Source organism: Streptococcus catagoni (assembly GCF_011421425.1).
In the GTDB taxonomy this organism is placed as follows: domain Bacteria; phylum Bacillota; class Bacilli; order Lactobacillales; family Streptococcaceae; genus Streptococcus; species Streptococcus catagoni.
The window spans coordinates 1-230,686 of record NZ_WPCW01000003.1 but is presented as its reverse complement, the minus strand read 5'-3'; the positions used below and the strand labels follow the sequence as shown (position 1 = coordinate 230,686).

The window sequence follows — 230,686 nt, the reverse complement described above, 5'->3', positions numbered from 1 at the left end:
TAGTTGAAAAACTACCAGTGGAAGAGATTGAAGAAAATGAGAATCTTATTCGTTTCAGTTTAATTGGACGCCCCAATGTTGGTAAGTCAAGTCTGATTAATGCTATTTTAGGCGAAGAACGTGTTATTGCTAGCCCAGTAGCTGGGACAACACGGGATGCCATTGATACTAATTTTACAGACGCAGACGGACAAGAATATACTATGATTGATACTGCAGGTATGCGTAAATCTGGTAAGGTTTATGAAAATACTGAAAAGTATTCTGTTATGCGTGCCATGAGAGCTATTGACCGTTCTGATGTTGTCTTACTAGTTATCAATGCAGAAGAAGGCATCAGAGAGTATGATAAACGCATTGCTGGCTTTGCTCATGAAGCAGGTAAGGGAATGGTTATTGTTGTTAATAAGTGGGATACTCTTATTAAGGATAATCACACAGTGGCTAAGTGGGAAGCAGATATCAGAGATCAGTTCCAATTTCTTTCCTATGCCCCTATTATCTTTGTTTCCGCACTGACAAAGCAAAGACTGAATAAGATACCAGAACTGATTAAGCGCATAAGTGATAGTCAAAACCGTCGTATTCCTTCTGCGGTCTTAAATGATGTTATTATGGATGCCATTGCTATTAATCCAACGCCAACCGACAAGGGTAAGAGGCTTAAGATTTTTTACGCAACGCAGGTATCTGTCAAGCCTCCAACTTTTATTGTATTTGTTAATGAAGAAGAGTTGATGCACTTCTCATATCTACGTTTCTTAGAGAACCAAATACGATCAGCCTTTGTATTTGAAGGCACACCAATCCATTTGATTGCTCGTAAGAGAAAATAGATAAAAGGCATTAGCTTTTCTAATAAATCCGATTGAAGAAAAGATTCTTTTCTTCAATTTTTTTACCCCTTTTTTGGAATTTCATACCATTCTGATAGCTGGGTATAGGAGTTCTATTAAGCTGATGACCTATGGCTAAAAGGAGAAGGCCTCTTTTAATCTGGAAAATTTCATGATAAATTCTGAAACTGAAAATACTGTTCATTTTCAGTTTTTTAATGAACAAAAATGAACTATCGGAAATGTTTTTAAAAAACAGATTTTTGAGAGAAAACTTATTGGATTTTTGCTATAATTATGAGATAAGCAAAAAGGTGGGAGACATATGGCCAGATTAATTCCAGGACGTATTCGAAATCAAGGAATTGAACTTTATAATGAAGGATTAGTAGCTATCATAGACAAAAAGGAAACAGTCATTGAAGCAGAAGTCGCTTCCCAAAAAATAAGCTATGGTAGCAGTGACGAACAGATAAACTGTCAGTGCGATTTTTTTAAGACCAAACATTACTGTCAACATATAGCAGCCCTAGAACATTTTTTGAAAAATGATCCAGAAGGAAAAGAAATTGCTGACATTTTTTCACATCAAAAAGAAAAGAATAAAGAAACAGAAAAAATGACTTCCTTTGGAAGCCTCTTTCTTGATACGCTAAAGGTCAATGAAGATGACAGGACTCTCTATCAATTATCAGCATCAGGTGCTAGAAGTCCTTTTTCTTCTGATTTTTGGTGGACCTTGAAAATCAAACGTCTGCCTGATGACAGATCCTATATCATCCGTGATATCAGAGGTTTTATTAATGTAGTTAAAAAAGAAGGCTATTATCAAATTGGTAAGAACTATTATGAGCAATTGTCCTTATTGCTTTTTGATCAAGCCAGCCAAGAATTGATACGTTTTTTGTGGCGCCTATCACCAGATACAGACAAGGTGGATCATGATTTTATTTTTCCTAACCATAATCGGCATTTGACCTTGCCAGTTGGTTTCTTTGAAGAGGGCATCCACCTTTTAACTGATCTCTCAGACTTTTTATTTGAAGGTTATAATCAAAGCTTTTCAAGGGTATTTGTAAAGCCTATTGAAAAAGAGGACAAGCTCTTTCAATTCATAGTTGAAGTTCATCGCAAGTTCATAGAGTTGCATATCAAAGAAAAAGCTCTGCAATTTCTTTTCAACAATGAATTCCTCCTCTACCGTGATACCTTTTACCATCTGAACTTGAAACAACAGAAATTAGTGACTGCTATTAGAAGCCTTCCAATAGCAGCAGATTTGGAAAAGCATATTCATTTCGATTTAGATGATCAGGCTAAACTGGCAGCTAGTCTCTTGGATTTTCAAGAAATAGGTCAGGTCAGTGCGCCTAAGAGTTTTCACATTAGAGATTTTGAGGTCAGTTTTTTCTTTGAGTTAAAAAACCAAGAAAATATAAGCCTGCAATTACTATTTGATTATGGTTCTGTCCAGGTTACTGACAAGTCTACTCTAGATCATCTGCCCTTTGCTAGCCACTTTAAAAAAGAAGAAAAGATCTACCGAGCTCTGTCTTACTACGGCTTTACCCCTCATTTTAAAAGCTCTAAGATCATTTCTGATCCCCATGATATCTATGAATTTTTCACCAAAGCCATTCCTTATTTTGAAAGCTTAGGGAAGGTGGTTCTTTCAGAAGAAGTGGAAGCCTTAAAATTTTCAGAAGCCCCTCATATAGATATTCGAAAAAATGGCAACCTTTTAGATATTTCTTTTGATTTTTCCAAGGTTTTTGAAAATGATATTGATGATGCTTTAAAGGCCTTGTTTGATAATGAACCTTATTTTGTGAGTAAAAAGGGAAAGCTTGTTCTTTTTGATGATGAAACGCAAAAAATCAGCCAGACCCTTCAACATTTAAGGGCTAAGCAGACTAGTCAAGGGCATTTACAGCTGGATGGAGTAGCTACTCTGCAACTTTCTCATCTGTTTTCAAATATGGATAAGGTTCACTTTTCAAAAGAACTAGAACAACTGGTCTCTGACCTGAATCATCCTGAGAATTTTCTCTTGCCTCCTTTGGCAATCAATGCCAAAATTAGAGATTACCAATACCATGGTCTTAAGTGGATGTCAATGCTTGACAAATATGGCTTTGGTGGGGTGCTAGCTGATGATATGGGACTAGGAAAGACCCTCCAAACCATTGCCTTTCTCACCAGTAAGCTTAAAAAAGATTCTAAAGTGCTAATATTATCACCCTCCAGCCTATTATACAATTGGTCTGATGAGTTTGAACGCTTTGCGCCACAGATTGACACCGTGGTTTCCTACGGTTTAAAACAAGTTAGGGATCAATTGATTGAAGAAGGGCACCAAGTCACCATCACCAGTTATTCATCCTTCAGACAAGACAGTGATAGCTATATGAAATACCAGTATGATTACCTGATATTAGATGAAGCACAGGTTGTTAAAAACTCGCAGACAAAAATCTCACAAAACTTACGATCTTTTAATGCCAAAAACTGTTTTGCCCTGTCAGGGACACCAATTGAGAATAAGTTACTTGAAATTTGGTCCATCTTTCAATTAGTTTTGCCAGGGCTCTTGCCTTCTAAAAAAGAATTTTTGAAACTTGACGCCAAAAAAGTAGCTCTTTATATTAGGCCCTTTGTCATGAGAAGAAGGAAAGAAGATGTCTTGCCAGAGCTACCAGACTTGATTGAAATGAATTACTCCAATGAGATGACAGATAATCAAAAGGCCATATATCTGGCCCAACTGCGTCAAATGCAAGACAAAGTAATGAATGCTTCTGATGCTGATATTAATCGTCAAAAAATTGAAATCCTATCAGGTATTACACGCCTAAGGCAGATTTGTGATACCCCTAGTCTCTTCATGGACTACAATGGAAATAGTGGAAAGTTAGACAGCCTTAAGACTCTCTTGTTACAGATAAAAGAAAATGGCCACAGGGCACTAATCTTTTCTCAATTTCGCGGCATGCTAGATATTGCTGGCCAAGAACTTGAAAAACTGGGGCTAAGTACTTATAAAATCACAGGTTCTACACCAGCCAATGAACGCCAAGAGATGACTAGAGCCTTTAACAACGGATCTAAGGATGCTTTTTTGATCTCTCTAAAGGCAGGTGGTGTTGGTTTGAACCTAACAGGTGCTGACACAGTGGTTCTTATTGATCTTTGGTGGAATCCTGCTGTAGAAATGCAAGCCATTAGCCGTGCACACAGGCTTGGTCAGAAAGAAAATGTCGAAGTTTACCGACTGATCACACGTGGTACCATTGAAGAGAAAATTCTAGAACTGCAAGAATCTAAACGCCACTTGGTGACAACCGTCTTAGATGGTAATGAAAGCCATTCAAGCATGTCTGTTGAAGAAATCAAAGAAATTTTGGGTTTGAATAATTAAAAAGTCAGTTTTCTTTGGAAAACTGGCTTATTCTACTAAGAATACTTTGAAAAATAGGAGTATTTAGTTTATAATAGGGAATGCTATAAGAAGGAAAGGTAAGAAATCATATGACTAAACATCAATTTCCTCTGGTTGCCGACAACGAGCCAATCATTGACTTACCAAGGAAAATGTACTTGTATGAAAATGAAGATTTAATATCTAATATTCATGGTTTTTATCAAGACAAAGATTATACTGCTATTGCATTGGAAGACCAAAGTACATCTCACAACCAAAATCCTTCTAATCATCTAGCAGCAGAGGACGAAGGGCGTAGCTATGCTGAAGAGGCACGCAAGCGAGCACGAGAAGACCTAAAGGCTAAACGACAAGCTCATATTGCCAAGGAAATGTCTTTTTCTACCAAGCCCACTTATCGAAAGCCAAGTTGTCAAACGATTAAAGAACCTAAGAAGGAGATCTCTAAGATCCCTAAGAGGGACAATAAATGGAGTCGCTTGACAGAAAAACTGCATCAGGATGCTTATATCTTAGCGGAACTTCCTAAACATTATAAGGAACCAAAGCAGGCAGCAGCAGACAAAAATCAAAAAAATAGCTACGAATTTCTTAAACGCAGTCAAATATACAATAATAAAGAAACACGAGTGCAAAGAGAAAAAACAATTGCTCAAGAGTTGAATTTAACAAGACTTGAGGAACAAAATTAACATAAAGAACAAGATTTGGGTTAAAAAGGAGTCAAAATGTCAAAAACCTATCATTTTATTGGAATTAAAGGATCTGGAATGAGTGCCTTGGCACTTATGTTGCACCAAATGGGACATAAGGTTCAAGGAAGCGATGTCGAAAAATATTACTTTACACAAAGAGGTTTAGAGCAAGCCGGCATTGAAGTTAAAGCATTCAGTCCAGATAATATTTCTGAAGGAATGGAAATCATTGCAGGAAATGCCTTTCGTGAAGATAATAATGAAGAACTTGCTTTTGCTATTCAAAATAAGATTCCTTTTAAACGCTATCATGAATTTTTAGGTGATTTTATGAAACAGTTCACCAGTTTTGGTGTGGCTGGTGCACATGGGAAAACCTCAACAACTGGTTTACTTTCCCATGTTATGAAGAACATCACAGATACTTCTTACCTGATTGGTGATGGTACAGGAAGAGGATCGGCAAATGCCCAATACTTTGTATTTGAATCTGACGAGTATGAACGTCATTTCATGCCCTACCATCCTGAGTATTCTATCATTACAAATATTGACTTTGACCACCCTGATTATTTCACTGGATTAGAAGATGTCTTTAACGCCTTTAATGAGTATGCAAAACAAGTTAAAAAGGCCTTGTTTGTCTACGGAGAGGACCCTAAGCTGAGACAAATTAAAGCCAATGCTCCTATTTATTACTATGGTTTTGAAGAAGGAAATGATTTTATTGCAGCCGACATCACCAGAACCATAAACGGCTCTGATTTCAATGTCAAACATGAAGGCCAAATCATTGGTTCTTTTCATGTTCCGGCATATGGCCGCCACAATATTCTAAATGCTACCGCAGTCATTGCCAATTTATATACAGCCGGTATTGATATGAAGCTTGTAGCTGAACATATGAAGACCTTTGCAGGAGTAAAACGTCGCTTCACTGAAAAAATTATCAACGAGACCATCATCATTGACGATTTTGCTCATCACCCAACAGAGATTATGGCCACAATTGACGCTGCTAGGCAAAAGTACCCAAGTAAAGAAATTGTAGCTATTTTCCAACCACATACTTTTACAAGAACAATCGCTCTGCTGGATGAGTTTGCACAGGCCTTGAACGAGGCTGACAGTGTCTATCTGGCTCAGATCTATGGCTCAGCCAGAGAGGTTGACCACGGTGATGTAAAAGTTGAAGACCTGAAAGAAAAAATTATAAAATCTTCAAAAGTGATTACAGTGGAAAATGTGTCCCCTTTATTAGACCATGAAGACGCAGTCTATGTCTTTATGGGAGCAGGAGACATTCAATTGTACGAACGTTCCTTTGAAGAACTCTTAGCTAACTTAACAAAAAATAATCAATAGTAAATTTCCTGCCTTAGGCAGGTTTTCTCGTCGTAAGGGGGTTATCCTATGTTAATTAGAAATGTTCAACAAAAAGATTGGGAAGATATTTATCGTATTGAAAAAGATAATTTTGTGGATGGGGAGGCAGCGACAGCTGAAGCTATTGAAGAAAGAACCAGACTTATTGCAGACACCTTTTTAGTTGCTTGCATAGATGAGAAAGTTGTAGCCTATATAGAGGGTCCAGTAGTTGACCAGCCCCTTCTAGAAGATAGTCTCTTTCACAGTATTTCGCCCAATCAAAAAGAATCTGGCTATATAGCAATTACCAGCTTGTCTGTCCATAAAGACTTCCATAAACAAGGGCTGGGAACAGCACTGATAGCAGCTATGAAGGATTTGGCTATTTGCCAAGGACGCTTGGGCATTGTCCTAACCTGCCATGATTATTTGATACCTTACTATGAAATGAATAATTTTACTAATCTCGGATTGTCTACATCCAAGCATGGAGGGGCTGTCTGGTATGATATGCTATGGAAAAATCCAGAAAAGGAGCAAAAAATGTAATTTTATTACATATGAGTAACAAATCGACCAGATTATTGCTTTTATCACCTTTTTAAGTTATAATTGCGTTTGATTATGTTTAGGAGGAATCACCTTGACCGATTTTAGAGATGATGAGCGAAAGGCTCAGCAAAAATTAAGTTTTAAAGAGCAAATTTTGGCTGAGTTGGAAAGAGCTAATCACATTCGAAAAGAAAAAGAGGAAGAGCTTCTTCGACAAGATTTAAAGGAAGAAGAATTACGTCTAAAGCAGATAGAAGCTAGAGAAGCTGCTCAAAAGACTGTTCAACTTTATAAAGAGTATCAGCAAGAAATCTCAAACTCCTATTCCCCTTTAAATCCTAGAAAATCAGGCAGACCTGAAAAAGCTGATAAAAAAAGCGCTTTTAGCGAAACCTCAACAGATCCTAACAGTGACAGCAAGCCTTTTGTCTCTGAATGGACAAGTAAGCAAGATGACATTGATTATTCGAAGACCATTGCCTTTACCCCTATCAACTTGACTGAGTCAGAGACAGAAGAAATGACTATAAGCCAAAGGAAAAAAGAAGAACAAGCTTCTAATAAGGAAGACCAGGGTCAAAATGCTAGTGACCAGCCCAAAACAGCAACTTTACAAAGGGACTTCGTGCGAAATAATCACTTGAAACGACAAAGGGCAGACCGAATGGCAAAGAAAATTTCGACAATACTGATCTCATCTCTTTTGTTAATCTTACTTTTAGTTGCTCTGATAGGAACATTGTTTGTCTATCGTGCCATTAATCCAGTAAATCAAAAAGATGATCGATTTGTACAAGTGGAAATACCAGCAGGTTCTGGTAATAAAATCATTGGACAGGTACTTGAAGAAAAGGGCCTTATAAAGAGCAGTACCGTTTTTAATTTTTATACAAAATTTAAAAACTATACTAATTTCCAAAGTGGTTATTATAACTTGCAAAAGAGCATGTCCTTGGAAGAAATTGCTAAAACCTTACAAAGAGGGGGAACTGCCCAGCCTACAAAACCAGTTTTAGGCAAGATATTAATCCCTGAAGGTTACACTATTAGACAAATAGCAAAAGCTGTTCAAGATAATGCTAATACAAAATCAAGTAAAGATAAGACGCCATTTAAGTCAAAAGAATTCTTAGATACAATAGAAGATGACGCCTTTATCAAGGAAATGGTCAAAAAGTATCCACGTCTTTTATCAAGCATACCTAAAAAGTCAGAAGCTAAATATCAGCTTGAGGGCTACTTATTCCCAGCTACCTATAATTACTACAAAGAATCTTCTATAAAAGATGTTGTTGATGAAATGCTTGCAACAACAGATGCGACCCTGGCTCCTTACTATGATAAGATTAATGCCAGCGGAAAAACAGTTAATGAAGTTCTAACCCTAGCTTCCCTAGTTGAAAAAGAAGGTTCTACTGATGAAGATAGGCGTGATATTGCTAGTGTCTTTTATAACCGTCTGAATAATGGTATGGCACTACAATCTAACATCGCTATCCTTTATGCAATGGATAAACTTGGAGACAAGACGACCTTAGCTGAGGATGCAGGGATTGATACGACAATCAAATCTCCTTATAATATATATACCCATACTGGTCTTATGCCTGGACCTGTTGACAGTCCGGGAGTATCTGCTATAGATGCAACTGTAAAACCAGCAAATACTGATTATCTATATTTCGTTGCCAATGTTCACAGCGGTGAAGTTCACTATGCTAAAACCTATGAAGAACATTCAGCAAATGTCCAAAAATATGTTAATAATCAAATTGAGTAGAACAAACATGGTGCCTTAGCACCATGTTTGTATTTCTGAAATCAAAAAAATGAAAAGAGAAAAAATAATGGCTGAAAAAACTTATCCTATGACAGAAACTGAAAAACACCAATTAGAACAGGAATTAGAGGACTTAAAATTAGTTCGTCGTCCTGAAATCGTTGAACGTATTAAAATTGCGAGATCTTATGGGGATCTATCTGAAAACTCAGAATACGATGCTGCTAAAGATGAGCAAGCCTTTGTAGAAGGACAAATTTCTACCCTAGAAACAAAACTTCGCTACGCTGAAATTATTGATAGTGACGCCGTTGCTAAAGATGAAGTTGCTATTGGAAAAACGGTTGTCGTTCAAGAAGTTGGAACAAGTGACAAAGACACTTACCATATTGTAGGTGCTGCTGGAGCAGATGTCTTCTCTGGGAAAATTTCTAATGAAAGTCCTATAGCCCAAGCCCTTATTGGTAAAAGAAAAGGTGATAAAGCAACCATTGAATCACCAGCAGCAACCTATGAGGTTGAAATTGTTAAGGTTGAAAAAACAAAATAAGAAGGTGGCTGAGAGAGTCAGCCCTTTTTATTTGCATCAAAAAATTCCTCAGCTAATGAAAGCTGAGGAATTTTTAATTTACATTTTTACTTACGATTACGTTGTTTTCCTGCATTACGGTTTGTTTTGGTTTTATTAGCGATAATAGCTTTGTTAGCTTGTGGCTTACTAGCTGTTACGTCCTTACGAGGATTTTTTGATTGGTAAGCTTTGGGTGGATTATTTTTATATTCTTCTTCAATTTGTGCGCGTAGTTTTGGTTTTAGAATATAAGTGGTAATCAACTGTTGAATAATACTAAAGAAACCGCCGACTAGCCAATAAAGTCCAACTCCTGCTGGCAAGCTTAGAGTCATGAATGCCATCATAACGGGCATGGTGTACATCATTGTTTTCATCTGAGCCTTTTGCTCTTCTGCAACAGCTTGCATTGACAACCAAGATTGTAGCAGATAAAGCACTGTTATGATACCGGTCAAGAGAAGGCTTCTGCTTCCTAAGTCAATTCCCATAAATTGACTAGTTGAAATCCCCTTGGTATACTGCGCCGCAAAATACATGGCTGAGAAGAAAGGCATTTGAATAAGTAATGGCAGACATCCCATGCCTCCCAGCATATTAATCCCATTTTCACGTTGAGCAGCCATTAATTCAGTTTGGGCAGCCATCTTTTCTTCTTGGGTAGAAGCATTTTTGATACGTTTATTGATAGGTTCAAAAATAGGTTTTAAATAAGCCATCTTTTCAGATTGATAGCTTGCTTTCCATGATTGATAAAGTCCCAATGGTAGGATTAGGGTGCGGACAATAATAGTCACAATGATAATGGCAATCCCAAAGCCTAGACCAACATGGTTGGCGAAATAATCAATAAAATAAGACATGGGTTTTCCAAGATAATCCCAAATCATACCTTTAGGATTTCCGTGTGCATCACGTCCAACACATCCTGTTAGAGTAAAGAGAAGGGATAAGGCCAGCCCCGAGAAGAGAATACGATTTAATTTAATTTTCAATGTTTTTATCCTTTAAAATTTAATATACCAGTCTATTTTACTTTTTTTTTAAGAATTTAACAATAGTTCTATAGACGGATTTTTAATTAGCCATTTTAAAATCATGGTAATCATCAAAGTGCCCCTCTGAAATATCCACAGATGAGACCTTTGCCCATCTGGATGGACCTTTTCGGATTTCTTGAATGAAAAGATTCAGTTTCTTGGCATCAGCTGACTGTGCCAGGATCTCAACTGTGCCGTCATCATTGTTCCAAACTCTACCATAGAGGCCACCAATTTTCATTGCTAAAGCATAGGTTGAATAGCGAAAGCCAACGCCTTGAACTCTTCCGGAAACAACTAAGCGAACTTTTTCCATAGCTTCTCCCTCCTTTTATAGTTTCATTATAGCATAAGTTTTTTAGGGAGAAAAAGAAGGAGAAACATAGCTATTTAAGCTATCAAGTGCCCCTAGACTTGTGGTATAATAAAGCTATGATAATAAGTTCAAAATCAAACCCCTTAATCAAGAACACTAAAAAATTACTGAGAAAAAAATATCGTAAAGAGTCTTACTTAATTGAAGGCTGGCATCTTTTTCAAGAAGCCCTAAATGCAAAGCAGACCTTTGTTCATATCTTTGTCCTAGAAGAACTTGCTGATCGCCTTAATGACCTTGGACCCGTCATCCTAGTAACCCCGGAAGTTCTCAAGGAATTAACAGACTCTCCCACCCCTCAGGGAATAATTGCTGAAGTTGAAATGCCAAGTCAGACCATTAATCCTAAGCCTATGGAGAAAATCTTACTTCTTGAAGATATCCAAGATCCGGGCAATTTAGGAACCATTATTAGAACGGCAGATGCTGCCAATATGGATGCCGTTATTTTATCTGAAAAATGTGCGGATATTTACAACCAGAAAACCTTGCGTTCCATGCAGGGGAGCCATTTTCATATCCCGATCATAAGGACAGATGTTTATGACTATTGTGAAAGGCTTAAAGAATTCTCCTTTCCTATCCTAGCCTCGACCCTATCAGCAGAGTCAAAAAATTACCATAGCTTTGCACATTTAGAAAAATTTGTTCTCGTCATGGGCAATGAAGGCCAAGGGATTAGTGAACAAATGACCCATCTTGCCTCTGATTTTATCCATATTGCAATGCCTGGCCAAGCCGAAAGTTTGAATGTAGCCGTTGCGGCAGGAATCCTTATTTTCAGTTTGATTTAAGCTAATATGGTATAATAGGTCTACGAGGTGATTCTATATGAAATATAAAGAAGATCAAGACTTCATGGAACTTGTTGGTGAACTTATTGATCATCCAAGATTTCAAAAATTAGGAAACATTGTACAGCACCATCATTCTAATAGACTAGAACATTCTATAAATGTTGCTTACACTAGCTATAAAATGGCTAAGCGTTTTGGCTGGGATGCAAGCAGTACAGCGCGTGGTGGCTTATTACACGACTTCTTTTACTATGACTGGCGTGTGACAAAGTTTAATAGAAGCCATGCCTGGGTACACCCTCGCATTGCAGTGCGAAATGCCAGAAAGTTAACAACACTCAATAAAAAAGAAGAAGATATCATTTTGAAGCATATGTGGGGGGCAACAGTGGCATTCCCACGCTATAAAGAAAGTTATATTGTCACAATGGTTGACAAGTATTGGGCCATCAAAGAAGCCGCTACCCCCATGCGCAAGCGCTGGGCCAACCGACGTTTCTTTAAGAGAAAAACATTAAACAGTCATAACCGTTAGAGAAGGAGAAATAATGAACGAAAATGTAATTTACACTCAGACAGATTCAGGATTAAACCAATTTTTTGCTAAAATATATAGCTTAGTTGGAATGGGAGTGGGACTCTCAGCTTTTGTCTCATACCTCATGCTTTATCCATTCAGAGAAAATTTAATTGCTATCATATCAGGAAGACCTTGGGTCTACTTCGGAGCTATCATTATTGAATTGGTGCTAGTCTTTGTTGCTAGTGGCGCAGCCAGAAAAAACACCCCAGCTGCCTTACCTTTATTTTTAGTTTATTCAGCTTTAAATGGTTTTACTTTGAGCTTTATCATCGCAGCCTATGCTAGAACCACAGTTATACAAGCCTTTGTCTCTTCAGCCGCCGTCTTTTTTGCCATGTCTCTCATTGGTGCAAGGACAAAGAGAGATTTAAGTGGTCTTCGTAAGGCAATGTTTGCTGCGCTGATCGGAATAATCATTGCTAGTCTTGTCAATCTCTTTATTGGTAGTGGCATAATGAGTTATGTGATTAGCATTGTTTCTGTCTTAATTTTCTCAGCTTTGATTGCTTCTGATAATCAAATGATAAAAAACGTCTACCAATCAAGGAATGGTCAGGTTGCTGACGGTTGGGCTATTGCCATGGCTTTATCCTTATACCTTGATTTTATTAACTTGTTCATTAGTCTGCTTAGAATTTTTGGTAGCAATGATTAAAAAAGATTAAAGGGCTCTGGCCCTTTTTTGCTGTCTGGACAAGCAAGTGACTCTTTAGAGATAGATTTGACTTGGTATCTAAGAAAAGTATGGAAAAAGTAGAATCAAAGGAAAATGAATAAGTTGCAGTTTGTAAAGTGAGGCTATTTTTGCTATAATAAGAAGAATAAAAAACTAGGAGAAAATATATAAATATGTCTACAGCTATTTGGATTTTATTAGTCATTCTTTCCCTTATCGGAGGACTTTTTGGTGGTGTTTTTATTGCTCGTAAACAGATTGAAAAAGAAATTGGTGAGCATCCGCGTTTAACACCTGAAGCTATTCGTGAGATGATGAGTCAAATGGGTCAAAAACCTAGCGAAGCAAAAATCCAACAAACTTACCGTAATATTGTCAAACAATCTAAGCTTGCAGCAAGCAAAGGTAAAAAATAAAGGAAATAGGAATGCATGCAGTAGCTGCATGTGTAAAAAGTGAACAGTCATTGAGATTAAAAGTGGGTAACTTTTATATTTTCGATTAGATTTGTCAACTGTTCAGAGTTCAAAGAAAAACTCAGTTGGCTCTTACCAACTGGGTTTTTATATACGTTAATGAGGAAAAACGCTATGGATAATAGGCCAATAGGTTTTTTGGATTCCGGAGTAGGTGGTTTAACAGTTGTAAGAGAACTGATGCGCCAACTACCTTATGAAAATATAGTATACATAGGAGATTCTGCCCGTGCTCCTTATGGACCAAGACCTGCCCAACAAATTAGAGAATACACTTGGCAACTCGTCAATTTTCTACTAACAAAAGATGTAAAAATGATTGTTTTTGCTTGTAATACTGCAACAGCTGTTGTCTGGGAAGAAGTGAAAGAGGCTTTATCCATCCCAGTTTTAGGAGTTATCTTACCTGGTGCTAGCGCAGCGATCAAAATAACTCAAAATGGTAAGGTGGGAGTTATTGGAACACCGATGACAGTGTCCTCGGACATTTACCGACAAAAGATCCAACTACTAGCACCTCAAGTGGATGTGATTAGCTTAGCTTGTCCTAAATTTGTTCCCATAGTGGAATCCAATGAAATACAATCAAGTGTGGCCAAAAAAATTGTCTACCAGACCCTATCTCCCTTAGTTGGTAAGGTGGACACCTTAGTTTTAGGCTGTACCCACTATCCTCTTTTACGTCCCATTATTCAGAATGTTATGGGATCGTCTGTGACCTTAATTGATAGCGGAGCTGAGTGCATTCGGGATGTGTCAGTCTTACTGAATTATTTTCAAATCAATTCAAGTAGGCATGATGCTATTGCTAACCACAGTTTTTACACAACAGCAGCAAGTGAAAGTTTTCAGATTATAGCCAATAATTGGTTAGACAAAAAAATAAATGTGGAGCATGTAGATTTATGAGTGAAAAAATTTACGAATATAAAGATGAAGACAACTGGTTTATTGGCAGGTGGAACGGCTATAACAGCCTTGAAACACTTGGTGGTCTCATTGATGAGAGCCTAAGCTGCCTCAACCAACAATTGTCATCTCTTAATTGCAATGACATCGAAAAATGTGATTGGGAGAGTTTGGGTTATGCTGTAACGGTTATCAATAGAAAATCTGACTACCTCTTGATAAGTTTTGTTTTGGATATGATTAATCAAGAGACAGGCAGAAAACTCAAAGCCATCAGACATGAAAAGGCCGTCTTAATAGTTGAAAATGAGACTTTACTATTAGTTATTATTCCTGAAAAAGGGATTGCCTTGGATGATTTTATGGCAGGGCAAAAAGTCCAAACACAAGAGACCATTTTAATTGCAACCCATAATAAGGGTAAAACCAAAGAATTTACTCATATTTTTGGTGCCTTAGGATATAAGGTAGAAGACTTAAATGCCCATCCTGAATTACCTGAGGTAGAAGAAACCGGCATGACTTTTGAAGAAAATGCTCGATTGAAAGCAGAAACCATCTGCCAACTGACAGGTAAGATGGTCTTAGCAGATGATTCCGGCCTAAAGGTGGATGCTCTGGGTGGCTTACCTGGAGTTTGGTCAGCACGTTTTTCAGCTCCAGAAGCCACGGATGCTAAAAACAATGCCAAGCTGCTGCATGAATTGGCCATGGTCTTTGAACAAAAGGACCGTTCAGCGCAGTTTCATACAACCTTAGTCTTAGCTGCTCCAAAGAGAGAAAGTTTAGTGGTTGAAGCAGAATGGGCTGGTTATATAGCGACGCAAGCCAAAGGACAAAATGGCTTTGGCTATGATCCTTTATTTATAGTTGGAGAAACAGGACGTCATGCGGCTGAGTTATCAGCTGAAGAAAAAAATAAGCTTTCACACAGAGGACAGGCTGTTAAAAAATTAGTGGAGGTGCTTCCGTCATGGTTAGCAAAACAATAATTGTCATGAGTGACTCACATGGCGATCGAGAAATCGTTCAAGCCATCAAGGATCGCTATCTTGGAAAGGTTGATGCTATTTTTCACAATGGTGATTCTGAATTGAAAAGTTCAGATCCTATTTGGGAAGGTATTAGAGTTGTTTCTGGGAATTGCGACTATGATAATGGTTATCCTGATAAGCTCCTTACAAAAGTAGGTGATTTTATGATTGCCCAAACCCATGGACATTTACAACATATTAATTTCACTTGGGATAAATTGGATTACTTTGCCCAGGAAACTAATGCAGATATTTGTCTATATGGTCATTTGCACCGTCCAGCAGCATGGAAAGCTGGAAAAACAATTTTTATGAGTCCAGGAAGTGTTTCACAACCTAGAGGAGAGATCAATGAAAAATTGTATGCTCGACTATTACTTTCTGATCAGACTGTTAAATTGGATTACTTTGACCGTCAGCATCAGATTTATTCAGAACTCTCTGAGGAATTTAAGCGATGATTGCAAAAGAATTCGAAACATTTATACTACAACATTTGGATAGCTACCTTATACCGGCTGATAATTTAGCTATTTTTATAGATACACATAAGGCTGACCACGTCATGTTGCTTCTTGTTAACAACGGTTATTCTAGGGTTCCTGTTATTACAAAAGATAAGATCTATAAGGGAACCATTAGTATTTCTGATATTTTGAATTATCAAGGAAAACACCAATTAACGGATTGGGAGATGACGCAGACCGACATTGGTGAAATTGTCAATACGAAAATCGAGTCCTTGTTGCAGACAGCTAGCCTGACAGTGATCATGCATAAACTTGTGGAATTTCCCTTTTTACCTGTTGTAGATGACCAGCAACAATTTATGGGCATTATTACTAGAAAGTCAATTTTAAAGGCCGTCAATAGTTTATTGCACGACTTTACAGATGATTATACAATAATAAAAAGATGATTGAGTACATAGCCTTATTTTTAGAAGAAAAAAGTGTATCAGAGAGTACAAAAAAATCATATACTTATGATTTGCGGCAGTTTCTTCATGTGATTGAAAATAGTTTGAGTCAGGAAAAGCTTACTTTATATAAAAAAAGTCTGGCTTCCCTAAGCCCTTCAGCAAGGAAGCGAAAGTATTCTACTGTTAATCAGTTTCTCTTATTTTTATATCAGAGGCGCTATTGTCAGGATTATTATCAATTGGATGAAAAAATTAGGCTTGGCCATGCTAAAAAAAGAAAAAGTGAACCTTTAGATCCTTCAATTTTTCATACGGGTAGTCAAAATCAAGTGGGACAGCTCATAGCCTTATTGATAAGTGAGTTAGGTCTATTACCTAATGAAATTGCCAGATTAAAAACCAGTGATTATGATCCTACTTTTCATATTTTAAAGGTAGAATCTCAGCAGACAGTTCGCATCTTACGCCTGTCCAAAGTTTTGGTATCATTTTTAGATAAGACTGTTAATGAAAAGCAGCTTTACCTTTTTGACAAAGAAGGTCACCCCTATTCCAGACAATGGTTTTTTAATCACTTGAAAGCTTATTTTACTGAAATTGGGCTTGCCGACTATTCAGCACAAAAGCTGCGTGAACAATTTATTTTAAAAGAAGTTAATGCTGGAAAAACGATGATTCAGTTAAGTCAAGAATTAGGCTTAAAAAGCCCTATTACACTAGAGAAGTATTATAGAACCTAATGGATATAAAATTAAAAGATTTTGAGGGCCCGCTAGATTTACTTTTGCATCTGGTCTCTAAATACCAAGTGGATATTTACGAGGTTCCTATTGTAGAAGTTATTGAACAATATTTGTCCTACATAGAAACCTTGCATAGCATGAAGTTGGAAGTGGCTGGTGAATACATGCTCATGGCTAGCCAATTGATGTTAATTAAGAGTAGAAGACTACTGCCTAAAATGGTTGAAGCCCAGGATGATGACATTGATCCTGAACAGGATTTACTTAGTAAAATTGAAGAATATAGTCAATTTAAAGCCTTGAGTCAAGAATTGGCCAAACAACATGACAAACGTGCACAGTACTTTTCAAAACCTAAGCTAGAATTAGTCTATGAAGATTCTGTTTTGGCTGAGGATAAGACCGTTACAGATCTCTTTCTGGCTTTTTCAAAGATAATTACTCTTAAACAAGAAGAATTTAAAAACAGCCATACTGTTATTGAAAGAGAAGACTTTAGGATCGAGGATATGATGCAATTTCTAGAAGAAAAACTACAAGTTGCTAGCTATATTAGGTTAAAAACAGTCTTTAAAGATTGTACCAGTATTAATGAGGTCATTACCCTATTTTTAGCAAGTCTAGAATTGATTAAGATCCAAGAAATTATTGTTGAACAAGAAACTAATTTTGGTGATATTATTCTAAGAAAGGGAGCTTAATGTCTTATTTATCTAAAGTTGAAGCTTTGCTTTTTGTAGCAGGCGAAGAGGGTCTAAGTTTAAGACAGTTGGCTACTTTAATCAGTTTAAGCCCAACAGCCTTGCAACAACAGCTTGAAAAATTAGCAGAAAAATACAAGAATGATCCGGACTCGGCCCTCTTTTTATTAGAGTCGTCTCAGACCTATAAATTAGTGACAAAAGATTCCCATGCAGAACTTCTAAGGAGCTTTGCCAAGACTCCCATCAATCAGAGTTTATCACGCGCTAGCCTTGAGGTATTGTCTATAGTGGCCTATAAACAGCCCATAACTAGGGTGGAAATTGATGACATCAGAGGAGTTAATTCCAGTGGAGCCCTCAGTAAACTGCTTGCTTTTGAGTTGATCAAGGAAGCTGGTAAAAAAGAAGTGATTGGACGACCAAATCTCTATGTGACAAGTGATTATTTTCTGGATTTTATGGGGATCAATCATTTAGACGATTTAATAGATGTCTCTGAAGTGGAAATAGATAATGAAGAATCAGAATTATTCCAGAATAATGATTAGTCTTCTAAGACCTTAAAAAAAGAAAAGAGAAAATATGAGAATTAATAAATACATTGCCCATGCAGGTGTTGCCAGTAGACGTAAGGCGGAAGAATTGATTAGAGCAGGACTTGTAACCTTGAATGGACAGGTGATTTCTGACTTAGCCACAACAGTTAAATCAGGAGACCGTGTAGAAGTTGAAGGGAGTCCCATCTACAACGAAGAGAAGGTCTACTACCTGCTTAATAAACCAAGAGGCGTTATTTCTAGTGTTTCAGATGACAAGGGAAGAAAGACAGTCATAGACTGTTTACCACAAGTAAAAGAACGTATTTATCCTGTGGGACGTTTAGACTGGGATACATCGGGATTATTGATCCTAACCAATGATGGTGATTTCACAGATAAAATGATTCACCCTCGAAATGAAATTGATAAGGTTTACCTGGCGCGTGTCAAAGGGATTGCTACCAAGGAAAATCTGCGCCCCTTAACCAGAGGGATCCTGATTGATGGTAAAAAGACCAAACCAGCCCGTTATAACATTATCCGTGTTGAAGCTGATAAAAACAGATCCATTGTTGAGTTAACAATCCATGAAGGACGTAATCACCAGGTTAAGAAGATGTTTGAAGCAGTTGGCTTGCTGGTGGATAAATTATCCAGAACACAGTTTGGAACTCTTGATTTGACAGGCCTAAGACCTGGAGAAGCCCGCCGATTATCAAAGAAAGAAGTTAGTCAGTTGCATAATGCAGCAAACACAAATAAATGATTAAAAAGATATTAATTGCCCCCGTCTTGTGGTATCAAAAGTTTATTTCCCCTCTTTTTCCGCCCACTTGCCGCTATCGGCCCACTTGTTCGGCTTATATGATTACTGCCATTGAAAAACATGGTGCCAAAGGTGTCCTGATGGGAATTGCCCGGATTTTAAGGTGTCATCCCTTTGTAGAGGGGGGAGATGATCCAGTTCCTGACAAATTTACCCTAAAACGTCAAAAAAATAGTTAGTTTATCAGTTTTTTTCCTTAAAATCATTGACAAAGAGGCACAAAGTGCTATAATAGCAAATAAGAATTCGTTGGTTTAAATCAAACCTGTTATGATTTAAGTTAGCGAATCACCGCCAACCACATTGTTTGCTGAGCTTGACTCCGGGCAGTGTGGTTTTTTGATGACCTGATAAAGAAAGTAAAAAGTGATAAGTGATATGGTAGAAACAAACTTGAGCCCAGCCAATGGAAGAAACCACGTGGTTCTCTTTCAGCCACAGATCCCACAAAATACTGGCAACATAGCAAGAACCTGTGCTGCAACCAATGCTCCCTTACATATTATTAGGCCTATGGGCTTTCCTATTGATGATCGGAAGATGAAGCGAGCTGGCTTGGACTACTGGGATAAACTGGAACTTTATTTCTATGATAGCTTAGAGGATTTCCTTGAAAGTTGTTCAGGAAAACTCCATGTGATTAGTAAATTTGCTGAAAAAGTCTATTCTGAGGAGAATTATAATGATGGCTTAGAACATTATTTCCTTTTTGGAAGAGAAGATAAGGGCCTACCTGAAATATTTATGAGACAAGAAGCTGATAAGGCTCTTAGGATACCTATGAATGATCAACATGTCCGTAGTTTAAACCTGTCTAACACGGTTTGTATGATTGTTTATGAAGCCTTGAAGCAGCAGTCCTTTCAGGGCTTGGAACTAAGCCACACCTATGAACATGATAAATTAAAGTGAAGCAAGATTTCTATCTTTGCTTTTTTTATTTAATCAAAGAACTTGATATGTAGGAGTAAATTTGCTATCCTATAGGTGTCTTCAGGGCAGGGTGTAATTCCCGACCGGCGGTGACTGAGTTATCAGAAGTCCGCGAGCGCAAGCTGATGTGGTGTGAATCCACAACCGACAGTAAAGTCTGGATGGGAGAAGACCGGGTTTTTTTGAGTACCTTTTTGATACTCAAATGCAACGGCACTTCTTTCAATTTGAAAAAAATTGGAGGAATTTTTTATGTCAAAAACACATCGCTTAGTTATGGTTGCAGTACTTTCTGCAATATCATTTTTATTGATGTTTTTTAGTTTTTCAATCATTCCAGGAGCTAATTTCCTAAAGATTGAGTTTTCAATTATCCCTGTTTTATTGGGTTTGGTTTTGTTGGATTTAAAGAGTGCCTACCTTATTTTAATGGTACGAACACTGCTAAAATTGATCCTAAACAATAGTGGGGTCAACGATTTTGTTGGCTTACCCATGAATGTCATAGCTTTGGGACTATTTGTCACGGTCTTTGCCTTCATTTGGAACCAAAAAAGGACAGGAAAGCAGTATATTGGTGCTTCAATCATTGCTAGTATTGTCTTAACAGCAAGCATGCTTTTCTTGAATTATTGCTATGCCATCCCTTTGTATGGGAAATTTGCAAATTTTGATATTAAAGCTTATATTGGTATTTCAAAATACTTAGTGTCTATGATTTTACCCTTCAATCTTATAGAGGGAATAATATTTGCTATTTCTTTCTATTTTTTGTATATTGCTTGTCAACCACTCTTAGAAAGGTACAGGAATCAGTATGAAAGATAAACAGAGTTACTTGCTTAGATCATCTTTTGCCTTATTATTTTTTGTGATGATTGGATATACGGTACAGTTTTACCCAGAATCATTACGTGAATTTGATAATGGTATTCAAACCTTTGTTAGAGGGTCTTTGCCAGCTAATGTCACGGCCTTCTTTAAATTCATAACAGTTTTTGGAAATGTATTAACTCAAGTAATTGTTGTTATCTGCTCAGCCCTGCTTTTTTATAGTTTGAAATGGAAAGCTGAGTCCTTCTTAATCCTTATCAATGGTTCTCTTGCTGGAATTTTAGTCATGGTCTTTAAGTTTATATACCAACGGACTAGACCGAGCTTGGAACATATTGTTTATGCTATGGGCTATTCTTTTCCTAGTGGGCATGCCATGGGATCGATGATTATCTACGGAACGCTTCTGATTGTCCTGCGTGACCGCATTAAAAATAAGTTTTGGAAGATTCTTTGTCAGATAGGCATTGTTGTCCTTATCTTTTTAATAGGTTTGTCACGTATTTATCTAGGCGTGCATTTCCCAAGTGATGTCTTAGCTGGCTTCATTTTAGGATTTGGGATTTTAAACTTTTTCTATCCTTATTATTACAATAAACGATTTGAATGGCGTTTTCAGTCCAAACAAAAGTAGCTTTACTAATATTCATCATCTGTACAACTCGAAAGAGTTGTCTTTTTGTTTTTAATTTGTGCTAAAATAAGAATATGAAAAAACGTTATCAAACCCTAAATGATTATTATCGTCATTTATTTGGTCAAAAGATTTTTAAGATTCCTATTGATGCTGGCTTTGACTGTCCAAATCGTGATGGAACAGTTGCCCATGGTGGCTGTACCTTTTGTACAGTTTCCGGATCTGGTGATGCCATTGTTGCCCCAGATGCTCCGATCAAGGAGCAGTTCTACAAAGAAATTGACTTTATGCACCGAAAATGGCCAGAGGTTAAAAAATACTTGGTCTATTTCCAAAATTTCACCAATACTCATGCCAGTCTGCAAGTGATTAAAGAACGTTATGAACAAGCTATCAATGAACCAGGTGTTGTCGGCATTAATATCGGAACAAGGCCTGATTGCCTGCCTGATGATGTCATAGAATATCTTGCAGAACTGTCTGAGAGAATGCATGTCACAGTTGAATTAGGCTTGCAAACAACCTATGAAAAAACATCACAATTGATCAATCGGGCTCATTCCTATGATTTATACAAAGAAACCGTTAAACGTTTGCGCCAGTATCCCAAAATAGAAATTGTTGCTCACCTTATCAATGGACTTCCAGGTGAAACTCATGCTATGATGCTTGAAAATGTGCGTCGCTGTGTCACGGATAATGATATCCAAGGCATTAAATTGCATTTATTACACTTAATGACCAAGACAAGGATGCAAAGAGATTACCATGAAGGGCGACTACAGCTCTTAAGCCAAGAAGAATATGTTTCCATTATCTGTGATCAATTAGAAATCATTCCCAAACGTATTATCATTCACCGCATTACTGGAGATGCTCCCAGAGAAATGCTGATTGGTCCCATGTGGAGTTTAAATAAGTGGGAAGTGCTCAATGCCATTGATAAAGAAATGGAAAGACGGCAAAGCTTTCAGGGCTGTCGTTTAGTGGAATAGGCAGACAAATTAGGAGAGAAAAATGACTGCATCAATTATCACTATTGATAGTCTGACTAAGATTTATGGCAAGCAAGTCGCCTTGGATAATCTAAGCCTAACTGTCAAAAAAGGAGAAATATTTGGTTTTCTAGGCTTAAATGGAGCAGGTAAGTCAACAACCATTCGCTGTCTTTTAGGCCTGATCACTTTTAAAAAGGGGAAAATCAGTCTCTTTAATGGTCAATATGATAAGTTAGTAGACGCCTTGGAACATATTGGTTATATGCCTTCTGAGGCTATGTTTTATCCAAGGATGACAGTCAAAGAAGTCATCCGTTTTGCGACCAAATCTCACCAAATAGATTGTCAGCAAGAAGCAGAGCGGCTCTGCCAACTCCTAGAGCTTCCCCTTCAAAAAAGATCCAAGACCTGTCCTTAGGGAACCGCAAAAAAGTTAGCATTGTTTGTGCCTTGCAGCATCAGCCTGACTTATTAATATTGGATGAGCCAACTTCTGGCTTAGATCCTCTCATGCAGGAACGTTTTTTTAAACTATTACTTGAAGCCAAGGCAAAGGGGAAAACTATCTTCTTATCCTCCCATGTTTTGTCAGAGGTTAAGGCCTACTGTGACCGTGTGGGTATTCTAAAAAAGGGGAAATTATTGGCTGTTGATAGCGTCGAAAATTTCATGCACAGTCAGAAGAAAATGGTAAGCACTTGGAAGAATGGTCAGACTACAAGCTTTTCCTTTGAAGGACGGATCAGTCAATTATTAGAAGATCTGACAGCCTTGCAACCTGATGATCTCCTGATTGAGGAACCAAGCTTAGAGGACCTCTTTATGCACTACTATGAGGAGGATAAAAAATGATCATTAGACATGAATATCAAGAAGCTAGGAAAAGTCTCCTTATTTGGGCTATTGCTGTAGGCCTAAGTAGTGCCTTATGTATCTTACTTTATCAGAATCTGGCAGATAGCATTAAAGAAATAGCACACTTATATCAGGATATGGGTGGCATTTCTAAGGCTTTGGGCATGGACAAAGTCTCTATAGCCAGTTTAAGTGGCTATTACTCTGCTGAGATAGCCCTGATCTATTCTCTGGGAGCGGCGATTTTTGCAGCCTTATTGGGTGTCACTATAATTTCAAAGGAAGAAGAAGGTCACACCGCAGAATTTCTCTTTACCTTACCCTATAGTCGGCAAAAGGTATTAAGACATAAATTTTTAAGCCTGCTCTTAAGCCTATTTGTCTTCAATCTTATTGCCATAGGTATAGAGTATGTGGGACTTATAAAAGTTTCTATGAATTTTGATTACGAGGCATTTTATCAATACCATGCCTTGGTTTTTCTAATGCAGGTAGAAATAGCTAGTCTGGCTTTCTTAATTTCCTCTTTTAGCAGGAAAAAACAGGTTGGTCTGGGGGTGGGAATGGTTCTTCTGGCCTATTTTATGGATATTATCTGTCGCTTAATAGAAGATGTTAGCTTTTTAAAATACTTGACACCCTTTTACTATGCTAATGCCACTGATCGCTTTGCTGGAGAAGATTTAGATTGGCTACTTTTACTAATAGCTTGTCTAGTCAGTCTTCTTTCTTATCTATTAGCTTCTTTAGTATATCGAAGACGTGATCTAGCCACTTAAAAAGGAGAAAAAATGAAAAGACCAATTGACCTATCCCATGATTTCCTGTCGGAGATAGTGACAAAGGATAGCATACTAGTTGATGGAACAATGGGAAAAGGAAATGACACACTCTACTTTGCTCCCCTTGTTAAGCAGCTCTTTGCCTTTGATATTCAAAAAGAGGCCTTAGAAATTACTAGGAAGAAAATTGAAGACAAGGCCTATAAAAATGTACAACTGATTTTAGATGGACATGAGAACCTTGACCACTATGTGGATAAGGTTGATGCTGCCATCTTCAATCTGGGCTATCTTCCCTCTGCTGATAAAAGTATTATTACCAAACCTCATACCACCATAGAAGCCTTAGAAAAGGTCCTTGCCAGACTGAGCAAGGGTGGCCGCATTGCCATTATGGTTTACTATGGGCACCAAGGTGGTCAAAAAGAAAAAGATGCCTTGATGGACTATCTTAGCCAACTAGACCAAAAAGAAGTAACTGTAATGACCTACAAGGCTATCAATCAAGTCAATACACCGCCTTTTCTTATCATGATTGAAAAGCATTCTTAGAGACAGCCTATAAGCTTGATGTTTTAAGAATGCCAGATCTAAGTTTTGAGAGCTAAAAAGTGATGAAGAGACTTCCTTAAATTGTCTAGCTTCTGCAAGCTGCTTATTTAGGCATTGCACCCATCAAATAAGATATAGGGGGATGTTTATTTCTCATCAAAGGGAGCTTGTTGATCAGCTTTGTGACCTAGATCATCCACTTAGAGAAATGGTCGGTCATAGCCTCTTCTTTTTCAAATGAATTCAGAGTCTAAAAAATAGACTTTAAAGTAAATTTAATAGAAACTTTATTGAAATATGTTATAATTAGGCTACTATATAATTTTAGGAGTAACAAATTAATGGAAGACCCCGTGAGTCAGCCCTTATTATCTCAATTTTTATTGCTGATTATTTTAACAATGCTCAATGCATTTTTTTCTGCCAGCGAGATGGCCTTGGTGTCCTTGAATCGTTCCCGTGTGGAGCAAAAGGCTGCAGAAGGTGATAAAAAGTACCTGCGACTGCTAACCGTCTTGCAACAACCAAATCATTTTCTGTCAACAATTCAAGTTGGTATAACCTTTATTAGCCTTTTATCTGGGGCTAGTTTATCTGCTTCCTTAGGAAAAGTCATCTCAGGTTGGATGGGAGGCTCAGCAACTGCTCAGACAGCTGGTAGCATTATATCCTTGATTTTTTTAACCTATGTCTCTATCGTTTTAGGGGAATTGTATCCTAAACGCATTGCCATGAATTTAAAAGATCGTTTGGCTACTATATCGGCTCCCATCATCATGGCCCTAGGAAAGCTAGTTAGTCCCTTTGTATGGTTGCTTTCAGCTTCTACAAACCTTTTAAGTCGTATCACACCGATGACCTTTGATGATGCTGATGAACAAATGACCCGTGATGAGATTGAATACATGCTAACCAATAGTGAGGCGACTTTAGCAGCAGAAGAAATCGAGATGCTGCAAGGTATCTTTTCACTGGATGAATTGATGGCGCGTGAGGTTATGGTTCCTAGAACCGACGCCTTCATGATTGATATTAATGATGATACCACTGAGAATATTAAAGACATTCTCAGTCATAGTTTCTCTCGTATTCCAGTTTATGATGATGACAAAGATAAGGTCATAGGACTGGTTCATACCAAGCGGCTTTTAGAAGCAGGCTTTAAAAATGGCTTTGACCATGTTAACATGAGACACATTTTACAAGAGCCCCTATTTGTACCTGAGACCATCTATGTTGATGATCTCTTAAGGCAATTACGTATTACTCAAAACCAAATGGCCATCCTCTTGGATGAGTATGGTGGAGTAGCAGGTTTGGTAACCTTAGAAGATCTACTTGAAGAAATTGTCGGTGAGATTGATGATGAATCAGATAAGGCTGAGCAGTTTGTTCATGAGATTGGTGAAAATACCTATATTGTAGCTGGAACCATGACATTAAATGATTTTAATGAGTATTTTGATACCGAGCTAAGCAGTGACGACGTAGATACAATAGCTGGTTTTTATATAACGGGTATTGGTTCTATCCCTAATCAAGAAGAAAAAGAAAGCTTTGCCTGTGATAGTCAGAATAAACACTTAGTCCTTGTTAATGATAAGGTAAAAGATGGACGGATCACAAAACTCAAGTTAATCATTACTAATATAGAACAGATAATTAACGAAGACTAGGTCCGATCCTAGTCTTTTTTGTGAAAAATGTTATAATGTTAATAGAAAAACGTTTGCAAAGTATGGGGTAAAGGAGACTACATGGCAGAGATAGATTATGGACAAGTTACAGGCATGATTCACTCTACAGAAAGCTTTGGTTCTGTTGATGGTCCTGGGATCCGGTTTATTATATTTATGCAAGGCTGTAAAATGAGATGCCAGTACTGTCATAACCCAGATACTTGGGAAATGGAAACCAACAATTCCAAAGTGCGAACAGTCAATGACGTCTTGAAAGAAGCTCTTCAGTATAAACACTTTTGGGGGAAAAAAGGAGGAATAACAGTCTCTGGTGGCGAAGCCATGCTCCAAATTGACTTTATCACAGCCCTCTTTATTGAGGCCAAAAAATTGAGGATTCATACAACACTTGATACTTGTGGCTTCACCTATAGACCTACTGAAGACTATCACAAAAAGCTGGACAAGCTTTTAGCGGTCACTGACTTGATCCTCTTAGACTTGAAAGAAATTGATGCAGAGCAACATAAGATCGTTACCAAGCAATCCAATAAAAATATTTTACTTTTTGCCCAGTACTTATCTGACAAGGGAATTCCAGTATGGATTAGACATGTTTTGGTTCCTGGACTGACAGATATTGACGAACATTTGGAAAGACTGGGAGAATTTGTAGCCAAGCTAAAAAATGTGGATAAGTTTGAAATCCTGCCCTACCATACCATGGGTGAGTTCAAATGGCGTGAGCTGGGTATTCCTTATCAACTAGAAGGGGTTAAACCGCCCACAAAAGAACGGGTTCAAAATGCAAAGAATATCATGAAAACAGAGACATATACAGACTATATGAACCGTATTCACCAATCATAATCAAGAGGGCTAGAAGAACATTCTAATCCTTTTACTCTGCCTAAAAGTAGTCAAGAAGCTTTGATTTTAAGGTCTTTTTCTGCTAAAATAGAAACTATAAAGAGAATGAGGTATAGTAATGTCTAATATTTTAGTTTTTGGTCATCAAAATCCTGACACTGATGCCATTGCATCATCATATGCATTTGCCTACTTGGCAAATCATGCCTACGGCTTAGAAGCGAAAGCTGTAGCTCTTGGTGAGCCTAATGAAGAAACACGTTTTGCCTTGGATTATTTTGCTGTTAAAGCTCCGCCTTTTGTTGAATCGGCTAAGTCTCAAGGAGCTGATACAGTTATTTTGACAGACCATAACGAATTTCAACAATCAATTTCTGATATTAGTGAAGTGACCATCTATGGAGTTGTGGACCATCACCGTGTGGCTAATTTTGAAACTGCCAACCCATTATTTATGCGTGTTGAGCCAGTGGGATCAGCTTCATCAATTGTTTATCGGATGTTCAAAGAAAATAACCTCCAAGTTCCTAAGGACATTGCAGGAATGTTATTGTCTGGTCTCATCTCAGATACCCTCTTATTAAAATCCCCAACAACACATGTCACTGACCACCAAGTTGCAAAAGAATTGGCTGAGCTTGCAGATGTTAACTTGGAAGAATATGGAATGGCTCTTCTTAAAGCAGGTACCAACCTTGCTAGTAAAACAGAAGAAGATCTCATTGACATCGATGCTAAAACCTTTGAATTAAATGGTAATGCTGTCCGTGTTGCACAAGTTAACACAGTGGATATAGCAGAAGTGTTAGAACGTCAAGACGCTATTGAAGCAGCTATTAAAAGCGCTATTGCTAAAGAAGGCTATTCTGATTTTGTTTTAATGATTACTGATATTGTTAATTCCAACTCTGAAATCCTAGCTATTGGAGCAAACATGGATAAGGTTGAAGCAGCCTTTAAATTTACCCTTGAAAACAATCATGCTTTCTTAGCAGGGGCAGTTTCTCGTAAAAAACAAGTGGTTCCTCAATTAACAGAGAGTTTTGGTGCCTAATGTCCTATGTTGTTAATTTTAAAGAAGTTGAAAGCACTTTATTAGAAGAAAGTCCAGTTAAGGACGTTCTAGCTGGTTTAAGAGCAAATGAAGCTCGCTACTTCTGGAATAAGTATAAAATCAGATATGAGGTCTTTACTCCAGAGGAGAAGCCAGAAATCCCACCCTTTATTGAAAAGGTACTTGAAGAACGTGATATGGTCTTTCCCTATAAAGCACTTTGTGTCTCTCAATTTGAAGTTGATGGCATTTTGTGGTCACATATTTATTATGACAATGGCTTAGCAGTCAATGTTCTCTATACTTTAGCTGAAGGTGGCAAACGTGCCCTAGGCTTTAAATTGTCAAATGGGATTGAAATTCCAAAGGAATTTGAAGGGAAATTCAAATTTGCACGTCAACGTTCCAAACTTGCTGGAGAAATACGGGGCAGCTTCTTTGTCATTAAAAAAGAATATCTGTAAAACTGGAAGCTTTTTTCCAGTTTTTTTAATCTGATATGGTCTTTCATTTAAAAGAAAAGAAGTCCTTTGTCTACATTATGTGAAGAGCATTAGGCTCTTCTTTTTGTTATAATAGGGCTATGATAAAAATATATAATCCTAACAAGCTTACTAAACAAAGGTTTTTTCAAGAACTCATTAACTACCTTGATCAAAATGACCGCCCTATTTTGAGACAAATTAAAAAGGCTTTCCCTCAGGAAAAAAACTTGGATCGGTGCTTAGAAGATTATATTCAAGCAGGCTATATTCTGAGAAAAGATAAACGCTATCAATTGAATATTCCACTACTGACAGATATGTCTCAATTGGTATTTGACCAAATGGTTTTTATAGACATAGATTCAGATCTCTATCAGACATTTTTAAATAAAAGATTTGAAAGCAGATTAACCAACAATACCAATGATCTTCTTATTTTAGAAGAAACTGATTTTGCCAGGAACCGTCTGACCCTCTCTAATTATTTCTATAAACTGCAAAAAGGAGAGCAAGTATCTTCTGAACAACTTCCCCTTTTTCAGATATTGGGAGATGTTAACCCAGACTATGCTCTAAAATATCTGAGCAACTTTTTAATTAAATTCTGCCGAAAAGACCTTGTCATGCAAAAAAGACCAGACATCTTTTGTCGGGCCCTTGAAATCTTAGGCTATATCAAAGAAGTAGACGAAAACAAATACCAACTGACCTGTTCCTTGGATAAAGAAGCTCTAATTTTAAGAAGCTACTAAAAAAGTTAGAAGATCCTGTTCTTCTAACTTCAGACTGTAGACAAACCCTATTTACTTAGACAAATAGGCTAGGAAGCTCTGCAGAGTATCAATAAATTTCTTATTTCTGAGAGCGCAAGCGAGCTTATTAAAGATATATCCGCCGTGGTGAAAGTATCTAAAATACCCTTAATATCAATATTTTAGACACTGGGAACTTGCCAGACCTTAGGCTCGAAAGTTAGGTATGGAATTCTTTGGTTTTCTTAAACAGTCATTCCCCTGACTGTTTAACCTGTCCGACAGCACCTAAGGAAGATATCAAAAAATGACTTTTTCTTCTAACTTTTTTTAATGGGATCGAAACATTAAATATAAGAAATAAGGTGCTCCAATCAATGAAATAATGATGCCAGTAGAGATATTGGCTCCCACAAGAAAGACTCGGCATATAGTATCAGAGACTAATAAGAGAATCATTCCGATGAGAAGACTGGCTGGTAGATTCAAGCGATGATCATCACCAAGTAGTCTTTGCCCCAAGTGACCAGAAATCAAGCCAATAAAAGTGATATTGCCTACCAAACTAACACTGAGTGCAGCTAGAGAGGTGGCAAGAACCAAACAAAGCAGCCGTTCTCTCTTCACATTCAAGCCTAGACTGATCGCACTTTCTTCAGAAAGAGAGAGGATATTTAGCTGATAAGCCTTGGAAAAAACAATGACCCATAAGATAAGCATCAGAGGCGTCAGAATCTCAAGGCTGGTCCAGTCATCCCCACTGATCCGTCCACTAAGCCAATTAACAATGTAATCAACCTTGTAGCGATTGATATTTCCCACTAGGGCAATCATGAAACTAGATAGCATGGTAGAAAAACCAACACCAATAATAATCAGAGTAAAGGGGTTGATTTGTCTATTTCTACCCAGGGACAAGTGATAAACCAGAAAAGTACTGGTAAAAGACCCTAACATAGCTAAAAAAGGCAAGTAATGAATAGTATCAGGATTTTCCAGATTAGCAAATGATACCATGATAGCAATGACTAGACCAGCGCCAGCATTAATTCCCAAAATCCCAGAATCTGCCAAAGGATTTTTGGTTAGAGTTTGTAGTAATCTACCTGCAAGAGCAAGAGAGGCTCCGCCAAATAGGGACGCCAAAATTCTTGGCAGACGAATTTTGGTAATAATGAGTATCATATCAGGAGAGGTTTTTCCAAGTAATAAGTTAAAGATCTGCTGGATGGAAAAGCTAGAGTCCCCAATGGACAAAGAAATAATAAAAGCACAGACTACTATGAGCAAAAGGATGGGTAATAAAAAGACTCTCCTTTTTAATGTCATAGCTGGCCTCCTTTTTTGGCCAACCAGAGAAATACTGGAAGACCAAGAAAACTAATCACTGCTGTGATTGGTGTTTCATAGGGTGGGTTAAGTGTCCGACAAAGTAAGTCAACCCACATCATAAACGTAGCCCCAGCAAGTGCTGTCATAGGGGTGTTGAGCTTGTAATTACCAGCAGCAAAGCTTTTGATAAGATGGGGAATGATTAAACCGACAAAGGCAATATTACCAGCTATGGCCACAGAAGCTGATGAAAGCAGTAAAACAATAGCTAAAAAGATAAAGTTCATTAACCTAGTGTTTTGCCCCAGGGATTGTGCCCTTGTTTCATCTAAGCTTAAGATGGTCAATTGATAGCTTAAGAACTGTGTCAGCACAAGACCTAAAAGAATGATAGGTGCAATAATGGATAGCATCTTCCAGTTGACACCAATAAAACCTCCGGCCTGCCAGCCTATAATGGAGTTGGCTAAATGGAAATAGTTAATGATAGCCTGGCCTATAGCTGATAAAAAAGTAGAGACCACAGCTCCGGCTAAAACCAGCCTTAGTTGCTGGTAACCTTTTCCGGGTTGATAGGAAAGGGAAAAGACAATCAAAGAGGCTAATGCTGAACCAAGTAGACAGACTAGAATAATCTGACTGTAATGAAGGTGTTTTAAGAAGGTATAAGACACCGCCAAAGCCAAGGCAGCTCCCGTGTTGATCCCTAGTAGACCTGGATCAGCAATGGGGTTACGTGTAATGGCTTGCATGAGCATCCCTGAAACAGCCAAAGCAGCCCCCACTAAGATGGTGGCTATGATACGTGGCAGACGAATGGAAAGTAAAATGGATTCCTGACGGGGAGTCCCTGTTTTTTCAATCAAAATCTGATAAAGAGCCTCTTTTGAAAAATGCCAAGCTCCAAAACGTAAGCTCAGATAAAGGCCAATGACAAACAAGATAGCTATGATTAAAAAAAGAAGCCAAAGATTATTTGGCTTATTGCTATGTCTTAGAGAAAAATCTCTATTTTTCATATAAAAGTAACCTCTTAGGATACTTTAGCACTTGCTAAAATTTCTTTTCTCAGAGTCTTTAGCTCATACTCAAGTGAGATAGGATCAGTAAAGTAGAAGGTGTTGGCATTGACCTTGATGATATGGTTCTTTTTAACAGCTTCTATGTTTTTCCATAGAGCACTTTCATATAAGGCAGAGCCGGTTTTATTGTCTTCTGCAGCAATGACCACATAGTCTCCTAAATAGTCTGGTAAGACTTCTTGTGAGATAGATAGGTAACCCTTAGGAAATACTTCCTTTTTGACCTTTTCAGGTGCGTCATAGTTGAAGGCTTGGTGAATAATCTCGCCTCCACGTCCCCAGTCTTTACCAAAGAGGTAAATTTCCTTTTCATAAAGTCCGACAATAGTGAAAGTAGCCTTATCACCAGTTACGGCTTTGACTTCTTTTGCAAAGGCCTTTGTATCTTTGTCCCATTTATCTAACCATTGGTCTGTTTTCTTAGTCTGATTAAAGACCTTTCCAAAGTCAGAAAAGACTTGCAGGTAGTCATGTTTACGATATTCAACAGAAATTAAGGGAGCAATTTCAGCTAGTTGTTTAATATTTTCTTCGTTTGAGCCAACAACAATAAGGTCTGGCTTAAGAGCTGTGATAGCTTCTAAATCAGTTGCTGCAACAACCTTGGCACCTTTAACATAATCTTTCAAAATAGGATTTTTCTGGTCATAGGTGGTCATTCCAACGATAGGCAAATCAAGCTTTGCCAAATAGCCTGTGTAGGTAGAAGCTAGTGAAACAATGCGTTTTGGCTTTTCAGGGATCTTGCCTTTATAAGTGAAGCCACTGATTTTTGGCATTTTAGAAATAGCGCCCTGCTTTTCAGTCTGATTTGACTGAGAACCTGTGCAGGCTACTAATGAAAAACCAGTGACCAACAAGGTCAAGAGTAAAAATAACTTTTTCATGAATTCTATTCTCCTAGAATAAATTTATATGAGTTGGTAGCTTAAAATAATAGGGCACTTATGGATAGGATCTTCAATCAACTGGGCATCAATGTTAAAGGTTTCCTTAATCATATCAGCTGTCATAACTTCCTTAACAGATCCTTCATAAGTAATGCACCCCTCTTTCATGGCAATCAGACGATCTGAAAAACGAGAAGAGAGGTTTAAATCATGAAGCACCATGACAATTGTTTTTTGAGAAGTCTTATTGAGCTCACTTAGCAATTGCAAAATTTCCAATTGGTGATTCATATCAAGATAAGTTGTAGGTTCATCAAGAAAGATGGTATCGGTGTCTTGAGCTAGGGCCATAGCAATCCAAACACGTTGTCGTTGTCCACCAGAAAGAGAATCGACAGCATGCTTTGAAAGGCTGCTAGTATGTGTGACCTGCAAAGCCCATTCAATGATTTCTTTATCCTTTTCAGTTAATCGGCCTAATTGCCGCTGATGAGGATACCGCCCATAAGAAACTAATTGGTAGACACTAATGCCATCTGTAACTTCTTGAACCTGAGGAAGTAGTGCCATTTTTTTAGCAATGGCTTTAGTTGGCATACTTGAAATAGCATGTCCATCTATTAAAATACTTCCTTTTGAAATGGGAATAATTCTGGTGAGAGCCTTGAGCAAAGTTGATTTTCCACAACCATTAGCACCAATGATTGTCGTTATCTTATGACGATGAAGTTCAAGAGACAAGTCATTAATGATACTTTCTTTGCCGTAAGTAACTCCGATATGATCTGCACTAATGGTTGACATGATGACCTCCTTTTCCTAATTTACTTTGTCAAAGCCCTCTCATTATAGCATAGAAAAAAGGCTTGAGACAGCCTTTTTAGATAGAAATTATTATTTTTTTGAAATTTTTTTCTAATTTAGAATCATTAAAAAGAGTAGCAATAATGGTTATAAATAAGCCAGTATTTTAAGCTTGATTCACATATTTTTGGGCAATAGCCTTGTCACCTGCATAGTCCATTTTTTGACCTTTGACAATCTGGTAAGCATCGGCACCTTTTCCAGCAATGATCAGAGCGTCCCCAGTAGCTTGACAATTTTTCAAGCCTTCTTTGATGGCCTCTTCACGGTCAACTATAATGGTCACAGATCGGTCAACATGGCTAGCAATTTCTTGTGAAATCAGCTCTGGATTTTCATAATTAGGATCATCGGCGGTCAGGATCACTTTTAAATGAGGGTGCTTGTTGATAACCTGACCAAAATCAGCCCGTCTACTTTCACCTTTGTTACCAGTAGAACCTATGATGAGACTGATCTGTCCTTTTTGATGTTCCTCAACCACAGACACTAATTTCTCTAGGCTGTCACCATTATGAGCGTAGTCAACAAAGACCTTGGCACCACTTGGATGTGTCAGGACTTCCATGCGACCAGGAACACTTGTTTTGGCAATTCCTTTTTTGATGTCTTCTAAACTTGCACTTAGTCTTAAACAAGCAAGCCCAGCAGCAATAGCATTTTCTTGGTTAAAGCGTCCAATTAAGTTGATATCATAGGAAGCAGCGATTTTCCCTTTCACAGTGAAGGAGAAGGCTTGACTGTCTGTTATAGCATTGTCTGAATGCTTACCATAAAAGTCATGATCCTGATCAGCAACTTCTTGGGAGAGAATGTCAAAGTGATCCATACCACTATTAACAATAACAGCTCTGCTATTGTGCATTAAAAGGCGTTTATGATAGAAGTAATCTTCAAAAGAAGGGTGTTCAATGGGACCAATGTGGTCTGGACTAATATTTAAGAAAACACCAACATCAAATTGTAAGCCATACACACGTCCAACTAGATAGGCCTGGCTTGATACTTCCATAATCAGATGGGTCATGCCATTGGCTACGCAGTCAGCCATCATTTTGAACAAGTCTAAGCTTTCTGGGGTGGTTAGCTGGGATTTAAAGAAAGTTTTACCATCAAGAGTGGTGTTCATGGTGGATAACATAGCTGGCTTATGGGACTCTTTAAGAATATGGTAGGCAAAATAAGCAGCTGTTGTTTTACCCTTGGTACCAGTAAAGGCAAGTAGTTTCAACTTGTCTTGAGGATTGTTATAAAAGGCCATAGCAATGAGGCTCATAGCATGTTTGATATTGGACACCAAAATAGCAGGTATGCCAATCTCATAGTCTACCTCAGAAATATAAGCCTTGAGACCATTGGTGACAGCATCTTTGAGATAGTCAACTTTAAAATCTCGTCCTTTTGCAAAAAAGAGGGTCTGAGAGTCGGTTTTACGACTATCATAACTTAGTTTTTCAAAACTGAGACCTGAATAGTAGTAGTGATAGTTCCCATCAGCTATCACTTCTCTAAAGTTATGGTCTTCTTTTAACAGTTCAATTGTTTTTTCAATAGTTATCATACTCCTTATTTTATCTCTAAAATTCTAGATTTACAAGTAAGTTGCAAAAGTTTATAATATACCTAATACAAGAAAGAAAGAATAGACATGGTAAAGAATAGAAATGAATTAACACAAGAAGAACTCATGCTCCAAGGGACGGTCTGGTCAACAGCTAGTAACTTTATCAGTCGTCTTCTCGGGGCTATTTATGTCATTCCCTGGTTTATGTGGATGGGAGAGCATGCCACACAGGCTAATGCCCTCTTTAACATGGGCTACAATGTCTATGCCTATTTTTTACTAATATCAACAACTGGGCTTAATGTGGCTATTGCCAAACAGGTAGCCAAGTATAATTCCATGAACCAAAAAGAACATAGTTACCAGCTCATTAGAACAACCCTTAAGCTTATGGTTGGTCTTGGCTTGGTCTTTGGTTTGATCATGTATCTTACCTCACCTCTTTTTGCTACCCTTTCTGGTAGTGACAAAGAGCTCATACCAGTAATGCACAGCCTTTCCTTAGCCGTTTTGGGCTTCCCTGTTATGAGTGTGATTCGTGGTATTTTCCAAGGTTACAACAACTTAAAACCCTTTGCTTTAAGTCAAATTGCAGAGCAGATTATCCGTGTGATTTGGATGCTTCTGGCTACTTTTTTCATTATGAAGATAGGCTCTGGTAACTATGTTGAAGCTGTTACCCAGTCAACCTTTGCAACCTTTATTGGAATGCTTGCCAGCATGGCAGTCCTCATTTACTTCTTGGGCAAACAAGGCTTGTTACAAGTTATATTTACAAAGCCTAAGCTAGAAGTGCCAATAGATGCCAAGGGTTTATTACTAGAAACCTTAAAAGAGTCCATTCCTTTTATCATCACAGGCAGTGCCATTCAGGCCTTTCAATTAATTGACCAGTGGACCTTTAGCAATACCATGTTGATTTTTACCCAATATAGCAAGTCACAACTAATGGTTTTATTTGGCTATTTTAATGCCAATCCTGCAAAAATCACCATGATCCTGATTGCTGTGGCTGGTTCCATTGGTGGTGTGGGGATAGCCCTCTTGACTGAAAATTATGTCAAAAAAGACATGAAGGCAGCTGCCAAACTGATTATCAATAACATATTGATGTTAGTCATGTTTTTATTGCCAGCCTTAACAGGAGCTATCATCTTAGCAAAACCACTTTACACTGTCTTTTATGGGATTTCTGAAGGCCTAGCCATTGATTTATTCAGAGTTGTCTTATTGCAAGTTATTCTTTTGGCCTTCTATTCTCTTTTGGCTCCCATGCTACAAGCTTTATTTGAAAATAAGAGAGCAGTCTACTATTTTTCCCTCGGTGTCATTGTTAAGCTGGCTCTACAGGTACCATCGATCTATCTTTTCCATTCCTATGGCCCACTTTTAGCGACGACATTTGGTTTATTAGTCCCAATTGTCCTCATGTTTCGCCGTTTGCATAAGATTACCCGTTTTAACCGCCAGCTATTATTCAGACAAGCCTTACTTCTTTTAATCTTGACAAGCCTTATGGGGATTGTCGTAGCATTAGCTAATTATTTATTAGGTTTTGTCCTTGTCCCAGACGGACGCCTAGCAAGTCTCTTATACTTGGCTATCATTGGATTCATAGGCTTCATGTTCTATGCCTATCTGACCCTAGCTACCCATCAACTTGATCGGATCATTGGCCATGGCAAAGCCCAACGCTTACGTCAAAAATTGAAATTACCATGATAAATGGCAGAGCTTAAGTTATGGAAAGTCTGATTGCTGATCAGATTTTCTTTTTTGTTTTTTTAACCTGACTTTTTAAAAAATTCTTCTGCAAAATACATTGAATTTTGCTATAATAGTGAAAGTGAAAAAAAGAAGAAGGAAGTAAATCGACATGGGAAAATTTCAAGTTATTTCGCATCCACTTATCCAGCACAAATTATCAATTTTACGTCGTGAAGATACCTCAACAAAGAATTTCCGGGAATTAGTCAATGAAATTGCCATGTTAATGGGTTATGAAGTATCTCGTGATCTTCCCTTAGAAGACGTAGAAATTCAAACACCAGTGTCTAAAACAATTCAAAAACAATTAGCTGGGAAAAAATTAGCTATTGTTCCTATTTTACGGGCTGGAATTGGGATGGTAGATGGCTTTTTAAGCTTGGTTCCTGCAGCCAAAGTTGGCCATATTGGTATGTACCGTGATGAAGAAACCTTGGAACCTGTTGAATACTTAGTAAAACTTCCTGAAGACATTGACCAACGTCAAATCTTTGTGGTTGACCCAATGTTAGCTACTGGGGGCTCTGCTATTTTAGCTGTGGATTCCTTGAAGAAACGTGGTGCAGCCAATATTAAATTTGTCTGCTTGGTAGCAGCTCCAGAAGGTGTTAAAAAACTTCAAGATGCACATCCAGATGTTGATATCTATACTGCAGCCCTAGATGAAAAACTTAATGAACACGGCTATATCGTCCCGGGCCTTGGTGACGCTGGTGATCGCCTATTTGGAACTAAATAAAACAGTCCAGTGGACTGTTTTATCCTGAGCCAAGAAATAGGAAAGCGAAGTAAGTCCAGCGGCAAGAAAAAGTATCAAAAATCATTAAAAAGTTTGAAGAAGTTTAATATTTGACCTTATTTGACCAATAGATTATAATAGGGTCAATCATTAAAAAGAAACGGTAGGGTAGATTGAAACCAACCGTTTCACTTAGATTGGAGAATTATATGATCCCTGTTGTTATTGAACAAACAAGTCGTGGTGAACGCTCTTATGACATTTACTCACGCCTTTTAAAAGATCGTATTATCATGCTTACAGGTCCTGTAGAAGATAATATGGCAAATTCAGTTATTGCTCAGCTCTTATTCCTAGATGCTCAGGATAATACAAAAGACATTTATTTATATGTGAACACACCTGGAGGTTCTGTTTCAGCTGGTCTAGCTATTGTTGATACCATGAACTTTATTAAATCAGATGTGCAAACTATTGTTATGGGTATGGCTGCTTCAATGGGAACCATTATTGCTTCTTCAGGAGCAAAAGGGAAACGTTTCATGCTTCCTAATGCAGAATACCTGATCCATCAACCGATGGGAGGAGCTGGTAACGGAACACAGCAGTCTGATATGGCCATTGTTGCTGAACAACTCTTGAAAACACGTAAACGTTTAGAAAAAATCTTAGCTGACAATTCTGGTAAAACAATCAAACAAATCCATAAGGATGCTGAACGTGACTACTGGATGGACGCTAAAGAAACATTAGCCTATGGCTTCATTGATGAAATTATGGAAAATAACAAGTTAAAATAAAGTTAAAATAGCCTTGCAATGAAAAGCGCCCCATAAGTTAGACAAAAATGATATGTACTCCTTTCACTGGACTATCCAGTGAAAGGGTTTTTTGTATGAACTTAAGTTATGAAGATAAAAAACTGTTGAATAAGTGAGAAAAGAAGGCAGGACATTGTCTCATCTAAGGAAAGCCTATCACATCAGAAAACAATAGCTTAAAAACAGACGAAGTAACAAACTTTAAGAGATAAATACCAGAAAAAACTAACTTTTTAGGGTTAAAGACTTATATAAATGGTATAATAAACCTATATCCAAACAATAACCGAAATGCTTGGATATGGAGAGAGAGGAAGGCTAGGGCTGAAGATCTTTAGCCTTTCTCTATGTTACAGGAGAAGAAGACTAGCCCCTCATTTCATTGTAAAAATCTCAAATACTTTTAAAAGACCTTCAGTTTTTGACAAGGCTAATTTGTGGTATAATCAACTTATGTTAATTATCAATGAAGAGCTCTTAGAAATTGAAGATGCCATAGATACATTAGTTGCAAACCTACTAAAAACCCCTGAATATAAAAATTGCTGCCGTCTGAAAAAGATCTTTGAAAGCGACCAGGCCTTGCAAAAGCAGCTAGCAGACTTTAAAGATCTTAAGGATCGCTATGAAGAGGCCAGTCGTTATGCGGACTTTCATCCAGAAACAAAGGATCTTAAAAGAGCTCTCTTATTTAAAAAAAGGCAGCTAGATCTTAATCCTCTAACTGTGGAATTCAGATATGCAGAGGTTGATTTTCAAAAACACCTGGCTAAGATTGCCCAAAAACTTGCAAAAACTGTATCCTCATCCATATTTGTGGATAGTGGCTTACCTTTAGCTCCTAAAAGAGAGCGGCCTTCAATAGGGATCTATCAAAATATTAAAGAAAAGGATATGTGATGTTTGAAAAACAAAAAAGAATAGGTCTACTTGTCTACCTCTACTATAACCGTGATGCTAGAAAAGTTTACAAGTATGGAGACCTCTATTACCATTCTAAAAGATCAAGGTATCTTCTCCTCTATGTCAACAAAGAAGATGCCTCAGAAAAGATTAAAGAAATTAGCAAACTAAGATTTGTCAGAGAAGTCAAAGTTTCTAAATTTGATGAAATTGACCATAAATTTGTTGGCAATTTGCAACGTCCAGAAGAAACTCTCTAAAGTCTATAGGAAATTCCAACTTGAAGAAAACTTAGTTTGTCTTCAAGTTTTTACTTACTCTTTCTTAAAGCCCCATTGCTTTTGTTACTAAAAAGGTAAAATCGAAGATCAGAGAAGCACATCACTTTGTCTAAATTTGGAGACGCTGCTTTTAATTGGCAGTGTCTTTTTCTCTTAAATTTTGGTAAAATAGGGTAATCAATGAAAAAGGATAGAAGATGTCAAAAGGTATAATCATCACATTTGAAGGGCCTGATGGAGCTGGAAAAACCAGTGTCTTAGAAGAAATCATTCCCTTTATGGAAAAAGAATTTAATCAACCTCTTTTAAGCACCAGAGAGCCTGGGGGTGTTGCCATAGCTGAAAGCATTAGAGAGATTATCTTAGATGTTGAAAATACAGCAATGGATAAGAAAACAGAGCTCTTGCTCTACATAGCTGCCAGACGCCAACATTTGGTTGAAAAGGTCCTGCCAGCAGTTAAAGAAGGAAAAATTGTCTTAATAGACCGTTTCACAGATAGTTCAGTAGCCTATCAGGGATCAGGAAGAGGCCTTGACAAGGAAGCTATCAAGTGGTTAAACCACTACGCAACAGATGGAATGGAACCGACTTTGACCCTTTACTTTGATGTGCCATCAGAGATTGGTCTGGCAAGAATTGAGCAAAATAAAGAGCGTGAAGTCAATCGATTAGACCTGGAAAAGTTAGACATGCACCAAAAGGTCAGACAGGGCTATTTGGAGTTAGCAGAAGAAAACAAGGACAGGATTGTAACCATTAATGCTGCACAGCCCTTAGAAAAAGTCATCGCTGACACCAAAGAGGTTATTTTACAGCAGCTTGAAGCTTAAGAAGGAGTGATTGAAATGAATATAGAGGAACAGGTACCACAAGCCTTTCAATCCTTTAAGCAGGTTTTACAAAAAAATCGGCTCAATCATGCTTATCTTTTCTCAGGAGACTATGCCAACTATGAAATGGCCTTGTACCTAGCAAAAGCTATTTTCTGCCAGGATAAAAGTGACCATTTACCCTGTGGTCAATGCCGCATCTGCCAACTGATTGACCAAAATGAATTTTCTGATTTAAAGATCATAGAGCCTAATGGACAAGTGATTAAAACAGAAACTGTTAAAGAAATGATGAAGAACTTTTCACAGACGGGCTATGAAAGTGAGCACCAAGTTTTTATCATCAAAGACTGCGAAAAGATGCATGTTAACGCAGCCAACAGTATCTTGAAATTCATTGAAGAGCCTCAAAGCTCATCCTATATCTTTTTACTAACTAATGATGATAGCCTAGTCTTACCAACCATAAAAAGTCGTGCACAATTATTTCATTTTCCAAAGAATGAAAAACAACTTTCTACACAGGCTCAGGAGCTTGGGCTTTTAAAAAAGCAGGCAGATTTATTGGCAAAGCTGGCTAAGAGCCCTAGAGAACTAGAAGAGTTAGCAGCAAATACCAAAATGCTAGAATGCATACGACTTTGTCAGAAATTTGTGTCTATTTTACTGAAGGATAAGAAACAGGCTTACTTGGAAGTTAGTCGCCTCAGTCTACAAGTTGCTGACAAAAAAGAGCAGGATATGGTCCTACAGCTACTAACCCTCCTTCTTTCAGAAGATTATACCAATCAAAAAGCCCTAGCTTATCTTGAAAAAGTGTATCTAGCAAGACGAATGTGGCGTAGTAATGTCAACTTTCAGAATAGTTTAGAATATATGGTGATATCATGACAAGCACAATTGGAGTAAGGTTTTGTCAATCAAAAACGGTTAAATATGTTGTTAGTAAGGAAGATTTTCCCTTACTAACATGGGTAGTGGTTAAAGACAGTAAAGGGTCTTTTCTGGGACAGGTCTGTCAGCCACTGAAGGCATTTAAAGAAGCACAGTTGCCTGATAATATGCCTTATATTTTAAGACAGGCTAATACTATGGATCTTAAAGCTTATGCTAATAATGCTCAGCTGGCTCAAGATTCTAAGCCTACAGTAAAAGAAATGATCGCCTCCTATCAATTGGGGATGAAGGTGATTGACATTAGCTTTCCCTTGGAGCGGAATTTTGTTTTAATTACCTTTACTGCCGAGGAAAGAGTGGATTTTAGACAGCTCCTAAAAGAATTAGCTTCTTTTTTTAAAACAAGAATTGAACTGAGGCAACTCAACAGCCGGCAAGAAGCCAAAGTTTATGGTGGCATAGGCCCCTGTGGCAGGCCTCTGTGTTGTTCGACCTTTTTAGGAGAATTTCCTACCCTGTCCATAAAAATGTTAAAAAACCAAAGTTTGTCATTAAATTCCATCAAAAATTTAGGAAACTGTGGACGGCTCTTATGTTGCTTACAGTACGAGGATGCTTTTTACGTGGAAAGTAAGAAGAAGTTCCCTGATTATGGTAGTACAGTAAAAACAAGTGATGGAGAAGCTAAGGTTGTTTCCATAGATATCTTCACAGAAACCTTGAAACTCAAATTTGATGACAAGGAAACAGTGATGACATATGATTTAGAGGAGGTTATAATTGGTAAATAAAAGAGAGCTATTTGATGCCTTTGATGGTTTTTCTCAAAACCTCATGGTTACTTTAGCAGATATTGAAGCCATGAAAAAACAAGTCCAAGGACTTGTTGAGGAAAATGCGGTATTACGGATTGAAAATACCAAACTTCGAGAAAGATTGAGTCAAATAGAACATGAAACTCTTGCTAAGTCTACCAGCAAACAAGGGAAGAACCATCTAGAAGGAATCTACGAGGAAGGCTTCCACATTTGCAACTTCTTTTATGGGCAACGCCGTGAGAATGACGAAGAATGTATGTTTTGCAGAGAACTATTAGATAGAAAGTCCTAAGATGCAAGTTCAAAAAAGCTTTAAAGATCCAAAAGATAGCGGAATCCTCTACTTGGTTCCAACACCCATTGGCAATTTACAGGATATGACCTATCGAGCAGTCATCCTGCTAGCAGAAGTTGATCTCATCTGTGCTGAAGACACCAGAAATACTGGTCTACTTTTAAAACATTTTGATATTAAGACCAAGCAGATCTCCTTTCATGAGCATAATGCCTTTGAGAAGATACCCCAATTAATTGAAAAACTCCTCTCAGGTCAGTCAATTGCCCAGGTTTCAGATGCTGGCATGCCCTCTATTTCTGATCCTGGTCATGACTTGGTCAAGGAGGCTATTGCTCAAGGCATCAAGGTGGTTTCCCTTCCAGGGGCTTCTGCAGGGATCACAGCGCTGATTGCCAGTGGACTAGCTCCGCAGCCCCATCTTTTCTTTGGTTTTTTACCCAGAAAATCAGGCCAACAAAAAGCCTTTTTTGAAAGTAAAAAAGCCTATCCTGAAACACAAATTTTTTATGAATCTCCCTATAGGGTTTCTGATACCTTGAAAAATATGCATGAGGTTTATGGAGAACGTTCCCTTGTTTTGGTGAGGGAATTAACTAAGGTCTATGAAGAGTACCAAAGAGGCTCGATCAGTGAGATCATGGCCTATATCAATGAAAATCCACTCAAGGGCGAATGCCTGATTATTGTCGAAGGAGCCGGAGAAGAAGACCAAGTAAAAGCTGAATTAGAAGTTAGGGATCCCCTAGAAATGGTTACAGCTGAAATTGAAGCGGGTCTAAAACCAAATCATGCCATCAAAAAAGTAGCAAAGTCTCTACAAATCAATAGACAAGACCTCTACAATAGCTATCATGACCTCTAGTCATTTCTTAAAAATAAAAAGCCAGGATATGATCCTAGCAACAGAATGGAAGAAAAAACTTTTTTCTTCTCTTTTTTTGTTATTAGAGGAAGAAGTCAGGTAAAGATCATATCTTTGGCCTATCATTTCCTCACTTTGCGAGAAGAAGTTCCCAGTAAAAACATAAATAAGAATTTGTAACTGTATTAATGACTTGTTTTCATCTTTTCAAGATAATAGGTTATCAGAGAGACACAGGGTCCTGTAAGTAAGGTAGCCAGTAAAGTTCCTTCACGTATGCCTAAAAATGGTTGGGACAATAAAAAAGATATCACTAGTGCTACAAAGACCATTGTAAAATCAGACCAAAGTTTGACTTTGGGAAAGGACAGGTTAAAATGCTTGGCTATGGATTGAGGTAAGCCCTCACCCGGCATTAAAATAAAGTCTGCTCTCACTTCAATGACAACGCCAATGGCAAGAATAATGATGCTAATTAGTAATATTGTTAATTGGAAAATATAACTATTAAAATGAGTTAATACTTCTAGGAGATTGACATAAAAGTTGATGAAAAAGCCAAATAAAGCTCCAGGTATGATTTGAATAAGCAGTTTAAATAAATCCGACCAATGGAGATGAATTCCTAGGATTATTATTTGTATAATAACCAAAAGTACCATAAATAATATGGTGTATAAGCCAATTGATTGCTTTAAAATTTCAGATAAAACATTTGGAATTGCTGCAATAGGTGAGGTTCCTAATTGTGATAATTTAGACAGGGCAACTCCAATTGCCATAATATTGATACCAATAAAAAAACGTAATATCTTCATCTTTAAGTTCCTTTCTATCATCATCATTTTTTAACAGTGACAGATCTGAATACCCAGTAGCTAGGAATGAGTATCACCAATAAAATGACTACAATAAAAAAGAATAAGCTCTCTTTAGTAGAATTGTGAAATATTACTAGTGAGACTTATTCCTTTTTGTCATTATTCTACTGTTTCTGTTAAAATGAAATTCTGTTATCCTTTGGATTTCTGATATCGTTATATTTATTATATCAAATTACTGTAAAAAAGATTAGAATTGACACTTAGTAAGCTGTAAGACTGTTTTTTCCTATGTAAAAAGTAAAAGGCCAGGATATGATTCTAGCACTTTTTAGATTATCTTTGTACCGTGAACAATCTTGATACCAGTTAGTTGGCTTAGTTCTTCAGCATTTTCGGCAGTAACTCCCCCGCCAATCATAATTTCAATCCGATTCTTTGAAGCTTCAATCAATTTCTTGATATGGTTGATATTATTATAGATAGACTGATTATCCTTAGAACCATGGATCAGTATCCTCTCAAAGCCATAGGAAATCAATTGTTCCATAGCTTCGATCTGTTTATCTTTATCAATCTGGTCAAAGGCCATATGGAAAACAAGTGGCAAGCCTTGACTTGCTGGTAGTAGCTGCTCTATAGCCTCAGTATCAAGCAGAGCATCCTTAGTCAAGATCCCAAGAACCAGTGCGTCAGAACCAGCTTCGATGGCTTTGAGCATATCTTCTTCCATGGCCCTTAATTCCAAATCATTATAGGTGAAATCCCCACCTCTTGGCCTAATCATGGTAGCAACAGAAATGGACTTTTCATGAAGCAGGGTGCAGGCTTCTTTAATGACACCGTAGGAAGGTGTTGTGCCTCCGACAGCAAGGTTGTCACACAGCTCCACACGATGAACTTCTTTAGCTTTTAACTGCCCCAGATGGGTTAAATTCTCAGCACAGAATTCTTTTATTAACATGTCATATCTCCTTTTTTATTCTTTATTATAACATGTTTTTGGGAATCAGCAGAGCCTAAAATATTTTTAAAATTTTTGAAACTTATGCTATAATTTGGATTATTATACGAAAAAAAGCTGAAGTGAAAAATAAGAATTAAGAATGTGAGGAACGATCAGTCATGAAAATAAGACTAGCCTTTCCCAATGAAGTGTCACAAATCATGACCATCATAGAGGATGCCAAGAAAATCATTGCAAGCTATGGCAGTGACCAGTGGCAGGATGCCTACCCTGATCAAGCCCTTATTACTGATGATATTATGAATGGTCATGGCTATGTGGCCCTCATAGAGAAGGAGAGGTGGTTGCCTATGCGGCTGCTATCTATGGCAATGAAAGTGCCTATAATCAGATTTATGAAGGCAAATGGTTAAATGACCAGAAGGACTACCTGACCTTTCATCGGGTAGCTGTTTCAAAAGATAGACAAGGTCAAGCCATAGCTCAGACCTTCTTACAAGGCTTGATTGAAGGCTTTGATCAGAAAGATTTTCGCTCTGATACCCATGAAAAAAATCTGGCCATGCAACACCTACTGGACAAATTAGGCTTTAGCTACTGTGGGAAAGTTCCCCTAACAGGAGTGAGACTAGCCTATCAGAAGATAAAGTCAGAAGCAGAACAAGCTACTTACCAAGAAATAGATGAAGACAGCCGCTATGGACTTTAGGACAGAGATGATTCTGAACTACAGGCTAGATCCCTTCTGATTTGCTTTCAAGCTGACTTTACTTTATACTGATTTTACTGAGTGCAAGGAGGAAAACCATGCCCCTCTACAAAACCATCTACAAGTCGCCTATTGGTGACCTATCCTTAGTAGCTAATCAAGATGCACTGATTGGCTCTTGGTTTGTCAATCAAAAATTTTTTGAAGCTTCCTTAGCTTGTCTAGAAGAAGAACTCCTCTTGCAAGGGCACCCCATCTTAGACCTAGCTATAGAGTGGCTAGATGCTTATTTTGCCGGAGAACATCCAGAACAGGCCACTTTTTTACAAAGTAGTGGCAGCCCTTTTCAAGAAAAGGTCTGGTCACACTTGCAACTTATCCCTGAAGGCGGTACCCAGACCTATGGCCGTATTGCCCGTGACATCAATTGTAAATCCGCTCAGGCAGTGGGTGGAGCAGTGGGTAAAAATCCCCTCAGCATCTTTATCCCCTGCCACCGCGTCCTTGCCAGCAATGGTGCCTTGACCGGCTACGCCGCAGGGATTGATCGGAAAATCTGGTTATTAAATCATGAAAGTAAGAGAGGAAAAAAGGAGAAGAAATGATTATTTTTTACGAATATCCTAAATGCTCAACCTGTCAAAGAGCTAAAGCAGAACTAAAAACTTTGGTAGATGACTTTAAGTCCATAGATATTAAAGAAAATCCTCCTCAAGCAGAGCTTTTCAAAAAGTGGATGACAGAATCCTCATTTAGCATGAAGAATTTTTTCAACACTAGTGGCAACAGCTACCGCCAACTAGGCCTCAAAAATAAAATTGATGACCTAAGCATCGATCAGGCCGCTTCACTCTTATCAGAAGATGGCATGCTGGCCAAAAGACCAATCCTTGTAAAAGACGGACAGGTCTTACAGATTGGAGCGAGAAAGCCCTACAAGGATCTCTTTAAAGACTAAATAAATATGAATAATAAGAAAATAAAACAAACATTTTTAATAGTATGTTGTATTATTATATTGTTATTTGCTATAAATAATTTTTTTAAGGGACAATTTATTATTGGCTCGATAAAAGCATTTTTTGCAGTCTTTCTGCTTATTATCTGTAGTGATAAAAAACTGATTCCGTAACTCCATACTTTATTATTAAGAGATGACCAATCAAAGACAAACCGTCTTAAAATACGGTTTGTCTTTTCTTTTACTTTCAATTTCTAGCTTAGGGAGGTGTTTTTTAAATTAAGCAAGCTAAAGTAAGCCCATTATCAGGACAATAACTATCTTTCATCAAGTCATAAATAAAAGAGAAGTCTATGACTTGACTTCCAGTCATTATTGAACACTTTCATTATACCTCTAGAGAACTAAAGAAGCCCTTAGAAAATCTATTTCTAAGGACTTTGTTTATCAGTTGAGAACCTACTGTCGCTTTCTCAAAAAAAGCACTGCCGAGATAAAAATAATGGCTCCTAAAAGCAGAGTTCCCCATATATCATAGTAAAACTGTGCATATCTCAATTGAAACCAAATGAAACGAGACAAAACTAACACAAGAGCAATTAGAGAACTATAGCCTATCCTTTTCATAAGCCCCCCTGTAAGGAAATTTCACAGCTATTGTAACAAATTCTGTATCCTAAGATCAAGAGCCTAGGCTCTAAAAAGTAAATTCCAAGCTAATTTGTTCAAAGCTTTTACGAAGCTGGTTGAGCAGGTTAGCCTTTTCTTTTGCCAGCTCTTCAATAGTCTCAATATCTTCAATGTTGATGATGAAGACCCTAACATTAATATGCATTCCTTGTTTATGAATATTAATATCAAGATCATCCTTATAGTCATGGAGATTTTCCCGAAAGACCTCCATGACTTTTTCACTAATGGCCTGGTTTTGCACTGTCGAATTGGCAAATTCTTTGAAGGAATGGATGAGAATATCAACAGGCTCCTTAATAGAAAGTAAAACCAGAATGACAGTGATAAAGAAGTCGGCGGTATAGTGTAAAAATCCTAACTGTCCATTGATATTGATAAAGCTTAGGATTAAGACGGTTATCCCAATTCCTATGGAAATAATCCCATCAATGAGATTGGCCTTGCTTTCTGCCTTTAGCATGGTACTCATATTATGGATGCTTTTATTCTTATAGCGATTGTAAAATGCCAAAGCAAAGCATAGAAAACCTGTAATCAAGGTATAAGGAAGGACGGGACCTGTGATGAGGGGATCACCTTCTCCATAAACAAAGTAGGCATAGGCTACAGCACTACTTTCTAGTAGGGCGATAACTAGGAGCATGATGGTAGCGATTGATTTTAAAACACCAAACAAAGGCTCTAGGAAATACATACCATTGGGATAAGTCTCTGTTTTCTTGTGACTATTCTTAGCAATATACACGGCGGCAATTGAGGAGATAAAACCAATGACTGAGAAAACACTATCTAGTAGGAGTGCATTAAGTCCAGTAATAATATAAACAAAGATCCCTGCGCTGGCATTGACAAAATTCACCCCGGTCGAGACCCCTAAGGCTTGTTTCTCGATTTTTTTATAATTTATTTTTTTATACTTCATTTTCTTCCTCCCTGTCCATAATTGCTTACATTAATTGTAACATTTATGACCATAAAATTCAAAAGTGACCCTCTTTCGAGATAAAATCATGGTCACTTGTCACTTTGTTAAAGGAAGATTTTCTCAAGGAGTTTCTTAAGTTTTCTGATAATCATATTTTGAAAAAATGAAAATCTATAAAAGCTTGTTTTCATTTAACCTCAATTCTGAAGATTTTTTTGCCAATCATATTTGTTAATCATATTAAAGAAAAAGGTTAATTATATGAGAAAAAAGCATTGACTATATATAGTGATTCTTGGCAATTTAACCAGTTAGGGTTAAATCGATCAAGAATGGAGGAAAGTTTAAAAATGAAAGTTAGTAAAGGACGATTTAGAACATGGAAATCAGGTAAGCAATGGCTCTATATGGGAGTCACAGCTCTTGGACTGTTAGCAGGAGGCACTTCTGTTTCAGCAAACACAGCAACACAGAGCGGGGGTGCTTCTTATCCAGAGAATGCTCGCCAATATCCACCAGGGGCAGACCACTATGCACCAGGGGAAAACTTTCCAAGTGAAAAGGAAGATCACAATAAGGGGCATTTAGATGAAGAACTTCCAGATATTCATCCTGACCCTGATGTCCCTCAAAATGATGATCCAAATAGTGAGGATCTTCTTTAAGGTGAACGGCTAGACATTGATGGCCTTCAAGGTGATCAAGCAGGGGGAGAGTCAACAGAAGAGGAACAAGAAAGAAAAGAACAAGAGGAAAAAGTAGAAGAAAGCAGAAAAGAAGAGGCAGCTCAAAATGAAAGACTGCAAGCTTTATTTAATCAAGGGCAAAAAGATGGAAGAGCAGATGGAATTTTTCGTAGAGAATTCCATTATGGTCAAGGTGAAGACGCTGAAGAACCAGGAAGTAATTATGGCAGTGACCGTTTAGATGAAGAGAGTGAAGAAAAAAATGCCTATGATTATGGCTACGCAACTAGTTTTTATAATAATTGTGAATGCAGTTTGGCAGGTTTTGAACACTACTATAGCTAATTCTAACTCCTTTCTCACTATTTATACCTAATAGAGATATTCTCTTATCAGGAGTTCCTTCTATTCTCCAAAGTTTATATCCTATTTGAAAAGGACTTTAGTCCATTATTAATTATTTTATTGTCAATGATAAAGAGTAAAAGTAAAGGCTTGTCTCACCTTATTGTTTTCTCTTTAACTTAAAAAGCACTCTCCTTTGTTGAGGGCGCTTTTGCTTGTTTGAAATATCTGTCTTGTTTTTATTGGGCTAGTTCGGTATTAATTTGCCACATAACACCGTATTTGTCGATAAGATTGGCATAGGCTGGGCTCCAAAAGGTTTGGTCTAATTCCATAAGGATTTTTTGGGCGTCAACTTTTAGTTTCCCATAGAGTTCTTTGGCTGCTTCGACACTATCTACAATGATAGCGGCAGACATATTACCACCGGCCCTATAGTTAAAGTCTGGGTTTTCATCTGATAGCTGCAGGCGAATGCCATTGATGTCGAACTGTGCGTTCATCACCAGATCTTCACGTTCCTTAGGACAGTCTGGCACACCATCTTTCCAGTAGGTTAGACTAGTGACTTCAGCATTGAAAACATCCTTGTAAAATTCTATAGCTTCTTTGCCATTTCCATTAGTGATTAAATAGACATTAATTGCAGTGATCATCATTTTCTCCTTGATTCTTTAGCTCTTGACTTCTTTGATGGCCATGTAGTTACCTTCCATATCTGAAAAGGTAAAATGGGTCATCCCTTGGAAGTCCACGATAGGGTTAGTAGAGACACCTGCTGCACTGAGTTTCTCATACTCGGCTTTTAGATCTTCTGTTTCAAAAAGAAGTGAGGGAAATCCAGTATTCATCCCTGGATTATGCTTAGCCACCCAGTTTTTGTCATGGATGCAAAACTTACTGTTTGAAGCTCTTGAAGGAGCAATTTCATAAGAAGTGGCATCTGAGTGTTCTTGTGTTTCAATTAGGATAAAGCCCATTTTTTCTGTCCAAAAGGCCATGGCAGCCTTGGGATCTGAAACATAGAGCATGGTTGTTGTTTTAGAAATCATAGTCTCTCTCCATTTATGATAGTTTCTTGTTAAGTTATTATAGCTCTACTTTATTAAATGGACAAAAGATATGTCTCAATTAGCTTGATTTTTTTCTTTGCTACATTTCTCAGCCTGTCAGGTCCAAGGACCATTTGTCTTTTATAAGATTTCTGAGCACTTAGCTAACTAGAAATTGTTAGAAAAAGCATCAAAAAAGACTGAAGAAAAAGCCTTTCTTCAATCTCAGAGGAATGTCTTACAAATCAATTTCTAAAAGGATAGGGGTGTGATCCTGACGTTCACCGGAATTGATCATCTCAGACTTTTTAACCTTATCAGCAATGCGATTTGAGGTTAGCCAATAATCAATTCTCCAACCACTGTTATTGATCTTACTTGTTTTGCTTCTTTGTGCCCACCAGGAATAGACATTAGGAATATCTCCGTGAATGTAACGGAAGGTGTCGGTGAAGCCTCTTTCTAAGAGATTAGTAAAGCCGGCACGTTCTTCGTCGGTGAAGCCAGCTGAATGACGGTTGCTGGAAGGGTGTGCCAGGTCAATTTCTTTATGGGCAACATTATAGTCCCCAGTAGCAATAACAGGCTTTTGAGCATCCAGTTGACTTAAGTAATCAGCGTATTTGATATCCCAACTTTGGCGGTCTTCCAGGCGTTTGAGGCCATCACCTGCATTAGGCGTGTAGACCTGAGTAACAAAGAAATCATCAAATTCTAGGGTAATGATGCGACCTTCTGCATCCATGGTCGTAGGAGCTCCAATTTCAGGGAAGCTCACAAGGGGATTTAAGCTCTTTTTATAGAGAAATAGGGTACCTGCATAACTTTTGCGAGCTGGCTCAACAGAAGAACGCCAGACATGATGATAGTCTGGGAAATAGCTCATAATCAATTCCAGGTGTTTTTTTGTGGGACCATTGGCTGATAATTTTGTCTCTTGTATGGCGATAATGTCGGGATCATGGCTTACAAGGGTATCCAGTACAGCACGTGAAAGCAGTGCACGGGGTGATTCTCCAGTTAAGGCGGCATTAAGGGAGTCGATATTCCATGAGATTAATTTCATAAGTTGGTCTCTTTCTAATCATAAGTTGTCTTCATTTTACCAAAAATTAAGCAAGTAAGCGAGTTTAAGATTTTCTCTTCAAGGATAGGAGAATTTTTCTGTATTTTAATTTTATTAATTTAAACTTAATTTTATATTAATATAATTGCGTTCTTTTAAATACGGTTTAAAAAGATGAAGGCCTGGTATCCTCTAGGCTATTGTCTCTTTGATACTTATGTGATTAAATAACAATTAAAGATAAATGAGGTGACATAGAAGGGAAGTTATGGAAAAGAAAGAACGTTTTTCTTTACGAAAATATAAAGTTGGAACCTTGTCTGTTTTAGTCGGGTGTGCATTTTTGACTGGAGCAGCAGGAGTGGTTCAAGCTGATCAAGTCGCTGAAACTCAGCAGGTCTCACAAGCAGGAGAAGCTGCAGAGAAAACTATGGATAATCAAGCAGCAGGCGGATCTCTTGCAGAGCCAGAAAAGGCAGTTATAGAGGCAAGTCCTATCACTCAAGAGCCAGTCAAGGCTGAAGCTAAAGAGGAAGTGGATGAAAATTTGGCCCAACTGCTAGCTTTACTAGAGAAAGATACAGAAGCGGCACCAAAACAAACTGAAAAAGATCCAAAAGAAACAGAGCTAGCCCCTGAAAACACTGATAGTCATGACATGATGAAGGTCAGAGAGGTCTGGAAAAAAGGCTATAAGGGTCAAGGTAAGGTTATTGCCATCATTGATACTGGTATCGACGCCAAGCACGAAGCTATGCGTATCAGTGATATCACTAAAGCAAAATTCAAAGACGAAAACACTTTTAATAGTCAAAAAGACAAAGCTAAGATCCCTTATGGTAAATGGCTGAGCGACAAGGTTATCTTCGCACATAACTATGTTGCCAATGATGATCATGTTAAAGAAGGCTCTATGGCTCTTAGTTTAGAAGAAGAGTTGGAAATGCTAAGCCAATCTGGCGCAGCGCCGCAAAGTCTAAAACGGAAAAAGAGTGTAGGTAGGAAAAATGAAGAATTAGGAGATGAAGCTCCGACTAAAAAAGTCATTACCTTTGATACCGATTTTGATAGTGAAGACTGGGGAGATATCATTGACTTTACTTGGGGCAGTGATGATAAACATGAATCTCATGGGATGCACGTAACTGGGATTGCGACAGCAAATCCTCTTAAAGCATCTCCTACTGGAGAACGTTTTTTAGGGGTCGCACCTGAAGCGCAGGTTTTATTCATGCGCATCTTTACCAGTGATATTGGCGAAACAAATGAAGCCCTCTATGTTAAGGCTATCGAAGATGCTGTAGCACTAGGTGCTGATGCTATTAATATCAGTATTGGTTCTTCAAATGGTTCTCTTAACTATCTCAATAAGGGCCTTAAAGATGCCATAGAAAAAGCACGTCAAGAAGGGGTCGCCGTGGCTATTGCGGCAGGAAATGAAAGTGTCTATGGAGCTAGTCATGAACGTCCTTTAGCAAGTAATCCTGATTATGGTATGGTAGGAGACCCTTCAACAGCTAGATCTGCTATCTCAGTGGCTGCTGTTAATAACCCTACAGTAATTGACCGTCTCCTCTTTGTTGAGGGCTTAGCTGGACGGGCAGATTTAAATCATGGCAGAGGCATTTATACACAGGCTAATGGTAATGATACCATTAAGGAAGTATTATCTTATGATAAAGAATTAGAGTTTACTTATGTTGAAAGTCTTAAGCCTGATTACTTAGAAACAATAGATATAAGTGGCAAGGTTGCTCTCTTAAGAAGAGATAGTGGTGTAGTCTATAGTGATATGATTATTGCCCTTAAGAATAAGGGGGCCAGCGCAGTCTTGATTTTCAATCATATTGCTGGCCAAGCTAACAAGTTAATGGATATTAATTTCGAAGCTAAGAAAATTCCATCAGCCTTTATTTCTTATGAGCTTGGTAAGGCCATGTCTGAACTCAATGGAAATGGCAGTGGACGTCTTGTTTTTGAATCACAATTGAAAAAAGCTCCAAGCCAACTAGCAAAACTGATGAATCAATATTCAAGTTGGGGCTTGACTTCTGATGGTTATTTGAAGCCAGATATCACAGCACCAGGGGGAGATATTTATTCTACCTATAATGATGATCACTATGGTAGTCAGACGGGAACAAGTATGGCTTCACCACAGATTGCTGGTGCCTCTTTACTGATTAAACAATATATAGAAGAAAATCATAAGGATATTTCTAAGGATCGTATTCAAGATCTCGTTAAGAGCTTGATGATGAGCAATGCTTCCATCCAAGTACATCCTGAAACCAAGGCTATGATTTCACCAAGGCAACAAGGAGCAGGTCTTCTAAATCTAGAAAAAGCTATGAGCAGCGGTCTTTATATCACTGGTAAAGATGGTTATAGCAGTTTATCAGTTGGAAATGTCAAAGACAAGTTAACACTTACTATGACGATCCACAACATCTCAGATCAGGATAAGACCCTTAAGTATCATACAGATTTGATCACAGATTTAGTGGAAAAAGGACGCTTTAGTCTCAAACCTAAAGCCTTGAAGACCTATGAAGGTAAAGAAGTTCACATTAAGGCTAAGAGTGAAGCGACCATCACCATCACCTTAGATGTTTCTAGCTTTGATCAGTTGCTTTCAAAAGAAATGCCAAATGGTTATTTCTTAGAAGGTTTTGTTTCATTTGTCAATGCTTCAGATGGCACTAAGGATCAGATTAATATTCCTTTTGTTTCTTATAAAGGAGAGTTTGAGAACTTAGCAGTTGTGGAAGAATCCATCTATGGCCTTCTAGCTAAAGGGAAAAAAGGTTTCTACACCCTCGATACTGGTGTGAAAGATGAAATACCTGTCGGAAAAGGCTATACTGGCTTAGTAACTATTGGCTCAGAAATCAATGTTGCTAGTCCTAACCCTGCAACGGAAATCCTGCAAACACTGGGTACCTTTAAAAATAAAGATGGCAAATTCATCCTAGGTAAAAATGAAAAAGGTTTACCAGTTCTTGCTATCTCACCTAATGGAGACCAGAACCAAGACTTTGCAGCCTTTACAGGAGTCTTTCTACGTAAGTATCGCGACCTAAGAGGGTCTGTCTATTCAGCAGATGATCACAAACATTCTAAGCTTCTATGGCAGAGCCAACCTCACAAGGGTGATAAAAACTACTATTCTGATGTTCGTTTCCCTAAATCAACAACCTTGTTGACCACTGGCTGGAACGGGGAAAATCAAGTAGGAGAGCCTTTACCAGATGGCAAATACCAATATGTGGTTTCCTATTATTCTGATGTAGCTGGAGGCAAAAAACAAGAGATGGTCTTTGAGGTCATCCTTGATAGAGAAAAACCTCTGATGACTGAAGCGACCTATGATCCATCAAGCAAGGTCTTCAAACCACTAATTCTGAAAGATAAAGGTTTATCTGGAATCTTAAGAGATAGAGTATTTTATCTGACAGCTAATAAGAATCAGAAGTTATTTAATATAATCTCTAACGATACTTATAAATTTGTCTCTATAACAGATAATAAAGTCTTTGTTGAACGCACTGAAAATGGTAGCTTCATCCTACCAACAGATAAGGCTGACTTAAAACACTTCTATTATATGGTTGAGGACTTTGCCGGAAATATTGCTCTTGCCAATATTGGTGCAGAGCTTGAAAATGCTCATGGTGGTCTGATCAAGTTTACCTTAAAAGATGGTAACTATCAGAAGAAATCAACCATCCATGATAAGCTAGATATGCTTGAATCTGACTCAGGCTTAGTAACCAGCCAGATAGATCCATCTGTAGCCTTCAAGAGTCAACCAAGAACAAAGCTCATTAAGGTTAATGAAAAACAAATCGTCATTTCTCCAAATGGCGACTGGAATAGAGATTTCATTGCCTTCAAGGGCATTGCAGGTAAAACCTATAAAGACTTAAAAGTAGTAGTTTATAAAAAAGGTTCTGGCCAAGCAGAAGAAGTCATCTGGAAACTGGTTGAAAAAGCTGATGCTGGATCATTTGAAAGTACAGCTTGGCGTGGAAAAGACATGACTGGAAAGGCGGTCAAAGACGGTATCTACATCTATCAAATTAGTTATCAGGATGAGCAGGGCAGGCTCCAAGATAAACAATTTGAAGTTAGACTGGCTAGCCAAAAACCAGTTATCAGTCCAGGACTTTTTTTCAAAAATGAAGAAGATAGCACAGAACGCTTTAGACCAAGACCAGCTATTGATAAGAGCCAAACAGGCATCCTTCGTGAAGAAGTCTTCTATCTGAAAAAAGATGAAAACGGTAGGAAATATTCAATAGATAGTGATCAAAATAACTTTGTCTTCTTAAGAGATAATAAGGTTTCTATAATGCGTGAAGCAGATGGAAGCTACATTATTCCAAAAGTTGCTAATGTCTATGATATTGATTACTACTACATGGTTGAAGATAAGGCTGGAAATGTTGCCTACCACAGCTTATTAAACATGAAAACTGTCAAAGAAGGCCATGGTATTACTCAGCTGAAATTCCTCGAAGAAGACCAAAGTGAAGTAGCAGATGTTCATGCGACCTACCTCATTTACAACCAATCAGATGAGTTGGTTGAGGTTAGAAACTATGAAGAGTTAGAGAATAGTTTCTCACTTCCTTTTGGTAGCTACAACTTAGTTCTAGTCTCAATAGATCCTAATAAAGCTGAGCTAGTGGGACCAAACAAGTACCAGTTCACTATTAGTGAGGAAGAAAGCTTCCAAGAAGTGGCGGTTACAGTCAAAAAAGTTAGAAAAGCTCTGGTAACAGTTATCTTAGATCAGCTCTTACCAGAGGGTGGACAGCTCATGCTAGAAGCTGAAAACGGTGAAAAACTTATTTTAAGTCCATCTGTTTACCGTCCAAATGCTTATAGCAGACAAGTTCCTGCAGGAAAATATGTGGTGAGAGCGCTCTTACCAGATACTTATCAGTTAGAAGGTACCTTTGAGTTTAAGGCCGATGAAGATACCGTAAGCCAATTGCATTTCAAACTGATAAAAGAAGACAAAGACAGCAATTCTCAAGAGCCGCAGAAAAATGATGCTAGCGGCCAGGGAACTGACTTAGTCTCAATTACTGAAGGTAAAAAAGAAGGTCAGACAATGGCGTCTGACAAACTTCCAATGACGGGAGAAAAGAATTTACCATTTGTTTTAGCTTTTGTTCTACTAGCCTGTGCCCGTATCCTAGGTTTGGTCCGCAAAAAAAGGAACTAAGGCAGATTAATAGCGTCAGTCTCACTTTTTAAAATCATCTTGTTCATTCAATGGCGAATGGACAAGGTGATTTTTTCTTTTCCTAAAAAGCCACTATTTGCCATGGAATCAGGCTAAGAGGTACTTCTAAAGGCTAGCACAGCTGCAATAATATGCTATAATGATAAGAAAGGAACTTAATATAGTAAGGAAAAAGAGAGGGAAAAATGAAAAAAACATTGTCACTTGCACTTAGTACTCTATCGTTTATCGTTGTCTTCGTATATTATTGGATAAATCTACCGCCATTAAATATCTTTGGTGGGGACTTCTGGATCTTTTTCATCTTTTTACTGGTTATTTTAGCAATCAACATTTCCCTAAATAGTATATCAGATGGCTTTTTAAGTCTTTTTTCAGGAAAAGCCCAGCTAAAAACAAGGCATAATGCCAAAGATGTGACAGCTTTCTTTAAGCCCTTTGTAAGAAGTCTTAAATGGATTCTCATGACCATACTGACCATTGCCATGGTTCTTGCTCTATTATCTCTTGTAAATAGTAAAATCTTTAGGGCAAAAAGCTATGCTAATGTTATTCAGGTCAAAGATAAGGATTTCAAAGAGGACTTCCCTGAAACCAACATTTCGACCTTGGCCCTCTTAGATAGGGAATCAGCTGAAAAGATTGGTGATACTTATCTAGGAACTATTGACAAGGTTTCCCAATTTGGCATATCAAATGACTACAGACAGATCACCATTGGTAAACAGCCCTATCGTGTTTCACCTCTGGAATATAAAAATTTCTGGAAGTGGTTGACCAATCGTCAAGAAGGGATCAATTACTATGTCAAAGTCAATCAGACAACAGGTAAGGCAGAATTAGTAAAATTAAAAAAGGCCATGAAATATTCTGATTCAGAATATATGTTTAGAGATACCATGAGGCATCTACGTTTCTCACATCCTTTCACGATTTTCTCAGATCCTTCCTTTGAGGTTGATGATCAAGGCAATCCTTACTATGTAGCAACGATCTATAAACCAAAGTTTGGCCTATCTTCTCCGGATCCCACAGGAGCTATCTTATTAGATGCTGTGACAGGTGAGTCTAAGTATTATGCCTTGAAGGATATTCCTAAGTGGGTTGATCGCGTCTATTCTGCGGAAAATGTATTAGACAGAGTCAATGACCACTATACCTATCAAAAAGGCTACTGGAATACTGTCTTTAGTCAAAGTGGTGTCAAAAAGACTACCAAGAGTTATAACTATATTGCTATTGGTTCAGATATTTACCTCTATACAGGGATTACCTCTGCGACGGCTGATTCCTCAAACCTTGGTTTTATCCTGGTTAATATGAGAACCAGAGAAATTACCAATTACAAATTGGCTTCTGCCACAGAAACCTCTGCAATGAAGTCGGCAGAAGGAGAGGTTCAAGAGAAGGGCTACTCAGCCACTGCTCCGACCCTAGTTAAGCTCAATGAGAAAGCCTTCTATTTGATTTCTTTAAAAGATGGAGCTAGTTTGATCAAGTCCTACGCCCTAGTGGATGCAGAGGATTACCAACAGGTTACTGTCAATAATGATATCGGTGCCCTCATTTCACAGTTTACAGATCGTGATACCAGTGGTTTGTCGTCCTTAAGTCCCTCGCCTAAAAAGGTGAAAAAAATTACTGGTCAGGTGGATCAAGTAGCTAGTCAGATCATTTCTGGTACCACTGTTTACTACATCTCTTCAGAGGATAAGATATACAAGATTAAAGCAAGTAAGGATAGTAGTGACCTCTTGCCATTCCTTAAGATTGGTGATCACTTCACAGCCAACCTGGGAGATAGCAACTATCTCTTAAATGTGGAAATAAAAAACTCTACTAAGACTTCACCGGCAACCCCTTAGGACTCTATTTGTCAGAGAGAACTTATGAGAACAAATTTTAGGCATGGAATTCTTTGGTTTTCTTAAACAGTCACTTCTCTGACTGTTTAACCTACCGTCCGACAGCATCTAAGGAAGGTATCAAAAAATGACTTTGTCTTCAACTTAAGTGAAAATCATTTTGATTTTCACTTTTTTAGGCTCTGCTCTTAAGTTAGACCGGTTTCTTTGAAAAGCCTAATATGCTATAATAAAGTATTATAGAGATAATAGAAAATGCAATAAGGTTTCATTAGCCTTGAAAGGAATTAAAATGACTGAGAAAAAACCATTTTACATTACAACGCCCATTTATTACCCATCTGGCAAGCTTCATATTGGTTCAGCTTACACCACCATTGCCTGTGATGTTTTAGCCCGCTATAAACGCATGATGAACCATGAGGTCTTCTACTTAACTGGCTTAGATGAACATGGCCAAAAAATTCAGACTAAGGCAGAAGAAGCAGGTGTTTCACCACAAGCTTATGTTGATGGTATGGCTAGAGATGTGAAAGAATTATGGTCTTTACTTGATATTTCTTATGATAAATTCATTCGTACCACAGATGCCTACCATGAAAAAGTGGTTGCTGATATTTTTGAAAGATTGCTTGCCCAAGATGACATTTATCTTGGTGAATATTCTGGCTGGTATTCCTTGTCTGATGAAGAATTTTTCACAGAAAGCCAATTAGAAGAGGTTTTCCGAGATGAAGCAGGCAATGTTACAGGTGGTATTGCACCATCAGGGCATGAGGTAGAATGGGTTTCAGAAGAGTCATATTTCCTTCGCCTCAGTAAATATGCTGACAAGCTTGTTGCCTTCTTTAATGAACACCCAGAATTCATTCAACCAGATGGTCGTATGAACGAAATGCTTAAAAACTTCATTGAACCAGGCTTGGAAGATTTAGCAGTTTCTCGGACAACCTTTACCTGGGGAGTACCAGTCCCTTCAAATCCTAAACACGTTGTTTATGTTTGGATTGATGCTCTTCTTAACTATGCGACAGCACTTGGCTATGGTCAAGAAGACCATGCTAATTTTGATAAATTCTGGAATGGCACGGTCTTTCACATGGTTGGTAAAGACATCCTTCGTTTCCACTCCATCTACTGGCCAATTCTCTTGATGATGTTAGACATGAAAATGCCAGAACGTCTAATTGCCCATGGTTGGTTTGTCATGAAAGATGGCAAGATGTCCAAATCAAAAGGTAATGTGGTTTATCCTGAGATGTTAGTAGAACGCTACGGACTAGATCCTTTACGTTACTATTTGATGAGAAGTCTGCCAGTGGGTTCAGATGGTACCTTTACACCAGAAGATTATGTCGGTCGCATCAATTATGAACTTGCCAACGACCTAGGAAATCTCCTTAACCGTACCATTGCTATGATTAACAAGTACTTTGCTGGTCAGATCCCAACTTATGTTGAAAATGTCACTGAATATGATGCTGATTTAGCCAACTTGGTTGATGAAAAAATCGCTGACTACCACAAACAAATGGAAGCTGTTGATTACCCACGCGCTCTTGATGCAGTCTGGTCAATCATTTCACGCGCCAACAAATACATCGATGAAACAGCTCCATGGATGCTTGCAAAAGAAGACGGTGATAAGGAGCAATTAGCTTCTGTCATGGCGCATTTGGCAGCTAGCTTGCGCGTGGTGGCTCATCTCATTCAACCATTCATGATGGAAACGTCAAATGCTATTATGACGCAGCTTGGTTTATCGACAGATTTTGATTTAGAAAATCTAAGACTTGCTACTCTACCTGAAAAGAGCCAAGTCATTGCTAAAGGGCAACCGATCTTCCCACGCTTAGATATGGAAGAAGAAATTGTCTTTATCAAGCAAGAAATGGAAGCTGGCTCTGCTAATTCTCCAAAAGAAAAAGAGTGGATACCAGAAGAAGTGGAACTAAAATCTGAAAAAGAAGAGATTAAGTTTGAGACCTTTGATGCCGTGGAAATCCGTGTAGCCGAAGTTAAGGAAGTTTCTAGAGTCGAAGGTTCTGATAAATTGCTGCGCTTCAGACTAGATGCTGGTGACGGAGAAGATCGTCAAATCTTATCAGGCATTGCTAAGTTCTATCCTAAGGAACAAGAATTAGTCGGTAAGAAATTACAGATCGTCGCTAATCTCAAGCCACGTAAGATGATGAAAAAATATGTCAGCCAAGGCATGATTTTATCAGCAGAGTTTGATGGCAAGCTATCTGTATTAACGGTTGATCCGTCTGTACCAAATGGTTCTATCATTGGTTAGGAAAGGAGAGAGTAAAAGTTAGATGCTTTTACTCTTTTTACTGGTTTTTAAGGTTTCTTTAATGATTTTTATGTTAACTAGAAAAGTCAATGATCATTAGAAAAGAGGGGATTGCTTGAAAGTACTCACATTTTTTAAGGAAAAACAGAATCAATTGTTAAAGGATATCATAGTTAATGGTTTCTTCTATTTGATGATTTTTTTGTTTTATTTGTCTGGAATAACCCTGGTTTTGATGGTGACCAGTCATGACAGTATTATTAATCTGCCAATCATTAGGGATAAGCTTTATGGTTTTACTGGAGTGGTTCTGATTAGACAGGTGCCAAGTCTAATGCTGGGCTTTTCCTTGTTAATATGTGGCAGGGCAATTGGTAACCGTTATCAGAAGGCATTTTTCCCAACCCTGATTTTTCTGTTACTGTCCTTTATTTATACCCTCTTTTTTTACAGCAGTGTCTTTCCCTCCCTCTTATTAAGCTTGTTAATCGCCTTTCTTTGCTTTAGTCGGTCTCTTTTGTATCGTCAGCAATTGATTATCACTGCTGAAGATGGTTTATTGGATGGCTTGATCTGGCTTTTCCTGATTATTTCTTATTTTCTTTTGGGCTACAGGAATTTAGTTGGTAGGAATCATCCGGTGCGGGTGCCCGTGGCAGAGCATTTTTCTGTGCCTTCTCTGCATTGGTGGTTTATGGGCTTGTTAGGCCTCTTAGTCATGATCCTCTCCCTTCTTATTTTTATGATTTCCCTAAAGAAAAGGCGTCACTATATCGGTCAAGTCTTTGATCAACAACGCTATCTGGCTGTTCTTGAAAAAGGGGATCATCATTACAGTAATCTTGCCTTTTTAGGAGATAAACGGATTTGGTATTTCCAAAAGGATGGACAAGATATGATGGCTCTGCAATTTAAGCCAATTGGAGATAAGCTCTTGGTCATGGGAGATTTTATTGGGGATCAAACTTACTTTGATCAGGCCCTATCTGCCTTTATGACAGAAGCTGACACTTATAACTTTCATCCAGTTTTTTATGAAATCTCAGAGTCCCAGGTTTTATCCATTCATGATTATGGCTTTGACTTTATCAAACTAGGAGAAGAAGGAATGGTCAGCCCTGAGAATTTTACTCTATCAGGGAAGAAAAGGCAGAATTTAAGGTCTGTCACTAATCAGGTCACAAAAGCTGGTTTCCAATTTCAAGTAGTCTCACCTCCTTATAACCAGGCCTTCCTAGAGGAATTGTCAAAAGTCTCAAAGGATTGGTTAAATGGCCGGCAGGAAATGAGCTTTTCTCTGGGTAATTTTGATCCAGCCTACCTGTCACATGCTGATATGGCCACCTTATCAAACGTAGACGGAGAGGTAGTGGCCTTTGCCAGCTTGGAATACTCCAAGTCTGAGGATTCCTTGTCTGTTGACTTAATGCGCTACTCTAAGGAAGCTCCCAAGGGTGTTATGGATGTTCTTTTTATTCAGATCATTACCTATGCCAAAGAAAGAGGTATCTCTAGCTTTAATATAGGAATGAGTCCCCTATCCAAAGTTGGTCAATACCGTTTCAGTTTTTTCACTGAAAAGTTGGGACATTTACTCTACCGCTATGGCTCTCAGATTTATTCCTTTAATGGCCTAAGAAAATACAAGGAGAAATTTGCGCACTACTGGGTTCCTTACTACATTGCCTATCCCAAGCAGACTCTTTTTCCCCTGGTTATTTTAGCCCTCTTGAAGGCTTCCTATCAGAGTGACAAGAAGAACTAGGCTACTTTTTCACTTCCTTTGTTCTTGTCTCTGTAGGTAGCTGAGAAAATTTGCTGAGAAGTAGTAATCTAAAAATTAAACCAAGCTTAGATAGGCTTGGTTCTTATTATGGGTGGTTAATTGTTAGAAAATTCCGAAAAAATATAGATTATTCTTCAATTTTTGATATAATAGAAAACAATTCCTTGAAAACTTGAGTTTTAGTATTAGAAAGTTCAGATTGTAGAGGATAAATTTCAATAGAAAGGTGTAAGCAAAGAGCTTACATAATACTCGTAAATGGTTAAAAAAGGATTTTTGACAGGTTTATTGTTGTTTGGAATATTTTTTGGAGCTGGAAATCTGATTTTCCCCCCTGCTCTAGGTGCTGAATCTGGCAGTCAATTTTGGCCTGCTATTATAGGATTTTGCCTATCAGGTGTTGGCTTAGCTGTTGTCACCCTCTTGGTCGGAACCCTGACTAATGGAGGCTATAAAGAAGAGATGGATAGCAAGTTTAGCCCTTGGTTTTCCTTGAGCTTTTTGGTTGTTCTATATCTAACCATTGGCCCCTTGTTTGCTATTCCAAGGACTGCAACTGTTTCCTTTGAAGTCGGCCTAAGCCCTCTAGTGGGACAGAGTTCACTTGCTCTTTTCATTTTTACAGCCCTTTACTTTTTGGCCGCCTTTTTGCTGGCCTTTAGACCTAATAATATTATGACCAGTGTTGGCAAGATTCTAACCCCTCTTTTTGCTATCTTGATTCTTTCTTTGGTTGTTGCAGGAGCAGTAAAGTTTGGAGCCGCTCCTAGCTCAGAAACTAGTGCGACTTATCTGACTGGTGCTTTGGGAAAAGGTATCCTAGCTGGTTATAATACCTTAGATGCCCTAGCTGCTGTGGCCTTTTGTTTGGTAGCCAGTGAAACCTTAAAACAATTTGGTTTTAAGAGTAAAAAAGAATACCTATCGACAATTTGGGTGGTCGGTATTGTTACCAGCTTAGCCTTTGGCATTTTATACACTGGTTTGGCCTTTTTAGGTAATAAATTTGCCATTCCTTCAGAGGTTCTGGCTGATCCCAATATTAATAAGGGAGCCTATATCTTAGCCCATGCTTCTTATCAGTTATTTGGCTCCTTTGGTCGTCTTTTCCTAAGTTTCATGGTTGTTTTGACCTGTTTTACGACTACTGTTGGCTTAATTGTCTCTGTTTCCGAATTTTTTGATAAGCATTTTACCTTTGGCAACTACCAATTGTTTGCGGCGGTATTCTCTTTTGTGGGCTTTTTAGTGGCTAATCTTGGACTTAATGCTGTGATTAAGTTCTCCCTACCAGTTCTCACTCTGCTTTATCCTATCGTTATTGTCATGGTTATTATTATCTTGCTCAACAAGTTTCTACCCTTGTCCAAAAGAGGAATGTCTGTGACCATTGCTTTGGTCACCCTCGTTTCATTTTTGGAAGTGCTAGCTAGTCTTCTTAAGCTTGATATCTTAAATCAATTGGTGGCTTATCTGCCTTTTCATGCCATCTCAATGGGCTGGTTCATGCCAACACTATTAGGTTTACTAGTGGCATTGATTCTACCAGATAAACAAAAGGGGCAGGCCTTTGACCTCACTCGTTTTCAAGCGGAAGCCTAGAAGGAACTTTTTAGAACAGGTAACAGCCTGATCACACACTTTTAATAGCTTTTTGCTTTTCCACCACCTAGGAAAAGTATCAAAACAAAAGACACCTTGTCTAGGGGTGTCTTTTAATCTATACTGTCATTAAACTAAAAAAGCTAACACATTGGGATATTGATGCTATAATATTAAAAAGAAACAAAAGGAGAAAAATATGACATTTGAAGAGATTTTACCAGGTTTGAAAAAGAAGAGAAAATATGTCCGACAAGGTTGGGGTGGAGCTGAGAACTATGTTCAATTGTTTGATCGTATTGAGCAAAATGGCCAGGCCTTAGATGTGACCCCTTATTTTCTCATTAATGTTTCTGGTGATGGCGAAGGTTTTTCAATGTGGTCACCAACAGTATGTGATATTTTAGCGACAGATTGGGTTGAAGTGGATGACTAAGAAGGTTCTGGTTACAGGGGTTTCCTCAGGAATTGGGAAGGCCCAAGCCCAATTGCTATTAGATAAGGGTTATGAGGTTTACGGGGTTGACCTCTCTGAGTCCCCACAATTAGAGGGTGATTTTTCTTTTTTGCACTTAGATGTCAGAACTGATTTGCAGGCATTATTTGAATTCCTTCCTCAGATTGATATCATCTGTAATACTGCAGGGATTCTCGATTCTTATAAGCCTCTACTGGAAAGTGACCCTTATGATTTTGCCCAAGTTTTTGAAACGAATTTTTTTGCAGTGGTTAAGATCATCCGTTTTTATCTTAAAAAAATGCAAGCCCAAAAATCGGGTATCATCATCAATATGTGTTCTATTGCTAGTTTTGTAGCCGGTGGTGGCGGTGCTGCCTATACCAGCAGCAAGCACGCTTTAGCTGGATTCACTAAACAGTTGGCACTGGATTACGCAGCAGATGGAATTCAGGTTTTTGGAATTGCCCCAGGTGCTGTTAAAACAGCAATGACTGCCAGTGATTTTGAACCTGGTGGCTTAGCTAAGTGGGTGGCCCAAGAAACACCTATTGGCAGATGGATTGTCCCAGAAGAAGTTGCTGAATTGACAGCCTTTCTGGCTTCTGGGAAGGCTCAGGCTTTACAGGGAGAAATTATCAAGATTGACGGTGGTTGGACCTTGAAATAGCCTGGCAAAAATCAAGAGTCAGTAAGAAGTATTTTGCATGATAGTAGATATACAAACACAAGATAATAAAAGGAGATACTATGAAATTAGCCATTGTTGGAACAGGTAAAATTGTTGAAGATGTCTTACCTGTATTATCAGAAATAGATGGGATAGACTTGAAAGCTATTCTTTCAACACCTAGAAGTATTGGAAAGGCCCAGGCCTTAGTAGAGCAGTTTGCTATAGAAAAAGCATTTAGTCAATTTGAAGAGCTTTTATCCTATCCAGAAATTGATACTCTTTATATTGCCAGCCCTAACCATCTTCATTATCAAATGGCTAAGCAAGGTCTGCTTGCAGGAAAACATGTTATTTGTGAAAAACCCTTTACCTTACGCCTATCTGAGCTAGAAGAGCTGGTAAGGATCTCAAAGGAAAAAGACCTTATTTTGCTTGAAGCTATTACCAACCAATACTTGGAGAATTTTCATTTTATCAAAGAAAATCTTAAGCAAATTGGTCAGGTCAAAATAGTTGAATGTAATTACTCTCAGTATTCCTCACGCTATGATGCCTTTAAGGAAGGTCAGATTGCCCCAGCCTTTGACGCCAGTAAGGGTGGCGGTGCTTTAAGAGATTTAAATATATACAACATTCACTTGGTTGTAGGCTTATTTGGTCAGCCAAAGGATGTCAGCTATATGGCAAACATGGAAAGAGGAGTTGATACTTCAGGCGTCCTCTTACTTGATTATGAAGAGTTTAAAGTAGTCTGCATTGGAGCTAAAGATTGTGAGGCTGATATTAGATCAACTATTCAGGGAAATCAAGGCTCCATAGCTGTTCTTGGAGCAACAAATACCCTTCCACAAGTCCAAGTAGCAGTAAGGGGACAAGAGCCTCTAGTCCTTAATCTAAATCAGTCAGAGCACCGTATGGTAGCAGAGTTTAAAGCTTTCCAGGAAATTATTAATCAAAAAGATGTTAAAAAAGTTGATCAAGCTCTTCAACATAGTTTGGCTGTTATGCAAGTCTTAGAGAAAGCTGCTGAAAGCTTGGTATAACTGAATGAGATTGGCCTTTCAATCTCGTTTTTTCTGCAAAGGCAGAGATTTTATGCTATAATGAAGTAATATTCATTAATAATAAAGGAAAGTATATGACAAATTATGCAATCATACTAGCAGCGGGTAAAGGTACTCGCATGAAATCGGACCTTCCAAAAGTGCTGCACAAGGTAGCTGGTTTAACGATGTTAGAGCATGTTTTCAGAAGTGTCTCTGCCATCAATCCAGAAAAAAATGTAACCGTTATTGGTCATAAGGCAGAATTAGTAAAAGAAGTTTTAGAAAATAAATCAGATTTTGCCCTCCAAACAGAGCAGTTAGGTACCGGTCATGCCGTAATGATGACTGAAGAAGCTTTATCAGGACTTGAAGGGAACACACTTGTCATTGCTGGTGATACGCCTTTGATTACTGGTGAGAGTTTGAAAAACCTTATTGATTTTCATGTTAATCATAAAAATGTTGCAACCATATTAACAGCTAAGGCAGAAAATCCTTTTGGCTATGGTCGTGTCATCCGTAACAATGATGATGAAGTTCTTAAAATTGTGGAACAAAAAGATGCCAACGCCTTTGAGCAAGAAGTTAAGGAAATCAATACAGGAACTTATCTCTTTGATAACAAACGCTTATTTGAAGCACTTAAAAGCATAAATACCAATAATGCCCAAGGGGAATACTACCTGACTGATGTCATTTCTATTTTCAGAGAAAATAAAGAAAAAGTCGGGGCATATATTCTCAAAGACTTCAACGAAAGCTTAGGGGTAAATGATCGTCTGGCCTTGTCTACAGCTGAAGAAGTGATGAGAGACCGCATTAACAAAGAACATATGATCAATGGCGTGAGCTTTCAAAATCCTCACTCAACTTATATTGAAAGAGATGTTGTCATTGAACCCAATGTTCTTATTGAAGCTAATGTATCTTTAAAAGGGCAGAGCAAAATTGGTTCGGGAACAGTGCTAACCAATGGCACTTGCATCAGCAATTCAGAAATTGGTCAATCTGTCTGTATTACCAGCTCAACTATAGTTGATTCTAAAGTGGCAGACGGTGTTACCATTGGTCCTTACGCTCATATCCGTCCAGGTTCAAACCTAGAAAAAGATGTTCACATTGGAAACTTTGTCGAAGTCAAAGGATCAAGCATTGGAGAAAAAACAAAGGCTGGACATTTGACCTATATTGGCAATGCAGAAATTGGTTCATGTGTTAATGTTGGAGCTGGTACCATTACAGTTAATTATGATGGACAAAACAAATACAAAACCATTATTGGTGACAATGCCTTTATTGGAAGTAATTCAACCATTATTGCCCCAGTTAAAATTGGGAAAGCGGCTCTAACAGCAGCAGGATCAACTATTTCAAAAGATGTCTCCGCTGATAGCATAGCTATTGGTAGAAGCCGTCAGGTGGTCAAAGAAGGTTATGCTAAACGCCTTCCTCACCATCCTAGTCAGTTAAAGAAATAAAGATAGGCCATAATAAGGAGGAAGCCAGATGAACTTTGAAGAAAAAACATTAAAACGCCGGGAAATCTATAAGGGCGCTATTATTGATGTTCTTGTTGAAGATGTCCAGCTTCCCAATGGTCTAGGTCAGGCAAAAAGAGAGTTAGTAAGGCATCCTGGAGCAGTTGCTGTTCTAGCAATCACAGCGGACAATAAGATTTTAATTGTCAAACAATTTCGTAAAGCTATTGATGCTACTTCCTACGAAATTCCTGCTGGCAAATTAGAAGCTGGTGAAGAGGGATCAGAAAAAGAAGCGGCAGCGCGTGAGCTTGAAGAAGAAACAGGCTATAAAGGTGATTTAGAATTGATTCACGAGTTCTATACAGCCCTTGGCTTCTCTAATGAAAAGATAAAACTGTATTTAGCAAAAACCGTTGAAAAAGTAGAGAATCCACGTCCACAGGATGATGATGAAGTTCTAGAAGTTTATGAACTGACTTATCAGGAATGTATGGAATTGGTTAAAGAAGGGAAAATAGTTGATGCGAAAACGATTATTGCCCTTGATTATTTTGCCTTAAGAGTTGGAGGTGAACAGTAATGGGTAAATCCTTGTTAACTGATGACATCATTGAAAGAGCAAACAGAGGCGAGAAGATCGAAGACGACTTTTATGTAGAAGATTTTGATACAAAAGTTGTGACCTTCTCTGGTGACTCTGATGATTCCAATCAGGAGAGAATCTATAAAAGTCGACGCATTGAAAATGCTAAGCGTGATCAGTTCCAGTCAAAACTAAATTTACTACTGATCGCCTTGATTATCTTAATTGCCTTACTGGTCTATGCAGTATTTAACCTTTAGATAGAAAAGGAAATAAAATGAAAATTGGCATTATTGCCGCAATGGAAGAAGAGCTACGCACCCTTGTTCAAAATATGGAGATCAGTGAACAAAAGCAAGTTCTTTCAAACACTTACTATTGTGGAAAATATGGTAAACATGATTTGGTATTAGTCCAGTCAGGAGTGGGTAAGGTTATGTCTGCTATGACTGTAGCTATACTTGTGGACAACTTTAAAGTTGATGCAGTCATTAACACGGGCTCTGCAGGAGCTGTGGCAGCAGATTTATCCATTGGAGATGTTGTGGTGGCTGATAGTTTAGTCTACCATGACGTGGATTTGACGGCCTTCGGCTATGACTTTGGACAAATGCCTATGCGGCCGCTCTTTTATGAGAGTGATCCCAATTTTGTTAAGATCTTTAGACAGGTCTTGGATGAAGAAGCTACAAATAGCAAAATAGGCTTAGTAGCAACTGGGGATAGCTTTATTGCTGGTCAAGATAAAATAAATGCTATCAAAGGCCACTTTCCTCAGGTTTTGGCTGTTGAAATGGAAGGGGCAGCCATTGCCCAAGCTTCCTTTGCAGCTAGAAAACCCTTTATTGTGGTACGTGCCATGAGTGATACAGCAGCTCATGATGCTAATATTACCTTTGATCAGTTCATCATAGAAGCTGGTAAGAAATCAGCTAAAACTCTAATGGCTTTTCTCAAAAAATTAGCATAACACTTATCTGCTCAGCTATTTCCTGAGAAGGTAAAGAAAAGAGGATGCTTATAAGCTCCAACTTTTTCTAAGAGCCTTATAGGCTCTTTTTTCTAGATTTAGGATAAAAAGAAACTCCCCTAAGGGGCCAAGATCGGCTTTTAGGGGAGTTTTTATATGCAATCAGGAAAAATAGTGGCTAAAAGGTCAGGTAGGCCCCTTTTAAGTCGCAAGAGCTCTATTTTTTGCTAACAAATAGTTCTTTAGCAATGTTAACAGGGATGACCAAGTTTTTATCAGCATAAGAAATGGTAAAGGTCTGAGCATAGGAATCAATTTGTTCCAAGGTAAAGACTGTACCAATACTGAGGTTATGACTTTCTAAATACTTCAAAAGATGGAATTGATCATGAACGCGACTGAGTTCATATTGTCCAAGTTCACTGACTTGTTTTAGGCGTAAGGTGTTAATTTCATCTAGGGGTTGGTCTTTCCTTGGAATGGTTCCTCCATGAGGACAAAAAGTCGGAAAACCTAAGGTTTCATCTAAACGATCAATGAAAGTATTTGAAACAGTATGCTCAAGAACTTCGGCTTCCTGGTGGATTTCTTCTGTACTGTAACCCAATTTATTGATAAGAAAGACTTCTATTAAGCGGTGTTTTCTGTACAAGTTAGCCACAAGGTTCTGGCCCTTTTCTGTCAATAAATATCCTTTGGTCGGGTCCTTAACAATCCATTCTTGGGAAATCATTTTTTTAATCATTTCTGAAACAGCTGGAGCAGAAACCTGCATCCTTTCAGCAATCATTTTGTTAGACATTTTAATGTCTTCTTCCCCCAGTTCATAAATACATTTTAAGTAATCTTCTTTATTAGGCGTCATCTCATTAGGCCTTTCTCTTATTTGTAACGATTATTATAACAAAATTCTGGAAAAAAATCTTGACAAAAGATATATAGTAATATATATTAATATTATAATTAAATACACTTAATTAATAATATAACTTATATTAAGGAGAAGCACATGAATAAGAAGTTAAGTCTTATTTTCACTGCATTTTTATCCCTCCTCTTACTTGTAGGATGTAGTACCGGTGGGGCAAAAAATGCTAAAAAAGAGAAACTTAATGTCGTTGTTACCAACTCTATTATCGCTGATATGACTAAAAATATCGCTAAAGATAAAATTAATTTACATAGCATTGTGCCAATTGGACAGGATCCCCACGAGTATGAACCTCTACCAGAGGATGTTGAAAAAACAAGTTCTGCCGATTTGATACTTTACAATGGTATTAACCTAGAAGATGGTGGCCAAGCTTGGTTTACCAAACTAGTTAAAAATGCTAAAAAAGAAAAGAACAAAGACTACTTCGCTGTTAGTGATGGTATAGATGTCATCTACCTAGAAGGTCAAAGTGAAAAAGGAAAAGAAGATCCTCATGCTTGGCTTAATTTAGAAAACGGTGTTATTTATTCTAAAAATATTGCTAAGCAGTTAATGGCTAAAGATCCAAAAAATAAGAAATTTTATCAAGAAAATTTAGATACTTATGTTGCAAAACTAGAGAAATTAGACAAGGAAGCAAAATCAAAATTTGATAAGATTCCTGAAAACAAAAAACTTATTGTAACAAGTGAAGGCTGCTTCAAATACTTTTCAAAAGCTTATAAAGTTCCATCTGCTTACATTTGGGAAATCAATACTGAAGAAGAAGGAACACCAGACCAAATTACAGCTTTAATTAAGAAATTAAAAGTTAAAAAACCGTCAGCTCTATTTGTTGAGTCAAGTGTTGATAACCGTCCAATGAAATCTGTTTCAAAAGATAGTGGTATTCCAATCTACTCTGAAATCTTTACAGATTCAATTGCCAAAAAAGGTAAAGATGGGGATAGCTACTATGCTATGATGAAATGGAATTTAGATAAAATTTCAGAAGGCTTGGCAAAATAATATAAGATAAAGCACAGTATCTCTTAGTGGACTTGTGCTTTGTTTTATTTTCAGGAGGAAAAGATGATAAGTGTTAAAAATTTATCAGTTGCATATGATAATAACTATTTAGCTTTAGACAATTGCTCTTTAACACTTAAAGAGCCTGGAATTATAGGAATTGTTGGACCAAACGGAGCCGGCAAGTCGACCCTTATGAAGGCACTCTTAAACCTGGTTGACCATCAGGGGAGTGTCAATATTGGTCATAAAAAAAGTAAGAACCTGGGAAATCTGGTTGCCTATGTTGAACAAAGGAGTCTGATTGACTATAATTTTCCAATCACAGTTAAGGAATGTGTATCCTTAGGTACCTATACCAAACTAGGACTTTTTCGCAGGGTTGGAAAAAAAGAATATGAGAAGGTTCATTTTTATCTAAAAGAGGTTGGCTTGGAAGATTTTGCTAATAGACCTATTAAATCTTTATCTGGCGGTCAATTTCAAAGGATGCTGGTTGCCAGATGTCTGATTCAAGAGACAGACTATATCTTCTTAGATGAGCCTTTTGTGGGTATTGACTCCGTTAGTGAAAGTATTATTGTTGATTTACTAAAAGAATTGAAAAAAGCAGGTAAGATAATCTTAGTTGTGCACCATGATCTGAGTAAAGTCAGTCAATACTTTGATCAGCTTATTTTGTTAAATAGGGAATTAAAAGCCTATGGACCTGTGGAAGAAGTATTCACTGTGGACAATTTAACAGAAACTTATGGTAAAGACCTGATTGTCAGAAAGGAAAACTAAGAATGTTTTATAAATTTATAGAAGGGCTAATGACTTATCACTTTTTGCAAAATGCATTGATAACTGCCATAGTCATTGGTTTAGTTTCGGGAGCAGTAGGTTGTTTCATCATTTTAAGATCAATGTCTTTAATGGGAGATGCTATTTCTCACGCTGTTTTACCTGGTGTTGCCTTATCCTTTATTTTAGGCCTTAACTTCTTTGTCGGGGCCATTATTTTTGGGCTGCTGGCCTCTGCTTTAATTACCTTTATTAAGGAAAATAGTGTTATTAAGGGGGACACTGCTATTGGGATCACTTTTAGTTCCTTCCTTGCTCTTGGGGTCATATTGATAGGGATAGCTAATAGTTCCACAGACCTCTTTCATATTTTGTTTGGTAATATCTTGGCTGTTCAAGACAGTGATAAGTGGGTAACCATAGTAGTTTCCATTGTCGTTTTCTCTTTAATTATCTTATTTTTTAAAGAGTTGCTACTAACTTCTTTTGATCCTGTCTTAGCAAAATCAATGGGAATCAATGTGGCCTTTTATCATTACTTATTGATGATACTCTTAACCTTAGTGGCAGTCACTGCCATGCAGAGTGTGGGAACCATCTTGATAGTAGCCATGCTGATAACACCTGCTGCTACAGCCTATTTGTATGCTAATAGCTTAAAGACAATGTTAGTGATATCCTCAGCTTTAGGGGCAATCACTTCAATTTTAGGCCTCTATGTGGGTTATACATTTAATATTGCAGCTGGTTCAAGCATTGTTTTAACAGCTTCCTTGATCTTTGCTATTAGTTTTTTCTTGTCGCCTAAACAATGTTTTTTCAAAAAAGTTTTAAAAAATAAGGTTCAGCCCTAGACATATGGAGTGAAGGAAAATGAAATTTTCTTCACTTTTTTGATGCTTTTTAATCTTTATAGCAAGTGTCAAAAAGATTTTAGCCTCCTGACAAGGTTAGTCACATCTTGAAGTTGAGTTTAAAAAATAGATTTTTATATTCTGACCTTTTTATTTATGATAAAACTAGTTTCTAAAAATAATTGAAACCTTTCGGGAGGAAAATAATAACAGTGAATAATAAGCATCACTCAAAGAAAAAAATCATAATTGCTTTAACCTTAGCAACAACTAGCATACTTCTAGCTCAGGCTGGTGCCGTATCTGCAGAAGAACAAGTGGAAACTGACAATAATCAACTTCAGCTTGTTGACGCTACACAGCCAGCAACTAATAGTGTTGATTCACAGGCACAAGGGACTGAGTCATCAAAACTTAATTCTTCAGAAGAAGATTTTGGAGAAAAAGACTTGGACTTTGATCTTGAGGGTGGTGTTGATGGAAGAGTTGATGGGTCTTTAGAAGTACCAGACTTTGGTGATGATTCACTTGGCGATTTTGGGGATGAAGAGGAAGCAGCAGCTCCTACTAATCCCAAAAGACTTCTGACAGAAGAGGAAGTTAAGGCCAAAGGACTTTTAATTGATCAGGTTGACCCTTCTCATATTAAAGACTTATGGGAGAAAGTTGGTAAAGGCAGTGGACAGTTGATTGCCATTATTGACGGTGGAATCGATGAAAAACATCCTGTTTTCTCAAAAGAACAAGATGATAAAGATCGTTTTAAAGACGAAGTAACTCTAGAAGAAGAAAAGAAAAAACAAAATATCAGTCGTGGTAAATGGATTAACCACAAGCTGGTTTTCTTCCATGATTATAATAATGGTCTTGATACCTCTGGCGTAGAAAGAAAAGATTTAGAACACGGAACACATGTTGCTGGTATTGCAGCTGCAAGTCTTCATAAGTCAGATAAAAATTCTTATTTAATGCAGGGTGTAGCACCTGATGCTCAAATCATGTTCTTAAAGGTAAGAACACCAAAGAATCCTAGCAAAATGCAAGAACTATATGCCCTAGCTATTGAAGACGCTTTGGCCATGGGAGCAAGTGCTATCAATATCAGTTTAGGTAATACTGCCGAAGCTAGTCAAGAACTCAATGAAGCTATTTTAAAGGCTCTGAATGATGCTAAAAATAAAGGGGTGGCTATTATTGTGGCTGCCGGCAATGATGGTGCAATGGGTGGTTCAGCACGTAAGCCACTAGCTCAACATCCTGATTATGGTTTAATTGGAACACCAGCTTCAACAGATCATGTTTTAACTGTAGCAGCATATGTTAGCCCTTCTGCAATAAGCGAAGTTATTAGTATTCAATCAGACAAGGGGAACCAAGAAATTGCAACTCGAATAACAAGTGCCTTCCCTAAAGATGCAAGCTTTGACCTTGTACTTACTGAAACATCATTAGAGGAACTTGATGAAAATGATTTAAAAGGAAAAGTTGTTCTAGTAGATTATGCTACAGTAAGCTCTTCTCAAAAAACTGCTTCTCTTGCTGAGAAGAAGGGGGCTGCTGGTCTTCTCATTTATAATGAAGACTATAAGAAACCTCTTTTACCTCTTAACTATCAAGGGAACTTCCCATTAGGCTTTATCAGCCGAGAAGATTTTGATAGCTTGAAATCACTGGTAGGTTTGAAAGCTACTTTTACTCAAAAACAAAAAGTCTTTGCTGTTCCTGGTGGAGCTCAAATGACTGGATTTTCAACTTGGGGCTTGACAGCTGATGGTAATTTTAAACCAGATATAGCTGCTCCTGGCTATGAGATTTCTTCTGTAAGTCCTGCTGATGACTACTCAACCATGTCAGGTACAAGTATGGCAACACCACACGTGACAGGGATCATCAGTTTAGTTAAAAAAGCTATCCAAGAAAAATATCCTGATTTGTCAGCAGATAAACTTTTAAGTCTAACCAAAAAATTGTTAATGAGCTCAGCTGATCCTCTTCTTAATCCTAATACTGGAACTTATTACTCTCCAAGACAACAAGGAGCAGGGGCAGTTAATGCTAAGAGAGCTCTTGACACTGAGATTTATCTGACTGGTACAGGCGATGAAGCTAAGGTAAACCTATCTAATATAGAAGATCAGTTTGTTATCAAGGTTAAGGTTCATAACTTAAGTAAGAGTCCTAAAGTCTTTAACTACCATGCAAGTCTCTTGAGAGATGAAGTTAAAGATGGGAAGTTCCAACTACAATCAAAATTACTTTTACAAACAGCAGAGCAAACAATTACACTTGGGGCAAAAGAAGAAAAATGGGTAGAGATCAAAGCTGATATTAGCAGCTTCTCTAAAGAACTTCTTGACCAGATGAAGAATGGCTTCTTTGTTGATGGATTTGTTCATTTTAAAGAAAAAGGTGATCAATCAGGCCGTGCTTCAATACCTTTCATTGGCTTTAGAGGTCAATTTGCTGACTTGCAAGCTCTTGAAACACCAATTTACCAAAGTTTAGATGGTACCTTCTATTATCAACCAAGTAATGGACAAAGAACGGAAGATTTCGAAGTTAACCAAATTAAAGAAATCAAAGAAAATAATGTTACAGGTCTATTCACTCACTTTACTCCATGGTCAATCATTGAAGGAAGTAAGAGCCCTGGATTTGAAGCTGAATTAGAAGAAGACGCTGGCAGCAGAGACTTCTTAGGAAGCTATGCCAAAGGTGATGGAAGTTTGGTACGTTCCTTCTACTTTGTTGATGGACAAGCTTATTTAAGTATTTCTCCTAATGGTGATAAAAACATGGACGAGGTTACCTTTAAAGGGGCATTCTTACGAAATGTTAAAGATATCAAGGCCTATGTCTTTAAAGAGGGAGATTTAGAGAATCCTATTTGGCAAAGTGAATTAACAGCCTATGCCCACAAACAATACAATACAAATGAGCTAAAAGAAGGGTTGTTGGAGCAGACAACTTGGTATGGAAAAGATCAAAATGGTCAAACCGTTCCAGAAGGAAATTACATCTATCGTGTTTCTTATCGTCCTCTTAGTCAAAATGCTAAGGAGCAGTTTACAGACTTTAAGATCAAGGTTGATTTGACAAAACCAGCCTTACCTTTATCTGCTAGCTTAGATGTAGAGACTAGAAAATTAACAGTAAGTTTCCCAAATGAAGGTGACAGTTACCGTCACCGTCTCTACTATAACTTTGGAACTAAAGAAGCACCAAGTTTCACTGTCTTTGAACAGACAGCAGAGGGTGTCTTTGAAATCCCAGAGAGTTATGAAAATGAGCTTACTGAAGTAACATCCACAATTTCTTTTGATGAACTTGATAAATTGTTCCTTGTAAGTGAAGATAGATCAGGAAATTACAGTTCAATAACATTAGAAGAGTTACTCAAAGCTCCAAAAGTAAATCCAGATTCTATTGATCATGAAAATGAAGAAGGTCAACAAGATCCAGAGATAGAAGATAAGAAAGAGATGCCTTCTCCTAATGAGGAGAAAACAAGTCATGACAAAGAAGTTGTTAAATCTCTTCTAAATCAGACTGAGCAAAAACCATCACTTTCTACCCTTGCACAAGAAGTTCCTCAACAAGCAAGCTTACCACAAACAAATTCAAAAGAAAGAAGCGGTATTATAGCAGCTCTCATGCTTTTCATATCTGGTTTACTATTTTCTGTCAACTCAAAGAAAAAGAAAACTGACTAAAAGCTGAACACGCTTCGACAAGACAAGAAAAAACTTTTCCGATATTGGAAAAGTTTTTTTGATTATTTAGTTACAGTTTAGATTACTTTTTAAAGGAATAATCTTTTTGGATTTCAATAGATTGGATAAGAATATTTTCTTTAGGTTTATCATTTTCATTGACGGCTACACTTGCAATCTTATCAACAATATCCATACCTTCAATGACCTGGCCAAATACAGTGTATTTTCCATCTAAGCTTGGATTTCCACCTTTTTTATAAGCTTCTATGATAGGCTTAGGATAGTTGGCTTCAGTAAGGTTTTTCCCTTGATTGTTAGTATTTTGATTGATGAAAAATTGGCTGCCATTGGTGTCTGCCCCAGCATTAGCCATTGCAAGAGCTCCACGAAGATTGTAAAGATAAGGGCTGATTTCGTTGGCAAAACCATTGCCAGAGTCTTTACTCTTATCCTTGCCTTTCCAGATAGAGTCCCCGCCTGTTCCCTGGCCTGTAGGATCGCCACTTTGGATCATAAATTCTGAAATAACCCGGTGGAAGCTGACATTATTATAATAACCTTCCTTGGCATGGGTTAAAAAGTTTTCAACAGCTAGGGGTGCTAATTTAGGGAAAAGTTTAATGGTGATATTGCCAAGGCTTGTTTTTAGCATGACTTGAGCCTGATTGCTTTTGACTTCTTTATCAAGTTGTGGAAAAGCCTTTTTATCTGCTGCCAAGGCCTCTTTTATCTCTTTTTCATATGCTTTTGAAGCTACTGCATTTTCTTCTTTTGCTATTTTTTCGTCTATATACTTATCACCTTTGATAGCCCGATTAAGTGATTCGCAAGCGCTGAGACTTAATAGGCTAATGATAATGAGTCCAAAGGTTAAACATTTTTTCATGAGCGCACCTCGTTTTGATTTTCCTTTATTTTATCACAAAGTTCGGACAATGGTAAGCATATTTAATAATTGCTAAAAAATGGTATAATAAAAACATGGCTAATAGAAATCGACAAAAAAAGGGTGCTAAAAAAAGGCGCCAAACAAAAGCAGACATTGAGAAACAACGCGCTATTAAAAGAATGATTTTTTCCATTCTGACAGCTTTCGTCTTGATCTTTGCAGCAATCAGATTGGGAATATTTGGAATCACTGCATATAATGTCATCCGATTTATGGTTGGCAGCTTGGCATATCTTTTTATTTTTGCAGTAATGATTTACCTTTTCTTTTTTAAATGGCTGCGCAAAATTGAAGGCTTAATAGCTGGCTTCGTTACTTTATTCTTAGGACTTTTAGTAGAGTGGCACGCTTATCTTTTTGCCTTGCCAAATTTTCAACACAAAGAGGTACTGAGTCAATCAGCTAGGTTACTTATAGGAGATCTCTTAGGATTTAGGGTTCAGTCCTTTGTTGGCGGAGGTATGCTGGGAGCACTTCTTTATAAACCAATAGCGTTCTTATTTTCCAATATTGGATCTTTTTTTATTGGTGGACTACTCATTTGCTTAGGGATCTTCTTGATGACACCGGGGGATATCTATGATCTGGCCTATTTTTTCAAAAAAGCTGCCCAGAAGCTCCATGAGAAAGGCCATCAAATGAGAGAGGCTGCTTATTTAAAACGTGAAGAAGCAAAAGCCATTGCTCAGCAAGAAAAAATGGAGAAAGAAGCTCGCTTAGAAGACAGTGAGACTTCCTTAACTGTAGATCCTCAAACGGGTGAAATTTTTGATGAGAATGCTCAGAACCTAATCAACCAAACTCCTGCAGAAGCAGAGATTGTTTCTTATGAGTCTCATTCGGATATGAGCTCTGCAGATTTTCCTTTGGATGAACTTGAGAATAACCAATTTGAATCACCTTATCTGGAAAAGGAGGGGATCAAAGAGTCAGAAGAAGGCAGAGAAGAAGAGTATGATGAGCCTGTAATGGTTGATTTCACACCAAAAACCAACCTCTTATATAAGTTACCGACTATTGATCTTTTCGCACCAGACAAGCCTAAGAACCAGTCTAAAGAGAAAAACTTGGTTCGTAAAAATATCAAGGTTTTGGAAGAGACTTTCAAGAGTTTTGGGATAGATGTCAAAGTAGAACGGGCAGAAATTGGACCTTCTGTTACCAAATATGAAATTAAACCAGCAGTAGGTGTCCGTGTCAATCGGATTTCTAATCTAGCTGATGATCTGGCCTTGGCCTTGGCAGCAAAAGATGTCCGAATAGAAGCTCCTATTCCAGGAAAATCCTTGGTCGGTATTGAAGTACCTAATTCTGAGATTGCAACGGTTTCTTTCAGGGAACTTTGGGAACAATCAAAGACGTCAGAAGAAAAACTGCTAGAGGTTCCTTTAGGAAAGGCCGTCAATGGTATGGCCAGAAGTTTTGATCTGACAAGGATGCCCCATCTACTTGTAGCGGGTTCAACGGGATCTGGTAAATCTGTTGCTGTCAATGGAATTATTTCAAGTATTTTGATGAAGGCTCGTCCCGATCAGGTTAAGTTTCTAATGGTTGACCCCAAGATGGTAGAATTATCTGTTTATAATGATATTCCCCACCTCCTCATACCTGTTGTTACCAATCCAAGGAAGGCTAGCAAGGCTCTCCAAAAGGTTGTTGACGAGATGGAAAACCGTTATGAACTTTTCAGCAAGGTAGGTGTCAGAAATATAGCCGGCTATAATGCCAAGGTTGAAGACTATAATAGTAAGTCTGAACAAAAACAAATTCCTCTGCCTTTAATTGTGGTTATCGTTGATGAGCTAGCTGACCTGATGATGGTAGCTAGTAAGGAAGTCGAAGATGCCATTATTAGGCTGGGACAAAAGGCGCGTGCTGCCGGTATCCATATGATCCTTGCAACACAAAGGCCTTCGGTTGATGTCATATCTGGTCTTATCAAAGCAAATGTACCTTCTAGAATTGCTTTTGCAGTATCTTCAGGTACAGATAGTCGAACAATTTTAGATGAAAATGGTGCTGATAAGTTACTTGGTCGAGGCGACATGCTCTTTAAACCAATTGATGAAAATCATCCTGTACGTTTGCAAGGTTCCTTCATATCTGATGATGATGTTGAAAGAATCGTTGGCTTTATCAAGGACCAAGCTGAGGCAGACTATGATGAGTCCTTTGATCCAGGAGAGGTTAGTGAAAATGATAGCGGAGCTAATGATTCCGGCAATTCATATGAAGGTGATCCACTTTTTGAGGATGCTAAAATGCTTGTCTTAGAAACTCAGAAAGCTTCTGCCTCAATGATCCAAAGACGCTTATCTGTTGGATTTAATAGAGCTACCAGATTGATGGAAGAACTGGAAGAAGCAGGAGTCATTGGACCAGCAGAAGGTACCAAGCCAAGGAAGGTTTTACAGAATAATTAAAAAAACGATGATTAGAATCATCGTTTTTTTAGTATTTTATAAAGATAAAAATAACCAGTAGGAGGTAGGCTAAAAAGGTTAATAAAAAACCAACTCGCCAGAATAACTTGGCAAACCTGCTATAGTTAAAATGCTGAATTTTAATAACTAGCATTAAAGTAATGATGATAGCTAGGATCGACAAAGCAATAAGATAGTAGGGTAAAAGATTATGTGTAAAGAATTTACCAGAAACCAGTATGATTTCAATGGCAAAGAGGATAAAGGCTAAGTCGGGAAATTTAATACCATAGCGTCCTAGCTTAAAGGTTGACACAAGAATATGTGAAAAGATAGGAGTTAATAGGATAAAAGCTGCAGCTATTAATTTATATGTATTCATAAGACTATTTTAGCTTGAAAAGGGGAGCTTGTAAACTTAATAGTCTAAATTGGTTAAATTTTTTGAAAGGTTCCATTATATTTCTGACTTTGCAAAATAATTATAGTGTGGTCACTTGAGTTTTATAGTGGCTTTCTCGCTTTTTTTATGATATCTTTATGATATAACAAGATGACGAAAAGGAGACTATTATGCAACAGTTGAATACATTTCCCCATCCAGAATTACTTGTTGATGATCAAGACTATATTACGATAGCCATTGATTTAGACGACTTATCGGCATACTCTGAAAAAGATGTTTTACTTTTAGAAAATAATTTAAAAGAAGCTAGACAATCCACAAAAGACAAAGGCTCCGGCTGGGAAGAGCAAATTAGTTCTGTACGAAAAGATGCTCGTTTGCTCCTAACTGGTACATCAAGCCTTATCATTTATATCACAGAAAAAGAAAGCTACTATTATCATATTGACACAGCTGTAGTCAACACTATTATGTTTGGTCCAGAACCTTATTTGAAGCCACTTATTGAACATTTCCAATTTGCTAATGATTACCATCTCTTGGTCTTAGATCAAGACAGGGCTCGGATTTTTGAGCTGGGCATGGATCGCTTCAAAGAAATTAGGGATGGCGAGTGGCCTATCCATCTGACAGAGGCTCTTGGTGAAGAGAAAAATGGTGGCGAATTAAGTTATGGTAGCTTTTCAGGACAAGGCGGTGATGGTCAACATGGTTTCCATGGTCATAACGAAACAAGCAGTGAAAAAGAAATTGATAGAGACAATTTTTTCCGATATGTAGACAATTATTTAATGACTTATCTTGGACAGGATTGTGAAACCTCACTAATTCTTTATGCACTAAAAGAAAATCAGGCAGCTTATCGAGCTATCAGTAAGTATAATCCTCTTCTGGAAGAAGGCATTGCCCTATCAGCTGCTAAAGTCAAAGACGAAGAAATTGCTAAGCAGGGACAAGATTTTATCGCAGAGCTAAAAGAAAAACGTCTAGGTGCACTGATTAACCGTTTTAAAGAAACAAGTCCTGAGTTCCGTGTTGATGACAATATAGAGGAAATTAAAACCTTGGCACTTGAAAACAGGATAGAAGAGCTACTAATTGTCAAAAATATGCAAGATGAGTATCAGATTACTAAAGCAAATACAGAAAGTGCTAAAATCGAAAAGGCTCTTAAAGAGATCGTCTTAGCCCTACTCAAGGCTTCAGGGAAGGTTTATATCCTAAATGAAGACCAAGTCAGCCAAGGACTAATGATTAGTGCTCGTCTACGTTATTAGGATTTTTCCTTGTATAAAGTGACTAAGTTTTAGAAAACTATTGATTGACTGGTAGCCATAGGTTACTGGTCAATCTTTTTTACAAAAGTGCTTGATTTTATTTATAAAATAGGTATAATGGTAGAGTATGCTAATTGCGTACCTGTGGGAGGTAAAAATTTTTAATTACCGCCAAAACCACAACAGGAGGATTTAAAAATGGCTAAAAAAGTCGAAAAACTTGTAAAACTTCAAATCCCTGCTGGTAAAGCTACACCAGCTCCACCAGTTGGACCAGCTCTTGGTCAAGCAGGTATCAACATCATGGGATTCACTAAAGAATTTAATGCTCGTACAGCTGATCAAGCTGGCATGATCATCCCAGTTGTTATCTCAGTTTATGAAGATAAATCATTTGATTTCATTACTAAAACTCCACCAGCTGCTGTTCTTTTGAAAAAAGCTGCAGGTGTTGAAAAAGGTTCAGGAACACCTAACAAAACTAAAGTTGCAACGGTTACTCGTGCACAAGTACAAGAAATTGCTGAAACTAAAATGCCAGATTTAAACGCTGCAAACCTTGAGTCTGCAATGCGTATGATTGAAGGTACTGCTCGTTCTATGGGATTCACTGTTACTGACTAATCAGTAGGAAAACCTTATTACCCGCACGACTTCATCATGATTTGATGAGTGACGTGGGAGATTTTAAATCAAATCGATATGACCACATTACAAGGAGAAGATAAAAATGGCTAAAAAAAGCAAACAAATGCGTGCTGCACTTGAAAAAGTAGATAGTACAAAAGCTTACAGCGTAGAAGAAGCTGTAGCATTAGTAAAAGAAACAAACTTTGCAAAATTTGATGCATCAGTAGAAGTTGCTTACAACTTAAACATTGACGTTCGTAAAGCTGACCAACAAATCCGTGGCGCAATGGTATTGCCAAACGGAACTGGTAAAACACAACGTGTACTTGTTTTTGCGCGTGGTGCTAAAGCTGAAGAAGCAAAAGCTGCTGGAGCAGACTTCGTTGGTGAAGATGATTTAGTTGCTAAAATCAATGGTGGATGGCTTGATTTTGATGTTGTTATTGCAACACCAGACATGATGGCTATCGTAGGTCGTCTTGGACGTGTCCTTGGACCTCGTAACTTAATGCCAAACCCTAAAACTGGTACAGTAACTATGGATGTTGCTAAGGCAGTTGAAGAGTCTAAAGGTGGTAAAATCACTTATCGTGCTGACAAAGCAGGTAACGTACAAGCTATCATTGGTAAAGTATCATTTGACGCTGATAAATTAGTTGAAAACTTCAAAGCTTTCAACGAAGTTATGGTTAAAGCTAAACCATCAACAGCTAAAGGTACTTATATGACTAACGTTGCTATCACATCTACTCAAGGTGTTGGTATCAAAGTTGACCCATCAACAATGTAATAGATTAAAGCTATCTTCGGATAGCTTTTTTTGATGAAGCTGGGAAGATAAGCTAGAAGATACATTTTAAAGAGGGGATTATTTTTCTTGACCTGACTGAGTGGATCGGAGCCCTCAGGCCATGGCAAAGCTTTTAGACTGTGCTATTTTTGAGCTTTTAAGTCATCACTGGGAAAAGAGCTCTGCAATTTTTCATAGTAAAATAATTCTAATGTGCAGCTTGTATTGAACTGTTAATATCCGAGCATTTGTGGTAGAATAGTAAAGACAAAATAAGGAGATAAGTATATTGGAACCAAAATATCAACGTATTTTAATTAAATTGTCTGGTGAGGCATTAGCAGGAAATAAGGGAGTTGGAATAGACATTCCTACTGTTCAAACTATTGCCAAGGAGATTGCTGAAGTTCATCAGTCTGGTGTGGAGATAGCACTGGTTATTGGTGGTGGTAACCTTTGGCGTGGTGAGCCTGCTGCAGAAGCGGGGATGGATCGTGTCCAAGCTGACTATACAGGGATGCTAGGAACGGTGATGAATGCTTTAGTAATGGCTGATAGTCTTCAACATTATGGCGTTGATACCCGAGTTCAGACCGCAATTCCAATGCAAAATGTAGCAGAACCTTATATTCGTGGGCGAGCGCTCAGACATTTAGAAAAAGGACGTATTGTTGTTTTTGGAGCTGGAATTGGCTCTCCTTATTTTTCAACGGATACAACAGCAGCATTGAGAGCAGCTGAAATAGAGGCTGATGCTATTTTGATGGCGAAAAATGGTGTGGATGGGGTTTACAATGCAGATCCCAAAAAAGATGCTAATGCTGTGAAATTTGATGAGTTGACCCATGGCGAAGTTATCAAACGTGGTTTGAAGATCATGGATGCTACAGCATCAACCCTATCGATGGATAATGACATTGACTTAGTCGTATTTAATATGAATGAGTCAGGTAATATTAAACGTGTTGTCTTTGGGGAACATATAGGTACAACTGTTTCCAATAAGACATCAGAAGAGTAAAATTTTAAGGAGTTAAGAAATTATGGCAAATGCTATTATTGAAAAAGCAAATAAACGTTTTGAACAATCTTTCCAATCTCTATCACGTGAGTATGCTAGCATTCGTGCTGGACGTGCTAATGCAAGTCTCTTAGACCGTATTCAAGTGGAATACTATGGAGCACCTACTCCACTAAATCAGTTGGCCTCTATCACAGTTCCAGAAGCTCGTGTCTTATTGATCTCTCCTTTTGACAAGTCTTCAATCAGAGAAATTGAACGTGCTATTAATGCTTCTGACTTGGGAATTACACCAGCAAATGACGGTTCTGTTATTCGTTTGGTAATTCCAGCCTTGACAGAAGAAACACGTAAAGACCTTGCCAAAGAAGTGAAAAAGGTTGGTGAAAACCAAAAAGTGGCTATCCGTAACATTCGTCGTGATGCTATGGATGAAGCTAAAAAACAAGAAAAGGATAAAGAAATTTCTGAAGACCAATTAAAAACTTTAGAAAAAGATATCCAAAAAGCTACAGATGATGCCATCAAACATATTGATGCTATGACTGCTAATAAAGAAAAAGAACTCTTAGAAGTTTAATCAGTCGCTTTATTCTTTATTCTATCTAGAAAAATTTTAAGAAATAAGTAAAGGAGCTAGACAATTATTTCAGAAGCGTTTGTTTTTGACAGTTGTCTGCTTTTTTAAAGAAAGAAATAAATGTTATGAACGAATTATTAGCAACTACAATTACAGGTTTAATTAGAGAAGAAAATGACAAGTCCTATTTTGTTCAAAAAGATGGCTATATTTTTGCTCTGGCAAAAGAAGAGGGCAGTCATGAAATTGGCCAGATGGTAACAGGTTTTGTTTACTTGGATTACAAACAAAAACTACGTATGACCACCAAGGAAATCAAGTCCACAAAGGAAACTTTTGGTTGGGGAGAAGTGACAGATGTTCGCCGAGATCTAGGAGTTTTCGTTGATACAGGACTCCCAGACAAGGAAATAGTCGTCTCCTTAGATTTGCTTCCAGAGCTAAAAGAATTGTGGCCTAAAAAGGGTGATCGCTTATACATTAAGCTAAGTGTTGACCATAAGGACCGCATGTGGGGGATTCCTGCCGAAGCTGAAGTTTTCCAAAAGATGGCTGATCCTGCTTATGATAATATGCAAAATCAAAATTGGCAGGCCATTGTCTACCGTCTAAAAATGTCCGGAACCTTTGTATATTTGCCTAAGAACAATATGCTTGGCTACATTCATCCAAGTGAACGTTATAGTGAACCAAGGTTGGGACAGGTTTTAGATACACGTGTTATTGGCTTTAGGGAGGTTGATAGAACCTTGAATCTCTCCTTGAAACCACGATCTTTTGAGATGTTAGAAAATGATGCTCAGATGATCCTGACTTATCTGGAATCAAACGGAGGTTTCATGACCTTGAACGATAAGTCTTCACCGGAGGATATCAAAGCCACCTTTGGTATTTCCAAGGGTCAATTTAAAAAGGCTTTGGGCGGTTTAATGAAAGCTAAAAAAATTAAACAGGATCCTAGTGGTACTGAATTAATCTAAGTAAAAACTTTGCGACTGGCAAGGTTTTTTGCTACAATGTAACGAAGAAAATAGAATTGGGAGAAAATCATGAAAGAAAATCTAGAAAGAGCCCTATTTGCTGGTGGTTGTTTTTGGTGTATGGTTGAACCTTTTGAGGAAAAAGATGGCATTTTATCTGTCAGAAGTGGTTATACTGGTGGTCACCTAGAAAATCCAACTTATGAACAGGTATGCTCTCAAACAACAGGTCATACTGAAGCGGTGGAAATCATTTATGATGCTTCTAAGGTTTCTTATCAGGAACTTGTGGAACTTTATTGGACACTGACTGATCCCACAGATGCCTTTGGTCAATTTCAGGATCGAGGCGAAAGCTATCGTCCAGTGATCTTCTATTATAATCAGCAACAAAAAGAGATTGCCCAGGCTTCAAAAGAAAAATTGATGCAATCTGGAATTTTTGACAAGCCAATTGTAACCAGTATAGAAGAAGCAAAGGCTTTTTATCCAGCAGAAGATTATCATCAGGGCTTTTATAAAAGTAATCCAGAGCGTTATGCCTTAAGTAGTCAATTAAGACATGATTTTCTTAAGAAAATTTGGAATACCTAGTGATGAGGGAGAAAAATTAGTGAGAAAATCATTTTATACATGGTTAATGACTGAGCGTAATCCCAAGTCAAATAAACCAGTTGCCATCCTATCCGACTTGGCCTTTGAGGATTCTACTTTTCCAAAACATAGTGATGATTTTGAGCTTATCAGTCGTTATCTGGAGGACCAGGCTGTCTTTTCCTTTAATTTAGGGGATTTTGACCGTATCTGGGAAGACTTTTTGAACCATTAAGAAAGTCCCCTTGTCTATTTCATAACTTTATAGGAAATTCATAGAGCTCATATTAGTTGAAGAGAGGATCTCGTTCCATAGCAGGACGAGATCCTCTCTTTTTTTCTGTCATAAGACTGCTATTAGACATTATGGTCGACTGTGTCCAAATAGGACAAATTATGAGCTTTTTTAATAGACAAGAGAAATTGAGGGTGTAAAATAACAGTTAAGAAGAAAAATACCCTTTACAACATTAAGGAGGATATCATATGTATTACACTAATGGTAACTTTGAAGCTTTTGCTAGACCAAGAAAGCCCAAAGGAGTGGAAAACAAATCAGCTTATATCGTAGGCGCTGGTTTAGCCGGTTTAGCTACTGCAGTTTTTCTAATCAGAGATGGGCAGATGTCTGGTGAAAATATTCATATTTTAGAAGAACTTTCCTTGTCTGGTGGTTCGCTAGATGGTGCTAATAATCCTCAGCTAGGTTTTGTAACTCGCGGTGGCCGTGAGATGGAAAACCATTTCGAATGTATGTGGGATATGTATCGGTCTATTCCATCATTAGAAATTCCAGATGCCTCTTACTTAGATGAGTTCTACTGGTTGGACAAGGACGATCCCAACTCTTCAAACTGTCGCTTGATTCACAAAAGAGGTAACCGTGTAGATGATGATGGACAATTTACTTTAGGTTCTCACTCAAATGAACTGGTTAAACTGGTGATGCAAACAGAAGAATCCCTAGGTAGAAAGACCATTGAAGATGTCTTTTCAGAGGAATTCTTTGAAAGTAACTTCTGGGCTTACTGGGCTACCATGTTTGCCTTTGAAAAATGGCATTCTGCCATTGAAATGCGCCGTTATGCTCTGAGATTTATCCATCATATTGGCGGACTACCAGATTTTACTTCCTTGAAATTCAATAAATATAATCAATATGAATCAATGACTAAACCCATTTTGGCATTCTTAGAAACTCATGGGGTGGATATACAACTAGACACCAAGGTTTCCAATGTTAAAGTTGATTTTAAAGCTGGTAAGAAAGTTGCTAAAAGTCTTCTGCTTAATGTATCTGGACAGGCTAAAACAATTGAGCTAAGTGAAAATGATTTGGTCTTTGTAACCAATGGTTCAATCACTGAAAGTAGCACTTATGGTGACCATCATACTGTGGCTAAGGCTAATAAAGACTTGGGTGGCTCATGGAATTTATGGGAAAACCTAGCAGCCCAATCAGATGAATTTGGGCATCCTAAGGTTTTCTATAAGGATTTACCTGCAGAAAGTTGGTTTATTTCTGCAACAGCTACCATTAAAAACCCTGCAATTGAACCTTACATTGAACGTTTGACTCATCGTGATATACATGATGAAAAAATAAATACAGGTGGAATCGTGACTGTGGTTGATTCCAACTGGATGATGAGCTTTGCTGTTCATAGACAACCACACTTTAAAGATCAAAAAGATAATGAAACCATTGTATGGCTTTATGGTTTGTATTCAAATAAAGAAGGAAACTACATTCACAAGAAAATTGAGGAATGTACAGGTCAAGAGATCACTGAAGAATGGTTGTATCATTTAGGGGTACCAGAAGAAAAAATTAAAAAACTAGCAGAACAAGATTCTATTAATACTGTTCCTGTTTACATGCCTTACATTACAAGTTACTTTATGCCACGTATCATGGGTGATAGGCCAAAGGTTATCCCTGATGGCTCAGTAAACTTAGCCTTTATTGGTAACTTTGCTGAATCACCAACTCGTGATACCGTCTTTACAACAGAATATTCTATCAGAACAGCTATGGAGGCTGTTTATAGCCTACTAGGTGTTGAACGGGGAATTCCTGAAGTCTTTAACTCTGCTTATGATATTCGTGAGCTCCTAAAAGCGGTTTACTATCTCAATGATAAAAAATCAGTGGAAGACTTACCAATTCCAGGCTTAATTGGAAAAATAGGACGCAAAAAAATCCAAGATACCTTCGTCGAAGAATTATTAAAAGAAGCACATTTGATATAAAAGAAAAAAGTATTATTGATTTTTCAATAATACTTTTTTTGGTGGGTATATATTATTCTTTAATGAGTTCTTCTTCACGTTTGGCTAAAACAAGATAGCCGATTGCTGAAAAAGCAGAAAGGACTGCAACAATAACATATGACCAGAACCATCCGAAATTATCGGCAAAGATAGGCATTAACCAGTTGGCTCCCATGTTGCCAATTAAGTAAGCTGTGACCCCAACAAAACCAATAGCAGTACCAGCTACATTAAGAGGAACAAAATTAATTGTCAAGATATTTACTATCAATTGTGGTCCATAGATTAATGATCCTAGAATACCTGAGATAATTAATAGAAATAGATAATTTGGTGCACCAGTTGCAGTGATATATTCATAAACAAATACAACTCCTGCCATAATAAATAAACCAATAGCTCCTATTTTAGCCATTTTATTTGGGTATTTGACGGCTAGCCAAGCAAATACTAAAGAACCTGGAATAGCAACCCATTCTAAAATGGAAATTGCAAAATGAATTTTTGCTTCTGGTAGGTTTGCTACTTCAGTAAGATAAATTGGCATCCAGTCTTCGATACCAAAACGGACAAAGTAAAGTGCAACGTTAACTGCAGCGACTAGGAGGAGTGATGGGTTACAGAAAACATATTTCCAGATTAATTGCCAATAGTTATAATTATGCTTTTCCTCCTCAGAAGCAATATTAGATTCTCCTCCTTCACCGTACATAGTGCGAAGTGAGTCTAAGCCTTCAGTTTCTGGATTATCACCACCAAATTTCCAACAGATTAATGCAAACCAGAGAACAAATAGTCCAGGTATCAGAAAAGCTAGTAGGATATTCCCACTATCAGGGAGGACTAATCCCATACTGGTCAAAGAAGCAATCAATAGTGGCAATAATGCAGAACCTGCATTTTGAGAAATATTCCAACCAGCAATTGCTCCTCCTCGTGTTTTATTGGGAAAGTAATTAGCAATCATTGCTTGTGAAGCAGGAGCTAAGGCACCTTGAACAACACCGCAAAGAACAAGTAAAATACCTAAAGTTAGCATAGAAGTATGGAAAAAACCAATTAAAATGCAGATTAGTGCACTAGCTCCTAAGCTGGTTGCAAATAGTTTACGCAAGCTAACTCTGTCTCCTAGAGCCCCCATATAAAACTTTGCTAAACCATATGAGATAGTAAGGCAAGAGAGTAATGTAGCGATTTGTGCTTTATCCCAACCATTTGTCATCATTATTGAGTTAGACATTAATTTAAAATTATTGCGAACTAAGTAAGCACAGACATAACCAAAAAAGGCAATAAAAAAGACTGTTTTTTGTCGTTTTAAGAAGCGAGAAAATTTCTCTGGGTTAACTTTTTCATAGTTTTCGTTCATTAATTATTCTCCAAAAGGATTTATTATTTGATACGACCGTATAATGTAATTGTGTCTCGACAAGTATATACTTTATCAGAGTTTTCTAACTTTGTCAACGTTTTCATAAAAAATGCAATAACAATCTCATTTATTATAATAACTGTAAAAATTAAAAATCTATTATTTGATAGCTTTTTCCTATCAGTCTTTGATTCTTTTCTGTTATAATAAAGTTACACAATTGAAGAAAAGGAAGTCTAATTTGCAAGAATATTCTACTGAAATTACCCTTAATCGTCCGGATGATTTATTTGCCTTATTTGGTTCAAATGAGCGTCATCTTAAGTTAATTGAAAATCATTTAGATCTGATTATTCATGCTAGAACAGAACGGGTTCAAATTGTCGCGGATAATCAAGCTAAGTTAGCCTTAGCTCAGTTGACGATTCAAGCACTTTTGGTTCTTGTTGGTCGTGGCATGATTGTTAATACTTCCGATGTTGTCACGGCTTTGTCAATGGCTGAAAATGGGACCATTGATAAATTTGTTGCCCTCTATGAAGAAGAAATTATTAAAGACAATTACGGCAAGCCTATCCGAGTTAAAACCTTAGGTCAAAAGGTCTATGTGGATAGTATTAAAAAACATGATGTTGTTTTTGGGATTGGTCCAGCTGGAACAGGGAAAACTTTCTTGGCTGTAACACTTGCTGTGATGGCACTTAAACGTGGACAGGTAAAACGTATTATCTTGACGAGACCTGCCGTTGAAGCAGGTGAAAGCTTAGGTTTTTTACCAGGAGATTTGAAAGAAAAAGTTGATCCTTATCTCAGGCCAGTTTATGATGCCCTTTACCAAATTCTTGGTAAAGAACAAACAACACGGTTGATGGAAAGAGAAACGATAGAAATTGCACCTTTAGCTTACATGCGTGGTCGTACCTTGGATGACGCTTTTGTTATTCTTGATGAAGCCCAAAACACAACAATCATGCAAATGAAAATGTTCTTAACGCGTCTTGGATTTAACTCTAAAATGATTGTTAATGGCGACATCAGTCAGATAGATTTACCTCGTAATGTCAAATCAGGTTTGATTGATGCAAGTAATAAACTAGGACAGATTAAAGCCATTGACTTTGTTTATTTCACAGCTAAAGATGTCGTTCGCCATCCAGTAGTTGCCGACATAATAAAAGCATATGAGACTGATCGCACTAGCGATTCACCAAAAAAAGAAGAAAAAAATGAGAAGAAGTCCGGTCTTACCTCATATGAAGTAATAGGACAAGAAATTGAAAATGATAAAATATAAGCTCTTCGATTGAAGAGCTTTTTATGAAAGGAAATGTTATGCAAGATTATATTAGTTATATTCGATCGAAAGTTGGACACGAAAAGGTATTTTTGCCTTATGCAAAATGAAAGAAATGAAATTCTTTTGCAAAGAAGAGCAGATAGAGGAACTTGGGGATTAGTTGGCGGTTGTATAGAATTAGGAGAATCTTCAACAGAAACTTTGATTAGAGAATTTTTTGAAGAAACAGGTATCATTGTTTGTCCACAAAAATTATTAAATATTTATACCAACTTTAAAGAGACATATCCCAACGGAGATATAGCTCAAACAATTGGTTTCATCTATGAAGTTAATACAATGGGATTAGTTGAGATAGATAATTTTCAGAATGAGGAGACATTAGAGTTATCTTTCTACTCTTATGATGACAGATCTTAAATTCAAATTGTAAATGAGCAGCATAAACTTATTATTGATGAATTTTTTAGAAAGAAATTTAGACTTGGGCATTAAAAAATAGAGATAGGAGTGCTTATGGATCAGATTTTTAATGAAATAATGGCTGATGTGGAGAATAAAGTCTATACTGACAAGGGGATTGAGCCACTTTATGCAGCACCGAAGCCAGCCAAAATTGTAATTGTCGGACAGGCCCCGGGAATTATTGCTCAAGAAACGAAGATATACTGGAATGACCGTAGTGGTATTCGCCTTCGTGAGTGGTTAGATGTTGATAATGATACCTTTTACAACTCCGGTCTCTTTGGGATTATCCCAATGGACTTTTACTACCCAGGGAAAGGCAAGTCGGGCGATCTTCCTCCACGGAATGGCTTCGCAGATAAGTGGCATGACAAAATCCTAAAAACCATGTCAAATGTGGAATTGATTATTTTAGTTGGGCAGTACGCTCAAAAACATTACCTTGGAAAAAAATGCAAGAAAACACTGACAGAAACAGTCCGTTCCTATGAGGATTACCTTCCAAACTATTTTCCATTGGTTCACCCATCACCACGTAATCAAATTTGGATGAAGAAGAATCCTTGGTTTGAAGAACAGGTTATTCCGACATTACAAAAACGTGTGGTAAAAATTCTGAAAAACTAGGAAAAACAGTCTTTGAAATCGTTTTAATTAGTTGAACTGGTGGAGAGGACACAAAAAAAGTGGCTTCTATGATATAATAATATAATTAGTAGAATCAAAAGCTATTGAAAGGGTAAGGATTTTTTTGTTCATATTTATATGAAAGTAATAGAAATCCTTGATATCAAAGATATGTATATTGAGATGATTGATGAAACTGGCCAAGTTTCTCAAGAGATTATGAAGCAAACAAAAGATTTGCTTGACTTTGCAGCAACCAAAACTGGAAAAGACCAAAAAGAAATGTCAGTCACTTTTGTGACCAATGAACGCAGTCACGAATTAAATTTAGAATATCGTGATACAGATCGTCCAACAGATGTTATCTCATTAGAGTATAAAGCTGAAAGTCCGGTATTTGTTGACCAAGATGCCTTTGATGATGATCCAGATTTAGCAGAAATGCTTGAAGAATTTGATGCCTACATCGGCGAATTATTCATTTCAATTGATAAAGCAAAAGAACAGGCTGAGGAGTATGGACATTCTTTTGAAAGAGAGATGGGATTTCTAGCTGTTCACGGTTTTTTACATATTAATGGCTATGACCATTATACGCCAGAAGAAGAAAAAGAAATGTTCACACTACAGGAAGAGATTTTGACTGCTTATGGCCTTACACGACAATAATTCACAAAAAAAATGGAAAAATAGGACAGTCATTGCCAGTTTAGAATTTGCTTTAACGGGTATTTTGACTGCTATTAGTGAGGAAAGAAACTTAAAAAGTCATCTTTTCTCGGCCCTATTAGTTTCAATTGCGGGCTTAATTTTTAGAATTTCAAGAATAGAATGGTTATTTTTAATGCTAGCCATCTTTTTAGTCATTACCTTGGAAATTGTAAACTCGGCAATTGAGAATGTTGTTGACTTGGCTAGTGATTATCACTTTTCGATGCTAGCCAAGAAGGCAAAAGACATGGCTGCTGGAGCAGTCTTAGTGATATCAGGCTATGCTGTCTTAACAGGGCTAGTTATCTTTATACCAAAAATTTTAGGAATTTTTTTTGCAAAATAGGAAGATGGAGTAAGTATGACATTTAAATCAGGTTTTGTAGCCATTTTAGGACGTCCAAATGTTGGAAAATCAACCTTTTTAAACTATGTGATGGGACAAAAAATTGCCATTATGAGTGATAAGGCACAAACAACCCGTAACAAGATAATGGGGATTTACACGACTGAAAGAGAACAAATTGTTTTCATTGATACCCCAGGTATCCATAAACCTAAAACCGCTTTAGGTGATTTTATGGTTGAATCTGCCTATAGTACTCTTCGTGAAGTGGAAACCGTTATTTTTATGGTGCCAGCAGACGAAAACCGAGGTAAGGGTGATGATATGATTATCGAGCGCCTTAAGGCTGCTAAAATCCCGGTAATTCTTGTTATCAATAAAATTGACAAGGTACACCCTGACCAACTATTAGAACAAATAGACGATTTCAGAAGTCAAATGGACTTTAAAGAAATTGTTCCTATATCTGCACTTCAAGGGAATAATGTTAACCCATTGATGGAAATTTTGAAGGAAAATCTTGAAGAAGGTTTCCAATATTTCCCAGAAGACCAAATTACTGATCATCCAGAACGTTTCCTTGTGTCAGAGATGATTCGCGAAAAAGTGTTGCACTTAACACAGCAGGAAATCCCACACTCAGTTGCAGTCGTGATAGAATCTATGAAACGTGATGAGGAAACCGATAAAGTACATATCCGTGCTACTATTATGGTTGAACGTGATAGCCAAAAAGGCATTATCATCGGAAAACAAGGGGCAATGCTTAAGAAAATTGGAAAAATGGCACGCCGAGACATCGAAATCATGTTAGGTGATAAAGTCTATCTAGAAACATGGGTCAAAGTCAAGAAAAATTGGCGCGACAAAAAACTAGACCTGGCTGACTTTGGTTATAACCAAAAAGAGTATTAAAAACATCCAGTGGATGTTTTTAACCCGAACCTAGAAAACAAAAAGCGAGGCAACATTCGGGGAATGTTTTTAACCCGAGCCCGAAAATAAACAGTTGTAGCTTTTCTAAGCTTAATTGAAATTGTAAAGCTGAGTTTGTCCTCAGCTTTTTAGCTTTAAGGAGAGTAAATATGCCAGAAGACTATATTTCATACATCCGATCAAAAGTGGGACATGATAAGATTATCCTAAACTTTGCAGGTGGAATTTTGACAGATAAGCAAGGGCGTATCCTACTGCAATTACGTGCTGATAAAAAAACCTGGGCAATACCAGGTGGCACTATGGAACTTGGTGAAAGCTCTTTAGAGGCTTGCAAGCGTGAGTTTTTGGAGGAGACAGGGATTGAGGTTGAAGCCACTCGCTTACTTAATGCTTACACCAATTTTAATGAGACTTATCCTAATGGAGACCAGGTTCAGACAGTTGTTTTTCTTTATGAGCTTAAAGCAGAGGCGGCAGTAGCTATCAGTGATTTTAACAATGAAGAAACGCTCAAGTTACAGTTTTTCTCTCGTGAGGAAATTAAAAATTTGGAGAGTGTGTCAGCCAAACACCGCCTTATGTTAGAGGAATATTTTGCAGATGATTTTAAATTGGGTCATTAATGGGAAGTGGAAGTCTAACAGCCTTCTAGTGAAAGATGAGTTGGAACATGACAATAGCTCAGTGTTAAAATCAGCCTATGCTAATCTTAAATCATAATTCCTTTGAAAATTAATGAGAACCCATTTCATGATGAAAATAAGACATTTTAAGATATCGAGAAGATTGATGTCTTTTTCAATTGTGATTTGTCGTCCTTGTTTTATAGAGCTTTATCCCTTGAGAAAGGTTGTCATACTATTTCTTGTTCCATCTGATGCTTTCTAATGAGGGTTTAGTTGCTTTTCACAATAAAACCTATAATCTCTACGGTGAATTCTTATTAATACCCTTTAAATAAAGAGTAGTTCCTTTTGGACTGCTTTCTTTGATTTCTGTCAGACAAGTAATTTGGGAATCATGATATAATAGGGTTATATGTGAGAAATTTGCTTACTACATTTGTGGAAGGGTTATTTTCTCTTTGATTTTGCAGGGAAAGGAATATGTGCCGGTGGCTTTTTATGAAGTCAGTGTGTGAAGTGGAAGTGTTATATGCCAGAATTACCAGAAGTTGAAACTGTTCGTCAGGGTCTTGAAAGACTCGTTTTGGGTAAGAGGATCCAGTCGGTGCAAGTCAATGTACCTAAGATGGTTAAAACTGATAATGAGCTTTTTAAGCTAGGTTTACCAGGGCAGTCTATCCACCATGTTAGGAGGCGTGGCAAGTATCTGCTCTTTGATCTTGATGATTTTACAATGATTTCCCACCTGAGGATGGAAGGGAAGTATCTTTTATTTCCTGGTGCTGTCCCTGAAAATAAGCATTTTCACTTTTTCTTCCTATTTACTGATGGTTCAACCTTAGTTTATCAGGATGTTCGTAAGTTTGGGACCTTTGATTTACTGGCTAAGGAGCAGGAACCAGAATTTTTTAGCAAACGAAAAATGGGGCCTGAACCGACAAAAGAAGCTTTTAAGTTAAAGGCATTTGAGAGAGCTCTGCTATTCTCCAAAAAATTAATAAAACCGTGGCTTTTGGATCAGACTTTAGTAGCTGGTCTTGGCAATATCTATGTGGATGAGGTTTTGTGGGCTGCTCGGGTTCATCCTATGAGAAGTGGTGATTCTCTCAAGAAGGCAGAAATTAAAAGGATTCATGAAGAGGTCATCGCTATTTTAGCTTTGGCCATTGAAAAGGGTGGGTCCACTATTAGAACCTATCAGAATACTTTGGGGATGAATGGGACTATGCAAGATTTTCTAAGGGTCTATGGTCAGACAGATAAGCCTTGTCCTAGGTGTGGTCAGCCTATTCAAAAAATAAAAGTTGCAGGGAGGGGGACACATTTTTGTCCCAAGTGCCAAAGATTATGAGTAAGATAATAGGAATTACTGGTGGTATTGCTTCGGGTAAGTCGACCCTAGTGAAAAAGATTAAAGAGGCAGGTTTTGCTGTTATTGATGCTGATCAAGTGGTTCATTCTTTGCAGGCTAAGAGTGGTAAATTATATGAGACTCTTCTTAACTTTTTTGGCTCTGAAATTTTAAGAGAGGATGGGGAGATTGATCGCCCTAAATTATCTCAGATGATTTTTTCCAGTGAGGAAAAAATGGCTCTGTCTTCTCATATTCAAAATCAGATCATCTATGAGGAATTGCTGGCCAGAAAGAAGGCTTTTGAGAAGAAATATCCTGTTTTTTTTATGGATATTCCTCTTTTAATTGAATTGAATTATCAGAGTTGGTTTGATCAGGTTTGGCTGGTCTATGTTGATAGAAAAATACAGCTTGAACGTCTGATGAAGCGCAATCACTATAGTGAAAAAGAAGCCTCTGAGCGACTTCAAAAGCAAATGACACTTGATGAAAAGAGAGCCTATGCTCAGCTTATTTTTGACAATAATGGTAGCCTTGACGCATTAGAGAGGCAGCTTGAAAAAGAATTAGAGAAACTGCAAAAAGAGCAGGCTCAAGCTAGATCCTAAAAACAATTTGAAAAAGAGCCTTGTGCCCTTTGGAAGACTTGTCTTTACTTTATGTCGCTGAGTAAAAGAAAAGGGCTGGAATCAGTATCTTATGCTATAATTGGTCTAATGAGAGAAACCCTATGAGTAGCTACTTTTTAGATCTAGCAGCTGTGATAAGAGATGAGGAAATTTTGATGGAAACAATAAGAATTGCAAAAGGAGAAAAAACGATTGACATGCCATTAGGTATGTTAAACCGCCATGGGCTAATTGCTGGCGCAACAGGTACTGGTAAGACAGTTACTTTAAAGGTATTAGCAGAGCAGTTAAGTTTATCTGGTATTCCAGTTTTTTTAGCTGATATTAAAGGAGACCTCAGTAACCTTGCAAAGGCTGGTCAGGTTTCAGAAAAATTAAAGGCTCGTCTTGAGAAATTGGCTATTAGTGATTATAAACCGCAGGCCTTTCCAATCAGATTGTGGGATGTCTTTGCAAAGCAAGGTCAGGCTCTTCGCACAACTATTTCTGAGATGGGACCTTTGATGTTGGCTCGTTTGTTAGACTTAAATGACACGCAAACTGGAGTTCTCACTATTGTCTTTAAAATCGCCGATGAAAATGGTTGGCTGCTCATTGATCTCAAGGATTTGCAGGCGATCTTAATAGAAGTTGCGGATCATTCTTCGGAATATTCAGGCCAATATGGTAATATTGCTAAGCAGTCTATTGGGGCTATCCAGAGGTCCTTACTAAGCTTAGAGCAAGAAGGAGCTGAACTGTTCTTTGGTGAACCAGCCTTAGATGTTGCTGATTTTATTCAAATTGATGTCGCTAGTGGTCAAGGAGCAATCAACCTTTTGTCTGCGACAAAACTCTTTCATTCCCCAACTTTATATGCTACTTTTTTACTGTGGATGCTTTCAGAACTCTATGAGAACCTGCCTGAGGTTGGTGATCTAGACAAACCGAAAATGGTCTTTTTCTTTGATGAAGCCCATTTACTTTTTAAGGATGCACCAAAGGTTTTTGTTGAAAAAGTAGAACAAATAGTTCGGCTTATCCGTTCAAAGGGGGTAGGGATCTTTTTTGTAACACAAAATCCCTTGGATCTTCCTGAACCAGTCCTGGCTCAGTTGGGCAATCGTATCCAACATGCTTTGCGACCTAAAGAACAAAAGGCAGTCCGTGTTGCTGCTGATACCTTCCGACAAAATCCAAACCTAGATGTTGCCAGAGTGATTACGGAGCTTGAAGTAGGAGAGGCCTTAATCTCCTTATTAAATGAACAGGGCCAGCCATCAGTGGTTGAAAGAGCCTTCATCATGCCACCAAAAAGTAGCTTTGACTTAATGTCTGAACAAGAAATAAAGAGTCTGGTGGCTTCTTCTCCATTTGCTAGTAAATATGGGCAAAGCATAGATCGTGAGTCTGCCTATGAAAAGTTGGCTCAAAAAGTCATGGGAGAAGAAGAGATTGCAAGATCTCAAGCAGAAGCTAAGCAAAAAGAAAAAGAAGCAAAAGAACAGGCAAAAATACAGAAACAGTCCTCAAGACCTGTAGGATGTCCTCCTAAAACAGTCCTTGAAAAGGCAACAGATGCTTTTATTAGTAGCACAGTCAGAACAATTGGTAGAGAGCTTGTCAGAGGGATTTTGGGTTCTCTGCGTAAAAGATAAGTCTTCTTTAAAATTGTCTTTTATCCTTTGCCTTGAAATGTGTTATAATGATGAAAGGTATTTTTAGCAAGTAAGACTAACGTATCCCTAGAGCTCTGATAGAAGCCTAAATTGAGAAAACGTGATAAGAGCTTGGTTCAGCTACCCATACTGAGGCAAGCTTTTGACTTCTTGTGATTTCTGATGGAAAAAGGTTCTCATTAAAAAGGGAGAGTTTAGTTACAAAATAACGACAGTTAAGGATATGGCGTGAGAGTAAAAATTAATTTAAAGTGTAGTGAGTGTGGTAGTAAAAACTATTTAAGTAGTAAAAATAAAAGTAACCATCCTGAGAAAATAAAGGTTCTTAAATATTGCCCTAAGGAGAGAAAAGTCACTCTACATGTTGAATCTTAATAGTAATTATGATAAAATGTTTGAGACTATAGTGGAGGAAATAACATGTACAACTTACTACTAACAATATTGCTTGTTTTATCGGTTTTACTGGTCATTGCAATCTTTATGCAACCACAGAAAAACCCAAGCAGTAATGTGTTTGATAGCAGTGGTTCAGAAGCTTTGTTTGAACGAACCAAAGCACGCGGTTTTGAAGCATTTATGCAACGTTTTACAGCAGTTCTAGTATTTTTCTGGCTAGTTATTGCACTTGTGCTTGCTGTTTTATCAAGTAAATAGAGAGTGAGCTTGACAGAGTTAGTCTAGCTCATTTTTTTATTAATGAACTAGAAACCACTTGAGGAACAGAAATAGAAAAAGGTTTTATGAGAGAAAATATTATTAATTATCTAAAAGAGCATGGCAAATCGGATGTCAATCAGATTGCGGCAGCTTTAGATATGGCAGGGGCTGAAAGGTTTCCACTTTTAATCAAAGAAATTTCGAAAATGGAGAGTAAAAGACTCCTACGTTTTTCAAATGATGGAAGCATTTCTTTGCGAAAGCACAAAGAACAAAAAAAAGAGATTACCATTCAAGGGATTTTTAGAGCTAATAAGGCTGGTTTTGGTTTCCTCTTTATTGATGACAATGAAGAGGATATGTTTATTGGTCGTAATGATGTTGCTTACGCCATTGATGGTGATACCGTTGAAGTTAAGATCAAAAAACCAGCTGACAAGTTAAAAGGTACAGCAGCCGAAGCAAAAGTTGTCGGTATTGTAGAGCGTTCTTTGAAAACAGTTGTTGGAAAGTTTATTCTTGATGATGACAAACCTAAGTATGCAGGTTACATTAAGTCAAAAAATCAAAAAATTCAACAGAAAATATACATTAAAAAAGAGCCCGTTCTTTTAGATGGGACTGAGATTATCAAGGTTGATATTGAAAAATACCCAACTAGGGGGCATGATTATTTTGTAGGTAATGTCCGTGATATAGTTGGCCACCAAGGTGACGTTGGTATTGACGTGCTAGAAGTTCTTGAGTCCATGGATATTGTCTCAGAATTTCCAGAAGATGTTATTGCTCAGGCAAATGCAGTTGCTGATCTACCTAGCCAAAAGGATCTGGTAGGACGAATTGACCTAAGAAAAGAAGTTATTTTCACAATTGATGGAGCTGATGCAAAAGATCTAGATGACGCCATTCATATCAAAGTTCTTGACAATGGCAACTACGAGCTAGGTGTGCATATTGCTGACGTATCCTACTATGTTACTGAGGGCTCTGCCTTGGACCGCGAAGCTGCAGCTCGTGGGACATCGGTTTATGTTACAGACCGTGTTGTGCCTATGCTTCCTGAGCGTCTGTCTAATGGCATTTGTTCCTTAAATCCTAATCTTGATCGCTTAACACAATCCGCTATCATGGAAATTGACTCAAAAGGTCAGGTGCTTAACTATCAAATTTGTCAGTCAGTTATTAACACTACTTACAGAATGACCTATAGTGCTGTTAATGAAATGATTGCAGGTGAGGAAGAAACCATCGAAAAATACCCAGCTATCCTGGATTCTGTTCAAGATATGGTTAAACTTCACAAGATTTTAGAAAAGATGCGTCTGAGACGTGGTGCCTTAAATTTTGATACACAAGAAGCTAAGATCATTGTTAATGATAAGGGTATGCCTGTCGATATTCTTGTCCGCAGTCGCGGAATAGCAGAGCGGATGATCGAATCGTTTATGTTAGCTGCAAATGAATGTGTGGCAGAACATTTTGCAAAGGCTGAGCTATCTTTTATATACCGTGTTCATGAAGAACCAAAGTCTGAAAAGCTACAAAAGTTTATTGATTATGCTAGTGTCTTTGGGATTCAGATCCAAGGAACGGCCAATAAAATTTCCCAAGAGGCTCTTCAAAATTTTATGGCTAAGGTAGAGGGGCAACCTGGAGCAGAAGTTTTAAATATGATGTTACTTCGTTCCATGCAACAAGCTCGTTATTCTGAAACCAATCATGGGCATTACGGATTAGCCGCAGAATATTATACACATTTTACTAGTCCAATCAGACGTTATCCTGACTTGCTGGTTCACCGGATGATTCGTGAATACAGCCATGTCAGTCAAGAAAAAAAAGAACACTTTGCACAGGTCATCCCTGAATTAGCCTCTTCGTCATCTCGCTTAGAGCGCCGTGCTGTTGACGCAGAACGGATTGTTGAAGCTATGAAGAAGGCTGAATACATGGAAGAATATGTTGGTGAAGAGTTTGATGGCATTGTCTCTAGCATTGTCAAGTTTGGAATCTTTGTTGAGTTGCCAAACACTATTGAAGGCCTCATACATATCACCAATCTGCCCGAGTACTATAACTATAATGAGCGCACTATGACCTTGCAGGGAGAAAAATCAGGAAAAGTCTTCAAGGTTGGTCAGCCTATACATGTCAAACTAGCAAAAACTGATAAAGAGACTGGCGAAATTGATTTTGAATACTTGGCTAGTGATTTTGATATCGTTGAAAAGCTGGCAAAGACTAATTCTAAGGACAAGAAAAGAAATCGCAGCTCTAAGAACAGTAAAGGGGCTAAATCAAAACAATCTGCTCAGACAAAAACAAAGCAAAAGTCTGCTAAAAAGCCTTTTTATAAGGCTGCTGCAAAAAAGAAAAAAGGTAGAAGGAGTTCATAATGGCTAAGGGCGAAGGTAATCTTCTTGCGCAAAATAAAAAGGCTAGACATGACTATCATATCGTCGAAACCATTGAAGCTGGAATAGTACTGACTGGGACTGAAATAAAAAGTGTCAGAGCTGCTCGCATCCAATTAAAAGATGGTTTTGCACAGATTAAAAATGGTGAAGCGTGGCTGGTCAATGTCCATATTGCACCATTTGAACAAGGAAATATATGGAATTCTAATCCAGAGCGAACACGTAAATTATTATTAAAGAAACGTGAAATTCAAAGACTGGCCAATGAACTAAAAGGGACTGGTATGACCCTTGTTCCCTTAAAGGTTTATTTAAAAGATGGCTTTGCTAAGGTTCTTATTGGCTTAGCAAAAGGAAAACACGATTATGACAAGCGTGAAACTATCAAGCGTCGGGAGCAAGATCGTGATATTAAAAAACAAATCAAACAATACAATGCGAGGTGAGTTGACGACATGATCAAAAAAGGACAGGTAAGTTTGGTACATACCTATTCCTATGACAGAGACTTATACACGCAGGGACTAGAAGTAGCAAGTGATAAACAATTAAATATGACCTCAAGAGTTTTGACTGTTTGGGAAGTTATGCTTATGAGGGTGATGGTTGGGGCTTGGCCTATGATGAGCAAGAAGATTGCCTTTGGATGACTAATGGCAATGCTTTCTTGCAAAGAGGTGATCCAAAGGATTTCACACTCTTGGAGACCATTTTAGTAGCAGTGGACGGCGTCCCTATCTTTATGCTTAATGAGTTAGAATACGCGGACGGTTATCTCTATGCTAATATTTGGCAGACCAACATCATAGTTAAGATCTTACCCCATAGTGGACAGATTCTAGCGACCTATGATGTGACTCCCCTGCTAGATCAATTAGATCTTAACAAGGAGCACTACCCAGATATTAATGTCTTAAATGGTATTGCCCATCTGTCTGATCAGCATTTTTCCTTTCAGGGAAATTGTATTCCATGCTCTTAGAAGTAGTGCTAGAAGATCATTAAGAATAGTTAGAAGAAATGGAGGAGATTTCCTTTATTTTTTATACTTTTCTTAGGTTGCTGACTTTCTACCACTTAAGAAAATAGCAAAATAAAAACCCCGGAGACTTTAATCTATCTCTGGGCTTTTTATTGACTATCTTTAGTGGGTTGCTCCACCGACTGCTTTTAAATCGGAGCGATCATTGAAATCAACAATGGCATCAATGGCAGCCTTGATACATCTTGTGATATCGTCTAGGTTCATAGCTGCTGTATTTGGTTTGTCAACAGCCTGTTCCATCATAAAAGGAATATGCATAAAGCCAGCCTTGGCATTTGGTAGGTATTTGTCTACCAAATAAAGAGCTTGATACATCAAGTGGTTGCAAACAAAGGTTCCAGCTGTATTTGATACTGAAGTTGGTAGGCCAGCTTTTTGAATAGCATCAACCATAGCTTTGATTGGTAAGGTTGAAAAATAAGCTGCTTTCCCATTTTCACGGATAGGGGTATCAATCGGTTGGTTTCCATCATTATCAGGAATACGAGCATCATCCTGGTTGATAGCGACACGTTCTGGCGTCAAGCCTGTTCGCCCACCAGCTTGTCCACTACAGAGGACAACATCTGGCTGAAAGTCTTCCATATAAGCTTGGAGCACATCAGCAGATTTTTGGAAAACTGTTGGTACTTCTACGCATTTGACTTGCGCACCGTGGTGCTTTTTGGTAATTTTCTGATGGATTCAAGTGCAGGATTAATGGCTTCATCACCAAAGGGATCAAAGCCTGTTACTAAAATTTTCATCTTTCTTATCCTTTCAAGTGTCTTAGGAGATTATCTCTACCATCTTAAGATATCAAAAAACTTATTTGAAGCGAGTAAATACATTAAGGCAATATGAATAATGATTAAAACAAAGGCAATTGGAGCTTGTTTTTTAATAACAGCATTAGGATCTTTGATTTCCATTAGGGCAACCGGCAAGGAATTGAAGTTAGCTGCCATTGACATTAATAGGGTTCCACAAAAACCAGCAGTTATAGCTCAAGCACTAGCCACAATTGGATCAGCTCCTAAAGCAAAGACAAAAGGCACACAGATACCTGCAGTAATAACCGTAAAGGCAGCAAAGGCATTTTCCATAATCATGGTAAAGATAACCATTCCAAGAACATAAGCTAAGACACCACCTGCACCTACAAAGGTATTTTGGGCAAAGAAGTTACCGAAGTTTTCGTTAGCGGCAGCCATTGCTTTGATATCATCTTTTTCTTTATCAGACAATTCTTCTCCAACTTTAGCAGTTGAAGCAGCTTCTCCCATTGGTTGAATTAAAGGACGAACGAACTGAGGATGTCCACCAAGTCTAATGGAGAAGAGACCAGCAAATTCACGAATAATGATGTAAAGAGTGAAGAAGCGTCCCACTGTTAAAGCACGTACTTTCTCAATCAGTTGGGTAGCGCGATGCTTTAAACCATAGGTTTCAGATAAACCGATTAGGGGTAAAGTGATAAAGAAAATGGTCAGCAAACGCTGGTTAGTAAATTCTTTTCCTAAAATTTCCAGAAAATCAGTAAATGAAATCCCAGAAACCAGGGCAGTAACAAGTCCTGCAACAACTACGGTAGCGATTGTATCAAATTTTAGGATAAAACCTAAAACAATAATCACGATACCGATTAATTTAATCCATTCCATGATAGACTCCTTTTTTTAAATATTATGAAGTTTATAACATTGGTTTTCAGAATTTGCAAAGTGACTTTTACTAGCAGGTTGATCAAAAGAAGTTTCTATTGCCCCTTAAAACGTACGAAAAGCCTAGAAAAAGCTAGCTAAAGTCATTAATTATAGTAATGTAAGCAGTTTTTCTTTTTTGAAAAAATTATGGAAATGTAGGTGTCACTAAGCCATAGCTAAGTTATTTTTTTTACTTACATACTATTATTTTACAGGCCAAGAAAAAACAAACTAACAGTTATGATAGTTTGTTCTTAATTCTTTATGAGCATTTTCTTGCAATACTTTTCTTAGTGGGAGTAGAGATCTAGGGATCAAACTCTCCCTGACACTAGAGCCAATCTAGTAAACTAAAAAATGATGAGCAAGAGAGGTCATCACTTTTTTATCTTCAAAACAGCTGCAAGACAATCTGTTTTTTACTTGTTTAGGTCAATAACTTCAATCTTATAGCCGTCTGGATCCTCAATAAAGTAAAATTGGGTAGACTGATCTGACAGACCTTTGATGTCCGTCACAGAATAGCCTGCTTTTTTATGATTTTCATGTCTTTTCTCAAAATCTTTTGTACCAAGAGCTATGTGTCCATAACCATTTCCTAGGTCATAGGCCTCATGCCCATAGTTGTAGGTTAACTCTAGTTCGTAGCTGTCATCTTCTAAAGCTAGATAAACTAGGGTAAAGCGGTCATCTGGAAAATCTTTACGACGCTTTTCTTTGAAGGGGAAAGCCTCTGTGTAGAAAGCAATGGATTTTTCCAAATCTTTAACACGGATACAGGTATGTAGTGACTTCATATGATTCTCCTTTTATTTAATGACAGAAATAACTTCTTCACGTGGCTTACGCGTCTGGACATGTTTAGGGTCACGCAGGCGATAGCCTAGTGATAAGATACTAGCAATGCCTTCTTTTTCCGGATCAATAATCCCATGTTTGGCTAAAATCATATCCACTTTTTGGTAGTCAAAACCTTCAATTGGGCAGGAGTCAATTCCCATTAGGGCTGCACTGGTCATCATGCTTCCTAGGGCAATATAGGTTTGTTTAGAGGTCCAATCAAAGAGCGCACGAGGATTGTCAGCCATTTTCATATCGTTTTTTTGGAAAGCCTCATAGGTTTTTAGCCGGCTATCCATAGGCTCGCCCTCTGTAATCCCTCTTCTAATCAGACTTTCTCTTATTGATTTGCCGTCATATCGTGCATTTTTTTCAGCCATCAATAAGATAAAATGACTGGCTGTTTCTAACTGGTACTGAGCGCCCCAAGCAACTTCTTTAATTTCAGCCTTTATGGCTTCATTTTCTAGAACAATAAAGCGCCAACCTTCTAGTCCAACTGATGAAGGACTTCTCCAAGCAACATCTAATAAGAGCTCCACATCCTTATCTGGAATCTTCTGATCATTGTAAACACGAACAGCTGTTCTGAAATAGAGACTGTCTTTAATTTTTTCTCTAATGGAATCCATATAGTCTTACCTCTTAACATTTTATAATGTAATGATAGCATAAAGCATAATTGAAAACAAAAGGGAGACTCTTTTTCTGCATCTTTAAGGAAAAAGTCCACATATAAAGAAATTATTCAATATGGCAATGAAAAAGGGGGCAAAACCTCCTTGGACGTTAATCCAAAGCTCTTGATATTGCTTATAACCAACTAGAAGTCTTCCATGAGATGGGAATTGATGCCCTCCGCCTTGATGAAGGTTTCACTGGCTATGAGGAGGCTATACTCACACATAACCCTTATGGGATCAAAATTGAGCTCAACATTTCTAGGGGACAGGACTATATTGATATGGTGACAGACTTTGGACCCAACAAGTCTCAACTTGTAGGCTCACATAATTTTTACCCTCAGGCCTATACAGGCTTGACTCTTGACTATTTTCTGGCAACAGCGCAGCAATACAAAAGACACAATTTGCAAACAGCTGCCTTTATTGATAGCCCAAATGGTCAGGTCGGCCCATGGCCAATTTCAGATCGAATAGTATCAGCAGAGGTCCAAAGAATCATGTCTTTGTCGGCTCAAGTGTTTCTTTTAAGAATGGCAGGTCTGATTACATGATACGCTCCAGCCAACCGAGAATCACCTATAAAGCGCATGCTATTGCCCCTAAAAACACTAAGGACATTAAAGCTGGTATGGTAAGTATAGGTAATGATCTTGCCGGTCAATACAAAGGAGAACTTCAGATAGCCCTGAAGGATCGTCCAAAAGATGGTAGGCAAAATATTCTTGTCTATATAGCTGAAGAAAACCTCATCTTGCTTCAATACTTAAAGGTCTGGCATAGTTTTACCTTTCGTCAAGAAAGAAAATAGTAAAAAGACCAGTTTGTAAGGCTGGTCTTCTCTTTTTATCCCTCAAAGTAGAGGAGTTCTTTTGGTGTTTTTGTAAAGGGTTGGAAGCCATTTTTTGTCACGTAACCACAATCTTCAATGCGGACTCCAACTTTTTCTGGGATGTAGATGCCTGGTTCAACTGAGAAGCACATACCTTCTTCAATAACCAGATCATTTCCTGCCATGATTGAAGGGTATTCATGGACATCCATTCCTAAACCATGACCGAGACGATGGTTGAAATACTGACCGTAACCAGCCTTTTCAATAACATTGCGGGCTGCTGCATCAACCTCTGCCGCAGTGACTCCTGGTTTAATAAAGTCCTGCGCACTTAGTTGAGCTTCTAAGCATAAGTTGTACATATCAATTTTGAATTGATCAGGCTTACCGACAGCTACAGTTCTGGTCATGTCACTGGTATAGCCCAGTGTTTCAACTCCTAAATCAAATAGTAGGAGGGCATTGTTTTCAATCAGGTTGGTTCCTGGAATGCCATGAGGATTGGCAGCGTTGTTACCAGTTAGAACCATTGTTTCAAAGCTCATCTTGTTAATGCCTTGCTTTTTCATTCCAAATTCTATTTGTGCAATGATATCTGTTTCTGTATGGGCTAAGGAAATATTATCAAATCCAATTCTTACAGCCTTATCAGCAAAATCTCCAGCCACCAACATTTTTTCAATTTCATCAGCTGATTTGATGAGTCTCATTTTCTGAACAAGTGGTGTTAGGTTTTCAAAATGTCCTGAAAAGATACTTTGTAAACCTTGAAATTTTGTCAGATTAAGATGATCAAATTCAGCATAAATCTTTTTGACGTCTGTGTGTGGTAAGACAGTTTTCATTTTTTCCCATGGATTTTCTGAATCCATATAAGCAAAGACTGGGAAATCAACAATAGAACTAGCCCTTGCCAGCTCTAAAGCAGGCACAAAAAGAAGCGGATCTGACTGATGGTAGACAAATAGAAACATTTGACGTTCATGAGGATCACAAGAAAATCCACTTAAGTAGTTAACTGTTACGGGATCAGAAAAAATAGCTAATTCTGCTTTTTCATGATCTAAAAATTGCCTTATTTGATCTAATTTTGTCATTGAATTACCTTCTTTCTTTCTCTATTCTTCCAAAAAAACAAGAAAAAATCAAGCTTTCTAAAAGTTTTTGAAAAAGTTTTCAAATTCTGCCCTTTATTACTTGAAAGTGGTTACAATTAATGCTAAAATACTTTTGAAAGCGTCATTTTCATATAGAAAGGAAGAATAAGTAATGAACACAGATGATACAATTACGATTTACGATGTCGCGCGTGAAGCAGGTGTTTCAATGGCGACAGTTAGCCGTGTTGTAAATGGAAATAAAAACGTTAAAGAAAATACTCGTAAAAAAGTTTTAGAAGTCATTGATCGTTTGGATTACCGTCCAAATGCTGTAGCAAGAGGACTTGCAAGTAAGAAAACAACCACCGTTGGTGTAGTTATTCCAAATATTGCAAATAGTTATTTTTCTATTCTTGCAAAAGGAATTGATGATATTGCTGCTATGTACAAGTACAATATTGTCTTAGCTTCTAGTGATGAAGACGATGATAAAGAGGTCAATGTCGTTAATACCTTGTTTGCTAAACAAGTTGACGGTATTATCTTTATGGGTCATCATTTGACTGAAAAGATTCGCGCTGAGTTTTCTCGTTCAAGAACGCCAATAGTATTGGCAGGTACAGTTGATTTAGAACATCAGTTGCCAAGTGTTAATATTGATTACAAGGCTGCAGTTGTAGATGTTATTGACATTTTAGCTGAAAACCACAAAGAAATTGCCTTTGTATCTGGTCCACTGATTGATGATATTAATGGTAAGGTGAGACTTCCAGGTTATAAGGAAGGCTTGAAGAAAAATGCCCTTGATTACAAAGAAGGACTTGTTTTTGAAGCCAACTACTCTTATAAGGAAGGCTTTGACTTAGCCCAACGTGTGATCAATTCTGGTGCTACAGCTGCCTATGTTGGTGAAGATGAACTAGCAGCTGGACTTCTTAATGGTCTCTTTGAAGCTGGTAAAAAAGTTCCAGAAGATTTTGAAATCATTACAAGCAATGATTCCCCTATCGTTGAGTACACACGTCCAAACCTAAGTTCAATCAGCCAACCTGTCTATGATTTAGGTGCAGTAAGTATGCGTATGCTTACTAAAATCATGAATAAAGAAGAACTTGAAGAAAAAGAAATTCTTTTGAATCATGGTATCAAACGTCGAGGAACTACAAAATGAACTTTAAATCTGTCTGATAAAGGCAGATTTTTTTTGGAAAGAAATGCCTAGCTCAATCCCCCCTTATACTAAGGATATCAGCCTTCAGGCTGATATTTTCTAGAGATAGTGAAAAAACGTGAAAAATAGTCTATAATAGAAGATATGAAAGTCTTACTTTATTTAGAAGCTGAAAATTATTTAAACAAATCTGGGATAGGCCGGGCAATTAAGCATCAAGCCCGAGCTCTATCTTTGGTGGGACAGGAATACACAACTGATCCCAATGATGACTATGATTTAGTCCATATCAACAGCTACGGATTTAAGAGTTGGAGATTAATGACAAAGTCCCAAAAAGCTGGCAAAAAAGTGGTCATGCATGGCCACTCAACAGAAGAAGACTTTAGAAATTCATTCATTTTTTCCAATCTATTGTCTCCACTCTTTAAAAAGTACCTTTGCCTCTTTTACAATAAGGCTGACGCTATTATCACACCAACACCTTATTCTAAGTCTTTGATTGAGCATTACGGCATCAAAAAACCCATTTATGCTATTTCAAATGGGATTGATTTGAATCAGTATGGCCCAGATAAAGAAAAAGAAGCTGCCTTTCGCCATTATTTTAATATCAAAGAAGAAGAAAAAGTCGTTATGGGGGCCGGCTTATTCTTCATGCGAAAAGGGATTGATGATTTTGTCAAAGTCGCAGAGGCCATGCCAGATGTCCGATTTATTTGGTTTGGACAAATAAGCAAGTGGCTGATTCCTTCAAAAGTTCGCAAAATTATCAATGGTAAACATCCTGAAAACCTTATTTTTCCAGGTTATATCAAGGGTAGTGTTTATGAGGGAGCAATGACAGGCGCTGATGCCTTCTTATTTCCCAGCCGAGAAGAAACAGAAGGGATTGTGGTCTTAGAGGCTCTGGCAAGCCGTCAAAATATAGTTCTTAGAGATATTCCAGTCTATTTAGGATGGATCAATCAGGAGAGTGCGGAACTAGCAAGTGATGTTCCTGGCTTTGTAGCAGCCCTAGAGAGAATTTTTTCAGGTAAGAGTAATAAAGTAGAGACAGGTTATAAAGTAGCGCAAAGTCGCAGTATTGAAAAGATAGCTTTGGAGCTAGTAGATACTTATCAAAAAGTAATGGAGTTATAAGATGCACATAGGTCTATTTACAGATACTTATTTTCCCCAGGTATCGGGAGTCTCAACCAGTATTCGAACCCTAAAAGAAGAACTGGAAAAACAAGGACATGAAGTTTATGTCTTTACCACAACAGATAAGAATGTCAAACGATTTGAAGATCCAACAGTCATACGCTTGCCAAGTGTACCCTTTGTCTCATTTACAGACCGTCGGGTAGTCTATCGTGGTTTGATATCTTCTTATAAAATAGCAAAGCAGTATGATCTAGACATTATTCACACCCAAACAGAGTTTAGTTTAGGTTTGTTGGGGAAAATTGTCGGCAAAGCTTTGAGAATCCCAGTTGTCCATACCTACCACACCCAGTATGAGGATTATGTTGGTTATATCGCAAATGGTAAATTGATCCGCCCAAGCATGGTTAAGCCTATTTTAAGAGGCTACCTCAAGGACTTGGATGGGGTCATTTGCCCTAGTAGAATCGTTTTAAACCTCTTAGAAGGTTATGAGGTGAAAATACCTAAACGTATTATTTCGACAGGTATTCCCCTAGAGAAATATGTTCGAGATGATATCACTGATCAAGACATAGCAAAGTTAAAAGCAGACTTAGGCATTGCTGAGGATGAAACATTCTTATTGAGCCTTTCTCGGATTTCATTTGAAAAAAATATCCAGGCCATCATCAAACAAATGCCCGATGTTTTAGAAGTCAATCAGAAGATCAAACTGGTCATTGTTGGTTCAGGTCCCTACTTAGAGGATTTAAAAACTCTGGCAGAAGAAAGTGGAGTAGCAGATTCTGTTATTTTTACAGGTATGGTTCCCCATGAAAAGGTCAGTCATTATTATAAGGCTTGTGACTTTTTTGTCAGTGCTTCAACAAGTGAAACCCAAGGTCTCACTTACATAGAAAGTTTGGCTAGCGGCCGACCAATCATTGCACAATCGAACCCATACTTGGATGATTTGATAACAGACAAAATGTTTGGAACCCTCTATCAACAAGAGTCAGATCTTGCAGATGCCATTATTGATGCCATCTTAGAGACCCCAGAAATGAATCAAGAGCTGCTAGATCAAAAACGTTTTGAGATATCATCCCAGCACTTTGCTCAGTCCATCTACACTTTCTATTTGGACACGCTCATTTTAAAGAATAAAAAAGAGTATAAGAAGTTATCGCTTTATGTGAACGCTTCTGAAAAAAGAGAACCCATGAAGTTAGTTCAAGATGCTAGCTATCTACCAAAGAGAGCTGCTAAAGCAACTGCTCAGACTTCAGTCAAGGTTTTCAAAGCCCCAATCAAACTTGTTAATGCCATTAAGGACTTTTTAGATTAAGGCAAAGTAGGCTGTCAGTTAAATTTCTCTCCTTTCAAAAATCAAGCCCAGAAGATTAACAATTTCCTATTGAAATATTTAGAAAACTTGTTATAATGAAAGGGAAGATATGTTAGATTAGATGATGACCTTAGCGAGTGTTGGTTGGTGAAAAGAACACAAGATATCTAGTGTAATACTCCTTCCATGGATTTTATGCAAACATAAAAGGGTGGTTCCCTTATCGCCATTAGAGGTGCACGGCATGTTTTTTGTCCTGCATAAATTAAGGTGGAACCACGTAGTCTTTACGTCCTTTGGGACGTAGAGACTCTTTTTTTACAAAAAAGAGGACAGGCTTGGAAGAAGAGCCAGACTACTTTGCTCATGGAAGGTCTAATAAACTTGGTTGGTCAAGCTGTAAGCTTTCTGATCAAGGCTAGGTCCATCCTTGAAGCTATTAGTGGGTTCAAGGTTTGATATCATTCTAACAGTTATTAAGAAAAGGAGAGACATATGATTAAGATTTCATTTCCAGATGGTGCAGTGCGCGAGTTTGAATCTGGTATTACAACTTTTGAAATAGCCCAATCTATTTCAAATTCTTTGGCTAAAAAAGCCTTAGCAGGTAAATTTAATGGGCAACTGATTGACACCACACGTCCTATTGAAGAAGATGGTGCTATTGAGATTGTAACCCCTGACCATGAGGATGCCTTTGAGGTTTTGCGCCACTCGGCTGCTCACTTGTTTGCTCAAGCCGCTAAGCGTCTTTTCCCAGAGCTACATTTAGGGGTTGGACCAGCTATTGCTGATGGTTTTTACTACGATACTGATAATGAAGCAGGTCAAATTTCAAACGAAGACCTTCCTCGTATCGAAGAAGAAATGAAAAAAATCGTCAAAGAAAATCACCCTTGTATCCGTGAGGAAATTAGTAAAGAAGAAGCTTTGGAGCTCTTCAAGGATGATCCTTACAAAGTTGAATTAATCAGTGAGCACGCTGACGATGCAGCAGGACTTACTATTTATCGTCAAGGTGAGTTTGTTGACCTCTGTCGTGGCCCTCATGTGCCATCAACTGGTCGCATTCAAGTCTTCCACTTGCTTAATGTGGCAGGTGCTTACTGGCGTGGAAACAGTGACAATGCCATGATGCAACGTGTCTATGGTACTGCTTGGTTTGATAAAAAAGATTTAAAAGCCTACCTAACACGCTTGGAAGAAGCTAAAGAACGTGATCACAGAAAACTTGGTAAGGAACTTGATCTCTTCATGATCAGCCAAGAAGTAGGACAAGGACTTCCATTCTGGCTACCAGATGGGGCAACTATCCGTCGTACCCTAGAACGTTATATCACTGACAAAGAGTTGGCTTCTGGTTACCAACATGTTTATACCCCACCACTAGCCTCAGTTGATCTTTATAAAACTTCTGGTCACTGGGAGCATTACCAAGAAGACATGTTTCCAACCATGGATATGGGTGATGGAGAAGAATTTGTTCTTCGTCCAATGAACTGCCCTCATCATATTCAGGTCTATAAAAACCATGTTCACTCTTACCGTGAGTTGCCTATTCGAATTGCTGAGCTTGGGATGATGCACCGCTACGAGAAATCAGGTGCACTATCAGGACTTCAACGTGTCCGTGAGATGACTCTTAATGACGGGCACCTATTCGTCACACCAGAGCAAATCCAGGAAGAATTCCAACGTGCACTGCAATTAATCATCGATGTTTATGAGGACTTTAATTTAACAGATTATCGTTTCCGTTTGTCATACCGTGATCCTAAGGATACAGAAAAATATTATGACAATGATGAGATGTGGGAAAATGCTCAAAGCATGTTAAAAGCAGCTCTTGATGAAATGGGTGTTGACTACTTTGAAGCTGAAGGTGAAGCAGCCTTTTATGGTCCTAAACTTGATATCCAAGTTAAAACAGCTCTTGGTAATGAAGAAACATTGTCAACTATTCAGTTAGACTTCTTACTACCAGAACGGTTTGATTTGAAGTATATTGGTGCTGATGGGGAAGAACACCGACCAGTGATGATTCACCGTGGTGTTATCTCAACCATGGAACGTTTCACTGCTATCTTAATTGAAACTTACAAAGGTGCCTTCCCAACCTGGTTAGCCCCTCATCAAGTAACCGTGATCCCAATTTCAAATGAAGCCCACATTGATTATGCTTGGGGAGTTGCTAAAGTGCTCAAAGACCACGGAATCCGTGCAGATGTTGACGATCGTAATGAGAAAATGCAATACAAGATCCGTGCTTCACAAACCAGCAAAATTCCTTACCAATTAATTGTTGGAGATAAGGAAATGGAAGACAAATCAGTCAATGTTCGTCGCTATGGAAGCAAGGCAACACATACTGAAACTATTGAGCAATTTGTAGAAACAATCTTAGCTGATATTGCCCGTAAATCAAGACCAGATGCCTAATCACTTTAGTTAATAACAGGAATGACTTAGTCTCATCAGAGGTTAGTTTTTTGGCTCTTTGTCAACTGTAGTGGGTAGATGAAAAGCTAAGATCTAGAGAGTATCAAATTGGTACTCTCTATTTTGATGTTCAAAGCAATCAAAATACTTGTTTTATAGTTTTCAAAGTTCCGAAATCCAAAAGCATTACGCTTAATGACTTTAACGTTATTTCGAAACTCACGAGAAAAGCGAAGAAAATGATTGCGAATAGTAGCTTGTGTACGTCCATCAAGAATCGAGATGATTTTAAGGGAGTCAAAATTTTGAGCAATAAAGCTTATTTTCCCTTTCTTAAAGCTATATTCATCCCAAGACATATGAGTGGGTAGTTTTGTTAAATCAGTTTTAAAAGTGAATTCATTGAGCTTTCTGATAACTGTAGATGTAGAGATGGCATGATTCTTGGCAATATGGGCATTTGGGTGCTTGATAATCAAGTTTGGCGATAATTTCTTTATGACTTCCGCAATCTAAATAGTCAGAAATAGTGATGTTAGGGTCTTTAATTCCTAGAGTGTTTGTGATAAAATCAAATTATTCCATATGATACCTTTCTAATGATGGTTTAGTCGCTTTTCATTATAGGTCATATGGGACTTTTTTGATGTGAAAAATTTCAATAACAAAAAATACTCTATATCTCTTTTGTGGATTTATCCACTACAGAAATTATAGAGCCAGTTTTTTTAGATTTTGTGACTAAGCTTAAAAAAAGATTAAGAAAGCGCTCGCTCAAGCATTGTAAGCGTGTTATAATTGCCTAACAATAGGCTATTAGTCTTAATAAATCAAAGAGAAAGCATGAGGAAAAGTGATGACTATGATTGAAGTTTCCCATTTGCAAAAGCATTTTGTTAAAACGATCAAGGAGACTGGTTTAAAGGGGGCGCTCCGTTCTTTTATCAATCCGCAAAGAGAGACTTTTCAGGCTGTTAAAGATATAAGCTTTGAAGTGCCAAAAGGACAGATTTTAGGTTTTATTGGAGCCAATGGCGCAGGCAAATCAACCACCATCAAGATGTTGACAGGTATCTTAAAACCAACATCGGGCTATTGCCGCATTAATGGAAAAATCCCTCAGGAAAACCGACAAGACTATGTCAAGGACATCGGTGTTGTCTTTGGGCAACGCACGCAATTATGGTGGGACCTGGCCTTGCAGGAGACCTATACGGTTTTAAAGGAGATCTATGATGTACCTGAAAAAGATTTTCGTAAGCGTATGGACTTTTTAAATGAGGTCTTAGATCTAAACGACTTTATCAAGGATCCTGTTAGAACTCTGTCTTTAGGTCAGCGGATGCGGGCTGATATTGCCGCATCTCTGCTTCATAATCCTAAGGTTCTCTTCTTAGATGAGCCAACCATTGGCCTTGATGTTTCTGTTAAAGATAATATCCGTAAAGCCATTCGTCAAATCAATCAAGAAGAACAGACAACCATCTTACTCACAACCCATGATCTAAGTGATATTGAACAGCTCTGTAGTCGGATTTTCATGATTGATAAGGGTCAGGAGATTTTTGACGGAACAGTTGCCCAGCTAAAGGAAAACTTCGGAAAGATCAAACAATTATCCTTTGACTTGGCCCCTAATCAAGAGCAGAAGCGCTCACGTTTTGAGGGGATGGAGCATATCAAGGTGGTTAGACAAGATAGTAGTCTAGAATTACAGTATGATTCTAGTTCTTATCAGACAGCTGACTTGATCCAGGCAACCATGGCGGACTTCTCAGTCAGAGATTTAAAAATGGCTGAGGTTGATATTGAAGATATCATCCGGCGTTTTTATAGAAAGGAGCTGTAATGAAAAGTTTTTGGAAACGTTACAAGCCTTTTATGAGAGCTGGTATGCAAGAGTTGATGACCTATCGACTTAATTTCATTTTATATCGGCTGGGTGATCTTATGGGAGCTTTTGTCGCTTTTTACCTGTGGAAGGCAGTCTTTGATTCCTCAGATCAAAGCTTGATTCAAGGTTTTACCCTATCTGATATGAGCCTTTATATCATCATGAGCTTTATTACCAACTTACTAACTAAGTCAGACAGTTCCTTTATGATTGGGGAGGAAGTCAAAGAGGGCACCATTATTATGCGTCTCTTAAGACCCGTACATTTTGCGGCTTCTTACTTGTTTGTAGAAATTGGGGGTAAGTTGCTGATTTTCTTATCACTGGGTCTTCCTTTTTTGATCATTTTATTTGTTTATAAGGTCATGAGTGGTTTGTCTGCCTTACTTTCCCTAACTTCCTTACTGGCTTATTTAATCAGTCTTTTATTGGCTTTTTTGATTAATTTTTACTTCAATATTTGTTTTGGTTTCTCTGCCTTTGTCTTTAAAAATTTATGGGGTTCCAATCTTTTGAAAAACACATTGATTTCTTTTATGTCGGGCAGTCTCATACCTTTGGTATTTTTCCCAAAAGTGATTGCAGATATTTTAGGTTTCCTTCCTTTTTCATCTTTGATCTATCTTCCTGTTATGATTGTTATCGGCAAGTTGTCCATGGTGCAAGTGCTAGAAGCTATAGGCTTACAGGTCTTTTGGCTACTTGTCATCCTTCTTTTTTCACAGGTGATTTGGAAAAAGGTGCAATTCTATTTGACCATTCAAGGAGGATAATATGAAAAAAATGGGACGCATGCACGCCATTTTCATTAAGCAGTATTTAAAACAGATCATGGAATACAAGGTCGATTTTTTCGTAGGGGTTTTGGGTGTCTTTTTAACCCAGGGCTTGAATCTTTTATTTCTAAAGGTGATTTTTCAGCATATTCCTAGTTTAGAAGGCTGGTCCTTTCAACAAATTGCCTTTATCTATGGTTTTTCTTTGATACCAAAGGGTATTGATCATCTTTTCTTTGATAATCTTTGGGCCATTGGCCAACGTTTGGTTCGGCGAGGAGACTTTGATAAGTATCTGACACGCCCACTCAATCCCCTCTTTCATGTCTTGGTTGAAACCTTTCAGGTTGATGCACTTGGGGAATTGTTGGTGGCTCTGCTTTTATTAGGCTCAACCTTCTCAAGTGTCCATTGGACAGCGATGAAAATCTTTCTGTTTTTTGTAACCATTCCTTTTGCGACCTTGATTTACACCTCACTAAAGATTGCAACAGCAAGTATTGCCTTTTGGACCAAGCAATCAGGTGCAGTCACTTATATTTTTTACATGTTTAATGATTTTGCCAAATACCCCATGTCTATTTACAATCCTGTCTTACGTTGGGTGCTTAGCTTTGTCATTCCCTTTGCCTTTACAGCCTATTACCCAGCAGCCTATTTTTTAAATGGTCAGGGGCTCTTCTTTAACATCGGAGGCCTCATTCTAATATCCCTTCTGATTTTTGTCCTTGCTTTAAAAATTTGGCATTTAGGACTAGAGGCTTACGAAAGCGCAGGATCTTAAAAAGAAGTTAGGAAATTTTCCTAACTTCTTTCAGTTTGAAGAAAAAGTCATTTTTTGATACCTTCCTTAGGTGCTTCCGGACGGTAGCGACTTCTTTTAATAATTCCATACCTAACTTTCGAGCCTAGGGTCTCGAAAGTTCCGAGTGTCTAAAATGTTGCTATTAAAGGCATTTTAGACACTTTCAGCACGGCGGAGGTATCGTGAATCCGCTCGCGTTTGCTCGCAGAAACAGGAAATTTAGTGATAGCCTGCAGAGCTTCTTAGCTTATTTGTCTAGGTAAATAGGGTTTGTCTACAGTCTGAAGAAGTTAGGAAATTTTCCTAACTTCTTTTGTTATCTTTACCAAGCGAAGGCGTTGGTTGGTGCTTTGAGGTAGTCTAACCAAATGGGGTCTTTCAAGCGGGCTAGGGTTACCGATATGCCGGTCATATCTAGGCTGGTCATGTATTTATCGTTTTTAATATAGGCAATATCTAATCCTTCTAAATCTAAGAGTTGGCCTAGATCATTGAGGAAGATACCTTGTTCTAATTCCGTTGTGGTCCCTAAATTATTGACTAGGAGGATGAAGGCATCCTTTTCCTGCCAATGGAATTTCATTTGTAACTTATTAGTGATTTCCACCGCCAGTTGTTCAGAGGATGAAAATGGTACAGTTCGATAGCCTTCTTCACCGTGGATGCCGATTCCAAAAGAGATGTCGTTTTTTGGCAGGTCGAAAAGTGGTAGGGCGGCATTAGGGATAGTCGCTGATTTTGTTGCGAAGCCAATGGTCGCAATCTCAGTAGCAAGCCCAAAGGCGACTTGCTCCAGTTCATCCAAATCTGCCCCCAGAAGCGCAGCTTGTCCCAAAATCTTATGCAAAAGAATGGTGCCAGCAAGCCCCCTGTGTCGCATCTGAAAATTCTTCTTAGGCTCGACCGAAATGTCATCATGAGAGACGATGTATTTAACAGCAATGCCCTCGTTTCGAGCTTGATGAATAGCCTTGCTAAATTCGCGGATATCGGCCTCGAAATTTTTAATGATGACGAAAACGCCCCTTCCTTTGTTAAGGAATCGCAGAGCTTCTAAGATTTGTTCCCAACTTGGAGGCGTGAAGAGGTCTCCATAAACAGCTGCCGTCAGCATGCCGTCGCCCACAAAACCGATATGGGCCGGTTCATGTCCAGAACCACCGCCAGAAAGAATGGGGATCAGGTCTGGGTTCTGGTTTCGATTGTAAATGATTGGTTGATCAGGAAGCTTGGCCAGATGGGGATGCGCCAGTAGCATGCCTTTCATGTAATGCTCAATCATTTTATTTCTATGATTTAAAATGGTAACCATGACTTAACCTCCTTTCATACTAGCTAGAATTGTCTTTTTAATTAGGTTGGTTTCCGGTTTGACAGCCTCTGAAGTCACAAAGGCCCGAATCATATTAGCCAAAGCTCGGGAATGGTAAGTTTTTAAAAATGATCGATAGTTAGCATCCAAACTCATATTGGCTTTTGTTTCTTGCTCTGAAATAATTTTTTCTAAAAGGACCAAACAATAATCACCGAAGTAGGTGTAAAAATCATTTTGATCTTTAATCGCAAACAATTGAGCATAAAAGTTTTTATTGTTGCTGAAGTAGAAGAGGAGCTCGTCAAGAAGCTGAAAACCCGTAATATAGTTCAAATTATTGGTAACCTGCTCTTGCAGTTCCGTCTCAAAAATCCAATCCAGGAGTTCATATTTATCGACAAAATGATTATAGAATGTCTGTCTACGAATACCAGCACGATCCATGATATCGACGACTGATATTTTTTCGAAAGGCTTGCTGTCCAGTTCTTTTTTAAAAGCCTTAGCAATCCGTTTCTTAGTAATCAAAGATGCTGTCATATCAGACCTCCTTCCCATTTTTGTCTCTTTATCTTATTATACTTTATCAAAAATAATGAGGAAAGTATAAGGACAAATTCCACATTTTGTCCCTTACCAAAAAGAGGAGATTTCGATAAACTGAAAGCGTAAACAAAATTTTTAGTTTTAGGGAGGAAGCCCAAATGAAAAAAATTATGAACCAAGCTGAAACCATTGTTGACGATATGTTAAAAGGTTTCGCTTTTATCCACTCGGACTTAGTAGAACGCCTGGATGGCTATGATGTTATTGTCCGTAAAGCTGAAAAATCAGGTAAAGTTGCCCTCATCTCAGGTGGTGGATCTGGACATGAGCCTTCTCATGCTGGATTTGTTGGCCAAGGAATGCTTTCGGCAGCCATTTGTGGAGCTGTTTTCACTTCACCAACACCTGACCAAATTTTAGAAGCTATCAAAGCAGCCGATGAAGGCGCAGGTGTCTTTATGGTTATCAAAAACTATTCAGGCGACATCATGAACTTTGAAATGGCCCAAGAAATGGCTGAAATGGAAGGTATTGAAGTTTCTAGCGTCGTAGTTGATGATGATATTGCTGTGGAGAATAGCCTCTACACACAAGGCCGACGTGGTGTAGCAGGGACTATCCTTGTCCACAAGATCTTAGGACATGCTGCGCGTGAAGGTAAATCTCTAGCAGATATCAAAGCCTTAGCAGATCAATTGGTTCCAAATATCAAAACTATTGGCCTAGCCCTATCTGGTGCAACTGTTCCAGAAGTTGGCAAACCAGGCTTTGTCTTAGAAGATGATGAATTTGAATATGGAGTTGGTATTCATGGTGAACCAGGCTATAAAAAAGAAAAATTACAATCCTCAGCAGTCTTAGCTAAAGAATTGGTTGAAAAATTAGTAGCTAGCTTTGAACTAAAAGAGGGTGATCGCTATGGTCTATTGATTAACGGACTAGGTGCAACACCATTAATGGAACAATATGTTTTTGCTAATGATGTGGCAAAATTATTGGCTGAAAAAGGTGTAGGAGTTAGCTTCAAGAAAATTGGTGATTACATGACCTCTATTGATATGGCTGGCTTGTCATTGACCCTAATCAAGCTTGAAGACGACCACTGGGTAGAAGCTCTTAAAACAGACGTTATCACACCAGCATGGTAAGGAGGACAAGATGCAAGTAGAACAAGCAATGAAATGGATGACATTATTTAATGATAAAATCCAAGTTAACAAAGACTATTTAAGTCAGTTGGACACACCAATTGGAGACGGTGATCACGGTGGCAACATGGCCCGTGGTATGTCAGCAGTTATGGAAAACTTAGAAGGTAAAGATTTCGACAATGCCTCTGATGTCTTTAAAGTAGTCGCTATGCAATTATTAGGAAAAGTCGGTGGTGCTTCAGGTCCTCTATATGGCTCAGCCTTTATGGGGATCACCAAGTCAGTTGATCAGATGTCACTAGCTGATAGCTTGCAAGCAGGCCTTGATATGATTCAAAAACGAGGCAAGGCAGAACTTGGCGAAAAAACCATGGTAGATGTTTGGACACCAGTTATCCAAGCCCTTAAAGATGGCAAATTGACTAAAACTGCTCTTGAAGAGATGGTTCTAGCAACCAAGGATATCCAAGCTACAAAAGGACGTGCTTCTTATGTAGGAGAACGTTCTGTCGGTCATATTGACCCAGGCTCATTTTCTTCAGGTCTCTTATTTGAAGCCATGATAGAAGCAGAGGTGATCTAATGTCAGATTTAGGAATTATCATTGTATCGCATTCTAAAAATATTGCTCAAGGGGTTGTAGATTTGATTTCAGAAGTGGCAACTGATGTAGCCATTACCTATGTTGGTGGGACAGAAGACGGCGGAATCGGAACTAGCTTTGACCAAGTTCAAGCTATTGTTGAAGAAAATCCTAAAGAAGAACTCTTGGCCTTTTTCGATCTTGGTTCAGCACGTATGAACATTGAAATGGTCTCTGATTTTTCTGACAAAGAAATTATACTCAACGTTGTTCCAATCGTTGAAGGTGCTTACACAGCAGCAGCTCTTCTTCAGGCTGGTGCGGATAAGGAAGCCATCTTGCAACAGTTAAAAGAATTGGAAATCAATAAATAAGGAGATTAGCATGAACTTTATAGGTGAATTATTAGGTACCTTGGTCTTGGTACTTTTAGGTGATGGTGTTGTTTCTGCTTGTATTTTGAACAAAACTAAGGCACAAAACAGTGGCTGGATCGCTATTGTTTTAGGATGGGGCGTAGCAGTGAGCATTGCTGTCTACATCAGTGGATTTTTGAGTGGCGCACATTTAAATCCTGCAGTAACCATAGCCTTAGCTGCTACAGGAGCATTTTCTTGGGGACAAGTTCCTATCTACTTACTAGCACAATTCCTTGGAGCAGGCTTAGGTGCTATCCTTGTTTACCTGCATTACTACCCACATTGGAAAGAAACTGAGGATGCTGGCACTATCTTGGCTTGTTTCTCAACTGGCCCAGCTATCCGCCACACCTGGTCAAACCTATTAGGTGAAGCCCTAGGAACTGCTGTCCTTGTCATTACGGTTATGGCTATCGGACCTAACAAGGTTGCAGATGGCTTAGGTCCAATCATTGTTGGTTTAGTGGTTATTGCTGTAGGCTTCTCTCTTGGTGCGACAACAGGTTATGCCATTAACCCAGCTCGTGATTTAGGCCCTCGTATCATACATGCTATTTTACCAATTCCAAACAAAGGAGACTCAGACTGGTCTTACGCTTGGATACCAGTAGTCGGCCCAATCCTTGGTGGTGTTGTGGGAGCTCTGCTTTACCAACTAGTCCTAGCAATCTTATAAGAGAAAAATCTAGCAAGCATTATAAAATATCTCTTGAACTCATATCAACAAAAAAGGCGAACAATTCCACCTAGTGGAGGTTGTTTGCTTTTTCTTTTTTAGGCTATATAGGCTATAATAGTAAAAAAGGTGAGTGAGAAATGAGAAGTGAGATGTCAGAAAACAACCCTATTATCAACCGTTATAAGAGGCTTTCCTTTTTATCTAAGATAGGATGGACCAAAGATGATCTTGCCCTATTTCAAGATCAAAAGGTCATAGACTACCGTATTGGTTCTCCTATTTTTTATCAGTTCTGGCAAGGTGCAAAGGACATGAAAGAGCCCAAGCAAGTCTTAAAAATCCTCTTAGATAGTATTGGCATGCCTTTGGAATTAAGTGGTGATCTAGAAGAAACACAGACAATTCTAAGCCATTTTGATCCCAATTTATCCCCAGATGCTCCTTTTTGGTCAGAACTGGCAGCCTTAGTTGATAAATCCTTTCCAGGGCGAAGCTTGGAAAAAGAAGGTCCTTTAGAAAAGAGACTGCATCAGTTTCGTTATATCATTTCCAGCCAGCAAGCCCAGTACATCAGAAGTCATTTTAAGAGGGAAGAAATGACAGATGCTTATGCTTTAGCAGAATTTTTAAAGACAAAAAAAGGAAGCAGCTTTTTAAGGAAAAAAGTTGATTATTCTTTAAAAGAATCTGCTAGACTTCATAATAAATTAAAGTTTGACAATAAAGAAGCCATCTTTCCAGATCAGGAAATCTCTTATAATATCAAGCTACTCATTCATTTCCATACAGAGTTTATCTTGGATAGCGATGGCAATTTTCTTAATGAAGTAGATGCTGAAAAAATAACAGAACGTGGCCTTGTCAATGGTGCCAGTTTTAATTATGGAACTGATGGAGACAGGCATTGGGATTTAGATGTCTCTCCCATCAGCCAACATGATCCCAGTTTTCGCAACTCTCAAACAAAGGGCTTTCATTCCCCAAAATTTATTCATAAAAAAAGATTCCAAAAAGAGCAGCTGGCTGATTTTGACTGGTCTTATTTTAACCCTAAGGGTTACTTTGCTCGAAATGGCAGGAGCAGCTTTTCTCATGTTAGAAGGCAGGCCAGAAAATTTAGGTGGAAGATTCGTTATCTGAAACTTAAATCCATTTTAAAAAAATTGTTAGCTTAAACATAAAAAAACAAACTAACCAATAAGATAGTTTGCATTTGATGTGAACTGTTGTTTTTAACAACAGTTTTTTTAGTTAGCCTGTGACCATTTCTTAGCTAAAGACCGTGAAAAACTTGAAATTAAAAAATTAATTACAAAGTATATGACCGTGATAAATGCGTAGAGAGCAAAAACCTGGTCGGCTTGAAAGTATTTCCCCATTAAAATCTGGCTCTTACCAAATAATTCCTGAATAGCAATGACAGAATACAGAAGGGAAGTATCCTTAATAACTGTTACAAATTGTGAAATAATAGCTGGCAACATTTTTCGGATAGCCTGCGGAAAAACAATTAACAAGAATACCTGAGTAGCTGACATTCCCTGAGCTAGTCCAGCTTCGGTTTGGCCGTGGTCAACCCCATTTAAGCCCCCACGGATAATCTCTGCCAAAGCAGCTGAAGTAAAGACGGTAAATGCAGTAATACCAGCAGGAGTTGATTTCATCTGGAAAACTAAAAAGATAATAAATATCCATAGCAAGTTGGGCACATTTCTGACAAATTCAATATAAATACTAGCCAGAATTTTTAAAAGCCAGTGCTTACCATTACGCATGATAGCAAGAAAGGTACCGATGATTGTTGATAGTATGATAGATACCAGAGAAATATAAAGTGTTAAGGCTAGACCTTGTAAAACAAAAGAAAGGTTAGCAGCAGTAAATAATTGTGACATGATCTTTCCTCCCTTTATACAGAATAAGTCTTTTTGTTAGCTTCTTCTTTGCGCCTAGCCCAGTTGGCCAAGGGATAACACATGATGAAGTATAAAATGGCTGCCCCTGCAAAGGCTGGAACATAGTTGGTGGTGTCATAAGCCCAGGCCTTAGCAGTAAACATAATATCTGCTCCTGAGATAATGGCAACAATTGACGTGTTCTTGATCAGATTGACCACTTGGTTAGTCATAGGTGGTAAGATAGTTCTGACTGCCTGAGGTAGAATAATTAAACTCATGGTTTGCTCATAGGAGAAGCCCTGTGAAAGAGCTGCCTCAATTTGTCCCTTGGGAACAGCTTCAATACCTGACCTAATCACCTCAGCAATATAGGCACCGTGGTAGACCCCAACGCATAAGACAGCTGTTAAAAAGGTTGAAATCATGATATGACCGTTAGACATAATGGCCAGGCCATAATAAACAAAAACAAATTGAACCAAAAGAGGTGTATTTTGGTAAATTTCAACGTAAATACGAGCTATTTTATTTAAAAAGGATCTCTTTGCTGTCGACATGGCACCAAAAACAAGCCCAAGTAATAAGGCTAGAATCAGTGCACAGATAGAGATAGCCAAAGTATAGAGGAAAGATTCAAGGAAAATCGGACTAGCAGCAAAGAAAGCTTTCCATCTTGACAGTGCAAAGGGGCTAGTAGTTGCTAAAAAATTCATGGTTAAGCTCCTTTCTTAGTTTTAGATTGTGCTGGTTTGAGGTTAAACTTGTCATAGATCTTTTTGAGACTGCCATTCTTAGACCATTTTGTCACCAGTCCATTGATATAACGTGTCAGGTCTTTATTAGCTTTTGTGCTAGCAATACCATAAGATTGTTGGTTAAAACCGCCTGATAAAATCTTAGTTTTTCGGCTGGTATAACCAGTTAAAATAGACTTGTCTACGGAGAAAGCATCAATACGCTTAGCATAAAGCGAAATAGCTAACTCTGGGTAGGAACCCAGTTGCACAAATTTAAAATCAAGCTTATGAGCTTTGCCATATTCTTCAATAGCTGCCTTTGTCGTTGACCCCTGAGCCACCCCAATGGTTTGATGGTTCAAATCTTTAATGGTAGAGATCTTGCTATCTTTATTGACAAGGAAACCAACTTCATCAAGATAGTAAGGCTTAGAAAAAGAATAACTTGCCTGTCTTTCTGGTGTGATGGTGTAAGTAGCAATAATGATGTCTAATTGACCGTTGTCCAGTAAGGCTTCCCGAGTTTGAGCAGTTACAGCAGTAAAATCGGCTTTAACACCTAGTGACTTTGCTATTTTCTTGGCAATGTCAATTTCCATGCCTTCATATTTGCCGCTATCAGCGCTATAATAGCCAAAATTAGGAACGTCCTGTTTGACGCCCACTCTTAAAAGACCAGACTTTTTAATTTTTTTGATGGCTGGACTAGAAAGTAAAGGATTTTCCTCAGCTCTGACCAGGTTCCAGCTTGCCAGGGAGAAAAGGGTGAGTAGACATAGAATGATTAGTTTTTGTAGTCTTTTCATATCACAGCCCCCACTCTTAAGATCTAACTTTTTTCTTAGCTTGGACTTTTTCACTGGTATGATTAATAATCTTACTTAAGAATTGCTGAGCGCGTGGGTCTTTTGGATGATCAAAAAATCCTGCAACGTCTGTTGTGTCTTCTAGGACTTCCCCTTCAGCCATAAAGATAATCCGGTCTGCCACCTCTCTGGCAAAGCCCATTTCGTGGGTTACAACAACCATGTTGGTTCCTTGAGAAGCAAGGTTTTGCATGACAGCTAAAACATCCCCAATGGTCTCAGGGTCAAGAGCAGAAGTTGGCTCATCAAAAAGCAAAATTTCCGGGCTCATTGCTAGACCTCGGGCAATAGCTATTCTTTGCTTTTGTCCACCTGAAAGCATAGAAGGATAGGAATCCTTCCTGTCCCACATGTTAACAAAGGTTAGGTACTTCTCAGCAATTTCTTCGGCTTCACTTTTAGAAAGTCCCAGTACTTTTATAGGGGCCAGAGTAATGTTTTCTAACACCGTTTTGTGTGGGTATAGGTTAAAGTGCTGGAAGACCATGCCAACTTCCTTACGAAGGGCAACAAGAGCCTTAGAAGAAGAATTAACAATCTCCTTACCGTTGACTTTCAGACTGCCTGTTTCAATTTTTTCAAGAGCATTGATAGTTCTGATTAATGTAGATTTTCCTGATCCAGATGGACCTAAGAGAACAACAACCTGACCGTTTTCAATGGATAAATTAATATTTTTTAGAGCGTGGTAATCACCATAGTATTTTTCAACATTTTTAAATTCTATTAGGGCCAAAGCGTTCTCCTCTTTCAGTATTATGTTAGGTTTTCTGACACAGAAAACGGATGATTTATTTTATCATAAACAACCTGTTTTGTCAATATTTTCAGAATTTTTAGAGAGATGATGGAAAAGTCCTCTTTTATAGCTACAATTGTCAATTATGAGCAAATTTTGGTATAATCATAGGAAGATCAATAAGTTTGAACACCCTAGACTATTTGCAAGCGGGTGGTGCTAAATAAAAGACAATAAATTTAGGAGTATTAAAAATGAAAAAAATTCTTATTGTGGATGATGAAAAGCCCATTTCAGATATCATCAAATTTAATCTTACTAAAGAAGGTTATGATATCGTTACAGCTTTTGATGGTCGTGAGGCAGTAAACTTATACGAAGAAGAAAAGCCAGACTTAGTCATTTTAGATTTAATGCTACCTGAACTAGATGGCTTGGAAGTGGCTAAGGAAATCCGTAAAACAAGCCATATTCCCATTATTATGCTTTCAGCTAAGGACAGTGAATTTGACAAGGTCATTGGTCTAGAGATTGGTGCCGATGACTATGTGACAAAGCCCTTTTCAAATCGTGAATTGCTAGCGCGGGTTAAGGCTCACTTACGACGTACAGAAACCATCGAAACAGCAGTAGCTGAAGAAAATGCAACTTCTGGTAGTCAAGAAATTATAATTGGTGACTTACAAATTTTACCAGAAGCTTTTTTAGCTAAGAAACATGGCAAGGAAGTTGAGTTGACTCACCGTGAATTTGAGTTACTCCACCATTTGGCAAATCATATTGGACAAGTTATGACCCGTGAACACCTGCTAGAAACTGTTTGGGGATATGATTACTTTGGAGATGTTAGGACTGTGGATGTGACTGTTCGCAGACTAAGAGAAAAAATTGAAGACACACCAAGCCGTCCTGAGTATATCTTAACAAGGCGTGGAGTTGGTTACTATATGAAATCACATGACTAAAAATATTATTGGCAATTTATCATTATTTGAACTAGCAATACTCTTCTTACTCGTTTTTGTTGCGATCTATTTCATTCATCTAGCCTTTAGAGATTATCGTAATGCAAAGATTATCAGACAGATGAGTTTTAAGATCAGAGACCTCATCAATGGCCGCTATACAGACGATATCAGCGGACGTGCGGATTTTGAATTGATTGAGTTATCTGAGCAGCTTAATGATCTATCAGATGTTTTTCGACTAACTCATGAAAATTTGGCCCAAGAAAAAAATAGGCTGGCCAGTATCTTAGCCTATATGACTGATGGCGTTTTAGCTACCAATAGGTCCGGTCAGATCATGATGATCAATGAAACAGCACAAAAACAGCTAAACATCAGTCGTGAAGAGGCTCTGGATATGAATATCACAGACCTGCTAGGTAGTGACTCGCCATACACCTACCGTGAATTAGTCTCTAAGACACCTATCATTAATCTAAATAGACGTGATGAAACTGGAGAATTCATCAACTTACGTTTACGCTTTGCCTTAAACAGAAGAGAAAGTGGCTTTATTTCGGGTCTGGTACTGGTCTTGCACGACACCACTGAACAAGAAAAAGAAGAGCGCGAACGTAGATTGTTTGTATCAAATGTTAGTCATGAGTTGAGAACCCCTTTAACTTCAGTTAAATCCTATCTTGAAGCCCTAGACGAAGGAGCTCTCAAGGAAGATATCGCTCCAAGCTTTATTAAGGTATCTTTAGATGAAACAAACCGGATGATGCGTATGATCTCTGATTTGTTAAATCTTTCTCGAATCGATAATCAGGTTACTAATTTAGCTGTGGAAATGACCAATTTCACTGTTTTTATAACCTCGATTTTAAACCGTTTTGATCTAGTAAGAAATCAGAACACAGTATCTGGTAAAAGTTATGAAATTGTAAGAGATTATCCTATAAATTCAGTCTGGGTGGAAATTGATAATGACAAAATGACTCAGGTGGTCGAAAACATTCTAAACAATGCCATCAAGTATTCACCCGATGGTGGTAAAATCACAGTTAAAATGAAGACAACGGATAATCAGTTAATTATTTCCATTTCGGATCAGGGACTTGGTATCCCTAAAAAAGATCTTCCTTTAATTTTTGACCGCTTTTACCGTGTTGATAAAGCCAGAAGTAGAGAGCAAGGTGGTACTGGCCTAGGACTGGCCATTGCTAAAGAAATTGTTAAACAACATCATGGCTTTATATGGGCAAAAAGTGATTATGGTAAGGGTTCAACCTTCACCATCGTCTTACCTTATGAAAGAGATGTTGTTACTGATGTCGAAGATGGATGGGAGGACGATATAGATTAATTTATGAACGAAGACGGATTTAAATATAGTATATTAGCTTCTGGATCAACAGGAAATAGCTTTTACATTGAAACACCAAAGAAAAAATTATTGGTTGATGCGGGGCTAACAGGAAAGAAAATCAGCAGTTTACTAGCTGAAATAGATCGAAAACCAGAAGACTTGGATGCCATCTTAATCACTCATGAACATTCTGATCATATTAAGGGTGTGGGTATCCTAGCAAGGAAATACCATTTAGATATATATGCCAATCAAAAAACTTGGCAAATAATAGATGAACGTCAGATGATCGGCAAGATTGATAGTAGTCAAAAGCATATCTTTGAACGTGATAAAACACTGACCTTTGGGGACTTGGATATTGAGAGCTTTGGAGTTAGCCATGACGCCGTAGATCCTCAGTTCTATCGCTTTATGAAAGATAAGAAGTCATTTGTCATGTTAACTGACACAGGATATGTTAGTGATCGCATGTCAGGTATTATTGAAAATGCAGATGCCTACTTAATAGAATCAAATCATGACATTGAAATATTAAGATCAGGAACCTATCCTTGGAGCTTAAAACAAAGGATTCTATCTGACAAAGGACACCTTTCTAATGAGGATGGAGCAGGTGCTATGATTAGAAGCATGGGCTACAAAACCAAAAAGATCTACCTAGGTCACCTCAGTAAAGAAAACAATATTAAAGAGTTAGCCCACATGACAATGGAAAACCAATTGTCTATGGCAGATCTAGCAGTGGGAAGAGATTTTGAGGTTTTAGACACCTCACCAGATACTGCTTGCCCACTTTCAGACATATAAGTGATGAATTTCTCATAAAAAATCAGCTAGGACAAGTCTTCTAGCTGTTTTTTTGATATAATATAAAAGGCCTGTTGACAGGAATTGAAAAGGAGAAACCATGGAAAAATTAGATCTTTTACTTGAGAAGTCTTTTAACATTGTATTTGCGGATAAAAACTTATTGGAAACGGCCTTTACCCATACATCCTATGCAAATGAGCATCGCCTCCTAAACATTTCACATAATGAACGCTTGGAATTTTTAGGAGACGCTGTCCTCCAGTTGATTATTTCAGAATACTTATTTGCCAAATACCCTGACAAACCTGAAGGTGATCTATCTAAGTTAAGGTCAATGATTGTTCGTGAAGAAAGTTTGGCTGGTTTCTCACGCTTTTGCTCATTTGATACCTATATCAAGCTAGGAAAAGGTGAAGAAAAATCAGGAGGTCGTGACCGGGATACTATTTTGGGAGACCTTTTTGAAGCCTTTTTGGGTGCCTTGCTATTAGATAAAGGTGTTGACGCTGTGCGACAATTCCTAAAACAGGTTATGATTTCCCAGGTTGAAAAAGGCAATTTTGAAAAAGTTAAAGATTATAAAACAAGCTTGCAAGAAGTCTTACAAGCCAATGGTGATATTATTATTGACTATAAAGTCATCCATGAAAGCGGTCCAGCACACGCCAAACGTTTTGAAGTTGCAGTCTATGCTAACCAAGAAATCCTTAGCAAAGGGACAGGGAAGTCAAAGAAATTAGCTGAACAAAAGGCGGCCCAAAATGCACTCAAAAAGTTAAGCGAGGTTTAAATGTTTTTAAAAAAAATTGAAATGCAGGGCTTTAAATCTTTTGCTGATAAAACCAAAATTGAGTTTGATAAAGGAGTAACTGCAGTCGTAGGGCCAAATGGGTCCGGAAAAAGTAATGTCACAGAGAGCCTTCGTTGGGCTTTGGGAGAATCCAGTGCTAAAAGCCTCCGTGGTGGAAAAATGCCAGACATTATCTTTTCTGGGACAGAAAGTCGTAATGCCTTAAACTTTGCTGAAGTTGCCATCACCTTAGATAATTCAGATGGTTTTATCAAGGGAGCTCAAAAAGAAATAAGAGTGGAAAGACACATCTACCGTAATGGAGATAGCGACTACCTGATTGATGGTAAAAAAGTAAGACTACGTGATATTCATGAACTCTTTTTGGATACCGGCTTAGGACGGGATTCCTTTTCAATTATTTCTCAGGGAAGAGTTGAAGAAATCTTCAACAGCAAACCCGAAGAAAGAAGAGCCATATTTGAAGAGGCAGCAGGAGTCTTGAAATATAAGACCCGGAAAAAAGAAACCCAAAGTAAGCTTAATCAAACTCAAGATAACTTGGATCGCCTAGAAGATATTATCTATGAATTAGAAACCCAGGTAAAACCACTTGAGAAACAGGCCAAGATCGCCAAAGAATTTCTTCTTCTTGATGACCAAAGAAAACAATTACAGATTGATATTCTAGTAGAAGATGTTAAGCACAATAAGGATCTTCAAAGTCAAAAGGCAGAAGCCCTAGAGGCCCTAGAGGCCGATTTGAAAAACTACTATGCTACTAGGGATAGGTTAGAAGAAGAAAATCAACAGTTAAAACAAAAACGCCAAAGGATAGCTGCAGAGATTGATCACAAGCAAGCAGACCTGTTAGAATTAACAAAATTATTGTCAAACCTAGAAAGACAGATTGATCTCATAAAGCTTGAAAGCAATCAAAAAAATGAAAAGAAACTTGAAGCTGATACGAGAATAGCTGAGCTTCAAAGCCAGCTTTCTCATTACCAAGAAGAACTACAACAGAAAAAATCTGCCCTAGAATTGCTGGAAGCGGACCTAGTAGATCTCAGTGCAAAATCAAAGGCTACTGAGCAAGAATTGCAACGGTTCTCTGATGATCCAGACCAACTGATTGAACATTTGCGTGAAGATTTTGTGCGTCTCATGCAAAATGAGGCAGAACTTTCAAACCAACTAACAGCTCTGCTATCAGACATTGAAAAAGAGAGCCAGGCAAAAGAAGACCTGGCTCTTGAATATCAAGAAATCAAAATCAAGGTCGACCACTTAAAGGCTGAAAATGACCAAAATAGTGCTGAGCTTGAAGCTAAAGAGGCTCAGTTGCAGGACTTATTAAAGAGCTACCAGTCCCTTGAAAGAGAAATTCAAGAAGATGAAGTCATCTATCAACAGGCTCAAAGCCAACTTTTTGACATCTTGGATCAAAAAAAAGCCAAAGAAGCCAGACGAGCTAGCTTAGAATCTATTCAGAAAAATCATAGTCAGTTCTATGCAGGAGTGCGTTCAGTCCTTCAGAATGCCAAAGGTATAGGGGGAATTCTAGGAGCTGTCAGTGAACACCTCAGTTTTGAAAAAGAGTACCAACTGGCCCTAGAAATTGCCTTAGGTGCAAGCAGCCAAAATATCATTGTTGAAAATGAGGCAGCAGCTAAGAGAGCTATTGAATACCTTAAGAAAAACCGCCAGGGGCGCGCAACATTTTTGCCACTGACAACCATTAAGGCAAGACAACTCAATGACAGCCATCAAAAACTGGCAGAAAAGTGTCAAGGTTTTATAGGGACGGCCGAATCCTTGGTGACCTATGAAGAAAAATTAGGCAATATTTTTAAAAATTTACTGACGACAACCTTAATCTTTGACAGTCTAGACCATGCTAATCAGGCAGCTAAAAAATTACAGTACAAGGTAAGGATCATTACCTTAGATGGTACTGAACTAAGACCAGGTGGTTCCTTCTCAGGGGGTGCCAACCGGCAGAACAACACAACCTTTATCAAGCCTGAATTGGACCAAATTACAAGTGACATTGAAAAGTTAAATAAGCACTTAAAAGAAAAAGAGAAAAGCGTCGCTGCTCTTCAAGAAAATTTGAAGAGCTCCAAAGAAGAATTGGAGACGCTCAAAAGAAAGGGCGAAACAGCCAGATTTGAAGAACAAAAAGCACGTTTTAATTACCAGCTAACACAAGACAGTCTGAACGATTCTGAAAAAGTGCTCAAGGCTATTGAAGAGAATCAAAGTGAGGAAGAAAGCCAGCTATACCGAGAAGAACAAGAAACTTTAGAGAAGAACTTACAGACCATTTCATTGAAAAAAGAAGCTCTAAGTAAGGAAATTGATGAGATCAAAAACAACAAAGAGCTGATCAATGAGAAAAAGGCTTCCCTATCAGAGGACCTGGCCCAACTCAGACTGAAAGAACGTGATTTATTAAGTGAAAAAAGATTTGAAAAATCCAATTGCGACCGCTTGAGCTCTGACATTAATCAGACTAGCCAAAACATCGCTAAATTACAAGAACTCATAGACAATCAACTGTCAGAAGAAGATATTAGTAAGCTTCCAGATTTAGAGAAACAACAAGGAGAAATTAGAGAAGCTAAAGAAAAAGTCGAGCAAAGACTGGTTCAACTACGCTTTGAAAGTGAAGACAACCAGGCCTTACTTGAAGAACTTGAAAGTAAACTCCTACTTGAACAGGAAAAAAATGAAAACTTTATCCGTAAGCAAACGAAATTAGAATCAGAAATAGAACAACTTTCTGATCTCTTGATTACTTATGCAAGAAGTTTATCAGAAGATTTCCAACTGACCTTTGAAGAAGCTGCACTAATGGCAAATTCTCTGGAAAATATTCAACTAGCTAAAAACGACTTGAAAACCATCCAAAAAAGTATAAAAGCCCTAGGTCCAATAAATAGCGATGCTATTGAACAGTACGAAGAAGTAGCTGAAAGATTGGCCTTTCTAAGCCATCAAAAAGCTGACCTATCTAAGGCTAAAAACCTATTGTTAGATACTATTGGACAGATGGATAGTGAGGTTAAAGCGCGCTTTAAGGTGACCTTTGAAGCCATCAGAGAAAGCTTTAAAGAAACCTTTAAACAAATGTTTGGTGGAGGTTCAGCTGATCTCTTATTAACAGATGGCGATCTTTTGTTAGCTGGGGTTGACATAGCTGTCCAACCACCAGGTAAGAAGATACAATCTTTAAATTTAATGTCAGGCGGCGAAAAAGCTTTATCAGCCTTGGCCCTTTTGTTTGCCATTATCAGAGTCAAGACCATTCCCTTTGTCATTTTGGATGAGGTAGAAGCAGCCCTTGATGAAGCAAATGTCAAACGTTTTGGTGACTACTTAAATCGTTTTGACAAGGATAGTCAATTCATTGTTGTCACTCACAGAAAAGGGACCATGGCAGCTGCTGATAGCATTTATGGAATCACCATGCAGGAATCTGGTGTTTCAAAAGTCGTTTCAGTAAAATTGAAAGACTCCAAAAATTTAACTTTCTTGGCCTAAAAAAGCAAAAAGTAGAAAGGTGAGGAAAATGATAAAATTAGTCGCAACAGATATGGACGGGACTTTTCTTAAAGAAGATGGCACTTATAATAAACAGCGTCTGGCTAAACTCTTACCCAAATTAGAAGAAAAAGGTATTGTTTTTGCTGTTTCCAGTGGACGGTCTTTGCTGGCCATTGATGAATTGTTTAAAGAGCATTTGGATAAGATTGCAGTCATTGCTGAAAATGGTTCCCTTGTACAGTACAAGGGAGAGCTTATCTTTGCTGATTTTATGACTAAGGAACAGTATAGTGAAATAGCTCAAACTATCCTAATTAATCCCTATTACGTACAGACTGGAACTTTATTTTCAGGACAAAAGGCCGCCTATATCCTAGAAGGAGCAAGCCAAGCCTATGTCCAAAAGATGAATCATTACTATGAAAAAGTCAAGCTTATTTCTAGCTTTGATGAGATGGATCATGATTCTATTTTTAAGGTGACAACTACCTTTACAAGCGAAACTGTCTTAGAGGGTAGTGATTGGTTAGATAAGCGTATTCCCTATGTTACAGCCGTAACAACCGGCTTTGAGTCCATTGATATTATCTTAGAAGAAGTTAATAAAGGCTTTGGACTGGACCACCTTTGCCAAGCATTACAAATTTCTCCTGATCAGGTTATTGCCTTTGGTGATAACTTCAATGACTTACAAATGCTTGATTATGCTGGCACAGCTATTGCTACAGAAAATGCCAGACTTGAGATTAAGGCCGTAGCTGACCAGCTTATTGGTCATTGTAATCAGGAATCTGTTTTAGAATACTTAGAAAGGTTAGTTGAGAATGAATGATGTTAAAATACTGGCATTAGATTTGGACGGAACCCTTTTGAATTCTGAAAAAATCGTGACCGATGCCAATAAAGCAGCCTTAGCTGCTGCTAGAGAAAAGGGAATTAAAGTGGTTATTACCACGGGACGCCCTCTAGCTGCTATTGAAGCCCTGCTGGAAGATTTGGACTTGATTAGTGATGAAGATTATGCCATTACCTTCAATGGCGGACTGGTTCAAAGAAATACAGGCCAGATCCTAGATAAAACTGGCCTAAGCTTTGACCAAATTGCCTACATTCATAAGATTTTAAAACCTGATGATTTACCTACAGATATTTTATGTGACAGTATTGTTTATAGCATCTCTGGCAAGAATGGCCGCAAATCCCTATACCATCTGGCCAATCCTATGTTAGAATTTATAGAAATAGAGCAGCTAGAAGACCTACCAAAAGACACTTTCTTTAATAAGGTTGTAACGGTTACTGATCCTGATTATTTAGATGGAAAGTTAAAAACTTTAGATCCTGACCTTTTCAATGATTTTGAAAGCTTTAAATCACGAGATATTATCTTTGAATTAATGCCTAAAGGCATTCATAAGGCTTTTGGTCTACAACTTTTATGTCAGCATCTTGGTTTAGAAGCTAAAAACGTTATGGCCATAGGTGATGAAGCCAATGATTTTACCATGCTCCAATGGGCTGGTCTAGGCGTTGCCATGGCTAACGGTGTTGATGATGCTAAAAACATTGCAGATAAAGTCACAAGCCTAACCAATGATCAATCAGGTGTAGCCGAAGCTATTGAAAAATATATTTTAAATGGAGAAGACTAATGGGACTTTTTGACAGATTATTTGGCAAGAAAAAAGAAGAAAATAAACCTAAAGATCCTGATCACAGCTTAGAAACAAATGAAGTAGAAGACAAAGAAGCAGTAGCTACTGACAAAGAACAGACCGAACTGTCACAGACGGAGCCAGAAGCTTTTCCTACTTCCTTAGATCAAGATCAAACAGATAGTAGTCAAACAGCTATAAATGAAGAAACTTTCTCTACTGTTAAAGAAGCTGAAAGTCAGTCTGAAGGCACAGACAGCATAGAAAGCAGTCAAAGTGAGTTCAGAGCAGCTGAAGACTCTTTCTATTCTCATTCTCAGGCAAGTGAGGAAATTCAAGAAGATAGCATAAATCCTAGTTTATCTGAGAATGATCAGGATAATGTCCTAGAAGAAGTTCAAGAACAGGCAGAAGTAGAGCAAGAGCCCAAGGAAAGCGACCAAGAAAAGTATGATCGCAGCTTGAAAAAAACCAGAACAGGTTTTGCAGCCCGCCTAAATTCCTTCTTTGCTAATTTCCGCTCTGTGGATGAAGAGTTCTTTGAAGAATTAGAAGAAATGCTTATCTTGTCTGATGTGGGAGTGACAGTTGCAACACGCTTAACAGAAGACCTCCGTCAGGAAGCCAAACTTGAAAATGCTAAAAAACCAGAAGCCCTCAGGCGCGTGATTATTGAAAAACTTGTTGACATCTATGAGAAAGATGACACCTACAAGGAAAAAATCAATTATCAAGATGGCCTAACAGTTATGCTATTTATAGGTGTTAATGGAGTTGGTAAAACGACTTCTATTGGGAAATTGGCCTACCGCTATAAGGTAGAAGGCAAAAAGGTCATGCTGGTTGCGGCTGATACCTTCCGTGCTGGAGCAGTTGCTCAGCTTGCAGAGTGGGGCCGTCGAGTGGATGTTCCTGTGATCATGGGAGCTGAAAAAGCTGACCCTGCTTCAGTGGTTTTTGATGGTGTAGAAAGAGCAGTAGCTGAAGGAGTTGATATTCTTCTTATTGACACAGCAGGACGTCTGCAAAATAAGGAAAACCTGATGGCAGAGCTTGAGAAAATGGGACGGATTATCAAACGTGTCATCCCAGATGCACCCCATGAAACTCTCCTAGCTCTTGATGCCTCAACTGGACAAAATGCCTTAAGTCAGGCAAAAGAATTCTCAAAAATCATGCCTCTAACTGGACTAATCCTAACTAAACTTGATGGAACAGCCAAAGGTGGGGTGGTCCTAGCCATTCGAGAAGAACTAGACATTCCCGTGAAATTCATTGGTTTTGGTGAAAAAGTGGATGACATTGGTGAATTTGATTCAACAGACTTCATGCGTGGACTTTTAGGCAACATCATTTAAAGAGACAAGAAAGTGGTAAGAAATGCCAAATCAAGAAATAGACCTTCTGCGCTACAAGGATCTAGCTGCCCAAAAACAGGCGGAACACCGGAAGTTCCTAGCAGCTCTCAAGAAAAAACCTCCTAAAAATTTGGATAAGATAGTGCAAGAAGTACACAGAGAAGTCTTTTACGAAATTGATTGCACCAAGTGTGCCAATTGTTGTAAAACCTTAGGACCACTCTTTACAGAAGCTGATGTCGAACGCATTTCCAAACATTTTAGAATGAAATTATCAGCTTTTGAAGACATGTATCTGGAAGTTGATGAAGATAATGATAAGGTCTTCAAAAGCATGCCCTGTCCTTTTTTAGGAGAGGACAATCTTTGTAGTATCTATGATGTTAGGCCAAAGGCTTGTCGGGAATTTCCTCACACTGATCGCAAAAAGATTTACCAAATCAATCACCTAACAATTAAAAATACCCTAACCTGCCCAGCAGCCTACCTTTTTGTAGAAAAAATAAGAAGCAGAATCTAAAAGAGCTCTGGGAAAACCTCCCACAAAGAGCCAACTTTTCAAAATCAAAATAGTAAAACCGCATAAAGCCAACCCTTTTTTGAAGAACGTTTTTATGCGGTTTTTGCTATTGTACGAATTTTGTTCAGTTTCAGAGAATAAAAAAATCCTCTACTGCAAGGAGTAGGAGATTTCAGAGCTAGCTAAGAAAAGTATCAAAAGAAAAATGAGATTTAAAAAATACGATAGACGTAAGGATTATCAGGTTTTTTAGTCTCATGTACTTCAGAAATTTCAAGGACTGGTAGGTTTTGAGCCAAACTCTTGTCATATTCTGTATGAAGTCGTCCTTTGACAGTCAACCAGGTATTATTCTTATACTGGGTCTGAGTACCAGTAGTTAAGAGACCATAGACACCTGAGTCGGCTATACAATGGATGATACCAAAGCGAAAGAGAAATTGATACTTCTCATGGCCAGGTTCATTGTAAACAAAGCCAGTGTATTGGATATCACGGTCAGAAAAATCATCAGGATAGAGATAGATCAGCTCCATAATCTCCATATAATTTTCAGAAGTGATGGTCAGAGGTTTTTGACTTCCCTTGTATTTTTTAAGTTCATTCTGCATTTCCCTTTGATAGGCTGACTTGGTAAAATAAAGACTGGTATCAGGCTTCAAATATTGAACACTTGTACCATCTTCACTAACTCCAGAACGAGAGCTGCCAGCAGCCAAGGGGAAGGTGTAACCCTTAGCAGAAACAGTTGTGGAGTCAAGACTAACTGTAGGAACTAGAAGACCAATCAGTACTGGCACCACTAAGATAAAAGGACTTGTCAGCTTTGCCATTTTTCCCTTAAGATGACTATGGATTTTGATATCTTTCATCCAGGTATAAAGTTGCACCAAGGCTAGTATAAAGGAAAGAACCATGGAAATATAGGCTAGGTAAGAGTACTTGATATTAATATATTGATCAAGCTTGCCAGAAAGTTGCAAATACATGGTCAATTCCAGATAGGCAGCCAAAACTAAGAAACGAATCATCTTACCACCTCCACAATTAAACAATACACAGCTATGATGCTGGCAGATACGCCGATAAATTGAAGGATGAAAGGCTTTTTAAAGGCTCTAAGCATCATCATTAGATTTTTAATGTCCACCATTGGGCCAATCAATAAAAAGGCCAGTACAGGTGCTATCCCAAAGGTTGATAAAAGAGAAGCCCCGATAAAAGCGTCAGCCTCACTACACAGAGATAGGATAAAGGCAAGCAGCATCATTAATAAAATAGCAGTCAAGGGATTATGCCCAATAGTTGTTAGCACCTTTGTTGGAATGTAAATCTGCATAGCTGAAGCAATCAGAGACCCAAAAACCAAATAACGTCCTGTATCAAAAAATTCATCAATGGCATGAGCTAAGGCTAGATAAATCTTTTTGTACCAAGGATCTTTGGAATAATCATGAAGATGCACAGGTTCTGCAGTCTCTTTTAAAATGTCTTCATCAACAAAAAAAGCCAGCATAAGACCTAAAGTAATAGCCACGATAATGGCTCCTAAAAGTCTTAAAAATAAAAATCTGAGGGAATTCCCAAAGGCTGAATAAGTCGCAAAAAGAACCACAGGATTGATAATGGGAGCTGTGGCTAGAAAGGGTACAGCAGTATAGCTGGGCACCTTCTTTTCAATAAACCTGTTAATGATAGGAATAATCCCACATTCACAGGAAGGAAAAACAAAGCCAACAAAGGTTCCAAAAAGAATCCTTGGAAATTTCTGCTTAGGGAGGTATTTTTGAACTTTCTCTGGCGTCAGAAAAACCTCAATACAACCAGATAAGATGGTTCCTAGTAAAACAAAAGGTAAAGCTTCAATGATAATAGATAAAAAAATCGCAAACCATTGAAGCATACTTGGTGGAAGATGTGAGAATAAAGTCATCAATCCTGCCCTCCTTTTGAGAGCTTCTTATGAGATTGAACCTTTAGTCTGACTAGATCAAGAGTTGAAGTAGTCATCTTAATCATTTTTCTTTTCTTTCTTGTCTAACTCAGTAAGGATCTTACCTTCAGCATCCACGTTAATAGGCTTATCAAAGCTGGGAATACTAGCAAGTCCAGCCATCATTTTTTCAAGTTCATCATTTTTTTTATGTGTAATAGCCATAAGTCTACCAACTTTCTTTTTAAGGTTACGTCTATTATACTATCATTTTTCAAGAAATGAAAAGATAAAATAGAAGCCAGCCTTCTTTTTTCTATGGTCATTTGAGAGAAAGCCTTTTTTAAAAAGCAGAGCATAGTACCGGCTTATCCTCTTTTTCTACAAGATATTATCTGCAAAAAGGCTTATACACTTATCAAAAAAGAGGTAGATATAGATAAAGATGAAAATAAGAATTGAACATATAGGCTTGCGGGCAAAAGATCTTGAAGTCAAGAAAGCCTTTTACTGCCATTACTTTAAGACCCAATAAACGGACTTATATGAGAACAAAAAGACAGGTTTTTCCTCTTACTTTTTGACCTTTGAAGGCGGAACCCGCTTAGAACTGATGAGCAAAGAAGGTTTGACAGAGCCAGATCATAACCATTATGACCTGGCTCATCTGGCCTTCTCACTGGGTTCAAAAGATGCTGTTGATCACTTGTCTTCTTATCTGCAAGAAGAGGGCTACCCTATCCAGCACGGTTCAAGAACAACTGGGGATGGCTACTATGAAGCTCTCATTTTGGATCCTGAAGGAAATAGTATTGAACTAACTATTTAAGAACTAAGAAGGCTAATCTCAGATTGTAGACAAACCCTATTTACCTATACTAATAGGCCAAGAAGCTCTGCAGGCTATCAATAAATTTCCTATTTCTGCGAAGCAACCGCGAGCTTATTAAGGCTACCTCCGCCGTGCTGGAAGTGTCTAAAATACCTTTAATATCTATATTTTAGACAGTCGGAATTTTCGAGATCTTAGGCTCTAAAGTTAGGGATGGAATTCTTTGGTTTTCTTAAACAGTCACTCCCCTGACTGTTTAACCTGTCCGACAGCACCTAAGGAAGGTAGCAAAAAATGACTTTTTCTTCAAACTGAGGCTAATCTTTCTCCTTATTCTTGAGCTTTTGCGCCGCCAAATTCTTGACTGGACTTTCACTGCCTTTACCGGATCCTTTCTTTCAATAGTAGGTTTTGAAGAAATTATGTTTTCTGAGAAATGTGCTATAATGAGAACCATAGGAGTTAGCAATGAAGAAAAAGGTTTTATTAGTAGATGACGAAGAACATATCTTAAGACTATTAGATTATCATTTATCAAAAGAAGGTTTCCAATCTGAATTGGCTGGTAATGGGCGCCTTGCTTTAAAACTAGCAGAAACAGAGCACTATGATTTCATCTTATTGGACATCATGCTGCCGCAATTAGATGGTATTGAAGTCTGTAAAAGAATCAGAGCCAAAGGGATCAAGACCCCTATTATGATGGCTTCTGCAAAGGGTGAGGAATTTGATAAGGTACTAGCTCTTGAATTAGGAGCAGACGACTACCTGACAAAACCCTTCAGTCCTAGAGAACTCATTGCCAGGGTCAAGGCCATACTAAGAAGAACAGAAAAAGAAGATCAAAGGACTGATGACCTAGGCTTGCCAGAAGAATCTTGGGCCATTAGTGATCTGACCATTTACCCAGAAAGGCATGAAGTCTACAAGGGGCAGGCATTACTATCCTTAACACCTAAAGAGTTTGAATTGCTCCTCTACCTTGTCAAACATCCCAACATGACCCTGACAAGAGAACGCTTATTAGAGAGGATCTGGGGATATGATTTTGGACAGGAGACAAGGCTAGTAGATGTTCACATTGGAAAGTTAAGGGAAAAAGTTGAAGATGATCCTAAAGATCCTCGTTTAATTAAGACAATTCGAGGTTACGGTTATAAATTTAAGGAGATCAGTGATGTGCAAACACCTTAAACTTCTAGCCTTCTTTATCTTTGCTGCCTTACTTTCTTTATCACTCTCATTAGTCTTTCAAACCCTAAAAAATAGCCTGCTCATCCTTGCCTTAGGCCTAATTCTTATCTCTTTTTTTCCACTGAAAGAACTTTTTAAGTGGGAAAAAGGATTTGAACACATTCAAGAGGCTGAATCCATAAACTCTGACTTTTTTATTTCCTCCAGTCAGCAAGATTTAAAGCAGCTTTCCAGGCTCATTAGACAGCTGCAAAAAGGGCTCTCAGATAAGGAAGAAGACCTGAAGAAAATGTCTACTAAGCTTGAAGCCTTGATTTCCCATTTGACCGTGGGTATGTTTCTTGTCTCAAAGTCAAAGGACATCATGCTATCCAGTAAATCCCTGCCTCACTATTTTCCAGAGGGCAAGCAACCCTTCACCCGCCTGGCTGACATTAGCCGTATGGATGTTAAGGCCTTAGTCAGACAGGCCTTTGATAGTAAGGAACTGATTAAAAAAGAACTAAAAGGGCTCCACGACAATGACCTCATTCTTGAAGCCTCTGCCATTCCCATACTGAATGACTATGGTCAAACAGAGCAGGTCCTGGTCTTACTCTATGATTTAACCACCATTCGCACCTATGAAAAACTGAATATGGATTTCATTTCCAATGCCTCCCATGAATTAAGAACTCCAGTGACCTCCATTAAGGGCTTTGCGGAGACCATAAAAGGAATGCCTGAAAGTGAGAGTAAGCTCAGAGATGAGTTTCTTGATATTATCTATAAGGAAAGCTTGCGCTTGGAACATATCGTTGAGCACATGCTAACCCTGTCAAAAGTCAAGAAAACACAGCTACAAAAGACAGACATTGCTATTAATGATTTTTTGCATTATATTGGAAGCAGCATGAAGCATCAGCTCGGCCAGAAAAACTTGCACTTGAACTATAATCTGGCAGAAGAGACCCAGATTGAGTCTGATAAGTACCTGCTGTCACAAATCTTACTTAATTTAATGTCCAATGCCATTAGGTACACTGATGAAGGCGGTAAGATAGAGATTTCTACCTATGTCACAGATCAGTTGCTAGAGATCAGTGTTTCAGATACTGGTATTGGCATCAGTCAGCTAGAGCTGGAACGTATCTTCGAACGTTTTTACCGGGTCAACAAGGGTCGCAGCAGACAAAGCGGCGGCACAGGCCTAGGCTTATCTATTGTGAAAGAATTAAGTCATATCCTAGGAGGGAAGGTATCTGTTCAAAGCCAGATTGGAAAGGGCAGTCAGTTTACCCTTACTATCCCTCAAAAAATAGAAGAAAAAACAAGGGAAAATCTCTTAGATTAACTTAGTGATCAGAAACTCAGACTAAAAGTTCTGGCCTATTAAAACGAAAAGTTCACTCTTTTGTCTGCTTATAAAAGATCTTCTGCTTCTTCGAAGCGGGAGATTTTTTTGTCCTGCTTCTGGAGCTATTCTTAAATTTTCTGATAGCCTTATTTTGAAAAAACAGAAAAACTATAAAAGCTTGTTTTTATTTAACCTCAATTCTGAAGCTTTTTTTGCCAATCATATTTGTTAATCATATTAAAGTAAAAGGTTAATTATATGAGAAAAAAGCATTGACTATATATAGTGGTTCTTGGCGATTTAACTATATTTGGTTAAATCCATCAAGAATGGAGGAAAGTTTAAAAATGAAAGTTAGTAAAGGACAATTTAGAACATGGAAATCAGGTAAGCAATGGCTCTATATGGGAGTCACAGCTCTTGGACTGTTAGCAGGAGGCACTTCTGTTTCAGCAAACACAGCAACACAGAGCGGGGGTGCTTCTTATCCAGAGAATGCTCGCCAATATCCATCAGGCCAGGATCCTTCAACTTTTCCACTGGGTGCTGATCACTATATACCAGGCCAGGATCCTAATAGAGTATATTACCAGGAGCCGGCAAATATGCCCCGGGACCAGAGTACTTAAATAAAGAAGGCAAAGAGAGTAATGACTCTATTAGAGATGAACAAGAGAAAATAGAAGATGGTGAGGGTTCTCAATCTGAGGATCCAAACGTTGGTGGCTTTGACAATGACGGTATGCAAGGTGATGATCCAGGCGATGGGGTCTACCCTCAAGATGATGAAGTAGATAAAGAAGATGTCGAAAAAGAAAAAAAGAGAATCAAGAAAACCATATTAAAAAAGGCGGAGAAGAAGACGAAGAGGGAGGTGACGGCGACCAAGACAGTGATGACGATAAAGATGAAGACGACGATGATGACAACATGAACGGTCAAGAAGCCGAAGAAGAGGGGTAAAATCAAGAAAAACTTCCCCTACCACCTACCCAAGAAGACTTATCTTTAAAAGACCCATTCAGACAAGGACAAGAAGATGGAAAAAGAGATGGAGCGAGTCATAGTGAGAGAAATGGTGAGGATCCTACTAGTGTTATAGGTGACAGTTATAAAGGTGAAAAATATGATGAAAGTGGAGGAAGATTTGTCTATGACCAAAGCTATGATAATGCCTTTGGAGAAGAATGTGGATGTACTTTCACAGGATTTGAATCGCACCTTACAAGCAAAAGAACCTAATCCCCCCACTCTCACCATATCCCCCACATAAATAAAGGAGTTCCTTCTATTCTCCAAAGTTTATATCCTATTTGAAAAGGACTTTAGTCCATTATTAATTATTTTATTGTCAATGATAAAGAGTAAAAGTAAATGCTTGTCTCAGCTGATTCTTTTCTCTTTAGGTTAAAGATGCTCTTTTTTTGGAGGGCCTTTTTGCTATGCTTATCTAGAAGAAGCTGACTATGTTTTTTATCACTTTCTTTTGATTTTCTTCTTACTTCTGAGAACTTTTTTCTTGCCTTTAATCTTTACAAAATCTTTACACTAATCACCCATCAATCTTTACAAAGTCTTGTTATTCTATTGGTGTAGTAAAACTACAGAGTTTTTATCAAAATATATAAAGGTGATTATTATGAAAATGAAAAAGATGCTTACTTTAGCAGTTCTTACTTTATCTGGTTTTGGTCTAGCAGCATGTGGTAACAATGCCTCTGGCTCTGCCTCAGGTTCATCTTCAAGTGGTGGCAAAATCGAAGTCATCACACGTGAAAATGGTTCCGGAACTCGAGGAGCATTTACAGAAATTACTGGAATTTTGAAAAAAGATAGCGGTAAAGAAGTAGATAAGACTTCTAAATCAGCAGTGGTTCAAAACAGTACAGAAGGTGTCATCTCAGCTGTATCTGGTAACCCAGATACCATTGGCTATATCTCTCTTGGCTCTCTTAATAAAAATGTCAAAGCACTAAAGGTGGATGGTGTTGAAGCAAGTGCTAAAACAGTTTTAGATGGTGACTACCCACTCCAACGCCCATTCAATATCGTCTACACTGATAAGCTATCAGAAATTGGTAGGGACTTTATCAAATACATCCATTCTAAACAAGGACAAGAAGTTGTAACAGATAACAAGTTTGTCCAAGCCAAAACAGAAACTTCTGAGTACACAACACAAAAAATGTTTGGAAAACTCTCTGTCGTTGGTTCAACCTCAGTATCACCCCTGATGGAAAAATTGGCCGAAGCCTATAAAAAAGAAAACCCAGGCGTAACAATTGATATTACTTCAAACGGATCATCAGCAGGTATCACTGCAGCCCAAGAAAAAACAGCTGACATTGGTATGGTATCACGTGAACTCACTCCTGAAGAAGGAAAGAAATTAAAACACGATGCTATTGCTCTTGACGGTATCGCAGTAGTTGTTAACAAGGATAACAAAGCTAAAGAAATTAGCATGAAAACAATCACTAAGATCTTTACTGGAGAACTAACAAGCTGGGATAAGGTAAAATAAGTCAATTAATGTGTAAGGGAGGCTTGGTCTCCCTTACTTTCATCTGTTTAGAAAGGTCAGCTAGTGAAAAAACAAGCTTTTAAAGAGGACTTTTTTAGAGTTATATTCTTTCTAAGTGCAGCAATGGCAATCGTTGCAATACTCCTCATCTGCATATTTATCTTTATGAATGGACTTCCATTTATTGCCAAACATGGCATTTTTAATTTTTTATTGGGCAAGGATTGGTCACCCTCTAACACCCCAGCTAGCTTTGGGATCTTACCAATGATTCTTGGCTCAGTATCAATTACCATTGGAGCCATCCTTATTGGTGTGCCAACAGGTATCTTTACCTCAGTATTTATGGTCTATTACTGTCCAAAAGCACTCTATGCCTTCTTAAAATCAGCAGTCAATTTAATGGCTGCCATTCCCTCAATTGTTTATGGTTTCTTTGGCTTACAATTACTGGTACCTTGGATAAGAAGCTTTTCTGGGAATGGGATGAGTGTATTAACAGCCTCTATTCTTTTAGGCATTATGATCTTGCCAACTATTATTAGTTTAACAGAGTCAGCTATCAGAACAGTACCTGCCAGCTATTATTCTGGTAGCTTGGCTCTAGGTGCCAGCCATGAAAGAACAATCTTCAGGGTCATCCTACCAGCAGCAAGCTCAGGCATCTTTTCAGCCATGATCTTAGGAATTGGCCGGGCCATCGGAGAAACCATGGCCGTTATCCTGGTAGCAGGTAACCAACCCATTATCCCAAGTGGCATCTTTGAAGGAACAAGAACAATGACAACAAACATCGTCCTTGAGATGGCCTATGCATCAGGTCAGCACAGAGAAGCCTTGATCGCCACCTCAGCCGTACTCTTTGTCTTCATTTTAATGATTAATGCTTGCTTTGCTTATATGAAAGGAAAATCAGCCCATGAGTAAATATATCTTAAAAGCCCTGGTTTACCTTTTTTCTCTCCTAACCTTTGGCTCCCTGTTTTTGATCATCGGCTTTATTTTAGTCAAGGGTCTGCCAAGCATCACACCAGACCTCTTTTCTTGGAAATATACCAGTGACAATGTGTCTTTCATGCCAGCAATTATTTCCACAGTTATCCTAGTCTTTGGTTCCCTCCTTATAGCCCTACCTATTGGTGTTTTTGCAGGTTTCTACCTGGTGGAATATGCCAAAAAAGGCTCCCTTTGGGTCAAAGCCATGCGCATTGCTTCTGACACCTTGTCTGGGATACCATCTATTGTTTTTGGTCTCTTTGGTATGCTCTTCTTTGTTATTTTTTGTGGTTTTCAGTATTCCCTCCTATCAGGGATTTTGACCTCAGTCATTATGGTTTTGCCAGTTATTATCAGAGCCACTGAAGAAGCCCTACTATCTGTTAATGACAGTATGCGTCAGGCCAGCTTTGGCCTTGGAGCTGGTAAACTGCGAACCATTTTTAAAATTGTTCTGCCTGTAGCTATGCCAGGGATTCTTGCTGGTGTCATCTTAGCTATTGGCCGGATTGTTGGCGAGACAGCAGCTCTCATGTACACCCTAGGAACCTCTACCAATACCCCAACAAGTCTTCTATCATCAGGACGTTCACTAGCCCTTCACATGTATATGCTATCTAGTGAGGGACTGCATGTCAAAGAAGCCTATGCCACTGGGGTGATCTTAATCATCACAGTCTTAATCATCAACATCATCTCAAGTATCTTATCTCGTCGACTTGTGAAAGGAGCATCCTAAAAATGGGAACTTTTTCCGTAAAAAATTTAGACTTATATTATGGGGATTTTAAAGCCCTCAAAAATGTTTCAATTGACTTACCACAAGGTGAAATCACAGCCTTGATTGGTCCTTCTGGTTGTGGAAAATCAACCTTTCTTAAAACCCTAAATCGGATGAACGACTTGGTAGCAGGCTGTCGTATTGAAGGAGAAGTCCTATTAGATAATGAGAATATCTACAGCAAAAACATGAATCTCAATAGCCTTAGAAAACGTGTGGGAATGGTTTTTCAGCAGCCTAATCCCTTTGCCATGTCCATCTATGATAATGTAGCCTATGGACCAAGGACGCACGGTATTAAAGATAAGGCCAGCTTGGATGCTCTAGTTGAAAAATCCCTAAAAAGCGCTGCTATTTGGGAAGAAGTCAAAGATGATTTGAAAAAGAGTGCCATGTCCTTGTCAGGTGGCCAGCAACAACGTCTGTGTATTGCAAGAGCTCTGGCAGTTGAGCCCGACATTCTTTTAATGGACGAACCCACTTCAGCCCTTGATCCCATTTCTACCTTGAAAATTGAAGATCTGGTTCAAAAACTTAAAAAAGATTATACCATCATCATTGTTACCCACAACATGCAACAAGCATCTCGTATCTCTGACAAAACAGCATTTTTCTTAACAGGTGAAATTTGTGAGTTTGGAGATACTTTAGATATCTTTACCAATCCCCAAGATAAGCGAACTGAAGATTATATATCTGGACGTTTCGGCTAAAGAAAGGATATTTCATGAGACTACAATTTGGAATAGAGTTAGAAGAATTAGAACAAGAATTTTTAGAACTGAGTCATTCTGTCTTAGAAGCAGCCTCTAAATCCTTGTTAGCTTTAGCAGCCAAAGACAAGGATATGGCTTTGAAAATTATTAAAGATGATCGTCATATCAATAAAACTCAACTTGATATTGAAATGTCTTGTGCCAGAATATTAGCTCTACAACAGCCCCAAGTAACCGACTTACGTTTTGTCCTAACAGTCATGTCTGCTTGCTCTGACTTGGAACGGATGGGTGATCACATGGCAGGAATAGCCAAGTCTGTCAACAACTTAAAAGAAGTAGACAGCCTAGAAATGATTGAAGAAAGAATCCATGATGCTGGACAAAAGGCCTTGAAAATGATGGCTGATCTATTGTTTGTTTTCCCTATCAGAGACGCTGATAAGGCCTTTGCCATTGCCAACCAGGACCAAGCCATTGATGAACTCTACTACACCATTTCAAAAGAAATCATCACAGTGATGAAAGAACAGGACACCTCAATTCGTAATGGTACAGAATACCTCAAAATGATTGGACATATTGAACGTTTTGCCGACTACATTTCAAATATCTGTGAACGTCTGGTCTACCTTGAAACAGGGGAACTGGTAGAATTAAATTAAGAATCACCCTATTAGCAGACTCTCTCTTATAAAAAATCACTCAGTTTTGCCCTCAACAGAACTGAGTTTTTTCATAGCTGTCTTTATGAAATCCCTGTAAGGAATCCTATTATTTTAATTTTTTACTAAATATTCAGAACTATTTTACAGGGGGATTTGTGATATAATAGGGTTACTATGGAAAATATAATAATTGAAAAAATCTCTAGTGACTTGGGCATTTCAAAAAAACAAGTCGAAGATGTTCTAAGTCTAACAGCAGAAGGTAATACCATACCTTTTATAGCACGTTACCGCAAAGAAGTGACAGGTAATCTAGATGAGGTCGTCATTAAAACAATCACTGACCTTGAAAAATCCTTACGTAATTTAAAAGAACGTAAGGAAGCTGTCATGGCTAAGATTGAAGAACAAGGTAAGCTGACGAAGGACTTAAAAGCCTCTATTGAAGCAGCCCAAAAACTGACCGATGTTGAAGAACTCTACTTACCCTATAAAGAAAAACGTAGGACCAAGGCTACCATAGCAAGGGAAGCAGGACTCTTTCCCCTGGCCCGTTTAATCCTACAGAATTCAAAAGAACTGGAAAAAGAAGCAGAAGCTTATCTAAAAGAAGGCTTTGAAACAGTGTCGGCTGCGCTTTCTGGAGCAGTTGATATCCTCGTTGAAGCCATGTCTGAAGATGTTAAACTCAGATCATGGACTTATAATGAAATCTGGACCTACAGTCATATCTGCTCAAGTGTAAAAGATAAAGAAGCCGATGAGAAAAAGGTCTTCCAAATCTACTATGAATTTTCTGACAAGATCTCAAAAATGCAGGGCTATAGAACCCTAGCCTTGAACCGTGGAGAAAAATTGGGCATTTTAAAGGTTTCTTTTGAACATAATTTGGATAAGATGCTGCGCTTTTATAGCATTCGTTTTAAAGAGAAAAATCCCTACATTGAAGAAGTCGTCAATCAAACCCTAAAGAAAAAAATTGTTCCAGCCATGGAACGCCGTATCCGTACAGAACTGACTGAAGCAGCCGAAGACGGAGCCATCACCCTATTCTCTGAAAACCTGCGTAACCTCTTACTGGTTTCTCCCTTGAAAGGAAAAATGGTACTAGGATTTGACCCAGCCTTCAGAACAGGGGCTAAGCTTGCAGTAGTGAATCAAACTGGTAAATTAATGGCAACCCATGTGATTTATCCCGTTGCTCCTGCCAGCCAGTCAAAGATTGCCCAGGCAAAAAAAGAATTAGCTGAACTGATCAAGAGCTACCAAATTGAAATTATAGCCATTGGTAATGGAACAGCTAGTCGGGAGAGCGAAGCCTTTGTAGCAGAAGTTTTGAAAGATTTCCCTCAAACTTCTTATGTTATTGTCAATGAAAGCGGAGCTTCTGTCTATTCTGCCTCAGAATTAGCCAGAAAGGAATTTCCTGATCTAACTGTTGAAAAACGCTCTGCCATTTCTATAGCTAGGCGCCTACAAGATCCTTTGGCAGAATTGGTTAAAATAGATCCCAAGTCCATTGGAGTTGGTCAATATCAACATGATGTCAGCCAAAAGAAACTATCAGACAATCTAGACTTTGTTGTTGATACTGTGGTTAATCAGGTTGGTGTCAATGTCAATACTGCTAGTTCGGTATTGTTAGCCCATGTCTCAGGTCTCAATAAAACAATCTCAGAAAATATTATCAAATACCGAGAAGAAAAGGGCTCTATCCAGTCTAGAGAAGAAATCAAAAAAGTGCCACGCTTAGGTAACAAAGCTTTTGAACAGGCAGCCGGCTTTTTAAGGATTCCAAATGCTAGCAATATTCTGGATAATACAGGTGTTCACCCAGAATCCTATCCTGCTGTCAGAGAACTATTTAAACACTTAAATATTCAAGAATTAGATGAAGAAGCTAAGAAAAAACTAAAAGAGATGGATCTGCAAAAGATGTCAACTCTTCTTGACATTGGTCTAGCTACCCTCAAAGACATTGTTAGTGATCTTCTAAAACCTGGACGTGATCTGCGTGAAGAATTTCAGACCCCTATCTTAAGACAAGATATTCTTGATCTTAAGGATTTAAAGATAGGACAAAAACTAGAAGGAACTGTTCGCAATGTCGTTGACTTTGGTGCCTTTGTTGATATCGGCGTCCATGAAGATGGCCTCATCCATATTTCAGAAATGAGTAAAACCTTTGTCAATCATCCTAGCCAAGTCTTATCAGTTGGAGATTTGGTCACTGTCTGGGTTTCAAAAATTGATCTGAACAGACACAAGGTCAATCTCAGTCTATTAGCACCCAATGCAGCTCAATGAATTTGTTAAAGAGGTCTCCCTGTTAGACTTTGCTAGACCCTTTAAACACGAAGCCAAATGGAATAAGCGTTTAAGAACAACTGGTGGTAGATTTTTCCCTGAGGATGGGCATCTGGACTTTAACCCAAAAATCTATGAAGACTATGGAATAGAAGTTTTTAGACAAATTGTCAGACATGAGCTCTGCCATTATCATTTATTTTTTGAAAAAAAGGGTTACCGTCACCAAGATAAGGACTTTAAAGACTTACTGACCCAGGTAAAGGGGCTTCGTTATGCCCCAAACTCAAAGACAAGGAAGAAAAAAATAGGGTATGTTTGTACCAAGTGTGACCAGAACATTTACCGTCAGCAGCGCATTAATACAGATAAATACCTTTGCGGCCTCTGTCAGGGTAGAATTAAGGAGATAAATCAGTCGAAAGTCTGATTTATTTTCAGCTAAAAAGGCATATACTGTGTGTATAAGAACAGGAGGAGTGGGTTAATGGAAAGCAAATTTTATAAACAACGCAAAAATAGTCTTCTTGCAGGCGTTGTAGCAGGTTTGGCAGACAAGTATGGTTGGGATTTAGCAGTAGCCAGAGTATTAGCAGCACTATTGATATATTTCAGTGGTTTTGGTTTTCTCCTCTACATTTTACTGGCTATATTTTTACCTTATAAGGAAGATTTATTAGCCAAACAAAATGGTAGAGGGCCTAGAAAACGTAAAGATGCTGAAGTGGTTAATGATGAAGACGATGGCTGGTTCTGGTAACAGTAACTCCAGTCCTTTCTACAAGCTGAAAAAGAGAACAGGACTTTTTTTAAAAAAGTAGCTAAGATTGGAAGTTGATAAGAAAAAACCTTTATGATCTAAAGGCTTTTTCTTTTGACATTTTTTCAGACGACCAACCCAAAAGCATAGCAACCTCAAATTATTGAATGAATTATAAGTAAAGCATCCAGATTTCTTTCTGGATGCCTCAGTTTGAAGAAAAGTCATTTTTTGATATCTTCCTTAGGTGCTGTCGGACAAGTTAAACAGTCAGGAGAGTGACTGTTTAAGAAAAACAAAGAATTCCATACCTAACTTTCGAGCCTAAGGCCTCAAAAGTTCCGGCTGTCTAAAATGGTGATATTAAAAGCATTTTAGACACTTTCAGCACGGCGGAGGTAGCCTTAATAAGGTCGTTCTTGCTCGCAGAAATAGGAAATTTATTGATACTTTGCAGAGCTTCTTAGCCTATTGGTCAAGGTAAATAGGGTTCGTCTATAATCTGAAACATCCAGATTTCTTTCTGGATGTTTTGTTTATCTTATTTTTTAACAAAATTAATATAGGCTTAATTATTTAATTATATAAGTTGAAGGTGTTATATTAAAATTAAGGAATTTTTTAAAAAATTAAGTTTTTTTGTGATGACATTTCTGTCATTTTCGACAGTAAAGGCCGATAGTGTTTCGGTACCGTTTCAAGCTAAAGGTCAAGAAAGTTTAGAAGTAGTGAGTGTGTCTCCTTTTAGCATTGGTTCAAGTTCTATTAATGTGAATTTAGGATCTCACGAGTATGTCTATGCTTCAATGAGTTCTAGTACTAGTAATAAAATTAAGAAACCAGAAGATAAAACTGTTTGTACTAAATCCTCATTTTCTTTGGATGGTAAATGTGAGGGAAGAAGTTGGGTAGTTAGTGGTTATCGTGCAGATGGGAGCGGGAGTTACACCGTCCAACTAGAAAAACCTTTATCTGAAGGAGATGTGGTGACACTGTCTTTTGCAGATTATGGAAATATGTATTTCGGTCAACTTGTTTATATTGATGGTAATACTGCTCGGGCTGAAGAGCAGAAGCATCAAGAAGAGTTGAATCGACAATTTGATGAAAAGTACGCAGAGGACTTGTTCAAACACTCTATTGAGGGAGATGCTAATAAAACTTGGTATCAACAATTGAAAGAAAGTGTTCAGGATAGTTGGTGGAATTTTAAAAGCTGGTGGGGTTAAAAACATCATAGCCTCAAAACTATTGAAGTATAAACAAAGCATCCAGAAAAAAATCTGGATGCTTTGATTGTCTTGTTTTTTCAAAAATATTAATATAGAATTAATCATATGTTAATGTAAATGAGAATATTGATATATCTATAATCTGGAGAAATGATCTTTACTCAGGATCATTACTTTTTGGCTTACTATTTCTCAAAAAATTTTATGTAGACAAAGTTATTAGCCAAGCAAGTAAGCCATAACCAGATTGATTGTTCTAAGTAACTAGAGTAACAAAGTTACTGGCAGACAATCAAAACTATATTGAAGAAAGAGTCTCTCTTCAATATACCATGAGTAAATTTTAAATAACATTAATAGTTTGAGGAGTAATAGATGAATAAAAGAATATACAAATTAATCCTAACATTGCTTTGTGGACTCTTCCTATTTTTTGGACAAAATAGTATATTTGCTACTAGTCCCTATGATGAAACAGAGTCGGTAGTATTTGAGGGGCAACAATCCTATTTTAAATTTAATGATCGTGATATTACCAAATATATTGTTAATAATCGCTGGGCAAAAAACATTGTCTTCACTGAAGCTGAAAAAAAGATGATGTATGCTTATACTTACAATCAGGCTACGCCTATAAATTCAGAAATAGATAGAGTCAAAGGAGATATTAAACAGTTAGCTCCGGACTTGCAAGAGAAAATAGCTCTATTAGATCAAGCCACTCACAGAATGACCCTTCCTTGGAATATTATTCTTTATCGTTACGTTTATGAGAACTTCTTATTAGACATCGGTATAAGTCAATCCGACTTGGAAAAATATTATGTCAATAAACAATTTAATCCAGAGATACTAAGGGAAATAGTAGCTGGTACCCACTATAGCAAGTATAGCTTTATGAGTACTACAGCTATCAAAGACGCAGCCATGGCGCATCGCCCTATAGAACTCAAACTTAGGGTTAAAAGAGGCGCGCATGCAGCCTTTGTTGAACCCTATTCTTATTTTCCGTCAGAACTTGAATTTTTACTGCCAAGAGGAGGTCAATTAGAGGTCATAGGAGCATACCTATCAGAAGATAAGAAAAAGCTAAATATTGAGGTTGACTTTAAGAGTAGTTTATAAAACTAGCTTTATCATATATGATAAGGGACTGAGAAAAAGTCCCTTTTATCTTGCCTTGATTTCTTCTTTTGGCAATCCTTACAATAATGATAGCGATTGATATTGTTTGAAAAGTAATTATGTTATAATAGAAAAAAGGAGTATATATGACTGTTACCGTAAAAAAGTTAGTTGATAAGGTCAAATTGGATGTTGTTTTTGCTACCGATGATCTACTCAACAAAGTGATAGCCACATCAGATATTTCCCGTCCAGGCTTAGAAATGACAGGCTATTTTGATTACTACTCACCAGAGCGTATTCAATTGTTTGGGATGAAAGAGTGGTCTTATCTGACAAAGATGACCTCGCATAACCGTTACTCTGTTTTAAGAGAAATGTTTAAAAATGATACCCCAGCTGTAATTGTTTCCAGAGATCTCCCCATACCAGAAGAGATGCTCAAGGCTGCAAAAGAAGAGGGAATTGCCCTCCTTCGTAGTAAGGCTTCAACCAGTCGCCTATCTGGTGAGATATCTTATTTTTTAGATGCTTCCTTAGCTGAAAGAACCAGTGTACACGGCGTTCTAATGGATATCTATGGCATGGGAGTTTTAATCCAGGGAGATTCTGGCATTGGTAAAAGTGAAACAGGTTTAGAATTGGTCAAAAGAGGACACCGTTTGGTGGCAGATGACCGTGTTGACATCTATGCCAAGGATGAAGAAACACTTTGGGGTGAACCTGCAGAGATCCTTAGACACCTTCTGGAAATTAGAGGTGTCGGTATCATTGATGTTATGTCTTTATATGGGGCTAGCGCAGTAAAAGATTCTTCCCAAGTGCAGTTGGCTATCTACCTTGAAAACTTCGAAGCTGATAAGGTTTTTGATCGTCTAGGTAATGGCAATGAGGACGTGGATTTTGCTGGTGTTAAAATACCACGCATCAGAATCCCCGTTAAAACTGGTCGAAATGTCTCAGTCGTCATAGAAGCAGCTGCTATGAACTACCGGGCAAAACAGATGGGCTTTGATGCAACCAAAAGATTTGAAGACCGTCTGACAAAATTGATTAGTAAAAACGAGGAAAGCCAATGATTGATTCTGTAGCATTTCGAATTGGCCCCTTTGCTGTCCGTTGGTATGCTCTTTGTATCATGACCGGCTTGATCTTGGCAGTCTACTTAGCTTGTAAGGAAGCTCCAAGAAAAAATATGACCAGTGATGATATCATTGACTTTATACTCATTGCTTTTCCACTGGCCATTCTGGGCGCCAGACTCTATTACGTCCTTTTTGAATGGTCTTATTATTCCCAACATCTGGATGAAATCATTGCTGTTTGGAACGGTGGCATAGCAATCTATGGTGGACTTTTAACGGGAGCTCTTGTTTTATTTGTATTTTCTTACTATCGAGCCCTCAACCCCATCCACTTTTTAGATATTGCAGCGCCAGGCGTTTTGGTAGCTCAAGCCATTGGAAGGTGGGGCAATTTTGTTAATCAGGAAGCCTATGGCAGAGCAGTCAGCAATCTTGATTATTTACCAGCCTTTATACGAAGGCAGATGTATATTCAAGGCTCCTATCGGATACCCACTTTTTTATATGAGTCAGTATGGAACCTCGTTGGTTTTGTTTTGATCCTCATTTTAAGGAGAAAACCAAGGCTACTAAAAGATGGTGAAGTGGCAGCATTTTATCTGATTTGGTATGGCTTTGGCAGGTTCATTATTGAAGGTATGAGGACAGACAGCCTCATGTTTTATGGAATGCGCGTGTCCCAGATCCTATCTCTTATTTTGATAGTTTTTGGCCTTGCATTTATCATTATTAGACGACAAAAAAAGGATACACCCTATTACCAAAGGTAAGGAAAAAGGAGGCTTATATGGATTTAGTAGGTATTGCGTTGATTATTATAGCATTGGCATTTGTAGCATTGGTTATTTTTTTGATTCTTGTTTTGAAAAAAGTTTCTGAGACTATTGATGAAACGAAAAAGACCATTACAGTCTTAACCAGTGACGTCAATGTTACCCTTTACCAAACAAATGAAATTCTGGCTAAAGCAAATGTTTTAGTTGAAGACATTAATGGTAAGGTATCAACAATTGATCCATTGTTTGTTGCCATCGCTGATCTATCTGAAAGTGTGTCAGATTTAAATACTCATGCCAGACATTTCGGCAAACGTGCAAGTAGTGCAACAAGTAATGTTTCAAAGGCTAGCAAAGCAGCCATAATTGGAAAAGTGGCTTCTAAGGTATTTGGAAGAAAAGGAGAAAAATCATGAAAAACTTTTTTAGATCATTAATTATTGGTACTGCAACTGGTGTGGCAACAGCTTACTTTTTAAACACTGAAAAAGGTAAAAAAGTAAAGGCTAAGGTGGAAAAGGCCTATGAAGCCTATAAGGAAAATCCTGAAGAATACCACCAAATGGCCAAAGATAAGGGTTATGAATACAGTAACCTTGCCAAGGATACCTTCTATGACTACAAGCATAAGTTTGAAACTGGAGAATTAACGCCAGAACAGGTTTTTGAAACAGTTAAAGAAAAAGCCAACCAATTTGTCCAAAAGGCAGGCCAAGCCTTCACCGAAAATGAAGCTTCAGACACTAGTGATTCTGATGTCGATATTAATTTGACAGAAGATGATATCATTATTGATTACACAGAACTCAAATCAGGTCAAAGCCAGTTTGATAATAAAGAAGTGCATCCAAGTACCAAACTTGACGCACGAAGTGAACAATTTAGTGATAGCAAGATCAGCTCTGAAGAAATAGAAGAGAAAGTAGACTTGGCTTCTGAAGCCTTGGATTCAGAGCATAAATAATAAAAAGTTCTGGTTCAAACCAGAACTTTTTATGATAGAAATGTTTTTATTGTCTTTGATAGGAAAAAAGTCACTCCAAAGCTTAACAAACTTGAGAATAAGAAAGCCCATAATGGAGATAAATTTAAGGAGAGAAGGACAAAAGCAAATAGTACTGTGATCAGACTGAAAATAGCAATACGTGCAAAGAAAAAGAGTTCTTCTAACTTGGCACTTTGATTGTGTATTTCTTGAAAATCATGAAATTTGGGTTCTTGATCAATCTGTGACTCTTCAAATTCTTGATGCTTTTTCAACTGATTTGACATGGTCCTCTCCTTTCCCTTGAGATACTTAGTCATTTTAACATAAAATTACCTTTTTGTCATTCTTTTTTGAAATTTTTTTAAAAAAGCATAAAATGCTCCACAGGACAAGAAATATGCTCACAATTTAGTGAAAATTTGTTATAATGAACCTTATATGGAAAAAATAATTATAACTGCCACTGCTGAAAGTATTGAACAAGTTAAAGAACTTTTAGCAATTGGTGTCGACCGAATATATGTTGGAGAAGAGAATTATGGGTTACGTCTACCCCATAATTTTTCTTATGAGGAATTAAGACAGATTGCAGATCTTGTTCATCAAGCAGGAAAAGAATTAAGCATTGCCTGTAATGCCTTGATGCATCAAGATATGATGGATCAGATTAAGCCCTATTTGGACTTTTTAAAGAATATTCAAGTGGATTACCTAGTTGTTGGTGATGCAGGGCTTTTTTATCTTAATAAAAGAGATGGCTATAATTTCAAGCTGATCTATGATACCTCTGTATTTGTAACCTCAAGTAGACAGGTTAACTTCTGGGGAAAACAAGGGGCAGTCGAAACAGTTCTAGCAAGAGAAATCCCATCAGAAGAACTCTTTCTTTTAGCTGAGAATAGCCAATACCCAACAGAGGTTTTAGTTTATGGTGCTTCTGTTATCCACCATTCTAAAAGACCATTGTTAGATAATTACTATCATTTTACACATATTGAAGATGAAACAACAAGAGAAAGAGGCCTCTTTCTAGCTGAGCCTGGTGATCCTGACAGCCATTATTCTATCTATCAGGACAAGCACGGAACCCATATCTTCATCAACAATGATATTGATATGATGCCAAAATTAGCTGAGCTTTTTGATCACCAACTTAGGAACTGGAAGCTGGATGGTATCTATTGTCCAGGACAGTCTTTTGTATCTATCTGTTCTTTATTTGTTCAGGCAAAAGAGCTCTTGGAAAAGGGGCAATGGACAGCAGAAAAAGCAGAAGAACTGGATTTAGCTCTGCAGCACTTACACCCTAAGACCAGAGGTTTAGATACAGGTTTCTATGAATTTGATCCTGCAACAGTCAAATAAGAACTGATGACCCCTTTAGGTTACTCTAAAGGGGATAAAGATCAGTCTCAGTAAAAAAGTAGGGGTAGCTTCTCCCCTTTAGGTTAAGGAATAGTTTAAATGACAGAAAAGATAAAAAAACGACCAGAGGTTTTATCACCAGCTGGGACCCTAGAAAAATTAAAAGTTGCCATTGATTATGGCGCAGATGCTGTTTTTGTAGGCGGTCAGGCCTATGGCTTGCGTAGTCGAGCTGGGAACTTCTCAATGGAAGAACTGCAAGAAGGTATCGACTATGCCCATGCAAGAGATGCCAAGGTTTATGTTGCAGCCAACATGGTAACGCATGAAGGAAATGAAGTTGGAGCAGGAGAGTGGTTCCGACAATTACGAGACATGGGACTGGATGCTGTTATTATTTCTGACCCAGCCTTGATCGTGATTTGTTCAGAAGAAGCTCCAGGCTTGGAAATTCACTTATCTACCCAGGCCTCTTCAACCAATTATGAAACCTTTGAATTTTGGAAAGAGATGGGACTAACCCGGGTTGTCCTTGCTCGTGAAGTTAATATGGCTGAACTAGCTGAAATCCGTAAGCGTACAGAAATGGAAATTGAGGCCTTTGTTCATGGTGCCATGTGTATTTCTTATTCTGGCCGCTGTGTCCTTTCAAACCACATGAGCCATAGGGATGCCAACCGTGGGGGCTGTTCACAGTCTTGCAGATGGAAATATGATCTCTATGACCTTCCCTTTGGTTCTGAGCGTCGATCTCTAAAAGGAGAAATTCCAGAGGAGTATTCCATGTCCTCAGTGGATATGTGTATGTTGGAGCATATTCCTGACCTCATTGAAAACGGCGTAGACAGTTTGAAAATTGAAGGGCGGATGAAGTCCATTCATTATGTTTCCACCGTGACCAACTGCTACAAGGCCGCAGTTGATGCCTATATGGAAAGTCCTGAAAAATTCTATGCCATTAAAGAGGAATTAATAGACGAGCTTTGGAAGGTTGCTCAGCGTGAGCTGGCTACAGGTTTTTATTATGGTACACCTACTGAGAATGAGCAACTCTTTGGAGCACGCCGCAAAATACCACAATTTAAGTTTGTTGGTGAGGTTCTTGCATTTGACCCGGACAGCATGACTGCCACCATACGTCAACGCAATGTCATCCAAGAAGGTGATAAAATTGAATTTTATGGACCTGGCTTTAGGCATTTTGAAACAGTTGTTAAAGATTTGCATGATTCAGAAGGCCAAAAGATTGACCGTGCTCCAAATCCAATGGCCCTATTAACAATCAAACTACCAAAAGCTGTCAAGCCTGGTGATATGATTAGGGCTAATAAGGAAGGCCTGGTTAATCTCTATAAAAAGGATGGTAGGAGTCAAACCGTCAGAGCAAAAGCATAATAAAAAATTCTCCTGACCACAAGTCAGGAGATTCTTATTAGTGCTTAAGTTGACTGTCTTTAACAGTGCTTGGAACAAGGCTTACCTTGTCAATGTCAGATAAGGCAATGATGGCTGTTAAGTTTTTTTGAAAATTTTTCAAAAAGACCTGCCCCTTATCCTTGTCATATTTGACAATATCACCAGTAAAATGTTTGGCCTGATAAATGACATGAACGGGAATCTGCTTTTTTTGAGAATCCATGATAGTGGAAATGATTTGGTTTGATTTCAGACAGATATTTTGTTTTTGCTGAGGTTTTTTCTCTACAAAGTCATAAAGAGATGACCTTATTAGTTTTAAAAGTGATTTCATAGCCATTTTCCTTATAAATTGTTACAATAGTTTTATAGTATTTTACCCTAAAAGGGATAAATTTTAAAGAAAATACAGTTAAAATAAAAAAATTATTCTTATTTTCGAATAATAAGATAGGAGGCAAGCATATGTCAGAATTTAACTTTAAAATAGAAGAACACCTGATCACCCTTTCTGAAAGTGAGAAGGGGTGGACAAAAGAATTGAACAGAGTTTCCTTTAATGGGGCAGAGGCCAAATGGGACATTAGAACCTGGAGTCCAGACCATAGCAAGATGGGAAAAGGAATCACCTTTACCAATGAAGAGTTTAAGCTCTTAGTAGAAGAACTGAAAAAATAAACATTCCTTAAGGGGTGTTTATTTTATCCAATGAAAGACACCAGCAATCAAAACTTCGAAATAGCTTTTGTGAGCTGGGGTGGTGATTACCCAGAAGGTTCACCCTTCTATGGCTTATTTAATAGTAATTCCAACTACAACTATGGTAAGGTTTCTAACCCTGACTATGATCAGGCCTATCAGAAAGCTTTGTCAGTAGATGCCTTGGATAAGGATGCTGCCGCTGATGACTACAAGGCCGCAGAAAAAGCACTCTATGAAGGGGCACACTATAGTCCCCTATACAGTCTTGCAAATGAAGGCTTACAAAAGTCAGCTATCAAGGGACTTGTAAGAAATTCAACCGGCTTGGATGTTGATTTTACCCATGCACTAATCTGATAGGTAGATTTTAGCCCATATTTTTTAACTACTGCAGGCATACCTCCACTTTGCCCACTCAGATAATCTTCAACAACTTGACGTTTAAATTCATATGTATAACGTTGAAACCGACTTCCTTTTTTAGCCATAGAAAAAGAACCTCCTTATAAGAACAGTATAACTTTCTTTTTTATACTGTCCATTATAAGCGGTTCTTTTCAGCGGACTTATTTTTTGTTTCTAATACGGTCAGCTATTCCGATGATGACTAAAATCATACCAAAGGCCAGGAAAATAAGCTTATGGCTAAACAAGGCATAAAGGATAAAAATAGCTGCTGATAGATAAGATATATATTCCTTTTTCATATAAGTCTCCTATTTTACTTACTCTAACTATTGTAACATAAAATAGAGGGGAAACTCTAACAATCACAATTAACCTGGCAGCAACTGAGGTCTTCTAGAAACATCTGATTAGCCTTATAAAAATCAATTTCGTCTTGATCAAGTGCTATCTTTTCTCGCTCTGCAATGTGACAAATGATGGGTACAAAACGTTGACGGAACTTATAAATGTAGCAGAAAATCGTGTCTTCTTGCCTTAAGCTTGGTCCAATCAAAAAACAGTTCTCCATAAGGGTTGATTCATCATCTGGGGTGACCTGGGGTAGACCATTAGCATCATAGTCAAACAAGGGACTTCCCGAAATCAGCCGACTGCTATTTAAAAAGCCTGTTGCCAAAATAGGCTTATGCTTGGTTTTGGCATAGCTGCCATCTTCAAAACTAAGCTGATAGGCATCCTTAACTTTCTCAATTTTTTTGACTTTTTTCTTTTCATGAATATGAACCTTGTAGGCTTTATTTTCTCTAATATGCTTAAGCCTCTCTTTAGTGATGGGCGAGAGAGAAATACTAGGATCAGGATTTGTTTCTTTATCACCAAATCTATCAGTGAAAAGGTGGACCTCATTTCCGAGATAGGCCAGGTGTGTCAGTGCATCACAGCCACTTTCATTTCCTCCAATGACAATAAAGGGATCTTCAGACTTCACATGGAAGCTTTCAATCTCACCATAATGCATGGCCAATTCAGCCCCTTCAATGTTAGATTTATTGGGCAACTGAAATTCTCCGCAGGCCATAATCAGATAGTCTGAAGAGTAGCTTTCCCTATCACTAGTGATGATAAAGCGTCCATTTTCCTTTTGGATCTGGCTGACCTTGGTATTAAGAGAAATAGGTAATTGATAGTGAGCTGCGACCATTTGCAGATACTCTGCGTACTCCTTACCACTGAGGTGCTCTTTCTCAAAAGAAAAAGCTGGTGAAGTATCAGGAGCAATGGCATTTAAGTCGGGAAAGCCAAAGCCATTACTGGTAAAAGAAGGCGTGATAAAATGAGTCGTCTTTGGCCATTTTAAGAAGCTGTCGCCAATAAAACCTTTTTCCACAATCAAAAAGTCATCTATCTTTAATCTCTTTAGTGCAACACCAAAGCCAATGCCAGAAGCACCTGCACCAATAATCATGAGTTTATAATGTTTCATCTTATCCTCCTTGACAATTATAAATCTTTAGGGTAATATACTTAACCAGTTAACTATATTAGTGTAACAAATGGACTAATCTTTGTAAAGGAAGGACTAACCTTGTTTTTATTATTATGCATACTGTTTATGTGGCTGATGATCTTTGGCCTCTGCTGTTTTTACTTTGGCGCTTTGGATAAAAAACTCAGCTCTCATATCATCTTTCAATTTGTATATTCTGCCCTGATAACCTCTCTGATCTGGTATATAGGGGGCTATGGTATCAGCTTTAAGGACAATCTCTTCTGGTCCTTTAGCCCTAAAGAACTCAGTCTGGAAGAAATACTCTCATTTCTTTTTCAGTTGTGCTTTTGTCTATATGCTGTGCAGATGTTAATAGGCTCCATCATTGATCGGGTACAGACCAAGAAGTTAATGCTCACTGTTAGCCTTTGGATCCTATTTGTCTACTGTCCCTTGGCTTATCTGATCTGGAATCCTCATGGCTTTTTATATGAGCTGGGCGTCAAAGATTTTTCTGGTGGCATGGTCGTCCATCTGTCAGCTGGCCTATCCAGTTACCTTTTAGCCTATTATATAGGAGGAACACCCCATCAGCATAAAGAAGAAAGAGACGAGTGGACCTTTATTGGTATGATCTTTGTGACCAGCGGCTGGTTTGGCTTTAATGCTGGACCTGTAGGAGTACTAAATCAGGCAGCAGGACAGGTTCTCTTAAATACTCTCTTAGCTATTATCTCTGGTGCCATTGCTTGGACCCTAGCTGATTATCTGCTCTACAAAAGGAAATCCGCCTCTAAACTCCTAAATGGCATGGTGGTTGGTCTAGTGACCAGCACCTCAGCTGTTGGCTACGTCAATAGCTACCAGATGCTAATCCTGACCTTTTTGGCCAGTCTCTTAACCTATCTGCTATCCCTCTTTGTAGCTAGGAAATGGCCAGATATTGATGATGTGGTTGATTCCTTTGCCATGAATGGCCTTGGTGGCTGCTTGGGGAGCTTGGGAACAGGGCTCATATTCTTTAAAGAACTGCCTGTACAGCTACTTGCCATCTGCCTAACCATCTTCTTGTCACTAACTGTTACCAGCTTACTGGGAAGAGTTATCTTAAGGAAATAAGTGATAGGCCCTTGGTGGCCTATTTTTTAGTTAAAGCTCTTTTGTCTAAAAGACTTATGAAAGTTAGATACTATAATTAAAAAATCTGACAAAAGTATATGAAAGAAGACTTTATTAAGCTTTCTGACAGGACTGTTTGGAAAAAACTGAAAAACCATAAAAGCTTATTTTCATTTAACCTCAATTCTATCACTTTTTTTGCCAATCACATTTATCAATCATATTAAAGTAAAAGGTTAATAAGATTAGAGAAAAGTATTGGCTGTATATATAGTGGTTCTTGGCGATTTAACCAGTTAAGGTTAGGTCCAACAAGAATGGAGGAAAAACAAAACATGAAACTTTCTAAAGGACATTTTAGAACATGGAAATCAGGTAAACAATGACTCTATATGGGAGCTGTAACGCTTGGGTTGCTAGCAGGAGGCACTTCTGTTTCAGCAAATACAACAACACAAGGTGGAATCACTTACCCACCAGGAGCTAGCCCCTACCCACTAGGTCAAGATCCTAATAAGGTAACCTATCCACTAGGGACAGACCCTGTTCCACCAGGAGAACACATAAATAAAGAAGACAATGGTCCAAAACAAGACATACCGGAAATAAAAGAGGATGACGAGTCTCTTCAAGGAGATCACTCATAGAATGAAGAAATTCTAGGGGAACCCTCAGACTATGAGCGTCCTCAAGGTGACCAACCAGGAGGAGATACAACCGAAGAGGAACGAGACAGAAAAGAAAAAGAAGAAAAAGATAAAAAGGATAAAGATAAAAATGGGCTAACTGAGGGCGAAGAGGAAGAAGATATTGACAAACCATTTCATACAAGAACACCAGAAGAATTGTTTAGACAAGGGAAGAAAGATGGAAAAACAGATGGAGCTGCTCATAAGAGTAGAGAACGCTATAGGGGTGAACCTGCCGATAAGCCAGGAGAAAAATATCATGGTGGAGGCTTAGAAAAGAATAATAATGAAAGAATTGCTTACGACCAAGGTTATGGAAATGGTTTTGAGATAGTTATAATTGTTATTTGAAATTAGAAGGTTATGAGGGTTATTAAAAAAATAACATCCTAATCTAACTTTCCCCTTTTCTCACTATTTATCCCCCATATAAATAAAGAAGTTCTTTCTATTCTCCTAAGTTTATATCCTATTTAAAAAGGACTTTTAGTCCTAGATTAATTATTGTCAATGATAAAGAGTAAGAATAAATGCTTGTCTCAGCTAATTCCTTTCTCTTTAAGCAAAAAGCGCTCTCTCTGTACTGAGGGCGCTTTTGTTATCTTATCTTAGAGGAAGTTGGCCTATCTTAGGGCTGGTCTTCCTTTTTTAGTTTTTTATCCGGCCTTGATCAACGACCAATCGTCCTGATTTGTAAACCTGATCAATGAGGTTGGTAGCAAAGAAATAGAAGGGGAAGTCGCAATTTGCCGCGTCAAAGATAGCAATATCAGCCTTTTTTCCTGGGTCAAAACTACCCACTTCTTGCTGGCGTTGAACAGAGTAGGCAGCATTGATAGTCACTGCATTTAGGACCTCAACAGGGCTTAGTTTCATCATAAAGCAGCCGAGTTGCATAATGAATTGCAGGTTGGCTGTCGGACAAGATCCTGGGTTACTATCTGTTGCTAGAGTAATGGCCATGCCTGCTTCAATCATCTTCTTAGCAGGGGCATAGGTATCTTCCATTAGGCTAAAGGTTGTGGCTGGCAAGAGGTTGCCAATAACCTTGGCCTCTTTTAATCTTTCAATGCCATGATCTGTAATCATCATCAGATGTTCGGCACTGACTGCTCCTAGATCTGCGGCCACATCAACACCACCAATAGATTCAATCTCATCAGCATGAATCCGTAATTTAAAGCCTAGCTCTTTTGCCTTAGACAAGAGCTCATAGGACTCTTCTGCGGTGAAGACGCCCTTCTCACAGAAGATATCACAAAATTCTGCTAAATTTTCTTCCTTTACTTTTGGCAGCATCTCATTGATAATCAGGTCTAGGTATTCCTGAGATTTGCCCTTGTATTCACTAGGGACAGCGTGAGCTGCCATAAAAGTAGAAATAAGATCAACCAGATGATCAGCATCTAATTTTTTGATGACTTCTAGCTGCCGTTTTTCTGTTTCCCAATCAAGACCATAGCCACTTTTAGCCTCCACAGTGGTTACCCCATGAAGAAGCATATAATCTAAGAGTTTTTTAGATTTGTCATATAGATTGTCAAAAGAAGCTTGGCGTGTCGCCCTTACAGTACTTAAGATCCCACCGCCTTGGGCTAGGATATCAAGATAAGGAACTCCGGCTAACTTTTTAGCAAATTCATGCTCACGACTGCCCCCGTAGACCAAATGGGTATGGCAATCAATTAAACCTGGGGTCGCTATTTTCCCTTCATAGGAGATGACCTTGGTACGAGGTCCCATCAGCTTGGCATCAGGTTGGCCACTACCGACTGCTAAGATTTTCCCATCTTTGATGGCTATATAACCATCTTCAATGATCTCAGCTTTCTTCATTTCCTCACCATAGAGTGGGTGTCCCAAATCCTTGGGACAAAATATTTGGTTGAAGTGAACCAATAATAAATCAGCCGTCATAATTTTTCTCCTTATACTATATTATATAAAATACATCTAAATACTAGTAAAAAAACGTCTAATTTTGGTCAAAAAATAAAAAAACTACTTTATTTTAAAAAAATCGGTCATTTAATAGAAAACTAGACAGATTATCGACGGGGCTTTTTTACACTAGGTTTAAAAATAAAACATCCTTGTGATGAAAATTTAGGAGGCTTTCTATGACACACTACAGTGAAGCTGATATTTCAGCAGCAATGACTGTTAAACTGGATGATGTTTTGCCTGAAAAAACAGTTTTTCAGGAAGGCATCCGTCGAGCACCTGATAGAGGTTTTCGTTTAAGTCAAGAACAAACTGAAACAGCACTAAAAAACGCCCTTCGTTATATTCCAAAAAAATTCCACAAAGAAGTTATTCCAGAATTTCTTGAAGAATTAAAAACCCGAGGCCGGATTTACGGCTACAGATGGCGTCCTAAAGAAAGAATCTATGGCAAACCCATTGATGATTATAAGGGAAATTGCACAGCAGCTAAGGCCATGCAAGTTATGATCGATAATAACCTTTCTTTTGAAATTGCCCTTTATCCCTATGAATTGGTGACCTATGGAGAAACAGGTTCAGTTTGTGCCAACTGGATGCAGTACAACTTGATCAAAAAATACTTAGAAGTGATGACTGAAAACCAAACCCTAGTAGTTGAGTCAGGACATCCCCTAGGTCTCTTTAAATCCAAACCAGAAGCACCCCGTGTTATCATTACCAATGGTCTCTTAGTTGGTGAATATGACAACATGAAAGATTGGGAAATTGCTGAAGAAATGGGTGTTACCAACTATGGACAGATGACTGCTGGTGGTTGGATGTACATAGGTCCTCAAGGTATCGTCCATGGTACATTTAATACCTTGCTCAATGCAGGTCGCCTAAAATTAGGTGTTCCAGATGATGGTGACTTGACTGGTAAATTATTTATTTCTTCAGGTCTTGGAGGCATGAGTGGAGCACAAGGGAAGGCTGCTGAAATTGCTAAGGCAGTTGCCATTATTGCAGAAGTTGATGCATCCCGCATTGAAACTCGCCACTCTCAAGGCTGGATTAGTCAGGTTGCTGAATCTGCAGAAGAAGCTCTTAGCCTAGCTCAAAAAGCTAAGGAAGCGAAAGAATCTACATCTATTGCTTACCATGGTAACATCGTTGACTTGTTAGAATATGTCAATGACCATAACATTCATGTGGACTTGTTATCAGACCAAACCTCCTGTCACAATGTCTACAGTGGCGGCTATTGCCCAGTAGATATTAGCTTTGAAGAAAGAACCCGTCTCTTAGCTGAGGATAAGGAAAAATTTGTCCAACTAGTGGATAAAACCTTAGAACGTCATTTCAAAGCCATTAAAGCATTAACAAACAATGGTACCTATTTCTTTGACTATGGTAATGCCTTTATGAAATCAGTCTTTGACTCAGGGGTTAAAGAAATTTCAAGAAATGGTTACGATGATAAGGACGGCTTTATCTGGCCTTCCTACGTTGAAGATATCATGGGTCCAATGCTCTTTGACTATGGTTATGGACCTTTCCGTTGGGTCTGCTTGAGTGGTAAGCATGAGGACTTGGTCGCAACAGACCACGCCGCTATGGAGGCTATTGATCCTGAACGCCGTTACCAAGATCGTGACAATTACAATTGGATCCGCGATGCTGAAAAGAATCAACTAGTTGTGGGAACAGAGGCTCGTATTTTATATCAAGACTGCATGGGCCGTGTTAATATTGCCCTTAAATTTAACGAACTCATTCGCCAAGGCAAGATTGGTCCTGTCATGATTGGTCGTGACCACCATGACGTATCAGGTACTGATTCACCATTCCGTGAAACCTCAAATATCAAGGATGGTTCAAATGTCTGTGCAGATATGGCTGTCCAATGTTATGCAGGTAATGCAGCTCGTGGTATGAGCCTTGTAGCCCTTCATAATGGTGGTGGTACTGGTATTGGTAAGGCCATTAATGGTGGCTTTGGCTTGGTGCTTGATGGAAGTGAAAGAATAGACGAAATTATCAAGTCAGCTATTGCCTGGGATACCATGGGTGGTGTAGCAAGACGTAACTGGGCTCGTAATGACAATGCCATTGAAACAGCCATTGAGTATAACAAATTACGTGAAGGTACAGATCACATTACCATCCCATATCTAACAGATGAAGACCTCATCAAAGAAGCAGTAGCCGATTTATTTAAGTAGTAAAAAGCAGCTAGTAGGACTCCACGGAGTCCTCTAGCCTGGTCTGCTTACAAAAAAGTAAACCTTAATAAATAGTAGGATTATATGAAAATATAATGCATTTCATTGACCAAAGGAGGAAGAAAATGTCAAAAATTGTCGAATGTATCCCCAACTTTTCTGAAGGACGTAATCAAGACGTCATTGAAGGCTTGGTGAAAACTGCAAAGAGCGTCCCAGGTGTAACCCTCTTAGATTATTCATCAGACGCCAATCACAACCGTAGTGTCTTTACCCTTGTCGGGGATGAAGTAAACATTCAAGAAGTTGCCTTTCAGTTGGTAAAATATGCTAGTGAACATATTGATATGACCAAACATCAGGGGGAACACCCACGGATGGGGGCAACAGACGTTTTACCTTTTGTTCCAATCAAAGATATTGATACCAAAGAATGTGTTGAGATTTCTAAGAAAGTTGCTGAACGCATTAACAATGAACTACAGATTCCAATTTTCCTTTATGAAGATTCAGCAAGTCGTCCAGAACGTCAAAACCTTGCCAAGGTTCGTAAGGGTCAATTTGAAGGCATGCCAGAAAAACTCTTGGAAGAAGATTGGGCACCGGACTTTGGAGAACGCAAGATCCACCCAACAGCTGGTATCACTGCAGTAGGTGCACGTATGCCCCTAGTTGCCTTTAATGTTAACCTTGATACAGACAATGTCGAAGTGGCTAAGAAGATTGCAAAAATTATCCGTGGCTCATCAGGTGGCTACAAATACTGTAAGGGTATTGGCCTCATGCTTGAAGACCGTAACATAGCTCAGGTTTCAATGAATATGGTCAACTTTGAGAAATGTTCTCTTTACCGTACCTTTGAAACCATTAAATTTGAGGCACGCCGCTATGGTGTTAATATTATTGGTTCAGAAATCATTGGACTTGCCCCAGCCAAAGCCTTGGTAGACGTGGCAGAATACTATCTACAAGTTGAAGACTTTGATTACCATAAACAAATTTTAGAAAACCATCTTTTGGGTTAGAAAGGACTAGATTCAGATGAAATTAGTCGATTTAAATCTCTATGAATTTGCACAGGTTCTAGGTTCAGACGCACCGGCACCAGGAGGAGGTTCAGCAGCAGCGCTCTCAGCAGCCAATGGTATTTCCCTAACCAAGATGGTCTGTGAATTAACCCTGGGAAAAAAGAAATATGCTGACGATCAAGAATTGATTACAAAGGTTCATCAAGAATCAACTGCTCTACAAACAGACCTCTTAACTGCCATTGACAAGGATACTGAAGCTTTCAATATGGTTTCTGCAGTCTTTGATATGCCAAAAGAAACAGACGAAGATAAGGCAGCAAGACGCAAAGCCATGCAAAAGGCTCTAAAAGAAGCGACCAAATCACCCTATGCTATGATGGAAAAGATCGTCCAAGCTCTTAAGGTAACTCAAGAAGCTGTGGGACATTCCAATACTAATGCGGCCAGTGATTTAGGCGTTTCAGCCTTAAATCTAAAGGCAGGTTTACAAGGAGCTTGGTTAAATGTCTTAATTAATCTTGCAGGCATTAAAGATAGCCAATTCGTTAATGACTACAAGCAAAATGGACAAGGCCTATTATATGAAGGTAGTCGTTTAGCTGATGACATTTACCAAGAAGTACTCAAAAGTTTATAAGTTCTTATAAAGTAAAGGAGAAAAAATGGTGCTATCAGATATAGAAATTGCAAATTCGGTTGAGATGAGCCCAATTACTGAAGTGGCAGAATCAATTGGCATTGAAGAAGATGCTCTAACCCTCTATGGTAAGTATAAGGCAAAAATAGATGCCAAGCAGTTAACCAAACTAAAAGATCACAAAGATGGCAAACTGATTCTTGTGACTGCCATTTCACCAACACCTGCTGGAGAAGGAAAAACAACCACATCTGTAGGTTTGGTAGATGCTTTATCACACATTGGTAAAAAAGCAGTCATTGCTCTAAGAGAGCCTTCCCTAGGACCAGTCTTTGGTGTCAAAGGTGGTGCTGCTGGTGGTGGCCACGCACAGGTCGTACCCATGGAAGATATCAATTTACACTTCACTGGAGACTTCCATGCCATTGGCATTGCCAACAACCTCCTAGCTGCCTTGATAGATAATCATATCCACCATGGAAATAGCTTAGGCATAGATTCTCGTCGGATTACCTGGAAACGTGTCGTTGATATGAATGATAGACAACTACGTCATATCGTTGACGGCCTACAGGGTAAGGTCAACGGTGTGCCACGTGAAGATGGCTATGATATCACCGTAGCTTCTGAAATTATGGCTATCCTTTGTCTGTCGGAATCCATCTCCGATCTCAAAGCCAGACTGGAAAAAATTATCATTGGTTATAATTTCCAAGGTGAGCCTGTAACGGCAGGTGATCTTAAGGCTGCTGGTGCAATGGCTGCCCTACTTAAGGAAGCCATCCATCCTAACCTTGTCCAAACCTTAGAACACACCCCAGCTATCATTCATGGCGGTCCTTTTGCCAATATTGCCCATGGCTGTAACAGTGTTCTAGCTACTAAGCTTGCCTTGAAATACGCCGATTATGCCGTGACAGAAGCAGGCTTTGGAGCTGATTTGGGGGCAGAAAAATTTATTGATATCAAGTGCCGCTTGTCTGGCCTTCGTCCTTCAGCAGTTGTCTTAGTGGCTACCATCCGTGCCCTCAAGATGCATGGTGGTGTCTTGAAAGCAGATCTAGCAGAAGAAAATATAGAGGCTGTCATAGATGGCCTACCAAACCTAGATAAACACTTAGAAAATATCCAAGAAGTCTATGGCCTACCAGTGGTAGTGGCTATTAATAAGTTCCCACTAGACACAGAAGCTGAATTACAGGCTGTTTATGATGCCTGTGAAAAACGTGGAGTTAAAGTTGTCATCTCTGACGTTTGGGCAAATGGCGGAGCAGGTGGCAGTGAGCTGGCTGAAAAAGTCGTAGACTTAGCTGAAAAAGAAAACCATTTCAGCTATGTCTATGATGAAACTGATTCCATTGAAACAAAACTGAATAAGATTGTAACCAAGGTTTATGGAGGTAAAGGCATTAGCTTAACCCCAGCAGCTAAAAGAGAAATGAAGGAACTAGAAAGACTAGGATTTGGAAACTATCCAATCTGTATGGCTAAAACCCAATATTCATTCTCAGATGATGCTAAGAAACTTGGAGCACCTAAGGATTTCACTGTTAAAATTTCAAACTTAAAGGTTTCTGCAGGAGCTGGCTTTATTGTTGCTCTTACTGGTGCTGTCATGACTATGCCTGGGCTTCCAAAGGTTCCAGCCAGTGAAAAAATTGATATTGATGATGATGGCAATATCAGTGGCCTATTCTAAAAAGTTGAGTTAAAGATGATAGACATTAAAATAGTGACTGATAATGATTTTAAGGAGTCCCTTTGGTCAGGAGGAAAGACAAGAGAACTCTTGATTTTTCCTCGTTCAAGTAGCTACAAAGAAAAAAATTTTGATTACCGCTTATCCACTGCCAGTGTGGAAGAACCGACAACAGTCTTTTCAGATGTCAGTAGTTATCATCGTTTGATTATGACTCTTGATCATTCCATTAGCTTAAAAAATGCTGATAAAAAGGAAGTGAAGATCTTACAGCCTTTTGAAAGCTATTATTTTGAAGGACATGAAAAAGTTTTCAGCGTAGGAGAATGTAAAGATTTCAATTTGATGTATAATAATAAGTATGACGGTCAGATAATGGCCATTGCTAGCAATAACGATCCTATTTGTGGCAATAATCCTATCCAGATCATTTATGCTTTAAATGATTTAAATTATCAAATTGAAGGGAAAGATAGCGGATTTTTACAAGCAAATAATTTACTTATAGTTAAACAAAACACTCAAGCAGCAAAGATAAGGATTCATCTATCACCGATCCATGATGGAAAAAAATCAATGCTGGCTGTTTGGACAGGGTTATCATACAGAAATGGATTAAGTTTGCATGATTTATAGCTCTTTAAGGAGGAGCAATATTATGGATTCAAAAAAAATTAGCGCAAAAGAAAGAGAAGATGCTAAATTTTCTTTAAGCGGTGCAACATTGTACGGTATCAATGCTGTAATTGGCTCTGGAATCTTTCTTTTACCACAGAGTATTTATAAAGGCTTAGGACCTGCTTCTATCCTTGTTATGTTGGGAACAGCAATCTTAACCATTATGCTGGCTGTCTGTTTTGCAGAAGTTTCTGGCTATTTTGGGAAAAATGGCGGAGCTTTCCAATACTCAAAACATGCATTTGGAGATTTCATTGGCTTTAACGTGGGCATCTTAGGCTGGGCTGTTACCATATTTGCTTGGGCAGCCATGGCGGCTGGATTTGCTAAGATGTTTATCATTACTTTTCCTTCCTTTGAAGGATGGAATATCCCCTTATCAGTTGGCCTAGTGATCTTACTATCCTTGATGAACGTTGCGGGTTTGAAAACATCAAAAATTTTAACCATTACAGCAACCATTGCTAAATTAATTCCAATAGTTGCCTTCTCAGTTTGTGCCATTTTCTTCTTTAAAAATGGACTTGGAAACTTTACACCATTTGTTCAATTAGAATCAGGACAAAGTCTGTTTAGTGCGGCATCAAAAACAGCCGTTTACATCTTCTATGGCTTCATTGGATTTGAAACCCTATCTATTGTTGCCGGTGAAATGAGAAAGCCTGAAAAAAATGTTCCCCGTGCTATCCTCAGTTCAATTACCATTGTATCTGTACTTTACATGTTGATTATTGGTGGAACCATTGCCATGCTTGGTGGTAGTATTATGAATTCAAATGCTCCAGTTCAGGACGCCTTTGTTAAAATGATTGGCCCTGCTGGTGCTTGGATGGTGTCCATTGGTGCCCTTATTTCAATCACTGGCTTGAACATGGGTGAATCTATCATGGTACCTCGTTTTGGTGCTGCCATTGCAGATGAAGGCTTATTGCCAGCTAAAATTGCAGAGCAAAATAAAAATGGTGCTCCAATAGTTGCTATTGCTATTGCAAGTTCCATTGCTATTGTCCTATTGTTAACAGGTTCCTTTGAAACCTTAGCTACCCTTAGTGTTGTCTTTCGTTTCTTCCAATACATCCCTACAGCTTTAGCTGTTATCAAAATGCGTAAATTAGAACCAAATACAGAAGTTACCTTCCGTGTTCCATTTGGTCCAGTTATTCCTATTGTTGCTGTTATTATTAGTTTATTGATGATTGTCGGAGACAATCCAATGAATCTCTTCTATGGATTAGTCGGAGTAGCAATCGCAAGTACAATTTATTACGTCATGCATGGACGTAAGGGCCACGTCAGTAAGGTTGATCACCATGATGGTGTTTAGGAGGTCGTAAATATGTCAAAAATGATTAATTTAGATGGAAAAAGTTTAACTCTTGAAGATGTTGTAGCAGTAGCGCGTGATGGTGTCAAATGTCAGATTGATGAAGCAGCCAAAGAAGATGTCAAAGAATCACGTAAGATCGTTGATGATATCGTCAAGGAAAAACGTGTTGTCTATGGGATTAATACTGGTTTTGGCTCCCTATGTAATGTCAGTATTTCACCTGAAGATACAACACAGTTACAAGAAAACTTAATTAGAACCCACTCTAGTGGTTTTGGTAACCCCTTACCAGAAGATGCGGTTCGTGCCATCATGTTAATTAGAATTAATTCATTGGTTAAAGGCTTTTCAGGCATACGTTTGTCAACTATTGAAAAATTACTTGAACTTTTGAATAATGGCGTTCATCCTTATATCCCTGAAAAAGGCTCACTAGGTGCTTCTGGTGACTTGGCACCTCTAGCTCATATGGTTCTTCCTGTTCTAGGCTTAGGTAAGGCCTATTACAAGGGTGAACTACTAACTGGTAAAGAAGCCTTGAAAAAAGCTGGCATTGAACCTATTGAACTAGCTGCCAAAGAAGGACTTGCTCTCATTAATGGAACAACTGTCCTAACAGCTATTGGTGCACTAGCAACCTATGATGCTATCCAGTTATTGAAGATATCTGATATTGCTGGGGCTCTGTCATTAGAAGTTCATAATGGTATCACCAGCCCATTTGAAGAACAACTTCATACTATCCGTCCACAAAGTGGCCAATTGGCCACAGCTCGCAACATGCGTAACTTAATTGAAGGAAGTAAGAATACAACAGAAGCAACCCAAGATCATGTACAAGATCCTTATACCCTTCGTTGTATCCCACAAATTCACGGGGCAAGCAAGGACTCTATTGCCTATGTTAAGGAAAAGGTAGAAATTGAAATCAATTCTGTTACAGATAACCCAATTATCTGTAAAAATGGTCATGTTATCTCTGGAGGGAACTTCCACGGTGAACCAATGGCTCAACCTTTTGACTTCCTGGGAATTGCTATTTCAGAAATTGGTAATGTCTCTGAACGCCGTGTTGAACGTCTGGTTAATACCAACCTAAGTAAATTACCATCCTTCCTAGTAAAACACCCAGGTTTGAACTCAGGCTTTATGATAACCCAATATGCCTGCGCAGCCCTAGCTTCTGAAAATAAGGTCCTCTCTCACCCAGCAAGTGTGGATTCTATTCCATCTTGTGAAAACCAAGAAGACTTCGTAAGTATGGGGACAATTGCAGCGCGTAAAGCTAGTGAAATCCTGAAGAATTCACGTCGCATTGTGGCAACTGAAATTCTAGCAGCCTGCCAAGCCCTTGATCTAAAACCTGAAAATGGACAGCTTGGTAAGGGTACTAAACCGGCTTATGACCAAATCCGCAAGGCCATTAAATTCATTGAATTTGATAAGGATATTGAAATCTACGATGAATTGAATAAGGCCTCAGAGGTGATTGAAAGTAAAGAATTCTTGGCTGCTGTGGAAGAGGTTGTTGACCTCTCTATTCAATATTAAAAACATGTGATTGTCCGCCTTCAAATACTTGAGATGCTTTCTTAACTTAAGAAGCTCTGCTATTTCAAGAAGCGGCAAAAAGGAAAAAGAGTTTGTAAGTACTTCGGTCTTTCAGGCTCTTCCTTTTTTTAATAGGCTATTTGACAGTCCAAAAGCTATTTGGTTATAATATGTCCGTAAAAGAAGAAAGTGTCATTTGTAAAGGAGAAATCTTGAACTATCAAGAAACATTAAAGTGGATTCATAGTAAGGTGAAAATGGGTGAAAAACCCGGTCTAAAGAGGGTGGAATGGTTATTAAAACAATTTGGCAATCCTCATAGAGACTTAGCTGCCATCCATCTTGTTGGAACCAATGGAAAGGGCTCCACAGTCTCTTACCTTCAACATATCTTCAGTCAGAGTGGTTATGAGGTGGGAACCTTTACCTCGCCTTTTATTGTTGAGTTTAGAGAACGGATCTCTGTCAATGGTAAAATGATAGCTGAAAAAGAGCTGATTGACTTGGTTGAGCAGGTCAAGCCTGTGGTTGAACGCCTTCCAAAGGAAACGCCTTATAGCCCAGCAACGGAATTTGAAATTATCACAGTCATGATGTTTCTTTATTTTACAAGGATACGCCCTGTTGATATTGCCATCATTGAAGCTGGTCTGGGTGGTTTATGGGATGCCACCAATGTTTTTCATGCTTTAGCTGTTTTATGTCCCTCAATTGGCTTAGACCATCAGGAATTTTTAGGGCATAGCCATAAGGAAATAGCCAAACAAAAGATTGGCGTCTTAAAAGCTGGTGAACCCTTTATTTATGCTACAGATCGTGATGATGTGGCGGCAGTTTTTAAAGAGACCTGTCAGCTTACTGGAAGCCCAAGTTACCAATTGGATAAGGACTTTTTCATTAGTCACAATTTGGCTAGCTTTGATTTTAAATATAAGGATACTGAAATCAAGGACATTAAGCTAGCCATGCTAGGAGAACACCAAAAGGCTAATGCAGCTCTGGCAACCATGGCAAGTCTTCTGCTAAGAGAAAAATATGCCAAGCTTAGTCTGGATACTATCAAAGAGGGTTTAGAAAAGACTAAATGGGTGGGACGTACAGAATTTTTAGGTTCTCACTTGATGATAGATGGTGCTCACAATATGGAAAGCATAGAAGTCTTGGTAGACCTATTAAAGAGCAGCTTTTCTGCTAAAAAAGTTCACCTCTTGTTCTCTGCTGTAAAGAAAAAACCTGTCAACGCTATGTTAGATAAACTAGAAGAAGTAGGAGATGTGACGGTGACTAGCTTCCCATTTCCTAAAGCTCTGCCATTAGAAGCATATCCTGAAAAATTTCCAACTGTTTCTAACTTTGAATCTTGGTTGCAAAGGTTGGATCAGGCCAAGGAAAATGACTTGTTTGTGGTAACTGGTTCCCTTTATTTTATTTCACAGGTTCGTCAAGCAGTCCTTGAAAAGAAAGAAAAGGCAGATGACAAATAAGTTGTCTGATAGGAATAGTAATGACTTCAGTGATCACATATAGAAAGGTAAGGATAGGATGCTAAAAAACTATTTCCCTAGAAGATATAGTTATTATCAAGGGGCCATAGAAGATGACTTATATAATGCCAAATGGGGAATGCTGATTCAATTTTTGGATTTAAATAAGGAGGATCTAAGCCCATTTGAAGGGGTTAATTTTGCCCTCATTGGCTTTAAAAGTGATAAGGGTGTCTATATTAACCATGGTCGTGTCGGAGCAGTAGAAGGCCCTGATGCCATTAGAACTCAGGTAGCCAAGCTGCCCTGGCATTTTGGCCAAAGTGTTAGGATCTATGATGTTGGGGATATTGATGGTCCCAACAGAACACTGGAAGAACTACAGATGAGCCTGGCTCAAGCTGTCAGACGCCTAAGGGCTCTTAACCTGATTCCCATAGTTCTGGGTGGAGGGCATGAAACAGCCTTTGGGCATTATCTGGGCTTGAAAAATTCCATTGATTCAGAAAAAGAACTGGCTGTTATTAACATGGATGCCCACTTTGATTTGCGTCCCTATGATCAAACAGGACCAAATTCAGGAACAGGCTTTAGGCAAATGTTTGATTATAGTCTAAATGCCAATCAAGTCTTTCCCTATATGGTTCTAGGCATCCAGGAACACAGTAATAATTTGTTTTTATTTGACTTTGTAGCCAAGTCAAAAGCCATTCAATTTTTAACAGGGCAAGATATCCATAGTCTTGGTAATCAAAAGGTTTGCCAGAAAGTTGATGACTTTCTAAGGGACAGACCTTACCTGTATCTAACTATTGATATGGATTGTTTCTCCGCAGGCTATGCCCCTGGGGTCAGTGCCATCCAATCTCTTGGCCTAGATCCTCAATTAGCCTTGCCGATCTTGCAGCATATTGCTGCCAGTGGCAAATTGATTGGCTTTGATATTGTAGAAGTTTCACCACCTCATGATATTGACAACCACACAGCTAATTTGGCTGCTACCCTTATTTTTTATTTGACCCAGGTTCTGGCTCAAAAGCAGATTGCACATTAAAATAAGCCACTAGTTTTTAAAGAACTAGTGGCTTTGTCATGTAGAAAAAGTATCTTATAACAAGTTTATGAAATATAGTCAGCTTACAAAGAAAGGAAACTCTCAACTTACAGAAATTCTTTGGCCAAGGCGTCAAGTTCCTTGACTTGATGGCAGTCACGGTGAGGATTCAAGCTGGCTTTGGCAATATGATAGTAGTGGGCAAAATCTTTCTGTAATAGCTCTTGCAATTCTTCATGGATAATTTCTTTCTTTAGTAGTCTGGTCTTGGTCAGAGCCATTAAGAAATAAATCATACCCTTATCACGAGGATTGGAATAGCGTTCAATGAGGGATTCTTTCTTTCTGATAACATCAATCAAGAGCTGATAATCCTTTTTGGAACATTTAATGAGTGCCAGATAAACTTCTAATTGCACCTCTTTCCAAGGGAAACTAAAGGATTTAAGGGCTTCTTTACAGGTTATGAAAATATGCTCTGCCTTTTCATAATGCTGCAAGTAAAAATAAGACATCCCAAGTCCAATGTAGAAGGAAATACTGTAAGGTTCATTAATGCGGTTGGCTGTCAGACTGAGTGCCTTATTTTGATAGGCCATGGCTTCATTTGTATTACCCTGGATCTGTTGGATTTCTGCTAGATAATCAAGGGCTGCAGCAATCTGGATGGCATATTTTGTCTTAAGGGAATTTGTCAAACTAAAGCAATTGACGGATTCTTTTAATAATTTTTGAGCCTTATCAATCCTTCCAGTCATCAGGTAATAAAGACCATTCAATCTTAGATTAATGGCTATGGCTTCATGGTCATTGGCCTGAACAGAAGCATCCAAGGAGAGTTCTGTGTAATACTGCATCTCAGGTATATTTTCAACCTGGATACAATAGTGGATAATCTGCCTGTAACCCTCTAAGAGATAGGTTTTGTGCTGCCATTCTGTAGCGGCTTTAATAACCTTTTGAATATTGGAAATGCCCTGCTGGTAGTCTCCAATTCTGATTTTATAGCAGCCTTCCAGATAGAGAAAACGAATCATCAACTCCCGAAACTCTTTAGTTTCGGCATACTTATTTTTTAAGCTCTGAAACTGTTCTTTAATCATCTCAAAATGCTTTTGAATGAGCTTGTGGCTGTCTATATCAGGTTGATTGCTAATGGCCATCATCTGAGAGTAAATGGGAAAGAGTTCATGCTGGAAATGCAGGCTAGCCTCCAGATAATTGAGCAAATAGGCCAAAGATTTGATAGGCTGCTTAGCTAGTCTATAGTGATAGGTAATCTCATCCAGCAGAGCTGATTGATAATGGGACAGATTGATAGACTTCTCCATACTCTGGGCAATCTGAGCGTGAAAGATCCTTTTTTTAGCTAGGGATAACTGCTCATAAGTATAAATGGATAGTATGTTTTGACTAAAGCCAATGACCACTTCATCCTCTATACAGTCTTCAATGAGGATATGTTTGCGGCAGAGATGCTCGATAATGCTGACAGTTTCTTCTATGCTAAGGTTGATTAAGTTGGCAATGATGGAAATAGGAGCCCTTGTACGAAAACAGGACAAGTAGCTGAGGAGTTCTTCTTCATGGCTATCAACAAAATCAAATTTTAAAGCTAACTTGGCTTCAATAGCTGGTGTTAGGGGTGTAAATTTTTGTCCCTCTAATAACTCAGTAGTATATTCTGTTAATAAAAAGGGATTACCTTCACTAACCTCATAGATCCTGTCAAAAAGCTGGGGAGAAAGGCTGAGATGACCCAATTTGTCTCTGAGGTAGTCCAGGCTTTCTGTCCGAGATAAGGGCTTTAATATGATAAAATCAATTTGTTTGTGGCTGATAAAGTGATTGACAAAACGGTCCAGATGGTTACTTGAACTCAGGTATTTGGTTAGCACAAAGGCAACAGGATAAGAGCTAAGATGATTGATAGTAGACTGTAAGAGATCTATACTCTTAGTATCCATCCAATGGACATCTTCAATGAGGATAACAATGGGTTTTTTTGAGGCGATTTTCTTGATCACGTCCGTGATAAAATTAGAAAGAAGATTGATATCCTGGCTATGGTTGATACTATCATAGCTAAAACTGCTATCAATAATATCAGGAAAGTAGTGTTCAAGAATGGTTTTCCACTGATTCAGGGTCATGATTTGCTGCTGGACAACCAGGTCACCTAAGCCATCTACAATGTCATGCCAGGGGCTCAGTGGAGAATAGCGATCTTCACTAAAGCATTCAGATGTGACAATTTGAAAATGCTTTGTCTGATTGGCAAGTACCTGTCTGGTCACGGTTCTTTTACCAATACCAGTTCCACCAATCAGCATCATAGTGCGTGATCTTTTACTTTTAAGAATTTTACTAAAATAAGATTCCAGGGCATTGATTTCAGCTACCCGTCCAAAGAAGTGATTGGTTGTTCTCAGGAACTGTTTTATCTTTTTCTCGTTGCGATCTGTAGCAATCACTTTATCATAAATCTGCTGCGTCTTTTCACTTGGACTAATGCCTAATTCCTTATCCAAGAGATTGACTAATTTATAGTAAGTCTCAATAACCTTTCCAGGCCTGTGATGTTTTTGATACAGCCTCATTAAGAGCTGGTAATTTTTTTCCTCGTATTCATCAATGGCTATCAGGCGAAAAATATTTTCCTCAACTTCTTCAAGACTAGCTACCGCAATCATTTGATCAATTTTCTGGTAACAGCTTTTGATATAAATTTGCTCAAAACGTGAGCGCATTTTTTCTAACCAAAGGTCAAAACTTTCATTTGATTTTAAATAGAATCCTTGTAAAAATTCGCCCTCATAGAGTGAGAGGTTATCATTGGGATTATCAAGAAAGGCCTGGACATCACTCCTTATGGTCAAGTCTGTATTTAATGTTAAGATAGAACGACTAGGGCAAATGATGTAATCATTGCCCAAAATTTTATTGACTTGATAAATGGTGTTTCTGAGGTTCTTTTTGGCAGTTTGGTTGTCTTTGTTTTCCCAGAGGATACCAGCAATTTCTTCTCTATTAACAGTCCCATTAATAATAAGATAGTAGAGCAGAGCATTTATCTTAGAAAAAGAGAAGTAGATCTCTTCCTTATCTAAAAAGATTGCTGGGTTACCCAATAGTTTTAATGATAAATCGGTCATTATTGAAAACGCCTCCAAAAATTAGTAATTCCACTATAAACCAAAAATAGGGATTTATCAAGTCAGGAGAAGTGGCCTTTTTTAGCAGAAAACCTCACATAGAAAAAGAAAAAACAGTGGCTAAGAAAAGCTCACTGTTTTCATATTTATTTCATAGTTGGAAAGAGTAGGACATCACGGATTGTAGTTGTGTCAGTAAGGAGCATACAAAGTCTGTCGATACCAATTCCTAGACCACCTGTTGGCGGCATACCATATTCTAAAGCTTCGACATAGTCATAGTCAATACCAGTTGCTTCATCATCACCAAGTTCTTTGGCTTTAGCCTGCGCTTCAAAGCGGGACAACTGATCAATTGGATCATTTAATTCCGTGAAGGCATTAGCATATTCTTTAGTCATGATAAAGAGCTCAAAGCGGTCTGTGAATCGTTGATCTTCAGCATTTTTCTTAGCCAGTGGTGAAACTTCTACGGGATGACCATAGACAAAGGTTGGTTGAATAAGGGTTTCTTCAACAAACTCTTCAAAGAAGGCATTGATGATATGACCAACACTTGTGAAATGTTTTTCCAGTGGAACATGCTTTTCTTTAGCAAGAGCAATGGCTTCATCCAAGGACATTTGAGGCCAAAAATCAACCCCAGTAATTTCCTTAATAGCATCCACAATATGAACACGTTTGAAAGGTTCATTAATTTTGATATCGTGACCTTGATAAGAAACAGGACCATTTCCTTTAACTGCCTGAGCAGCATGTTGAATAATCCCTTCTGTTAGGTTCATAATATCCTGGAAATCAGCATAGGCCTGATAAACCTCAATAGAAGTAAATTCAGGATTATGGGTTGCATCCATTCCTTCGTTTCGGAAGATACGACCAATCTCATAAACACGTTCCATTCCACCAACAATCAAACGTTTCAAGTGCAATTCAGTGGCAATACGTAGAACCATGTCCATGTTTTGGGCATTATGATGGGTTATAAATGGGCGCGCAGCAGCTCCACCAGCTTCATTGTGAAGTACTGGTGTTTCAACTTCCAAGAAATCAAGACCATCTAGGTAACGACGAATTTCTGAGATGATTCTAGAACGGGTCACAAAACGATCAAAGCTTTCTCTGTTAGAGATAAGGTCTAAATGACGTTTTCTATAGATGGTTTCCACATCAGTTAGCCCATGGAATTTTTCAGGAAGGGGACGAAGTGCTTTTGAAAGGTGAGTTAGCTTAGTAGCCTTAATAGAAAGCTCACCCATATCAGTACGCATGACTTCCCCTTCAACTCCGAGAAAATCACCTAAATCAGCCTTTTTGAAAATATCATAGTTGTCTTCACCTACGGAATCTTTGCGGACATAAATTTGGATCTGTCCTTCACGATCTTGAATGTGGGCAAAGCCGACCTTACCCTTACCCCGTTTGGTCATAAGGCGCCCTGCAATAATAGCAGTTTCATCTAATTCATGTAATTCTTCTTTTGATTTGTCAGCATATTTTTCTTTTAATTGGGCTGAATCCGCAGTGCGTTCAAAACGCTTACCAAAAGGATCAATTCCTTGTTCAGCCAAAGCCGTCATTTTTTCACGACGGACAATCTGTTGATCATTTAATTCTTCCATATGTTCGTTTGACATGGTTTCCTCCAATAAGTTTTCCCTCCTATTGTAACATAAATAGAGGGATAGTACACCTTATTTTCGCTCTTTAAGAGCTAAGATTAGAGTTTTTGAACAGTTTAAAGATCGGTTTGAAATGGCCATCTAAAAATAGTATAATAGCTAGGTATTAAAAAAAGGAAAAGAGAATCATGATTACAGCCATTGTTTTTGATATAGACGATACTATATATGACCAACAAGCGCCCTATCGCATTGCTATGGAAAAATGCTTCCCAGATTTTGACATGTCTATGATGAATAAGGCCTACATCCGTTTTCGTCATTATTCAGATATTGGTTTTCCAAGGGTAATGGCTGGAGAGTGGACAACGGAGTACTTTAGATTCTGGCGTTGTCGGGAAACTCTTTTAGAATTTGGTTATCCAGAAATTGATGAGGCTACTGGAAATCATTTCCAAGAGGTTTATGAGAATGAGCTAGAAAACATTAGCATGCTGGATGAGATGAGAATGACCTTAGACTTTTTGAAGTCTAAGGGGGTGCCTATGGGGATTATTACCAATGGACCCACTGAACACCAATTAAAAAAGGTCAAAAAACTTGGTTTATATGACTATATAGATCCTAAAAGGGTCATTGTCAGTCAGTCAACGGGCTTTCAAAAACCAGAAAAAGAAATCTTTAATTTAGCTGCAGAGCAATTTGACTTTAATCCACGAACCACACTCTATGTTGGAGATTATTATGATAATGACATTATGGGAGCCTTCAATGGTGGTTGGCATTCCATGTGGTTTAATCATAGGGGACGTAGCTTAAAAGCTGGAACCAAGCCTGTTTACGATGTGGCCATTGATAACTTTGAACAATTGTTCGGAGCAGTAAAAGTGCTCTTTGACCTACCTGATAATAAATTTATCTTCGATGTTAATGACCATCAAAACCCTATCTTGGCTATTGGTTTGAACAATGGTTTGATGATGGCTGCTGAACGTTTGTTAGAAAGTAATATGAGTATCGATAAAGTCGTCATTTTACTACGCTTAAACAAGCAGCAAGAAAAAGTCTTGCGCTTAAAATACACTTAAAAGTGTCAAAGGCCAATCATGGCTCACAGACTCCCCTAGCTCTGTTGTTCAGTGATTTGGGGAGTTTTTGCTTGTTTAAAAATAAAAAGATTGAAGAAAATACTCTAAAATGAGAATTTTAGTCAATCTAAATTTTTAGCTTTTCTGCCTTATTTTTAATGAATACTGTCTTCTAGGTAGGATTTATCATTCCAGATTAAACATTCAAAATGATCACAGTCATCTGTTTCTAGAACGGTTAAACTCGAATTATCAAGTCCTCCCAGAGCTCTTAGGTGAGCCGGTTCAAAGCCCAAAAGGGTTCTGATTGAAGCAGTCAAATTAGCACCATGTCCTACAAGTAAAACATGTTTATAGTCTTTATTTTCAAAAGACTGAATGAGATTTTTAACACGTGAAGTGGTCTGGTAAATGGATTCCGCATCAAAGAGAGCAGGACGAAACTGAGCTAAATTATGCCTAAAGGCTGAGATTTGGTTAGGGTAGATAGCCTTCATGGTGGCGATTTTGGCACCTTCTAGTTTGCCCAAATTCCATTCACGAAGAGCTTCTGTATAAATGACCTCAACTTCCTGATCTAATTCAGAAACCAGTAATTGGGTAGTATCAACAGCACGTTTGAGGTCGCTAGAGTAAACAGCATCAAAAGTAATGTTTCTTAGAGACTGTCCTAAGACTTTGATTTCCTGGTAAGATTCTGTAAGAAGTGGTGAATCTCCGCCGGCACCCTGAAAGCGACCTTCCAGATTCCATTGCGTCTTACCATGTCTGATAAAATATAATTTCATGCTATATGTCTTTCTATAAGATTTTTAATTGTGCCCCAAAAGGAAAGAGGCTGATTTTAGCTAATTTAAGAGATTGGACTGCAAAGGGAATGCCGATGATGGTTGAACAAAGCAATAATGCTGAAGTTAAATGTAATGCAGCAAGTTCCCAACCACAGAACAAGATCCAAAGAATATTTAAGATAAGACTGCTTCCAGACTGGCTGATTTCGATATCCTTTCCAAAGGGGAAAAGGCCAAAGTTTGCTATTTTAAAGCATTGTAAGCCAATTGGAAAGCCAATAATAGTTATGCAAAAAACAAGTCCAACAAGGGACCAAGACACCCAAGCCCATAAGCCTGAAAAAATAAACCAAATAAGATTTCCTAAAATTTTCATCATTACTCCTTTATATCAGCAAAACTTGCCTGGACAAAATCCGCTAAAGCTCTACTATTAATGTTAATGGATCGCCCCAGCTCACCAGCTGAAATAATAATACTTTCGTCTTCTAAGGCTCTTTGGTCAAAAAACATTGGAAACTTATGTTTTTGTCTAATGCCAACAGGATTGTTAGCGCCATGTACATACCCCGTTGTTTTCTTTAAATCTTTTTGGGGAATCATAGTCACTTTTTTATTATGGGTAAGCTTTGCTAGTTTCTTTTCAGAAAGTTGCTCTGTAATAGGCAAGATACCAATGACTGGACCTGTCTTATCACCACTTAGAGCTAGAGTTTTATAGATAGTTGATTTTTGAATGTCACTTGGTAAATCATCTTTTAAAGCATTAATAGCAAGGCTTTGATAGGGGATATTGGCTTTATCAAGGATTTGTTCAACCAATGTTTTCTTTAATTTTGCTTTTTTAGACATGGCTTATTTCCTTACGGTTTTCATAGAAAAATGGTATAAGAATCATATTAGATTATTATACCATTTTTTATATATTCAGTTAAGTAGATGAGAAAATTAATCTTTTGGTGAAAAGAATTGTGCTTGGGTAGGTACTAGGATGATTAGTGCAATCACAAGAAGTAGGAGAGTTAGTAGTGCAGCAGTTCCGTTCACAGATAGGGAATAGACGATTGCAGAGGTTCCTCTTGGTGCATAAGAGCCCCAGAAAATAACACCAGCAATAAAATGCCAAAAATATCTAAGGGCAATAGCAAGAGTTGCTGCCATGATAGCAAAAAGAGTAGCAGTGCTTTTGTTTTTATGAGACAGTTGGATCTTCATCTGATTAGAAAATAAACCAGCAATTCCCATTGATATAAAGGCTAGGATGTACTCAATGAGCACCTGGGATAAGCTTAGATAAGCAATCTTACCTAAGGCAAAATGCAGTAATCCCCAAATCAAGCCAGATAAGAGCCCATATTTCAATCCCCGTCTCAGACAAAAGAGAACTAATGGGATAGCACCATAAGAAGGGCTAAACCAAGAAAAGAAATCAGGGATGAAAGATAAGATCATGGCTAGTGCTGCAAAGATAGCGGCTTCAACCAAATACTTGATGTTGGTATTTTTAGACATATAAAAAACTCCTTTTTATTCACAAAAAGAGCCCAAGTTCACTAATGGTTAACATGGTCACAATCCCTACGCTTGTACTAACAAGATCAGGTCTTTAGGATTTCGCAGATGCGATCTCAGCTTTGTAAGCACTCCTTTGTGAAATTTCATTTGATACTATGAGTATACTAACTTATCATCAATATTGCAAGAAAAGGCATTCAAAGAACACAAGAGCTTTTTGATTTTCTTAGGTGGAGGGAGTAAAAGCTGTAACTTTAGGATTTTATACCAAGGTCAAAGCTCCAGGTCTCTAGCTAAAAAAAGTGTTTTCAGCTGCTAACTTTGTTTGTCATAAGATTTCTTGAGAAGCAGTAAAGAAAAAAGTGATGATCAAGAAAAGTCATCACTTTGTTTTCATTCTGAAAAGAGCACAGCTGTCTTTTTATTTACTTTTGCCAAAAAGTTTTTCATATGTACTTTTAGTGTCTTTATTGACAGCAATTTGGTTTAGATCCAGAGGATTGTTAAATCCTGGGAGGTAGCCTTGGGAGGTGTATTGGTGTAAATGATAGTCTAAATCAGTATTTGGAGCCGCTTCATAGTAACCAGAATCACTGCCATAGGTAGGAATCCAGATGGCATCAAAATCTTTGGTTGAGATTTCATGTTCATCCCTAAAATAAGTTCCGATATATAAGCCAATATTTTCAGCTCCTAGCTTTTCTAGCTCTTCTCTAAAAGCCTGTACACCCTTATTCATGTCTTTCATGGTTGCTTCTTCGACATCAATCCAATAGAAGGTAGGCTTGTAAGGAGAAGCACTCTTATAAAAGGCTCTAGCCTCAGCCCTCATTTCTTTTGTACTAGAACCTAGGGCGTAACTATAGACCGCAACAGGGATATTACGCTTTTGGAATTCTTTAATATGTGTTTTAAATGACTTATCAATACCAGTTTTGTAGGCTGCATTGTTTCGAGAAGTAATTTGGGATCCGCCAAAGACTCGAACAATAGCGCCAGAAATGTTCTTTGATAAGAGGTCGTAATCAATCTCACGTGGAAGTTGCCAACCAGAGACATCAATGATAGGATTTAGGACAAATTCTTCAGTGTCAGAAGTGCTTGAGGTCTTTTTATCAGAACTGCTGGAAACTATTGGAACACTTGCTTTTGCTGTACGAAGTTCCTTTTCTTTGAGATTATTTGAATGTGTTTTCCCAATAATTAATAAAAGAGCAATTAAGATAAAGAAGATTAGCACTACAATAGGCTTTATTCTTCTTCTCATTATTGATATTGTACCCTAAAAGATTAAAAAAATCAAAATTAGCCCTTTAGATTCTTATATTATCTTTCAATTTAAGTTTTTCAGTCTAGGATAAATTCAAAAATGCATGACAGCAGTCAGTGCCAAACTTTTTAAAAAGTTATTATTTAGTTTGAATTTATATGAAATCCTTGAAACTATATAGCTTATACCTATATTAAGACTGAGGCTTATTAATCTTCCTAAACTCTTTATCATTTTTCTTAAATGAATGAGTAAACTCTCTGTTCAAGAAACTGGTCAAGATCTTTATTTTTTGTCATAATAAAGGTTAGGAATGAGAGGAATGTTATGTCTACTAAACAACTAACAAGGATCGCCATTTTTTCAGCCTTAGCCTTTGTCTTAAGAATGGCCTTTAGCAATTTGCCTAATGTTCAGCCCATTATGGCATTCTTTTTGCTGATTTCCATTTTTTATGGTCTTTATGAATCACTCTTGGTCATGATGATCTGTATGCTGATCAGTTCTTTTCTTCTAGGCTTTGGACCTTGGGTATTTTGGCAAATTTCTTCCTTTAGTATTGTCTTTTTTATCTGGCTTTATGTCTTTTATCCTCTGTCAAAGAAAATAAGGGTCTATAGGTTAGGTGTTCAAGCTGGCTTGGCAGCTCTTTCTGCTATTTGTTATGGCATTATTATTGATTCCTGCTTTGCTTATCTTTATAGTATGCCTTGGTGGACTTATGTTCTTAGTGGTCTCAGCTTCACTTTAATTCACGCTTTATCAACTTTTATCTTTTATCCCATTCTCTTTTCCATTTTTAGGAGGTTAAGTCATGAAAAAATATAGCATTACCTTATTTTTATCACTATTGTCACTTTGTCTAGTGGCTTGTCAAAATCCTAATACAAATCACAGTAAAGAAAGCAGTGAGAGTAAAGGAATTGCCAGATTAATTGTTAAAGAGGACACCAATATCATTGACGAAAAAGTCCGCTTTAAAAAAGGTGACAGCGCCCTGGATCTTTTGAAGGCCAATTATAAGGTTAAAGAAAAGAATGGCTATATCACTGAAATTGACGGACATAAAGAAAAACCAGCTCAAAAGAAATACTGGCTCTTTAAAATAAATGATAAATTGGCCTCAAAGGCAGCAAATGAAGAAAAAGTCAAAAATGGGGACAAGATCGAATTTTATCAAGACGTAGTTAAATAAAAATGTCCAGTGGACATTTTTATCCTTGTGCCTAGAAATAAGAAAGCACAAGCAAGTCCAGTGGACATTTTTATCCTTGTGCCTAGAAATAAGAAAGCACAAGCAAGTCCAGTGGACATTTTTATCCTTGTGCCTAGAAATAAGAAAGCACAAGCAAGTTCAGTATTCATAGAAAAATAGTGAAAAAAAGACCACAAGGGCCTTTTTCTTCAATTTTAAGATGATAAAGTTACTGTCATCTTTTTTTATATGCTTAGATCTGTTTGGAGTAATCAATAATTTGGTCAACAGTGTCACTTAAGAATGCAATGGTATCATGAAGTGGTTTATCTGTTGAAATATCGGCTCCAATCAATTTAGCTGTTTCTAAAGGTGTGCGGCTGCCTCCAGATTTTAGGAAGTCTAACCAATCACTAGCACCAGTAGGATTATTTTTAAGGTTAAGGAATCCAGCAGTAGAAATCACAAGGCCTGCTGAATAAGTATAGCTGTATAGGCCCATATAGTAGTGTGCTTGACGCATCCAAGTTAGGGCAGCATCGTCATCAATTTCAATGGCGTCACCCCAGAATTCAGTGAGAACCTCTTTCATCATCTTGTTCAATTGTTCGGCACCAAATGTGCCTCCTTGCTCAATAAGTGTGTAAACTTTTCTTTGGAAGGCTGCTTCCAGCAAATGTGTGATGAAATTGTGGAAATAGGTATCTGTTAGACGATGAGCTAGGGCAAAGCGTTTTTGACGGGGATCATCAAATTGTTGTTCCAAGTGGTCACTGAGCAAAAGTTCGTTGAAGGTTGAAGGAGCTTCGACATAGTAGGTAGACATATGAGTATTAAAGTAACTTTGATGATTGTCTGAAAAGATAAACTGGCCGGAATGTCCAATTTCATGGATCAGAGTATAGACATCTGACATGCGGCCTGTCCAACTCATTAAAATATAAGGATGAACCTTGTAAGGATCAGCTGCATAGCCACCAGAATCTTTGTTGGCATTGGCTGCAAAATCAACCCAGCGCTCTTTTTGATAACGGGCAATTTCCTGACAGTATTGTTCTCCTAGAGGTTCTACCGATTTCATTACTAAATCGTAAGCATCCTCAATAGACACTTCGGGATTAAGTTCATTATCAATATCTAGTTTCCAGTCTGCGAAGGTCATCTTATCTAAACCATTAACCTTTGCAACATGTTTTAGGAATTTTTGAGCAACAGGGCCAAATTCTGTCATAATGAGATCAATCTGACGGTCAAACATTTGACGATCCACTTCTTGTTCAGCAAGGAGATAATCAAATACAGACTTATAGCCTCTCATGTCTGCAATTAATTTTTCAGACTTAACCTTGGCAAGATAGGCAGCAGCTGCAGCATTTTGATGCTTAGACAGACCCTTAGAAAAGGAACGAAAAGCTTTTTCACGGATTTGGGCATTTTCATGATTTTGGTAGAAATTTTCATAGCTAACAAAGCTATTCTTATATTCTTTACCATCCACGCAGAAGCTGTCCATTTCAAAATCTCCCGCCCGCATCTTGGTGTAGATATCATAAGGAGCATTGAGAACTTCGCGAAGGTTAGTCAGAGCCTTCTCAACAGCTGGCTCAAGTAAATGGTCTTTGCGAAGCTTGGCTTGTCGGATCAGTGCTATGTAATGACTGTTTTTTTCCAGCTGGTCTAAGATCTCCTGACTGGCAGTAGCCAAGGCTGTTTCAAAAAAGCTGAGCTGTACACTTGCTTTTGTTATAAAATCATCTCCCGCCTGAGCTATCTGGGCAAATTCTTCACTAGAAAAATCAGTTGTTTGAGGCATGAAGGCATAGGTTTCAATATGACTAATCTGAATATAGATTTGTTCAATTTCTTCTAAGGCACTTTCAAAGTCTTCTACTTGCTTCAGTTGGTTTTCATAGTTCTTTTTAAAAAGGCGAACATCTTCTTGACACTTTTCAATAGCTAATAAAAAATCTTCTCTGTCCTTATACAAAGCAGTTAGATCCCATAGCTCTGCTTCTGGGAATTCAGAACGTTTTTTTAAATCCATAATTGGCTCCTTTTGTAGTAGAATGGTTAGATATAGTATATCAGAATTTAGATCTGATTCCTACAAGCATAATAAAAACGTCCGTTTTTAAATAAAAGAACTTATTTTTTTATAAAAAACAGACTTTTTTTGTAAAACCCCTATCAATTTGTAGGAAAAGTGTTATGATGAATACAAAGTTATTAGTGAAGGAGCCGAAAAATTGTCAGTTAAAAAATTAGAAACCCCTCATCATCAAGCAAACATTTCTGAAGAAATTAGTATCTTAAAAGAACTCCTAGATGATACCACTTGTCGCATGATAGGCCATGAAACATTTGGAAAAATTAATAGCTTAATTGAACTTTCTGAAAAACAAGACCATTTTTCTTTGGAAAAATTCATCGAAGACTTAAGTGATGATGAAATGGTCATATTTTCACGGTATTTTGCCATGCTTCCTTTATTAATAAATATCTCAGAAGATGTTGATTTTGCCTATGACATTAACTATCAGAACAATACAGACACTGACTATCTTGGAAAATTATCAGCCACTATAGCTGAGGTTTCTAAAAAAGACAATGCCAAGGAATTATTGGAAAATGTCAATGTTGTTCCAGTTCTAACAGCCCACCCTACTCAGGTTCAAAGAAAGACTGTCCTTGAACTGACTAATAAAATCCATAAACTCCTCAGAAGCTACCGTGATGCAAGACCAGGTACGCTCAATGAAAGAAAATGGCGTGAAGAACTAGGCCGTTATATTGAGCTCTTGATGCAGACTGATATTATCCGTGAGAAAAAACTTAAGGTTAAAAATGAAATCACAAATGTCATGCAATATTATCAATCATCACTGATTGAAGCCATTACAGATCTTAGTAACAACTTTCAAGAATTAGCCTCAAAGGCGGGTCTTTCCTTAGAAAAGGCAAAACCAATTAGCATGGGAATGTGGATAGGAGGCGACAGAGACGGCAACCCCTATGTCAGTGCTGAAACACTAGACTTATCTGCTAAGGTTCAGAGTCAAACCATTATCCATTATTATATTGAAAAATTGTCGGCCCTCTATCGGAACTTTTCCTTATCTTCAACCCTTACGACAATTAATGAAGAGGTCAAAGACCTTGCTCGCTTATCCACGGATCAATCCATTTACAGGGAAAATGAACCTTACCGCAAAGCTTTTCATTATATCAAAACACGCCTCAGCCAAACCCTCCTTACACTGTCTACTGATAAGAGGGAGTTAACAGAAGGGATTGCTCCTTACCAATCAGCTGATGAGTTTAAAAAAGACCTTCTATCTATTAAAGCTTCTTTGATAGATAATGGTGATGACAGACTGATTGATGGTGATTTTAGGGACTTGTTACAGTCCTTGGATATATTTGGCTTCTATCTTGCTAGTATCGATATGAGACAGGATTCTAGTGTTCACGAAGCCTGCGTTGCTGAACTTTTAAAGCTAGCAAACATTAATGACCATTACAGTAGTTTGAGTGAAAAGGAAAAATGTCAGCTCTTACTCAAAGAATTAAGTGAAGATCCTAGAACCCTATCCTCATCTAACTGTGAAAAATCTGAAGTACTGCAAAAAGAATTGGCTATTTTTAAAAAGGCAGCCTATCTGAAAGAGCAACTAGGAGAAGATATTATCAAGCAGCATATTATTTCACACACCGAGAGTGTGTCTGATATGTTTGAATTAGCCATTCTCCTAAAAGAAGTAGGCCTGGTCGATAGGGAAAAGGCTAGAGTTCAAATTGTTCCACTTTTTGAAACAATTGAAGACCTTGAAAATGCTAAGCAAATCATGGATCAATATCTAAGCTATGACATTGTTAAGAAGTGGATTGCCTCAAAAGATAATTATCAAGAAATCATGCTAGGCTATTCAGATAGTAATAAGGATGGGGGTTACCTGGCGTCAGGCTGGACACTCTATAAGGCTCAGAATGAGTTGACTGCTATTGGTGACAAAAAGGGCATTAAAATAACCTTCTTCCATGGCCGCGGTGGTACAGTTGGTCGTGGTGGCGGTCCATCCTATGAAGCTATCAGATCTCAACCCTTTGGTTCTATTAAGGATCGCATCCGCTTGACAGAACAGGGTGAAATTATTGAAAACAAATATGGTAACAGAGATGTCGCCTATTATAACCTTGAGATGCTCATTTCAGCCTCTCTAAACCGAATGGTCTCTAAGATGTTAACAAATCCTGATGACATTGATCACTTTAGACAAACAATGGATGGTATTGTTGAAGATAGTCAGCTGATTTATCGTCAATTAGTTTTTGAGAATCCTCATTTTTACAACTATTTCTTTGAAGCCAGTCCCATTAAGGAAGTTTCGAGCTTAAATATTGGATCTCGCCCAGCTGCCAGAAAAACCATTACTGAAATAGGGGGACTACGGGCTATTCCTTGGGTATTTTCATGGTCGCAAAATCGGATTATGCTCCCTGGTTGGTATGGAGTAGGCTCTGCTTTTAAACACTTCATTGATAAGGCAGAAGGTAATCTAGCTCAGCTCCAGTACATGTATGAAAGCTGGCCATTCTTCCATTCTCTTTTATCTAATGTAGACATGGTTCTATCAAAGTCAAATATGAACATCGCCTTCCAATATGCGCAATTAGCAAAGAGCCAAGAGGTTAGAGATGTCTTTCATACCATCCTTGATGAGTGGCAATTAACTAAAAACATTATTTTAGCTATCCAAAAGCATAGCGATTTATTAGAAGATAATGCCTCATTAAAACAAAGTTTAGCCTTCAGGCTGCCTTATTTCAACGTTCTCAATTATATCCAAATTGAATTAATCAAACGATTACGAAAAGAAGAACATAATGAAGATTACGAAAGATTAATCCATACAACCATCAATGGGATTGCTACAGGTTTACGTAATTCTGGCTAATCAATAGGAGGAGGGAGCCAAGCTTCCTTTTTCCTTTTTTTTGCTTGAGAAAGATGTTATAATGCTTAAAGATTATCTCAGAAACAGGGGAAACTATGAAAATTGATAAAAGGCATTTGCTTAATTATTCCATATTATTGCCTTATCTAATACTTTCTGTAATAGGCCTAATCATGGTCTATTCAACGACCAGTGCTACCTTGATTCAGTACCATCTTAATCCATTTAGATCAGTTATCAACCAAGGGACTTTCTGGGTCATTAGTTTATTGGCCATAGCCTTTATTTATAAATTGAAACTGAACTTTTTGACCAACCAGAAGGTTTTAACTCTAGCCATGCTGGTAGAGGTCTTTCTCTTACTTGTTGCTCGCTTTTTTACTCAAGAAGTAAATGGAGCCCATGGATGGATTGTCTTGGGCCCCATAAGCTTTCAGCCAGCTGAGTATTTGAAGGTTTTGATGGTCTGGTATTTGGCGCTGACCTTTTCAAAAAAACAAGAAGGTATAGCTATATATGATTACCAGGAGCTTACCAAGAGAAGATGGTGGCCAAGGCAGGCTAGTGATCTCAAGGATTGGCGCGTCTACTCACTCATTATGATTCTACTGGTTGCCGCACAGCCCGATCTGGGAAATGCTGCCATTATTGTTTTAACAGCTATTCTTTTATTTTCAGTTAGTGGAGTAGGCTATCGTTGGTTTTCAGCTATACTAGTCTCCATCACTGTTTTATCTACCCTATTTTTAGGGAGCATTTCTATCATTGGTGTTGATCGCGTCGCTAAGATACCTGTGTTTGGTTATGTTGCCAAAAGATTTAGGGCCTTCTTTAATCCCTTCCACGATCTAACAGACTCTGGTCACCAACTGGCTCATTCTTATTATGCTATGAGTAATGGTGGTTGGTTTGGTATGGGACTAGGAAATTCCATTGAAAAAAGAGGTTACTTGCCTGAGGCACAGACAGACTTTGTTTTCTCTATTGTTATAGAAGAACTAGGCTTGATTGGAGCAGGTCTTATTTTAGCCCTTGTCTTTTTCCTCATTCTAAGGATTATGAATGTTGGTATAAAAGCAAAGAAACCTTTCAACTCTATGATGGCCTTAGGTGTTGGTGGGATGATACTGATGCAGGTTTTTGTTAATATCGGTGGTATTTCAGGCTTGATTCCTTCAACAGGGGTTACCTTCCCATTCCTATCCCAAGGGGGAAATAGTCTATTGGTTCTCTCAGTAGCAATCGGCTTTGTCTTAAACATTGATGCCAATGAGAAAAAAGAAGACATCTTAAAAGAAGCTGAATTAACCTACCGTAAGACAGTTCGCGATGAAAGCGGCAATGTCATTAATCTTAAGCAATTTCAATAACAAGATTGAAGAAAGGGCTCTTTCTTCGATCTTTTTTTATCAGTCTTTCTTTTGGAATTCTATTTTAGCTGGATCAGCAAGGAGAAAAACTTTCTTATAAGCTTTACTAACTTTAGCAATGTCCTTGTTTCTAGTAAGATTTTTCTGGAAAATAATGATTTGAAGTGAAATTTCCTGAAAATGGAGATTTTTTGTAACCAAATCATGATATGATTCGTTATATAGTTAAGAGGGGAGGTGGAGAAAATCACGCTCAATAACTTTGAAAAAGAGTTAGTATCCTATGCAAATGAAATTGTAGCCTATTTACAAAAATCAGGTGCTCCTTATGAAGTGGCTAGAGACGTTAGCCAAGAAACATTGGTAAAATGGCTGGAAAGTGACACGGTTATAGCACCTCAGAAAGTCCGTTCGTGGATGTACCGTGTTGCTGTCAGGCATTACATTGATTGCTACCGAAGAGAGAAAAAGTATTTAGAGATATTACGACGTGACTTTTTTAGGTCGAACTGGGTAATCGAATTTGATCATCCAGACTACCTGCCTCTTTATCAGGCTATTCAGAAATTAAAAAAACACCATCGCTGGGTCTTAGATTTGTATTATTTCCAAGACTTTTCCATCAAGGAAATTGCAAATGTTTTGCATGTCTCACAGTATAAGGTCAAGAGTGATTTGTACCGCGCCAGACAAAAATTAAAGAAAGAACTAGAGAAAGAAGGATATCATTATGAAGACTTCAAGTGATTTTGAAAAAATAGCAGTAAATAGTCGACGAAAAAGACTATGGAAGACAGTCCTCATCAGTGTTTTATGTGTTATCATCCTATTAGGGCTCCTGGTCAGAGGCTTAGTGGAATTAACTAGTAAACACGGAAGACGGATAATGGAGAGCTATTCAACTGTTAGTCAAATTACCTATCCAAATGTAGATTACAATTCAGCTTACTATCAGGTGCATTCTCCCTTTAGTGGGCAATTTATCTCCCACCGCACCAAAACCATTGATGGCATTGAAGTTCCCTATGAAACCTATCAGCGCCAATACTCTGTTTTTGGAGAAGGGGCTGAAGACGTGATTAGCAATAAATTCGCTGATCAAGGCTATTCCACTTATACTAGAGTAAGCCATCAGAAAATCCCTCAATTTTTCAATTACAAATACAAAATACATCAGGGGGATACCTTTAAAAAAACTTCTGACATTGCTTTAGCCAGTCAGATGGCAGGGCAGGTTCTTGAAATGGCCATTAGTTTCGATAGGCCTTATACCTTTAAAGAAATTCAAGAAATGATCCCAAGCAATCTGGTCACAGAATGGTATTGGATTGGTCAATCAAATAATTATAATACAAGTGAACTAAGTCCAGCTTGTCAGATCGGTTTTTCTGTGGATACAGATAATGATAAAAGCAGTAGTCAAAAAAGAAAACTCTGGCAAAGTTTTGAACACAGTTATGATCTTTTTAGATCAAATGCCAAGAAGAACCTAAAGGAAAAATACTTCCAATATACAACAAGCACTGGCTTTGACTTCAATAAGGAATTGCAATTATACCTGGCAAAACACCCCATTGCTAAAAAAGCGACCTTCCAAGGAGTAGTGGTCAGTGGACGTGCCAAAAACTTTGAGCAACTCTTAAAGGCTAAGTGGATTTATGCCTCTAATATCGGTGAGTCAGTCCAAATTCAACCCTATCATCACCTAACTAAATAAAGAAAAGGCTTTAAACATAAAACACTTGCATTTTCCTTAGAATTTGCTACAATAGTAAGGTAAAGTTAGACTGTAACGCCTACCGTCTATCTATAAAATATATTTTATTGGAGGCTTTTCCCAAAATGGCAAAAGAAAAATACGATCGTAGTAAACCCCACGTTAACATTGGTACAATTGGACACGTTGACCATGGTAAAACTACTTTGACAGCTGCAATTACAACTGTACTTGCACGTCGCTTACCTACTTCAGTTAACCAACCTAAAGATTATGCTTCTATCGATGCTGCTCCAGAAGAGCGCGAACGCGGAATCACAATCAACACTGCACACGTTGAGTACGAAACTGAAAAACGTCACTATGCTCATATTGATGCGCCAGGACACGCGGACTACGTTAAAAACATGATCACTGGTGCCGCTCAAATGGACGGAGCTATCCTTGTAGTTGCATCTACTGACGGACCAATGCCACAAACTCGTGAGCACATCCTTCTTTCACGCCAAGTAGGTGTTAAAAACCTTATCGTGTTCATGAACAAAGTTGACCTTGTTGATGATGAAGAGTTGCTTGAACTTGTTGAAATGGAAATTCGTGATCTTCTTTCAGAATACGACTTCCCAGGTGATGACCTACCAGTTATCCAAGGTTCAGCTCTTAAAGCTCTTGAAGGCGATGAAAAATATGAAGACATCATCATGGACTTGATGAACACTGTTGATGAATATATTCCAGAACCAGAACGCGACACTGACAAACCATTACTTCTTCCAGTCGAAGATGTATTCTCAATCACTGGTCGTGGTACAGTTGCTTCAGGACGTATCGACCGTGGTACAGTTCGTGTTAACGACGAAATCGAAATCGTTGGTATCAAAGAAGAAACTAAAAAAGCTGTTGTTACTGGTGTTGAAATGTTCCGTAAACAACTTGACGAAGGTCTTGCAGGAGACAACGTAGGTATCCTTCTTCGTGGTGTTCAACGTGACGAAATCGAACGTGGACAAGTTATTGCTAAACCAGGTTCAATCAACCCACATACTAAATTTAAAGGTGAAGTATACATCCTTTCTAAAGATGAAGGTGGACGTCACACTCCATTCTTCAACAACTACCGTCCACAATTCTACTTCCGTACAACTGACGTAACAGGTTCAATCGAACTTCCAGCAGGTACAGAAATGGTTATGCCTGGTGATAACGTGACTATCAACGTTGAGTTGATCCACCCAATCGCCGTTGAACAAGGTACTACTTTCTCAATCCGTGAAGGTGGACGTACTGTTGGTTCAGGTATCGTTTCAGAAATCGAAGCTTAATTTTAATTAAGTTCCCAGAATAACAATTCAAGTCAGACAAGCTTAGTTGTAGAGAGCCTTTTCGGAGGCTCTCTTTTCTGTATCATTATTTTCAACTTTCAGAAAGCTATGATTATTTTGTGAAAATATTCTTAAAATCTGTTGAATTTCTTTTAATGGAAGCTATTGTATGGTAAAATAGTAGATGTAAATAAAAAAAGAAGAGGTAAGTGATATGTCACGTAAACCAATTATTGCTGGTAACTGGAAGATGAATAAAAACCCAGAAGAGACTCAAGCATTTGTAGAAGCTCTTTCAGGAAAATTACCATCAGCTGATCTTGTAGAAGCTGCTATTGCAGCACCTGCAGTAGATTTGAACGCTCTACTATGGTTTGCAAAGGATTCAGATCTTAAAGTTGCTGCACAAAACTGCTACTTTGAAAACTCTGGTGCCTTTACTGGTGAAACAAGTCCAAAAGTACTTAATGAAATGGGTGTTGACTATGTGGTTATTGGTCACTCAGAACGCCGTGAATACTTCCATGAAACAGATGAAGACATCAACAAGAAAGCAAAAGCTATTTTTGCTAACAAGATGACTCCAATTATCTGTTGTGGTGAAAGCCTTGAAACTTATGAAGCAGGCAAAGCAGAAGAGTTTGTTGGAGCGCAAGTATCAGCAGCACTTTCAGGCTTATCAGAAGAGCAAGTTGCTTCATTAGTTATTGCTTATGAACCAATTTGGGCTATTGGTACTGGTAAATCAGCTACTCAAGAAGATGCACAAAAAATGTGTAAAGCTGTTCGCGATGTTGTTGCTGCTGACTTCGGTCAAGCTGTCGCAGACAAAGTACGTGTTCAATATGGTGGATCTGTTAAACCTGAAAACGTAGCATCATACATGGCTTGTCCAGATGTTGACGGTGCTTTAGTAGGTGGTGCATCACTTGAAGCAGAAAGCTTCCTAGCATTGCTTGACTTTGTAAAATAAGAAATGAAAAAGAGACTGCAGTTTAAAACTGAAGTCTTTTTTAGGCGGTTGGTGAAAGTCGTGACCTCTTGCTATTGCAAGCCTAATTAAGAGCCTGAGGACCTCAGCTACTAAGGTCAAAGCCAATCTAAATCTAGAAGCTTGTACTTTACTTTCTTCGCCAAGCTCTCATTCTTATAAGATTGCTCTTTGAAATAGCAAAGCAAAAAGTGATGATCAAGAGAAATCATCACTTTATTTACACTTTAATACCTTAGTTTCTGCCTAAAAGCTTTTTGATAGCTTGGATGGTTTTATGTTTGATTGGGTTGGGGTAGTAGGAGAAGGAACCTGCTGTTCTTTCCACATGACCATTAAAGTTCTGCTTGAATCCTAATACGCCATCTGAACCATCAAATACACCTTCAATACCCAGCAAGTTATATCTTGTGATGCCACGCCTTAGTGCTTCAAGCATGACATATTCCTGAAGAACTGCCGGGGCATAGAACTTATTAAATTCAGGATAGGAGCCACTGAAGAAATACACAGCTTCTTGCTCAGTAAAGATAAAGACAGAGCCTGCTAGGATAACATCCTGATCCTGGTATTTTTGAATAAAAGCTTGTGCTTCTTTTTTTCGTACTTCAAAGGTTTCAAACTGACTTGAAAATTCTTTGTGCTGATTTCTTTTCTTCTCAGAATTGGGATTACTTTCTAAATCCTTTTCAAGCTTATCCAATTTTGCCCGCAGTTTTGCTTGGTCTTTTTCCAGATTGGCATAATAGTCTTTAAAGTTTAAGCTAGCTACTAAGAATTTAGCCTTGTCCTTAAAGGAATCAAAGAGGAATTCATAATATTCAAGGGGCTTATCATTATAGTCACGACGGTCAGAAGTAGAAGAAGTGATCTTTTTAAAGTCTTCTAATTCATCACGCTTTAGTTGACGGACTTTTATACCAAAGGTTTTTGATTTTTTAACCAAGGGCTTGCCCTTTTTACTAAAAGAATTGATCAGAGTTTTTTCAGTCAGGCCTTCTAAACTTTTGATATAGTGCCAGTCACTATTTTCAAACCCAGAAGTCAGACCATCAAAGTGAAAACCAGCTGCTTCAAAGAGACTTATGATTCCTTTCTTTTCTGGGCTAATTGGCTCTCCGTGGTCATCGTAGCTTTGATAGGTATCATAGGGTTTTACTTTTAACTCCATGACCTTTTTTTCTTTGGCATAATCTCTGAGAGCTTCTAGGAAGGCTTGTAGATAGTTGATATCACTATAGATTGGCCCATAGTGTATTTCCATATGTGTACCACCCGCAATAGGGGTACTAAATAAGACAGCAGAGACTTGCAAGTTATGGTTTTCATCTTCAAAACCAATTAATTCTGTTTGATAACCACGTTTGTTTAAAAGATGGCTCATACTGACAGACTGTTCAAAAAAACGATCTTTTACAGAATTAGCATGAGCTTCAAAGCGTTCTTCACTTAGTTTAATTAGCGCCATTAATGTTTACTCCTTATCTGTTTTCGTAAGTTGTAAGCTAGCATTGCTGGCTTAAATAAGGGACTAACAGGGATATTAAATTCACCCGCAAATTCTTCGATGGTAGGATTGTATTTTGATTTAAAATGGAATAATCCACCATCTAGTTGGTTTTCAACCCCACCCATATTTTGCCAGTGGCAGCCCCTTGAAAAGGCCTCCTTAGCTGTTTGATACCATGTGAGGATGGCTGATTGATAATGGCGGTAGTCTTCATCCATACCTGCATAAAGGTTTTCAGAAGTTTGTCCAAAAATCACAGTTAAAGTAGCAGCCAAAGGAACGATTTCATGACCTAGCCCTAGTTTTTGCTCCAAGAAATCTAATTCTTTTTCAATGCGGCTGATAGTATTTTGATTTTCTTTGATCTTTGTTTCCTTGGATTTTTCCGTGAAATTTGACTTTATCTTAAGAGCTTTTGTTAGCTGTTCTGTCAGTTCTTCTTTTCTCTTTTTCAAATCCAATTTGGCCATAGTAATATAACTATTATCAGGATAGGTCTGCATTAGTTTTTGATAATAGTCTTTTCCTCGAAGGTAGATACTTTTACGTTCTTCAGTCTTTTTCATTAAATCTGCAAAGTCAGCCAGCAATTCTTCCCCACCAACTAGGATGTCAATACCTTTATTTTGAGCGGTACGAATGGCCTGCTTGGTTTTCTTAGGTAGGCTTTGCAGATCAAATTGATTAGCATAGAGATTGGCCTGAAGTCTTGGCTGAATGGTTAGAGACAGATCCTTAGTTCGACCTGACCACTCAAGGCCACGCTTGCATAAGAAGTTGATTACTGAAAGGGTTAGCTCGTCTTCTTCATTATCATCAGGACTATCAAGTTGATACTGTTTGATAAAGAGTGTTGGATCACATTTGATAAAGAGAGCATGCTTTGTTTTACCATATTTTTTCAATGATGAGATGACAAAATCTAGGAGCTCATAATTAGAAAAATCAACAATAGGACCGCGTGGAATATAGAGCATGGTAAAACCTAAGGGGAGTTTTTTAATCAAAATAGAAGCAGTGGCCACCAATTCTTGATCTTGATCTTGATAAAAGCCAATCAGCTCATGATCCCACTCTTCTTTGACACTTCCCCATTTAGAACTCTGCAAGAGATTACATTTTTCATTGGCCAAAAGGAATGCGTCATGTTCATCAGGACTTATTCCAACTTTATATGTGTACATTAGTCTAACACCCACTCACGAATAGCATGCGCTACGCCGCTTTCATTATTTGATTTAGTGATATATTTGGCAATTTTTTTGAGTTCTGGAACGCCATTTTCCATGACAACTGGGTTTTCAACAACTTCCAGCATGGCACGGTCATTTTCGGCATCACCAATTGCCATTGTTTGTGACATATCTAGTCCTAGTTTTTCAGCTAGGTGTATAATGGCATTTCCCTTGCTGACAGACTTGGTCATAAATTCCAAATAAAATGGTGTTGATTTAACAATATTGTACTTCTGGTAATAAGATTGTGGGATCTTTTTGATGGCCGCATCTAAGATTTCCGGTTCATCAATCATCATGATTTTGACAATTTCTTTGTTATGCATTTCTTCGGGAGTTCGGTAGTAAATTGGCATATTAACTAAGGTAGCTTCGTGAACAGAATATTTACCAATATTACGATTTGCAGTGTAGATCCCTTCTTTTGTAATGGCATGCATATGAACATTTAATTGGCGACTGAGAAACTCAATATCATTATAATCTTCGTATGCCATGGTTTCTTTAACGATCTCATCACCAGTCGCAGCATCTTGAACTAAACCACCATTAAAGGTAATAACATAATCTCCAGGTTCATTTAAATGCAATTCTTCTAATAGGTGAGTGACACCTGCAATAGGACGACCAGTCGCTATAACCACATGTATGCCTTCTTTTTTGGCATCGTGGACAGCACTGATAACCTGATCCGTAATTTTTCTGTCGTCAGTAATTAATGTGCCGTCAATGTCAACAGCAACAAGTTTGATAGACATGGGATTCTCCTTAGTAAATAACATCAAAATTTTCGAAAAAAACTTCTACCCTTTATCATACTAAAAAAGACTGTTTTTGTCATGAATTGCAGGGCTAAAAGCTTGCTTTTGGGAAAAGAAAACGTTTTTATAGCTTAGCAGATTTCCCAAGAGTAGAAGGTCTATGCTTTCAAAAGACATTTTTGTCATTAGTTTAGAAGTCCTAACAGCTAGTAGTCTTTGACTGAAGTCTCAACAAAATGAGGAAGACAAGAAAAAGCTAGGAAACGGTTGTTCCTAGCCTTAATTTGGAAAATGGAAATGCTCATTTGAAATATAGGAAATAAATTCTTCTTTTGATGATGAAAAGAGATCATCTAGATCAAGCATTTCCTTTGGGAAATAAAAGCGGCGGTCACCATAAGTAGTACCCATAAGGGTTTTAACTATGGGGGATAGGTGAGATAATTCAGCTAAACTGCCATCTTTTTGAAGCATTTCAATTTGTGTTCTGGCATTTTCTGCTTCTGGACGGTAAATATCATAGGGCAGATCAAAATTAACATGAACGCCAGTGTAGTAGTCAGGATCAAAACCGACAGACTCAACGAGCTCTCTGAGTTTGTCTAGCTGATCTTGGGATTCTTGGTCAAAGGTCACTGATTTTAATATTTTACGATTAATAAAACGACTGGCAAGATCAATAAGGATATCATCTTCACTGGACATCCAGGCTTGGAAGTAGGTGTTTAAGACGCCATCATCCAGCTTTAGATAGTCTTCTAAGCTATAATCATTTTCTAAAAAGGGCATCAAGCGGGGCGCAGTCTTTTCAAAGTAACTGGGCTTTTTCTTGTAGAGAAATTTGGCGCGTTTGAGCAGATTTTGTAGGCCTAATTCCACACTACGGCTGGCCGGGTGAAAGTACACTTGCATATACATTTGAAAGCGGCTGACAATATAATCTTCCACGGCATGCATGCCATTTTTTTCAAAGACGATTTTGTTTTCAATAGGCCTAATAACGCGCAAAATACGCATGAGGTCAAACTGTCCATACTTGGTCGCTGAGAAATAGGAGTCCCTTAGCAGATAGTCCATACGGTCACAGTCAATTTGGCTGGAAATCAGTTGGACAACCTGTTTATTGGGATAACTATGATTGATGACGCTAGCCACCTTATGGGGGAAATCAGGTGAAAATCGTGACAGGATGGCATTAATTTCAGTCCCACTATTGGTAATGATCTCTTGGGTTACGGCTTCATGATCTGTATCAAAGAGTTTTTCAAAGGTATGAGAATAGGCTCCATGACCGATATCATGCAAAAGAGCAGCCGTCATTGTTAGAAGTGACTCTTCCTTGTTCCAGACATTGGAATATTTATCTTCGAATATCTCGGTCACTCTTCTGGCAATTTCATAGACACCTAGGCAGTGCGAAAAACGACTATGTTCGGCACCATGAAAGGTAAAAGCAGTAGTCGGGACTTGTTTGATACGTCTGAGACGTTGAAATTCAGTGGTATTTATTAAATCATAAATCAATCGGTTATTGACATGGATATAATTGTGAACAGGGTCACGGAATACTTTTTCATTCATAAGGCTATTATAACAAAAATTGAAAAAAAGCGTATAAGTTGGTAAAATGGAGCAAATATAAAGTTAGTGATAGAAAGTTAAAGTATGAAAATTGAAATCAATAATAAGATCACAATTGATAATGATGTCGAAGAAATAAAAGAAGTTTATGATTGCCAAATCAGTGAAAAGGCAGGTTTTTTATACTTTGTTTATCAAAATCCCGAAAAGGAAAAAGTGGTTCTCAAGTGCTATGAGAAGGGCTTGACCATGACGCGATATTCTACACCAAAGTCTCTTATGAAATTCCATAGGGATCAAAAGCAAGCCATTGCTATACCAACTCCTCTAGGTTTGCAGCATTTTGTGACAGATACAAATTCTTTTCACTTTTCCAAAGACCTAAAAGAGCTTAGCATGAACTATGACTTACGTGATGCCACTCATGACGGCCTCTTTGCAAGCTACTCTTTAAATATCAAATGGTATTAAAACTTGTGCCCAAGAGCTAGAGCTAAGAAAATCATCAGATGAAAACGGGGCAAAAGACTAAAAAGATCTGATTAGATTTAAAAATCCTTTTTACTCATCTGATGACTTTGGCTGTTTATAACATTTTCTGACGGCTTTTACTTGTATTTCTCTGGAATTTTTACTATAATAGAGAGTATATCAAGGGAGTAGCAGACGGGTTACCGTGGTTGTATCGTCAATACGGAATGTCAATTTCCGGTACAATCTGAAACAGCGAGACTTGTTTAATAAAAATAAACAGGTCTTTTTATATAGTCACCTTATAAAGAGACCAAGGAGGATTCTATTTTGTCGAAAGAACAAAAACACCAAGCCTACTATGTTCAGTCTGAAGAGGCCGTCCTTTCCCAGTTAGAGACTGGGCTTGAAGGGTTGACAACTGAACAAGTTAAAGAACGACTAGATCAATATGGCCGTAATGAACTTGATGAAGGACAAAAGAAAAGTCTATTCATGAAATTCCTTGATCAATTTAAGGATTTAATGATCATTATCTTGATTGTTGCTGCCCTATTGTCTGTCATCACTGAAGGGATGCATGGATTAACAGATGCTATCATTATCTTAGCTGTTGTTATTTTAAATGCCGCCTTTGGGGTTTACCAAGAAGGACAAGCAGAAGCAGCTATTGATGCTTTGAAATCAATGTCTAGTCCTTTGGCCCGAGTTCGCCGTAATGGACATGTTATTGAGATGGATTCAAAAGAACTTGTTCCTGGTGATATTGTATTGCTAGAAGCAGGGGATGTTGTTCCTGCCGACATGCGACTATTAGAAGCTAATTCTTTAAAAATCGAAGAAGCTGCCCTAACTGGTGAGTCTGTACCTGTTGAGAAAGATTTAACAGTGGCAGTAGCAGAAGATGCTGGTATTGGAGATCGCCTAAACATGGCTTATCAAAACTCCAACGTTACCTATGGTCGTGGTCTAGCAGTTGTTACCAACACTGGTATGTATACAGAAGTTGGCCACATTGCTGGTATGTTAGCAAATGCCGATGAAACTGATACACCTCTAAAACAAAACTTAGATGGTCTTTCTAAGATTCTGACCTATGCTATCCTAGTTATTGCTGCGGTTACCTTTGCTGTCGGTGTCTTCCTAAGAGGACAAGCTCCACTAGAAGGCTTGATGACCTCTGTTGCCCTTGCAGTTGCGGCTATTCCTGAAGGTCTACCAGCTATTGTTACTGTTGTCCTTTCTCTAGGTACGCAGGTTCTAGCTAAACGAAATGCTATTATCCGTAAGTTACCTGCTGTAGAGACACTTGGTTCTACTGAAATTATTGCATCAGATAAAACTGGTACCTTAACAATGAACCAAATGACTGTTGAAAAAGTATATACAAATGGTACTTTACAAAGTTCTTCAGCTCAAATAGCTTCTGATAACAGTACTTTACGTGTTATGAACTTTGCAAATGATACTAAGATTGACCAGTCTGGTAAATTAATTGGTGATCCTACAGAGACTGCCTTAGTTCAGTTTGGGTTAGACCACAGTTTTGATGTGCGTGAATCACTGGTTTCGGAACCTCGGGTGGCAGAATTACCATTTGATTCTGATCGTAAATTGATGTCTACTATTCATAAGCAAGCTGACGGACGTTATTTTATTGCCGTTAAGGGTGCACCAGATCAGTTATTAAAACGTCTAACTCAAATTGAAGAAAATGGACAAGTTCGTCCAATCACAGATGCTGATAAGAAAAATATTTTAGACACCAATAAGAGTCTGGCTAAACAAGCTCTTCGTGTCTTAATGATGGCCTATAAGTATTCTGAAACCTTGCCTACTTTGGAAACAGAAGTAGTGGAATCAGAATTGGTATTTTCTGGTCTAGTAGGTATGATTGACCCAGAACGTCCTGAAGCAGCTCAAGCTGTTAAGGTTGCTAGGGAAGCTGGTATCAGACCAATCATGATAACAGGGGATCATCAGGATACAGCGGAAGCTATTGCTAAACGTCTGGGAATTATTGATGAGAGTGATAATGAAAATCATGTCTTTACTGGTGCTGAGCTTAATGAACTAAGTGATGAAGAATTCCAAAAGGTCTTTACTAAATATTCTGTTTATGCGCGCGTGTCTCCAGAACATAAGGTAAGGATCGTTAAAGCTTGGCAAAATGAAGGTAAAGTCGTTGCCATGACAGGTGATGGGGTTAATGATGCTCCTTCACTTAAGACAGCTGATATCGGTATTGGTATGGGTATCACAGGTACTGAGGTTTCTAAGGGAGCTTCTGATATGGTGCTTGCTGATGATAACTTCGCTACCATCATTGTTGCGGTTGAAGAAGGTCGTAAGGTCTTCTCAAACATCCAAAAAACTATTCAATATCTACTTTCAGCTAATATGGCTGAAGTCCTCACCATCTTCTTAGCCACTCTCTTTGGTTGGGATGTCTTGCAGCCAGTTCACTTGCTTTGGATTAATCTGGTCACAGATACCCTTCCAGCTATTGCTTTGGGTGTGGAACCTGCTGAACCTGGTGTTATGTCACATAAACCTCGTGGACGCAAATCAAGTTTCTTTGATGGTGGTGTTAAAGAAGCCATCCTTTATCAAGGAGCTCTACAGACCCTCTTAGTGCTAGGTGTCTATGGTTATGCCTTGATGTTCCCAGAACATTCAAGCTATCATGATGTCCATGCTGATGCCCTTACAATGGCCTATGTCACTCTTGGGCTGATTCAACTTGTCCATGCTTATAACGTCAAATCTGTTTACCAATCTATCTTTACAGTTGGTTTATTCAAGAACAAACTCTTTAACTATTCCATCCCACTTGCCTTTGTGATGTTGATGGTGACAGTGGTTGTTCCAGGATTTAACAAGTTTTTCCATGTGGCACATCTTAGCGGCTCACAATGGCTTGTCGTTATCATTGGAAGCTTCTTAATGGTTGTATTTGTTGAAATTGTTAAGGCTATTCAACGTGCTTTGAAACTAGATGAAAAAGCTATTTAAACTAAAAAAACAAACAGATGTTATTGGAATCTGTTTGTTTTTTTATCTCTTTTTCGTCACTCTAAGGTTAAGAGCTAGGGGGCTGACTTTACTTTATTTTCTGCCACTTAAATCTAGGTATGAGGTAGCTGATAATAATAAGGCCTAAACCAATGGCTGTTAGGTAAATTAAGATCTTTGAATCAAAATCAAAGATGACATGGCTTCCTAAAACAAGGAGAACCCCAAACCAGAAGCTTATGACGTTGATAGGATTATCAACAATTAAAAGGCTGTCTTTATCTTCAACCACTATGGGTTTTTGCAGGCTGTGTCTGATCCTTAGAGATTCTTTTTTGTCGGCCAAATCAATGGAAATTTCCTGGCCATTTTGTAAATCTAGCCTATGGTCTTTTCCTACATATAGTCTGATTTTGGCACCGAGTTTTGAAAAATGTGTTTGTCTTTTAACTTTCATGAGCTTCCTTTGTAGTAGTTTTTAAGAATAAGGCAGAGCTTGCCAACTGAGCTGCCTTTAAGTCCTTATTCTTTACTTTTTCTTCTTCTTTTATGATGCTTCTATTTTAACAAAATCTCCCATAGATGGCTAATTATGATAGACTATTGCTAAGGAGGACTGCTAATGATTAAAGGAATTATTTTTGATATGGACGGTGTCTTATTTGATACAGAGCCTTTTTATATTGACAGACGAGGTCGTTTTCTGGATCAAGTAGGCATCAGCGTTCAACATATGGAGGCAAAAGATTTCATTGGGGGGAATTTGCAGGGGCTTTGGGACAAGGTGCTGGGTCAAGACTTTGACAAAGAAAATGCTGCAGAGTTCCACCGTTCTTATGAGCAGTATAAGGATGAACATAAGGCGCCATACAGGGATCTTCTTTTTCCCCAGGTTATCTCAAGTTTGCAAGTTTTTCAAAAGGCAGGGATAAGGATGGCTCTGGCCTCTAACTCTAACAAGAAAGATGTCAAACGTGCTCTAGCTTGCTGTCAGATGGAAGAGTACTTTGATTTTTATCTGGCTAGAGAAGATGTCAGAAGAGCAAAGCCAGATCCAGAGATCTACCTAAAAGCCAAGGAAGGATTAGGACTACCCAAGGAAGAACTGCTCGTGGTGGAAGATAGTCAAAAGGGTATTGCTGCTGCTAAGGGTGCCAATATTCAGGTCTATGCCATTAAGGATAAGCGTTATGGCATTAATCAAAGTCAGGCTACTAAAGTGATTGAAAACCTTAGTCAACTCCAAGAAGAATTAGGGCTTTTATAAAAGTTCCTACTCTTTTTTAGAGTTTTATGGATGCGTTTTCAACTTTTACTGGAAATAATAGACACAAAGTTTTAAAATAAGGTTAGACCAAAGCTGAGCTGGTCTAGTTGCCCAGCTCCATTTGAAAGGAGTTTGACCTTAGATGTCATGTTATTATAAATTGTTAAAGGAAAAGTTTCCCACCAAGTCTGCTTTGATAACGGAGATGATTAATTTGGATGCTATTTGCCATCTGCCAAAAGGGACGGAACATTTCCTCAGCGATCTGCACGGCGAATATCAAGCATTTGATTATCTATTGAGAAATGGGTCAGGATCAATCAGAAAGAAGATCCAAGAATGTTTCCCAGACAAGTCAGCAGAAGATATGGAAAGTCTCTGCCAATACATTTACTATCCAGTAGAAAAAATTGAGCAAAAGCAGGAAATGTTGACAAAGGTAGAAGTGATTGAGGAGTTAAGGGACTATTTACCAGATCTCCTGCAACTGGTTCATTATATTGGGGGAAAATACACCAGATCTAAGGTCAGAAAAAAATTTCCTAAAGACTATGCCTACATTATGGATGAATTGTTAATGGAAGAGCAGCCAGATAAGAATAAAAAGCCCTATTATCAGGCTATCATTTCTAAGGTCACAGAACTAGGACAATTAGATGATTTGTTTATTGCTTTTTCTGTTTTGATTCAAAAATTGTCAATTGATCATTTGCATGTTGTTGGTGACATCTTTGATCGGGGACCCTATCCTGATTTGATTATTGACCGTTTAAGAGAGTTCGACAAGATTGATATTCAGTGGGGCAATCATGATATTACATGGATAGGCGCTGTTTCTGGTTCTTATATTTGTATGATTAATGTGATCAGGATTGCTGCTAGATATAATAGCATTGATTTGATTGAAGATCGCTATGGGATTAATTTAAGAAGTCTCATCGACTATAGTCAAAGGTATTTTGAGGAAGAAGAGGTTTTTGTCCCAATCCTTGATGATGAAGATATTTCCCAAAGTGACAAAATACTGCTAAACAAATTGCAGCAGGCTACAGCTCTTTTACAATTTAAACTAGAACATCAGCTCATTAAAAGAAGACCACAGTTTAATATGGAAGCCTCAAACCTCTTTTCAAAGATTGATAGGGAAGCTAAGACCATTAAAATTGGAGAAAATAGCTACCCACTACAGTCTTTCCCCTACGAGATGATTAATTGGGAAAGGCCGGATCAGCTGACTGATGAGGAAGCTAAGATCTTGCAGGGCTTGATGTATCGTTTCCAAAATTCTCAAAAATTAAATGATCAGATTGATTTTCTGATTGAAAAAGGTGCTATTTATTCCATCTCTAATAACCATCTGCTCTTTCATGGCTGCATGCCAATGCATGAAAATGGTGATTTTAAATCCATGATTTTTAATGGGAAAGTTTATTCTGGCCGAGCCTTATTAGAATATTTTCAAGAAGAGGTCTTGAAGTCCCATAAAAGAAAAGACAGCCACGAAGACTTTGAAACAGATCTGTTCTGGTACCTCTGGTGCGGGGAGGTGTCGTCACTCTTTGGTAAGAACCGCATGACCACCTTTGAACGTTATTATATAGCAGATAAAAAGTGTCATGAAGAAATCAAGAATCCTTATTATCAATTGCGGAGCAGAGAAGATATCTGCTTAAGGATCCTGAGAGAATTTGGCTTAGATAAGTCTGCTCACATTGTTAATGGACATACTCCTGTAAAGGAAAAGGTAGGAGAGACCCCTATTAAGGCCAATGGGCGGATGATTATCATTGATGGTGGTCTGGCAAAGGGGTACCAGAAAAAGACAGGGATTGCTGGCTATACCCTGATTTCTAATAGCTATGGTTTAGAACTGGTAGCTCACAAGCCTTTCTCATCAGTCCAGGACGTTTTGCAGGGTAAGGGAGATATTATTTTTATCAAGCGTTTGGTAGAAGAGGTTAGCCAAAGAACCCTGGTTAAGGAGACTGACAATGGCAAAGCTCTCTTACAAGAGATTTCAGATTTGAATTATCTTTACCAGAATTTTGATCATTATTAAAGTCTTGAACTTTGTAAGCTCGGATTGTAGAAAAAGTCTTTTTTCTGCAATCTTTTGAAACTTTTTTGAGGTGGAGCAGAAGCTGCTTGCCTTTAAGATCTTCTGCTTCTTTGAAGTAGGAGATTTTTTTCTATGTTGGGACTTAAATGTCCTTATTAAGTTTTCTGAGATGAAGGTGAAGAAGACGAGGAAGAAGGTCTTGATGCCGAAGTAAGGAGAAAAGAGGAAGAAAGGAGGAAAGACGACCAAGATCTTCCAGATAAAAGCCCAAGGGATAAAGGGTTCAGGCATGGACAAAGAGATGGTGAAGATCATAAAACTCAAAAAGGTAGTATTACTGCTGAACAGCTAGGGCATTATTATCAGGGTACTGCAAAATATCATAGTGAACCTGATTTAAAAAAGCAGTATAATAAAGGTTATAAAGAAGGTTTTACGAAAGCTTGTGGATGTGGATTAACAACTATCTTTTTTTAAAAGAACATTCTAGTTAAATGCCCCCAATTATTGTCACCATATCAATAAAGGAGTTCCTTCTATTCTCCTAAGTTTATATCCTATTTGAAGAGGACATAGGTCCAAAATTAATTATTATCAATAATAAAGAGTAAATGTAAATGCTTGTCTCAGCTAATTATTTTCTCTTTTAAGTAAAAAGTGCTCTCTTTTTGAGGGCCTTTTTGCTATATCTTCCTAGAAAAAATGGAGCCTTCTTCTCACGTGCTAGTCTCAAAAATAATGTGCGGCAAGGCCAATACTAATTTGTCACTCTATTTTAATAATTGTTACAAATAGTAATTCCTTAGTCTTGAAGTCTTTATACTTTTACTTTATGATAGTAGTATGGATGTTAAGGCAGAAATTATTAAGCTTGCTAATGACATTGGTATTTCTAAAATTGGTTTTACCACGGCAGATGATTTTGATTATTTAGAAAAATCTTTGCGTTTGGCCCAAGAAGAAGGAAGAACTAGCGGATTTGAGCATAAAAACATTGAAGAAAGAATTAGACCCAAATTATCGTTGTCATCAGCTAAGACCATTATTTCAATAGCTGTTGCTTATCCCCATAAATTACCATTTGCCCCAGAAAAAACCAACTTTAAACGAGGGAAACTAACTCCTAATTCTTGGGGCTTGGACTACCACTATGTTTTACAGGATAAGTTGAACAGGCTAGCTCAGGGCATTGAGAAATTAAGTGAGAACTTTGAGTATAAGGGAATGGTTGATACAGGGGCTTTAGTTGATACTGCCGTTGCAAGGCGTGCGGGCATTGGCTTTATAGGTAAAAATGGTCTGGTCATTTCTAAGGAGTATGGCTCCTACATGTACTTGGGAGAACTCATTACCAATTTAGAAATTGAACCTGATCAGCCTGTTGATTATGATTGTGGTGATTGCACCAGGTGCCTTGATGCCTGTCCTACCTCTTGTTTAATAGGGGATGGCAGCATGAATGCCAAGGAATGTCTATCCTTTCAAACACAGGATAAGGGTATGATGGCTCTGCAATATCGAAAGAAAATTAAGACAGTCATCTATGGTTGTGATATTTGTCAAATAGCTTGCCCTTATAATAAAGGAATCAGTAATCCAATGGCTAGCGAGATTGATCCAGAACTTGCTCAGCCTGAATTGATTCCTTTTTTGGAGCTATCAAACACGACTTTCAAAGAAAAGTTCGGTAAGGTAGCAGCCGCCTGGCGGGGGAAGAATATCCTACAGCGCAATGCCATCATAGCTCTTGCCAATGGTCATGATCGGTCAGCTATTGTCAAGTTGATGGAAATTATAGATAAAAACAACAATAGCATACACACAGCGACAGCCATTTGGGCCTTAAGTGAGATTGTCAAAAAACCAGAGCAGAGCATGATTGACTTTATGAGGTCTCTGCATTTTGAAGATGACAATTGCCAAAAAGAATTAGAGCTGGTCCGTGCAAAATGGCAATTCTAAAATCATTGTGTTAAAATATGTAAAACATGAAAGATAAAAAATAAAAGAGGTAAGAAAATGGAAGTGTCAGAAATTCGCCAAAAAATAGAAGAGAACAAAGAGAAGTTGACTAGCTTCAGGAGGTCTCTTTGACTTAGATGCTTTAGAAGAAGAGATTGCTTTACTTGAAAATCGAATGACTGAACCGGATTTTTGGGATGATAATATTGCAGCGCAAAAGACATCTCAAGAATTAAATGAACTAAAGGTAACCTTTGATACTTACCATCATATGGAAGACCTGTCTGAAGAAACAGAGCTCTTCCTTGAAATGTTAGATGAAGATGATTCTGTTCAGCAGGAGCTGGAAGAAAGCCTTGCTAAACTTGATCAACTCTTGACCACTTATGAGATGAGCTTACTCTTATCTGAGCCCTATGATCACAATAATGCTATCTTAGAAATCCATCCTGGTTCAGGAGGAACAGAAGCGCAGGATTGGGCGGATATGCTTTATCGGATGTATACACGTTTTGGTAATGCCAAAGGTTTTAAGGTTGAAACCTTGGATTATCAAGCTGGTGATGAAGCTGGTATTAAGTCAGTCACCCTATCTTTTGAAGGCCCAAATGCCTATGGTTTACTAAAATCTGAGATGGGAGTTCACCGTTTAGTTCGTATTTCACCTTTTGATTCTGCAAAAAGACGGCACACATCCTTTACTTCAGTTGAAGTGATGCCAGAACTGGATGATACCATTGAAGTTGATATCAGAGATGAGGATATCAAGATGGATACTTTTAGGTCTGGTGGTGCAGGAGGTCAGAACGTTAATAAGGTTTCGACAGGAGTAAGGTTAACCCATATTCCGACTGGTATTGTCGTTGCTTCAACCGTTGATAGAACCCAGTATGGAAACCGAGACCGAGCAATGAAGATGTTGCAGGCCAAACTTTATCAATTAGAGCAAGAGAAAAAGGCTGAAGAAGTCAATGCTTTAAAGGGTGATAAAAAAGAAATTACCTGGGGCAGTCAAATTCGTTCCTATGTCTTCACACCTTATACAATGGTTAAGGATCACAGAACCAACTTTGAAGTAGCTCAGGTGGATAAGGTGATGGATGGAGAAATTGAGGGCTTCATTGATGCTTATCTGAAATGGCGCATGAATGATAACTCCTAAAAGCTTTAGAATGTAGTACAAAGAAAGAAGAAAATAATGGCATTAATTGAAATGAAAGGTGTTTCAAAGAAATACCGCCGGTCAACCACAGCCTTGAGAGATCTTAATTTTTCAGTAAACCAGGGTGAATTTGTTTACTTGGTTGGGCCATCTGGTGCAGGTAAGTCCAGTTTGATCAAATTGCTCTACCGAGAAGAAAAAGTTACCAGTGGTTCTCTCTATGTAGGGGAATTTGATTTAACAAAATTAAGAAAAAAAGATATTCCCATTCTTCGTCGTAGTATTGGTGTCATTTTCCAAGATTATAAACTCTTACCAAGAAAAACAGTCTTTGAAAATGTTGCCTATGCCATGGAAGTTATTGGTGAAAGACGTAAACATATCAAAAAACGTGTTCCTGAAATCCTAGAACTTGTTGGCTTGAAGCATAAGATGCGCTCTTTCCCAAATCAATTATCAGGTGGTGAGCAACAACGTGTTGCCATTGCTCGGGCCATTGTCAACAATCCCAAGCTCTTGATTGCTGATGAACCGACTGGAAATTTAGACCCGGAAATTTCATGGGAAATTATGCAACTCTTAGAAAGAATTAACTTACAAGGGACGACTATTCTGATGGCCACTCATAATAGCCATATCGTTAACACGCTTCGCCATCGCGTTATTGCGATAGAAGCTGGACGTATTGCCCGTGATGAAGAGGAAGGAGAATACGGTTACGATGATTAGATATTTTTTTCGCCACCTATGGGAATCTATAAAGAATCTGAAGAGAAACCTTTGGATGACTTTAGCTGCTGTTAGTTCAGTTGCTGTTACCTTAACACTTGTCGGTATTTTTGCGGCAGCACTTTTAAATATTGAACGGGTTGCTTCAGGTGTTCAAAGTAATATACAAATCAACACTTACTTGCAGGTTGATTCAACAGATGCTGCTAAGTTTATAAAGAAGGTTGATGGTAAAGAGGTTGCTAACGATGACTACCATAAGGTTTACAACCAAATTGCCAAGCTTAAGAATGTTGATAAGATTACTTTTTCCAGTAAAGATGAACAGTTGAAGAAGCTTCAAGACAGCATGGGCGATGTCTGGAAATTGTATGATAAAGATACAAATCCTCTCCAAGACATTTACATTGTTGAAACTAAAAAGCCTTCTCAAGTGAAAACAGTAAGTAAAAAAATTAAGCAAATAAAAGGCGTTGAAGATGTTGATTACGGTGGGATTAACTCAGATAAACTCTTCAAATTCTCTTCTTTCATTAAGACTTGGGGACTCATTGGAACAGCTTTACTCTTGATTGTAGCCATCTTGTTGATTTCTAATACTATTCGTATGACAATCATGAACCGTCAAAGAGATATTGAGATTATGCGACTTGTTGGGGCTAAAAACTCCTATATCCGTGGCCCCTTTTTCTTCGAGGGAGCTTGGGTTGGCCTTTTAGGAGCTATCCTACCATCTATTTTGATCTATTATCTCTATGAATTTGCTTACAGACATTTCATGCCAGAGTTACAATTAAATGGATTGTCAATGTACCCTATTAATTATTATGTCTATATTTTAATAGTTGCCTTATTCCTTATTGGTATCTTTATTGGATCAGTTGGTTCTATGCTATCTATGCGACGTTATCTTAAGTTTTAAGGTTTTGCTGGATTGAAGAAAGGTCTCTTTTCTTCAATCTTTTTTGATACCTTAGTGCGATAATGAAGAGGATACTAAGAAAAACACCGCCACAAGATCATCTTGTAGCGGTGTTTTTGACTGATAAGAACTTTTTTATTGCAAAAAAGGATTGAAATTTTTCTCGTGGCTAATGGTGGTGGCAAGACCATGTCCAGGATAGACCTTATAATGGTCTGGTAGGCTAAAGAGTTGCTTTTTGATAGAGTCTAAAAGGCTTTGATGATTACCAGTAGGCAGATCTGATCTTCCAATGCTTTCTCTAAATAGGGCATCTCCTGAAAAGACTAGGTCTTCTTTTGGGAAGATCAGAGAGACACTTCCAATAGAATGGCCCGGTGTTTCAACTATGGTAAAGTCAAAACCACTAAGTTTATAGTGGGTGTCGGTGGCGAAAAGTTTTTCTGCTGGTTTAGCCAAAACATCTGGGATATCAGCATGTCTAATTAAACCTGAAAGATTATCCTTGGGACTATAAAGCCAAGTGGCTTCCTTAGCAGAAACATAGACAGGTGGAAAGTTAAAAGCCTTTCGAACAGCATCTAGACTCATGATATGATCAAAATGAGCATGGGTCAGTAAAATAGCAACAAGAGGCTTTCCCAACTCCTTTAGCTTCTTGATAATTTTTTGCTCATCACTTCCTGGATCAATGACAATGCTAGCTTCATCATTCGAAAGTAAGTAGGTGTTTTCACTTGCGACAGGGTTAATAATAGTAAAGATTTTCATAAACTAAGTGTAACAAAAAATTCTCAAATAACCTAAGAAAAACTCCTTTTCTGACAGATTTATGAAGACATTTTGGTGAGTGAAAATTCTTTGAAAATAAAGTGAAAAATAGCAGTTTTGAGGGTTCTGAGCTGGCAGTGGTGGACTAATTTCTTTTCTTTTTAAAGAAGGAAAAATCCTGTCCTACAAATCCTAACCTTGGTCTCTTAAAACTTGTCTGTTTAAAAACTGGTTAGAGCGGACTTTGGGCTTTCATCTGCCTTCTAAAAAGTGATATAATAGGTGTACTATGACCAATGAATCTAAAAGAAAATATGCTGTCATTGATTTAGAAGCGACTAATGCAGGCTCGACAGCTAGCATTATTCAGGTAGGTATTGTCATTATTGAAAACCAAGAGATTATCACTACCTATCAGACAGATGTAAACCCGCATGAACCCTTATCTGAACATATCAAATCCCTAACTGGTATCAGTGATCAACAACTGGCCAAGGCTCCTGAATTTTCTCAGGTGGCAGGGGATATCTTTTCCTTAATCCAAGATTGCATATTTATTGCACATAATGTTAAGTTTGATGCTAATTTACTAGCCGAAGCCTTATTTATGGAAGGGTATGAGCTACGGACTCCAAGGATTGACACAGTTGAACTAGCACAAGTCTTTTTTCCAAGCTTGGAGAAGTACAATCTAAGCAATCTGTCAGAAAATTTGGATCTTCATTTATCAGATGCCCACACTGCTATAGCGGATGCTATGGCGACAGCCAAACTTTTCCTCAAAATTCAAGAAAAAATTAAGAGTCTGCCTACAGAGACGATTGAAGAGCTTGTAAGGTTTAAAGATAGTTTGATTTTTGAGACAGGTCTTGTTATTGAAGAGGCTCTAGCAACTTCTAAAAGTTATTCTAAGAAGCAATTTGTTAAAATGAATTCCCTCTTGGTAAGGAAAAAAGAGGCTTCCTTAAGGCCTTTAAAATTGTCCCAAAAATTTGAGATCAATGTGGCTCTCTTAGGCTTAGAAGAAAGGCCTCTGCAAGAAAAGTTTGCAAAGCTGGTGGATAGTTCTTTTCAGGAAGCTTTTCCAAGCTTTATTGAGGCTCAGGCAGGGATTGGAAAGACCTATGGCTATCTTCTACCTTTACTGGCAAAAGCAGAAGGAAAGCAGATCTTGGTTTCTGTTCCGACTAAGATTTTACAGGATCAGATGATGGTTAAGGAGCTCCATTCTTTGAAGGAAAATTATCAGATTGATTGCCACAGTCTGAAGGGGCCAGCAAATTATCTGAAATTAGATTCCTTTGAAAAAAGTCTGGCTCACTTGGATGACAATTCCTTGGTCAACCGCTACAAGATGCAGCTACTGGTCTGGTTGTTAGAGACTGAGACGGGTGATTTGGATGAAATCAAACAGAAACAGCGTTTTGCAGCCTACTTTGAGCAATTGGAACATGATGGGGAAGTCCCTTTAAGCTCGCCATTTTATGACTATGATTTTTGGAGAAGAAGCTATGAGAAGGCTAAGAATGCCAGTGTTCTTTTGACCAACCATGCTTACTTTTTACATCGTGTTGAAGATGATAAGGATTTTGCCAAAGGGAAAATCTTAGTTTTTGATGAAGCCCAGCGTTTGGTGATTCAGTTAGAAAACCTATCACGCAGGAAGCTTAATCTGACAGCACTCTTACAGGAACTCAAGGATCAGCTCCCTTTAAGAGGAACTCTCTTAGAAAAACGCTTGTTAGAAAGTTTGTCCTTTGAGTTCAGTCAATTGGTCAGTAACTATTATCAAAACAATCAAAGGCTTGATCAGATAGCGACTTTGGAAAATGTGAGGTCTCTGGTTAAAGAGCTGCCCTTGGAGGACTTCACCCACTTAAAAGACTTTTTTAAGGATGAGGAAGCTGATTATTGGCTAAACAGTCAAGCAGAGGCAGATAAGAGGATAACCTATTTGAATAGAGCCAGCCGCTATTTCATTAATTTTAATCATTTTTTACCAGAAACACTTAAAACCTACTTTATTTCGGCCACCCTGCAAATTAGTCCGCAGGTCAGCTTGGCCAACTTATTGGGCTTTGACGCCTATAGCTATGCCAAAATTGACAAGGATAAGACGGCCAATCAATTGGTTGTGATTGACCAAGACATGCCTTTGATAAGCGAGCTGACTGATCTTGACTATAGTCAAGAGATAGCAAACAGGATCACTTCTTTAAAAGAACTTCAAAAGCCAATATTAGTACTTTTTAATTCACGTAAGCATATGTTAATGGTTTCAGATCTCTTAGACCAGTGGAATATTAGCCATCTGACTCAAGAAAAAAATGGTAACGCTACTAATATTAAAAACCGTTTTGATAGGGGAGAACAAGGGATCCTCCTTGGTATGGGGGCATTCTGGGAAGGTGTTGATTTTATCCATGCTGATCGGATGATAGAGGTTATCACTCGATTGCCATTTGATAATCCAAAGGATCAGTTTCTCAAAAAGATGAATGCTTACCTGTCTTCGCAGGGGAAATCTCCCTTTAAAGATTATTTTTTACCCATGGCTATCTTAAAATTAAAGCAGGCTATTGGTAGAACAATGAGACGAGACAATCAAAAATCAGCCATTGTCATTTTAGATAAAAGAATTCTCACCAAGACATATGGTCAGCAAATTATGGAAAGCTTGGAAGGAGAATTCCTTCTTTCCCAAGAAAAATTTAAGAAGTCTCTAGTCTCTATAGATCATTTTCTGATATAATAGATGAGATCACATTTTAAGGAGGCATTATGGAAACCAATAATCTTAAGGTGAAATGGCTGAGCTATACCATGGCAAACCTTGTTTTATTAGTTTTTATCGGGATAATGTCATTATTTTATTTTTCATTAAAAGATAGAATAGCCTTGAAATCAAAACTTGTCACTTTTGCAAAGTCTCAAACAAGTCTGTCACAAGTTTTAGGCATTGACTTTTATAATGGTTCACAGAGCTATTACACTATTAAAGGTAAGGATAAGAATCAAAAGACTATATTTCTGACTATCAATGAAAAACGAGATAAAATCTATTCCTATCATCCTGAAGATGGCATCAGTGCCAAGAAGGCCAGCCAGATAGTGCAAAGAAAAGAAGGTAGTAAAATTGATAAGGTTACCTTCGGAAGAGAAAACCATAGGGCTATTTGGGAAGTGAAGACAAAAAATACCTTCTACCTCATTGATTTTGAGTCTAGCAAGGTATTGAAGAAGGAGGTTACATGACCAAGTTATCAAAACGTGTGTTAAATATGGAAGAAAGTGTGACAATGGCTGCTGGTACTAGGGCGAAAGTCCTAAAGGCAGAAGGTCGAGATATCCTAAGTCTGACTCTTGGAGAGCCTGATTTTGTAACACCTAAGCATATTCAAGAAAAGGCTATCCAGTCTATTGAAAATGGCAAGGCAAGTTTTTATACTGCAGCCAGTGGTATGGTGGAACTAAAAGATGCCATTGCTCACTTTATGAAGAAACGTTATGGTTATGAGGTTAATAACAAGGAAATAATGGCCGCAACAGGTGCCAAGTATGTTTTGTATGCTTTTTTTATGTCTGTCTTGGATCCAGAAGATCAGGTGCTTATTCCAACTCCTTATTGGGTTTCTTATGCTGAACAGGTTAAAATGGTAGATGGGGTTCCCATATTTGTAGAAGCCAAAAAAGAGAATAACTTTAAAGTTACTGTAGAGCAACTAGAGGCTAGCCGGACTGAAAAAACAAAGGTCTTGTTGATCAATTCTCCTTCAAATCCGACAGGAATGATATACAGTAAGGATGAGCTCCTAGCAATTGGACAATGGGCTGTAGAGCATGATATTCTCATTTTAGCAGATGATATCTATGGTTATCTGGTTTATAATGGTAACCACTTTACCCCAATGTCAAGCTTATCAGAGGCTATCAAAAAGCAAACAATAACAGTCAACGGTGTCGCTAAAACCTATTCTATGACAGGTTGGCGAGTAGGTTTTGCAGTTGGAAATCCTGACATTATTGAAGCTATGGGTAAAATAGTCAGTCAAACGACATCAAATTTGGCCACTGTTTCACAATATGCAGCTATAGAAGCTTTCACTGGTGATCAAAAGGCAAATGAAATCATGCGTCAGGCTTTTGAAGAACGCCTTAATACCATTTACCCCTTGCTTTGCCAGGTTCCAGGATTTGAAGTCCTTAAACCACAAGGAGCTTTCTACCTCTTTCCCAATGTGAAAAAGGCAATGGAAATGAAGGGCTTTACAGACGTGACAGACTTCACTAATGCCATTTTGGAAGAAGCTGGAGTTGCCCTAGTCACAGGTGCTGGATTTGGTGCCCCAGAAAATGTGCGTTTAAGCTATGCTACAGACCTAGACACCCTAAAAGAAGCCATTAGGCGTTTGAAAAACTTTATGGAAAAGTAAGCAGAAGGCGCTTTAGTAGGTGTCAGAACATAAAAGTATTAATTAAATCAGAGATTAGGAAAAGAGAATTATGTTAAAAAAACTTGTAACAATTAGTGATGTTAAAAAACATGTCGGTGAAGAAATAAAAATAGGTGCGTGGATTGCTAACAAATCTGGCAAGGGGAAATTAGCTTTCTTACAGTTACGTGATGGAACAGCTTTCTTCCAAGCTGTAGTCTTTAAACCAAACTTTATTGAGAAATTTGGTGAAGAAGAAGGAACAGCAAAATTTGATACTGTAAAACGCCTTAGCCAAGAAACTTCTGTTTATGTAACAGGTATTGTTAAAGAAGATGAACGTTCAAAGTTCGGCTATGAACTAGATGTTACTGATGTGGAAGTTATTGGCGAGTCAACAGACTACCCAATCACACCAAAAGAGCACGGAACAGACTTTTTAATGGATAACCGTCATCTTTGGTTGCGTTCACGTAAACAAATGGCTGTCATGCAAGTTCGTAATGCTATTATTTACTCTACCTATGAATTCTTTGATCGAAATGGCTTTATTAAGTTTGATAGCCCAATCCTTTCAGGCAATGCGGCAGAAGATTCAACAGAATTATTTGAAACAGATTACTTTGGTACTCCAGCCTTCTTAAGCCAATCTGGACAGCTTTACCTTGAAGCGGGAGCTATGGCTCTTGGTCGTGTCTTTGACTTTGGTCCTGTTTTCCGTGCTGAAAAATCTAAAACTCGCCGCCACTTGACTGAGTTCTGGATGATGGATGCGGAATATTCATTCCTTAGCCATGACCAGTCCCTTGACCTTCAAGAAGCTTATGTTAAGGCTCTTATCCAAGGTGTTCTTGACCGTGCGCCGCAAGCCCTTGAAATTCTGGAGCGTGATGTGGATGCGCTTAAGCGCTATATTGCAGAGCCATTCAAACGTGTTTCTTACGATGATGCTATTAGCCTTCTTCAAGAACATGAAGCTGATGAAAATACTGACTATGAACACCTTGAACACGGTGATGATTTCGGTTCACCACACGAAACCTGGATTTCAAACTACTTCGGTGTGCCAACCTTCGTTGTTAACTATCCAGCAAGCTTTAAAGCCTTCTACATGAAACCAGTCCCTGGCAACCCTGACCGCGTTTTGTGTGCTGATCTTCTTGCACCAGAAGGCTACGGAGAAATCATCGGAGGCTCTATGCGTGAAGATGATTATGAGGCCTTAGTTGCCAAGATGGATGCTCTGGAAATGGATAAATCAGAATATGAATTCTACCTTGACTTACGTAAATATGGTTCAGTCCCACATGGTGGATTTGGTATTGGTATCGAACGTATGGTAACCTTTGTTGCTGGAACAAAACATATCCGCGAAGCTATCCCATTCCCACGTATGCTACACAGAATTAAACCATAAGGTCAAAAGAGCTGAAAACATAGAAAAACTCATTTCTTGATACCTTCCTTAGGTGCTATCGGACAGGTTAAACATTCAGGGGAGTGACTGTTTAAAAAAACCAAAGAATTCCATACCTAACTTTCGAGCCTAAAGTCTGGCAAGTTCCCGGTGTTTAAAATGTTGCTATTAAAGGCATTTTAGACACTTTCAGCACGGCGGAGGTATCTTTAATAAGCTCGCTTACGCTCGCAGAAATAAGAAATTTATTAATACCCTGCAGAGCTTCTTAGCCTATTTACCTAGACCAATAGAGTTTGTCTACAGTCTAAAGTGATGATTTGTCTTGATCATCACTTTTTAACTTGTATTTTTCAAGTAATCTTATGGTAATAAAGACACTGGGGCTGTCAGCTAGGCATGGATGCTAAGGGGAGACGGCTTTTCCTCACTTAGGAAAAAAGAGCTGGTCTCAGCAATTGATAGAACTCTTTAAGGCTCTGCCTTATGCCCAAATAAAAAGAATTATCATGCTTTAATTGATTGTGTTATAATGAGATAAAGTAAAGTATAGCAAAGTATATTGCAGAGAGGAACTGGTGAAATGTCAGATAAAAAAATCGAACTTGTAATTGTAACTGGAATGAGTGGAGCTGGAAAGACAGTAGCCATTCAGTCTTTTGAGGATCTGGGATATTTTACAATTGACAATATGCCGCCAACTTTAGTTCCAAAATTCATTGAAATTCTTAAGCAAACAAATGAAAATAAAAGAGTTGCCCTAGTGGTTGATATGAGAAGTCGTCGTTTCTTCAAAGAAATTAGTGTGATTTTGGATGACCTTGAAGCTAATCATGATTTAGACTTCCGCGTCCTCTTTCTTGACGCAACAGATAATGAATTGGTTGCCCGTTATAAGGAAACCAGACGTTCTCATCCCCTTGCTGCCACAGGACGGGTTATGGATGGCATCAAGTTAGAAAGAGAGCTCTTAGCACCCTTAAAAAGTATGAGTCAGCATGTTGTTGATACTTCTGAATTAACACCAAGACAACTAAGACAAACCATATCTGAAGAATTCTCTAGTGAATCCAATACGGTTCCTTTCCGTATAGAAGTAGTGAGCTTTGGTTTTAAATATGGACTACCCCTTGATGCCGACCTGGTCTTTGATGTTCGCTTTTTACCTAATCCCTATTATTTACAAGAGTTAAGAGAAAAATCGGGTATTGATCAAGAAGTCTATGATTTTGTTATGAACCATGAAGAATCAAGTGTTTTTTATCAACATTTAACAGAGTTGATTTTACCAATCTTACCAGCTTATCAAAAAGAAGGAAAATCCTTATTGACTATTGCCATCGGTTGCACAGGAGGTCAACATCGAAGTGTGGCCTTTGCCCACCGTTTGGCTAAAACCATAGAAGCTGAGGCTTGGACTGTCAATGAAAGCCATCGTGATAAAAATAAACGTAAGGAAACAGTAAATCGATCATGAAAAAACCCAAAATAACGGTAATAGGTGGGGGCACAGGAATACCAGTTATATTAAAAAGTTTAAGAAATGAAGATGTCGACATTAGAGCTGTTGTAACAGTGGCAGATGATGGCGGCTCTTCTGGTCAATTGCGGCGGAATATGCAATTAACCCCGCCAGGAGATTTAAGGAATGTCTTGCTTGCCATGAGTGATATGCCTAGATTTTATGAAAAAGTCTTTCAATATCGCTTTAGTGAAAGCGGAGGCCCTCTAGCAGGCCACCCCTTGGGTAATCTCATTATTGCGGGGATTTCGGAGATGCAAAATTCAACCTATAATGCCATCCAAATCTTGACTAAGTTCTTTCATATTACTGGGAAAATATACCCTTCTAGTGAGCACGCCCTAACCTTGCATGCCGTTTTTAAAGATGGGCATGTAGTTACAGGTGAAAGCAGTATTGCTGGTTATTCTGGGATGATTGATCATGTTTTTGTAACCAATAGTTACAACAATCAGCAACCTAAGGCCAGCCGAAAGGTGGTTCAAACCATCTTAGAGAGCGATATGATCGTCCTGGGTCCGGGCTCACTTTTCACTTCTATTTTACCTAATCTTGTTATTCCAGAAATTAATGAGGCCTTAAGAACAACAAAGGCAGAGATCGTCTATATTTGTAATATTATGACCCAATATGGCGAAACAGAGCATTTCTCAGATTCAGACCATGTTTCGGTTTTAAATAGGCATCTGGGAAAGGACCTGATAGATACTGTTTTGGTCAATATTGAAAAAGTACCTCAGGATTACATGTATTCAAACCGTTTTGATGAATACCTTGTTCAAGTAGAGCATGATTTTACAGGCTTAAAAAAAGTAGCTAAGAGAATTATTTCTTCTAATTTTTTACAACTTAAAAATGGCGGTGCCTTCCATGATGGGAGCTTGGTCGTTGAGGAATTGATGAATTTAGTAAGGGAAAGACAGCTATGAGTTTTACAACCAAGGTTAAAGAAGAGTTGGTTCATTTATCTGATAGCCATAAGAAGGAGTTGTCAGCTATTATCAAACTGTCAGGTAGTTTAAGCCTTTCCAATAAATCCTTGAATTTATCCATAACGACTGAAAATGCTAAAATTGCGCGCTATATTTATTCATTGATTGAAAAAAGTTACCATATCATACCAGAAATAAAATATCATCAAAAAACAAATTTACGAAAAAATCGTGTTTACACTGTTTTTATTGATCAGGATGTTGATAAGATTTTATCTGATTTAAAATTAGCTGATTCTTTTTTTGGCATTGAGACTGGTATTGAAGCTAAAACCCTAAGTGATGATAATGCTGGCAGAGCCTACTTAAAGGGAGCCTTTCTAGCAACGGGCACTATCAGAGATCCGGAGTCTGGCAAGTATCAGCTTGAAATTTATTCTGTTTATCTGGATCATGCTCAAGGTTTAGCTCAGCTATTGCATAAATTTATGCTTGACGCTAAAACACTAGAGCATAAAAATGGGGCTATTACCTATCTGCAAAAGGCTGAAGATATTATGGATTTTTTAATTATTGTTGGGGCAATGTCTTGCAAGGATGAATTTGAATCTGTGAAGATGCTTCGAGAGGCTAGAAATGATATTAATAGGGCTAATAATGCTGAAACTGCCAACATTACTAAGACAATCAATGCCAGCATGAAGACCATTAATAATATTATAAAAATAATGGAGACGGTGGGGCTAGATTCTCTCCCTATTGAGCTACAGCAAATAGCTCACCTAAGGATTAACAATCCAGATTATTCTATCCAGCAAATAGCTGATGCCCTAGATGTTCCCCTATCTAAGAGTGGGGTTAACCATCGTTTGCGCAAAATTAATAAAATTGCTAATGATATCTAAAAAGAAGCCTAGCTTCTTTTTTAATAAACTTATAGTTATGATAAAGAAATGAAAGAACGGCTAAACTATGTTATGATAATAAAAAAAGAAACAAAGGAGATAGATTTATGTCATGTACAACCATATTAGTTGGTAAAAAAGCTTCCTACGATGGTTCAACCCTTGTTGCTAGAACAGAAGATTCCCAAAATGGTGTCTTTACTCCTAAAAAAATGGAACTAGTGACAGCAAATAAGCAGCCTAGAACTTATCGTTCGGTTTTATCTAAGTTTACAATTGATCTACCTGATAATCCCATGACCTATAGCTCAGTTCCTGATGCCTTGGGCGAAGATGGCATATGGGGAGCAGCAGGTGTCAATGAAGTCAATGTTGCCATGAGTGCTACTGAGACTATTACGACTAATGCGCGTGTTTTAGGGGCTGATCCCCTTGCTGAGGATGGTATTGGTGAAGAAGATATGCTGACCCTTGTTTTGCCTTATATTCATTCTGCTAGAGAAGGGGTTCTGCGTCTGGGAGATATTTTAACTCACTATGGTACTTACGAGTCTAACGGTATTGCTTTTTCAGATAAAGACGAGATTTGGTGGTTGGAAACCATTGGAGGTCATCACTGGATAGCTCGTCGTGTTCCAGATGATGTTTATGTTACCAATCCCAACCAACTGGGTATTGATCATTTTGAGTTCAATAATCCTGATGAATACCTTTGCTCAGCTGATTTGAAGGACTTTATTGCCAAACATCATTTAGATTTGACCTATTCTAACCAGCATTTTAACCCTCGTTATGCCTTTGGTAGCCAACGTGATAAGGATAAACACTACAATACACCTCGAGCTTGGGCTATTCAGAAGTTTTTAAATCCCGAAATAGAACAAGATCCTAGAAGCTTTGCTATTCCTTGGTGCCAAAAACCTTATCGAAAGATAAGCATTGACGATGTCAAATATGTTTTAAGCAATCACTATCAGGATACCTCCTTTGATCCCTATGGACCTGAAGGTAATAAGATCTCTCAAAGGGCTTTTCGGACTATTGGTATTAATAGGACCAGCCAGACGGCTATCTTACAGCTTAGACCTGATATGCCGGAAGACATTTCAGCTATCCAGTGGATGGCTTATGGTTCCATGCCTTTTAACACCATGGTTCCCTTCTTCACTCAAGTCAAAAGTTTCCCAGACTATTTTACAAATACAAAGAAAGATGTTTCAACTGATAGCTTTTATTGGCAGAATCGCCTTATAGCTGCTATTTCTGATCCACACTTTAAACATCACGAAACAGATATTGAAAACTATGTTGAAAAAACTATGGCTCAAGGCTACGCTATGTTAAATGCTGTTGATGCTGCCTATGAAGATGGTCAAGTGCTCGATTTAAGCCAAAAAAATCAAGAAATAAGTGACTATGTTAAGCTGCAAACCCAGGAATTGTTGAACAAGGTCTTATTGGACGCAAGTAACCTGATGACAAACCGTTTTAGTCTTAGTGATTAGATTATTCCTTAAAAAAATAAAGGTTCAGAGTTCTTCAAGGACTCTGAACCTTTTTGGATTAAAAATAGAAAAAACTTGCAAATAATTTTCAGTGTGATATACTTAACCAGTAAAACTTCAACCGGTAAATAATTAAGGAGGAATCATGAAAAAGAAAATTCTTTTAATGATAAGTTTTGTTGGTTTAACATCTGCATGGCAATTAAGTCAAGCACAAGTAGCTAAGGCAGATGATAATAAAGTTAAGGTAGTAACGACTTTTTACCCAGTCTATGAATTTACAAAGGGTGTCGTAGGAAATGAGGGCGATGTGTCTATGCTTGTTAAAGCTGGAACTGAACCTCATGATTTTGAACCATCTACCAAAGATGTGAAGAGGATCCAAGACGCTGGTGCCTTTGTCTATATGGATGATAACATGGAAACTTGGGTATCTAAACTAAGCAAATCCAAAAAATCTAAAGGCCTTACTTTTGTTAAAGCAACTGGTGATATGGTTTTAAATGGCAGTGCTGAAGTCGAAGGAGACGAGCACGAACATCATGAACATGGAGATCATCATGAAGAAGGAGAACACCATCATCATAAATATGATCCACACGTTTGGTTATCACCATACCGTAGTGTAAAACTTGTTGAAAATATTCGTGATTCACTTGCTAAGAAATACCCAAGTAAATCAGAAATGTTCAAAACAAATGCTCAAAAATACATTGAGAAATTGAAAGAACTAGATAAAGAATATGCTGATACCTTACAAAATGCTAAACAAAAAAGCTTTGTAACTCAGCACGCTGCTTTTGGTTATTTAGCTCTTGACTATGGATTGAACCAAGTTCCAATCTCAGGCGTTACTCCTGACAATGAACCTTCACCAAAACGTTTGGCACAATTATCAAAATACATCAAAAAGTATGACATTAAATACATTTATTTTGAAGAAAATGCTTCTAGTAAAGTAGCTAAGTCTCTAGCTAAGGAAGCTAAAGTAAAAACAGTTGTGCTCAGTCCACTAGAAAGTCTAACAGCTAAAGAAATTAAAAAAGGTGACAATTACTTTTCCGTTATGCGTGAAAACCTTAAAGCCCTTCAGTTAACAACTGATCGTGGTGGTAAAGAAATTAAACCAGAATCTGATCAAACAAAAACAGTTTACAATGGTTACTTTAAAGATAAAAATGTTAAAGACCGTAAACTAAAAGATTGGTCAGGTAATTGGCAATCTGTTTATCCATTTTTAGAAGATGGAACCTTAGATCAAGTTATGGAATACAAAGCTAAGAAATCTAATGGTAAGATGTCAGCCAAAGAGTATAAAGACTATTATAGAACTGGTTACAAAACAGACGTCGATCACATCAAAATCAATGGTAAGAAAAAAACTATAACTTATGAACGTAAGGGAGAAAAGAAAACCTTTACTTATAAGTACTCAGGCAAAAAAATCTTAAATTATAAAAAAGGAAACCGTGGTGTTCGTTATATGTTTGAAGCCAAAGAAAAAGACGCTGGCGAATTCAAATATATCCAATTTAGCGACCATGCTATAGCACCAGGTAAGGCAGAACATTTCCATATCTTCTGGGGTAGTGAAGGACATGACAAATTACTAACAGAGATGGAACATTGGCCAACTTACTATCATTCTGATTTATCAGGACGTGAAATTGCACAAGAAATTAATGCACACTAATTAAGAAAAGATAAAGAACTGAAAGTTTTCAGTCTCAAAGTCCTTAGAATTAATTTTCTAAGGGCTTTTCTTCTTGCCTAGGACTTTTTCTTTTTTAAAAACTTTTATTAAATTGTTGACAAAATTTAAATGATATAATATACTTATAAGTGGTTATAACCAGTTGGAGGCTAAATGAAAAAAGAACAACCTTTATATTTAAAATTAGTTGATATCTTAGAAATTAAAATCAGAGAGACCATGTCTCCTAATGATAAATTATTATCTGAAAGAGAACTGATTGAGGTTTACAATGTTAGTCGTATTACAGTTCGCCAAGCATTAAAGGAGCTGGAAAGTCGGGGACTTATTTATAAAAAACAAGGCAAGGGAACCTATGTTTCCAACTTAAAGGAGCCAACAACGGATCTATCTTCAAGCTATAGCTTTACAGAACAAATGAAAAAGTTAGGCAAAGTTCCTAAAACAGAAATCCTATCCTTTGGGAAAACAACTGTGACAGATCATCTGTCTTCAATTTTTGAAATGGATAAGGGAAATGTTGCATATGAACTAGAAAGATTGCGACTAGCAGATGAGCGTCCCATGATGTTTGAAAGATCTTATATCCCAGAGGCCATATTTCCTCATTTAACTATGGACTTATTAAAACAAAAGCCCCTCTATGATATCTTCTCTGATATTTATAAAGAGACGATCAGATTAGCAGAAGAAGAGTTTTACGCCAGTATTGCTTTAGATTATGAGGCTGATCTCTTGGGAATCAAAAAGGGAGATCCTGTTTTACACATGTTACGGAAAACCTATAATGATAAAAATATTTTGATAGAATGTACTTTTTCAATTGCTAGAGCAGACCAATTTAGATATCACATCACACATAAACCAACGCTATAAAGACAAGAAGGAGGAACTTATGTTTCAACTGTCAAAAGAAGCACTGACTGAACTAGGTGCTGAAATCACAACCCGTGAAATCAAACAACAACCAGAAATTTGGGAAGAAGTCTTTGCACATTTTTCTACAAAGAAAGAAGAGATAACTTCTTTTTTAAAGGCTATAATTGAAAGCGCTAACAACAAAAAAGTCAAAGTAATCTTTACAGGGGCAGGAACCTCAGAGTATGTTGGCAATTCCATTTGTTCTTATTTACAAACCTATGGTGATCGTCAGCATTTTTCCTTTCAAAGCATTGCTTCCACAGACTTGGTAGCAGCACCCCATTATTACCTTTATGAAGAAGATACTGTCTTATTGGTATCATTTGCAAGAAGTGGGAATAGTCCTGAAAGTGTAGCTTCTCTTAATTTAGTCAACCAATTGGTTCCCAATGCTTATCATTTAGTCATTACCTGTGCTAAGGATGGTGCCTTGGCTAAGCTGGCTAGTGAAGATCAAGATAAGCATTATGTCTTATTGATGCCTGAAAAATCAAATGATGCTGGTTTTGCAATGACTGGAAGCTTCTCATCAATGATGTTATCAGCTCTCTTAATTTTTGATATCACCTCTAGCATGGAAGAAAAAGAAAGCTACCTTAAGAGCATCTGCCATATCTCCAGAGACATCATCAGTCGTGAGCAAGACTTACAAAACTATGTTGATTTAGATTTCAACCGCATAGCCTATTTGGGCTCAGGTAGTTTAAGTGGTCTAACTCGTGAAGCACAGTTAAAAATTTTAGAACTAACAGCAGGGCAAATAGCCACTATTTTTGATTCTTCCATGGGCTTTAGACATGGACCAAAATCCTTTGTGACCAACCAAACCTTAGTCTTTGTCTTTGTTAATAATTTTCCTTATACCAGACAATACGACCTTGATATCTTAGAGGAATTAGAATCAGACCAAATTGTTAAAAAGGTTATTGCTATTGGTCAAAGAGGACAAGTTAATTTTTCAGGTGAGAATTTCTTTTTGAATTCAAGTCAAAACCTGCCTGATGCCTACCTTGCCTTTCCAATGATCATGGTAGCGCAAATCATTGCCCTATTAAGTTCAATCAAAGTTAAGAATTTACCAGATACACCTTCAGCTAGCGGAACAGTCAATCGTGTTGTTAAGGGTGTTAGCATTCATGATTATCAATAGGAGGTTCCATGATTTTAACAACAAATAAAAGAAAGTCTTTAGAAAAAGTCAGTAAAAATGGCACTATTTCAGCACTGGCCTTTGATCAAAGGGGTGCTCTGAAACGGATGATGGCTGCCCATCAAGAGGGTCAGCCAAGTAGCCAACAAATGGTTGATCTGAAGGCTCTGGTTTCTGAAGAACTCACAGCC

214 protein-coding genes, 11 pseudogenes and 2 riboswitches (1 of these 227 cut by a window edge) are annotated in these 230,686 nt (G+C 38.1%); of the genes and pseudogenes, 174 read left to right on the top strand and 51 right to left on the bottom strand.

The window, feature by feature from the left end; translation table 11 throughout:
- From der to greA, 7 genes are all read left to right on the top strand, one after another.
- Positions 1-836, top strand: the 3' portion of a protein-coding gene (der, locus tag HBN42_RS07260; protein WP_165994401.1) for a ribosome biogenesis GTPase Der. 475 nt of this gene lie to the left of the window's left edge; the window shows 836 of its 1,311 coding nt (coding positions 476-1,311); its start codon lies beyond the left edge, outside the window; the stop codon is at positions 834-836.
- Between the two features lie 325 nt (positions 837-1,161).
- Positions 1,162-4,254: a pilus expression-regulating Snf2 family helicase gene (locus HBN42_RS07255; protein ID WP_165994400.1), complete on the top strand. Its 3,093-nt coding sequence runs from the start codon at positions 1,162-1,164 to the stop codon at positions 4,252-4,254.
- Positions 4,255-4,364: 110 nt separating this feature from the next.
- Positions 4,365-4,970, top strand: a complete 606-nt coding sequence (gene zapJ / locus HBN42_RS07250; RefSeq protein ID WP_165994399.1) for a divisome accessory protein ZapJ — start codon at positions 4,365-4,367, stop codon at positions 4,968-4,970.
- Between the two features lie 36 nt (positions 4,971-5,006).
- The gene (gene murC / locus HBN42_RS07245; RefSeq protein ID WP_165994398.1) at positions 5,007-6,338 is read left to right on the top strand and encodes a UDP-N-acetylmuramate--L-alanine ligase; all 1,332 of its coding nucleotides are present in this window, start codon (positions 5,007-5,009) and stop codon (positions 6,336-6,338) included.
- A 48-nt stretch (positions 6,339-6,386) separates the two neighbouring features.
- A complete protein-coding gene (locus HBN42_RS07240) occupies positions 6,387-6,890 on the top strand; it encodes a GNAT family N-acetyltransferase (protein WP_165994397.1) in 504 nt (167 codons plus the stop codon).
- A 94-nt stretch (positions 6,891-6,984) separates the two neighbouring features.
- On the top strand, positions 6,985-8,673 hold the full coding sequence (mltG, locus tag HBN42_RS07235) for an endolytic transglycosylase MltG (protein ID WP_165994396.1): 1,689 nt from the start codon (positions 6,985-6,987) through the stop codon (positions 8,671-8,673).
- 67 nt (positions 8,674-8,740) lie between these two features.
- Entirely contained in the window at positions 8,741-9,223 is a 483-nt protein-coding gene (gene greA / locus HBN42_RS07230) for a transcription elongation factor GreA (RefSeq protein WP_165994395.1), read from the top strand.
- Between the two features lie 86 nt (positions 9,224-9,309).
- On the opposite strand, the gene yidC is transcribed toward greA, so the two are convergent.
- Positions 9,310-10,239 (bottom strand): membrane protein insertase YidC, encoded by a 930-nt coding sequence (yidC, locus tag HBN42_RS07225; RefSeq protein WP_165994394.1) that lies wholly within the window; start codon positions 10,237-10,239, stop codon positions 9,310-9,312.
- 82 nt (positions 10,240-10,321) lie between these two features.
- Positions 10,322-10,600, bottom strand: coding sequence for an acylphosphatase (locus HBN42_RS07220; protein WP_165994393.1), 279 nt, complete (start codon positions 10,598-10,600; stop codon positions 10,322-10,324).
- A 116-nt stretch (positions 10,601-10,716) separates the two neighbouring features.
- Here HBN42_RS07220 and HBN42_RS07215 point away from each other — a divergent pair, with 116 nt between their 5' ends.
- The 25 genes and pseudogenes from HBN42_RS07215 (at position 10,717) to HBN42_RS07095 (ending at position 29,300) form a co-directional block, all read left to right on the top strand.
- Positions 10,717-11,454, top strand: a complete 738-nt coding sequence (locus tag HBN42_RS07215) for a TrmH family RNA methyltransferase (RefSeq protein ID WP_165994392.1) — start codon at positions 10,717-10,719, stop codon at positions 11,452-11,454.
- 37 nt (positions 11,455-11,491) lie between these two features.
- Positions 11,492-11,992 carry an HD domain-containing protein gene (locus HBN42_RS07210; protein WP_165994391.1) on the top strand — a complete coding sequence of 167 codons (501 nt, stop codon included), beginning with the start codon at positions 11,492-11,494 and terminating at the stop codon, positions 11,990-11,992.
- Positions 11,993-12,005: 13 nt separating this feature from the next.
- Positions 12,006-12,695 carry a Bax inhibitor-1/YccA family protein gene (locus HBN42_RS07205; RefSeq protein ID WP_165994390.1) on the top strand — a complete coding sequence of 230 codons (690 nt, stop codon included), beginning with the start codon at positions 12,006-12,008 and terminating at the stop codon, positions 12,693-12,695.
- 194 nt (positions 12,696-12,889) lie between these two features.
- Positions 12,890-13,132: a YneF family protein gene (locus HBN42_RS07200; RefSeq protein ID WP_165994389.1), complete on the top strand. Its 243-nt coding sequence runs from the start codon at positions 12,890-12,892 to the stop codon at positions 13,130-13,132.
- 174 nt (positions 13,133-13,306) lie between these two features.
- Positions 13,307-14,101, top strand: a complete 795-nt coding sequence (gene racE, locus HBN42_RS07195) for a glutamate racemase (protein ID WP_165994388.1) — start codon at positions 13,307-13,309, stop codon at positions 14,099-14,101.
- Positions 14,098-15,093: a nucleoside-triphosphate diphosphatase gene (locus HBN42_RS07190; protein WP_165994387.1), complete on the top strand. Its 996-nt coding sequence runs from the start codon at positions 14,098-14,100 to the stop codon at positions 15,091-15,093. Before racE ends, HBN42_RS07190 begins: the two co-directional genes overlap by 4 nt.
- Entirely contained in the window at positions 15,075-15,596 is a 522-nt protein-coding gene (locus HBN42_RS07185; protein WP_165994386.1) for a metallophosphoesterase, read from the top strand. Before HBN42_RS07190 ends, HBN42_RS07185 begins: the two co-directional genes overlap by 19 nt.
- The gene (gene cbpB, locus HBN42_RS07180; RefSeq protein WP_165994385.1) at positions 15,593-16,054 is read left to right on the top strand and encodes a cyclic-di-AMP-binding protein CbpB; all 462 of its coding nucleotides are present in this window, start codon (positions 15,593-15,595) and stop codon (positions 16,052-16,054) included. The genes HBN42_RS07185 and cbpB overlap by 4 nt, the downstream gene beginning before the upstream one ends.
- The gene (gene xerD / locus HBN42_RS07175; protein ID WP_165994384.1) at positions 16,051-16,797 is read left to right on the top strand and encodes a site-specific tyrosine recombinase XerD; all 747 of its coding nucleotides are present in this window, start codon (positions 16,051-16,053) and stop codon (positions 16,795-16,797) included. Before cbpB ends, xerD begins: the two co-directional genes overlap by 4 nt.
- The gene (locus HBN42_RS07170) at positions 16,797-17,501 is read left to right on the top strand and encodes a segregation/condensation protein A (protein ID WP_165994383.1); all 705 of its coding nucleotides are present in this window, start codon (positions 16,797-16,799) and stop codon (positions 17,499-17,501) included. Before xerD ends, HBN42_RS07170 begins: the two co-directional genes overlap by 1 nt.
- Positions 17,501-18,052, top strand: coding sequence for an SMC-Scp complex subunit ScpB (scpB, locus tag HBN42_RS07165; RefSeq protein ID WP_165994382.1), 552 nt, complete (start codon positions 17,501-17,503; stop codon positions 18,050-18,052). The genes HBN42_RS07170 and scpB overlap by 1 nt, the downstream gene beginning before the upstream one ends.
- 34 nt (positions 18,053-18,086) lie before the next feature.
- Positions 18,087-18,809, top strand: a complete 723-nt coding sequence (locus HBN42_RS07160; protein WP_165994381.1) for a pseudouridine synthase — start codon at positions 18,087-18,089, stop codon at positions 18,807-18,809.
- Complete coding sequence (gene yidD / locus HBN42_RS07155) at positions 18,809-19,048, top strand: membrane protein insertion efficiency factor YidD (protein WP_328804290.1); 240 nt, start codon at positions 18,809-18,811, stop codon at positions 19,046-19,048. Before HBN42_RS07160 ends, yidD begins: the two co-directional genes overlap by 1 nt.
- A gap of 199 nt (positions 19,049-19,247) precedes the next feature.
- The gene (locus HBN42_RS07150) at positions 19,248-19,781 is read left to right on the top strand and encodes a tRNA (cytidine(34)-2'-O)-methyltransferase (RefSeq protein ID WP_165994379.1); all 534 of its coding nucleotides are present in this window, start codon (positions 19,248-19,250) and stop codon (positions 19,779-19,781) included.
- Between the two features lie 73 nt (positions 19,782-19,854).
- A riboswitch (FMN riboswitch) is annotated at positions 19,855-19,979 on the top strand.
- A gap of 75 nt (positions 19,980-20,054) precedes the next feature.
- Positions 20,055-20,630, top strand: a complete 576-nt coding sequence (locus tag HBN42_RS07145) for an ECF transporter S component (protein ID WP_165994378.1) — start codon at positions 20,055-20,057, stop codon at positions 20,628-20,630.
- Positions 20,620-21,270 (top strand): phosphatase PAP2 family protein, encoded by a 651-nt coding sequence (locus HBN42_RS07140; protein WP_165994377.1) that lies wholly within the window; start codon positions 20,620-20,622, stop codon positions 21,268-21,270. Before HBN42_RS07145 ends, HBN42_RS07140 begins: the two co-directional genes overlap by 11 nt.
- Before the next feature lie 74 nt (positions 21,271-21,344).
- Entirely contained in the window at positions 21,345-22,268 is a 924-nt protein-coding gene (mnmL, locus tag HBN42_RS07135; RefSeq protein ID WP_165994376.1) for a tRNA modification radical SAM protein MnmL/YtqA, read from the top strand.
- 22 nt (positions 22,269-22,290) lie between these two features.
- Positions 22,291-23,123 (top strand): annotated as a pseudogene (locus HBN42_RS07130) (ABC transporter ATP-binding protein).
- Entirely contained in the window at positions 23,120-23,905 is a 786-nt protein-coding gene (locus tag HBN42_RS07125) for an ABC transporter permease subunit (protein ID WP_165994375.1), read from the top strand. Before HBN42_RS07130 ends, HBN42_RS07125 begins: the two are co-directional and overlap by 4 nt.
- 12 nt (positions 23,906-23,917) lie before the next feature.
- The gene (mnmM, locus tag HBN42_RS07120; protein WP_165994374.1) at positions 23,918-24,460 is read left to right on the top strand and encodes a tRNA 5-(aminomethyl)-2-thiouridylate-methyltransferase MnmM; all 543 of its coding nucleotides are present in this window, start codon (positions 23,918-23,920) and stop codon (positions 24,458-24,460) included.
- Positions 24,461-24,801: 341 nt separating this feature from the next.
- On the top strand, positions 24,802-26,136 hold the full coding sequence (locus HBN42_RS07115) for a hemolysin family protein (protein ID WP_165994373.1): 1,335 nt from the start codon (positions 24,802-24,804) through the stop codon (positions 26,134-26,136).
- Between the two features lie 81 nt (positions 26,137-26,217).
- Entirely contained in the window at positions 26,218-27,009 is a 792-nt protein-coding gene (gene pflA, locus HBN42_RS07110) for a pyruvate formate-lyase-activating protein (protein WP_165994372.1), read from the top strand.
- A gap of 118 nt (positions 27,010-27,127) precedes the next feature.
- Positions 27,128-28,063, top strand: coding sequence for a manganese-dependent inorganic pyrophosphatase (locus tag HBN42_RS07105; protein WP_165994371.1), 936 nt, complete (start codon positions 27,128-27,130; stop codon positions 28,061-28,063).
- Positions 28,063-28,527, top strand: coding sequence for a phage tail protein (locus HBN42_RS07100; protein ID WP_165994370.1), 465 nt, complete (start codon positions 28,063-28,065; stop codon positions 28,525-28,527). The genes HBN42_RS07105 and HBN42_RS07100 overlap by 1 nt, the downstream gene beginning before the upstream one ends.
- A 119-nt stretch (positions 28,528-28,646) precedes the next feature.
- Positions 28,647-29,300: a DUF1803 domain-containing protein gene (locus HBN42_RS07095; RefSeq protein ID WP_165994369.1), complete on the top strand. Its 654-nt coding sequence runs from the start codon at positions 28,647-28,649 to the stop codon at positions 29,298-29,300.
- Between the two features lie 330 nt (positions 29,301-29,630).
- Here HBN42_RS07095 and HBN42_RS07090 read toward each other — a convergent pair whose 3' ends face one another.
- The 5 genes from HBN42_RS07090 to HBN42_RS07070 all read right to left on the bottom strand — a co-directional run bounded on the left by HBN42_RS07090 (position 29,631) and on the right by HBN42_RS07070 (position 35,029).
- Complete coding sequence (locus HBN42_RS07090) at positions 29,631-30,629, bottom strand: FecCD family ABC transporter permease (RefSeq protein WP_165994368.1); 999 nt, start codon at positions 30,627-30,629, stop codon at positions 29,631-29,633.
- Complete coding sequence (locus tag HBN42_RS07085; protein ID WP_165994367.1) at positions 30,626-31,651, bottom strand: FecCD family ABC transporter permease; 1,026 nt, start codon at positions 31,649-31,651, stop codon at positions 30,626-30,628. Before HBN42_RS07085 ends, HBN42_RS07090 begins: the two co-directional genes overlap by 4 nt.
- A 14-nt stretch (positions 31,652-31,665) precedes the next feature.
- Positions 31,666-32,601 (bottom strand): iron-hydroxamate ABC transporter substrate-binding protein, encoded by a 936-nt coding sequence (locus HBN42_RS07080; RefSeq protein ID WP_165994366.1) that lies wholly within the window; start codon positions 32,599-32,601, stop codon positions 31,666-31,668.
- Between the two features lie 24 nt (positions 32,602-32,625).
- Entirely contained in the window at positions 32,626-33,408 is a 783-nt protein-coding gene (locus HBN42_RS07075) for an ABC transporter ATP-binding protein (RefSeq protein ID WP_165994365.1), read from the bottom strand.
- A gap of 166 nt (positions 33,409-33,574) precedes the next feature.
- Positions 33,575-35,029, bottom strand: a complete 1,455-nt coding sequence (locus tag HBN42_RS07070; RefSeq protein ID WP_165994364.1) for a UDP-N-acetylmuramoyl-L-alanyl-D-glutamate--L-lysine ligase — start codon at positions 35,027-35,029, stop codon at positions 33,575-33,577.
- An 87-nt stretch (positions 35,030-35,116) separates the two neighbouring features.
- Between HBN42_RS07070 and HBN42_RS07065 the strand changes: the two genes are divergently transcribed.
- The 10 genes from HBN42_RS07065 (at position 35,117) to rsmI (ending at position 43,251) form a co-directional block, all read left to right on the top strand.
- Positions 35,117-36,754 carry a putative polysaccharide biosynthesis protein gene (locus HBN42_RS07065; protein WP_165994363.1) on the top strand — a complete coding sequence of 546 codons (1,638 nt, stop codon included), beginning with the start codon at positions 35,117-35,119 and terminating at the stop codon, positions 36,752-36,754.
- A 154-nt stretch (positions 36,755-36,908) separates the two neighbouring features.
- Positions 36,909-37,538 (top strand): uracil phosphoribosyltransferase, encoded by a 630-nt coding sequence (upp, locus tag HBN42_RS07060; RefSeq protein WP_165994362.1) that lies wholly within the window; start codon positions 36,909-36,911, stop codon positions 37,536-37,538.
- A gap of 209 nt (positions 37,539-37,747) precedes the next feature.
- Positions 37,748-38,338 carry an ATP-dependent Clp protease proteolytic subunit ClpP gene (gene clpP, locus HBN42_RS07055; protein WP_165994361.1) on the top strand — a complete coding sequence of 197 codons (591 nt, stop codon included), beginning with the start codon at positions 37,748-37,750 and terminating at the stop codon, positions 38,336-38,338.
- A gap of 474 nt (positions 38,339-38,812) precedes the next feature.
- A complete protein-coding gene (locus tag HBN42_RS07050; RefSeq protein ID WP_165994360.1) occupies positions 38,813-39,259 on the top strand; it encodes a YlbF/YmcA family competence regulator in 447 nt (148 codons plus the stop codon).
- On the top strand, positions 39,259-39,522 hold the full coding sequence (locus tag HBN42_RS07045; protein WP_165994359.1) for a YlbG family protein: 264 nt from the start codon (positions 39,259-39,261) through the stop codon (positions 39,520-39,522). Before HBN42_RS07050 ends, HBN42_RS07045 begins: the two co-directional genes overlap by 1 nt.
- 218 nt (positions 39,523-39,740) lie before the next feature.
- Positions 39,741-40,376, top strand: coding sequence for a dTMP kinase (gene tmk / locus HBN42_RS07040; RefSeq protein ID WP_165994358.1), 636 nt, complete (start codon positions 39,741-39,743; stop codon positions 40,374-40,376).
- A gap of 15 nt (positions 40,377-40,391) precedes the next feature.
- Entirely contained in the window at positions 40,392-41,267 is an 876-nt protein-coding gene (locus HBN42_RS07035; protein WP_165994357.1) for a DNA polymerase III subunit delta', read from the top strand.
- Positions 41,264-42,064, top strand: coding sequence for a regulatory iron-sulfur-containing complex subunit RicT (gene ricT / locus HBN42_RS07030; protein WP_165994356.1), 801 nt, complete (start codon positions 41,264-41,266; stop codon positions 42,062-42,064). The genes HBN42_RS07035 and ricT overlap by 4 nt, the downstream gene beginning before the upstream one ends.
- Before the next feature lie 43 nt (positions 42,065-42,107).
- A complete protein-coding gene (gene yabA, locus HBN42_RS07025; protein WP_235925344.1) occupies positions 42,108-42,383 on the top strand; it encodes a DNA replication initiation control protein YabA in 276 nt (91 codons plus the stop codon).
- 1 nt (position 42,384) lies between these two features.
- A complete protein-coding gene (rsmI, locus tag HBN42_RS07020; protein WP_165994354.1) occupies positions 42,385-43,251 on the top strand; it encodes a 16S rRNA (cytidine(1402)-2'-O)-methyltransferase in 867 nt (288 codons plus the stop codon).
- Between the two features lie 185 nt (positions 43,252-43,436).
- Here the strand turns inward: rsmI and HBN42_RS07015 are convergent, their stop codons facing one another.
- Both HBN42_RS07015 and HBN42_RS07010 read right to left on the bottom strand, forming a co-directional pair.
- Positions 43,437-44,069: a YczE/YyaS/YitT family protein gene (locus HBN42_RS07015; RefSeq protein ID WP_165994353.1), complete on the bottom strand. Its 633-nt coding sequence runs from the start codon at positions 44,067-44,069 to the stop codon at positions 43,437-43,439.
- Positions 44,070-44,403: 334 nt separating this feature from the next.
- Complete coding sequence (locus tag HBN42_RS07010; protein WP_165994352.1) at positions 44,404-45,036, bottom strand: copper homeostasis protein CutC; 633 nt, start codon at positions 45,034-45,036, stop codon at positions 44,404-44,406.
- A gap of 161 nt (positions 45,037-45,197) precedes the next feature.
- Here HBN42_RS07010 and HBN42_RS07005 point away from each other — a divergent pair.
- The 3 genes and pseudogenes from HBN42_RS07005 to HBN42_RS06995 all read left to right on the top strand — a co-directional run bounded on the left by HBN42_RS07005 (position 45,198) and on the right by HBN42_RS06995 (position 46,706).
- Positions 45,198-45,748, top strand: a pseudogene (locus HBN42_RS07005) (N-acetyltransferase family protein).
- 98 nt (positions 45,749-45,846) lie between these two features.
- On the top strand, positions 45,847-46,353 hold the full coding sequence (locus tag HBN42_RS07000) for a methylated-DNA--[protein]-cysteine S-methyltransferase (RefSeq protein ID WP_165994351.1): 507 nt from the start codon (positions 45,847-45,849) through the stop codon (positions 46,351-46,353).
- Positions 46,350-46,706 carry a Spx/MgsR family RNA polymerase-binding regulatory protein gene (locus HBN42_RS06995; RefSeq protein ID WP_165994350.1) on the top strand — a complete coding sequence of 119 codons (357 nt, stop codon included), beginning with the start codon at positions 46,350-46,352 and terminating at the stop codon, positions 46,704-46,706. Before HBN42_RS07000 ends, HBN42_RS06995 begins: the two co-directional genes overlap by 4 nt.
- A gap of 700 nt (positions 46,707-47,406) precedes the next feature.
- Here HBN42_RS06995 and HBN42_RS06990 read toward each other — a convergent pair.
- Positions 47,407-48,309 (bottom strand): cation transporter, encoded by a 903-nt coding sequence (locus HBN42_RS06990; protein ID WP_165994439.1) that lies wholly within the window; start codon positions 48,307-48,309, stop codon positions 47,407-47,409.
- 368 nt (positions 48,310-48,677) lie between these two features.
- Here HBN42_RS06990 and HBN42_RS06985 point away from each other — a divergent pair, with 368 nt between their 5' ends.
- Positions 48,678-48,992, top strand: a complete 315-nt coding sequence (locus HBN42_RS06985; protein ID WP_165994349.1) for a KxYKxGKxW signal peptide domain-containing protein — start codon at positions 48,678-48,680, stop codon at positions 48,990-48,992.
- Between the two features lie 127 nt (positions 48,993-49,119).
- Complete coding sequence (locus HBN42_RS10220; RefSeq protein ID WP_268895595.1) at positions 49,120-49,254, top strand: hypothetical protein; 135 nt, start codon at positions 49,120-49,122, stop codon at positions 49,252-49,254.
- A 343-nt stretch (positions 49,255-49,597) separates the two neighbouring features.
- On the opposite strand, the gene HBN42_RS06980 is transcribed toward HBN42_RS10220, so the two are convergent.
- The 3 genes from HBN42_RS06980 to HBN42_RS06970 form a co-directional block, all read right to left on the bottom strand.
- Positions 49,598-50,014: a VOC family protein gene (locus HBN42_RS06980; RefSeq protein WP_165994348.1), complete on the bottom strand. Its 417-nt coding sequence runs from the start codon at positions 50,012-50,014 to the stop codon at positions 49,598-49,600.
- An 18-nt stretch (positions 50,015-50,032) separates the two neighbouring features.
- Positions 50,033-50,410 carry a VOC family protein gene (locus tag HBN42_RS06975; RefSeq protein WP_165994347.1) on the bottom strand — a complete coding sequence of 126 codons (378 nt, stop codon included), beginning with the start codon at positions 50,408-50,410 and terminating at the stop codon, positions 50,033-50,035.
- Positions 50,411-50,648: 238 nt separating this feature from the next.
- On the bottom strand, positions 50,649-51,476 hold the full coding sequence (locus tag HBN42_RS06970) for an exodeoxyribonuclease III (RefSeq protein ID WP_165994346.1): 828 nt from the start codon (positions 51,474-51,476) through the stop codon (positions 50,649-50,651).
- 268 nt (positions 51,477-51,744) lie between these two features.
- On the opposite strand from HBN42_RS06970, the gene HBN42_RS06965 reads away from it, so the two are divergent.
- The 12 genes from HBN42_RS06965 (at position 51,745) to HBN42_RS06910 (ending at position 69,495) form a co-directional block, all read left to right on the top strand.
- Positions 51,745-56,712, top strand: coding sequence for a S8 family serine peptidase (locus HBN42_RS06965; protein ID WP_165994345.1), 4,968 nt, complete (start codon positions 51,745-51,747; stop codon positions 56,710-56,712).
- 206 nt (positions 56,713-56,918) lie between these two features.
- Complete coding sequence (locus HBN42_RS06960) at positions 56,919-58,598, top strand: hypothetical protein (RefSeq protein WP_165994344.1); 1,680 nt, start codon at positions 56,919-56,921, stop codon at positions 58,596-58,598.
- A 292-nt stretch (positions 58,599-58,890) separates the two neighbouring features.
- On the top strand, positions 58,891-60,897 hold the full coding sequence (gene metG, locus HBN42_RS06955; RefSeq protein WP_165994343.1) for a methionine--tRNA ligase: 2,007 nt from the start codon (positions 58,891-58,893) through the stop codon (positions 60,895-60,897).
- A 115-nt stretch (positions 60,898-61,012) separates the two neighbouring features.
- Entirely contained in the window at positions 61,013-62,662 is a 1,650-nt protein-coding gene (locus HBN42_RS06950) for a phosphatidylglycerol lysyltransferase domain-containing protein (protein WP_235925339.1), read from the top strand.
- Between the two features lie 279 nt (positions 62,663-62,941).
- Positions 62,942-64,285, top strand: coding sequence for a branched-chain amino acid transport system II carrier protein (brnQ, locus tag HBN42_RS06945; RefSeq protein WP_165994342.1), 1,344 nt, complete (start codon positions 62,942-62,944; stop codon positions 64,283-64,285).
- A 199-nt stretch (positions 64,286-64,484) separates the two neighbouring features.
- Complete coding sequence (locus tag HBN42_RS06940; RefSeq protein WP_165994341.1) at positions 64,485-64,721, top strand: DUF2829 domain-containing protein; 237 nt, start codon at positions 64,485-64,487, stop codon at positions 64,719-64,721.
- Positions 64,714-65,412, top strand: coding sequence for a 3-oxoacyl-ACP reductase (locus HBN42_RS06935; protein WP_165994340.1), 699 nt, complete (start codon positions 64,714-64,716; stop codon positions 65,410-65,412). The genes HBN42_RS06940 and HBN42_RS06935 overlap by 8 nt, the downstream gene beginning before the upstream one ends.
- An 80-nt stretch (positions 65,413-65,492) precedes the next feature.
- Positions 65,493-66,458 carry a Gfo/Idh/MocA family protein gene (locus tag HBN42_RS06930; protein ID WP_165994339.1) on the top strand — a complete coding sequence of 322 codons (966 nt, stop codon included), beginning with the start codon at positions 65,493-65,495 and terminating at the stop codon, positions 66,456-66,458.
- A 95-nt stretch (positions 66,459-66,553) separates the two neighbouring features.
- Complete coding sequence (glmU, locus tag HBN42_RS06925) at positions 66,554-67,939, top strand: bifunctional UDP-N-acetylglucosamine diphosphorylase/glucosamine-1-phosphate N-acetyltransferase GlmU (RefSeq protein ID WP_165994338.1); 1,386 nt, start codon at positions 66,554-66,556, stop codon at positions 67,937-67,939.
- A gap of 28 nt (positions 67,940-67,967) precedes the next feature.
- A complete protein-coding gene (locus tag HBN42_RS06920; RefSeq protein ID WP_165994337.1) occupies positions 67,968-68,522 on the top strand; it encodes an NUDIX domain-containing protein in 555 nt (184 codons plus the stop codon).
- Complete coding sequence (gene macP / locus HBN42_RS06915; protein ID WP_165994336.1) at positions 68,522-68,785, top strand: cell wall synthase accessory phosphoprotein MacP; 264 nt, start codon at positions 68,522-68,524, stop codon at positions 68,783-68,785. The genes HBN42_RS06920 and macP overlap by 1 nt, the downstream gene beginning before the upstream one ends.
- Before the next feature lie 17 nt (positions 68,786-68,802).
- Positions 68,803-69,495, top strand: coding sequence for a 5'-methylthioadenosine/adenosylhomocysteine nucleosidase (locus HBN42_RS06910; RefSeq protein WP_165994335.1), 693 nt, complete (start codon positions 68,803-68,805; stop codon positions 69,493-69,495).
- Between the two features lie 217 nt (positions 69,496-69,712).
- Here HBN42_RS06910 and HBN42_RS06905 read toward each other — a convergent pair whose 3' ends face one another.
- Complete coding sequence (locus HBN42_RS06905; RefSeq protein ID WP_165994334.1) at positions 69,713-70,360, bottom strand: metal-dependent transcriptional regulator; 648 nt, start codon at positions 70,358-70,360, stop codon at positions 69,713-69,715.
- A 144-nt stretch (positions 70,361-70,504) separates the two neighbouring features.
- On the opposite strand from HBN42_RS06905, the gene HBN42_RS06900 reads away from it, so the two are divergent.
- The 4 genes from HBN42_RS06900 to HBN42_RS06885 all read left to right on the top strand — a co-directional run bounded on the left by HBN42_RS06900 (position 70,505) and on the right by HBN42_RS06885 (position 76,790).
- Positions 70,505-71,437, top strand: a complete 933-nt coding sequence (locus HBN42_RS06900; protein ID WP_165994333.1) for a metal ABC transporter substrate-binding protein — start codon at positions 70,505-70,507, stop codon at positions 71,435-71,437.
- A gap of 63 nt (positions 71,438-71,500) precedes the next feature.
- Positions 71,501-72,223: a metal ABC transporter ATP-binding protein gene (locus HBN42_RS06895; RefSeq protein ID WP_165994332.1), complete on the top strand. Its 723-nt coding sequence runs from the start codon at positions 71,501-71,503 to the stop codon at positions 72,221-72,223.
- 2 nt (positions 72,224-72,225) lie between these two features.
- Positions 72,226-73,077, top strand: coding sequence for a metal ABC transporter permease (locus HBN42_RS06890; RefSeq protein WP_165994331.1), 852 nt, complete (start codon positions 72,226-72,228; stop codon positions 73,075-73,077).
- A gap of 212 nt (positions 73,078-73,289) precedes the next feature.
- Positions 73,290-76,790 (top strand): S8 family serine peptidase, encoded by a 3,501-nt coding sequence (locus tag HBN42_RS06885; RefSeq protein ID WP_165994330.1) that lies wholly within the window; start codon positions 73,290-73,292, stop codon positions 76,788-76,790.
- Positions 76,791-76,872: 82 nt separating this feature from the next.
- Here the strand turns inward: HBN42_RS06885 and HBN42_RS06880 are convergent, their stop codons facing one another.
- Positions 76,873-77,679 carry a peptidylprolyl isomerase gene (locus HBN42_RS06880; RefSeq protein WP_165994329.1) on the bottom strand — a complete coding sequence of 269 codons (807 nt, stop codon included), beginning with the start codon at positions 77,677-77,679 and terminating at the stop codon, positions 76,873-76,875.
- A 95-nt stretch (positions 77,680-77,774) separates the two neighbouring features.
- On the opposite strand from HBN42_RS06880, the gene HBN42_RS06875 reads away from it, so the two are divergent.
- Positions 77,775-80,165: a DNA translocase FtsK gene (locus HBN42_RS06875; protein WP_165994328.1), complete on the top strand. Its 2,391-nt coding sequence runs from the start codon at positions 77,775-77,777 to the stop codon at positions 80,163-80,165.
- A 28-nt stretch (positions 80,166-80,193) separates the two neighbouring features.
- Here the strand turns inward: HBN42_RS06875 and HBN42_RS06870 are convergent, their stop codons facing one another.
- On the bottom strand, positions 80,194-80,547 hold the full coding sequence (locus tag HBN42_RS06870; protein WP_165994327.1) for a DUF3397 family protein: 354 nt from the start codon (positions 80,545-80,547) through the stop codon (positions 80,194-80,196).
- A gap of 191 nt (positions 80,548-80,738) precedes the next feature.
- Between HBN42_RS06870 and HBN42_RS06865 the strand changes: the two genes are divergently transcribed.
- From HBN42_RS06865 to HBN42_RS06825, 9 genes are all read left to right on the top strand, one after another.
- On the top strand, positions 80,739-81,848 hold the full coding sequence (locus HBN42_RS06865) for a baeRF6 domain-containing protein (RefSeq protein ID WP_165994326.1): 1,110 nt from the start codon (positions 80,739-80,741) through the stop codon (positions 81,846-81,848).
- 198 nt (positions 81,849-82,046) lie between these two features.
- On the top strand, positions 82,047-82,472 hold the full coding sequence (rplK, locus tag HBN42_RS06860; RefSeq protein WP_159545049.1) for a 50S ribosomal protein L11: 426 nt from the start codon (positions 82,047-82,049) through the stop codon (positions 82,470-82,472).
- 106 nt (positions 82,473-82,578) lie between these two features.
- Positions 82,579-83,268 (top strand): 50S ribosomal protein L1, encoded by a 690-nt coding sequence (gene rplA / locus HBN42_RS06855; protein WP_165994325.1) that lies wholly within the window; start codon positions 82,579-82,581, stop codon positions 83,266-83,268.
- Positions 83,269-83,557: 289 nt separating this feature from the next.
- Positions 83,558-84,289, top strand: a complete 732-nt coding sequence (pyrH, locus tag HBN42_RS06850; RefSeq protein WP_165994324.1) for a UMP kinase — start codon at positions 83,558-83,560, stop codon at positions 84,287-84,289.
- A gap of 22 nt (positions 84,290-84,311) precedes the next feature.
- A complete protein-coding gene (gene frr, locus HBN42_RS06845) occupies positions 84,312-84,869 on the top strand; it encodes a ribosome recycling factor (RefSeq protein ID WP_165994323.1) in 558 nt (185 codons plus the stop codon).
- A gap of 125 nt (positions 84,870-84,994) precedes the next feature.
- Positions 84,995-85,849, top strand: a complete 855-nt coding sequence (locus HBN42_RS06840) for a CvfB family protein (protein WP_165994322.1) — start codon at positions 84,995-84,997, stop codon at positions 85,847-85,849.
- A gap of 69 nt (positions 85,850-85,918) precedes the next feature.
- Positions 85,919-86,443 carry a peptide-methionine (S)-S-oxide reductase MsrA gene (gene msrA, locus HBN42_RS06835; protein ID WP_165994321.1) on the top strand — a complete coding sequence of 175 codons (525 nt, stop codon included), beginning with the start codon at positions 85,919-85,921 and terminating at the stop codon, positions 86,441-86,443.
- 19 nt (positions 86,444-86,462) lie between these two features.
- Entirely contained in the window at positions 86,463-86,678 is a 216-nt protein-coding gene (locus HBN42_RS06830; RefSeq protein ID WP_165994320.1) for a YozE family protein, read from the top strand.
- A 251-nt stretch (positions 86,679-86,929) separates the two neighbouring features.
- Positions 86,930-88,696, top strand: coding sequence for an oleate hydratase (locus tag HBN42_RS06825; RefSeq protein ID WP_165994319.1), 1,767 nt, complete (start codon positions 86,930-86,932; stop codon positions 88,694-88,696).
- A gap of 52 nt (positions 88,697-88,748) precedes the next feature.
- Here HBN42_RS06825 and HBN42_RS06820 read toward each other — a convergent pair whose 3' ends face one another.
- The gene (locus tag HBN42_RS06820) at positions 88,749-90,086 is read right to left on the bottom strand and encodes an MFS transporter (RefSeq protein ID WP_165994318.1); all 1,338 of its coding nucleotides are present in this window, start codon (positions 90,084-90,086) and stop codon (positions 88,749-88,751) included.
- Positions 90,087-90,330: 244 nt separating this feature from the next.
- Here HBN42_RS06820 and HBN42_RS06815 point away from each other — a divergent pair, with 244 nt between their 5' ends.
- From HBN42_RS06815 to HBN42_RS06745, 15 genes and pseudogenes are all read left to right on the top strand, one after another.
- The gene (locus tag HBN42_RS06815; protein ID WP_165994317.1) at positions 90,331-91,383 is read left to right on the top strand and encodes a PhoH family protein; all 1,053 of its coding nucleotides are present in this window, start codon (positions 90,331-90,333) and stop codon (positions 91,381-91,383) included.
- 38 nt (positions 91,384-91,421) lie between these two features.
- A pseudogene (locus HBN42_RS06810) lies at positions 91,422-91,881 on the top strand (NUDIX domain-containing protein).
- Positions 91,882-91,902: 21 nt separating this feature from the next.
- Positions 91,903-92,478, top strand: a complete 576-nt coding sequence (locus HBN42_RS06805) for a uracil-DNA glycosylase family protein (protein ID WP_165994316.1) — start codon at positions 91,903-91,905, stop codon at positions 92,476-92,478.
- Between the two features lie 171 nt (positions 92,479-92,649).
- Entirely contained in the window at positions 92,650-93,147 is a 498-nt protein-coding gene (gene ybeY, locus HBN42_RS06800; protein WP_165994437.1) for an rRNA maturation RNase YbeY, read from the top strand.
- Positions 93,128-93,535: a diacylglycerol kinase family protein gene (locus HBN42_RS06795; RefSeq protein ID WP_165994315.1), complete on the top strand. Its 408-nt coding sequence runs from the start codon at positions 93,128-93,130 to the stop codon at positions 93,533-93,535. The genes ybeY and HBN42_RS06795 overlap by 20 nt, the downstream gene beginning before the upstream one ends.
- A gap of 15 nt (positions 93,536-93,550) precedes the next feature.
- Entirely contained in the window at positions 93,551-94,450 is a 900-nt protein-coding gene (gene era, locus HBN42_RS06790) for a GTPase Era (RefSeq protein ID WP_165994314.1), read from the top strand.
- Positions 94,451-94,620: 170 nt separating this feature from the next.
- On the top strand, positions 94,621-95,097 hold the full coding sequence (locus HBN42_RS06785; RefSeq protein WP_165994313.1) for an NUDIX hydrolase: 477 nt from the start codon (positions 94,621-94,623) through the stop codon (positions 95,095-95,097).
- Between the two features lie 532 nt (positions 95,098-95,629).
- On the top strand, positions 95,630-96,451 hold the full coding sequence (mutM, locus tag HBN42_RS06780) for a DNA-formamidopyrimidine glycosylase (RefSeq protein WP_165994312.1): 822 nt from the start codon (positions 95,630-95,632) through the stop codon (positions 96,449-96,451).
- Positions 96,448-97,062, top strand: coding sequence for a dephospho-CoA kinase (gene coaE, locus HBN42_RS06775; protein ID WP_165994311.1), 615 nt, complete (start codon positions 96,448-96,450; stop codon positions 97,060-97,062). The genes mutM and coaE overlap by 4 nt, the downstream gene beginning before the upstream one ends.
- A 176-nt stretch (positions 97,063-97,238) precedes the next feature.
- The gene (locus HBN42_RS06770; protein ID WP_165994436.1) at positions 97,239-98,720 is read left to right on the top strand and encodes a helicase HerA-like domain-containing protein; all 1,482 of its coding nucleotides are present in this window, start codon (positions 97,239-97,241) and stop codon (positions 98,718-98,720) included.
- A 249-nt stretch (positions 98,721-98,969) separates the two neighbouring features.
- Positions 98,970-99,116: a 50S ribosomal protein L33 gene (rpmG, locus tag HBN42_RS06765; protein ID WP_165994310.1), complete on the top strand. Its 147-nt coding sequence runs from the start codon at positions 98,970-98,972 to the stop codon at positions 99,114-99,116.
- A 45-nt stretch (positions 99,117-99,161) separates the two neighbouring features.
- Positions 99,162-99,398, top strand: a complete 237-nt coding sequence (secG, locus tag HBN42_RS06760) for a preprotein translocase subunit SecG (RefSeq protein ID WP_165994309.1) — start codon at positions 99,162-99,164, stop codon at positions 99,396-99,398.
- A gap of 86 nt (positions 99,399-99,484) precedes the next feature.
- Positions 99,485-101,797 (top strand): ribonuclease R, encoded by a 2,313-nt coding sequence (gene rnr, locus HBN42_RS06755; RefSeq protein ID WP_165994308.1) that lies wholly within the window; start codon positions 99,485-99,487, stop codon positions 101,795-101,797.
- Complete coding sequence (gene smpB, locus HBN42_RS06750) at positions 101,797-102,264, top strand: SsrA-binding protein SmpB (protein ID WP_165994307.1); 468 nt, start codon at positions 101,797-101,799, stop codon at positions 102,262-102,264. The genes rnr and smpB overlap by 1 nt, the downstream gene beginning before the upstream one ends.
- Before the next feature lie 9 nt (positions 102,265-102,273).
- Positions 102,274-102,823 (top strand): annotated as a pseudogene (locus HBN42_RS06745) (glutaminyl-peptide cyclotransferase).
- A gap of 139 nt (positions 102,824-102,962) precedes the next feature.
- Here HBN42_RS06745 and pcp read toward each other — a convergent pair.
- The 4 genes and pseudogenes from pcp to HBN42_RS06725 all read right to left on the bottom strand — a co-directional run bounded on the left by pcp (position 102,963) and on the right by HBN42_RS06725 (position 106,020).
- Positions 102,963-103,609, bottom strand: a pseudogene (pcp, locus tag HBN42_RS06740) (pyroglutamyl-peptidase I).
- A gap of 36 nt (positions 103,610-103,645) precedes the next feature.
- Positions 103,646-104,506, bottom strand: a pseudogene (locus tag HBN42_RS06735) (DUF969 domain-containing protein).
- Between the two features lie 461 nt (positions 104,507-104,967).
- Positions 104,968-105,345, bottom strand: a complete 378-nt coding sequence (gloA, locus tag HBN42_RS06730; protein ID WP_165994306.1) for a lactoylglutathione lyase — start codon at positions 105,343-105,345, stop codon at positions 104,968-104,970.
- Positions 105,346-105,357: 12 nt separating this feature from the next.
- The gene (locus HBN42_RS06725; RefSeq protein WP_165994305.1) at positions 105,358-106,020 is read right to left on the bottom strand and encodes an NAD(P)H-dependent oxidoreductase; all 663 of its coding nucleotides are present in this window, start codon (positions 106,018-106,020) and stop codon (positions 105,358-105,360) included.
- A gap of 99 nt (positions 106,021-106,119) precedes the next feature.
- Here HBN42_RS06725 and HBN42_RS10245 point away from each other — a divergent pair.
- Positions 106,120-106,882, top strand: a pseudogene (locus tag HBN42_RS10245) (MupG family TIM beta-alpha barrel fold protein); the annotation flags it as partial.
- A gap of 35 nt (positions 106,883-106,917) precedes the next feature.
- Here the strand turns inward: HBN42_RS10245 and HBN42_RS06715 are convergent.
- On the bottom strand, positions 106,918-108,003 hold the full coding sequence (locus tag HBN42_RS06715; protein WP_165994304.1) for a M24 family metallopeptidase: 1,086 nt from the start codon (positions 108,001-108,003) through the stop codon (positions 106,918-106,920).
- A gap of 172 nt (positions 108,004-108,175) precedes the next feature.
- Between HBN42_RS06715 and ccpA the strand changes: the two genes are divergently transcribed.
- The 4 genes from ccpA to thrS all read left to right on the top strand — a co-directional run bounded on the left by ccpA (position 108,176) and on the right by thrS (position 114,095).
- Entirely contained in the window at positions 108,176-109,177 is a 1,002-nt protein-coding gene (ccpA, locus tag HBN42_RS06710) for a catabolite control protein A (RefSeq protein ID WP_165994303.1), read from the top strand.
- Positions 109,178-109,321: 144 nt separating this feature from the next.
- Positions 109,322-110,320: an LTA glycolipid anchor biosynthesis glycosyltransferase, IagA/BgsA family gene (locus HBN42_RS06705; protein ID WP_165994302.1), complete on the top strand. Its 999-nt coding sequence runs from the start codon at positions 109,322-109,324 to the stop codon at positions 110,318-110,320.
- A 1-nt stretch (position 110,321) separates the two neighbouring features.
- On the top strand, positions 110,322-111,656 hold the full coding sequence (locus tag HBN42_RS06700; RefSeq protein WP_165994301.1) for a glycosyltransferase family 4 protein: 1,335 nt from the start codon (positions 110,322-110,324) through the stop codon (positions 111,654-111,656).
- A 495-nt stretch (positions 111,657-112,151) separates the two neighbouring features.
- Positions 112,152-114,095: a threonine--tRNA ligase gene (gene thrS, locus HBN42_RS06695; protein ID WP_165994300.1), complete on the top strand. Its 1,944-nt coding sequence runs from the start codon at positions 112,152-112,154 to the stop codon at positions 114,093-114,095.
- A 179-nt stretch (positions 114,096-114,274) separates the two neighbouring features.
- Here thrS and HBN42_RS06690 read toward each other — a convergent pair.
- Positions 114,275-114,662: pseudogene (locus tag HBN42_RS06690) on the bottom strand (ISL3 family transposase); the annotation flags it as partial.
- A 289-nt stretch (positions 114,663-114,951) separates the two neighbouring features.
- Between HBN42_RS06690 and HBN42_RS06685 the strand changes: the two are divergent.
- From HBN42_RS06685 to HBN42_RS06675, 3 genes are read left to right on the top strand one after another with little or no spacing between them, the layout of a single operon-like run.
- On the top strand, positions 114,952-115,944 hold the full coding sequence (locus tag HBN42_RS06685) for an ABC transporter ATP-binding protein (protein ID WP_165994299.1): 993 nt from the start codon (positions 114,952-114,954) through the stop codon (positions 115,942-115,944).
- Positions 115,944-116,762: an ABC transporter permease gene (locus tag HBN42_RS06680; protein WP_165994298.1), complete on the top strand. Its 819-nt coding sequence runs from the start codon at positions 115,944-115,946 to the stop codon at positions 116,760-116,762. The genes HBN42_RS06685 and HBN42_RS06680 overlap by 1 nt, the downstream gene beginning before the upstream one ends.
- Position 116,763: 1 nt before the next feature.
- Positions 116,764-117,549, top strand: coding sequence for an ABC transporter permease (locus HBN42_RS06675; RefSeq protein WP_165994297.1), 786 nt, complete (start codon positions 116,764-116,766; stop codon positions 117,547-117,549).
- 343 nt (positions 117,550-117,892) lie between these two features.
- Here HBN42_RS06675 and dhaQ read toward each other — a convergent pair whose 3' ends face one another.
- Together dhaQ and dhaS are read right to left on the bottom strand one after the other, a co-directional pair.
- Complete coding sequence (gene dhaQ / locus HBN42_RS06670) at positions 117,893-118,882, bottom strand: DhaKLM operon coactivator DhaQ (RefSeq protein ID WP_165994296.1); 990 nt, start codon at positions 118,880-118,882, stop codon at positions 117,893-117,895.
- A 3-nt stretch (positions 118,883-118,885) separates the two neighbouring features.
- Positions 118,886-119,425, bottom strand: a complete 540-nt coding sequence (gene dhaS / locus HBN42_RS06665) for a dihydroxyacetone kinase transcriptional activator DhaS (RefSeq protein ID WP_165994295.1) — start codon at positions 119,423-119,425, stop codon at positions 118,886-118,888.
- A 164-nt stretch (positions 119,426-119,589) separates the two neighbouring features.
- Here dhaS and dhaK point away from each other — a divergent pair, with 164 nt between their 5' ends.
- From dhaK to HBN42_RS06640, 5 genes are all read left to right on the top strand, one after another.
- Positions 119,590-120,579 carry a dihydroxyacetone kinase subunit DhaK gene (gene dhaK, locus HBN42_RS06660; protein WP_165994294.1) on the top strand — a complete coding sequence of 330 codons (990 nt, stop codon included), beginning with the start codon at positions 119,590-119,592 and terminating at the stop codon, positions 120,577-120,579.
- 10 nt (positions 120,580-120,589) lie between these two features.
- Positions 120,590-121,165, top strand: coding sequence for a dihydroxyacetone kinase subunit DhaL (gene dhaL / locus HBN42_RS06655; protein WP_165994293.1), 576 nt, complete (start codon positions 120,590-120,592; stop codon positions 121,163-121,165).
- Positions 121,165-121,539, top strand: a complete 375-nt coding sequence (gene dhaM, locus HBN42_RS06650; RefSeq protein ID WP_165994292.1) for a dihydroxyacetone kinase phosphoryl donor subunit DhaM — start codon at positions 121,165-121,167, stop codon at positions 121,537-121,539. Before dhaL ends, dhaM begins: the two co-directional genes overlap by 1 nt.
- 10 nt (positions 121,540-121,549) lie before the next feature.
- Positions 121,550-122,260 carry an MIP/aquaporin family protein gene (locus HBN42_RS06645; RefSeq protein WP_165994291.1) on the top strand — a complete coding sequence of 237 codons (711 nt, stop codon included), beginning with the start codon at positions 121,550-121,552 and terminating at the stop codon, positions 122,258-122,260.
- A 152-nt stretch (positions 122,261-122,412) separates the two neighbouring features.
- A complete protein-coding gene (locus HBN42_RS06640; RefSeq protein ID WP_165994290.1) occupies positions 122,413-123,438 on the top strand; it encodes a DUF3114 domain-containing protein in 1,026 nt (341 codons plus the stop codon).
- A gap of 72 nt (positions 123,439-123,510) precedes the next feature.
- Here HBN42_RS06640 and HBN42_RS06635 read toward each other — a convergent pair whose 3' ends face one another.
- The 4 genes from HBN42_RS06635 to HBN42_RS06620 are packed head-to-tail and all read right to left on the bottom strand — an operon-like array spanning position 123,511 to position 126,500.
- A complete protein-coding gene (locus HBN42_RS06635; RefSeq protein WP_165994289.1) occupies positions 123,511-124,158 on the bottom strand; it encodes an amino acid ABC transporter permease in 648 nt (215 codons plus the stop codon).
- Positions 124,159-124,172: 14 nt separating this feature from the next.
- Positions 124,173-124,874 (bottom strand): amino acid ABC transporter permease, encoded by a 702-nt coding sequence (locus tag HBN42_RS06630; RefSeq protein ID WP_165994288.1) that lies wholly within the window; start codon positions 124,872-124,874, stop codon positions 124,173-124,175.
- 2 nt (positions 124,875-124,876) lie between these two features.
- Complete coding sequence (locus HBN42_RS06625; RefSeq protein ID WP_165994287.1) at positions 124,877-125,704, bottom strand: transporter substrate-binding domain-containing protein; 828 nt, start codon at positions 125,702-125,704, stop codon at positions 124,877-124,879.
- A gap of 16 nt (positions 125,705-125,720) precedes the next feature.
- Entirely contained in the window at positions 125,721-126,500 is a 780-nt protein-coding gene (locus HBN42_RS06620) for an amino acid ABC transporter ATP-binding protein (protein WP_165994286.1), read from the bottom strand.
- Between the two features lie 257 nt (positions 126,501-126,757).
- Here HBN42_RS06620 and yycF point away from each other — a divergent pair, with 257 nt between their 5' ends.
- The 9 genes from yycF (at position 126,758) to HBN42_RS06575 (ending at position 137,507) form a co-directional block, all read left to right on the top strand.
- Positions 126,758-127,468, top strand: coding sequence for a response regulator YycF (gene yycF / locus HBN42_RS06615; RefSeq protein ID WP_165994285.1), 711 nt, complete (start codon positions 126,758-126,760; stop codon positions 127,466-127,468).
- Positions 127,461-128,819: a cell wall metabolism sensor histidine kinase VicK gene (gene vicK / locus HBN42_RS06610; protein WP_165994284.1), complete on the top strand. Its 1,359-nt coding sequence runs from the start codon at positions 127,461-127,463 to the stop codon at positions 128,817-128,819. Before yycF ends, vicK begins: the two co-directional genes overlap by 8 nt.
- 3 nt (positions 128,820-128,822) lie before the next feature.
- Positions 128,823-129,632 (top strand): MBL fold metallo-hydrolase, encoded by an 810-nt coding sequence (locus tag HBN42_RS06605; RefSeq protein WP_165994283.1) that lies wholly within the window; start codon positions 128,823-128,825, stop codon positions 129,630-129,632.
- Positions 129,633-129,732: 100 nt separating this feature from the next.
- A complete protein-coding gene (rnc, locus tag HBN42_RS06600; protein WP_165994282.1) occupies positions 129,733-130,425 on the top strand; it encodes a ribonuclease III in 693 nt (230 codons plus the stop codon).
- Complete coding sequence (gene smc, locus HBN42_RS06595) at positions 130,426-133,971, top strand: chromosome segregation protein SMC (protein WP_165994281.1); 3,546 nt, start codon at positions 130,426-130,428, stop codon at positions 133,969-133,971.
- Between the two features lie 28 nt (positions 133,972-133,999).
- Positions 134,000-134,806: a Cof-type HAD-IIB family hydrolase gene (locus HBN42_RS06590; RefSeq protein WP_165994280.1), complete on the top strand. Its 807-nt coding sequence runs from the start codon at positions 134,000-134,002 to the stop codon at positions 134,804-134,806.
- Positions 134,799-135,626 (top strand): Cof-type HAD-IIB family hydrolase, encoded by an 828-nt coding sequence (locus tag HBN42_RS06585; protein WP_165994279.1) that lies wholly within the window; start codon positions 134,799-134,801, stop codon positions 135,624-135,626. Before HBN42_RS06590 ends, HBN42_RS06585 begins: the two co-directional genes overlap by 8 nt.
- Complete coding sequence (gene ftsY, locus HBN42_RS06580; RefSeq protein WP_165994278.1) at positions 135,626-136,987, top strand: signal recognition particle-docking protein FtsY; 1,362 nt, start codon at positions 135,626-135,628, stop codon at positions 136,985-136,987. The genes HBN42_RS06585 and ftsY overlap by 1 nt, the downstream gene beginning before the upstream one ends.
- Positions 136,988-137,009: 22 nt before the next feature.
- A complete protein-coding gene (locus HBN42_RS06575; protein ID WP_165994277.1) occupies positions 137,010-137,507 on the top strand; it encodes a YkgJ family cysteine cluster protein in 498 nt (165 codons plus the stop codon).
- Between the two features lie 212 nt (positions 137,508-137,719).
- Here the strand turns inward: HBN42_RS06575 and HBN42_RS06570 are convergent, their stop codons facing one another.
- From HBN42_RS06570 to HBN42_RS06560, 3 genes are all read right to left on the bottom strand, one after another.
- Positions 137,720-138,538: a TIGR03943 family putative permease subunit gene (locus HBN42_RS06570; protein WP_165994276.1), complete on the bottom strand. Its 819-nt coding sequence runs from the start codon at positions 138,536-138,538 to the stop codon at positions 137,720-137,722.
- The gene (locus HBN42_RS06565; RefSeq protein WP_165994275.1) at positions 138,535-139,440 is read right to left on the bottom strand and encodes a permease; all 906 of its coding nucleotides are present in this window, start codon (positions 139,438-139,440) and stop codon (positions 138,535-138,537) included. The genes HBN42_RS06570 and HBN42_RS06565 overlap by 4 nt, the downstream gene beginning before the upstream one ends.
- Positions 139,441-139,518: 78 nt before the next feature.
- A complete protein-coding gene (locus HBN42_RS06560; RefSeq protein ID WP_165994274.1) occupies positions 139,519-139,665 on the bottom strand; it encodes an SPJ_0845 family protein in 147 nt (48 codons plus the stop codon).
- 346 nt (positions 139,666-140,011) lie between these two features.
- Between HBN42_RS06560 and HBN42_RS06555 the strand changes: the two are divergent.
- The 19 genes and pseudogenes from HBN42_RS06555 to HBN42_RS06465 all read left to right on the top strand — a co-directional run.
- Positions 140,012-140,269, top strand: a pseudogene (locus HBN42_RS06555) (VOC family protein); the annotation flags it as partial.
- 471 nt (positions 140,270-140,740) lie between these two features.
- A complete protein-coding gene (locus tag HBN42_RS06550) occupies positions 140,741-141,466 on the top strand; it encodes a response regulator transcription factor (protein ID WP_165994273.1) in 726 nt (241 codons plus the stop codon).
- The gene (pnpS, locus tag HBN42_RS06545; protein ID WP_165994272.1) at positions 141,450-142,799 is read left to right on the top strand and encodes a two-component system histidine kinase PnpS; all 1,350 of its coding nucleotides are present in this window, start codon (positions 141,450-141,452) and stop codon (positions 142,797-142,799) included. Before HBN42_RS06550 ends, pnpS begins: the two co-directional genes overlap by 17 nt.
- 350 nt (positions 142,800-143,149) lie before the next feature.
- Entirely contained in the window at positions 143,150-143,431 is a 282-nt protein-coding gene (locus tag HBN42_RS06540; protein ID WP_165994271.1) for a KxYKxGKxW signal peptide domain-containing protein, read from the top strand.
- 113 nt (positions 143,432-143,544) lie between these two features.
- Positions 143,545-143,736: a hypothetical protein gene (locus HBN42_RS06535; RefSeq protein ID WP_165994270.1), complete on the top strand. Its 192-nt coding sequence runs from the start codon at positions 143,545-143,547 to the stop codon at positions 143,734-143,736.
- Positions 143,737-144,441: 705 nt separating this feature from the next.
- Complete coding sequence (locus tag HBN42_RS06530; RefSeq protein ID WP_165994269.1) at positions 144,442-145,326, top strand: substrate-binding domain-containing protein; 885 nt, start codon at positions 144,442-144,444, stop codon at positions 145,324-145,326.
- Positions 145,327-145,389: 63 nt separating this feature from the next.
- Positions 145,390-146,253, top strand: coding sequence for a phosphate ABC transporter permease subunit PstC (gene pstC, locus HBN42_RS06525; protein WP_165994268.1), 864 nt, complete (start codon positions 145,390-145,392; stop codon positions 146,251-146,253).
- A complete protein-coding gene (pstA, locus tag HBN42_RS06520; RefSeq protein WP_165994267.1) occupies positions 146,246-147,061 on the top strand; it encodes a phosphate ABC transporter permease PstA in 816 nt (271 codons plus the stop codon). Before pstC ends, pstA begins: the two co-directional genes overlap by 8 nt.
- A gap of 2 nt (positions 147,062-147,063) precedes the next feature.
- Positions 147,064-147,816 carry a phosphate ABC transporter ATP-binding protein PstB gene (pstB, locus tag HBN42_RS06515; protein WP_165994266.1) on the top strand — a complete coding sequence of 251 codons (753 nt, stop codon included), beginning with the start codon at positions 147,064-147,066 and terminating at the stop codon, positions 147,814-147,816.
- 14 nt (positions 147,817-147,830) lie between these two features.
- Positions 147,831-148,484 (top strand): phosphate signaling complex protein PhoU, encoded by a 654-nt coding sequence (gene phoU / locus HBN42_RS06510; RefSeq protein ID WP_165994265.1) that lies wholly within the window; start codon positions 147,831-147,833, stop codon positions 148,482-148,484.
- A gap of 177 nt (positions 148,485-148,661) precedes the next feature.
- Complete coding sequence (locus HBN42_RS06505; protein ID WP_165994264.1) at positions 148,662-150,794, top strand: Tex family protein; 2,133 nt, start codon at positions 148,662-148,664, stop codon at positions 150,792-150,794.
- Positions 150,781-151,224, top strand: a complete 444-nt coding sequence (locus HBN42_RS06500) for a SprT family protein (RefSeq protein WP_165994263.1) — start codon at positions 150,781-150,783, stop codon at positions 151,222-151,224. The genes HBN42_RS06505 and HBN42_RS06500 overlap by 14 nt, the downstream gene beginning before the upstream one ends.
- Before the next feature lie 57 nt (positions 151,225-151,281).
- Positions 151,282-151,554: a PspC domain-containing protein gene (locus tag HBN42_RS06495; protein WP_165994262.1), complete on the top strand. Its 273-nt coding sequence runs from the start codon at positions 151,282-151,284 to the stop codon at positions 151,552-151,554.
- A gap of 644 nt (positions 151,555-152,198) precedes the next feature.
- Entirely contained in the window at positions 152,199-152,783 is a 585-nt protein-coding gene (locus tag HBN42_RS06490) for a hypothetical protein (RefSeq protein ID WP_165994261.1), read from the top strand.
- A gap of 378 nt (positions 152,784-153,161) precedes the next feature.
- Positions 153,162-153,911, top strand: a complete 750-nt coding sequence (locus tag HBN42_RS06485; RefSeq protein ID WP_165994260.1) for an ADP-ribosyltransferase — start codon at positions 153,162-153,164, stop codon at positions 153,909-153,911.
- A 146-nt stretch (positions 153,912-154,057) separates the two neighbouring features.
- Positions 154,058-154,990, top strand: coding sequence for an HPr(Ser) kinase/phosphatase (gene hprK / locus HBN42_RS06480; protein ID WP_165994259.1), 933 nt, complete (start codon positions 154,058-154,060; stop codon positions 154,988-154,990).
- Positions 154,987-155,766 carry a prolipoprotein diacylglyceryl transferase gene (lgt, locus tag HBN42_RS06475; RefSeq protein WP_165994258.1) on the top strand — a complete coding sequence of 260 codons (780 nt, stop codon included), beginning with the start codon at positions 154,987-154,989 and terminating at the stop codon, positions 155,764-155,766. Before hprK ends, lgt begins: the two co-directional genes overlap by 4 nt.
- A gap of 17 nt (positions 155,767-155,783) precedes the next feature.
- The gene (locus HBN42_RS06470; protein WP_165994257.1) at positions 155,784-156,188 is read left to right on the top strand and encodes a DUF948 domain-containing protein; all 405 of its coding nucleotides are present in this window, start codon (positions 155,784-155,786) and stop codon (positions 156,186-156,188) included.
- Complete coding sequence (locus HBN42_RS06465) at positions 156,185-156,736, top strand: YtxH domain-containing protein (protein WP_165994256.1); 552 nt, start codon at positions 156,185-156,187, stop codon at positions 156,734-156,736. Before HBN42_RS06470 ends, HBN42_RS06465 begins: the two co-directional genes overlap by 4 nt.
- 29 nt (positions 156,737-156,765) lie before the next feature.
- Here the strand turns inward: HBN42_RS06465 and HBN42_RS06460 are convergent, their stop codons facing one another.
- Positions 156,766-157,044: a DUF3270 domain-containing protein gene (locus HBN42_RS06460; protein WP_165994255.1), complete on the bottom strand. Its 279-nt coding sequence runs from the start codon at positions 157,042-157,044 to the stop codon at positions 156,766-156,768.
- A 154-nt stretch (positions 157,045-157,198) separates the two neighbouring features.
- Between HBN42_RS06460 and HBN42_RS06455 the strand changes: the two genes are divergently transcribed.
- Together HBN42_RS06455 and HBN42_RS06450 are read left to right on the top strand one after the other, a co-directional pair.
- Positions 157,199-158,125 (top strand): peptidase U32 family protein, encoded by a 927-nt coding sequence (locus HBN42_RS06455; protein WP_165994254.1) that lies wholly within the window; start codon positions 157,199-157,201, stop codon positions 158,123-158,125.
- 99 nt (positions 158,126-158,224) lie between these two features.
- Entirely contained in the window at positions 158,225-159,520 is a 1,296-nt protein-coding gene (locus tag HBN42_RS06450; protein WP_165994253.1) for a peptidase U32 family protein, read from the top strand.
- Between the two features lie 37 nt (positions 159,521-159,557).
- On the opposite strand, the gene HBN42_RS06445 is transcribed toward HBN42_RS06450, so the two are convergent.
- The gene (locus HBN42_RS06445; protein ID WP_165994252.1) at positions 159,558-159,875 is read right to left on the bottom strand and encodes a hypothetical protein; all 318 of its coding nucleotides are present in this window, start codon (positions 159,873-159,875) and stop codon (positions 159,558-159,560) included.
- Positions 159,876-160,006: 131 nt separating this feature from the next.
- Between HBN42_RS06445 and HBN42_RS06440 the strand changes: the two genes are divergently transcribed.
- Entirely contained in the window at positions 160,007-160,219 is a 213-nt protein-coding gene (locus HBN42_RS06440) for a YdbC family protein (RefSeq protein WP_165994251.1), read from the top strand.
- Positions 160,220-160,249: 30 nt separating this feature from the next.
- Positions 160,250-160,600: pseudogene (locus HBN42_RS06435) on the top strand (peptide ABC transporter substrate-binding protein); the annotation flags it as partial.
- A 209-nt stretch (positions 160,601-160,809) separates the two neighbouring features.
- On the opposite strand, the gene HBN42_RS06430 reads toward HBN42_RS06435, so the two are convergent.
- Positions 160,810-160,950, bottom strand: coding sequence for a hypothetical protein (locus HBN42_RS06430; RefSeq protein WP_165994250.1), 141 nt, complete (start codon positions 160,948-160,950; stop codon positions 160,810-160,812).
- Between the two features lie 56 nt (positions 160,951-161,006).
- Positions 161,007-162,134, bottom strand: coding sequence for an NAD(P)/FAD-dependent oxidoreductase (locus HBN42_RS06425; protein ID WP_165994249.1), 1,128 nt, complete (start codon positions 162,132-162,134; stop codon positions 161,007-161,009).
- Positions 162,135-162,236: 102 nt separating this feature from the next.
- Here HBN42_RS06425 and HBN42_RS06420 point away from each other — a divergent pair, with 102 nt between their 5' ends.
- The 3 genes from HBN42_RS06420 (at position 162,237) to HBN42_RS06410 (ending at position 164,299) form a co-directional block, all read left to right on the top strand.
- Positions 162,237-163,259 (top strand): ammonium transporter, encoded by a 1,023-nt coding sequence (locus HBN42_RS06420; RefSeq protein ID WP_165994248.1) that lies wholly within the window; start codon positions 162,237-162,239, stop codon positions 163,257-163,259.
- Between the two features lie 392 nt (positions 163,260-163,651).
- Positions 163,652-163,906, top strand: coding sequence for a hypothetical protein (locus HBN42_RS06415; protein WP_165994247.1), 255 nt, complete (start codon positions 163,652-163,654; stop codon positions 163,904-163,906).
- A gap of 198 nt (positions 163,907-164,104) precedes the next feature.
- Positions 164,105-164,299 carry a hypothetical protein gene (locus tag HBN42_RS06410; RefSeq protein ID WP_165994246.1) on the top strand — a complete coding sequence of 65 codons (195 nt, stop codon included), beginning with the start codon at positions 164,105-164,107 and terminating at the stop codon, positions 164,297-164,299.
- A gap of 297 nt (positions 164,300-164,596) precedes the next feature.
- Here HBN42_RS06410 and hutI read toward each other — a convergent pair whose 3' ends face one another.
- Positions 164,597-165,865, bottom strand: a complete 1,269-nt coding sequence (gene hutI / locus HBN42_RS06405; protein ID WP_165994245.1) for an imidazolonepropionase — start codon at positions 165,863-165,865, stop codon at positions 164,597-164,599.
- A 203-nt stretch (positions 165,866-166,068) separates the two neighbouring features.
- Here hutI and HBN42_RS06400 point away from each other — a divergent pair, with 203 nt between their 5' ends.
- From HBN42_RS06400 to hutG, 9 genes are all read left to right on the top strand, one after another.
- Entirely contained in the window at positions 166,069-168,099 is a 2,031-nt protein-coding gene (locus tag HBN42_RS06400) for a urocanate hydratase (protein ID WP_165994244.1), read from the top strand.
- 125 nt (positions 168,100-168,224) lie between these two features.
- Complete coding sequence (gene ftcD / locus HBN42_RS06395) at positions 168,225-169,124, top strand: glutamate formimidoyltransferase (RefSeq protein ID WP_165994243.1); 900 nt, start codon at positions 168,225-168,227, stop codon at positions 169,122-169,124.
- 16 nt (positions 169,125-169,140) lie between these two features.
- Positions 169,141-169,767: a cyclodeaminase/cyclohydrolase family protein gene (locus HBN42_RS06390; RefSeq protein WP_165994242.1), complete on the top strand. Its 627-nt coding sequence runs from the start codon at positions 169,141-169,143 to the stop codon at positions 169,765-169,767.
- A gap of 25 nt (positions 169,768-169,792) precedes the next feature.
- Positions 169,793-171,466: a formate--tetrahydrofolate ligase gene (locus HBN42_RS06385; RefSeq protein ID WP_165994241.1), complete on the top strand. Its 1,674-nt coding sequence runs from the start codon at positions 169,793-169,795 to the stop codon at positions 171,464-171,466.
- Positions 171,467-171,481: 15 nt separating this feature from the next.
- On the top strand, positions 171,482-172,102 hold the full coding sequence (locus HBN42_RS06380) for a HutD family protein (RefSeq protein ID WP_165994240.1): 621 nt from the start codon (positions 171,482-171,484) through the stop codon (positions 172,100-172,102).
- 22 nt (positions 172,103-172,124) lie between these two features.
- Complete coding sequence (locus HBN42_RS06375; RefSeq protein ID WP_165994239.1) at positions 172,125-173,468, top strand: APC family permease; 1,344 nt, start codon at positions 172,125-172,127, stop codon at positions 173,466-173,468.
- A 12-nt stretch (positions 173,469-173,480) separates the two neighbouring features.
- Positions 173,481-175,022, top strand: coding sequence for a histidine ammonia-lyase (gene hutH / locus HBN42_RS06370; RefSeq protein ID WP_165994238.1), 1,542 nt, complete (start codon positions 173,481-173,483; stop codon positions 175,020-175,022).
- Positions 175,023-175,234: 212 nt separating this feature from the next.
- Positions 175,235-176,506 carry a bifunctional folylpolyglutamate synthase/dihydrofolate synthase gene (locus tag HBN42_RS06365; RefSeq protein ID WP_165994237.1) on the top strand — a complete coding sequence of 424 codons (1,272 nt, stop codon included), beginning with the start codon at positions 175,235-175,237 and terminating at the stop codon, positions 176,504-176,506.
- A gap of 58 nt (positions 176,507-176,564) precedes the next feature.
- The gene (gene hutG / locus HBN42_RS06360; RefSeq protein WP_165994236.1) at positions 176,565-177,560 is read left to right on the top strand and encodes a formimidoylglutamase; all 996 of its coding nucleotides are present in this window, start codon (positions 176,565-176,567) and stop codon (positions 177,558-177,560) included.
- A gap of 107 nt (positions 177,561-177,667) precedes the next feature.
- Here the strand turns inward: hutG and HBN42_RS06355 are convergent, their stop codons facing one another.
- Both HBN42_RS06355 and lysS read right to left on the bottom strand, forming a co-directional pair.
- Positions 177,668-180,715: an AAA family ATPase gene (locus tag HBN42_RS06355; protein ID WP_165994235.1), complete on the bottom strand. Its 3,048-nt coding sequence runs from the start codon at positions 180,713-180,715 to the stop codon at positions 177,668-177,670.
- A 146-nt stretch (positions 180,716-180,861) separates the two neighbouring features.
- A complete protein-coding gene (gene lysS, locus HBN42_RS06350) occupies positions 180,862-182,352 on the bottom strand; it encodes a lysine--tRNA ligase (RefSeq protein WP_165994234.1) in 1,491 nt (496 codons plus the stop codon).
- A gap of 173 nt (positions 182,353-182,525) precedes the next feature.
- On the opposite strand from lysS, the gene HBN42_RS06345 reads away from it, so the two are divergent.
- Positions 182,526-183,425: an HAD family hydrolase gene (locus HBN42_RS06345; protein WP_165994233.1), complete on the top strand. Its 900-nt coding sequence runs from the start codon at positions 182,526-182,528 to the stop codon at positions 183,423-183,425.
- A 155-nt stretch (positions 183,426-183,580) separates the two neighbouring features.
- On the opposite strand, the gene HBN42_RS06340 is transcribed toward HBN42_RS06345, so the two are convergent.
- The 5 genes from HBN42_RS06340 to HBN42_RS06320 all read right to left on the bottom strand — a co-directional run bounded on the left by HBN42_RS06340 (position 183,581) and on the right by HBN42_RS06320 (position 186,998).
- Entirely contained in the window at positions 183,581-184,213 is a 633-nt protein-coding gene (locus tag HBN42_RS06340; RefSeq protein ID WP_165994232.1) for a histidine phosphatase family protein, read from the bottom strand.
- 13 nt (positions 184,214-184,226) lie between these two features.
- Complete coding sequence (locus HBN42_RS06335) at positions 184,227-184,592, bottom strand: YccF domain-containing protein (protein ID WP_165994231.1); 366 nt, start codon at positions 184,590-184,592, stop codon at positions 184,227-184,229.
- Positions 184,593-184,594: 2 nt separating this feature from the next.
- Positions 184,595-185,068 (bottom strand): aminoacyl-tRNA deacylase, encoded by a 474-nt coding sequence (locus HBN42_RS06330; RefSeq protein WP_165994230.1) that lies wholly within the window; start codon positions 185,066-185,068, stop codon positions 184,595-184,597.
- 96 nt (positions 185,069-185,164) lie between these two features.
- The gene (thiT, locus tag HBN42_RS06325; protein ID WP_165994229.1) at positions 185,165-185,728 is read right to left on the bottom strand and encodes an energy-coupled thiamine transporter ThiT; all 564 of its coding nucleotides are present in this window, start codon (positions 185,726-185,728) and stop codon (positions 185,165-185,167) included.
- A gap of 46 nt (positions 185,729-185,774) precedes the next feature.
- A riboswitch (TPP riboswitch) is annotated at positions 185,775-185,874 on the bottom strand.
- 278 nt (positions 185,875-186,152) lie between these two features.
- Complete coding sequence (locus HBN42_RS06320) at positions 186,153-186,998, bottom strand: glycoside hydrolase family 25 protein (protein WP_165994228.1); 846 nt, start codon at positions 186,996-186,998, stop codon at positions 186,153-186,155.
- 330 nt (positions 186,999-187,328) lie between these two features.
- Between HBN42_RS06320 and HBN42_RS06315 the strand changes: the two genes are divergently transcribed.
- Positions 187,329-187,829 (top strand): ECF transporter S component, encoded by a 501-nt coding sequence (locus HBN42_RS06315; RefSeq protein ID WP_165994227.1) that lies wholly within the window; start codon positions 187,329-187,331, stop codon positions 187,827-187,829.
- Positions 187,816-188,196 (top strand): DUF4430 domain-containing protein, encoded by a 381-nt coding sequence (locus HBN42_RS06310; RefSeq protein ID WP_165994226.1) that lies wholly within the window; start codon positions 187,816-187,818, stop codon positions 188,194-188,196. Before HBN42_RS06315 ends, HBN42_RS06310 begins: the two co-directional genes overlap by 14 nt.
- A gap of 253 nt (positions 188,197-188,449) precedes the next feature.
- Here the strand turns inward: HBN42_RS06310 and pepF are convergent, their stop codons facing one another.
- Positions 188,450-190,240 carry an oligoendopeptidase F gene (gene pepF, locus HBN42_RS06305; protein WP_165994225.1) on the bottom strand — a complete coding sequence of 597 codons (1,791 nt, stop codon included), beginning with the start codon at positions 190,238-190,240 and terminating at the stop codon, positions 188,450-188,452.
- Positions 190,241-190,442: 202 nt separating this feature from the next.
- On the opposite strand from pepF, the gene ppc reads away from it, so the two are divergent.
- From ppc to tpiA, 6 genes are all read left to right on the top strand, one after another.
- Entirely contained in the window at positions 190,443-193,151 is a 2,709-nt protein-coding gene (gene ppc, locus HBN42_RS06300) for a phosphoenolpyruvate carboxylase (RefSeq protein WP_165994224.1), read from the top strand.
- A gap of 95 nt (positions 193,152-193,246) precedes the next feature.
- A complete protein-coding gene (ftsW, locus tag HBN42_RS06295; protein ID WP_165994223.1) occupies positions 193,247-194,521 on the top strand; it encodes a cell division peptidoglycan polymerase FtsW in 1,275 nt (424 codons plus the stop codon).
- A 237-nt stretch (positions 194,522-194,758) separates the two neighbouring features.
- Positions 194,759-195,268: an RNA polymerase sigma factor gene (locus HBN42_RS06290; RefSeq protein ID WP_165994222.1), complete on the top strand. Its 510-nt coding sequence runs from the start codon at positions 194,759-194,761 to the stop codon at positions 195,266-195,268.
- Positions 195,252-196,238, top strand: coding sequence for an anti sigma factor C-terminal domain-containing protein (locus tag HBN42_RS06285; RefSeq protein WP_165994221.1), 987 nt, complete (start codon positions 195,252-195,254; stop codon positions 196,236-196,238). The genes HBN42_RS06290 and HBN42_RS06285 overlap by 17 nt, the downstream gene beginning before the upstream one ends.
- A 125-nt stretch (positions 196,239-196,363) precedes the next feature.
- Positions 196,364-197,560, top strand: coding sequence for an elongation factor Tu (gene tuf, locus HBN42_RS06280; protein ID WP_165994220.1), 1,197 nt, complete (start codon positions 196,364-196,366; stop codon positions 197,558-197,560).
- 214 nt (positions 197,561-197,774) lie between these two features.
- Positions 197,775-198,533, top strand: a complete 759-nt coding sequence (tpiA, locus tag HBN42_RS06275) for a triose-phosphate isomerase (protein WP_165994219.1) — start codon at positions 197,775-197,777, stop codon at positions 198,531-198,533.
- 253 nt (positions 198,534-198,786) lie between these two features.
- Here the strand turns inward: tpiA and HBN42_RS06270 are convergent, their stop codons facing one another.
- The 4 genes from HBN42_RS06270 to HBN42_RS06255 all read right to left on the bottom strand — a co-directional run bounded on the left by HBN42_RS06270 (position 198,787) and on the right by HBN42_RS06255 (position 203,638).
- The gene (locus HBN42_RS06270) at positions 198,787-200,019 is read right to left on the bottom strand and encodes an aminoacyltransferase (protein WP_165994218.1); all 1,233 of its coding nucleotides are present in this window, start codon (positions 200,017-200,019) and stop codon (positions 198,787-198,789) included.
- A complete protein-coding gene (locus tag HBN42_RS06265) occupies positions 200,019-201,245 on the bottom strand; it encodes an aminoacyltransferase (protein WP_165994217.1) in 1,227 nt (408 codons plus the stop codon). The genes HBN42_RS06270 and HBN42_RS06265 overlap by 1 nt, the downstream gene beginning before the upstream one ends.
- Positions 201,245-202,054: a sugar-phosphatase gene (yidA, locus tag HBN42_RS06260; RefSeq protein WP_165994216.1), complete on the bottom strand. Its 810-nt coding sequence runs from the start codon at positions 202,052-202,054 to the stop codon at positions 201,245-201,247. The genes HBN42_RS06265 and yidA overlap by 1 nt, the downstream gene beginning before the upstream one ends.
- Before the next feature lie 282 nt (positions 202,055-202,336).
- Positions 202,337-203,638: an HD domain-containing protein gene (locus HBN42_RS06255; RefSeq protein WP_165994215.1), complete on the bottom strand. Its 1,302-nt coding sequence runs from the start codon at positions 203,636-203,638 to the stop codon at positions 202,337-202,339.
- 84 nt (positions 203,639-203,722) lie between these two features.
- On the opposite strand from HBN42_RS06255, the gene HBN42_RS06250 reads away from it, so the two are divergent.
- On the top strand, positions 203,723-204,109 hold the full coding sequence (locus tag HBN42_RS06250; protein WP_165994214.1) for a YwiB family protein: 387 nt from the start codon (positions 203,723-203,725) through the stop codon (positions 204,107-204,109).
- Between the two features lie 330 nt (positions 204,110-204,439).
- The gene (locus tag HBN42_RS06245; protein WP_165994213.1) at positions 204,440-207,124 is read left to right on the top strand and encodes a cation-translocating P-type ATPase; all 2,685 of its coding nucleotides are present in this window, start codon (positions 204,440-204,442) and stop codon (positions 207,122-207,124) included.
- An 88-nt stretch (positions 207,125-207,212) separates the two neighbouring features.
- Here HBN42_RS06245 and HBN42_RS06240 read toward each other — a convergent pair whose 3' ends face one another.
- Positions 207,213-207,581, bottom strand: a complete 369-nt coding sequence (locus HBN42_RS06240) for a hypothetical protein (protein WP_165994212.1) — start codon at positions 207,579-207,581, stop codon at positions 207,213-207,215.
- Positions 207,582-207,746: 165 nt separating this feature from the next.
- Between HBN42_RS06240 and HBN42_RS06235 the strand changes: the two genes are divergently transcribed.
- From HBN42_RS06235 to ftsX, 6 genes are all read left to right on the top strand, one after another.
- A complete protein-coding gene (locus tag HBN42_RS06235) occupies positions 207,747-208,391 on the top strand; it encodes an HAD family hydrolase (RefSeq protein WP_165994211.1) in 645 nt (214 codons plus the stop codon).
- Positions 208,392-208,533: 142 nt separating this feature from the next.
- Positions 208,534-210,450 (top strand): fructose-1,6-bisphosphatase, encoded by a 1,917-nt coding sequence (locus HBN42_RS06230; RefSeq protein WP_165994210.1) that lies wholly within the window; start codon positions 208,534-208,536, stop codon positions 210,448-210,450.
- 843 nt (positions 210,451-211,293) lie between these two features.
- Positions 211,294-212,412: a tRNA epoxyqueuosine(34) reductase QueG gene (gene queG, locus HBN42_RS06225; RefSeq protein ID WP_165994209.1), complete on the top strand. Its 1,119-nt coding sequence runs from the start codon at positions 211,294-211,296 to the stop codon at positions 212,410-212,412.
- Between the two features lie 57 nt (positions 212,413-212,469).
- Positions 212,470-213,574, top strand: a protein-coding gene (gene prfB / locus HBN42_RS06220; RefSeq protein WP_165994208.1) for a peptide chain release factor 2 whose coding sequence is annotated in 2 segments (ribosomal slippage) — positions 212,470-212,541 and positions 212,543-213,574 — 1,104 coding nt in all. Because the reading frame shifts where the segments join, the coding sequence is not laid out codon by codon here.
- Between the two features lie 36 nt (positions 213,575-213,610).
- Positions 213,611-214,303 carry a cell division ATP-binding protein FtsE gene (gene ftsE, locus HBN42_RS06215; protein WP_165994207.1) on the top strand — a complete coding sequence of 231 codons (693 nt, stop codon included), beginning with the start codon at positions 213,611-213,613 and terminating at the stop codon, positions 214,301-214,303.
- The gene (ftsX, locus tag HBN42_RS06210) at positions 214,296-215,225 is read left to right on the top strand and encodes a permease-like cell division protein FtsX (protein WP_165994206.1); all 930 of its coding nucleotides are present in this window, start codon (positions 214,296-214,298) and stop codon (positions 215,223-215,225) included. Before ftsE ends, ftsX begins: the two co-directional genes overlap by 8 nt.
- Before the next feature lie 135 nt (positions 215,226-215,360).
- On the opposite strand, the gene HBN42_RS06205 is transcribed toward ftsX, so the two are convergent.
- Positions 215,361-215,996: an MBL fold metallo-hydrolase gene (locus HBN42_RS06205; RefSeq protein ID WP_165994205.1), complete on the bottom strand. Its 636-nt coding sequence runs from the start codon at positions 215,994-215,996 to the stop codon at positions 215,361-215,363.
- A 289-nt stretch (positions 215,997-216,285) separates the two neighbouring features.
- Between HBN42_RS06205 and HBN42_RS06200 the strand changes: the two genes are divergently transcribed.
- From HBN42_RS06200 to HBN42_RS06145, 12 genes and pseudogenes are all read left to right on the top strand, one after another.
- A complete protein-coding gene (locus HBN42_RS06200) occupies positions 216,286-218,748 on the top strand; it encodes a bifunctional DnaQ family exonuclease/ATP-dependent helicase (protein WP_165994204.1) in 2,463 nt (820 codons plus the stop codon).
- Positions 218,749-218,777: 29 nt separating this feature from the next.
- A complete protein-coding gene (locus HBN42_RS06195; RefSeq protein ID WP_165994203.1) occupies positions 218,778-219,251 on the top strand; it encodes a cell wall elongation regulator TseB-like domain-containing protein in 474 nt (157 codons plus the stop codon).
- Complete coding sequence (locus HBN42_RS06190) at positions 219,248-220,429, top strand: pyridoxal phosphate-dependent aminotransferase (protein ID WP_165994202.1); 1,182 nt, start codon at positions 219,248-219,250, stop codon at positions 220,427-220,429. Before HBN42_RS06195 ends, HBN42_RS06190 begins: the two co-directional genes overlap by 4 nt.
- A 70-nt stretch (positions 220,430-220,499) precedes the next feature.
- The gene (gene asnS, locus HBN42_RS06185) at positions 220,500-221,846 is read left to right on the top strand and encodes an asparagine--tRNA ligase (protein WP_165994201.1); all 1,347 of its coding nucleotides are present in this window, start codon (positions 220,500-220,502) and stop codon (positions 221,844-221,846) included.
- Between the two features lie 583 nt (positions 221,847-222,429).
- Positions 222,430-223,323 (top strand): RNase adapter RapZ, encoded by an 894-nt coding sequence (rapZ, locus tag HBN42_RS06180; protein ID WP_165994200.1) that lies wholly within the window; start codon positions 222,430-222,432, stop codon positions 223,321-223,323.
- Positions 223,320-224,297: a YvcK family protein gene (locus HBN42_RS06175; RefSeq protein WP_165994199.1), complete on the top strand. Its 978-nt coding sequence runs from the start codon at positions 223,320-223,322 to the stop codon at positions 224,295-224,297. The genes rapZ and HBN42_RS06175 overlap by 4 nt, the downstream gene beginning before the upstream one ends.
- Positions 224,294-225,205: a DNA-binding protein WhiA gene (whiA, locus tag HBN42_RS06170; RefSeq protein ID WP_165994198.1), complete on the top strand. Its 912-nt coding sequence runs from the start codon at positions 224,294-224,296 to the stop codon at positions 225,203-225,205. Before HBN42_RS06175 ends, whiA begins: the two co-directional genes overlap by 4 nt.
- 107 nt (positions 225,206-225,312) lie before the next feature.
- Complete coding sequence (locus HBN42_RS06165) at positions 225,313-226,710, top strand: C69 family dipeptidase (protein WP_165994197.1); 1,398 nt, start codon at positions 225,313-225,315, stop codon at positions 226,708-226,710.
- A gap of 145 nt (positions 226,711-226,855) precedes the next feature.
- The gene (locus HBN42_RS06160) at positions 226,856-228,403 is read left to right on the top strand and encodes a zinc ABC transporter substrate-binding protein AdcA (protein WP_165994196.1); all 1,548 of its coding nucleotides are present in this window, start codon (positions 226,856-226,858) and stop codon (positions 228,401-228,403) included.
- Positions 228,404-228,577: 174 nt separating this feature from the next.
- Positions 228,578-229,300 (top strand): GntR family transcriptional regulator, encoded by a 723-nt coding sequence (locus HBN42_RS06155; protein WP_165994195.1) that lies wholly within the window; start codon positions 228,578-228,580, stop codon positions 229,298-229,300.
- A gap of 19 nt (positions 229,301-229,319) precedes the next feature.
- Positions 229,320-230,495: an SIS domain-containing protein gene (locus HBN42_RS06150; RefSeq protein ID WP_165994194.1), complete on the top strand. Its 1,176-nt coding sequence runs from the start codon at positions 229,320-229,322 to the stop codon at positions 230,493-230,495.
- Between the two features lie 8 nt (positions 230,496-230,503).
- Positions 230,504-230,686 (top strand): annotated as a pseudogene (locus HBN42_RS06145) (tagatose-bisphosphate aldolase); the annotation flags it as partial.

Coding starts and splice junctions, on each gene's coding strand:
- HBN42_RS07255 (WP_165994400.1), top strand. CDS start 1,162: ATGGCCAGATTAATTCCAGGACGTATTCGAAATCAAGGAATTGAACTT.
- zapJ (WP_165994399.1), top strand. CDS start 4,365: ATGACTAAACATCAATTTCCTCTGGTTGCCGACAACGAGCCAATCATT.
- murC (WP_165994398.1), top strand. CDS start 5,007: ATGTCAAAAACCTATCATTTTATTGGAATTAAAGGATCTGGAATGAGT.
- HBN42_RS07240 (WP_165994397.1), top strand. CDS start 6,387: ATGTTAATTAGAAATGTTCAACAAAAAGATTGGGAAGATATTTATCGT.
- greA (WP_165994395.1), top strand. CDS start 8,741: ATGGCTGAAAAAACTTATCCTATGACAGAAACTGAAAAACACCAATTA.
- HBN42_RS07220 (WP_165994393.1), bottom strand. CDS start 10,600: ATGGAAAAAGTTCGCTTAGTTGTTTCCGGAAGAGTTCAAGGCGTTGGC.
- HBN42_RS07215 (WP_165994392.1), top strand. CDS start 10,717: ATGATAATAAGTTCAAAATCAAACCCCTTAATCAAGAACACTAAAAAA.
- HBN42_RS07210 (WP_165994391.1), top strand. CDS start 11,492: ATGAAATATAAAGAAGATCAAGACTTCATGGAACTTGTTGGTGAACTT.
- HBN42_RS07205 (WP_165994390.1), top strand. CDS start 12,006: ATGAACGAAAATGTAATTTACACTCAGACAGATTCAGGATTAAACCAA.
- HBN42_RS07200 (WP_165994389.1), top strand. CDS start 12,890: ATGTCTACAGCTATTTGGATTTTATTAGTCATTCTTTCCCTTATCGGA.
- racE (WP_165994388.1), top strand. CDS start 13,307: ATGGATAATAGGCCAATAGGTTTTTTGGATTCCGGAGTAGGTGGTTTA.
- HBN42_RS07190 (WP_165994387.1), top strand. CDS start 14,098: ATGAGTGAAAAAATTTACGAATATAAAGATGAAGACAACTGGTTTATT.
- HBN42_RS07185 (WP_165994386.1), top strand. CDS start 15,075: ATGGTTAGCAAAACAATAATTGTCATGAGTGACTCACATGGCGATCGA.
- cbpB (WP_165994385.1), top strand. CDS start 15,593: ATGATTGCAAAAGAATTCGAAACATTTATACTACAACATTTGGATAGC.
- xerD (WP_165994384.1), top strand. CDS start 16,051: ATGATTGAGTACATAGCCTTATTTTTAGAAGAAAAAAGTGTATCAGAG.
- HBN42_RS07170 (WP_165994383.1), top strand. CDS start 16,797: ATGGATATAAAATTAAAAGATTTTGAGGGCCCGCTAGATTTACTTTTG.
- scpB (WP_165994382.1), top strand. CDS start 17,501: ATGTCTTATTTATCTAAAGTTGAAGCTTTGCTTTTTGTAGCAGGCGAA.
- HBN42_RS07160 (WP_165994381.1), top strand. CDS start 18,087: ATGAGAATTAATAAATACATTGCCCATGCAGGTGTTGCCAGTAGACGT.
- HBN42_RS07150 (WP_165994379.1), top strand. CDS start 19,248: ATGGTAGAAACAAACTTGAGCCCAGCCAATGGAAGAAACCACGTGGTT.
- HBN42_RS07145 (WP_165994378.1), top strand. CDS start 20,055: ATGTCAAAAACACATCGCTTAGTTATGGTTGCAGTACTTTCTGCAATA.
- HBN42_RS07140 (WP_165994377.1), top strand. CDS start 20,620: ATGAAAGATAAACAGAGTTACTTGCTTAGATCATCTTTTGCCTTATTA.
- mnmL (WP_165994376.1), top strand. CDS start 21,345: ATGAAAAAACGTTATCAAACCCTAAATGATTATTATCGTCATTTATTT.
- HBN42_RS07125 (WP_165994375.1), top strand. CDS start 23,120: ATGATCATTAGACATGAATATCAAGAAGCTAGGAAAAGTCTCCTTATT.
- mnmM (WP_165994374.1), top strand. CDS start 23,918: ATGAAAAGACCAATTGACCTATCCCATGATTTCCTGTCGGAGATAGTG.
- HBN42_RS07115 (WP_165994373.1), top strand. CDS start 24,802: ATGGAAGACCCCGTGAGTCAGCCCTTATTATCTCAATTTTTATTGCTG.
- pflA (WP_165994372.1), top strand. CDS start 26,218: ATGGCAGAGATAGATTATGGACAAGTTACAGGCATGATTCACTCTACA.
- HBN42_RS07105 (WP_165994371.1), top strand. CDS start 27,128: ATGTCTAATATTTTAGTTTTTGGTCATCAAAATCCTGACACTGATGCC.
- HBN42_RS07100 (WP_165994370.1), top strand. CDS start 28,063: ATGTCCTATGTTGTTAATTTTAAAGAAGTTGAAAGCACTTTATTAGAA.
- HBN42_RS07095 (WP_165994369.1), top strand. CDS start 28,647: ATGATAAAAATATATAATCCTAACAAGCTTACTAAACAAAGGTTTTTT.
- HBN42_RS07090 (WP_165994368.1), bottom strand. CDS start 30,629: ATGACATTAAAAAGGAGAGTCTTTTTATTACCCATCCTTTTGCTCATA.
- HBN42_RS07085 (WP_165994367.1), bottom strand. CDS start 31,651: ATGAAAAATAGAGATTTTTCTCTAAGACATAGCAATAAGCCAAATAAT.
- HBN42_RS07080 (WP_165994366.1), bottom strand. CDS start 32,601: ATGAAAAAGTTATTTTTACTCTTGACCTTGTTGGTCACTGGTTTTTCA.
- HBN42_RS07075 (WP_165994365.1), bottom strand. CDS start 33,408: ATGTCAACCATTAGTGCAGATCATATCGGAGTTACTTACGGCAAAGAA.
- HBN42_RS07070 (WP_165994364.1), bottom strand. CDS start 35,029: ATGATAACTATTGAAAAAACAATTGAACTGTTAAAAGAAGACCATAAC.
- HBN42_RS07065 (WP_165994363.1), top strand. CDS start 35,117: ATGGTAAAGAATAGAAATGAATTAACACAAGAAGAACTCATGCTCCAA.
- upp (WP_165994362.1), top strand. CDS start 36,909: ATGGGAAAATTTCAAGTTATTTCGCATCCACTTATCCAGCACAAATTA.
- clpP (WP_165994361.1), top strand. CDS start 37,748: ATGATCCCTGTTGTTATTGAACAAACAAGTCGTGGTGAACGCTCTTAT.
- HBN42_RS07050 (WP_165994360.1), top strand. CDS start 38,813: ATGTTAATTATCAATGAAGAGCTCTTAGAAATTGAAGATGCCATAGAT.
- HBN42_RS07045 (WP_165994359.1), top strand. CDS start 39,259: ATGTTTGAAAAACAAAAAAGAATAGGTCTACTTGTCTACCTCTACTAT.
- tmk (WP_165994358.1), top strand. CDS start 39,741: ATGTCAAAAGGTATAATCATCACATTTGAAGGGCCTGATGGAGCTGGA.
- HBN42_RS07035 (WP_165994357.1), top strand. CDS start 40,392: ATGAATATAGAGGAACAGGTACCACAAGCCTTTCAATCCTTTAAGCAG.
- ricT (WP_165994356.1), top strand. CDS start 41,264: ATGACAAGCACAATTGGAGTAAGGTTTTGTCAATCAAAAACGGTTAAA.
- yabA (WP_235925344.1), top strand. CDS start 42,108: ATGGTTACTTTAGCAGATATTGAAGCCATGAAAAAACAAGTCCAAGGA.
- rsmI (WP_165994354.1), top strand. CDS start 42,385: ATGCAAGTTCAAAAAAGCTTTAAAGATCCAAAAGATAGCGGAATCCTC.
- HBN42_RS07015 (WP_165994353.1), bottom strand. CDS start 44,069: ATGAAGATATTACGTTTTTTTATTGGTATCAATATTATGGCAATTGGA.
- HBN42_RS07010 (WP_165994352.1), bottom strand. CDS start 45,036: ATGTTAATAAAAGAATTCTGTGCTGAGAATTTAACCCATCTGGGGCAG.
- HBN42_RS07000 (WP_165994351.1), top strand. CDS start 45,847: ATGCCCCTCTACAAAACCATCTACAAGTCGCCTATTGGTGACCTATCC.
- HBN42_RS06995 (WP_165994350.1), top strand. CDS start 46,350: ATGATTATTTTTTACGAATATCCTAAATGCTCAACCTGTCAAAGAGCT.
- HBN42_RS06985 (WP_165994349.1), top strand. CDS start 48,678: ATGAAAGTTAGTAAAGGACGATTTAGAACATGGAAATCAGGTAAGCAA.
- HBN42_RS10220 (WP_268895595.1), top strand. CDS start 49,120: ATGAAAGACTGCAAGCTTTATTTAATCAAGGGCAAAAAGATGGAAGAG.
- HBN42_RS06980 (WP_165994348.1), bottom strand. CDS start 50,014: ATGATCACTGCAATTAATGTCTATTTAATCACTAATGGAAATGGCAAA.
- HBN42_RS06975 (WP_165994347.1), bottom strand. CDS start 50,410: ATGATTTCTAAAACAACAACCATGCTCTATGTTTCAGATCCCAAGGCT.
- HBN42_RS06970 (WP_165994346.1), bottom strand. CDS start 51,476: ATGAAATTAATCTCATGGAATATCGACTCCCTTAATGCCGCCTTAACT.
- HBN42_RS06965 (WP_165994345.1), top strand. CDS start 51,745: ATGGAAAAGAAAGAACGTTTTTCTTTACGAAAATATAAAGTTGGAACC.
- HBN42_RS06960 (WP_165994344.1), top strand. CDS start 56,919: ATGAAAAAAACATTGTCACTTGCACTTAGTACTCTATCGTTTATCGTT.
- metG (WP_165994343.1), top strand. CDS start 58,891: ATGACTGAGAAAAAACCATTTTACATTACAACGCCCATTTATTACCCA.
- brnQ (WP_165994342.1), top strand. CDS start 62,942: ATGGTTAAAAAAGGATTTTTGACAGGTTTATTGTTGTTTGGAATATTT.
- HBN42_RS06940 (WP_165994341.1), top strand. CDS start 64,485: ATGACATTTGAAGAGATTTTACCAGGTTTGAAAAAGAAGAGAAAATAT.
- HBN42_RS06935 (WP_165994340.1), top strand. CDS start 64,714: ATGACTAAGAAGGTTCTGGTTACAGGGGTTTCCTCAGGAATTGGGAAG.
- HBN42_RS06930 (WP_165994339.1), top strand. CDS start 65,493: ATGAAATTAGCCATTGTTGGAACAGGTAAAATTGTTGAAGATGTCTTA.
- glmU (WP_165994338.1), top strand. CDS start 66,554: ATGACAAATTATGCAATCATACTAGCAGCGGGTAAAGGTACTCGCATG.
- HBN42_RS06920 (WP_165994337.1), top strand. CDS start 67,968: ATGAACTTTGAAGAAAAAACATTAAAACGCCGGGAAATCTATAAGGGC.
- macP (WP_165994336.1), top strand. CDS start 68,522: ATGGGTAAATCCTTGTTAACTGATGACATCATTGAAAGAGCAAACAGA.
- HBN42_RS06910 (WP_165994335.1), top strand. CDS start 68,803: ATGAAAATTGGCATTATTGCCGCAATGGAAGAAGAGCTACGCACCCTT.
- HBN42_RS06905 (WP_165994334.1), bottom strand. CDS start 70,360: ATGACGCCTAATAAAGAAGATTACTTAAAATGTATTTATGAACTGGGG.
- HBN42_RS06900 (WP_165994333.1), top strand. CDS start 70,505: ATGAATAAGAAGTTAAGTCTTATTTTCACTGCATTTTTATCCCTCCTC.
- HBN42_RS06895 (WP_165994332.1), top strand. CDS start 71,501: ATGATAAGTGTTAAAAATTTATCAGTTGCATATGATAATAACTATTTA.
- HBN42_RS06890 (WP_165994331.1), top strand. CDS start 72,226: ATGTTTTATAAATTTATAGAAGGGCTAATGACTTATCACTTTTTGCAA.
- HBN42_RS06880 (WP_165994329.1), bottom strand. CDS start 77,679: ATGAAAAAATGTTTAACCTTTGGACTCATTATCATTAGCCTATTAAGT.
- HBN42_RS06875 (WP_165994328.1), top strand. CDS start 77,775: ATGGCTAATAGAAATCGACAAAAAAAGGGTGCTAAAAAAAGGCGCCAA.
- HBN42_RS06870 (WP_165994327.1), bottom strand. CDS start 80,547: ATGAATACATATAAATTAATAGCTGCAGCTTTTATCCTATTAACTCCT.
- HBN42_RS06865 (WP_165994326.1), top strand. CDS start 80,739: ATGCAACAGTTGAATACATTTCCCCATCCAGAATTACTTGTTGATGAT.
- rplK (WP_159545049.1), top strand. CDS start 82,047: ATGGCTAAAAAAGTCGAAAAACTTGTAAAACTTCAAATCCCTGCTGGT.
- rplA (WP_165994325.1), top strand. CDS start 82,579: ATGGCTAAAAAAAGCAAACAAATGCGTGCTGCACTTGAAAAAGTAGAT.
- frr (WP_165994323.1), top strand. CDS start 84,312: ATGGCAAATGCTATTATTGAAAAAGCAAATAAACGTTTTGAACAATCT.
- HBN42_RS06840 (WP_165994322.1), top strand. CDS start 84,995: ATGAACGAATTATTAGCAACTACAATTACAGGTTTAATTAGAGAAGAA.
- msrA (WP_165994321.1), top strand. CDS start 85,919: ATGAAAGAAAATCTAGAAAGAGCCCTATTTGCTGGTGGTTGTTTTTGG.
- HBN42_RS06825 (WP_165994319.1), top strand. CDS start 86,930: ATGTATTACACTAATGGTAACTTTGAAGCTTTTGCTAGACCAAGAAAG.
- HBN42_RS06820 (WP_165994318.1), bottom strand. CDS start 90,086: ATGAACGAAAACTATGAAAAAGTTAACCCAGAGAAATTTTCTCGCTTC.
- HBN42_RS06805 (WP_165994316.1), top strand. CDS start 91,903: ATGGATCAGATTTTTAATGAAATAATGGCTGATGTGGAGAATAAAGTC.
- ybeY (WP_165994437.1), top strand. CDS start 92,650: ATGTATATTGAGATGATTGATGAAACTGGCCAAGTTTCTCAAGAGATT.
- HBN42_RS06795 (WP_165994315.1), top strand. CDS start 93,128: ATGGCCTTACACGACAATAATTCACAAAAAAAATGGAAAAATAGGACA.
- era (WP_165994314.1), top strand. CDS start 93,551: ATGACATTTAAATCAGGTTTTGTAGCCATTTTAGGACGTCCAAATGTT.
- HBN42_RS06785 (WP_165994313.1), top strand. CDS start 94,621: ATGCCAGAAGACTATATTTCATACATCCGATCAAAAGTGGGACATGAT.
- mutM (WP_165994312.1), top strand. CDS start 95,630: ATGCCAGAATTACCAGAAGTTGAAACTGTTCGTCAGGGTCTTGAAAGA.
- coaE (WP_165994311.1), top strand. CDS start 96,448: ATGAGTAAGATAATAGGAATTACTGGTGGTATTGCTTCGGGTAAGTCG.
- HBN42_RS06770 (WP_165994436.1), top strand. CDS start 97,239: ATGGAAACAATAAGAATTGCAAAAGGAGAAAAAACGATTGACATGCCA.
- secG (WP_165994309.1), top strand. CDS start 99,162: ATGTACAACTTACTACTAACAATATTGCTTGTTTTATCGGTTTTACTG.
- rnr (WP_165994308.1), top strand. CDS start 99,485: ATGAGAGAAAATATTATTAATTATCTAAAAGAGCATGGCAAATCGGAT.
- smpB (WP_165994307.1), top strand. CDS start 101,797: ATGGCTAAGGGCGAAGGTAATCTTCTTGCGCAAAATAAAAAGGCTAGA.
- gloA (WP_165994306.1), bottom strand. CDS start 105,345: ATGAAGTCACTACATACCTGTATCCGTGTTAAAGATTTGGAAAAATCC.
- HBN42_RS06725 (WP_165994305.1), bottom strand. CDS start 106,020: ATGGATTCCATTAGAGAAAAAATTAAAGACAGTCTCTATTTCAGAACA.
- HBN42_RS06715 (WP_165994304.1), bottom strand. CDS start 108,003: ATGACAAAATTAGATCAAATAAGGCAATTTTTAGATCATGAAAAAGCA.
- ccpA (WP_165994303.1), top strand. CDS start 108,176: ATGAACACAGATGATACAATTACGATTTACGATGTCGCGCGTGAAGCA.
- HBN42_RS06705 (WP_165994302.1), top strand. CDS start 109,322: ATGAAAGTCTTACTTTATTTAGAAGCTGAAAATTATTTAAACAAATCT.
- HBN42_RS06700 (WP_165994301.1), top strand. CDS start 110,322: ATGCACATAGGTCTATTTACAGATACTTATTTTCCCCAGGTATCGGGA.
- thrS (WP_165994300.1), top strand. CDS start 112,152: ATGATTAAGATTTCATTTCCAGATGGTGCAGTGCGCGAGTTTGAATCT.
- HBN42_RS06685 (WP_165994299.1), top strand. CDS start 114,952: ATGACTATGATTGAAGTTTCCCATTTGCAAAAGCATTTTGTTAAAACG.
- HBN42_RS06680 (WP_165994298.1), top strand. CDS start 115,944: ATGAAAAGTTTTTGGAAACGTTACAAGCCTTTTATGAGAGCTGGTATG.
- HBN42_RS06675 (WP_165994297.1), top strand. CDS start 116,764: ATGAAAAAAATGGGACGCATGCACGCCATTTTCATTAAGCAGTATTTA.
- dhaQ (WP_165994296.1), bottom strand. CDS start 118,882: ATGGTTACCATTTTAAATCATAGAAATAAAATGATTGAGCATTACATG.
- dhaS (WP_165994295.1), bottom strand. CDS start 119,425: ATGACAGCATCTTTGATTACTAAGAAACGGATTGCTAAGGCTTTTAAA.
- dhaK (WP_165994294.1), top strand. CDS start 119,590: ATGAAAAAAATTATGAACCAAGCTGAAACCATTGTTGACGATATGTTA.
- dhaL (WP_165994293.1), top strand. CDS start 120,590: ATGCAAGTAGAACAAGCAATGAAATGGATGACATTATTTAATGATAAA.
- dhaM (WP_165994292.1), top strand. CDS start 121,165: ATGTCAGATTTAGGAATTATCATTGTATCGCATTCTAAAAATATTGCT.
- HBN42_RS06645 (WP_165994291.1), top strand. CDS start 121,550: ATGAACTTTATAGGTGAATTATTAGGTACCTTGGTCTTGGTACTTTTA.
- HBN42_RS06640 (WP_165994290.1), top strand. CDS start 122,413: ATGTCAGAAAACAACCCTATTATCAACCGTTATAAGAGGCTTTCCTTT.
- HBN42_RS06635 (WP_165994289.1), bottom strand. CDS start 124,158: ATGTCACAATTATTTACTGCTGCTAACCTTTCTTTTGTTTTACAAGGT.
- HBN42_RS06630 (WP_165994288.1), bottom strand. CDS start 124,874: ATGAATTTTTTAGCAACTACTAGCCCCTTTGCACTGTCAAGATGGAAA.
- HBN42_RS06625 (WP_165994287.1), bottom strand. CDS start 125,704: ATGAAAAGACTACAAAAACTAATCATTCTATGTCTACTCACCCTTTTC.
- yycF (WP_165994285.1), top strand. CDS start 126,758: ATGAAAAAAATTCTTATTGTGGATGATGAAAAGCCCATTTCAGATATC.
- vicK (WP_165994284.1), top strand. CDS start 127,461: ATGACTAAAAATATTATTGGCAATTTATCATTATTTGAACTAGCAATA.
- HBN42_RS06605 (WP_165994283.1), top strand. CDS start 128,823: ATGAACGAAGACGGATTTAAATATAGTATATTAGCTTCTGGATCAACA.
- rnc (WP_165994282.1), top strand. CDS start 129,733: ATGGAAAAATTAGATCTTTTACTTGAGAAGTCTTTTAACATTGTATTT.
- smc (WP_165994281.1), top strand. CDS start 130,426: ATGTTTTTAAAAAAAATTGAAATGCAGGGCTTTAAATCTTTTGCTGAT.
- HBN42_RS06590 (WP_165994280.1), top strand. CDS start 134,000: ATGATAAAATTAGTCGCAACAGATATGGACGGGACTTTTCTTAAAGAA.
- HBN42_RS06585 (WP_165994279.1), top strand. CDS start 134,799: ATGAATGATGTTAAAATACTGGCATTAGATTTGGACGGAACCCTTTTG.
- ftsY (WP_165994278.1), top strand. CDS start 135,626: ATGGGACTTTTTGACAGATTATTTGGCAAGAAAAAAGAAGAAAATAAA.
- HBN42_RS06575 (WP_165994277.1), top strand. CDS start 137,010: ATGCCAAATCAAGAAATAGACCTTCTGCGCTACAAGGATCTAGCTGCC.
- HBN42_RS06570 (WP_165994276.1), bottom strand. CDS start 138,538: ATGATTCGTTTCTTAGTTTTGGCTGCCTATCTGGAATTGACCATGTAT.
- HBN42_RS06565 (WP_165994275.1), bottom strand. CDS start 139,440: ATGACTTTATTCTCACATCTTCCACCAAGTATGCTTCAATGGTTTGCG.
- HBN42_RS06560 (WP_165994274.1), bottom strand. CDS start 139,665: ATGGCTATTACACATAAAAAAAATGATGAACTTGAAAAAATGATGGCT.
- HBN42_RS06550 (WP_165994273.1), top strand. CDS start 140,741: ATGAAGAAAAAGGTTTTATTAGTAGATGACGAAGAACATATCTTAAGA.
- pnpS (WP_165994272.1), top strand. CDS start 141,450: ATGTGCAAACACCTTAAACTTCTAGCCTTCTTTATCTTTGCTGCCTTA.
- HBN42_RS06540 (WP_165994271.1), top strand. CDS start 143,150: ATGAAAGTTAGTAAAGGACAATTTAGAACATGGAAATCAGGTAAGCAA.
- HBN42_RS06535 (WP_165994270.1), top strand. CDS start 143,545: ATGCAAGGTGATGATCCAGGCGATGGGGTCTACCCTCAAGATGATGAA.
- HBN42_RS06530 (WP_165994269.1), top strand. CDS start 144,442: ATGAAAATGAAAAAGATGCTTACTTTAGCAGTTCTTACTTTATCTGGT.
- pstA (WP_165994267.1), top strand. CDS start 146,246: ATGAGTAAATATATCTTAAAAGCCCTGGTTTACCTTTTTTCTCTCCTA.
- pstB (WP_165994266.1), top strand. CDS start 147,064: ATGGGAACTTTTTCCGTAAAAAATTTAGACTTATATTATGGGGATTTT.
- phoU (WP_165994265.1), top strand. CDS start 147,831: ATGAGACTACAATTTGGAATAGAGTTAGAAGAATTAGAACAAGAATTT.
- HBN42_RS06505 (WP_165994264.1), top strand. CDS start 148,662: ATGGAAAATATAATAATTGAAAAAATCTCTAGTGACTTGGGCATTTCA.
- HBN42_RS06500 (WP_165994263.1), top strand. CDS start 150,781: ATGCAGCTCAATGAATTTGTTAAAGAGGTCTCCCTGTTAGACTTTGCT.
- HBN42_RS06495 (WP_165994262.1), top strand. CDS start 151,282: ATGGAAAGCAAATTTTATAAACAACGCAAAAATAGTCTTCTTGCAGGC.
- HBN42_RS06490 (WP_165994261.1), top strand. CDS start 152,199: ATGACATTTCTGTCATTTTCGACAGTAAAGGCCGATAGTGTTTCGGTA.
- HBN42_RS06485 (WP_165994260.1), top strand. CDS start 153,162: ATGAATAAAAGAATATACAAATTAATCCTAACATTGCTTTGTGGACTC.
- hprK (WP_165994259.1), top strand. CDS start 154,058: ATGACTGTTACCGTAAAAAAGTTAGTTGATAAGGTCAAATTGGATGTT.
- lgt (WP_165994258.1), top strand. CDS start 154,987: ATGATTGATTCTGTAGCATTTCGAATTGGCCCCTTTGCTGTCCGTTGG.
- HBN42_RS06470 (WP_165994257.1), top strand. CDS start 155,784: ATGGATTTAGTAGGTATTGCGTTGATTATTATAGCATTGGCATTTGTA.
- HBN42_RS06465 (WP_165994256.1), top strand. CDS start 156,185: ATGAAAAACTTTTTTAGATCATTAATTATTGGTACTGCAACTGGTGTG.
- HBN42_RS06460 (WP_165994255.1), bottom strand. CDS start 157,044: ATGTCAAATCAGTTGAAAAAGCATCAAGAATTTGAAGAGTCACAGATT.
- HBN42_RS06455 (WP_165994254.1), top strand. CDS start 157,199: ATGGAAAAAATAATTATAACTGCCACTGCTGAAAGTATTGAACAAGTT.
- HBN42_RS06450 (WP_165994253.1), top strand. CDS start 158,225: ATGACAGAAAAGATAAAAAAACGACCAGAGGTTTTATCACCAGCTGGG.
- HBN42_RS06445 (WP_165994252.1), bottom strand. CDS start 159,875: ATGAAATCACTTTTAAAACTAATAAGGTCATCTCTTTATGACTTTGTA.
- HBN42_RS06440 (WP_165994251.1), top strand. CDS start 160,007: ATGTCAGAATTTAACTTTAAAATAGAAGAACACCTGATCACCCTTTCT.
- HBN42_RS06430 (WP_165994250.1), bottom strand. CDS start 160,950: ATGAAAAAGGAATATATATCTTATCTATCAGCAGCTATTTTTATCCTT.
- HBN42_RS06425 (WP_165994249.1), bottom strand. CDS start 162,134: ATGAAACATTATAAACTCATGATTATTGGTGCAGGTGCTTCTGGCATT.
- HBN42_RS06415 (WP_165994247.1), top strand. CDS start 163,652: ATGGGAGCTGTAACGCTTGGGTTGCTAGCAGGAGGCACTTCTGTTTCA.
- hutI (WP_165994245.1), bottom strand. CDS start 165,865: ATGACGGCTGATTTATTATTGGTTCACTTCAACCAAATATTTTGTCCC.
- HBN42_RS06400 (WP_165994244.1), top strand. CDS start 166,069: ATGACACACTACAGTGAAGCTGATATTTCAGCAGCAATGACTGTTAAA.
- ftcD (WP_165994243.1), top strand. CDS start 168,225: ATGTCAAAAATTGTCGAATGTATCCCCAACTTTTCTGAAGGACGTAAT.
- HBN42_RS06390 (WP_165994242.1), top strand. CDS start 169,141: ATGAAATTAGTCGATTTAAATCTCTATGAATTTGCACAGGTTCTAGGT.
- HBN42_RS06385 (WP_165994241.1), top strand. CDS start 169,793: ATGGTGCTATCAGATATAGAAATTGCAAATTCGGTTGAGATGAGCCCA.
- HBN42_RS06380 (WP_165994240.1), top strand. CDS start 171,482: ATGATAGACATTAAAATAGTGACTGATAATGATTTTAAGGAGTCCCTT.
- HBN42_RS06375 (WP_165994239.1), top strand. CDS start 172,125: ATGGATTCAAAAAAAATTAGCGCAAAAGAAAGAGAAGATGCTAAATTT.
- hutH (WP_165994238.1), top strand. CDS start 173,481: ATGTCAAAAATGATTAATTTAGATGGAAAAAGTTTAACTCTTGAAGAT.
- hutG (WP_165994236.1), top strand. CDS start 176,565: ATGCTAAAAAACTATTTCCCTAGAAGATATAGTTATTATCAAGGGGCC.
- HBN42_RS06355 (WP_165994235.1), bottom strand. CDS start 180,715: ATGACCGATTTATCATTAAAACTATTGGGTAACCCAGCAATCTTTTTA.
- lysS (WP_165994234.1), bottom strand. CDS start 182,352: ATGTCAAACGAACATATGGAAGAATTAAATGATCAACAGATTGTCCGT.
- HBN42_RS06345 (WP_165994233.1), top strand. CDS start 182,526: ATGATTACAGCCATTGTTTTTGATATAGACGATACTATATATGACCAA.
- HBN42_RS06340 (WP_165994232.1), bottom strand. CDS start 184,213: ATGAAATTATATTTTATCAGACATGGTAAGACGCAATGGAATCTGGAA.
- HBN42_RS06335 (WP_165994231.1), bottom strand. CDS start 184,592: ATGAAAATTTTAGGAAATCTTATTTGGTTTATTTTTTCAGGCTTATGG.
- HBN42_RS06330 (WP_165994230.1), bottom strand. CDS start 185,068: ATGTCTAAAAAAGCAAAATTAAAGAAAACATTGGTTGAACAAATCCTT.
- thiT (WP_165994229.1), bottom strand. CDS start 185,728: ATGTCTAAAAATACCAACATCAAGTATTTGGTTGAAGCCGCTATCTTT.
- HBN42_RS06320 (WP_165994228.1), bottom strand. CDS start 186,998: ATGAGAAGAAGAATAAAGCCTATTGTAGTGCTAATCTTCTTTATCTTA.
- HBN42_RS06315 (WP_165994227.1), top strand. CDS start 187,329: ATGTCTACTAAACAACTAACAAGGATCGCCATTTTTTCAGCCTTAGCC.
- HBN42_RS06310 (WP_165994226.1), top strand. CDS start 187,816: ATGAAAAAATATAGCATTACCTTATTTTTATCACTATTGTCACTTTGT.
- pepF (WP_165994225.1), bottom strand. CDS start 190,240: ATGGATTTAAAAAAACGTTCTGAATTCCCAGAAGCAGAGCTATGGGAT.
- ftsW (WP_165994223.1), top strand. CDS start 193,247: ATGAAAATTGATAAAAGGCATTTGCTTAATTATTCCATATTATTGCCT.
- HBN42_RS06285 (WP_165994221.1), top strand. CDS start 195,252: ATGAAGACTTCAAGTGATTTTGAAAAAATAGCAGTAAATAGTCGACGA.
- tuf (WP_165994220.1), top strand. CDS start 196,364: ATGGCAAAAGAAAAATACGATCGTAGTAAACCCCACGTTAACATTGGT.
- tpiA (WP_165994219.1), top strand. CDS start 197,775: ATGTCACGTAAACCAATTATTGCTGGTAACTGGAAGATGAATAAAAAC.
- HBN42_RS06270 (WP_165994218.1), bottom strand. CDS start 200,019: ATGGCGCTAATTAAACTAAGTGAAGAACGCTTTGAAGCTCATGCTAAT.
- HBN42_RS06265 (WP_165994217.1), bottom strand. CDS start 201,245: ATGTACACATATAAAGTTGGAATAAGTCCTGATGAACATGACGCATTC.
- yidA (WP_165994216.1), bottom strand. CDS start 202,054: ATGTCTATCAAACTTGTTGCTGTTGACATTGACGGCACATTAATTACT.
- HBN42_RS06255 (WP_165994215.1), bottom strand. CDS start 203,638: ATGAATGAAAAAGTATTCCGTGACCCTGTTCACAATTATATCCATGTC.
- HBN42_RS06250 (WP_165994214.1), top strand. CDS start 203,723: ATGAAAATTGAAATCAATAATAAGATCACAATTGATAATGATGTCGAA.
- HBN42_RS06240 (WP_165994212.1), bottom strand. CDS start 207,581: ATGAAAGTTAAAAGACAAACACATTTTTCAAAACTCGGTGCCAAAATC.
- HBN42_RS06235 (WP_165994211.1), top strand. CDS start 207,747: ATGATTAAAGGAATTATTTTTGATATGGACGGTGTCTTATTTGATACA.
- HBN42_RS06230 (WP_165994210.1), top strand. CDS start 208,534: ATGTCATGTTATTATAAATTGTTAAAGGAAAAGTTTCCCACCAAGTCT.
- queG (WP_165994209.1), top strand. CDS start 211,294: ATGGATGTTAAGGCAGAAATTATTAAGCTTGCTAATGACATTGGTATT.
- ftsE (WP_165994207.1), top strand. CDS start 213,611: ATGGCATTAATTGAAATGAAAGGTGTTTCAAAGAAATACCGCCGGTCA.
- ftsX (WP_165994206.1), top strand. CDS start 214,296: ATGATTAGATATTTTTTTCGCCACCTATGGGAATCTATAAAGAATCTG.
- HBN42_RS06205 (WP_165994205.1), bottom strand. CDS start 215,996: ATGAAAATCTTTACTATTATTAACCCTGTCGCAAGTGAAAACACCTAC.
- HBN42_RS06200 (WP_165994204.1), top strand. CDS start 216,286: ATGACCAATGAATCTAAAAGAAAATATGCTGTCATTGATTTAGAAGCG.
- HBN42_RS06195 (WP_165994203.1), top strand. CDS start 218,778: ATGGAAACCAATAATCTTAAGGTGAAATGGCTGAGCTATACCATGGCA.
- HBN42_RS06190 (WP_165994202.1), top strand. CDS start 219,248: ATGACCAAGTTATCAAAACGTGTGTTAAATATGGAAGAAAGTGTGACA.
- asnS (WP_165994201.1), top strand. CDS start 220,500: ATGTTAAAAAAACTTGTAACAATTAGTGATGTTAAAAAACATGTCGGT.
- rapZ (WP_165994200.1), top strand. CDS start 222,430: ATGTCAGATAAAAAAATCGAACTTGTAATTGTAACTGGAATGAGTGGA.
- HBN42_RS06175 (WP_165994199.1), top strand. CDS start 223,320: ATGAAAAAACCCAAAATAACGGTAATAGGTGGGGGCACAGGAATACCA.
- whiA (WP_165994198.1), top strand. CDS start 224,294: ATGAGTTTTACAACCAAGGTTAAAGAAGAGTTGGTTCATTTATCTGAT.
- HBN42_RS06165 (WP_165994197.1), top strand. CDS start 225,313: ATGTCATGTACAACCATATTAGTTGGTAAAAAAGCTTCCTACGATGGT.
- HBN42_RS06160 (WP_165994196.1), top strand. CDS start 226,856: ATGAAAAAGAAAATTCTTTTAATGATAAGTTTTGTTGGTTTAACATCT.
- HBN42_RS06155 (WP_165994195.1), top strand. CDS start 228,578: ATGAAAAAAGAACAACCTTTATATTTAAAATTAGTTGATATCTTAGAA.
- HBN42_RS06150 (WP_165994194.1), top strand. CDS start 229,320: ATGTTTCAACTGTCAAAAGAAGCACTGACTGAACTAGGTGCTGAAATC.